The organism is Phenylobacterium sp. RIFCSPHIGHO2_01_FULL_69_31, assembly GCF_001824475.1.
GTDB lineage: Bacteria > Pseudomonadota > Alphaproteobacteria > Caulobacterales > Caulobacteraceae > Phenylobacterium.
Map to the genome: position 1 here is coordinate 7611 of NZ_MHXN01000007.1, position 218632 is coordinate 226242.

Below are 218632 nucleotides of genomic sequence, written 5' to 3' on the forward strand. Positions count from 1 at the left end.
CGGCCACGCCATGCTGCACACCATGTACGGCCAGAGCCTGGCGCACTCGACCGAGTTCTTCATCGAGTACTTCGCCCTGGACCTGATCATGGACGAGGGCGTCTGCCGGGGGGTCACCGCCTGGAAGCTGGACGACGGCACCCTGCACCGGTTCCAGGCCCAGCTGGTGATCCTGGCCACCGGCGGCTACGGCCGCGCCTACTTCTCGGCCACCTCGGCCCACACCTGCACCGGCGACGGCGGCGGGATGGTGCTGCGGGCCGGCCTGCCGCTGCAGGACATGGAGTTCGTCCAGTTCCACCCGACCGGCATCTACGGCTCGGGCTGCCTGATTACCGAGGGCGCCCGCGGTGAAGGCGGTTACCTGACCAACTCCGAGGGCGAGCGGTTCATGGAGCGGTATGCGCCCACCGTGAAGGACCTGGCGCCCCGCGACATGGTCAGCCGCGCTATGACCATGGAAATCCGCGAGGGGCGGGGGGTGGGGCCCAAGAAGGACCACATCTTCCTGCACCTCGACCACCTGGATCCCAAGATCCTGGCCGAGCGGCTGCCGGGGATCTCGGAGAGCGCCAAGATCTTCGCCGGCGTGGACGTGACCAAGGAGCCGATCCCGGTCCTGCCGACGGTACATTACAACATGGGCGGCATCCCCACGAACTTCTATTCGGAGGTCGTGACCAAGGCCGGCCGCGATCCGGACAAGACGGTGCCTGGCCTGATGGCCGTGGGCGAGGCCGCCTGCGTCAGCGTGCACGGCGCCAACCGCCTGGGCTCCAACAGCCTGATCGACCTCGTGGTGTTCGGCCGCTCGGCGGCCCTGCGCGCGGCGGAGACGATCAAGGCCGGCGCGACCCAGCCCGAGCTGAAGCCCGCCATGACCGACCCGCACCTGGCCCGCCTGGACCGGTTCCGCAACGCCAGCGGCTCGACGCCCACGGCGGCTCTGCGGCTGGAGATGCAGATGGCCATGCAGGAGGACGCGGCGGTCTACCGGACCTCCACGGCCCTCGCCTCGGGCGTGGCGCGCATGAACGCGGTCAGCGCCAAGCGGCCCGACCTGAAGGTCACCGACCGCTCGATGATCTGGAACAGCGACCTGATGGAGACGCTGGAGCTGGACAACCTGATCGGCCAGGCCGTGGTCACGGTGACCGGCGCCCACAACCGCACCGAAAGCCGCGGGGCCCACGCCCACGAGGACTTCCCGGACCGCGACGACAAGAAGTGGATGAAGCACACCCTGGCGTGGTTCGACGATCCCACCGGCAAGGTGAAGATCGATTTCCGCCCGGTGCACGACTACACCATGACCAACGAAATCGCGCCCTTCCCGCCCAAGGCGCGGGTCTACTAGGCGAAGGGGAACAGACACATGGTCCAGCTCACCCTTCCGAAGAACTCCGTCCCCAAGGGCGGCCGGCACTTCCCGGCCCCGGCGGGCGCGACGAACGTCAAGACGTTCAAGATCTACCGCTACGATCCCGACAGCGGCCAGAACCCCAGCTGGGACACCTACGACGTGGACCTCAGCCAGTGCGGGCCGATGGTCCTGGACGTGCTGATCCACATCAAGAACAACGTCGACCCGACCCTGACCTTCCGCCGCTCGTGCCGCGAAGGCATTTGCGGCTCGTGCGCCATGAACATCGCCGGCCGCAACACCCTGGCCTGCATCCACGGCCACGAGGAATGCCCGGGCGACAAGATCTCGATCAGCCCGCTGCCGCACATGCCGGTGGTCAAGGACCTGATCCCGGACCTGACGCTGTTCTACGCCCAGTACGCCTCGATCGAGCCCTGGCTGCACACCGAGACGCCCGAGCCGCAGAAGGAGTGGCGCCAGACGCCGGAGGACCGCGAGAAGCTGGACGGCCTCTACGAGTGCATCCTCTGCGCCTGCTGCTCCACCTCGTGCCCCAGCTACTGGTGGAACCAGGAGAAGTACCTGGGCCCGGCCGCCCTGCTGCACGCCTACCGCTGGATCATCGATTCCCGTGACGAGGCCACGGGCGAGCGGCTGGACGAGCTGGAGGACCCCTTCAAGCTCTACCGCTGCCACACGATCATGAACTGCGCCCAGGTCTGCCCGAAGGGGCTCAACCCCGCCAAGGCCATCGCCGAGGTGAAGAAGATGCTGGTCGACCGGGTGGTCTAGAGACCCTTTCCCTCCCTTGATGGGGAGGGACAGACCGCGCAGCGGTCAGGGTGAGGGAGCGGGGATCAAGCGCCCACGTCCCCACTCTGGCCCTCGCCGCCTCACCCTGGCGCCTGCGGCGCCTGTCCCTCCCCATCAAGGGAGGGAAGCGCCGGCCGGAACAGCGTCTCCAGGCCCGCGATCACGTCCTCGATGAGGTCGTCGCCTTCGGGGGTGCTGGCGGCGAGGTCCGCGGCGCCATGGGCGGCGGTCCAGACGGCGAGGGTGATGTGGCGCAGCGGGGGGTCGACCCGGCCCTGGGCCGCGGCCACCTCGGTCACGATGCGGTGCAGGACGGCCAGGGCGGCGGCGCGCGCCTCCGCGACCTGGGGCGCCTCGGCGATCTCGGGGTCGAACATCAGTCCGAACAGCGCCGGCTCGCGGCGGGCGAAACGGAAATAGCCGGTCGCCCAGCCTCGCAGGCGCCGCCCCTCCCCCGCCTCGCGGTCGGCGCGCTCGAGATCGCGGCGCAGCTCCATGAAGCCGCTGGCGGCGAGTTCGGCCAGTAGCGCGGTCTTGCTGTCGTAGTGATGATAGAGAGAGGCGGCCGTGATGCCGGCCCGCGCCGCCAGGGCGCGCAGGTTCAGCTGCTTGAGGCCGCCCTGCTCCAGCATCTCCCGCGCCTCGCGCACGAGACGTCCGGGCAAGTCGCCCACATGGTACTTCCGGCCAAGTTCCATGAGCCGATCTTAGGTCACGACGGGCGGGTGACGCTAAGGATTCGAACCATGGATGTTGCGGACCGGGTTGCGCGGCGATCTTCCCGACTTGCTCGGGCCGCCAGCGCGCCCGCAAGGCAGACTTTCCGAACTTCACAGAGGGGTGGGAAGGCGAAGCTGGGCAGAGTCAATGACTTGGCCCGGAGGTGGCGCAACCGCGACTCCGCTGAGCGTTGCCCGACGCGCCGCTGGATCCGGGCCGCCCACGTCGTCGCGGTACCGCCGTCATCCTTGTCGTCCAAACGTAGGACGCGGCGCTTTTGCCCCCCCGATAAACGTCCGGCCCTCAACTGACGGTGAAGGGTTTTTCCAGTGCAAATGTTCAAAGGTCTGCTCGCCGCGGCCACAGTCGCGGCGTGCGCGCTCCCGGGGGGAGCGGCTGAAGCGGCGCAAGTTCTCCGGTTCCAGGACAGCAACTGCAGCACCAGCGACTGCATCATCTCGCAAAGCTTCGGCGACAGCGTGGGCGTTGACGTCTCCTACCGCTCTCTCATCGCGTCCAGCGGCGTGACCCACAATGACTTCCTCAAGTACTGGGGTCCGGGCTACGGCAACCTGCCCGGCGTCGCGTGGGGCGGGGCCAATCGCGTGGACACCGCTTCCGAGGTGAAGCTGACCGCGGCGGCGGGCTATAAGATCTCGCTGATCGATTTCGACTTCGCGACCTACGCCGGTCGCAGCGTGACGACGCCTTTCACCGTACTGGATCTGTCCGGCAAGGTGCTCACCACCTTCACCGGAAACACAGCCTGGCCGAAGCACAGCCACGCCACGATCAACACCGACTATCTCGAGGGTGTGATCCTGCGCTGGGGCCCGGACGGCTACGAAGTCGGTGTGAACAACCTGCAATTCGACGTGAAGCAAGTCGCGGGCGCCGTCCCGGAGCCTGGCGCCTGGGCCCTTATGATCACCGGGTTCGCCGGCGTGGGGGCCGTCCTGCGCCGCCGCCGGGCGACCGCTTTCTCGGCGACGCTACGAGCGGCGGGCTAGCCTCAAACGGCGTGGGCCCATATTGCGTCAGGCGGCCCGCCGATCCAGCGGGCCGCCGATCCTGCGGGCCTTCCCGATGAACCTGTCTCTCTCGTCTGAAATCGAGCCAATCACGGACGCCATCTACGATGCCGGGTTGGGCGCGGCCACGTGGACCGACGTCTCGCGCCGGCTCGAACGATGCCTGCACAGCCGCGTGGCGATCTTCGCGCAGAGCGAAAAGCCGGTCGAAGCCCTCGCGATGTGCTCCGAGGCCGACGACAGGCGGGCGCGCGAGTATCTGGAACACTACTGGACCGACGACATCGCCATGCGGCGTATCCGCACCAGCGGGTCGTATGAGATCATCCGCGACAGCGACCTTATGGCCGAGGGCGCAAGGCCGCGCTCCGCGTTCTACGACGAGTTCCTGGGTGAAGACGCCTTCTGGGGCGTCTACGCGCCGGTGCTTCGTCTGGAGCGGTCCACGATCGTGAGCGCGCGGCGCCCGCGCAGCTGCGGCGACTACACCCCTGAAGAGCTCGACCTGTTAGCCCGCCTGCAGCCCCATTTCCGGCGCGCCTTCCGGACCTTCTACCAGTTGCGAGGCGTGCGGCTCAGCGAAGAGGCCGCATTCCAGACCCTTGAGGACGGGGGCGTCGGGGTGCTGTTCGCCACGGCGGACGGCCGGCTGAACTTCGCCAGCCCCTTGGCTGAGCGGCAGTTGCGCGACGGCGCCCTCACGCTCGTGAGGGGCTTCCTGAGAGCGGCCACGCCCGACGACACCAGTAGACTACTGGCGGCACTCGCCGCGGCGACCCGTAGCGGGGGCGCGGCCAGAACTGACCTACAGCTCCCCACGGCGGCCGGGTCGCTGATGCAGGTGGCGATCAGCCCCGCCCGCAGCGGGTTTGGCCTGGTCGTTTCCGAACCCATGGCCATGCTGGTCTTCGGACGCGGATGCGATCACGCCGTCGATGAGCGCAGGGCGAGGGCCGCCTATGGCCTTTCACCAGCGGAAGCGCGGCTGTTGTCCGCCCTCGTCGGCGGGGAGCGCCTCGCCGAGTTCGCCGACCGCAATGGCGTGACCATGACGACCGCCAAGACGCATCTCAGTCGTCTCTTCAACAAGGTCGGCGAGCGGCGGCAGGCAGACCTGATCCGGCGCGTGTTGTCCGACCCGCTGATGCGCGTCCGCAAGGACGCCGAAGACTGACTCTGAGGTCTGCATTTCGGCTCGGCGCCAGAGTCGGAAACTGGCGCATCCATGCCGCTGGAGCTGATCAAGGCCCGGAACCCTGAATGGCGCGATCGATCCGACCCCTGGTCGAGGGGCCGGAAGGACCGCTGTCGTGGCTGCAGCGCCCTTAGGCGGGCGTCGGCGGCGGTGCGGCTGTCCCGGGTCTGCGCGCTCTGGCGAGCGCTCCGCCCGGGATGACGAGGTGGGGGGCGGTCCCGGTGGCCGCTAGTTCCGGGTCGGGATCACCACGGGCAGGGTCTCGTAGCCCTTTACGAAGACGGAGTGGGTGCGGAGGGGTTCGCGGAGCAGGCGGACTTCGGGGAAGCGCTTGAGGATCTCTTCCCAGATGATGGTGAGCTGGAGTTCGGCCAGGCGGTTGCCGACGCAGCGGTGGATGCCGAAGCCGAAGGAGAGGTGGTTGCGGGGCCGCTCGCGGTCGATGTCGTAGCGATTGGGGTTGGCGATCTGGGTCTCGTCGCGGTTGCCCGAGACGTACCACATCACCACCCGGTCGCCGGCCTTGATGGTCTTGCCGCCCATCTCGAAGTCGCGGGTGGCGGTGCGGGCCATGTGGGCCAGCGGCGTCTGCCAGCGGATGGTCTCGGAGACCATGTTGGGGATCAGCGCCGGGTTGGCGCGCAGCCGGTCGTACTGGTCGGGGTTCTTGTTGAGGGCGTAGATCGAGCCCGAGATCGTGTTCCGGGTGGTGTCGTTGCCGCCGATGATCAGCAGGACGACGTTGGAGTGGTAGTCGGTGGCGCTGAGGTTCCGGGTCGCCTCGGCGTGGGCCATCATCGAGACGAGGTCGAACTTGGGCGGGGCGTTCACCCGCTCGGCCCACAGGGCGTCGAAGGCGTCGAAACAGGCGTCGGCCTGCTCGCGCTTGTGCTGCCAGCTCTTCGCCGGGCCGAAGCCGGGGGCGTTGGTGAACATGTCCGACCAGAAGGTCAGCTCGCGGCGCTTTTCCTGCGGATAGTCGAAGAGCGTGGCCAGGGTCATGGCCGTCAGTTCCTTGGAGACGAGGTCGACCCAGTCGAACTCCTCGCCGATCGGCAGGCTGTCGAGGATCTTGCCCGCCTCGGCCCGGATGATCGGGCTCATGGCCTGGAGGTTGGCGGGCGCGACGGCCGGGCTGACCGTCTTGCGCTGTACGTCGTGGCCCGGCGGGTCCATGGCGATGAAGCTGTTTCCGCGCGGCCGCTTGTCGGCCTCGGCCTTGGCCTCCAGCGTCTGGAGGACGATGCCGTCGGCGGAGGAGAACACCTCGTGGTTGGTGTCCACGGCCATGATGTCCTGGTAGCGGCTGACCGACCAGAAGCCGTCGTATTCGTCGCCGCGGGGCGTCCAGTGGACCGGGGATTCCTGCCGCAGCCGGTCGAAGATCGGCCACATGGCGTCATTGGCGAACAGGTCGGCCTGGGCCGGGTTCAGCGCTTCGATCGGCGTGGCCCACACCTCGGCGGCGGCGGCTTCACGGAACTGGGGCGATCCGTCGTCCATGGCTTTCCTCCCGGGTGCTGACGACCCTTGGAGCCCATGGCGCCGATCCAAACGCTGTTCGGCAAGCCCTACCTGCCAGGCGAGGCCGGTCGGCGAGGTAAGGATTTGCCCTCCGTAGGGTCACACGGCAAAGAGGGGACCGCCGGGCGAACAACCGCGACCGGCCGCCATTGAAGTTGACGCCAGCGTCACTTTTGTGCATCGGAGACCTATGAGCAACGCTTCGGCACACGTTGTGATCGTCGGCGCGGGCCACGCAGGTGGCACCGCCGCGGCGTTGCTGCGCCAGTACGGCCATGAGGGGCCGATCACCATGGTCGGCTCCGAGCCGATCGCGCCCTACCAGCGCCCTCCCCTCAGCAAGGCCTGGCTGAAGGGCGAGGCCGACGCGGACTCCCTGGCCCTGAAGCCGGTGGAGTTCTACGCCGAGAACAACATCGACTTTCGCCCCAACGTGACGGCCGTGAGCCTGAACCGTGGCGACAAGACCGTGGCGCTCTCGGACGGCTCGAGCCTCGGCTACGACATCCTGATCCTGGCGACGGGCGCCCGCGCCATCGCCCTGCCCATCGAGGGCGCCGACCTAAAGGGCATCCTTTTCCTGCGCACCGCCGCCGACGCCGAGGCGCTGAAGGCCCAGGTGGGACCGGGCAAGAAGCTGGCCGTCGTGGGCGGCGGCTACATCGGCCTGGAGGTCGCCGCGTCCGGCCGCGCGCTGGGCGCCGAGGTGGTGGTGCTGGAGCGCGAGGCGCGCATCCTGGCCCGGGTCGCCTGCCCCGAACTGTCGACCTTCTTCACCGGCTACCACCAGAAGCACGGCGTCGCGTTCGAACTGGGCTGCAGCGTCACCGCCTTCGAAGGCCGGGACGGCCACGTCACGGGCGTGAAGCTGGCAGATGGGCGGGTCATTCCCTGCGACGCCGTGGTGGTGGGCGTGGGCGCCCAGCCCAACGACGAGCTGGCCAAGGACGCCGGCCTGGATTGCGCCCGCGGCGTGGTGGTGGACCTGGATGCGCGCAGCGTCAGCGACCCCAGCATCTTTGCCATCGGCGACGTCGCCCACCGGCCGATGCCGATCTACGACCGGATGTTCCGGATGGAGAGCGTGCCCAATGCGCTGGAGCAGGCCAAACAGGCCGCCAGCGCAATCACCGGCCGTCCGCGGCCGGCGGGGGAATGCCCGTGGCAGTGGTCGGACCAGTTCGACCTGAAGCTCCAGATCGCCGGCTATGCGTTCGACGTGGACCAGGTGTTGATCCGCGGCGACCCGGCGACGGGCAAGTTCGCCGTCTTCCACCTGAAGGGCGACCAGGTCCAATCGGTCGAGGCGATCAATTCGCCCCCGGAGTTCATGATGGGTAAAATGCTCATCCTCAACCGCAAACCGGTGAACAAGGCGAAGCTTGCGGACCCGTCCGTTTCCATGAAAGAGGTCGCCGCCGAGAGCGCGCCCTCATGACGCGGTCGGTTCAACCAAGAGCATCGCGCTCAATCTTCAACAAGAAGCCCTTCCCGCACCGGGAACGGGCCGGCGATCAGTGAGGGGCGTCCATGGCCAAGATCACCTACATCGAACATGACGGCACCGAGCACGTGATCGACGTGAAGCCGGGTCTCACCGTCATGGAAGGCGCGGTAAAGAACAACATCCCCGGCATCGACGCCGACTGCGGCGGCGCCTGCGCCTGCGCCACCTGCCACGTCTATGTGGACGAGGCCTGGCTCGCCAAGACGGGGACCAAGTCCAGCATGGAGGAGTCGATGCTCGACTTCGCCGAAAGCGTGCAGGACAACAGCCGCCTCTCCTGCCAGATCAAGGTCACCGACGACCTGGACGGCCTGAAGGTGACCATGCCGGAAAGCCAGCACTAAGCAGCGGCTCTCGGCGGCGATCAGAGCCGGTCGATCGCCGCCCGCAACTTCTCGCCCACCTGTGCCGCCTTGTCCTTGAGGGCCGGGTTGTCGATCGCCTGCATGGAGGCGACGGGGTCGATGGCGGAGACCTCGGTCCGGCCCTCGCCCGTTTCCTGCACGACGACGTTGCAGGGCAGCATGGCGCCGACGTTGGCCTCCAGCTTCAAGGCCTCGTAGGCCAGGGCCGGGTTGCAGGCCCCGAGGATCAGGTAGCGCCGGAAGTCGACGCCGATCTTGGTCTTCAGCGTCTTCTGGACATCGACTTCCGTGATCACGCCGAAGCCCTCCGTAGACAGGGCCTCGCGCGTCCTCGCCACCACCTCGTCGAAGGGGGCGTTCAAGGTCTTGGAGTGGACGTAGGTCATGCGGGCCTCCGAGATTGTGCCGTCGTGTTCATGCGACCGTATCGGCGGCACGGCGGCGGATGACGCCGGCCAACACGGTCGCCGCGGCGACTGTGTTCGAGATCGTGCCGTACTTGCGGACGTTGCGGTGCAAGAGGTCCAGGCGCGTATCGTCCTCGTCGGTGTCGACGATCAGCTCATAGTCGACGCGCTGGATGAAGGGCGGCGCATCCTGGCGCACGGCCGACAGCCGCACCTCCACGCCGCGAAGATCGAACTTGAGCATCGGCGTCACCCGCTCGATGCCTTGATCATGCAAGCCGCGATCGCGGCGAGGAAGAGTTCGGCCGGATTGAACGCATCGCGGCGGCCGGCGACGGCGGTGTCCAGGACGAGGCTGGCGTCCTTCGTGCGCGCGAGGCTCCCGTGCGCGTCCACGCGTTCCGCAGTGACCTGGTATTCCATGATCGATTTTCCGGAGGCCGAAGCCGCCCGCCTCGTATGCGCTCAACGCCTGGATAGACGGCGGGGTCCGCCAGGACCTTGATGGGGGTCAACCGTCAGCGCCGATCCTTCCGCGTTCGCCGCGTCACCCCGGCGGCGGCGCCTCCACGCTCGTCACGGTGAAGCCGACGAGTTCGGCGGGCCCGAAGGTGTTGGCGATCGCCACGTCCACGGCGTCGCGGCCTCGGGCGATCAGAACGCGGGCCATGCGCGGCATGTTGTTCCGGGCGTCGAAGGTGCGCCAGGCGCCCCCGAGGTAGACCTCGAACCAGGCGCTGAAATCCATGATGCCCGCCACGGGCACGCCGATGTCGCCGAGGTAGCCGGTGCAGTAGCGCGCCGGGATATTCATGCACCGGCAGAGCGCCACCGCCAGGTGGGCGTAGTCGCGGCAGACCCCACGGCCCTCCGTCCAGGCGTCGTAGGCGGTCTTGTCCGGCCGGGCGTCGGCATGGCTGAAGGCGATGTGGTGGTGGACATAGTCGGTGATCGCCTGCACCCGCGCCCACCCCGGCGGCGTGGACCCGAACAGCGCCCAGGCCGCGGCGCTGAGCCGGTCGGTCTCGCAATAGCGGCTGCCCAGCAGAAACAGGATCACTTCGTCCGGCAGGTCCTCCACGGGATGCTGCACGGCCTCCGGCGCGTAGTCGTCGATGCGGCCGTCGTCGCGCACGATGAAGTCGGACGACAGCGTCAGACGGCCCGCCGGCGCTTGGATGCGGCTGCAGATGTTGCCGTAGCCGTCGAGGTACTGGCGCACCGGCACGAGCGGCGCGGTGCGAAGCCAGTCGCGGGTCTCCAGGTCGTCGCGGCGGCTGGGATGCACGCTGAGGGTCAGCAGCATCGGGACGGCGACGGGGCAGTCGTAGACGATCTCGAAGCCCGCGTGGATGCGCATGGGCCTCGCGCCCGCGACCGTCGCCTCCTGTTGACTCATGCGCGAGGCTCAAGCCTCGGGCGGATACGGGTTTCGTCGCGCTTCGCCCGCGCCGCGAGGACGACGCAGATGACGCCCAAGGCGATCATGGGGGCGACGAGCAGGACCATCGCCAGGATGTTGATCATTGGCCGCCGCCCAGGGGATCTGGCGCGCGCGCCGTGCGGCGCCCGTGCAGCCGCTCGCGCTCCTGGCGCAGGCGGTCGATCTCGGCCGACAGGTCGGCCACGTCGGACTGCAGCTGGGCGACCCGCGTCTTGAGGTAGGCGTTCTCGCGGGACAGGGCTTCGGGCGTGGGATCGGCCATCAGAACACCGTCGCCGAGACGCCGGCGAGCCGGGCGTTGATCGCGCGGCAGAGCCGCTCGGCCGAGGCGCGATCCACATCCGGCAGCAGGTCGAGGGTGAAGAGGGAATTGCTGTAGGACGAGGCCTGGCCCGTCAAAGGCTGGAACGCCAGGTAGGGGCGACCGTCCGCCTTGATCTGCACGGTGCAGCGGTGATCCTGGTGCGGAGTCATCGGTTTCCCCGCAGGCCGAACAGCGCGAAGGCGGGGGGAATGGCGGCGGCGACGAGCACGCAAAGCGCCGAAACGATGAACACGGGAAACTCCTGATCGCGCCGGCCGCCGTGAATACGCCGGATGACGCGGTCTTTCTGCCCCCTATAACTGGGGTGCTTGAGCCGGAATTCAATGCGCTTGAAATATAAGTGGAGCTGAACTTTTGTAATGGACAGGCCACCTGGCGCTTTCCCCGCGGGCTTTCGGAGTAATTCGACAGTTTTGAGGTTACGAATTACTGCTGCGCCGCCGCACCGTCGCGGTCCGACGGCGGTCTGCTAAGGTGGCGCTCCATTCCCTGGAGCCAAGCATGCGGCGAGCGCTGACGCGCCATCCGACCACGCCCTGTCCTGCGGTCGAGACCATCGAGGTGGAGGCCGGCCGCACCTCCCGGGGCGGACTGGCGCTGCGCTATCGGCTGCGCGGCGTGCTCGCCGACCTGATCGTTCCAGGGCCGGCCGTCCCGGCCCGCATGGACGGCTTGTGGGAACACACCTGTTTCGAGGCGTTCGTGAGCTTCGGCGGCGACGGCTACCTGGAGTTCAACGTCGCGCCTTCCGGGCGGTGGGCCGCCTACCGGTTCGAGGGCTATCGGAAGGGCATGGCGCCGTTCGAGACCGACCCGCCGCGGATCGAGGTGGAGGCGGGCGCCTCGCAGTTGGACGTCCGCGTCGACCTTGCCCTGCCGGAAGCCGGCCCGGTCCGGCTGGGCCTGACGGCGGTGATCGAGGCGGCGGACGGCGGGCTGTCGTACTGGGCGCTGGCCCATCCGCCCGGACCGCCGGACTTCCACCGCGCGGAGACGCGAGTGCTCGCCCTCTAGGTCGTGAAACCCAGCTCGGGCTGGCTGACGGCGGTGGCCACCTCGGGCAGGTGGCAGGTGAAGGTGGCGCCCGCCCCCGGCTCGCTCTCCAGCGCAACCCAGCCGCCGTGCAGCTCGGTCAGCGCCTTGACCAGGGCCAAGCCCAGGCCGGGGCCGCCGCGCTCGCGGCCGATGAAGCGGTCGAAGATGTGCGCCTGGACGTGGAACGGGATGCCGCGGCCGGTGTCCGAGACCTGAAGCTGCACCTCGCCCAGGGCCTTGCGGGCGGCGAGGGTCACCGTGCCGCCGGCCGGCGTCTGGCCGATGGCGTTCTCCATCAGGTGGTCCAGGATCTGGGACAGGCGCCGGCGGTCGCCGCGGATGACGCCCACGTTGTCCGGCCGCTCCAGCATGATCGAGACCTTGCCAGCCTCGGCCTCGGGCCGCCAGCGGCTGGCCACCTCGATCAGCAGGTCGGCGACGTTCACCTCCACCAGGTCCAGCGCCATCTCGTCGGCGTCGATCTGGGCCATGTCGAGCACGTCGTCGATGGAGCGCGCCAGCTGGGTCGCCGCCGATTTCACCGCCGCCGCATAGCCCCGCGCCCGCTCGGACAGCCCGTCGCCAGAGTGCTCCAGCAGCTCGGAGTAGCCGATGATGGTGGTGAGGGGCGTGCGCAGCTCGTACGAGACGTTGCCGACGAAGTCGCGCTTCAGCCGCTCGGCCTCGCTGAGCGCCTGCTCGCGGTCGGCCAGGGCGCTTTCCAGCCGCCGGGCGTCGGTGACGTCGGTGAAGGCGACCAAGGTGGCGCCGTCCGGCAGCGGGCGGGTGCGGTATTCGACGGTCCGGTCGTCGGAGGTCTGGGCTTCGCCGGTGATCGGCATGCGGGCCATCGGGTCGGGATCGGCCACCCGGCCCTTCAGGTCCTTCCAGAACACCATGTCGTGCAGCTTGTGGACGCAGAGCTCGACCACGCCCTCGAAGTCGCCGGCGGCTTCGATCTGCAGCGGGGTGATGTTCCAGAAGCGCTCGAAGCTCTCGTTGTGCAGGCGCAGGCGGCCGTCCGAGCCGAACACCGCGACGGCGTCCGACAGCTTGTCGAGCGTCGCCTGCTGGACCTGGATGAGGGCGTTGTACTGGGCCTTCATCTTCAGCTCGCCGGTGATGTCGGCGAACAGGAGCAGCAGGCCCCCCAGGGGGTGCGACTGGCGCACGACGCGCAGGGTGCGGCCGTCGGGTGTGCTCCACATGTCGTCGGGCTGCTGTTCCAGCTTCTCGTAGCGGTCGAGCTCGGCGGCCTTCCACTTGGCGTAGTCGGCGGTCTCTGGGATGCGGCGGCGCTGGCGCAGGCGGTCGAGGATCTCGCCGTGGGTCGGGCGCTCGGCCAGCCAGGCGGGCTCCAGGCCCCAGAGCTCGGCGAAGGCGGTGTTGTGGAAGCTGAGTCGCTTGGCGCCGTCGAAGATCACCACCGCGTCATCCAGGCGGTTCAGGGTCTCGTCGTGCGCCTCGATGTTGCGGCGGGTCTCCTCGCGGGCCTCCTCCAGGTCGGTGAGGTCGTCGGTCCAGACGCCGACGCCGCCGCCCTCCAGCGGCTGGGCGGCGATCAGGAAGGCGCGGCGGCGGCCGCCGAACGACAGCCACCGCACGGCCTCGCGCCGCTGGCCGAGGTTGGCGGCTTCGCTGGCGATGGCGTCGGCGCCCTTGTCGAAGGCCACCCCGCGCTGGGCGGCCTCGTCCAGGCTGGCGGCGTCGACGGCCTTCAGCCAGGCGGCGTTGACCCACACGGGCGAGCCGTCGGCGGCGGCGATCCAGGCTGGGCAGGACCGGGCGTGCAGGAAGGCGGCGAAGCGGGGGGCGGTGGGCAGGCCCTGGTCCTCGCCCAGCACCGCCGAGACCCGCAGCCAGGCCAAGGCGCCGGCGGCGCGGCCCTCCACGGTCACCACGCCGGCCGGACCCTTGACCTCAAACGCGCAGGCCTCGCCCCGCTCGAACAGGCCGCGCAGGCGGCGGGCGTGGTCGGGGTCGGCGCGCATCAGGGCGTTGAGCAGGTACTGGGGGTCGTGGATCGACAGGCCGAGGGCCGTGCAGCAGACGGCAAGGCTTTCTTCGCCCGAAGCCAGCAGGGCCTGGCCGTCCTCCACCGCGAGCAGGGCCGAATCGAACGCTTCGGCCGAGGCCTGGGCCGTCTCGGCGCCCAGCTCGAGTTGCCGGATGCGCGCGTTCAGGCCCGCGACCCGGCGATCGGCCGCGCGGCGCTGGGCGAAGGCCCAGAGGACGGCGGAAATGGCCAGGCTGATCGCCCCCGCCGCCGCCGCCAGCATCAGTTCGTGCGCACTCATCGACGCCCCGGCGAATCGTTGAGCCCGAGCTTACGGCTTGCCGCCCCCGGCCGCACCTGCAGCGTCGTCGCGGCCCAGGCTCCCTCTTGCTCCCCTGGGCAGCCCGTGGCCTTTGGGCGAGAATGCCCACGATGACGGCCATCCTCTACCCCGTGGCGACCAATGCCGAGCAGGCGCTCTCGCGGCCGCTGGGCCGGGCTGCGCGCGAGAGCGAGGCGCGGCGCCGGGCCGGGGAGGCCGTGGTCTTCGCCACCGACCCGGTGGGGCCGGCGTTCGCCACCCGCGAGGCGGCGCTGGACGCCTACGCCGGCCGGGTGGAGGACGAGCGGACAGGCGCGACACCCGAGGCGGAGGACCGCTATTGCCGCCTGATCGAGCAGGTGGCCGAGGGATCGCCGCGGCCCCGGACCGTCGAGCCCGCCTTCGCCGACGGTCGCCGCTGGCCCGACCCGCCCAAGCCGCCGCGGACGGTCTGGCGACTGACCGTCTCCTACTGGCGGATCGGCACGGCCGAGCGGCCGCTGGAGGCGCCGCAGGCCCGCCAGGCGCGCCGCAAGGGTCAGGACCTGGACGCCGACACCCTGCGCGCCATCGCCCGCACGCCCCTGCGCCCCACCAAGCCGCAACAGCCGCTGGACATCGGCCTGTTCGAGGTGCGCCCGCCCGAGGCCCCGCATATCGTGATGCCGGATGAGTGATGTGACCGTGGGCCGCGCGCCCTCCCTCGACGACCTGGCCGAGATGGCCGAGCGCGCTTTCGCCGCCCTGCCCGAGGGGTTCCGGCGCATGGCCGGTGAGGTGGTGTTCCGCGTGGACGACTTCCCGCCGGAGGAAGTGCTGGACGAACTGGGCATCGAGGACCCGTTCGGCCTGACCGGCCTCTATTCCGGGGTCAGCCTGGCCGAGCGGTCGGTGTTCGCGGCCGCCACGGAGCCAAGCCGGGTGTTCCTCTACCGTCGCCCGATCCTCGACGAATGGGCCGAGAACGGTGAGGTCACGCTCGAGGAACTGGTCACCCACGTGCTGGTGCACGAGATCGGCCACCACTTCGGTCTGTCGGACGGCGACATCGACCTCATAGAGGCCAGCGCCTGAGCCTCGTCAGCGCCGGCCGAAGTTCTTTCGCAGGACGGCCGCGATGATCAGCAGGAAGGCGCCCAGGCGTAGCAGATACACATAGCCCTGGTTCTCGCTGGGGATTCTGGCCAGGGTCGGCACAGCCTGGTTCAGGGCCAGGAGGGCGAAGGCGACGGCGAAGGCCAGGAAGAGCCGGTCGCCCGTACGCCGCCAGAACTTGAGGAAGAAAAGGCCCACGGCCAGCAGGCCCAGGGTGAGCGCGCCGGCCGCGAAGGCTGCGACGACGGGATCGGGCTGGGTCAACGCTCGGCCTCCCAGATGAAGCCGTACAGCAGGACGCCCACGGCCAGGCCGGACGCGGCCTGTCGCCAGGGCCAGAGATTGATGCTGGGGAAAAGCACCAGATCGCCCACCAGGAAGAGGTTGTTCAGCGACAGGAAGACGAAGCCGAGGGCGGCCCAGAACAACAGCCGTGAGCGGGTCTGCCGCCACGCATAGAGCAGCAGGAAGGCGCACCACAGGCTGGCCGCCAGGCACAGCGCGTACACCAGGGAAGGCCCCAACTCGGCCATCACTTCTCTCCCCGCCATTTGAAAGCGTCGGCCAGTCCCTGGATCGGGTCCGGTGGCGCGGCGATCAGGTTGATGATTGAGACCGGCCGTTCGCGATACGCCGCTTCCAGCCGGCCGGCGAGCTCGTCCAGGACGGGGCTGGCCGGGGCGTACCGCCAGCAACCGTCGTCATCCTGCATCGCGAGGCCGCTGGTGTGGAACCGCGCGAGGTTGTCGCGCACGAGGTTGCTGCTGGCGCGCAGCTCACGCACCAGATCCTCCGCCGCCCAGCAGCGTTCGACATCCCGCCGGAGCAGCAGCAAAAGCTCGACCGCCCAGACAGATCTTATGTGCTCGCGCGCGAACGCAGCGAGTTCTGGGTCGCCCGACAACGCAGTCTCCGGATCGACCCCCCCGACGCGCCGGAAGCTATAGCTCTGAGCCCGGGGATCAACCCCTAAGGTCGGGAAGGCGTCGATCGGTTCGGGATTCGACCGCCCACGGTCCGGTGGTCTAGAACGGCGCCAGTCGGGGGGAACGGAACGTCATGCAGAGACGAAAGGTCGATCGGGCCCAGCGCATGCGCGCCCGCCGCATCTGGTGGGAGCGCAACGGGGCTTTCGTCCGGGGCTTTCTGACAGGAACCGTGCTGACCGCGGTCGGCGCGTGGATTCTGCAACTGGTGACCTCCTCATAGTTCGTTCAACGCCCCCCACCGGCCTCACGGACGAGGCCTACGAGACCTGGGCGCGGGCCGAGGCCGACCACTGGCGCAGCCGGGTGTTGAAGCCGCCGGGGCCGCTGGATCGCGCGGCCCGCAATGTCCAGGGCCGGATCAACCGGATCATTCCCGAACAGGCGCACGCCGCCATCACCGCCGTGATCGAGCGGATGACCCGGACCATCCTCACCGGCGCCGACATGATCACGGCTGCGCCGGTGATCGGCGAGTCGCTGGCTCAGCGCGACCAGCGCGCCCTGGCGACCCTGGACGCCTATCGCAAGACCGCCGCGGTCGAAGGCGGTGTGGCCGGCGCGGGCGGGTTCCTGCTGGCGCTGGCCGACTTCCCTGCGCTGCTGGTGATCAAGATCAAGCTGCTGTTCGACCTCTCGGCGATCTACGGCCACCCGTCCGACCGGTTCGAGGAGCGCCTCTACATCCTCGGGCTCTTCCAGCTGGCCTTCTCGGGCGCCGAACATCGGGCGACCGTGTTCCACGGTCTCGAGGACTGGGACGGGCGCGAGCATCCCGCCGACTTCGAACACTTTGACTGGCGCACCTTCCAGCGCGAGTACCGCGACTACATCGACCTGGCCAAGCTGGCCCAGATGATCCCCGTGGTGGGGGCGCCCATCGGGGCCTTCGTGAACTGGCGCCTGCTGGAGCGGCTGGGCGACACCGCCATCAATGGCTACCGCATGCGCTGGCTCGCGCGTTAGGCCCTCATGCGCGCCGCCGTCCTCAGCCTCGTCGCTCTCACGATCGTCGCCGCCTCCCGCGAGGCGCAGGCCCAAGCCGCCATCACCGAGACGGCGGTCCGGGCCTTCGTGGCCCGCCAGCAGGCGGCGTGGAACGCGGACGACCGCGAGCGCTACTTCGCGGGCTTCATCCCCGAGGCGCGCTTCACCGACCAGGCGTATGTCGGCGACAAGCCGCCGGTGCCCTACGGAACCTCGACCCTGGCGCAGGCGCGGGCCCAGGCGCGGCGGATGCGCGGCAAGGCCCGCGAGGCGGTCGAGGTGACCCGCATCGAGATCGCGCCCGACGGCCGCTCGGCCAGGGTGCTGGCGCGGGTGGGATCCACCGTGGAGACGGACGGCCGCGTCCGCCGCCTCTGCGCCTCGCGCGTCCAGACCCTGGTGCTGGCGGGCGGGCGACTGCGCTCGACCGGCAAGACCGACACTTTCGTGAAGTGCCGGGGAGGATGACGCGGGCCGGCGCCTGGGGCTAACCTCCGCGCCATGCTCCGCCGCACCCTGATCGCCCTCTCCGTCGCCGCCTTCGCCGCCGCCGCCCAGGCCCAGCCAGCGCCTGCGCCGGCTGCACCGACCGCCACACCGACGCCGAAGCCGCCCGCCAAGCCGAACCCCCGCGTGAAGATCGAGACCGCGCAGGGGGCCATCGTCGTCGAGCTCTACGCCGACAAGGCGCCCATCACCGTGGCCAACTATCTGCGCTATGTGGACCGCGGCCTGTTCAACGGCGCGACCTTCTATCGGGCCTCGCGGCCGCCGGGCTACACGGCCACCGACTACGGTTCGATCCAGGGCGGGCTGCAGAACGACCCGAAGAAGGTGCTGCCGCCCATCGCGCACGAATCCACGATCAAGACCGGGCTGAAGCACGGCGACGGCACGATCTCGATGGGCCGGCACGCGCCGGGCACCGCCCAGTCGGATTGGTTCATCACCCTGGGCGACATGAGCTATCTCGACGCCGACCCGAAGAACCCCCGGGGCTCGCCCGGCTTCGCCGCCTTCGGCCAGGTCGTCGAAGGCCTGGATGTGGTGAAGAAGATCATCGCCCTGCCGGTGGACCCCAACAAGGGCGAGGGGGCGATGAAGGGCGAGATCCTGAAGCAGCCGGTCCGGATTACCCGCATCTCCCGGGTGGCCACGCCCGCGCCCGCGCCCGCAGCGGAACCCTCGCCTGCGCCTGCGCCACCACCAGCCGCGTCGGAGCCCGTGCCGACCCCAAAATGAGACTCTATTCTTGATTTGAGACTCTCGTCTCACTTATAAGCGCCGCCATTGGATGATGGAGGCGGCGCATGGCCCTTTCTCGCGCTCAGATGGACGCTCGGATGGACGAGCACTTCGGCTATGAGCAGGCCGACGATGTGGTCGGGGTGCTCGCGACCCTGACGCCCGATTGCGAGCACGACATCGTGGGCTCGCCGACGGGCCCGACCGTGGGTCCGGAAGGGGCCCGGGGCTTCTACGAGGCCCTGTTCGCCGACCTGGCCGACGGGCGGATCGCGACGGTCCGCCGGCTGTACGGCGAGGACTTCCTGGTGGACGAGAGCGTCTGGACCGGCCGCGCGCCGGGCCGGCCGTTCGGCCTGGAGGGCCGGGACCGGCCGCTGAGCTTCCGCCTGCTGCACGTGGTGGAGTATGCGGACGATGGCCGGATGAAGCGCGAGAACGTCTGGATCGACCTCGCCGCCATCCTGCAACAGCTTCCGCAATGAGCGGCGCGCGCGCCAACCAGCGCCTGCGCACCCGCAAGGACCTGCTGGACGCCGCCGTCCGGCTGAGCCGCGAGGCCGCCTCGCCCAGCTTCGAGGAGATCGCCGAGGCGGCCATGGTCTCGCGCGCCACGGCCTATCGCTACTTCCCCGGCCTGGACGCCCTGATGTCCGAGGCCGCCGTCCACATGGACACGCCCACGCCCGAGACGCTCTTCGGCGACGAGCCGTCGACGGACGCCCTAGCCCGGGTGGAGAAGCTGGACGCCGCGCTCTCGGCGCTGGTCGTGGCCAACGAGGCGCCGCTGCGGGCGCTGCTGGCCCGGACCGTCCAGCAACCGCCCGGCGAGGCCCCGGTTCGCCAGAACCGCCGCAGCCCGCTGGTGGCCGCCGCCCTGGCCGGCGCCGATCCGCCGCTGGCGCCCGACCGGCTGGACCTGCTCGCCAAGGCCCTGCCCCTGCTGCTGGGCATCGAGACGCGGGTGGTCTTCAAGGACGTGCTGCAGCTGGACGACGTCGAGGCCGCGCGCGTCCGCCGCTGGATGATCCGCGCCCTGGTGGAGGCCGCACGGAGAGGTTAGCGTCGTGGGCATGAGCGAGACGCCCCAGGCTCCGGAGGACGGCTGGAAACATTCCGGCGTCCGCGTCGTTCGCGGCGACCAGCTGGACCCGGCCGCCGCGACCACGCCGGGCATGGACCGCGCCGTCGCCATCGACCGCGCCCGTACTGGAGCCCAGAAACTCTGGGCCGGGACGGTGCACATCCACGCCAACGCCAAGACCGGCCCGCATCACCACGGCCCGCTGGAAAGCGTGATCTATGTGGTCTCGGGTCGGGCCCGCATGCGCTGGGGCGAGCACCTGGAGTTCGTGGCCGAGGCGGGGCCGGGCGACTTCATCTATGTGCCGCCCTACGTGCCGCACCAGGAGATCAACGCCTCCACCGACGAGACCCTCTCCTGTGTGCTGGTGCGGTCGGACAGCGAGGCGGTGGTGGTGAACCTGGAGATCGAGCCGGCGGAGACGCCGGAAGGCGTCGCCTGGATCGACCCGATCCATCGCGGTTAGAGGGCGTCGGGCGGCGGTTTTCGGATTCCCCCGCCTGCGGGGGAAGCGGGCGGGCTCTAGACCACCGCGTGATAGGTCAGCGCCAGCCCGGAGATGCTGGCGCGTTCGGCGGCGGTCGCCACCGTTTCGGGCAATTCCGTCCGGGCGGCCTCGGTGAGCAGGATCATGCCGCCTTGGGCCACGTCCTCGCCCAGCTTGGAGGCCAGGTTCACCTCGTCGCCGAACAGGTCGTGCCCGCCGAGCACCAGAATGTCGCCGAAGCCGATGCCGATGGAGGCGTAGAGGCGTCGGGTCGCTGGCAGCAGCACATTGACCGTGTTGAGCTGGCGGATGATCTCGCGCGCCGCCGCCACGGCCTGCGAGACCTCGTCAAACAGGCAATAGAGGTTGTCTGCCTCGGCCTTCACGAGGATGCCGCCGCACGCCTCGATGGTGGGCGCCGCCAGAAGGCGCATCTGATGGATCATCAGGAGGAACGAGACCACCCCGTGCACCTGGGTGGTGCGCGAGAAGCCGCTCATGTCCAGAACGAGAACCGCGCGGCGCTGGGTGAACTCGCGCTCGATCGATTGCGAGATCTCCACCCGCAGTTCCGGATGGTCGATGATTTGCGAGAGCAGCTCGTCCAGCCGCTCACGCGTGTTGAGCGGCGCCGCCGCCTCCAGCACGACGTGGTTCATGACGCCTCCCCAGGCTGCGCCATGGCAACGCTTGGGCAGAGCCAAGTCAAGGCGAGGCTCGCATCAGGCGAGTGATGGACTATGTCTGGGGCCATGACCGCTGTTCCGGCCAAGCCCGTCGCCCCGCCCAACAACCTGATCGGCCTTGGCCTGATGGCCGCCTTCCTGGCGTTCGGCGCGGCGCTCGTCCTGGCGCCGGCCGGCAAGTCGCCACTGACCTTCGCCTTCATCATGACGGGGTGGGTGCTGGCGGTGATGGCGCACGAGTTCGCCCATGCGGGCGTCGCCTGGCTGGCCGGCGACCATACCGTACGGGAGAAGGGCTACCTCTCCTTCGACCCCCGGCGCTACGGCGACCTGGGCACGAGCCTGGTGATCCCGCTGATCGCCCTGGCGCTGGGCGGGATCGGTTTTCCCGGGGGCGCGGTCTATCTGCGCAACGACCTGATGCGCGGCCCGGGCTGGCGCGCCGCCGCCTCGCTGGCAGGCTCTGGCGCCACGCTGCTGGTCCTGCTGGTCCTCGCCTCGGTGCTTGGGCTCTGGACCCCGTCGACCTCTACGAGCCCCCTCTTCGCGGCGCTGGCGATGCTGGCCTTCCTGCAGGCCACCGCCCTGATCCTGAACCTCCTGCCCCTGCCCGGCCTGGACGGGTTCAACGCGCTCCGACCGTTCCTTCCGCGAAGCTGGGCGCCTGCGATCCGCAAGGCGGAGGGGGTCGCCCTGCTGTTGCTGCTGGCCGCCGTGTTCCTGTTGCCGGGTTTCAGCGACCTGCTGTTTGGCGGGGCCGTCGTCCTGGCGGCTGCCCTCGGCGTGCCGGTCGAGGCCATGCAGGCCGGCTGGGACGCCTTCCACTTCTGGCGCTGACCGCGGTTTCGCCTTACAGGCGCAATCCGTTGCTGAGAGGCGCGCGGGTGGGCTACGGCCATGGCGAACACGTTCTGCGGGGCACGGGCCGCAGGACGAGCCACATCGGGGCTTCACTGATGAAACGCCTTCTCGCCGCTGCGTCCGTCGCCGCCGGCCTGCTTTTTGCGACCGCCGGCCACGCGGTCGAGGTCTACGACCAACCGCTCACCACGGAGGGCGAGTCCCCCCTGGCGGCCGAGCCGGCCCATCCGGCCGCCGCGGGCCTGGAGAACCTCTATCACCTCGCCGGATCGGTGCCCGAGCCGATGACCTGGGCGATGATGATCATCGGGTTCGGCGCCGCCGGCCAGATCCTGCGCCGCCGTCGGGCCATGGGTCATCTCTGATCCCGCTTGAGGCGCGCCCGGCCGCCCGATAGCGTCGCAGTCTCGACGGTCGGTCGGCGGAGGGTCGGATGAAGGGCGTGATCAGCCTCGGGCAGGCGGTCGGCATCTGGCTGCTGATCGTGGTTCTCAGCCTGGGGGTCGGGCTGATCCCGCTGGCCATCTGGGCCGCCCTGGTGTTCCTCGGCGCCTCGGAGCGGGCCGCGAAGGCGAACGAGACCCTCGACCGGACCCTGATGACCGGCGAGACTGTGACGGCGCGCGCGGTCCAGCATCGCGCCTTCGCCCTCTTCAAGCGCCGCACGGTGATCGCCATCACCTCCAGCCGCATCCTGACGGTTCAGCGCGGGCTGCTGGGCGGCTTCAAGATGGCCGACATGCAGTGGAAGGACCTCAAGGACGCCCGCCTGGAGCAGAACATCCTCGACAGCCTCTGCGGCTCCAACCTCGCCTTCGACAGCCTGCTGCTGGGTCACGCCGGCATCGCGGTGGATGGCGTGCCCAGCGAAGCCGCCTCGGCCATGTATGCCAAGGCCCAGTACGAGGAGCAGGCCTGGGAGGAGAAGCGGCGGGTGCGCAGCCTCGAGGAAACCCGGGCGGCCTCCGGCGGCGTGTCGATCGGCGCGGGCGACGGCGCGGGGCCCGGCCCCGGGGGCGACCGCATGGTCGACGAGATCCGCAAGGCCAAGGACCTGCTGGACGCCGGCGCGATCAACGACGCCGAGTTCCAGGAGATGAAGGCCAAGATCCTGGGCCGGGCCTGAGGCGCCTTTACCCTCTCTTCACCATTCCAACCCCTTCGTCGTTCGGGCATCTTGTCCGGAACAGACGATGAACGCCCCGATTCGACTTCCCCCCGTCCGGATCCTAGGCCTGGACCCCGGCCTGCGCCGCACCGGCTGGGGCGTCATCGCGTGCGAAGGGGCGCGGCTCAGCCACGTGGCCCACGGCGTCATCGCCCCGAAGGACAGCCTGCCCTTCGCCGAGCGCCTGCTCTGCCTGTTTTCCGAGATCGAGGCCGTCATCGCCGCGCACGCCCCGGACGAGGCCGCGGTCGAAGAGACCTTCATGAACAACAACGCCCAGTCGGCGCTGAAGCTGGGCCACGCCCGGGCCATGGCGATGATCGTGCCGGCCCGCGCGGGCCTACCGGTGGCCGAGTACGCCGCCACGGTGGTGAAAAAGGCGGTGGTCGGTACGGGCGGGGCCGACAAGGCCCAGGTCGGCTGGATGATCGCCCGCCTGCTGCCGGCGGCCGGCAAGACCAGGGCCGACGCAGCCGACGCCCTAGCGGTGGCAATTGCCCACGCCCACGCGAGGACCGCCCGGCGCGTGGCCTGACCGTTTCAGCCGGCCAACAAAAAAGGCGCCGGCTCTGGAGACCGGCGCCTTCCTGTCCTGCGGCTGGGCGCTACGCGAAGGCCATCGCGCGCCGCCGGCGCATCAGCGTGCCGACGCCGCCGAAGCCCAGGATCATCATGGCCCAGGTCGCGGGCTCGGGAACCGCGGCGCCGGCGAAGATCGCGCCGATGTCGCCGATCTCCAGCGAGTAGTTGCCCGACGCCATCGTCACGGCGGTGATCGCGCTATCGAAGCTGAACGTCAGGCGGCCGTTGGTGGTGAACGAGGTCTGGCTGCCGTTGGCGTCCATCCCCGGCAGGGCCGCGAGGATCGCGCCGGTCACCACCTGGCTCGTGCCGTCGGCCAGGCTGAAGGTGAAGCTGTTAAAACGGTCCAACGAGCCGATGTAGAAGCTGATCGAGCTCAGCAGCGGCGTGTCCAGCGTCACGCTCTGATTCTTCTGGATGCTCAGGTACTGCGTCTCGTCCCAGCTATCGGGCGAGAGCGCCGGGGCCGCGCTGAGCTTGGCGGTCGAGCCGGTGAACAGCACGCCCGTCCCAGTCAACGAAAAATCGGATCCCAAAGCGAGATCGCCCAACGTCGCGCCGCCATCGAAGTCGGTGACCAAGGTTTCGCCCGCATTCAGATCGGCCTGGTAGCCGATGAAGGTCACCGCGGCGTTCGCGGAGCCGGCGGCCATCGCAATCGCCGCCGCGCCCGCCAGGGCGTAGAGTGGTTTCAGGTGCATCCGTCATATCCCCAAATGGCCGGCAGGCAGGGAGAGCCCGCAAGCGCACGCGTCACAGCCGAAGGGAAACCCTGACCCGGCGGCGCAGGTTCCTGGGATAACGCGTTTTTTGCGCGGCTATTCCTCGACCGGACCGTCGCGCCGCGACCAGTCCTCGAACGAGCCGTCGTAGAGCAGGACGTCGAGCCCGAGCGTACGGGCGGCGAATAGGGTGGCGCTGGCCTGCTGACCCACGTGGCAGTAGGCGATGACGGTGTCGCCCTTCTTCACGCCCGCCGCCTGGAACCGGGCCGCGATCGCCTCCGGCGATGCCAGCTTCTGGTCGGGCGTCGTGACCTCCACGAACGGCACGCTCCGGGCGCCGGCCACGTGGCCGGCCTTGTGCGGCCGCGCCGCGGTCCCGCCGCTGCGGGCGCCGGAGAAGAACTCGGGGGCGCGCGCATCCACCACCGCATAGCCGCGCCGGCCGGCGTGGGCCTTCACGAAGTCGGCGTCGACCACTAGCGGCTTGAACCGGATCGGCCGCAGCCGGCCGGGCCGCGGCGCCGGAACCTCGGTCGAGAGCGCGCCGCCGGCGGCCTTCCACGCGGCCGTGCCGCCGTTGAGAAGGACGGTGCGCCGGCCCAGCCCTGCGGCGTCCAGGGTGAACACGACGCGCGTCGCCGACTGGATGCCGTCGCGCGTCGGTACGACCACGATCCGTGAACGTTGCGAGACGCCCAGCGCCATCAGCCTGGCGCGCAGGGCCTCCGGCTCCGGCAGTTCCAGGATCAGCGGGTCCGGCCCGCGGGGCGGAGCGGCGAAATCGGCCAGGCTCACCAGATGCGCGCCGGGGATGTGGCCGGCCGCGTACCCGGCGCGGTCGCCGACCTGCAGGATCACTAGAGCAGGATCGTCCAGACGCTTCGCCAGCCACGCCGGCTCCACCACGAGCCGCTCACGCGCCGTCGCCGCAAACCCCGGCTGGACCAGCGCCAGCGCCAGCAGCACCGCCAGAAGAAACCGCATCGCGCGAACCTCCGAAAATCCCCGGCAGGCTAGACTCTCTGGCGTGCGATCCAAGCCCCGGCGGGAACGGCCTGCGGCGCCGGCTCCCGGGCGTGGGCGATAAGGCGACCCGCCACGTCGCAGAGCGGGTCCAGCACGTCGAGCCGCGCGATCCATCCGTGCGGCAGGGAATCCAGGCCATGGAGCGCGCCCCAGATCTGGCCGGCGATCGAGGCGGTCGTGTCGCTGTCGCCGTCGTGGTCGACGCCCAGCCGCAGGGCGTCTTCGAACCGGTCGGCCCGCAGGGCCGCATAGAGCCCGATCGCCAGGGCCTCCTCGCCCGTCCAGCCATGGCCGAGCGTCGCGACGGCGCGATCGGGCGGCGTGCCGTCGCCGGCCAGGATCCGGGCGGCGCGCACCGCGGCCAGGACTTCCCCGCCGTCGGGCCTCCGCGCGAGACGGGCCTCCATGCGTTCGAGGGCGGCGGTCATGGGCGTCTCGTCCAGCAGGTCGCGCAGCAGGCTCGCCAGGGCCGCAGCGCTGAGGCGCGCCACAGGGTGTCCGTGGGTCAGGGCCGCTGCGGCATGGGCGAGGCGGAAGGCTTCGTCCGCGTCAATGGCGGGCACGAGGCCCAGGGGCGCCACGCGCATCACCGCGCCGCTGCCCTTGGAGTCGTTGACGGGCGCCTCGATGGTCCCCCGCGCCCCGCCCCGCAAGGCGCTGAGGCAGGTGCTGCCCGGCGCGCGCAGGGCCCACATTTCGCGGTGCTGGCTGACGCCAGGCGCGCCGGTGGCGAACTCCTCCCGCTGGGTGCGGAACCAGGCGAGGTAGGCGTGGCGGATCCGCGCCAGCACCTGCTCCGCACGCGGTACGGCGCCGAGCGCCAGGGCCGAGAGCAGCCCGTCGGCGGTGTAGAGGGTCATCTGGGTATCGTCACTGACCACCAGCCGACCCCGCGACAGACGCGGTTCCTCCAGCCCCCGGGCGCCGAACGCCTCGCGGATCTCGGCGCGCGACTTGAACTCGACGGGGTAGCCGAACGCATCCCCCAGGGCGCCGCCGAACAAGCAACCCTGGATCCGTCCCGCCACGTGGTGGTCGGCAAGCGGTCCGGTCGCGAGCGCCGCCGCCAGACGCGGCGCGTGCGCCCGCGCCGCCGCCTCCCCAGCGGCAACGCCGAGTTCGGTCAGGAGCCTCGCGGCCAGCCATCGGGCACGCACGCCGCCGGTGTCGCAATGGACCAGCACCCGGCCGCCGCGCCGCAGCAGGCCGCGCAACCGGTGGCCGGCATAGGCCCAGAGCCGCTCGAAGCGCGCATCGGGCGCTCCGCCGGGACGGAGGACCAGGTGGTGCCATTGGGGCGCGAGGCCGGCGAGGGTCTCGGGCAGATCGGCGCGGCCGATCAACCGCAGTTCCTGCGCGGACATGAGCGTAACGATCGCGTCGGGCCGGAAGGACGCCACCGCCCGGAGATCCTCGCCGAGTTCGGCCACGCCGCTGCCGGGACAAGCACTGACGCCGATCACGCCGCGCCCCTGCGCGATGGAGTCGATGCGGAACGCTTGAGGCGTGCAGGCGACACTCATGGCCGGACCTCGGTTGACTCAGGTGGGAACTGACTTAGTGTGTGATTAACACTTACCAGCCCTTACTTAGTGTAGTCAACACACGAACATGCCGTTCACCTACGACTATCCCCATCCGGCCGTGGCCGCCGACATCGCCGTCTTCACCCTGCGGCGAGGGGCGCTGAACGTGCTGCTCATCGAGCGGGGCGAGCCGCCCCACAAAGGCGCCTGGGCGCTTCCGGGCGGCTTCCTGCAGCCGGACGAGGAACTGGACGACTGCGCCCGCCGCGAGTTGCTGGAGGAGACGGGGGTCGACGCCGAGCTGCTCCTGCACTTCGGCAATTTCAGCGCCCCCGACCGCGACCCCCGCGAGCGTGTGATCTCGGTGGCCTACCTGGCCCTACTGCCGTCGGACGAGCTGCGGCTGGAAGCCTCCACCGATGCGGCACAGGCGCGGTGGTTCCCGGTGGACGACCTGCCGCCCTTGGCCTTCGACCACGACGAGATCCTGGGCCGGGCGCTTGGGGCGCTGAGTTCGCAGGCGCGCCGGATCTCGCCGCTGTTCGCCCTCCTGCCGGGCCGGTTCACCCTCAGCCAGCTGCAGGGCGCCTACGAAGCGGTGATCGGCGAGGACGCGGAGAAGCGGAACTTCCGCAAGATGGTGTCGGCCCTGGAGTGTGTGCGCGAAACCGACGACTTCGCCCACGGCGCGCACCGTCCCGCGCGCCTCTACGAGCCGGCCGCCGCCTGGATCAATCCCGGGCGGGATACAGGTCGAACGTCCGCGACCCCACCATCAGGCGCTCGGTCTTGATCTCCAGCGTCCCGTCGGTGCGCTGGTGGCCCCGCGCGGTCACCTGCGCGCCCTTTGGAATCGCCGCCAGGGTCAGGCCCGAGCGCTCGATCGCCGCCGGCGGGGCCAGCATCACGGCCCACACGCCCTGGGGGGTGCGCACGCGGATCAACCCGTGCGGCTGGCCCAGGGACGCCGTTTCCACGACCCCCGAGACCTGGCTCTCCTGGTCGCTGTAGATGGCCCAGCCGTGGTGAGCCTGGGCGCCGCCGCCCGCCAGGACGAGGGCGGCCGCAGCGCCCATGATCGACAGTCTCGCCATTTCGACCTCCTGCCCCCGGGCGTGACGTTAAGGCCTGACACGGCTTGTAGAAAGGCTCGTTTGCCCGCCGCCGCGGAAGGCAGGTAACCCTGCGGCGATATCCGCACTGGAGGCCCCGCCTTGGTTGATTTGTTCGCACCGATGACGCTGGCGCATGGCCCCGCCATGAAGAACCGCTTCATGCTGGCCCCGCTCACCAACCTGCAGAGCCATGCGGACGGGACGCTGTCGGACGACGAGTTCCGCTGGCTGACCAAGCGGGCCGAGGGCGGCTTCGGCCTGACCATGACCTGCGCGGCGCACGTGCAGGCGGTGGGCCAGGGCTTCCCCGGCCAGCTGGGCGTCTTCGGCGACCAACACCTCGAAGGGCTCTCCCGGCTGGCGGCGGCGATCAAGGCGGCCGGCAGCGTGTCGGCGCTCCAGATGCACCACGCCGGGAACCGCAGTCCGAAAGACCTGGTCGGCCAGCCGGTCTGCCCGTCGGACGACCCCGAGACCGGCGCCCGGGGCCTGTCGCTGGGCGAGGTCGAACAGCTGGTGGAGGACTTCGTGGCCGCCGCGGTCCGCGCGGAAAAGGCGGGCTTCGAAGGCGTCGAGATCCACGGCGCCCACGGCTATGTCCTGGCCCAGTTCCTGTCGCCGGAGATCAACCGGCGGGAGGACCGCTATGGCGGCTCGGTCGAGAACCGCGCGCGCATCATCTTCGAGATCATCGAGGGCGTCCGCGCCCGTACCGGCGGCGACTTCCAGCTCGGCCTTCGCCTGTCGCCCGAGCGCTTCGGGCTAAAGCTCGCCGAGATCGTCCAAGTGGCCCGGTCGATCCTCGCCGACGGCCGGATCGACTATCTCGACATGTCGCTGTGGGATGTCTTCAAGGAGCCGGCGGAGGAGGAGCACAAGGGCCGCAGCCTTATGAGCTATTTCACCGAGCTCGACCGCGGGCATGTCCGCCTGGGCGTGGCGGGCAAGGTGACCACCCCGGCCATCGCCTCGACGATGCTGGAGAACGGCGCCGACTATGTGCTGATCGGGCGCGCGGCGATCCTGCACCACGATTTCCCGGAGCGCGCCCGCGATCCGGACTTCACGCCCGTGGCCCTACCGGTCACGGCCGAATATCTGGCCAACGAGGGCCTGGGACCGGCGTTTGTGAAGTACATGTCCACCTGGCCCGGCTTCGTCCAGGCGGCGTGAAGCGGTACGCGCCGCCCGGGCGTTCCAGAGGGTCAGGGCGACGACGATGACCGCATAGACGCCGAACGCAGTCAGCAACACTTCGGCGTGAAATTCGATCGGCGCCATCGCCCATTCCCTACTACTCTGAGTGGGAGGGTCGCTCTTTCTCGCGCGTCTGAAAATTCCGTAGCGCTACTTCCGTAGAACTACCTAGACCTTGGCTGGCGCAAGGGCGGCCGGCTTCGGGCCGCCCGTCGCCCAGTCGAGCAGCTCGACGGGATGGACGACCGGCGCGGCCAGCACCGGCGCGAGCTGGGCCATGCATCCGACGTTCCCGGCCGCGACCACCGCCGCGCCGACAGCGTTGACGTTCGCCGCCTTGCGGTCGCGCAGCTTCGTGGCGAGCTCTGGCTGCAGGATGTTGTAGACCCCGGCCGATCCGCAGCAGAGATGGCCTTCCGCCACCGTCCGCACGTCGAAGCCGGCCTCCGTCAACAGGCGCAGGGGCGCGGTCTTGATCTGCTGGCCGTGCTGCAGCGAGCAGGCGGCATGGTAGGCGACGCTGAGTGCGGGCGTCTTCACCCGCTCCGGCAGACCGACCTCGGCGATGAATTCCAGGACGTCGCGCGCCGGGACCGCCTCACCCACCAGCCGGCCGTAGGCTTTCAGCATCGTCCCGCAGCCGGCGGCGGTGGTGACGATGGCGTCGACCGGCCCGGCCTTCGCCCAGGCCGCGAGGTTGGCCCGCGCCATGGTCCTGGCCTCGTCCGCCCGCCCCAGGTGTTCCGACAGCGCCCCGCAGCAGCCCTCGCCCTCGGCCAGGACCACCTCGTAGCCGGCCCGTGCGATCAGGCGGATGGCGGCGGCGCGGACCTGCGGCGCCATCGCCGGCTCCACGCAGCCCTGGAGCAGGATCACCCGCCCCCTCAATCCGTCCGCCGGCGACCCGGCCGGAGCCGTCGCGGCCCGCGGCAGGGGCGGCGGAACCAGCCGCAGCAGCGCCGCCAGCGGGGCCAGCCGCAGCCGCGTCAGCAGCGGCTCCAGCGGGCGCGCGAGGCGGCCGAGGGCCAGGGCCGCCGCCAGACGGCGCGGCCGGGTCAGCACCGCCGGAAGCACCGCGCGCAGTATCCGCTGCGGCCAGGGCCGCACGTGGTGCGCCTCGATGTGCGCCCGGGCGTGGTCGATCAGCCGGGCGTAGTCGACGCCCGACGGGCAGGTGGTGGTGCAGGCCAGGCACGAGAGGCAGCGGTCGACGTGGGTCACCGTTTCCGGCGACGGGGCCCCGCCCTTTTCCAGCATCTCGCGGATCAGCTCGATCCGCCCGCGCGGGCTGTCGCGCTCGTCGCCAAGGAGGACATAGGTCGGACAGGTGGCCGTGCAGAAGCCGCAGTGGACGCACTTGCGGATCGCGGCCTGGCTGGCGGCGGTCTCGGGATCGGCCAGCTGTTCGGGCGTGAAGGCGGTCCTCAAAGGCCACCCTCCAACCGTCCGGGATTGAGCACGCCCAGCGGGTCGAACGCCGCCTTCACCCGCTCGTGCAGCGCGCCCAGCGCCCCGTCACGCGGGCCGAACGCCGGGCCGCCGCGCAGGCAGAGGGCGTGGCCGCCCAGGCTCCTCGCCACCGCGCGCACCTTGGCCGCCGGCTCCTCGGTCAACAGCCAGGCAAGGCCGCCGGCCCAGTCGTACAGCGCATCCCCGGGCAGGCCATGCGGCCCCCGCCAACCCGCCGCGGGCGGCAGCGACAGCCGCCACAGGGGCCGAGGGTCGCCGGCGAACGCCTCCACCTCGCGGATCTGGTTCCAGAACTCCTGGCTGTGCTTGCCTTCCAGGGCGTCGATCCGGCCATAGCCCTTGAGCGCCGCGGCCAAGCCCTCCGCCCGCGCGGCCACGGAGGCTTCGAACCCTTCGAGGCGGAGCGCCGTGGTCGGCATCTCGGCCTTGAGCGGACGCGCGCGCGCCGCGAACGACGGCAGGTGCGCCGCGCCCGACACCTCGAAGGGCCCGTTCATCGCCAGGGCCATGGCCTCGCTGGCCCGCACGTCGGGCAGGCCGAACAGCAGCAGGGTGGTCTCGGTCCGCGGCGCCGGCAGCACCTTCAAGGTCACTTCGGTCAGGATCGCCAGGGTGCCCCACGACCCGGCCATCAGCTTCATCAGGTCGTATCCGGTGACGTTCTTCACAACCTTGCCGCCGGCCTTGAACATCTCGCCCCGGCCCGACACGGCGGCAAAGCCCAGGAAATGGTCGCGCGCGGCGCCCGCCCGGATTCGCCGCGGTCCCGACAGATTGGCCGCCAGCACGCCGCCCAGGGTTGGCTCGCCCCGCGCGCCAAGCAGCCGTGTCCAGCGCGGCGGCTCGAACGCCAGCATCTGGCCGCGCGAGGCCACCAGCTTTTCGATGTCGGCCAGCCGCACGCCCGGCTGGACCGTGAGCACCAGTTCGTCCGGCGCGTAGTCGACGATGCGGTCCAGCCGCTGGGTCGAGAGCACGACGTCGACCGGATCCATGGCCCCGATGGCCCGCTTGGTGCCGCCGCCCACCACCTCGATATGGCGCGCCGCCGCGCCGGCCTCGGCGACGAGGGCCTGCACCTCCTCCGGCGTGGTGGGTTTCAGGACGCGGACGGCGGTGTCGATCATCAGAACCGCGGCAGCTCGGGGAAGGCGAGCTTGCCCCGATGCACATGCATCCGGCCAAGTTCCGCGCAGCGGTGCAGGGTCGGGAACACCTTGCCCGGGTTGAGCAGGAGGCCCGGATCGAAGGCGCACTTCACCCGCTGCTGGCAGGCGAGGTCCGTGGGGTCGAACATCTCGCCCATCAGGTCGCGCTTCTCGACGCCGACCCCGTGCTCGCCGGTCAGCACCCCGCCCACGGCCACGCAGAGTTTCAGGATGTCGGCGCCGAAGGCCTCGGCCTTCTCGAGCTGGCCGGGGATGTCGGCGTCGTAGAGGATCAACGGGTGCAGGTTGCCGTCGCCGGCGTGGAAGACGTTGGCCACGCCGAGGCCGTACTCGGCGGACAGTTCGGAGATGCGCGTCAGGACCTGGGGCAGCCGTCCGCGCGGGATGGTCCCGTCCATGCAGAAGTAGTCCGGTGCGATCCGTCCTACGGCGGGGAAGGCGGCCTTGCGCCCCGCCCAGAAGGCCAGGCGCTCGGTTTCGCTATTCGAGATGCGCACGAAGTCGGCGCCGCGTTGGGCGGCCAGGGCGCGGACGTGGCCGGTGAGCTCGGCGCACTCCGCCTCGGGCCCATCCAGCTCGACGATCAGCAGCGCGGCGGCCTCCACGGGATAGCCCGCGCCGACGAAGGCCTCGGCGGCCCGGATCGCCGGATTGTCCATCATCTCCAGGCCGGCGGGGATCACCCCGGCGGCGATGATGTCGCCGACGGTCGCGGCCGCACCCTCGACGGTGGCGAACCCCAGCAGGAGCGCCCGGGCGGTCTCGGGCCGCGGCAGGATGCGCACCGTCACCTCGGTGACGACGCCCAGCAGCCCTTCGGAGCCGGTGACGAGGCCGAGCAGGTCGTAGCCCTCGGCGTCCATGGCCTTGCCGCCGAGCCGTACCACCTCGCCGTTCATCAGGACCAGCTCGCAGCCCAGGAGATTGTTGGTGGTCAGGCCGTACTTCAGGCAGTGCACACCGCCCGAGTTCTCGGCCACGTTGCCGCCGATGGTGCAGGCGATCTGGCTGGACGGATCGGGGGCGTAGTAGAAGCCCTGGCCCTCGACGGCGGCGGTCACGCCAAGGTTGGTCACGCCCGGCTGCACCACGGCGCAGCGGTTGGCGTAGTCCACCTCCAGCACCCGGTTGAATTTCGACAGCCCCAGCACCACGCCGTCGGCCAGCGGCAAGGCCCCGCCGGAGAGCGAGGTGCCGGCGCCCCGGGGCACCACCTTCACCCCGTTGGCCTGGCACCAGCGCAGGATCTCGGAGACCTGCTCAGTCGTCTCGGGCAAGACGACGGCGATCGGGGTCTGGCGATAGGCGGACAGCCCGTCGCTTTCGAAGGGAACCAGCCCGGCCGGTTCCGACACCACGCCTTCGCCCGGCACGATCTTCCGAAGCGCCCGCACGATCTCGCCCTTGCGGGCGATCAGCGCAGGGTCGGGCGCGGGCATGTGCATGGGGCCATGCCTACGCTGAGACGCGGCCAACACAAAGCATGTCTTCCCCGGTTTCGCGGCAAGCGAAGATCGGGGAACGAGGGTTAGCGGCCCTCGAAGGCCGGCGTCCGCTTCTCGTTGAAGGCGCCCACGCCTTCGCGGCGATCGTGGGTGGTGAAGAGGTGGTTGTAGACCGTCAGCTCCAGGTCCATGGCGCGGGCCAGGTCCAGGTCCTGACCGCCGTGGACGACGCGCTTGGCGCCGCGGACCGAGAGGGGCGCCTTGCTGGCGATCACCCGCGCCACGCTCAGCACCGTATCGAGCAGCGCCTCGGGCGGGACCACGCCGCTGACCAGGCCCCAGGCCAGCGCCTGATCGGCGGTGAACGGCTGGGCGGTGGTGAGGATCTCGATGGTCCGGCGCGGCCCCACCGCGCGCGTCAGGAGCTGGGTGCCGCCGAGGCCGGGAATGATGCCGAGGCCCGCTTCCGGCAGGCCGAAACGCGCGCCCTCCGCCGCATAGGCGAAGTCGCAGGCGAGCGTCATCTCGCAGCCGCCGCCCATGGCCGCCCCCTGCACCGCGGCGATCACCGGGACTGGACAGGCCAGCTGGGCGCGGATCATGGCCTCGAACAGCCGGTGCTGCTCGGCCCACGCCTCGTCGGTCATGCCGTTGCGTTCCTTGAGGTCGGCCCCGGCCTGGAAGTGCCTGCCCTCGCCGCGCAGGATCACCGCGCGCAGGCTGTCGTCGCCCCGCAGCTTGGACCAGACGTCCAGCAGCTCCCGGCCCATCTGGGTGGACAGCGCATTGGCCACGTCCGGCCGGTTGAAGGCGATCACCGTCACGCCCGGCGCCGCCTCTTCAACCTTGATGGTTTCGTAGGTCATCAGAAGCTCTTCGGCTGGCCCAGGACGTGGGTGGCCACGTGGCTGAGGATCAGGTTCGTGGAGATCGGCGCCACCTGGTAGAGGCGGGTCTCGCGGAATTTGCGCTCGATGTCGTACTCCTCGGCGAAGCCGAAGCCGCCGTGGGTCTGCAGGCACATGTCGGCCGCGTACCAGGAGGCTTCCGAGGCCACGAGCTTGGCCATGTTGGCCTCGGTCCCGCAGGGCTGGCCGGCCTCGAACATCGCCGCCGCCTTGTCGACCATCAGGCTGGCCGAGGTCATCTGGACGTAGGCGCGGGCCAGGGGGAACTGGACGCCCTGGTTCTCGCCGATCGGGCGGCCGAAGACGACGCGATCCTTGGCGTACTGGCTGGCCCGGTCGATGAAGAACTTCGCATCGCCGATGCACTCGGACGCGATCAGGATCCGCTCGGCGTTCATGCCGTCGAGGATGTACTTGAAACCCTTGCCTTCCTCGCCGACCAGGTTCTCGGCGGGGACCTCCAGGTCCTCGAACAAGAGCTCGGTGGTGGCGTGGTTCAGCATGGTGCGGACGGGGGTGATGGTCAGGCCGGCGCCCACCGCCTGGCGCATGTCGACCAGCAGCACGCTCATACCGGCCGAGGTTTTCGCTTCTTCGCGGGGGCTGGTGCGGCAGAGGAGGACCATCAGGTCGGAATGCTCGGCCCGGCTGATCCACAGTTTCCTGCCGTTCACGACGTACTTGTCGCCGACCTTCTTTGCGAAGGTGGTGATGCGTGTGGTGTCGGTTCCCGCGTCGGGCTCGGTGACGCCGAAGGCCTGGAGGCGCAGCTCGCCGGTGGCGACCTTGGGCAGATAGGCTTCCTTCTGTGCCGGCGTGCCGTGCCGAAGCACCGTGCCCATGGTGTACATCTGGGCGTGACAGGCGCCGCCGTTGCAGCCCGAGCGGTGGATCTCCTCCAGCACCGCCGTGGCCGCCGCCAGGCCGAGCCCCGAGCCGCCATACTCCTCGGGGATCAGCACCGACAGGAAGCCGGCCTCGGTCAGGGCCTGGACGAACGCCGTCGGATAGGCCCGTTCGCGGTCGAGCTCGCGCCAGTAGGCGCCGGGGAAGCGCGCGCACAGCCTGCGCACGGCCTCGCGGATTTCGGGAAAGGTCTCGGTGGTCACGGGACGCTGTCTGCCACGGCGACGTTGCGTGAGCATAGGGCCTCGCCTGAGGGTGATCCCGGTCTTCGCGTGCCGCGAAATCGGGATGACAAGTGAATTGAACCCCAATAACGCCACATCAGGGGCATGATCTCTCGACGAACCGATACAAGCAGGCAATGGTCCCGCGGCCCCCGCCTCACCTTCGAGGAACTTGACCTCGCGCGGAAAACGACGGCCTAGGGCTGGGGCATGAGGAAACTACAATCGGCGCTCGACACCGGATCGGCCGCCTTCGCCGCCAACGCCGAGGTCAACCGCGCCCTGGTGGCGGAGCTTCGGGAGCGGACCGGCCAGGCCGCGCTGGGCGGCCCGCAGGCGTCTCGGGAGCGCCACACCTCGCGCGGCAAGCTGCTGCCGCGGGAGCGGGTGATGCGGCTGCTGGATCCCGGCGCACCGTTCCTTGAAGTCGGCCAGCTCGCCGCCTTCGGCCTCTACGGCGACGAGGCCCCGGGCGCGGGCGTGATCACCGGCATCGGCCGCGTGTCGGGCCGCGAGGTGATGATCGTGGCCAATGACGCCACGGTGAAGGGCGGGGCCTATTTTCCGCTGACGGTGAAGAAGCATCTCCGGGCCCAGGAGATCGCCCAGCAGAACCGCCTGCCCTGCATCTACCTGGTGGACTCGGGCGGCGCGAACCTGCCGCACCAGGCCGAGGTGTTTCCCGACCGCGAGCATTTCGGGCGGATCTTCTTCAACCAGGCGCGGATGAGCGCCGAGGGCATCGCACAAATCGCCTGCGTCATGGGCTCGTGCACCGCCGGCGGCGCCTATGTGCCGGCCATGTCGGACGAGACGGTGATCGTCCGGGGCCAGGGCACGATCTTCCTCGGCGGCCCGCCGCTGGTGAAGGCGGCTACGGGCGAGATCATCTCGGCCGAGGAGCTGGGCGGCGCCGACACCCATGGCCGCCGCTCCGGCGTGGTGGACCACGTGGCCGAGAACGACGAGCACGCGCTCGCCATCGTCCGCCGCATCGTGGCCAACCTGAACACCACTAAGGACGTGGGCCTCTACATGGAGGAGCCCGAGCCGCCGGCCTTCGACCCCGAGGAGCTGTACGGCGTCGTGCCCACCGACGTGCGCGCGCCCTACGACGTGCGCGAGGTGATCGCCCGGGTGGTGGACGGCTCGAAGTTCGACGAGTTCAAGGCGCTGTACGGCACGACCCTGGTCTGCGGCTTTGCGCGCATCTGGGGCCACCCGGTCGCCATCCTGGCCAACAACGGGGTGCTGTTCTCGGAGAGCGCGCTGAAGGGCGCGCACTTCATCGAGCTGGCGTGCAAACGGAAGATCCCGCTGGTCTTCCTGCAGAACATCTCGGGCTTCATGGTCGGCGGCCGCTACGAGGCCGGCGGCATCGCCAAGGACGGGGCCAAGCTGGTCACCGCCGTGGCCAGCGCGGAGGTCCCGAAGTTCACCGTCCTGATCGGGGGCTCGTTCGGCGCCGGCAACTACGGCATGTGCGGCCGGGCCTACTCGCCGCGCTTCCTGTGGACCTGGCCCAACAGCCGCATCTCGGTGATGGGCGGGGAGCAGGCCGCAAGCGTGCTGGCCACCGTCCACCGCGACGCCGACAAGTGGTCGCCGGAGGAGGAGGAGGCGTTCAAGGCGCCCGTTCGCCAGCGCTACGAGGACGAGGGCAACCCCTACTTCGCCACAGCCCGCTTGTGGGACGACGGCATCATCGACCCCGCCCAGACGCGCGACGTGCTAGGGCTGTCCATCTCCGCGTCCCTGAACGCCCCGATCCCCGAGACGCGCTTCGGCGTGTTCCGGATGTGAGGCGCTGGATGGCGAAGCCCATGGCGCGTCAGCGCCTTCAAGATTCAACCGCAGAAAACGCCGAAGAACGCAGAAGGCGAGCCGTGAGCGGCGGGGCCACCCCTTCTGCGTCTTCTGCGTTTTCTGCGGTTCATAAGACAGCGCCTGCGGCGCGCGAGGCGTCTGATGTTTAGATCTGTTCTGGTCGCCAATCGGGGCGAGATCGCCCGCCGGGTGTTCGCCACCGCCCGTAGCCTGGGCATCGAGACCGTCGCCGTCTTCTCCGAAGCCGACAAGGACGCCGCGCACGTCCGCGACGCCGACAAGGCCGTGATGATCGGCCCGGCCGCCGCGCGCGACAGCTACCTGAAGGGCGATCGGGTCATCGCGGCGGCCAAGGCGGCCGGCGCCGAGGCGATCCATCCGGGCTACGGTTTCCTCTCCGAGAACGCCGAATTCGCCGAGGCCGTGATGGCCGCGGGCCTGGTCTGGATCGGCCCGCCGCCCAGCGCGATCCGGGCCATGGGCCTGAAGGACGCCGCCAAGAGCCTGATGGCCAAGGCCGGCGTCCCCGTCACGCCCGGCTACCTGGGCGAGGACCAGTCGGCCAAGACCCTGGCGAAGGAAGCCGCGCGGATCGGCTTCCCGGTGCTGATCAAGGCGGTGGCCGGCGGCGGCGGCAAGGGCATGCGGCTGGTGGAAAGCGCCGCCGACTTCGAGGCGGCGCTCGCGTCGTGCCAGCGGGAGGCGGCCGCCAGCTTCGGGGACGACCGCGTGCTGCTCGAGACCTACGTCACCCGCCCGCGGCACATCGAGGTGCAGGTGTTCGGCGACCGCCACGGCAATGTCGTCCACCTCTACGAGCGCGACTGCTCGCTGCAGCGCCGCCACCAGAAGGTGATCGAGGAAGCGCCCGCGCCCGGCATGAGCGAGCAGGCCCGCGCCGCGGTGACCGACGCGGCGGTGAAGGCCGCCAAGGCCGTCGGTTATGTGGGCGCCGGCACCGTCGAGTTCATCGCCGACGCCAGCCAGGGCCTGCGCGGCGACCGCATCTGGTTCATGGAGATGAACACCCGCCTGCAGGTGGAGCATCCGGTCACCGAGATGGTCACCGGCCAGGACCTGGTGGAATGGCAGTTCCGCGTCGCCGCCGGCGAGCCCCTGCCCCTACGCCAGGACCAGATCGAGCTCCGCGGCCACGCGGTGGAAGCCCGCCTCTATGCCGAGAACCCGGCCACCGGCTTCCTGCCCTCGATCGGCCGCCTGGACAGCTTCAGCCTGCCCACCAGCGTGCGCGTCGACACCGGCGTGGACGAGGGCGATTCCATCACCCCGTTCTACGACCCGATGATCGCCAAGCTGATCGCCCACGGCGACGACCGCGACCAGGCCGTGGCGGCCCTGGCCGAGGCGTGCGGCGAGGTGGAGGTGTTTCCGGTCAAGACCAACGCCGCCTTCCTGGTCCGCTGCCTGGAGACGCCCGACTTCATCGTCGGCAGCGTGGACACGGGCCTGATCGGGCGCGAACTGGAAGCCCTGACCGCCCAGGCCGAACCCAGCCCCGAGGCCCTGGCCACCGCCGGCTGGGCGTTCCGCGAGGCGGTGGAGCGCCGCGCCGGCCACGTGACCCCCTGGGTCGACCTCAAGGGCTTCCGGCTCAACGCCCCGGCCGTGGAAACCACCCGCCTGTTCCACGGCGACCGCGTCGTGGAGGTGGAGATGCCGCTGGAGCCGTCCCGCTTCATCCATGTGGAGAGCGAGGAGGAGGTCGTCGTCTTCGAGGGCGGCGAGGCCTTCGTGTTCCGCGACCACCCGCCCGCCGCGGACGCCTCCGGCGCGGCCGGCGACGGATCGCTCCGCGCCCCCATGCCCGGAAAGGTCACGCAGATCTCGGTCAAGGCGGGCGACGCCGTGACCAAGGGCCAGCCCCTGCTCACCCTGGAAGCCATGAAGATGGAACATGCCTTGGCCGCGCCGTTCGACGGCGTGGTGGCGGAGCTGTCGGCCGAGCTGGGCGCCCAGGTCAGCGAAGGCGCGCTGCTGGCGAAGCTCACGCCCGCCGAATAGGCCCCGCTACCAGGCGTTCTCCACCTTCTCGGCGAAACCGAGCAGGTCCCTGAAGGTCACCTTGCGCCCGTCGTCCAGCACGGCTGTCCCCGAGAAGCGCCCGAACACCTGGTGGGTGATCGACCGGATGATCTTGAGATCGGAGGCGTCGGCACGGTCCAGGATCGGCTCGAAGGTCATCTCCAGGCGCCCGTCGTTCGAGGAGAAGCGCCAGGGCGCGCCGTCGTAGGTTCCTTCCGGCAGGTGGAAGGTCACCTGGTCCAGTTTGTGCGCCACGCCGTCGTGGAAGACCATGTTCTCGGAGGCAGCCGAGGTGTCCCCGAAACCGTAGCCGATGTTGAATCCGAACGGGAGGCCTTCGACCAGCCCCGAGGCGGACCCCCAGTACCAGGTGTTGCGATAGGTCCAGACGCCGCGGCCCCAGTCGAGCACGCCGAAGGCCTTGTCCGGGGTGAACGCATAGGTCTCATCGCCCAGCGCGATCGCGCCGCTGGCCGGCATGCAGTTGATCTTCTGGTTGTAGTAGAAGGCCTTGGGCGCGCCCGCCCAGGGCGTGGCGATCATCATCCGGTCCATGGACGGTTGGGCCAGGTCCAGCGTCCCGCTCAGGCCCTTGCCGTTCATGAACCCCGGACAGTCGAGGGTGAGTTGCCGACCTTGGGCCGTGTGACGGAAGGCGAGCTTCAGCTTCGGATGGTCCTGGACGACGTCGCCGGCATCGGCGCTCTGCGGCATCCGCATCCGGCCGAGCGGAAAGGCCGTCATCACGCTCTCGGTGACCGCCGACGGTTTGCGGAAATCGAACCAGGTGGCCGACAGAAAGCCCATGTAGCCGTTGTCGGCGACCACCGCGGCCAGGCCGTAGTCGCCCGCCAGCACGCAGTAGTAGTCCCACTCCTTGATCCTGAACGGCGAGGCGGCGATCGCCTTACGGCTGTAGCGCCGCGCCTCGTAGCGGGCCCAGCCGGGCTCCGTCAGCCGGCCCCGACGATCCAGCAGGTCGCCCGGCCCCAGTTCGATCTGCGTCACCTGTGTCTCCCCCGAATCCCGTCGCCATGAGAGCAGGGTCCGAGTCCCTGGCCTAGTAAGCGCCCCACGCGGCCGACCTCGGCGCGGCCGTCAGGCGCCTGCGACCACGCCCGCATCATGGAGTTTGGCGATCTCGCCGCCGCTCAGGCCCAGAACGTCAGCGAGGACTTCGTCGGTGTGTTGTCCCAGGCGCGGCGCGGGCGTCACCGGCCCACGCTGGTCCTGCGGGATGGTGCCCATGGCGCCGGGCGCCGGATAGCTGAGGCCGCTGGGGTGCTGGATGGTCTCAAACAGCGGATTGTCCTTGAAGAGGCGCGGGTCCTCCAGCGCCGCCTCCAGAGTCTGATAGCTGCCCCAGGTGACCCCGCCGGCATCGAAGGCGGGGGTCAGCTCGGCTGCCGTCTTGGCCGCGAAGGCGCGCTCGAACAGCGGATAGAGCCGGGCGCGGTGCTCGAAGCGCAGGCCCTCGTCCTTGGCGAACGAGACGCTGAGTTCGGCTTCCAGGGCGGCTGCCTCGGCGCCGATCCCCAGGGCTTCCAGCGCCTTGCTCCACTGCTTGGGTGTGATCGCCAGCAGCATGAGCTTCTGGCCGTCCCTGGTGGTGAAGTCGCGGCCGAAGGCGCCGAAGACGTCGTTGCCCATCCGCGGACGCTGATGGCCGGTGAGCCAGGTCTCGGCGGTGAAGCCGAGGTTGGCCATGGTGGCCGCCCCGATGTCGGAGAGCGGCGCGCGGATCTCGCGCCCGCCCTGCCCCCGCATCCGCGCCAGCAGGGCGGAGACCATGGCGAAGGCACAGTACGCGCCGGTCAGGAGGTCCCAGGCCGCGAGCACGTGGTTCACCGGCCGGTCGTCGCCCACCGGGCCGGTCATCAGGGGTAGCCCCAGCGCCGAATTGATCGTGTAGTCCATCCCCTGGGCCCCATCGGCCCAGCCCATGACGCGCACGCAGATCAGGTCGTCTCGCAGCGCCTTGAGCCTGTCGTAGCCAAGGAAGCCGTCCACCGGGAAGTTGGTGACGAAGAGGCCGCCGTCCTCGCCCGGCGCCGCCGCCAGCCGCTGGGCGATCTCGCGGCCCTGGGGGTTGGCGAGGTCGATGGCGACCGACTTCTTGCCCTTGTTCAGGCCCTCCCAGTAGAGGCTCGACCCGTTCTGCGCGAGCGGCCAGCGGCGGAAGTCCGGGCCGCCGCCGATGTTGTCGAAGCGGATCACCTCGGCCCCCATCTGGGCTAGGTAGAGACCGCAGGTCGGCGCCGCCACGAAGGCCGAGCCCTCGACCACGCGAAGGCCTTTCAGCAGGTCGTACATGCTTTCTCCCGACGGACTAGCGGATGGTCATCGCAGGCTGACGCTCCGTCCGCCAAGCTTACGCGACCAGCTTGGTCACCTCGTCCACCTCTTCGGGAGTGAGGCGCCAGGCGGCCGTGGCGGCGTTGGTCTTCACCTGCTCCGGCGTCGTCGCCCCGGCGATCACCGAACTGACCACCTCGTGGCCGAGGAGCCAGGCGAAGGCCAACTCCAGGATCGTGTGGCCACGCTCCTGGGCCCAGGCCTCCAGAGCCTCGACCCGGTCGAAGTTGGCGTCGGTCATCGCGGCCTCGCCGCGTGCGCCCCAGGCCTGCAGGCGCGTGCCCTCGGGCGGCGGCTCGCCCCGGCGGTACTTGCCCGAGAGCAGGCCGGAGGCCAGCGGGAAGAACGGCAGGAAGCCCAGCCCGAAATGCTCGCAGGCCGGCAGCACCTCACGCTCCACGTCGCGCTCGAGCAGGGAATAGAGGTTCTGCGCCGAGACGAAGCGGCTCTGGCCGGCCGCGGTCCAGTCGGCGTCGGCGATCTGCCATCCGGTGTAGTTTGAATTGCCGAGGTAGCGGACCTTGCCCTGGGTCACGAGGTCGTCCAGCGCGCGCAGCGTCTCGTCCACGGGGGTGTCCGGGTCGGGCTGGTGGTGCTGGTAGAGGTCGATGTAGTCCGTGCCCAGCCGGCGCAGGCTGTCCTCCACCGCCTGCATGATCCACCGGCGCGAGCCGCCGCGCTTGCGCGGATCCTGGCCCACCGGCATGCCGAACTTGGTGGCCAGGACGATGTCGCGCCGCCGCTTGCCCAGCGCCTTGCCCAGGAACTCCTCCGACTTGGTCCCGCCGTAGATGTCGGCGGTGTCGAACAGGGTGACGCCCGCGTCGATAGCGGCGTCGACCACGGCCTGCGTCTGGGCCGCGTCGATGCGCATGCCGAAGTTGTTGCAGCCCAGCCCGACCACGCTGACCTTCAGCCCCGAATTCCCGAGCCTGCGCACCTTCATCCGGCCATCTCCCCTCGCGCTTCTTTGCTACGGGCGAGCCTAGCGCCCCGGCGCGCCCACGAGCCAGCGGATTAGCGCGCCGGTCACAATCCCTACCGGGCCATTCACCTTGCACGTTGAGGATATCGCAAGGCGGACGTCGTTAACGTGCCGAGATAACAAGGCAATTGCTGGTCAGGCTCAACGCATGCGCGTCGTAACCATCGTCAGCCTCGCCGCTTCGGCGGTGCTCGGGCTAGGCGCTCTCTTCGTCGCAAAGATCGCGCTTCCGAACGCCTCGGCGGCCAAGTCGCCGCTGCGGGTCGAGGCCGTGGGCAAGCCCGTCGTCGTGGCGTCGCGGCCGCTGAAGTACGGCGAGAAGCTGGACGCCGGCATGCTCACCGTCATCAACGTCCCGGCCAACGCGATCCCCGAAGGTTCGTTCGCCACCGTGGCGCAGGCGCTTGCCGCGGATCGCGGCGGGGCGCCGGTCGTCCTGGTTCCGGTGGCGTCGCGCGAAGCGCTGCTGCCCGCCAAGCTGTCCGGCCCCGGCGCCCGCCCCTCGGTCGCGGCCGAGGTCTCGGAGGGCATGCGGGCCTATACGCTGAAGGTCGACGACGCGTCCGGCGTCGGCGGTCACGCGCTGCCCGGCGACCACGTCGACGTGGTGCTGATGCGCGACCTGACCCCGCAGGGCGAGCAGCGCAACTACATCTCCTATGTTGTGGTTCAGAACGCCCGGGTCCTCGGCGTGGACCTCAACGCGGACCCGACCTCCAACAAGCCGGCCAGCCCGTCCACGGCGACCATCGAGGTCTCCGTGGAGGACTCCCAGAAGCTGTCGATCGCCGCCACCCTCGGCGAACTTTCGCTGGCGCTGCGCCGCAACGGCGCCGCCGAGATCGAGGATGCGCCGCCCCTGCGGACCGCCGACTTCCTGGTCGGGGGCGCGCGACCCCGCGCCGCCGCGGGTCCGGTCGTCCGTAGCGCGCCGGCCTCCACCCACTCGGCCATCCTCATCGTCGAGGGCGAGCCCACCAAGCGCACCCGCGCGCCACGCCGCGCGCCGGCTCCCGCCGCGGCGCCTGCGCCGCTCGCCCTGCCGGTCGCGACGAGCTGAGGCCCATGATCCCGATGTACCGCCTTCCCCGCACCGTCCTCAGCGCCCTGGCGGGCCTGATCCTCATCACGGCCGGCTCGGCTGCCGCGCCCGCCGCGGCCCAGACCCTGGCCAGCGAGCCCGTCCAGCGCCGCACCATCTATGTGCCGCGCGACAAGGCTCTGTCCTTCCGCCTGCCGGGGCCGGCGTCGCGGATCGTCATCACCCAGCCCGAGATCGCCAAGGTGACGGCGACCTCGGACAGCAGCTTCTATGTCCAGGGCATCGAATTCGGCTCGACCAACATGCTGGTCTACGGCCGCGGCGGCCAGCTGTCGGAAGTGCTGGACGTGCGCGTCGGCTACGACGCCGAGGGCCTGCAACAGGACCTCGTCGCGGCGTTTCCCGGCGAGCCCATCCGCGTGCGCAATCTGGGCGAAGTCCTGATGCTCACGGGTGAGATCTCGAACTCCGGCGTCCAGGCCAGCGCCGAAAAGATCGCCGAGAAGTACGCCCCCGACTCGATCATCTCGCGCCTGACGGTCCAGAACTCGCAGCAGGTGATCCTCGAGGTCCGCATCCTGGAAGCCAGCCGCTCGGCGCTGCAGGACCTCGGCGTCAACCTCGCCATCTTCAACGACTCGTTCTCGGTGCTGACCGGCGCCGGCCTCATCGGCCTCAACCCGCCGCAGGGCTCCATCACCAGCACCGGCGGCATCGGCCGCGCGACGGTGGATACCCAGCTGCAGGCGCTCGAGGAAAAGGGCGCGTTGCGAACCCTGGCGCGCCCGAACCTGGTGGCCATTTCAGGCCAGAAGGCCAGCTTCCTGGCTGGTGGCGAATTCCCGTTCCCGGTGCCGCAGGACCTCGACAAGATCGTCATCGAGTTCAAGCCCTACGGCGTGCGGCTGAACTTCACGCCGAATGTGCAGGACAACGGCTGGATCCGCCTGAATGTCGAGCCGGAGGTCAGCCAGCTCGATTTCAACAACGCGCTCACCGTGCGTGACTTCGTGGTGCCCGCGCTCACGGTCCGCCGCGCCGCCACCACCCTGGAGCTGAGGCCCGGCGACAGCTTCGCCATGGCCGGCCTCTTCCAGCACAATTACGAGAACGCGGTTCAACAGTTCCCGGGTCTGGGCAACCTGCCGGTCCTGGGCGCCCTGTTCCGCTCGGCGCGCTGGAAGCGCTCGGAAAGCGAGCTGCTGATCATCGTCACGCCCCGGCTGTCCACCCCAGCCGACCGCCAGATCACGCCGATCGACTCCATGCCGGGCAAGGAGCCGTCGACGGCGGACCTCCTGCTGTTTGGCGCGTCTCACGACAAACCCCTCCCGCGCGACGACGGCAAGCCGGCCGCGGTGAAGTGAAGACCCAGATGCTGCGTTCCAAGTCCGCTTCCCCCTCTGCCAACCTCATCCCGGGCCGCCGGATCCTGGCGCTCGGCGCGAACCTGGGCGCGCTGGCCGACGGCCCCCTCGCCGGAGCCGCCATCGAGATGGGCTCGGCCTCCAGCCTGGAGGGCCTGCCGGCCGGCGCCGTCGACCTGGTGCTGATCGACGCCGACGCGTGGGAGGCGCCCGCCCTGGCCGCCTGCGTGAAGGCGCTCTCGGCCCTTCGCGCCTGTCCGCCCGTGCTCATGCTGGGCGAGAACCTGCCCGCCGGCCTCGTCCGCAACGTGCTGCGCCTGCCGGCGTCCGACATCCTGGAAGCGCCCTACACGCCGGACGACCTCGCCGCCGCGGTCCAGGCGCTGCTGACCGACGCCCAGCCGGCGCCCACCCAGACGTCGGGCTCGACGTCCCGCTGCTGGGGCGTCACCGGGGCCGTCGGCGGGTCCGGCGCGACCACCATCGCCATCGAGATCGCCCATGCCCTGGCCGTCCAGTCGGGCAAGGACCGGGCGGTCTGCCTCGTGGACCTCAACCTCGCCGACGGCGCGGCAGCCGCCTATCTGGGCAGCCAGCCCACGACCCGCCTGGCCGACTTCGGCCACGCCGCGGACCGTATCGACGCGGCCATGCTGCAGGCGTTCGTGACGCCGGTGTCCAAGGGCCTGGACCTCATGGCCGGGGTCCGCGACCCCAACGCCTTCGACGCGGTCGGCCGCGACGCCGTCCTGCGCATGCTGGAGGTCGCCTGCGAAGTCTATGACTGGGTGATCCTGGACCTGCCCCGCCATCGCCGGTCGTGGACCCTGGACGCGCTCGCCGGCTGCGACGAGGTGCTGGTCATCTCGGAGCTGACGGTGCCTGCGCTGCTGGCCGCCCGCGCCTATTCCGACGAGATCGAGGACGCCCTCTCCGCCGGCCTGCGGCCGCGCATCGTGCTGAACCGCCTGGCCAGCCGCATGTTCGGCCCCGCGCCGTCGATGACGGAGGCCGAGAAGGCCCTGCAGCGCAAGGCCGAGGCCGGCGTCAGCTCGGACTGGGAGGCGGCCGCCGCCTCCGCCAACCTGGGCGGCCCCATCGCCCAGCACCGGCCCAAGTCCAAGATCGTCAAGGACATCCAGAGCCTGGTGGAACGCCTGGCGGCGCAACCGCCGCGCCGCGACAGCCCGGCTAAGGCCGCCTGAGGACCGAACCACGATGGGTCGTTTCAGCCTCGCCCGCGCGCAGCCCGCCCCGGCCGCCCAGCCGCAACCGCAGCCCCAGGCCGCCGCGGCCGCGCCGGCCCCCGCGCCCAAGCCGGAACCCAAGTCCAAGGGGCCGCCCCGCGACGCCAACCTCGACCTGAGGCTTCGGCTGCACGGCCGCCTGATCGACGAACTGGACCTCTCCAAGCTGGACAAGCTGGAGGAAGGCGAGCTCCGCCGGCAGGTGCTGAACCTGGTGACCCAGTTCGCCCAGGCCGAGCGCATGGCGCTGAACACCAAGGAGCTGGCCGAGCTCGGCGCCTCGATCTACGACGAGATGGTGGGCCTTGGCCCCATCGAGCCGCTGCTCAAGGACGAGTCGATCAACGACATCCTGATCAACGGCCCCTTCCAGGTCTATGTGGAGCGGCGCGGCGAGCTGGAGCTGACGCCCATCCGCTTCCGCGACAACGACCACCTGCTGCGCATCGTGCAGCGGATCGTCGCCGGCGTCGGCCGCCGGATCGACGAGAGCCAGCCGATGGTCGACGCCCGCCTCGCGGACGGCAGCCGGGTGAACGCGGCGATCCCGCCGATCGCGATCGACGGCTGCTCGGTCTCGATCCGGAAGTTCTCCAAGAAGCCGCTCACACTGGAGAAGCTGGTCGAGTTCAAGGCCATGACCCCGGGGATGGCCGAGTTCCTGTACGGCGCCGTCCGCAGCCGCGTCTCGACCGTCATCTCGGGCGGCACGGGCTCGGGCAAGACCACCCTGCTGAACGCCCTGTCGGCCGCCATCAGCGAAGGCGAGCGCCTGATCACCATTGAGGACGCCGCGGAGCTGCAGCTCCAACAGCCGCACGTGGTGCGCATGGAGACGCGTCCGCCGAACATCGAGGGCAAGGGCGAGATCCGCCAGCGAGAGCTGGTGAAGAACGCCCTGCGGATGAGGCCGGACCGGGTGATCCTCGGCGAGGTGCGTTCCGAAGAAGCCTTCGACATGCTGCAGGCCATGAACACGGGTCACGAAGGCTCGATGGCCACCATCCACTCCAACAACCCGCGCGAGGCCGTGAGCCGCCTGGAACAGATGGTCGCCATGGGCGGGATGAACATCGGCCCGGACGCGGTGCGCTATCAGATCGCCGCCGCCGTCGGCCTGGTCGTACAGGTCAACCGCCTGTCGGACGGCAAGCGGAAAGTGACGCACGTCACCGAGATCGTCGGCATGGAAGGCAGCGTCGTGCAGATGCAGGACATCTTCCTGTTCAACCGCACCCACACCGACGCGGACGGCACCGTCCACGGCGAGCACCGGGCGACGGGCCTGCGCCCGCGCTGCCTGGACGAGATGCTGCGCCGCGGCATCCCGTACGACACCTCCAACTTCGATCCGAACAAGGCGCTTTGAGCCATGGCGATCGACGCCAAGACCATCGTGATGGTGATGATCGGCGCGGCCGTTTTCGCGGGCGTGCAGGGCCTGACCGGCCTGCTGTCGGTCGCGACCCAGAAGCGCAAGCTGAACCAGCGCCTGAAGGTCGGCGAGAAGGTGGAGGGCGTCTCGGCCCTGGTAGTCGAGCTGCGCAAGCAGCGCGGCCTCACGGCCAGCGGCTCGCGCTCCCAGAGCCTGCGCTGGCTCTCCAATCTCATCGTCGCGTCCGGCCTGCCATACGACCAGAAGAAGTGGCTGACCTATGTGGGCGCCGCCGCCCTGCTGGCCGCCGCGGGCCTGGGCCTGGCGACCAAGTCCCCGCTGGCCGCGCTGGCCGGGGCTGTGATTGGCGGCGTCCTCGTGCCGCTGGGCGTGCTGAAGTTCAAAGCGAACGCCCGCAGCAAGGCCCTGGGCTTTCAGCTGCCGCAGGCTCTAGACATCATCGTCCGCTCGCTGGAGGCCGGCCACCCGGTGCCGGCCGCGGTGGCGCTGGTGGGCCGGGAAATGGCCGACCCGATCGGCACCGAATTCGGCATGGCCGCCGACGAGATCGCCTATGGCGCCACCATGGAACAGGCGGTCGAGCGCATGTCCGAGCGCTGCCAGCACGCCGACATGGACCTATTCGCCGCCACCGTGCGCCTGCAGGAGCGCACCGGCGGCAACCTGACGGGTCTCCTGAAGCTGAACGCCAACACGGTGCGCGACCGCCACAAGATGCGGATGAAGATCCAGGCCGCGTCCTCGGAAGGCCGCGCCTCGGCGATGATCCTGACCGCCGCGCCCTTCGTGGCGATGGGGGCGATCATGCTGCTGTCGCCCAAGTTCTACGGCGAGGTGATCCACGAGCCGCTCGTCCGCTATGGCCTGGCGGCGATTGGGTTCTGGATCTTCGTCGGCAATATGATCATGCGGCGCATGATCGACATGCGGATCTGAATCCATGGATCTTCAGACGATCATCTATCTGGTCGGCCTGGTCCTGACCGTCGGCGCGGTCGGCGGGGTCGCCGTGCTGGGCATCGGCGAGCTGCGAGTGCGGGCGCTGCGGCGCAGCCGCCTGGCGGGCGCGGGCGCGACAGGACCGGTCCGCGGCGTCGAGCCGCTGGTGGAGAAGTCCGGCGGCGGCCTCGGCGAACAGCTGATGGGCACGGTGCGCCGCCTCGGCCAGCAGAGCGCGGTGCGCGATCCCGCCAAGGTCTCCCTGCTCCGCTCACGGCTGATGCAGGCGGGCTTCTACAGCCGCGAGGCGCCGGTGATCTTCCTGGGGATCAAGGCCGCCGCCGTTGCGGCCGCGACCCTGGCCGTGGTCCTCACCCTGCCGATGCTTCTGGCGAAGAAGGGCGGCAACATGGGCGGCCTGGCGCTGGCCGTCGTCGTCTCGCTGGTCGCCCTCTACGGACCCGAGTGGGTGCTGAAGCACCGCAAGACCAGCCGTGAGCGCGAATATTCCGAAGGCTTCCCCGACCTCCTGGACCTGCTGGTGGCGTCCGTCGAGGCCGGCCTGTCGCTGGACGCCGCGGTGACCCGGGTCACCGAGGAACTGGAGCGCCGCTATCCGACCCTGACCGTCCACCTTCGCTTCCTGGTGCTCGAGCTTCGCGCCGGGCGGGCCCGCAAGGATGCCTGGTCAGCCTTCGCCGACCGCCTCGGCATCGATGACGCGCGCGCGCTGGCCACCATGCTGCGGCAGGCCGAGGACATGGGCACCAGCCTGGGCGACACCCTGTCCGTGTTCTCCACCGACATGCGGCAGAAGCGGATGCTCCGCGCCGAGGAGAAGGCCCTGGGTCTGTCGGCCAAGCTGACCGTGCCGCTGATCCTGTTCATCTTCCCCGCACTGCTGGGGGCGCTGATGCTGCCGGCGATCGCCCGCCTGTCGCACGTCTTCGGCGACAAGTAGGCCTCGTCAGGCGGCGACCCCGAACACGGCGCCGACGCCGGCGGTGATCGCCAGGGCCAGCGCGCCCCAGAAGGTGACCCGCAGCACCGCCTTGCCGATCGGCGCCCCGCCCGCCCTGGCGCCCACCCCGCCCAGGAGGGCGAGAAACACGAGGGCCGCCGCGGAGACCGCCGGCACGATGACCGACGGGGGCGCGAAAGCTGCGGCCGCCAGGGGCAGCGCCGCGCCGCCTGCAAAGGTCAGCGCCGATGTAAGAGCAGCCTGTACGGGACGGGCGGTCGTCACCTCGGAGATTCCCAACTCGTCGCGGGCATGCGCGCCCAGCGCATCCTTGGCCATGAGCTGGGCCGCAACCTCCCGCGCCAGCGCGGGCTCTACGCCCCGCGCGACATAGATGTCGGCCAGTTCCTGCAATTCGAACCCCGGCTGCGTCGCCAGCTCCTGCGTCTCGCGGGCGATGTCCGCGCGCTCGGTGTCGGCCTGGGAGCTCACCGAGACGTATTCGCCCGCGGCCATCGACATGGCGCCGGCGACGAGGGCCGCCACCCCGGCGACGAGGATCTCCGTCCGCCCCTGGGCGGCCGCCGCGACCCCGACGATCAGGCTGGCGGTCGAGACGATGCCGTCGTTCGCGCCCAGCACCGCGGCGCGCAGCCACCCGATCCGGGCGACCAGATGCATTTCCCGATGTGGCCGGATCATGGGACCGTCCTCCGCTGCGATGACGCTCAGCCTAGGCCGAACCGCCGCCCCTGACCCAGAGCATCCGTTGCAGCGTGCCGTCGCGGTCGACGACGAGGTGCTTCAGCGCACCGGCCACGTGAAGGACGATCAGCGGCCAGAACAGCTTGGTGGCGGCCCCGTGGACCGTTTCGCAGGCTTCGTGCAGCCAGTCGATCCGCGTCGGGAACGGGCTGGGGATGCTGAAGAGGTCCAGAACCAGGATCGGCCGGGTGGCCGACCAGATCGCCAGCGGGCCGGTCACCACCAGCACCGCGATCATCAGCAGGAACAGCCCCTGGACCGCATGAGCCAGCATCCGGAGCCAGCGGTTGCGCTCCAACGGGCGCGGCTGCGGCTGCGACGCGCTCCAGAGCAGCCGCGCGACCAGGAACGTGACGAGCAGCATGCCCACCGAGACGTGGAGGTTCTGGGCGGCGAGCTTCGCGGCGCGATCCGGCGCCTCTTCCATCCGTTCGCCCAGCAGATAGAGGGCCACCACCCCCGCCGCGCTGATCCAGTGCAGGGCGATGGCGGCCCAGCCGTAGGCGGCGCGGGTGTTGATAAGGGACATGGCGAAACTCACTTTCGGCCACAGCCTAGGTTGCGCAGGCGCAGCGGCCTTTGACCTCGCTCAAGGCCGGGGCGCCGCCAGGCTGGCCCATGGCCCCGCGGGCGGCTAAGCGAGAGGCGAACGCGCCTGAGGAGTAACGAACATGTCCGCCAACACCCTGCGTCCCGAAACCCTTGTGGTGCATGCCGGCTGGCGCGCGGACCCGACGACGGGCTCGGTGGCGGTGCCGATCCACCAGACCACCTCCTACCAGTTCCGCGACGCCGACCACGCCGCCTCGCTGTTCGCCCTCTCCGAGCTGGGCAACATCTACACGCGGATCATGAACCCCACGACCGACGTGCTGGAGCAGCGGATCGCCGCGCTGGAAGGCGGCGTCGCAGCGCTGGCGGTGGCCTCCGGCCAGGCCGCCTCGGCCTATGCGGTGCAGAACCTGGCGCGGGCGGGGGACAATATCGTCAGCTCCACCGCCCTCTACGGCGGCACCTGGAACCTGTTCGCCAACACCCTGAAGGACCAGGGGATCGAGGTCCGCTTCGTCGATCCCTCCGACCCGGAGAACTTCCGCCGCGCCACCGACGCCCGCACGCGGGCCTACTATGCCGAGACCCTGCCGAATCCGAAGCTGGAGGTGTTTCCCATCGCCCCGGTGGCGGCCATCGGCCGCGAGTTCGGCATCCCGCTGATCATGGACAACACCGCCGCCCCGCTGCTCTGCCGCCCGCTGGAGCATGGCGCGGCCATCGTCGTCTATTCCGCCACCAAGTACCTGGGGGGCCACGGCACCTCGATCGGCGGCATCATCGTCGACGGGGGCGCCTTCGACTGGGAGGCGAACGCCGAGCGCCAGCCCCTGCTCAACACGCCGGACCCCTCGTACCACGGCGCGGTGTGGACTCAGGCGGTGAAGCCGCTCGGCCCCATCGCCTACATCCTGCGCGCGCGGGTGATCCTGCTGCGCGACCTGGGCGCGGCGCTGTCCCCTTTCAACGCCTTCCAGCTGCTGCAGGGCGTCGAGACCCTGGCGCTGCGGATGGAGCGGCACTGCGCCAATGCCGCGGCGGTGGCGAAGCACCTGGCCGGCCGGGCGGGCGTGACCCGCGTGATCCATCCCTCGCAGCAGTCCGGCGAAGCCCAGGCGCGGGCGGAGCGGTACCTGAAAGGCGGCCAGGGCGGCCTGCTGGGCTTCGAACTGGCCGGCGGCGTCGAGGCCGGCCGCCGGTTTATCGACGCCCTGAAGCTGTTCTACCACGTGGCCAACATCGGCGACGCGCGCAGCCTCGCCATCCACCCCGCGTCCACCACCCACTCCCAGCTCAGCCCCGAGGAGCAGGCCGCCACGGGCGTCTCGCCCGGCTATGTGCGCCTCTCCATCGGCATCGAGCATATCGACGACATCCTCGCCGACCTGGAGCAGGCGCTGACGGCGGCGGGGGCGTAGGGCGTCCACCACGGCGGCGCGCCAGCGCCGCCTCAAGTCGACCGCCAAGACGCCAAGAACGCCAAGGCGCTGCAGTCGCTGAGGCCTCTTGGCGAACTTGGCGTCTTGGCGGTGAAGACAGCGCCTGCGGCGCGCTGAGCGCGACGGCCCAGCGCCCAGGCCTAGAATCCCAGCGGCCGGTAGGGGCCGAGGATGAGCTGTTCGAAGACGCCGACGCCCTGCTGGTCGGGCTGGCCCGGGACGGACAGGGTCGCCTTGCTGATCGCCTGGATGTGCAGGTTGCTCATGTCGTTGGGGTCGAAGTTGGCGACGTCGATGTCCTCGCGCGCCACGGCCAGTTCGCCCTTGAGGGCGCCGTGCCGCCACTCGCCGCCGTAGCCGATGCCTTTCATCAGGAAGGTGTTCAGCGGCTCGATCTTCACGGTGGCGGCGCCCTGCTCCATCGGGATAGTCAGGACCCCGCCCTTGGCGTGGCGCGTGCCGGGGATCAGTTCGGTGGCCATGGTGGCCGCGTCCGTGTGATAGCCGCCGTCGGGGCCCGCGCCGTCCTCGAGGATCACGGCCCGGGTGTTCCAGGGCTTGCCGTCCGGGTCGGCGTTGATGTGGAAATAGACGCTGCGGTCCTGGAAGTTCAGCGGCGACCACTGCCAGAAGAAGCCGGTGATCCCGGCGCCCGGCGTCGGCTGAGGATCGGGCGCGCCCACGGGGCGGATACCCCAGGAGCGGTCGCGGGTGCCGACCCAACCGGAGACCTCGATCCGCTCGCCGTCCACCTCCAGCCAGCCCGAGGCGCGGACGTTCTGGGTCAGGCGGGTGTAGTCCATGAACAGGCGCGGCCCGTTGCGCTTGACGAACCGCGGCTCCTCGATGGGAAAGGCGCGGCCCTCGAAGACGATCTCGCCGGCGATCCCCTCGGCCTTGGTCACCGTGACCTTGAGCTTCTGCAGCGGTTCCAGGATGTCGATGCTGATCGGCCCGACGCTCAGGTCCATCCGTTCCAGCCCCAAGACCCGCGAGGCGTGCAGGCAGCGCTCCTTGCCATCCTTGACGATGGCGATGTGGGCGTCGGCCACGTTCAGAGCCGGATAGACCCCGTAGGCGACGGCGACGAAGGCCGATCCGTCCTGGGCGTAGGCGTTGAAGAAATAGCGGTCGTAGAAATTCCGGTCCGAGCCCGCATAGGCGATCGGCTCCGGGGTCTGGTGGATCGGGTAGTCGTCGCCCTTGGTGAGCATCGATCTGGCGCCTCCGGTTGACGCGCGGTCATGCTTGCGGGCCGTCGCGTGGGGGTATCAACATCGCCACGATAAGAACAACGAGAGGCGTCGTCCCGCATGACCTCGCGTCAGGCCGGCGACGAATTTGCGATGGGTGTCATGACCGCTTCCGACCACCGGATTCCGCAGCCGCTGGCCGACAGCTTGGCCACGCCCGCCGCCTATGCCGACGGCACGATCCACGAGAGCTATCGCTGGCTTCGGCAGAACGAGCCGATGGGGGTGGCCAAGATCGAAGGCGTCGATCCGTTCTGGGTGGCCACCCGGCACGCCGACATCCTGGAGATCAGCCGCCAGAACGACCTGTTCCATAACGGCGATCGCTCGCCCACCCTGACCAGCCAGGCGGTGGACAAGAAGGTGCGCGAGATGATGGGCGGCAGCCCGCACTTGCTGCGCACCCTGATCCACATGGACGCGCCGGACCATCACAAGTACCGCGCCCTGACCCAGGCCTGGTTCATGCCCCAGAACCTGAAGAAGCTGGAGGACCGCATCCGGGTGATCGCCCGCGCCTCGGTCGACAAGATGGCGGCCAAGGGCGGCGAGTGCGACTTCGTCAACGAGGTGGCCCTGCACTTCCCGCTGCACGTGATCATGGAGATCCTGGGCGTGCCGGAGAGCGACGAGCCCCGGATGCTGAAGCTGACCCAGGAGCTGTTCGGCGCTGCGGATCCGGAGCTGGGTCGCGGCGGCCAGGCCGCGACGTTCGTGGATGCGCCCGACCGCGACTTCGACTTCGGCGTGATCGTCGACTTCTCGAACTATTTCCGGGCCCTGTCGGAGGCGCGCAGAGCCAATCCCACCGACGACCTGGCCAGCGTCATCGCCAACAGCCAGATCGACGGGGCCCCGATCTCGGACCTGGAGGCGATGAGCTACTACATCATCGTAGCGACGGCCGGGCACGACACGACCTCGTCGTCCACGGGCGGGGCCATGTGGGCTCTAGCGGAAAATCCGGGCGAGTTTCGGAAGGTGAAGGCGGACCCGTCGCTGATCCCCGGCCTGGTGGACGAGAGCATCCGCTGGACGACGCCGGTGAAGACCTTCATGCGCACGGTCACCGCCGACACCGAGTTCGCCGGCCGGTCGATGAAGAAGGATGACTGGCTGATGCTCTGCTACGCCTCGGGCAACCGCGACGAGGCGGTGTTCGAGGCGCCCGACGAGTTTCGGGTGGACCGCAAGCCCAACAAGCACTTGGCGTTCGGCTATGGCGCCCACCTGTGCCTCGGCCAGCACCTGGCCAAGATGGAGATGCGGATCCTCTGGGAGGAACTGATCCCGCGGCTGGAATCCGTTGAACTGGCAGGGGAGCCGGCCAACAGCCAGGCGGTGTTCGTGAACGGTCCCAAGCGCCTGCCGATCCGCTTCAAGATGGCCTGACGTGAGCCATCCGCTCGAGCCGCGGCTGGCGGCCTACATCGCCGGGAAGATGCCGGGGGCGAGCGATGTCGCGGTGTCGGCCCTGGAGCGGATCTCGGGCGGGGCCAGCCGCGAGACCTATCGTTTCGTGCTGAGTTGGACAGAGGGCGCGGCCGCACGCGAACGCCGGCTGATCCTGCGCCGCGATCCACCCGCCAGCCTGATCGACACCGAGCGCCGGGTGGAGTTCGAGGCGTACCGCGCGTTCGCCGGCACAGCGGTGCCGGTGCCGGAGATGCTGTGGCTGGAGGAAGGCGAGGCGGCGCTCGACCATCCGTTCTTCGTCGCCGAGGAGATCGCGGGCTTCCAGGCCTCGCCGCAGATGCTGCTCTCCGGCGCCTACGACGCCGTCCTGCCCAAGGTCGCCGAGCGCAAGTGGACCATCCTGGGCGAGATCGCCCGGGCCGACCCGGCGCCGCTCGCCCGGTGGATGGAGGCGCCGGCCCTCGACGCCTGCTGGCGGCGCGAGCTCGACCACTGGGAAGCCCTGATCGACAAGGACCAGGCCGAGCCGCTGCCCGTCACCCGCGCCGCCATCCGCTGGCTGCGCGCCAACCCGCCGCCGCCGGCGCAGAAGCTGAGCGTCGTCCACGGCGACTTCCGGACCGGCAACTTCCTGTTCGACGCGGCGGGGGACATCCAAGGCGTGCTGGACTGGGAGATGAGCCACCTGGGCGATCCGCTGGAGGACCTGGGCTGGAGCCTGCAGCCGGTCTGGAGCTTCGGCCGCGCCGGACGGGCCGGCGGGCTAGCCAGCCCCGACGAGGCGGTCGCCATCTGGGAACACGCCAGCGGGCTGAAAGCCGACCCGGCGGCCCTGCACTGGTGGATTCTGTTCAACTGCGTGAAGGGCCAGGGCATCTGGGTGGGCTCGGCCGCCGCCTTCAACCGCGGGGGCAACCGGGCGCCGATCATGATCTACCCCGCCTGGTGGCTCATCAACGCGCAGGACCGGGCCATGCTGCAGGTGATGGGACGCCTATGAACCCGCCCGTGCCCCCCGTGCTGGCCGAACTGGCCGGCCTCCTGATGAAGAACGCCATGCCGGGCGTGCCGGAGCCCGAGCGCGCCTCGGACCTGTCACTCTCGGCCATGCTGCTGATGGTGGCGGGCGAGGTCTGGGACCGGCAGGCGCATATCCTGGTGGAGGAGAACCGGGCCGTCCGCGCCCTGCTGGGCGAGACCGGGGAGGATGCGGACCTGCGCCTTTCGGTGCTCCAGGCCGAGAACGACCGGCTGCGCGCCGCGCTGATCGAAGCCCATGCGGCCGCGGAGGCGGCGGGCGACCAGGCCCGGCAGGATGCGATCTGGGCCGAACTGGTGGCTGCGACCGAGCGCCGCAAGTTATCCACAGCGCCGGTGTAGGCCCGTTAATCGGGGGGAAGCCCTACCGCGCGCAAAATCCGCCACAACAAGAGAGGTGGGTGATGGCGGCGAACGCGAAGCTCCAGCCGGTCGATCCGGTGATCGAAAAGCTCAAGAGCGGCGAGTACGAGCGCCAGCTCGACCTGTTCCAGGACATCATCGACGAGGCCGCGGCCGTGCTGCGCCAGGCGCATGCGGCCATGAAGGCCGAGAACACCCTGCGCAGCTAGCGGCCGGGGCCGGCCGCGGGCTCACGTCGCGGGCGCGACGGGCGTCAGGAACGTCCGCTCCTCGGACAGGATGAACCGCATCTGCTGAGCCATGGCGAAGTTCGCCGCGCCGGCGGCGTCCGTCTTCAGGCGCGTGCGGTAGGCCTCGTAGGCGGCCAGGCTGTCGAACGAAATCAGCGCCAGCGCCACGTTGTTGGTCCCCTCGTGCGGCAGGAAGTAGCCGATCAGGTCGCCGCCGCAGGCCGGAATGATGGTCAGCCAGTTCCGCGCATAGGCCTCGAAGGCGTCGCGCTGGAAGGGATCGATGACATAGCGGATGCAGCAGGTGACGGTCATGGCGGGCTCCGGTTGAGGGCCTGCGGGATAGCCGCCCCCGGCGCATCCGGGTTTCGCTCGCGGACGAAGCGTCCTCGCGCGCCAGCGGCTATGCTGGCCCGATGAAGGTTGGGCCGGACATCACCCGCATCGCCGCCCTGCTGGGAGATCCGGCGCGGGCCAACATGCTGTCGGCGCTGATGGGCGGGCAGGCGCTTACCGCCGGCGAACTGGCCCGGGAGGCGGGCGTCACGCCCCAGACCGCCAGCGCGCACCTCGCCAAGCTGGAGGCCGGCGGCCTGCTGACCCGCCGCCATCAGGGCCGCCACAACTACTTCGTCCTGGCGAGCCTCGATGTGGCCGAGGTGATGGAGCAGCTCGCGATCCTGGCCGGCCGCGCGGGTCACATGCGCACCCGGCCCGGACCGAAGGATCCGGCCCTGCGCCGGGCCCGCGTCTGCTACGACCACCTGGCCGGCGACGCCGGCGTGGCCATGCTGGACGCCCTGGTCGCCCAGGGCCGGATCGCCGAGCACGCCGGCTCTCTGGTGCTCACGGATACGGGGCGCGCCTTCGCCCGCGACTTTGGGGCGGCCTGGGAGGAGACCGGGCGCCGCCCGCTGTGCAAGGCCTGTCTCGACTGGAGCGTCCGCCGCAGCCATCTGGCCGGCGTCCTGGGCGCAGCGCTGCTGGCGCGGATCTATGCGCTGGGCTGGGCCCGCCGGGTGGACGGGACCCGCGTCGTCGCCTTCAGCGCGCCGGGCCTCCTGGCGTTCGAGCGCACCTTCGGCCCTATCGCGCCGGACGTCCCAGCCGCAGCAGCACGGGCCAGCCCCCGCTGACCATCGCGGCGGCCACCGCGACGCCGATGGCCTGCCATCCCGGCAGGGCCACCTTGAACATGTCGGCGAGGAACGGCACGGCCACCACCAGTGTCATGGCCGCCGCGACAGCCCCGGCGATGGTCCAGTAGGTCCGGTGTTGCGGGACGAAGATCCGGCCCGACGCGGCGCTGTCGGTCAGGGCCAGCACCAGGTTGGCGAGGACCAGGGCCCCGAAGGCCGCGCCGCGCGCCTGGGCCTCGACCATCTGCGGCAGCGCCCAGAGATAGACGGCCAGCACAGCCGCCAGCACTCCGGCGCCCTGCAGGAGCGCGAGCCCGATCTGGGCCGGGCCGAACAGCGGCTCGTCCGGCCGGCGGGGCTTGCGCTTCATCGCGCCCGCCTCGCTGGGCTCGGCCTCGAAGACGAGGGAGCAGGTCGGGTCGATCACCAGCTCCAGCAGCACCACGTGCATCGGCAACAGGAGGGGCGGAAGGCCCAGCAGCACCGGCGCCAGCGCCAGGCCGGCGATGGGCACGTGGATGGCTGTGATGTAGGTCAGCGCGCGCCGAAGGTTCGCGAAGATCCGCCGGCCCAGGCGGACACCGCCGACGATGCTGGCGAAACTGTCGTCCAGCAGGACGAGGTCCGCGGCCTCGCGCGCCACGTCCGAGCCGCGCCGGCCCATGGCCACGCCGATATGGGCGGCCTCCAGCGCCGGGGCGTCGTTCACGCCGTCGCCGGTCATGGCCACGACCTCGCCGTCCGCCTTGAGGGCCTCGACGACGCGCAGCTTCTGGGCGGGCACGATGCGGGCGAACACGCGGACCGTCTGCAGCTTCTGGCAGAGCGCCTCGAACGGCAGGTCCTCGACGTCCTGGCCCAGCAGGACGCCGGCCTCGGTGTCGATGCCGGCTGAACGCGCGATGGCGAGGGCGGTGGAGGGATGGTCGCCGGTGATCATCACCACCTTGATGCCGGCGCCCTTCGCCTCGGCGAGCGCGGCCGGCACGTCGGGACGAAGCGGGTCCAGGAAGCCCAGGAGGCCCGCGAAGTCGAACCGGACGTCGGCGGGGTCGTCGGCGGTCCAGGCTTGGACCTGCGCCTGGGCGACGCCCAGCACGCGAAGGCCCGCCTCCGCGTAGGCGTGGATCACGCCCTGGAGGCGCTCGATCTCGCCCTCATCCAGACGGCAAAGGCGGAAGATCGCCTCGGGCGCGCCCTTGGCCGCCGCGATCCGCCCGCCGTCCGACAGCGGCCAGAGCTGCACCACGGCCAGCCGTCCCGGGATCAGGGGCCAGGCCCGCTCGGGTTCGGGGCTGGCCACCCCGAGGGCCGCCCGTTCGCCGCCGAGGGTCCTGACGGCCTTGTCCATCGGGTCCACGGGCCGGACCGCCGAGGCCAGCGCCGCGACGCGAAGCACCTCGGCGGCGGGACCATCGGCCGGGGTCCCGTCGGCGATGGGCGTGTCGGCGGCGGGCGTCCAGACGCGCGCCACCCGCATGCGGTTCTCGGTGAGGGTGCCGGTCTTGTCCACGCACAGCACGCTGGCGCCGCCCAGGGTCTCGATGACCGCTCCCCGCCGGGCCAGCACCTGGTGGGTCGCCAGCCTCCAGGCGCCCAGCGCCATGAAGACCGCCAGCACCATGGGGAACTCTTCCGGGATCAGCGAGATCGCCAGCGTGATCCCGGCCAGGGCCCCGCCCATCCAGTCGTCGCGCATCAGGCCATAGGCGACCACGATGACGCCGCAGAACCCCAGCGCCACGATCCCCAGCAGGCCGACCAGGCGCGCGGCGGTCTTCTGCAGCGGCGTCGGCGCCTGGACGATCTCGGCCAGCGACGCGCCGATCTGGCCGAGGGCCGAAGCCGGGCCCGTGCGGGTCAGCCGGACGACGCCCTGGCCGCGCACCACCATCGTTCCGGCGAAGACGTAGGGGCCCGTCTCGGCCCCGGGGACGGGATCGGCGTCGGGCGCGTCCACGGACGGCTGCTTGGAGACCGGCGCGCTTTCGCCGGTGAGCGCTGACTCGTCGACGCTGAGCACGTCTCCCGACACCAGCACCCCGTCGGCCGGCAGGCGCTCGCCCTCGCCGATCAGCAGGATGTCGTCGGGAACGAGGTCGCGGGCCGCGATATGCCGCTCGGCCCCGCCGCGGATGACGCGCGCACGCGGCTGCGCGAGCTCGCGCAGGGCGCCCAGGGCGCGTTCGCTGCGCGCTTCCTGGGCGATCACCAGCCCGATGGCGGCGGCGGCGCCCAGGACCAGGAACAGCCCCTCGCCCAGGTCGCCGACCACCAGATAGAGCAGGGCCGCTCCCATGAGCAGGAGGAACATCGGCTCGCGCATGGTCTCGCGGGCGATCTGCCAGATCGACCGGCCGCCACCGGTCGCGATCTCGTTGGGCCCGACGACCTCAAGGCGCCGCGCGGCCTCCTCGTCGCTGAGGCCCGTGAGCGGGTCCGGACCGGAAGGGACGCTCATCGGCGGAAGCTCTTTCGTGCGGCGGCTGGGCCTCTTCCCCGACTAGCACGGCCTTCGCCTTGATGCAGGTCAGGCGCCTAGCGCTGGCGTCGCGCATCCTCGGTGGCGGCGTTCAGCTTGCGGATGCGCTCCTCGTAAAGCGCCGCCAGACGGGCGGGGTCCGTCACGGGGCTGCGCGCGTCGCGCCAGGCAAGCTGCCGCTGGCGCAGGATCGTCCGGTCGGCATGGGCCTCGATGGCCTCGGCATAGGCGCGCCGAAGGTCGCGCTGCAGTCGCTGGAGATCTGGGTCGGCGCAGATCGTGCGGTCGGCCGGGGTCTCGGCCGCGGCCAGGCAACCCTCGGCCTCGGCCGTCGAAGCTTGTGGCGGCTCTTCAGCGGCCTCCGGCGTGGTCTCAGACTGAGCAGCGGCTTCCGGCGCTTCGGAGGTGGGCAGCGCCGCAGAGGTCTCCGCCATGTCGGGCGCTGGGGGCTCGGCGGCCGGGGCCGGCTCGACCGTCGGCGGGGCCGGCGCATCTATGGGTGTCGGGGCCGCGATCTCGGCTTGCAGGACCGCCAGTTCCGCGGACGACGACGGCGTCTCGGCGCCGCCGCTCGCCAACCAGGCGCCCAGGGCCACGCCCATGGCGGCGCCCGCCACGAACGTCCCGGCGGGCAGGCCCCAGCGGCGGCGGCCTTCGCGTGGCGCTCGCCCCAGCGTCAGGTTCGCGGCTGGATCCGGCGGCGGCTCGGGCTCGGCTTCGGCGAAGTCGTCGCGGCGCTCCAGCGGATCGCCGAGCTCCATCGAGATGACCCGCGGCTCTGCCGGACGGCGCGATCGCCTCTGAGGCCCCGCCTCGCGGCGTCGGGCCATCTCCTCGAGGATCTGATAGGATTGCGTGGCCAAGCCCCGCTCGCGCGAGGAGTCCAGTAGTCGGCGCAGCTCGGCCCCATTGAGGGCGGATAGGTCAAGGTTGGGCAAGCGTCTTCCCCGGGCGCAATTCGACATCGTCGCCGGCGCCCGTCCTTCGCCAGCAGCCCACTATCGCCTCGAACCGCCGAACTTGAACAGCGTCATTTTATCGCTGGGTGGCCTCGGGTTGCGAATGTAACGACCCTCTCGTCGCGTCCCTTGCCCATCCGCTGACCAGCCCGCGCCCATTTCTCAGCATCCGGTAGGATTCCCGGCACGCGGCGCGCAGTCTCACTCCCCACGGCCCAGCCGACCTCTGTAGGCCGGATGCCAAGAACACGGGCGAGCGAGGGGTGCGTATGGACACGGGACGGCGGACGCCGACGCGGCGGCAGTTGCTGAACGCGATCGGTCTGATGGGCGGGACCGCGGCGGTCTATCAGATGATGACGACCTTCGGCCACGCGGCCGAGACGCGCTTCCCCGGGCCGCCCAACCTTTCGGGCGCACGCAAGGGCTCCACCGTCATCGTGCTGGGCGCGGGCCTGGCCGGGATGCTGGCGGCGTTCGAGCTGGAGAAGGCCGGCTACAAGGTCCAGATCCTGGAATTCCAGAACCGCCCCGGCGGCCGAAACTGGTCCCTGTATGGCGGCGACAAATACACGGAGATGGGCGGGGCGACGCAGACCGTCGGCTTCGCCAAGGGCAACTACCTGAACCCCGGGCCCTGGCGGATTCCCCACCACCACAAGACCCTGCTGCACTACTGCAAGGCGTTCGGCGTAGCGCTGGAGCCGTTCATCCAGTTCAACCACAACACCTATGTCCACAACGTCGACGCCTTTGGCGGCACGCCGCAGCGGTTCCGCTCGCTGGCCGCGGACTTCGAGGGCAACATCGCCGAGCTGCTGGGCAAGGCCATCGACCAGAAGGCCCTCGACGCCAAGCTGACGCCCGAGGACACCGACCGTCTCAAGGAGGCGCTGCGCGGCTGGGGCATGCTCGACAAGGACATGCGCTACGTGAAGGGCATGGCGTCTTCGAGCCACCGTGGCTTCGAGCTGCCGCCCGGCGGCGGGGTGAACGGCGCGCCCAAGCCCTCGGACCTGCTGCCGTTCGACCAGGTGCTGAGGTCGGGCATCGCAGCGAACATGTCGTTCTTCATGAACGACGAGTTCCAGACCACGATGTTCCAGCCGGTGGGCGGCATGGGGAAGATCGGCGAGGGCTTCGCCAAGAAGGTGGGCCACCTGATCACCTACAACGCCAAGGTGACCAAGCTTTTCCAGGACAAGTCCGGGGTCTCGGTGACCTATACCGACACCCTGAAGGGGGCCGTGACGACGGCCCAGGCGGACTTCTGCGTCTGCACCATCCCGCTGACCGTGCTGAGCCAGATCGAGAACAACCTGTCGGAGAAGAAACAGGCCGCCATCGCGGCGGTGCCCTATTCCAACTCGGTGAAGGTCGGCCTGGAGATGCGCCGCCGGTTCTGGGAAGAGGACCAGGACATCTTCGGCGGGCATTCCTTCACGAGCCAGGAGATCGGCCTGATCTCCTACCCGAACAACAACTTCTTCCAGGACGGGCCGGCGGTGCTGCTGGGCGCGTTCGCGGGCGGGCCGGGGGGCTACCGGCTGGGCGGGATGACGCCGGAGGAGCGGATCGAGGTGGCCCTGGCCCAGGGTTCGGTCTTCCACCCGCAGCAGTACCGCAAGGAGTTCCTGAACGGCGCCTCGGTGGCCTGGAACCGGGTTCCCTGGGTGCTCGGCTGCTGCGCCCGCTGGAACGAGGACACCCGACGCGAGCACTATCAGGAGCTGGTGGCGCTGGAGGACCGGGTCGTCCTGGCCGGCGAGCACGCCTCCTACGTCGGCTGCTGGATGGAAGGCTCGCTGCTGTCGGCCCTCGACGCCATCACCCGCCTGCACAAGCGCGCCCTGGAGGCCTGAGCATGACGCACCGTTTCCTGAGCGCCCTGATCGCCGCGGCCGCCTTGGCCGGACCCGCCCTGGCCGACGAGCCCGGCCCCGGGGGCAGCAAGCCGCCTGTCGCCAGGACCGGCGAGGAGGTCTACCGGACCTATTGCCAGGCCTGCCATATGGCCGACGCCAAGGGCGCCGTCGGCGCAGGCGCCTTCCCGGCCCTGGCCAACAACCCGCGCCTGGGGACCACAGCCTACGCGGCCTACATCGTCGCCAACGGGAAGGGCGGCATGCCTTGGTTCAAGGACGCCCTCTCCAAGGACCAGGCCCAGGCGCTGCTCACCTACCTGCGCTCGCACTTCGGCAACGATTTCAAGGAGCCGGTGACGGCCGCCGACGTGGAGGCCTTCGGCCAGCGGCCCACCAGCCGGTTCTAGCCTGCCGCAGGGGCATCCCGTTCGGCGCGTGACAACCGCGCCCGTCTCGTCTTTCCTGGCGCGCCTGCTATTTCGCAGGCCAAAACAAACCGGAATTTCGAAGGGACGGATTTCAGGATGCCCCCACGCATGTTGCCGGAGCCGACTCCGGAGACGAGACATTTCTGGGACGGGTGCAAGGAAGGCGAGCTTCGCCTCCAGCGCTGCACCTCCTGCCACGACAGCTATTTCCCGCCGCGCCCGTTCTGCCCCAAGTGCGGCAGCCGCGACGTCGAGGTCTACAAGGCCAGCGGCGAGGCCATCTTGTGGTCGTACGTCATCAACCAGCGCCCGCGCCCCGACATGGGGACCGAGCCCTACGCCATCGCCGTGGTGAAGCTGGCTGAGGGACCTACCATGATGACCAACATCGTGGACTGTCCGCAGACGCCCGAGGCCCTGCAGCTCGACATGCCCCTGAAGGTGTCGTTCGCCAAGCAGACCGACGACATCACCCTTCCGCTTTTCGCCCCGGCGGAGGGCTAAGCGTCATGAGCTGGAAACAGAAATCCGTGGCCGTGGTCGGCGCCGCCGAGACCACGAAGATGGGCAAGATCCCGGAGGTCTCCGTGATCGGCCTGCACGCCGACGCCGCCCTGAACGCCATGGCCGACGCCGGCCTGAAGCCCTCCGACATCGACGGCGTGGCGACCGCCGGGATCAGCCCGGTGGAGCTGGCGCATTATCTGGGGATCAAGCCCACCTACGCCGACGGCACCAGCGTCGGCGGCTGCTCGTTCATGCTCCACGTGCGGCACGCGGCGGCGGCGATCAACGCGGGCCTCGCCAACACCATCCTGATCACCCACGGCGAGAGCGGCCGCTCCCGCGTCGGCGCCGGCGGCTGGCCGCGCTCGCCCGCGAGCCTGCAGGGCCAGTTCGAAATGCCCTACGGTCCCGTCGGGCCGCCCAGCATGTTCACGGTCCCGGTGCTCCGATACCTCAAGACCTATGGCCTCAAACCCGAGGACATGGCGCCGGTGGCGGTGATCCAGCGGGAATGGGCGGCGAAGAATCCGCGGGCCTCGTACAAGGACCCGCTGACGGTCGACGACGTGATGAACGCCGACATGATCGCCTGGCCCTTCACCAAGCTGATGTGCTGCCTGGTCACGGACGGGGGCGGCGCGCTGATCCTGACGTCCGCCGAGCGGGCCAAGGACTTCCCGCAGAAGCCCGTCTATGTGCTGGGCGCTGGCGAGAGCGTCGAGACGCCGATGGTGTCGCAGATGTACGACTTCACCTCGTCCACGGCGTTCAAAGTCTCGGGGAAGAAGGCGTTCGAAACGGCCGGCATCGGCCACGCCGACGTCGATCACCTGATGATCTACGACGCCTTCGCTCACCTGCCCCTGTACGGCCTGGAGGATCTGGGCTTCTGCAAGCCGGGCGAGGCGGCGGCGTTCGTCCGCGAGCGGAACACCGCGCCGGGCGGGAGCCTGCCACTCAATACCAACGGCGGCGGGCTCAGCTACATGCACTCCGGCATGTACGGCATGTACGCCCTGCAGGAGAGCGTGCGGCAGATGCGCGGGATCGCCCCGGCGCAGGTGGAGGGCGCAAAGATCAGCGTCTGTCACGGCGTGGGCGGGATGTTCGCCGCCTCGGGGACGATCATCTTTTCGAACGAGGCGCCGTAGGGGCGTCGGCGATCGCGCGCTTTTCCTCGCCGCCAGAGAGGAGAAGCGCGCGTTCTCGCTTGCCGGATGGACTGTGGCTCCGGCGCATCGCATCGGAGCTGACATCCCACTGTCGTGTAATCGATAACATCCATCCCTAAGGCGGCCCCCAGTTTCGAAAGCTGGGGATCCCACCATGAAGTTCGCGCTGCTCGCCGCCGCCTCGGCGGCCGTCCTCTCGCTGGCGTCCGCCGCCCAGGCCGCCGAGGCCGATGAGGCCGGTACGGTCGAGGAACTGGTCGTCACCGGGCGCGCCGGCTCGGAAGCCCAGAAGCGGATCGAGGCCTCGTACGCCATCACAACGGTCTCCGAGGAGAAGCTGCGCATGCAGTCCCCGCCCAGCGTGGCGGAGGTGCTGAAGAACGTGCCCGGCCTGTGGGTCGAGGCGTCCGGCGGCGTGGGCGGCGCCAACATCCGCGCCCGGGGCATCCCCATCGAGGGCTTCGCGGCCATCGCCCTGCAGGAAGACGGCCTGCCGGTGCAGCACGACGGCGGCCTGGGCTTCCTCAACACCGACTTCTCGTTCCGGATGGACGAGACGGTGAACCGCGTGGAGGTGGTCCGCGGCGGCCCCTCCTCGATCTTCGCCTCCTATGCGCCGGGCGGGACGATCAACTTCATCACCCGCAGGGCCACCCAGCCCTTCGAAGGCTTGGCCAAGGCCGAGGTCGGCGACTGGGGCTATTGGCGGGGCGACGCCTGGATGGGCGGCGTGGTCGGAGGTTTCCGCCTGGGCCTGGGCGGCTACTACCGCCAGGACGACGGCGTGCGCGACCCGGGCTTCGACGCCAACAAGGGTGGGCAGGTCCGGTTCCAGGTGGGGCGTGATTTCGAGAACGGCTCGATCGACTTCAACGTCAAGCACATCGACGACAACACGATCTTCTACCTGCCGGTGCCGCTGACCTTCGATTCCAAGGGCGATACGGCCGAGATCCCCGGCTTCGACGCCACCACCGGCACCCTGGCGGGCCCGGAGACCGGCAAGCTGACCTTCCGCACCAACCGCGGCCCCTTCCTGTTCGACCAGACCAAGGGCTCTGACCTGAAGCTGACGCAGTACACTCTGTCGGGAACGCTGGACCTGGCCGGCTGGCAGATCCGCAACGGCTTCCGCTATCGCACCAGCGACCTGACCCGCTCGGCGTTCTTCCCCAACACGCCGGTGCTGGCGTCGGCGCGGATCGCCCAGGACCAGGGCCGCGCCCCGGCCGGCAGCGTCGGCCGGCTGACCTACGTCAACGGCGGCCAAGCCTTCGACGTGGCGAACCAGAACGGCACGGGCCTCGTCATGGACGCCTTCCTGCGCACGCAGGACATCACCCTGGACGAAACGATCAACGACCTGCGCTTCACCCGGACCTTCGAGATGGGCGGCCAGCGGCACAACGTGGCGTTCGGCATCTACTACGCCAAGGCCGAGGAGACCTTCTTCCAGCAGGGCGCCGCGGTGCTGGTGGATGTGCGCGAGAACGCCCGCCTCCTTAACCTCAGCTTCGTGAACGCCGCCGGCGCCACCGTGGCGCAGATGACCGAGAACGGCTTCTCGCGGTACGGCAGCCAGTTCAACAACGCCGAGGGCGAGTCCGAGACCTGGGCGCTGTACGCGGCCGACGAGTGGAACATCACCGACAAGCTGCGCATCGATTTCGGCGCCCGCTGGGAGCGGATCGAACTGACCGGCCGCAACGAGGGAAGCTCGACGATCAACCTGAACCAGTCCCCGACGCTGGCGGACGACCAGGCGATCAGCGGCAACGGCGTCTTCACGCCCCTGGACCGCAGCTTCGACGACTGGGGCGCGACGGTCGCCGTGAACTACCAGTTCTCGCCCGATTTCGGCGCCTACGCCCGCTACACCAAGGGCTTCCGCCTGCCCTCGCTGGGCGACTTCATCACCAACCCGACGAACACCTCGCCGCGGCCGTCGACCAGCGACCTGTACGAGGCCGGGGTCAAGGTCGACCGGCCGATGTTCACGGCCTACCTGACCGCCTTCCTGACCAAGTTCGACAGCCAGAGCTTCGGCGAGACCCGGTACGACCAGGCCACCAACAGCTTCATCAGCCGCACCGAGTTCGCCTCCACCGAGACCTACGGCGTCGAGCTGGAAGGCACAGCGCGGCCGACCGACTGGTTCGACGTGAGCCTGAACGCCACGGTGCAGGACCCGCACCTAGGCAAGTTCATCTTCAACGAGCGGGTGGCGAAGGTTGGCGGCGCCTGCCCTCTGCCCAGCGACACGCTGACCGCCGGAACGGACTGCCTGCGCGCACGCGACTTCACGGACAACACCATCGTCCGCACGCCCAAGGTCAGCCTGCGGGTGACGCCCGGCGTGAACCTGTTCGACGGTCGCGTCCGCGCAGAGCTGGACCTGCAGTACTACGGCAAGCGGTTCTCGGACCTGGCCAACACCCTGACCATCCCGGACTACTACCTGCTGAACGCCCAGGTGCGCTGGAACGTCACCGACCAGCTCACGGTCCACGCCTATGGCACGAACCTGACCAACGAGATCGGCCTGACCGAGGGCAACCCCCGCGCCGGTCAGTTCATCTCGGGCGAGACGGGGGCGAAGTACTACCTGGCCCGTCCGGAGCTGGGCCGGACGTTCAAGGCCGCCGTGCTATACCGCTTCTGATGCGGGGCCGGCTCATTTCGATGATCGCGGGCGCGGTGGCTTCGGCCGCCGCGCTCGTCGCCTTGCCGGCCGCCGCCGAGACCCTGACGCTCACCGGCGTCATGACCGGGGCCGACCACCAGACCTATCGTGAGGTCCCGTTCAAGGTCCCGCCCGGGACCGCGTCGGTGACCGTGGAATTCGCCTATACGGGCAAGGACCAGAAGTCGGTGATCGACTTAGGCATCCGCGACCCGCAGCGGTTGCGTGGCTGGAGCGGCGGCAACAAGGCCAGGTTCACCCTGACCGAGACGTGGGCGACACCGTCCTACCTGCCCGGGCCACTGCCGGCCGGCGAGTGGAAGCTGATCCTGGGCGTCCCCAACCTGCGCAAGGACGGCCGCGCCGACTACACCGCCACGATCACCCTGGACCGCAGCCCGGTGTTCCACGGCTTCGCCGAGGCGCCGCTGAAGACGGGACCCGGCTGGTATCGCGGCGACCTGCACATGCACACCCAGCATTCGGACGGTTCGTGCGGCTCGCGGACGGGCAAGCGCATTCCCTGCCCGCTGTTCCGGACGCTGGAGGCGGCGACGGCGCGCGGGCTCGATTTCGTGGCGGTGACGGAACACAACACCACGGCCCACTTCCAGGACCTGGCCGAGCTGCAGCCCTACTACGACGACCTGCTGCTGATCCCCGGCCGGGAGATCACCACCTTCCACGGCCACGCCAACGTGTTCGGCGTCACGGCGCCGCTCGACTTCCAGCTGGGCGGCCAGCGGGCGCCCGACCTGAGCCGGATCCTGGACCAGGTGGAGGCGGCGAAGGGGCTCATCTCCATCAACCACCCGGGCCTGCCTTCGGGCGAAGTCTGCATGGGCTGCGGCTGGACGGCGAAGACCGACTTCGCGCGCATCCCGGCGATCGAGGCGATCAACGGGGTGAACAGCGAGGGTCCGCTGTCCGGGATCGCCTTCTGGGAGGCGCGGCTGAACGCGGGCTTCCGGATCACCGCCGTCGGCGGGTCGGACAATCACGACGCCGACCTGCCGCCCGCGCGTGGGGTCGGGACGCCCACGACCGTGGTCTGGGCGGAGAACCTCAGCCAGGACGCCATCTTGGACGGCATTCGCCAGGGCCGCACATTCGTGGACGTGCAGGGCACGCGGGATCGCCTGCTCGACGTGCGTGCGGAAGGCGGAGCACTCTCGGTCCGGGTGGCCAAGGCGGCGGGCGGGCGGCTGATGTTCGCAGGGTCGGCCGCGGCCGGCCTGTCCGATGCGGCGCCGCTTGGCGAGGACACGTCCCGCACGTTCGACCTGGCGGGACGGAAGGGCTGGCTCCGCGTCGATGTGCGGGGTCCGGACGGCAAGCTCTGGCTGCTGGGGAACCCGGTCTACCTGGACTAGGCCGCCGCCTCGTCGCGGTGCGCCTCGCCCTCTGCCATGGCGCGGACGATCGCCTCGATCAGGGCGTCGGCGCGGATGGGCTTGGAGAGGTGCTGGTCGGCGCCGGCCTCGAGACTGGCCTTCACGTGCTCGTCCAGCGCGTTGGCGGTGAGCATGATGACCGGGGTCCGCGGCGACGACTGCTCACGCTCCCGGGCGCGGAGCTGGCTGGTGGCCGAGAGGCCGTCCAGTTCGGGCATCTGCATATCCATCAGCACCACGTCGAACCGGGCGGCCTGCAGGGCCTCAAGGGCCTCGCGGCCGTTCTCGACGATGACCGGATCGATGCCGACCGAGCCCAGCACCAGCTGCACCACCTTCTGGTTGGTGGGGTGGTCCTCGGCCAGGAGGATGCGGGCGCCCGAGATGTCGAAGCCCTCGGAAGGATCCTCCTCGACCGCTTCGGCTTCGCCTTCGACCGGTTCCAGCGGCACCTGCACGGAGAACGTGGAGCCGCGCCCCGGCTCCGAGGCGACCTCGATCGTCCCGCCCATGAGTTCGACCAGCGAGCGGCTGATCGCCAGGCCCAGGCCCGTGCCGCCGAAGCGCCGGCGGATCGAGGCGTCGGCCTGCTCGAACCGGCGGAAGAGGCGCTCGCGCACATCCTCGCCGAAGCCGATGCCGGTGTCGGCGACGGTGAAACCGACGGTCCCGCCCGCGGCGTCGACCTCCAGCCGGACCTCGCCGGTCTCGGTGAACTTCACGGCGTTCGAAAGCAGGTTCGACAGCACCTGGGTCAGGCGCACCGTATCGCCGGCGAACCGCTGGTCCGCCTCGGGCGAGACCGTCCAGTGGAACGCCAGGCCCTTGGTCTCGGCGGAGGCGCGGTGCAGTTCGGCGATCCGGCTGACCAGGGTCGTCATCGAGAACTCGTCGCGCGCAAGCTTGATCTCGCCGGCCTCGATCTTCGAGAAGTCGAGGATGTCGGTCAGCACCCGCTCCAGCAGGCGGCCAGAGGCGACGATGAGCTCGGCCAGCTCCTTGCCGCGCGGCGTCTCCTGCTGGCGCGACAGCGTCTCGGAGATGGCGATCACCCCGTTCAGGGGCGTGCGCAGCTCGTGGCTCATGTTGGCCAGAAAGCGCGACTTCTCGGCGTTGGCCCGCTCCAGCTGAGCGGTGCGCTCCTGCACGCGGTCTTCCAGCGAGGCAAAGGCGACGTCGACCTTCTCGCGCTCGGCCCGCAGCGCCCGGGCCAGGACGCCGATCTCGTCGAGGCGCCGCTCTTCGGCGCCGACGTTGGGGCAGTTCGCCTCGTCGGTCTCGCAGGAGTCGGCCAGGCGCTGCAGCGGCCAGATGATCGTGCGCCGGGCCAGGAAGACCACCAGCACCGTCTGGAGCGCGGTCGCCAGGGCGCCGAGCGCCAGGACCCATGAGGCCGACTTCGCCGCGGAGGCGGCCAGCGACGCCTTGGGATAGGTCAGCATCAGATACCAGTCGGGACCTGTCAGGCGGCCGAAGGCCACCACCTGCTTGCCGTCGGGACTGTCGATGACGCCGCTATGCCGCCCGGTCTTCGCGATGGCCCCCACGAGAGCCTTCAGGCCCAGGCGGCGCTCGTACGCGGCAACGGTCCTCTCGGCCGCCTTGCCGGGCACGGTGTAGCCCGGATAGGCGATCAGCTCGCCCTTGCCCGTGACCAGCAGCGAGGACGCCCCCGGCAACGGCGTCTTCACGGCGTTGGCGAGGAATCCGGTAAGTTCGATGGACGAGCCGAAGGCGCCGACGTAGCGCCCGTCGACGTAGGCCGGCGTCAGGCAGGCCGTCGCCAGCCGCTCGCCCACCTTGTCCTGGATCAGCCGCTGGAGGTTCGTGCACCGCGTCAGGCGCTGCGGATCGTTTTGCGGGCTGGTCAGCGACGACATCTCCTCCTTCGAGATGTCGAGGTCGGCGGGCGCCTCATGCCGGTAGAACATCAGCTTGTCGGGCCGGTCGGGACCGAACAGCACCAGCCGCGTCTGTGGCGGCGTGAAGAAGTAGAAGTTGTCGTAGTCCTTGCGCGCCGCCTGGCCGAAATTCGCCACGAGTTCGAACACGGCCACCAGGGCGCGCTTCTCGTCCGGCGTCATCGCCTCGGCGCGGGTGATCAGCGCCCCCATGCCGTAGATGTATTCGCCGTCCTGCATCGCGCCGTCGAAGTACGGGTCGCGGCTGCGGCGGGTCCCGTCCGGCCGCAGGGGCATGTAGCGGTCCGCCAGCCGGTCGACCTCGGCGTCGGAGAGCCGGTCCATCCGGCGCTCCAGTTCCTCGCCGGCGGCCTGGTGCAGGGCGGTCAGGTTGGAGAACCGACGCTCCACATTGCTGGTCCGCTCCCGCACATAGTCGGCGAGGAAGCCGATCTGGCGGTTCGAAAGCTCGCGTTGGAACACGACGAAAGCGCCGAGCGCCCCGAAGATCGTCACCACCAGGGACATGATGCCGACGCTGACCAGGAACCGGCGGGAGAGGGATTTCATCGAGCGTGGAGCCTTCCTCCCGACACTCTGAACCCGGTTCATTGAAGCGGGGTAAAAGTACGGAAAATCCGACACCTATGCTGCATGCGACCTCCGGATTGGGGGGCGGGAGCGCGGTGGAGATGACGTCGGGATATGGTCGAGGCATCATCGGGCCATGACCACCTATCGCATCGGCGTCATCGGCCTTGGCCAGCGCATCGCCCACGTGCTGGCCGCCATGCAGGAGGTGGGCTGGAACCTGGATCTCGCCGGCTACGTGGACCCTGCGCCGGTGGGCCAGCCGATCCTTGAGGCGGCGGACATCCCGATGGGACGATCATTTCCCACGCCAGCCGAGCTGATGAAGGGCGGCCCCTTCGACCTGCTGATGCTGGGCGCGCCCAACCACCTGCATTTCGAGCATCTCGCCTTCGCGCTGGACCAGAGCGCGCCGATCTTCGCCGAGAAGCCGATCGTGCGCACCGAGGCCGAGACCGAGGCCCTGGCGGGGCGGCTGGCGACGGGGGCGCCGCCTGTCTATGTCGGCCTGGTCATGCGTTCGCTGCCGATCGTGCGGGAGATCCTGGCCCGGATCGACGGCGGGGACCTGGGCGAGCTTGTCTCCATCGACGCCACCGAGCACCTGCCGCCGGAGCACGGTGGCTACCTGGCCCGCAACTGGCGGCGCCGCCAGGAATGGGGCGGCTCCTACCTGCTCGACAAGGTGGTCCACGACTTCGACGTGTTCGGCCGGATGGTTGGGGCGAGGCCTGCGCGGGTGGCCAGCTTCGGCGGGCGGCGGATCTTCACCGCCCAGCGGGTCGACCCGCCGCGCGCCTGGGAGGACGGCTCCGCCGCCTATGCGCTGCGCGACGCCGGTTGGGCGGGCGCGAACGACGCCTTCCAGTCCGACATGGACGTCACCGACCACCAAGTGGCCATCGTCGAGTATGCCAACGACGTGCGCCTGAGCTTCCACGCCAACAGCCATACGGCCCTGACCGAGCGGCGGTGGTACGTGGCGGGGACGGAGGGGACGCTGATCGCCGACCTGGTGCGCAACAAGCTGATGGTCCGCCGGGCCCTGTTTCGCGGCCGGCCGGAGAAGATCGAATACGGCGGCGTCACCGCCGACGCGCACAACGGCGCAGACCAGGCCATGGCCCTGGACCTCCTGGCCGCGCTGGAGGGGCAGGCGCCGTTCCCGGTCTCCCCGTACGAGTCGATGGAGGCGGGCCTGACGGTGATGGCCATCGACCGGGCGATGGAAGAGCGCCAGGTGGTGGACTGCGGCCCGATGTGGGCGCGCTACGATATGGCCCGCTCAGGGGTTGGCGAGCAGCGACTCGCCGACGAGGTCCTGTAGGACAGGCGCCTTGGGATAGGGCGTGTGGCGGTACTGGCGGAAGCCCTCGGCCAGGTCCACACCGAAGTCGGCGCCCACGCGGCGGCTCCAGGCCTCCATGTCGGCGCCCAGGTCGGAAATGCCGTGCTGCTTCAGAACCCAGGCCGCCTGGCTGCGATGCTCGGCCAGCATGGCGCGCTTCGTGGCGAAGACGGCGCCGATGTCGACCGCGAAGTCGCGCTTCAGCCGGACGCCGTCGCGGTCCCGGCCGCCGATGGCGTCGGTAAAGTATAGGGCCGGTATCGTCGCCAGGGCCGGCGATGGGCCGGTGCGGTAGTTGGCCACCGGCGCGGCGAAACAGGCGTCGCGCACCAGAAGCCCAATGGCTTCGTGGTCGGGGTGATAGTCGGAGGGCGAGGCGGTGATCACCACGTCGGGCGCGGCCTGGCGGACCATTTCGGTGACGGCGCGCCGGGAGGGGTCGTCGTTGAACACGCCGAGATCGGGAAAGCCCAGGCAGCGGAACTGGGCCCCGATGTGCGCGGCCGAGGCGGCGGCTTCCGCCTGGCGAACCCGCGCCGTTTCGGCGGGATCGAACTCGGCCGAGCCGCCCTCGCCCGCCGTGGCGGTGACGATGCGGATCGCGTGGCCACGACCGGCCAGCAGCGCCAGCGTGCCGCCCACCAGGATCTCGACGTCGTCCGGATGGGCGTGGACGGCGAGGACCCGGGCCATCAGCGGTCGAACTTGGTGGAGAGGACGAGCGAGGTGTTGGTGCGCTCGACGCCCTTCACGGCTCCGATCTCGTCGATGATCGCGTCCATCTCGGCCACGCCGGCCGCCTCGACGGTGGCGATCAGGTCGAAGGGGCCGCTCACCGACTGCAGGCGCCGCACGCCCGGCATCCGCTTCAGCGCCGCGGTCACCGCCGCCGCCTGCTTGGGCTCCACCGTCAGCATGATGAAGGCGTGGACCCGGCCCGCTTCATAGCCGCCGGCGAGCCTCACCGCGTAGCCGGCGATGATCCCCGAGCGCTCCAGCTTGGCCAGGCGGCTCTGTACGGTGGTGCGCGAGAGGCCCAGGGCGCGGGCCAGTTCCGCCACCGGCGCGCGAGCGTTGTCGCGCAGGCGGGCCAGCAGGTGTTCGTCCAGGTCGTCCATCGGCGTTCCGTACAATCTAGTCGGCGATCCGCCCAATCTAAGCCCGCATATCGCCGGGGCGCCAATTGAATGTGGCCGCGCCAAGCGAGATTCTGCTTCGGCTCAAAGGGAGGCAAATCGTATGCGCAAGGTGGCAGTCGTCGGAGCCGGCAAGATCGGTTCGACTGTGGTGGATCTGCTGGTGGGGTCGGGCGCCTACGAGGCCGTCCTGATCGACCAGTCCGCCGAGGCCCTGGCCGAGTTCGCCGGCCGCACCAACGTGACCACCGCCGCCATGGCCATCGACGAGTCCGGCGCCCTGACCGACAAGCTCACCGGCTGTTTCGCCGTGGTGAACTGCGCGCCCTATCACCTGACCACCGCCGTCGCCCGGGCCGCCAAGGCCGCCGGCGCGCACTATCTGGACCTGACCGAGGACGTGGCCGCCAGCCGGATCGTCCGCGAACTGGCCAAGGATTCCAAGACCGCCTTCATCCCGCAGTGCGGCCTGGCGCCCGGCTTCATCACCATCGCCGCCTGGGACCTGATCAAGCACTTCGACCAGCTGCACGACGTGCGCCTGCGCGTCGGCGCCCTGCCCCGCTATCCCTCCAACGCCCTGAACTACAACCTGACCTGGTCCACGGACGGGGTGATCAACGAGTACTGCGAGCCGTGCGAAGCCATCGTGAACGGCAAGCTGCGCGAGACGCCGGCGCTGGAGGAGTGCGAGGAGTTCGCCCTGGACGGCGTGACTTACGAGGCCTTCAACACCTCGGGCGGCCTGGGCACCCTTTGCCACACGCTGGACGGCCAGGTGCGGAACCTGAACTACAAGACCATCCGCTATCCGGGCCACGCGGCGATCATGAAGGCGCTGCTGAACGACCTGAACCTGCGCAACCGCCGGGACGTCTTCAAGGACATCCTGGAAAACTCGGTGCCGGCCACCATGCAGGACGTGGTCATCGTCTTCGTCACCGTCTCGGGGATGAAGAAGGGGCACCTGATGCAGGAAACCTACGTCAACAAGGTCTACGCCCAGGAGATCGGCGGCGAGGTTAAGAGCGCCATCCAGATCACCACCGCCGGCGCGATCTGCGCGGTGCTGGACATGCTGACGGACGGGTCGATCCCCTCGAGCGGCTTCATCCGCCAGGAAGACATCCCGCTGCACGCCTTCCTCGCCAACCGCTTCGGGCGCTATTACGCCCCGGACGTCCTCCCCCTCCGCGCCGCCGCCGAGTAGCCCCATGACCGTGCAAGCCAAGATCACCTCCGCCTCGGCGGAAGCCGCCGCCGTCCTCGCGCGGCTGGGCGTGGCCGAAGCCCTCTGGACGGGCGGCAACCGCCCCGTCCGCTCGCCCGTCACCGGCGAGGTGATGGCCCAGGTCCACGACGCCTCGAAGGCCGAGGTGGACGCCGCCATCGAGGCTGCCCACGCCGCCTTCCTGGCCTGGCGCAACGTGCCCGCCCCCCGCCGCGGGGAGCTGGTGCGCCTGCTGGGCGAAGAGCTGCGCGCGGCCAAGGCCGACCTCGGCGCCCTCGTCACCCTGGAAGCCGGCAAGGTGACTTCGGAATCCCTGGGCGAAGTCCAGGAGATGATCGACATCTGCGACTATGCCGTGGGCCTGTCGCGCCAGCTGTTCGGCCTGACCATCGCCACCGAGCGTCCGGATCACCGGATGATGGAGACGTGGCACCCGCTGGGCGTCGTGGGCGTCATCTCGGCCTTCAACTTCCCCGTGGCCGTCTGGTCGTGGAATTCGGCCCTGGCCTTCGTCTGCGGCGATTCCTGCGTCTGGAAGCCCTCGGAGAAGACCCCGCTGACGGCCCTGGCGGTCCAGGCGCTGTTCGACCGCGCCTGCGCCAAGTTCGGCGAGGTCCCCGCCGGCCTGTCGTCGGTGGTGATCGGCGGCCGAGAGGTGGGCGAGGCCCTGGTCGACCATCCCAAGGTCCCGCTGGTCAGCGCCACCGGCTCCACGGCCATGGGCCGCGCCGTCGGCCCGCGGCTGGCGCAACGGTTTGCCCGCGCGCTCCTGGAACTGGGCGGCAACAATGCGGCGATCATCGCGCCGACCGCCGACCTGGACCTGGCGCTGCGGGGCGTGGCCTTCGCGGCCATGGGCACCGCCGGCCAGCGCTGCACCACCCTGCGCCGGCTGTTCGTCCACGAAAGCCAGTACGACGCGTTCCTGCCCCGCCTGAAGGCAGCCTATGGCTCGGTGAAGGTCGGCGATCCCCGTGAGACGGGCACGCTGGTCGGCCCGCTGATCGACGCCCAGGGCTTCGAGCTGATGCAGAAGGCCCTGGCCGACGCCAAGGCGGCGGGCGGCAAGGTCACCGGCGGCGAGCGCGTGGAGATGGGCGAGGCGTTCTATGCCCGGCCCGCCTTGGTCGAGATGGACAGTCAGGCCGAGGTGGTGAAGCGGGAGACCTTCGCCCCGATCCTCTATGTCATGAAGTACCGCGACCTGGACGAGGCCATCGCGCTGCAGAACGACGTGCCGCAGGGCCTGTCGTCCTCGATCTTCACCAACGACATGCGCGAGGCCGAGCTGTTCATCTCGGCCCGCGGCTCGGACTGCGGCATCGCCAACGTCAACATCGGCCCCTCGGGCGCCGAGATCGGCGGCGCGTTCGGCGGCGAAAAGGAGACGGGCGGCGGCCGCGAGGCGGGCTCCGACTCCTGGAAGGCCTACATGCGCCGCGCCACCAACACCCTGAACTACGGCAAGACCCTGCCCCTGGCTCAAGGCGTCAAGTTCGACGTTTAGGCGTTTCCAGCTCCTCCCCCGCGCAGCGGGGGAGGTGGATCGGCGCCATAGGCGGCGAGACGGAGGGGGCGTAAGACCGCCGGCTCCGAGCTTGCGGCCTAACGCCCCTTCCGTCAGCTTCGCTGCCACCTCCCCCCGTCCTCTCCAGGACGCGGGAGGAGCGGGAAGAGCGACGCGTCAAACGGGCGTTTGCCTGACCGACGCGGCCTTGGCACAATCGGGCTTTCAGAACTTCATTTCGAAAGACCCTGTTTTGACCATTTCCCCTCCGGCGGCGGCGGCCAACGCCGCCGACCCGCTGGCCTCCGTCGACGCCCTGATCGAGGGCCTGGGCTCGGTCGGCTACATCGCCTCGCGCCGCATCGCGACCGCCCTCTTCATGGCCGTGAAGCTGGAGAAGCCGATCCTGGTGGAGGGCTCGGCCGGGGTCGGCAAGACCGAGCTGGCCCTGTCCACCGCCACGCTCCTCGGCCTGCCGCTGATCCGGATGCAGTGCTACGAGGGCCTGGACGAGTCCAAGGCGCTGTACGAGTGGAAGTACGGCAAGCAGCTGCTCTACACCCAGATCCTCAAGGACCGGATGGGCGAGACCCTGGCCGACGCGCCCGACATGGACGCGGCCATGGAGCGCCTGCACGGCATGGGCGACCTGTTCTTCTCCGAGCCGTTCCTAGAGCCGCGGCCGCTGATGAAGGCGCTGCGCGAGGACGATGGCTGCGTCCTCCTGATCGACGAGGTGGACAAGTCGGACGAGGCGTTCGAGGCGTTCCTGCTGGAGGTGCTGTCGGCCTATCAGGTCTCAGTGCCTGAACTGGGCGTCCTGAAGGCCAAGACGCCGCCGCTAGTGTTCCTGACCTCGAACAACGTCCGCGACCTGGGCGACGCCCTGAAGCGCCGCTGCCTGCACCTGCACATCCCCTTGCCCGAGGCGGCGCTGGAGGAGCGGATCGTGGCCAGCCGCGTGCCCGGCATCGAGGCGAAGCTGACCCGCGAGCTGGTGGCCTTCGTCCAGACCCTGCGCAGCCTGGATCTGCGCAAGTCGCCGTCGATCTCGGAGACCGTGGACTGGGCCCGCGCCCTGGTGCTGCTGCACGCCGGCAGCCTGGCGCCGGAGGTGGTCCGCGACACCCTGAACGTGATCCTGAAGTTCGAGCAGGACATCGCGGCGGTCGAGCCCCAGGTGGTCGAGCTGCTGCACCGCAAGTGATGCAGCACACCCTCGAACAGTTCTTCCGCGCCCTGCGCGCCGCCGACGTCCGGGTCTCGCCGGCCGAGGCGATCGACGCCAGCCGGGCGGTGGCGGTCACCGGCTACGGCGACCGGACCCTGTTCCGCGACGCCCTGTGCTCGACTCTGGCCAAGTCTGCCGAGGAGGTGGGCCGGTTCGAGGCGGTGTTCGACACCTTCTTCGCCCGCGACGCCGCGCCCCCGCCGCCGCCCGAGGGCTCGGAGCGGGACGAGCCGTCCGAAGAGGACATGGCGGCCACCGAAAGCTCGCCGCTTGCCCAGGCGGTGCTGCAAGGCGACAGCGCCCAGGTCCAGCAGTCCATGGAGGAAGCGGCCGCCCGCGCCGGCGTCGCCGACATCCGCCTGACCACCCAGCGCTCGCGCCTGACGCGGCGGCTGCTGGAGGAGATGGGGCTGGAGGAGATCGAGCGGATCATCGCCAATGCCCGCCGCATGCCCAACGGCGAGGGCGAGGGGCTGGCCGACCGGCTGGATCAGGCGCGGCGCGAGCTGTTCGCCCAGGCCCAGCAGTATGTGGCGCGGCAGCATGATCTCTACGCCGCAGGCTCGGCCCGGGAGCTGCGCGAGGAGCGGCTGGCGCGGAAGCAGCTGAACGCCGACGGCGGGGTCGATCCCGTGGACTACCAGCTCATGCAGGCGCTGGTGAAGAAGATGGCCAAGCGGCTGGCCACCAAGTACGCGCGCCGCCGCCGCGCCGCTCAGAAGGGCCACCTGGACGTCCGCAAGACCCTGCGCCGGTCGATGGCCTATGGCGGCGTGCCGTTCCGGATCGAGTGGAAGGTCAAGAAGGTCGACAAGCCGTCGATCGTGGCGATCTGCGACGTCAGCAAGTCGGTGGCCGCGGCCGCCCAGTTCCTGCTGACCTTCCTCTATTCGCTGAACGAGGTGGTCGACCGGATGGACGCCTTCGCCTTCTCCGGGCGGATGATCAGCGTGAACGACATCCTGGACGAGAACGGGGTCGAGGGCGCGATCCTGAAGGTGCTGCAGGAGATCGGCTTCCAGCAGACCGACTATGGCCGCTCGCTACAGGACTTCGCCGACCAGCACCTCGACAGCCTGGACCGCCGCACCACGGTGATCTTCCTGGGCGACGGCCGGTCGAACTTCGCCGACCCGCGCCTCGATATCATGAAGCAGATCCACGACCGGAGCCGCGCGGTGATCTGGCTGAACCCAGAGCCCGAGAGCTATTGGGGCCAGGGCGACAGCGTGATGAACCGCTACGCCCGCTTCTGCCACGTGGCCAAGCAGTGCGGCACCATCGAGCAGCTGGAGCGGATCATCGAGGACGTGCTCAGGAGCTACGTCCCGCACTGACGTCCCCGGCGCGCTTCACCTTCAGCGCTGCCGTGATGTGTTCGTGCCGCGCCCGCGTGATGGCGTAGGGGGCGAACACCAGGGCGCCGAGGCCGACCAGCACGGCCGGAACCCAGCCCCAGGCCAGGACCAGGTGGGACAGAACATCCTCCGGACCACGGCGTTCACCTGCCGGCCGACATCGCGGGGGAAGCGCAGCAGGTCCAGGGCGAAGCCGCCGATCAGGAGGCCCATGCCGTTGGAGGCCTTGCCCGCAAAACCGAGCCCGGAGAAGAACAGCCCCTCCCGGCGGGAGCCATGCAGGTGCTCGTGCTCTTCGGCCGCGTCGGCCATCATCGACGGGAACACGATGAAGACGAGGCCCGAGGCCAGGCCGAAGATCAGGGCGCTGGCGCAGAGCCACGGCAAGGCGTCCGCGCCGACGGGGGCGAAGAGGCCCAGGCCGCGCGCCCCCGGCAGGACGATCCAGCCGATGGCGACCAGGGCGAAGCCGATGGCGGCCACCGTCTTCTTCTCCATCCTGCGCAGCAGCGCGGGCGTCAGCGGCACGCCCGCCAGAATGCCGGCCAGGTAGACGTAGGTGATCACCTGGATCGTCTCAGGCCGGAGCTTCCAGACGAAGACGTAGGTGTGGTTGTTCAGGGCCTGGTGCACGCCCACGGCGCTGGCGAACAGCAGCATCGAGAGGAACAGGATCAGGAAGGTGCGGTTGCGCAGGATCTCCGTCACCTCGCCGACGAAGCGGCTGATCATCGGCTCCGGCGCGGTGCTGGGTTGCGGCAGGGCGGCCGCATAGCGCCAGACGCCGGCGCAGCAGATGAGCCCGCCTGCGAGGACGAGGGCCGCGATCGTCCAGCCGAAGGCGGGATAGCGCGCCGGATCCTGCAGGCCGCCCTCGCCGGCGAAGAACACCGAATAGGCCAGGGCGGTGATCAGGACGCTGATCAGAATGCCGGAGAGCAGGCGGTAGGCCACGATGCGCGAGCGCTCGACGTAGTCGTCCGACATCTCTCCGCCCAGGGCGAAGTAGGGAATGTTGTACATCGAGGCGAAGGCGCGGACGCTGCCCTTGGTCAGGGTGAGCCAGACGAACAGCAGGAAGGGCGTCATTCCCGACGGCGGGGCGAACAGCAGGCCCATGGTGACCATGGTCAGCGGCGCGGCGAGCAGCATCATCGGCAGGCGGCGGCCGAAGCGGGACCTGACGCTGTCCGACCAGGAGCCGATCAGCGGGTCGAGGGCCGCGTCCACGGTCATGCTGATGGCGAGCGCAGCGCCCACCATGCTGCCCGAGAGGCCGAGAACCGCCGTGTAGTAGAAGAAGATGAAGGCGTTGATCGCCAGGTAGCCGGACTCGATGAACTGCCCGATGCTGTAGAAGAACTTCACCGCGCCCGAGGGCTTCAACGCGCCCTCATGCGACGCCGCCTGGGTCCCGGCGGCCTCACCGCCCATGCCTTGTACGCCGTCCACGACCGCCACCTGGTTTCCTCCCGTGCGGTTCTTGTTGTGGAAACGGTAGCCCCCTGCCGACCCGTGGCAACCATGACCCCACGTCACGCGCGCCCTATTCCGCCGCCTCCAGGGCCGCGGCGACCTCGGCGTGGCGACGGCGGGTGATCGTATAGGCCCCCAGGATCGCGATGGCGCCGACGACCACGATCGCGCCGAAGGGGCCCCAGGCGAACAGGATCCGGTGCTGGAGCGGCTCCGAGAGCGTCAGCCCTATGTCGCGGCCGGCGTCCTTGGGAAACCGGATCAGGTCCAGCAGGAAGCCCGAGACCAGAACGCCGAGGCCGGTGGCCGCCTTGAACGCAAAGCCCAGGCCCGCGAAATAGAGCCCCTCGCGGCGGCGGCCGAACAGATGCCGATGTTCGTCGGCTGCGTCGGCCATCATCGAGGGGAAGGCGATGGCGCAGAACCCCGCGCCGAGCCCCGCGACCGCGACCAGGGCCGACAGGAGCGGCGTCGCGGCCGCGCCCTCCAGCGTCACCAGCCCCGCGATCCGCGGCAGGCCGAGCAGAAGCCAGGCGCCCCCGACCAGGCCCATGCCAATCATCGCCACCGTCTTCTTCTCGATCACGCGCGACACCAGCGGAGTCAGCGGCACGCCCAGGAAGAGGCCCCCGAGGAAGAAGAAGGTGGCGGTCTGGATCATCTGCGGCTGCAGCTTCCAGACGAAGACGTAGGCATGGCTGTTGAAGGCCGAATTCACGCCGACCGCCGTGTAGCAGACGCCCGCGGCGAAGAAGAGGATGCGGAACGAAGGGTTGCGGAAGATCTCCGCCACCTCGCCAGGCAGGCGTCGCAGCAGGTGGCGGTCCACTGTGGGAACGCCGGGAAGCGAAGCGGCGTAACGCGCCGAGCCGATCGTGGAGATCAGGGTCGAGACGGCGATGATCGCCGCGATCGTCCAGCCGAAGCCGGGATAGCCCTCGGGCTTCTGCAATCCGCCCTCGCCCTTGAAGAACACCGAATAGGCCAGGCCCGTGGCGGCGCCGGTGGCGAGGATGCCGAAGACCGTGCGCCAGGCCACGACGCTGGACCGCTCGTGATAGTCGGCGGACATCTCGGCGCCGAGGGCGACGTAGGGCACGTGGAACATCGAGACGCCGGCCCGCACCACGATCGCCCAGCCGGCCAGCCAGGCGAAGAGCGCAAGGTCGGGCAGGCCTGCCGGCGGGGCGAACAGCATGCCGACGCTCAAGGCCATCAGCGGCCCGCCGAACGCCATCAGCGGAATGCGGCGGCCGAAGCGCGAGCGGATGTTGTCGGACCAGGAGCCGAAGAACGGATCGACCGCGGCGTCCGCGCAGAGGCCCAGGAACAGGGCCGCGCCGACCAGGCTGCCCGACAGCCCCAGCACCGCCGTGTAGTAGAAGAAGACGAACGCCACGGCGGCGATGAACGACGACTCGCCCATGTTCCCCAGGCCGTAGAGGAACTTGACCGGCAGGCTCGGCCGAGGAGGCGCGGCCGTGGGCCGAGCTTCGATCCCCTCCGCCAAATCATCCTCCCGCACGCCGTGGGCGCTGGACCGTATTCCCTGCGCGGCCGCAGGCAAGCCTCAGGCGTGCGTCGGCTCAGGCCTTCAGCATGTCCGGCGTGATCGGCAGGCTGCGGATGCGCTTGCCGGTGGCGGCGAAGATGGCGTTGGTCAGGGCCGGGATCGCCGGCGGCAGGGCCGGCTCGCCCAGTCCGGTGGGCGGGAAGTCGGTCTTCAGGAACTTCACCTCCACCGCGGGCGCCTCGGAGATGCGCATCAGGCGGTAGTCGGTAAAGTTCGACTGCTCGACCCGGCCGGCCTCAATGGTGATGGCCTGGTGGAGCGCCTCGGAGAGGCCGTCCAGCACCGAGCCCTGCACCTGGTTGAGCGCGCCGTGCGGGTTGATGATCTGGCTGCCGACATCGGCGGCCACCCAGACCTTCTTGACCTTCACCGCACCCTCGGGCGAGCAGGCCACATGCGCCACCTCGGCGAAGTAGCCCAGGTGGCTGTAGTAGCAGGCCACGCCCATGCCCTCGCCCATGGGCAGCTTGGTCTTGCCCCAGCCGGACATCTCGCCCACCGCCTGCAGCACGCCGCGCATGCGGGCCGCGCCATAGGCGGCCGGCGGTTCGCCGACCGTGGGCTTGTCGCCCAGGAGCTTGATCTGGAACGCCAGGGGATCCGCCCCCGCCGCGTGCGCCAGCTCGTCGATGAACGACTGCATGACGAAGGCCAGGGCGTTGGAGCCCGGCGCCCGGAGCGGCCCGGTGGGCACGCCCAGGGGCATGGTGGAAACTTCCAGCCGGCAGTTGGGCACGAACCGCGCGGGATATTCGGCCGCCGACATGCCGGCGCTGGGCGCCATGGTCGTGCCTTCGCCGAAGGTGACGAAGTGGTCGTGCCAGGCGGTGACGTTGCCCGCCGCATCCACGCCGCCGCGGAAGAAGTGGAAGCCCGCCGGCCGGTAGTGGTCGTGGGCCATGTCGTCTTCGCGCGTCCACAGCAGCTTGACCGGCGCGCCGGTCTCGCGCGCGATCCAGGCGGCCTCGACCATGTAGTCGTTGGCCAGCCGGCGGCCGAAGCCGCCGCCGCCGCGGATCATGTGCACGGTGATGTCGTCGGGATTGATGCCCAGGGTCTTGGCCGTGAGCTGGCGGCCGGGCTCGGGGTTCTGGGTCGGGGCCCAGATCTCCAGCTTCCCGTCCTTGAACTCCGCGGTGCAGTTCTGCGGCTCGAGGTTGGCATGGCTCAGGAACGGGTAGGCGTAGGCCGCCTCCACCGTCTTGGCCGAGGCCTTCAGCGCCGCGTCGACATCGCCGTCGTTGCGGGCGGTGCGCTGGGCCTTGCCCGCCGCGATGGCCTTGGCCTGCTCGGCGAACAGCTTGCTCGACTGCTTCGAGGTGGGGTGGTCGTTCCACTTGATGTTCAGCTTGTCGCGGCCCTTGCGCGCCGCCCACCAGCTGTCGGCAACCACGGCCACGCCGGGCATCAGCCCCTGGCCGATGTTGCCGGGCCCGGGGCTCATGGCCTTGGGATCGCCCTCGACCACGAAGGCCTTGCGCACGCCCTTGACGCTCTTGGCCGCCTCGAGATCGGCGCTCGCGACCGTGGCGGCGAAGACCGGCGCCTTCTCGTAGGTGGCGTACAGCATCCCCGGACGGCGCACGTCGATGCCGAACAGCGGCTCGCCGGTCACGATCTTGGCGACGTCGTACTGGGCCTTGGGCTTGCCGATGATGTTGTAGGTCTTGGGATCCTTCAGCGTCAGGGACTTGGGATCCGGCGGCGTGACGTTGGCGCAGGCCATGGCCAGCGAGCCGTAGGTGCGCTTCTTTCCCGAGGGCTTGTGGACCACGTTGCCCGGAACGGTGGCGCAGTCGCCCGGCCCGCAGTTCCAGGCGGTGGCGGCGGCCTGGATCAGCATGGCGCGCGCCACCGCGCCCACGCGGCGCAGCTCTTCCCAGTGCAGCGGCGTGGCCATGCTGCCGCCCGCGAACTGGCGGCCGTAGGCCTTCGGATCGCTGTCGGCCTGCTCGATCACGACGTCTTCCCACGCCACGTCGAGCTCCTCTGCGATCAGCATGGGCAGCATCGTCTTCACGCCCTGGCCCACCTCGGGGTTCTTGGCGGTGATCGTCACCTTCCCGTTCGGCGCCACCCGCACATAGGCGTTCAGCGGCTTGACGGTGTCGTCCTGGGCCTCGGCCTTGGAAGCGATGGAGAAGGCGAGGGTCAGGCCCCCGGCGCCGACCGACGTCAGGATCTCGCGGCGGTTGGCCTTCAGGTCATGATAGGTCATGGCTCAGACCTCCTTCTGGCCGGAGGCGCGCTTGATGGCGGCGCGGATGCGGACGTAGGTGGCGCAGCGGCAGATGTTGCCGTTCATCGCCTCGTCGATCTGGGCGTCGGTGGGCTTGGGCGTCTTTGCCAGCAGGGCCGTGGCGCTCATGATCTGGCCCGCCTGGCAGTAGCCGCACTGGGCGACGTCCAGTTCCATCCAGGCCGCCTGCACCTTCTTGCCGACGGGATGGGCGGCCATGCCCTCGATGGTGCTGATCTTGGCCGCACCCACGCTCTCGACGGGGATCTGGCAGGCGCGCATCGGCTGGCCGTCGATATGGACGGTGCAGGCCCCGCACGCGGCGACCCCGCAGCCATACTTGGTGCCTACGAAGCCCAGGGTGTCACGCAGCACCCAGAGAAGTGGCGTGTCGCCATCGACGTCGGCGCTGACCGCCTTGCCGTTCACTGTGAGGGAATAGGCCATGCCTGCATCTCCGCCCTTGTCCGGATGATGCTACCCCGTGCGTCCCCCTTCGGGAAAGCGCCGGTGCATGACGGAGCTGTAATGTTCGGCGCCGCCTAATCCCGCTCGACCGGGAAGCAGATGTCGGCCTCGAAGCCCTGGGGCTCGAAGCGGGCCACGACGTGGCCGCCATTGTTGCGCAGGGAAATGTCGAGGAGGCGGGTGCCAAAGCCGCGACGCGACGGGGGGTTCACCTTCGGCCCGCCGGTTTCGGACCATCGCAGATGTGCGTTCGGGCCGTCGTCCGGGATCTGTTCTAGCTTCACGCGGCCCGCGGGCGCCGACAGCGCGCCGTACTTCACGGCGTTGGTCGAAAGCTCGTGGAGCAGGAGCGCCATGGCGATCACCATGTCGTTCGAGATGCGCAGCTCGCCCAGCCGCGCATCGATGTCGAAGCGCGATGGGTCGAACGGCGTCAGGGCCCGGCCCAGCAGGTCGCCCAGGCGCAAGGAGCCTTCGGATGTCTGCGTGACCAGGTCCTGGCTGTCGGCCATGGACTGCAGCCGGGCCATCAGGACGGCCTTGAAGTCCTCGACCGTGTCGACGCCCTTCGCCGTCTGGGCGACGAAGGACATCATCACCAGGATGCCGTTCTTGGCCCTGTGGGCCAGTTCCCTCAGCACCAGGCTGCGACGCTCTTCCGCGGACTTGCGGTCGGTGATGTCGAGGTTCGAGCCCACGGCCCGCACGACGCCGGAGGCATCCTTCAGCAGCCGTCCGCGGCTCAGGATCCAGCGCGGCCGGGCCTCGGCCGTCGGCCGGGTTCGGTGCTCCATGCTGAAGAGGGCATCCTGCGGCCCTTCGCTCGCCCGGCGATAGGCGTCGCGGACCAGATCCCTGTCGTCGGGATGCACCAGTTCAGGATAGTCCGCGATCGTCAGGGGCCGGTCCGGCTCGACGCCGAACAGCTCGCGATTGCGGGCGTTCCAGGTCAGCTCGCCGCTGCGAACATCCCACTCCCACAGGCCGAGGCCGGCAGCCTCCACCGCCGCCTCCAGGCGCCGGAGACGTTCGCGCAGGACCTCAGCGGTCTCTTTGTCGCCGCCCTTCGCCAAATCCTCGGCCCCCAACGGCCGCACGCTACAGCCAGCGGCAATCTGGCCCCCTCGGCCGGACGCCACAACAGCCTATGTGAATAGGTCGCAGCTTCAGCGCGGCGTCGGCCGTCAGACCCGCGGCAGCACGACCACCGCGTCGGACAGCTCGTTGGGATTGTCGCCCCGCCGCGGCGGGAAACGTTCGGCCAGAACGTCACCGCAGAGCGCTACGGCCGCTGCGAAACCCTCGGCCGGCCGGCCCTGCTTGAGACCGGCGACCAGCACCGACATGGCCCGGTCCCAGGTGTCCTCCGGAACCTGGGCGTGGATGGCCTCGTCGGCGATCAGTTCGGCCATCCGCTCCGCCGCCGAGACGTAGATGAGCACGCCGGTCCGCTCGCGGGTGGCGTGGAGGTTCTTGGAAAGGAATTGCTCCTCGGCCCGGGCCCGGACCCGATCGCGCTTGAAGCCTCGCGGCGTCAACGCCCGGCGCATCGGCGGAATGGCCACGATGAAGAGGGTCGCCACGAACAGCAGCCCCTGCATGAGCAGCGTGCCCACCAGGGCGGCGCGGGCGGTCGCCTCGCCGACGTCTTCGACCTGGTCCGCGGTCCAGCCGCCGAACAGGGACATGTCCGGCGCCGTCACCTCGATGCCGAGCAGCAGCAGGATCGCAGGGGCCAGAAGGGCGACGCCCGCCGCCCAGGCCAGCGGGGTGGCGTGATAGTCCGCGCTCTCCTCGGCCACCACGCAGTAGATCTCCCCCGTGGTCCGCGCCTCGGCGGCGCGCACGGCGGCCTCGACCGCGGCCAGATCTTCGGGCGTCAGGTTCAGCTTCGCCATCACCAGCTCCCGGAGGCGCCGCCGCCCCCGCCCGATCCGCCGCCGCCGGAGAACCCGCCGCCACCCCCGCCGCTCGACCACCCTCCGCCGCCGCTCCAGCCGCCGCGCCGGCTGGAGCCCGGACCCGAGAGGATGAAGGGCAACAGCCACCAGAGCCCGCTGCCGCCCCGTCGGCGACGCCCGCCGAACGCGCGAAGGATGCCGCTGAGCACCCAGAAAACGACGACGATGATGACGATCAGCGGCACGCCGACGCCGCTGTCGCCGCGCTCGTCCGCGGCGATGGTGACTTTCGGCGCGGACTCCGCCTCGGCCACGGCTGCCTTCTGCTGATCGGGCGGCAGGCCGATCTGGCGAACGATGGCTTCGGTCCCGTCGACGACGCCCTTCTCCATCTCGCCCGCCTTGAAGGCCGGCAGGATGGCGCGCTGGATGATCAGACTGGAGAGCGCGTCGGTCAGGACCGGCTCTAGCCCATAGCCCACCTCGATCCGCACCTTCCGCTGGTTGGGCGCCACGATGAGGATTGCGCCGTCGTCCTGTTCCTTGCGGCCGATGCCCCAGGTTCGGAGCAGCTGGTAGCCGTAATCCTCAATCTCGTAGCCCTGCAGGTCCGGCAGCGTCGCCACGACGAGTTGGTGGCCGGTCTGCTGCTCCAGCGTTGCCAGCTCCTGCGTCAGCCGCGCCTCCGCGGCCGGCGACAGGATCTCGGCGTTGTCCACGACCCGCCCGGTGAGCGGCGGGAAGTTCGGCGCCGCGAGGGCGACGGTCGGCAGGACCAGCGCGAGCGCCAGTCCGACCCGGAGGCGTCGGAGCAGGCCCAAGCTACTTCGGCGGCGGCGAGCCGGGCGCGGCGCCCGCAGGCGGAGCGGCAGGCGGCGCGGCGGGCGCGAAGTCCACGGTGGGCGCCGACTGGGCCGTGGCGGTGGCCTGGAACAGCTGCATCGGCTGGGTCGACGAGTACATGGTCTTGGCCCAGATGATCTGGGGGAACGTGCGCAGCGTGGTGTTGAAGTCGCGGACGGCCTCGTTGTAGTCGCGCCGCGAGATGGCGATCCGGTTCTCGGTGCCTTCGAGCTGGCTCTGCAGCGCCATGAAGTTCTCGTTCGATTTCAGGTCCGGGTACTGTTCCTGGAGCACGCGCATGGGGGCCAGGGCCAGGGACAGGTTGTTCTGGGCGGCCGCATAGCGCTGGAAGGCGGCGGGGTCGGTGGTGATGCCCGCGTCCGAGCGGACCTGGGTGGCGCTGGCGCGCGCCTGGGTCACGGCCACCAGCACGTTGCTTTCCTGGGCTGCGTAGCCTTTCACGGTAGCCACCAGGTTGGGGATCAGGTCGGCGCGGCGCTGGTACTGGTTCTGCACCTCGGCCCACTGAGCCTTCGCCTTCTCCTCCTTGGTGGGGATCGCATTGACCCCGCACGCGGCCAGCGCCAGCGGCGCGATCAGCACGAGCGCGAGGCTCCGGAAACGGCGGATCAGGCTGTTCATCGAGGTTCCCTTCGAAGCCCGCAGAAGGCTGACGTTATGTGGCCTGGACATTGATCCTGCGCAACGGCGACGGCACAAGGGCCCATGGCCAAGGCCAAGCCCTATTACGCCCCCGGCAGTCTCAGCGCCGTGTTCTACGACCGGATCACCGGCGCGGACGCGAAGCTGCTGGGCGATGAGGACATCTATGCGGGTCTCGCGCCCGACGCCGGTGCGCTTCTGGAGCTCGGCGCGGGCACCGGCCGGCTGACCATCGGCCTGGCCGCTCGCGGCTTCCGGGTCTGCGGGGTCGACATCTCGCCGGTCATGCTGTCCCAGGCCGAGGCCAGGGTGACCGGGCTGCCGCCGGACCTGCGCGAGCGCATCGAACTTCGGCGGGGGGACATGACCTCCCTGGACCTGAAGCGCACGTTCGACCTGGTGATCTGTCCGTTCTTCACCCTGGCGCACGTGCCGACCGGCGCGGCCTGGCGCAACACCTTCGCCGTGGCCGCGCGCCACCTGCCGTCCGGTGGGCTGGCGGCCTTCCACCTGCCGAAACTCGAACTGATGCGTGGGCTCGAGCCGCCGGATCCGCGCCGCCCGGTGCTCGACCAGCACCTGGGGGACGGTCGGGCGCTTCTGCTGTTCGTGCTGGAACGCAGCTTCAAGGAGGGGGCGAACCGGCTGGAGCAGGTGCTGGAATATGTGCTGGCCGACGAGACCGGACGGATCGCGCATCGCAGCGCTGAGCGGCTGACCTACTACATGACGGACCCGGTCCCGCTGGCCGCCACCGCGGGTCTCGTCCCGGACCGCCCGCCCATCGACCTAGGCGGCGTCGGCGACATCTTCGTGTTCCGCAAACTCTAGGCGGCGATCTTCGCCGGGTTGACCACCGTCACCGGCCATTGGGGCTTGGCCGGACGCTGGCGGATCTCCTCGCCCTTGAGCCAGATGAAGAGCGCCTCCCAGTGGATGGCGGCGACCACGCCGACGGTCATCCAGGGATGGGTGAGCCATGCCCGCGCCAGGTTGCGGTCGGTGAGCGCCTGGCGCTCGGCCACGAAGCCGGTGGACAGCACCCGGCCCTCGGCGTCGTCCACGTCGACGAGAACCTGGACCTTGTCGCCCGGTGGCCGGACCCGGAAGGCGTAGCTCAGGTCCATGTCCATGAACGGCGAGACGTAGAAGCCCTTCTCGCAGGACTGTTTCACGACCGGCGCGTCCTCGGCCGGGATCAGGTAGCTGTGTCGCTCGCCGAAGGTGTTGTTGACCTCGTACAGCACGGCGCTCAACGCCCCGTCGGGCCGGTGGCAGAAGTAGACCGTCAGGGGATTGAACCCCAGGCCGAGGATCCGCGGCATGGCGAGGAGGTGGATCGGCCCGCCATGGGCGATCCCGGCCGCCGCGAGCTGGGCTTCCACCTGCTGCTTCAGCGGCGTGGCCGAGCCGTCGCCGTGGCGTCGCGGATCGAAGCCGACCAGGTTGAACCTGAGCAGCGAGAACAGCTTCAGGTTCCGGTCCAGCTCGGCCAGCTCGTCCAGGTCCAGCAGCAGCATGAAGATGCGGTAGCGCAGCGCGTGGCGCCGGGGCTTCAGCCGGGTGTGCGAAACGACCCCGGGAAAGAGCCCCGAAACCGCCATCAGGCAGCCTCTTCCGCCAGGACCGGCGCGCGCACGTGGATGCGGCCGTTCTCGTCCGCCACCGTCCAGGGCCGCCGGACGCCGCCCAGCTGCTCGGCCACGGCCAGGCCGGACTGCAGCGCGTCCTCGTGGAAGCCGTGGCCCAGGTAGGAGCCGCAGAACCAGGTCCGCCGCGCGCCTTGGATATCCCACATCTCCCGCTGGGCTGCGATGGCGCCGGCGTCGAACAGCGGGTGATCGTAGATCTCGGTCTTGATCAGCCTGTCCGCGGCGATCTCCTTGTTGGGGTTCAGCGTCACGAAGAGATCGGGGGCGCCCCGCAGGCTCTGCAGGCGGGTCATCCAATAGGTCACGGCACCCTCGCCCGGCGCGGCGCGACGGCCGATATGGTTCCAGCTGCACCAGGCCCGGCGGCGTTTCGGCATGAGCACAGGATCGGTGTGCAATGCGACCATGTTACGGCTGTAGCGGAAGCAGCCCAGTAGGCGCTTCTCGTCCGCGGACGGATCCTCCAGGAGGGCGAGCGCGGTGTCGCCGTGGGTGGCCAGCACCACCTGGTCGAACCGCTCGCGGCCGCCCCCGGCCAGGCGCAGCTCCGCGCCATTGACGTCGCGCCGCACGCCCACGACCCGCACCCCCTTGCGCGCTTCGCCCCGGAACGCCGCGACGAGCTTGGCGACATAGGCCCGGGAGCCGCCTTCGACGGTCCGCCACAGGCCCCGCCCGACGATGCTCATCATGCCGTGGTTCTGGAAGAAGCGGATCAGCGAGGCGGCGGGATAGGCGCCGATCTGGTCCAGCGGCGTCGACCAGATGGCCGCCGCCTGGGGCAGCAGGTGATCGTCGCGGAACGCGTCGCCATAGCCCTTGGCGGCCAGATAGGCGTCCAGCGGCGTCGCCTGGCGCTCCAGCATCTCCAGGTCGCGCGGCGCGGTGCGGAAGAAGCGCTCGATATCCAGAAGCAGGCGCCAGAAGCGCGGCGACAGAAGATTGCGCTTCTGGGCGAATATGCCGCCCAGGCCGAAGCTGGAGTATTCGAACGCGCCGTCGTCCAGCGACACCGACAGGCTCATGTCGGCGTTCAGGCTGGGTACCCCCAGATGGGCCAGCATCGCCGTGAAATTCGGATAATTGCCTTCGTTGTAGACGATGAAGCCGGTGTCCACCGGCACCAGGCAGTGGACGCCGGGAACCTCGGCGGTGTGGGCGTGCCCGCCCAGGCGGTGGTCAGCCTCGAAGAGGGTGACGTTATGCGCCTGCGACAAGAGCCAGGCGGCGGACAGGCCCGCAACGCCACTGCCGACCACGGCGACGTTCAGCCGCTCACCGCCACCCATATCCGCTCCAAGCCTTGTCCGCACAGCGCAGCCGGCGTGTCGCCGCACGCGCGGCCTGCTTAGCAAACGCTACGAGGCGATCACAGCACCGGATGCGTCTGGTCGCGGAACGTGGTCGTATCGCTGCATGATGCTGTTGCAGATCGTAGTGGGCGTGCTTCTCGCCATGACCCTGGTGATGGCCGCGGCCTGGGCGTTCGGCCTGGCCGTGAAGAACGGCGGCTGGACCGATGTGTTCTGGAGCTTCGGAACCGGTCTGGTGCTGGCGGGCGCCGCGGTCGTCGCCACGGGAACCGACAGCAGCCAGGCCCGCCGCCTGGTGATCGCCGGCTTCATGCTGGCGTGGGGCCTGCGCCTGGGCCTTTATTTGGCGCCGCGCGTCGCGGGCCATCCCGAGGACCCGCGCTACGCCGCCTTCCGCAAGTCCGCGAAAAACTACCCGCTCACCATGCTCTGGGTCAGCCTGCCCCAGGCGCCCGCCACCGCGCTGCTGGCGCTGAGCGTCGTGGCTGCGGCCCAGCGACCCGAGCCGTCCCTCGACCTGCGCGACGCCCTGGCCGCGCTAATCTACCTCGCAGCCATCGTCGGCGAGACGGTGGCGGACACCCAGATGAAGCGCTTCCGGGGCGATCCGGCCAACAAGGGCAAGGTGATCGACGCCGGCCTCTGGGCCTGGTCGCGCCACCCGAACTACTTCTTCCAGTGGCTGGGCTGGATGGCCTATCCGATCATGGCCCTGGATCCGGCGCGGCCGGTCAGTCTGCTGACCCTCGTGGCGCCGGCTGTCATGTATGGCCTGCTCCGCTATGTCTCCGGCGTCCCGCCGCTGGAGGAGGCCATGCTGAAGTCGCGCGGTGACGCGTTCCGCGGCTATCAGAAGCGGGTCAGCGTCTTCTTCCCCCTCCCACCCAAAGCCTGAGTCCGCATGAGCCTGATCTCCGCCACCATCGACACGTTCGAGGGCGCGCCGCTGCCCGATATCGTCCGCAAGACCGCCATCCACCTCTTGGTGGCGAATGCGCGCCGCGAGCATTCCAAGGCCGGCGCCGGGACGGAAGCGGCCTTCGCGCGCGACATGGCCGAGCACCCCATCGCCGAGCACACCGATGCGGCGAACGCCCAGCACTACGAGGTGCCGGCCGCGTTCTTCCTGAACTGCCTCGGCCCGCAGCTGAAGTATTCGTCCTGCCTCTACAGGACTTCCGGCGACACGATCGCCGAGGCCGAGGAGCATGCCCTGAAGGAGACCGCAGAGCACGCCGACCTCAAGGACGGGCAGCGCATCCTGGAGCTCGGTTGCGGCTGGGGTTCGCTGTCCCTGTGGATGGCGAAGGCCTACCCGAACGCGAAGATCACCTCCGTATCCAACTCGGCGAGCCAGAAGGCCTTCATCCTGGCCCGCGCCCAGGAGCGCGGCCTGTCGAACCTGGAGGTGATCACCTGCGACATGAATGACTTCGAGGCGCCCGGCGCCTTCGACCGGGTCGTGTCCGTCGAGATGTTCGAGCACATGTCGAACTGGCGCGCCCTGCTCGGGCGGGTGAAGACCTGGCTTAAGCCCGACGGCCGACTGTTCATCCACGTCTTCACGCACAGGACGACGCCCTACCGGTTCGATCTCAACGACGAGGCCGACTGGATCGGAAAGTACTTCTTCTCGGGGGGCGTGATGCCCAGCCACGGGCTGATGGCCCAGTTCCCCGACCTGTTCACCGTGGAGCAGGACTGGCGCTGGAGCGGCAGGCACTACGAGAGGACGGCGCTCGACTGGCTGGGCCTCTACGACCGCAACATCGCCAAGATCCGGCCGGTGCTCGAGGTCACTTACGGCAAGGACGCCACGCTCTGGCATCGCCGTTGGCGGCTGTTCTTCCTCGCCACCGCCGGCCTCTTCGGCCACCGTGGCGGGACCGAGTGGGGCGTAAGCCACTACCGGCTGCGCCCGGCTTGAGGCCTTTGGGGGACACCGAATGATCCGACTGATCGCCACCTATTTCGCGACGGCCCTGGCAGTGCTGGTGCTGGATATCATCTGGCTGACCCAGTTCGGGCCGAAGGTGTACTTTCCGACGCTGGAGCCGGTGGCCCTGCCCTCGGCCAGGCTCCCGCCGGCGGTCGTGTTCTATTTCGCCTACATCCTCGGTATCCTCGCGCTGGCGATCTGGCCGACGCGTGACAAGCCGCTGCTGAAGACCACCCTCACCGGCGGCATGCTGGGGGCCCTCTGCTACGCCACCTACGACCTGACCAACCAGGCGACGCTCAAGGTCTGGTCCACGCACATCACCGTCATCGACATCACGTGGGGCACGTTCCTCACGGCGGTGGGCGCGACGGCCGGCGGCTGGGTGTTCCGTCGCATGAAGGCCTAGGCGTCACCGCCCTCCACGTGCCATTCTCTTTCGAAGAAGGATCACGATACAGTGTAAATCTGTACGCGGAGGAGATGCCATGGACGCGGTGCTCGAACGTCAGGACCTGAACCAACGGCTCGAGGAGGCCGCCCTCAACGGCATGACCATGGCCGTCTGGGCCGACGTGCAGCCGGACAAGGCAGCCGTGGTCGATCCGGACGGGACGCGCCGCTCCTTCGCCGAGGTGAACGCCAATGCGAACCGCATCGTGCGCCTCCTGCGCAAGGCAGGGCTCAAGGCGGGGGACGCGGTGGCCTTGGCCATGTCCAACCGGCACGAATTCCTGGAGATCCAGTCCGCCACCCTGCGCGCCGGTTTCCGGATCACCCCGATCAACTGGCACCTGACCGCCGACGAGATCGCCTACATCCTCAACGATTGCGAAGCCCAGGCGGTGTTCGTGGAGACCCGCATCTCAGCCGCCGTCGCCGCCACGGCCCAGGCTCCCGACCTCAAGATCAAGATCGCCGTCGGCGGCGATCTGGACGGGTTCGTCAGCTACGACGCAGCGCTGGCAGGGATCGACAGCTCGGACATCGACGATCCGGTCCTGGGCAACCAGATGCTCTACACGTCCGGCACCACCGGCCGGCCCAAGGGCGTCTTCCGCCCGACGCCGGTGATCACGCCCCAGGCGATGTACGCGCTGCGCGGCTACGACAAGGACTCCGTCCAGCTCTGCGCTGGTCCGGCCTATCACGCCGCCCCCCTGGCCTTCGACGTCCGCGCCGCCATGGGCGCCGGCGCGACCCTGGTGTTCCTCGACAAGTGGGACAGCGAACACACGCTGCGGACCATCGCCGCCCAACGCGTGACCCACATGCACCTGGTCCCGATCATGTTCCAGCGGCTGCTGGCCCTGTCGGACGAGGTGAAGGCGCGCCACGACATCTCGTCGGTGAAGTACATCGTGCACGGCGCGGCGCCCTGCCCGCCCGAGGTCAAGCACGCCATGATCGCCTGGTTCGGCCCGGTGCTGAGCGAGTACTACGCCGGCTCCGAAGGCGGCGCGGGATTCATGATCAATTCTGAGGAGTGGCTTCGGAAGCCCGGCTCGGTCGGCAAGCGTCCCGAGCTGCTGGGCTCCAAGATCCTGGACGACCAGGGGAACGAGTGCCCGCCCAACGTCTCGGGGACGATCTACCACCAGCTCCCGCCCGGCGGCGGGTTCACCTATTACAAGGACGAGAAGAAGACCCAGGCCAGCCGCGTCGGCGACTACTTCACCATGGGCGACATGGGCTACTTCGATGAGGACGGCTACCTGTTCCTCACCGGCCGCAGCGCCGAGACCATCATCTCGGGCGGGGTGAACATCTACCCGCAGGAAATTGACAACGAGCTGATCAAGCACGAGGCGGTGGCCGACAGCGCGACGGTGGGCGTGCCGCATGACGAGTGGGGCGAGCAGGTCAAGGCGGTGATCTTGCTGAAGCCGGGCTACGAGCCGTCGGACCTGCTGGAGCAGGAGATCCTGGCCTTCGCCCGCGACAGCCTGCCCAGCTTCAAGGTCCCGCGCAGCCTCGACTTCGTCACCAGCCTGCCCCGCTCCGAGGCCGGCAAAATCCAGCGCGGCAAGGTGCGTGCGCCGTACTGGGAAGGCCGCGCGCGGCAGATCTAGGCGTTGCGAGGCTCACGGCTGGCGCTTTGCGGACATGGAAACTAGGCTCTCCCGAAGTCTGCTTCGGGGGTTTCAAGTGAAGATGTTCGTTCTCGGCGCGGCGCTGGCCGCCGTCCTCGCCACGCCTGCGGCAGCGCAACAGACGCCCGCCACCACCTTCGTCCAGGCCGGCCGGGTGCTGCTCGACCCCGCCTCCGGCAAGGTCGAGACGCGGAAGACCCTGGTGATCCAGGGCGGCAAGGTGGTGCGCATCGCCGACGGCTATGTCTCCGAGCCCGGCGGCAAGGTGGTGGACCTGAAGAACAGCTTCGTGCTGCCCGGCCTGATCGACAGCCACGTCCACATCACCAGCCAGCAGAACCCGAACTCCCGCCTTGAGGAGGTGACCCAGTCCTCGGCCGAACAGGCCATGGTCGGCGCCCGCTATGCGAAGAAGACCCTGATGGCCGGCTTCACCACCGTGGCCGACCTCGGCGGCGACAACGAAGCGGTTTTCGCCCTGCGGAAGGCGACCGCGCTGGGTGATGTGGCCGGCCCGCGCATCCTGGCCGCCGGCTCGGCGATCTCGGTCCACGGCGGCCACGGCGACGTGAACGGCTTCCGCGAGGACCTGATGCACGTGCTGCGGCCCGGGTCGGTCTGCTCCGGCGCCGCCGACTGCGCGCGGGCCGTGCGCGAGCAGGTCTGGAAAGGCGCGGACGTGATCAAGATCACCGCCACGGGCGGCGTGCTCTCCAACACGGCCGCGGGCTTGGCGCAGCAGTTCGCCGAAGAGGAGCTGGAGGCGATCGTGGAGTCGGCCCACCGCATGGGCCGGCGCGTCACCGCCCACGCGCACGGCGGCGACGGCATCGTCAGCTTCATGAAGGCCGGCGGCGATTCCATCGAGCACGGCACCTATCTCGACGCCGAGGGCATCGCCCTGATGAAGAAGAACGGCGCCTATCTGGTGCCCACCCTGATGGCCGGGGACTTCGTCTATCGGGTGGCGAGCGGGCCCAATAACTTCCTAACCCCGGCGCAGTCGGCGAAGGCGCTGGAGGCCGGCCCGAAGATGCTGGACATGGCCCGCCGCGCCCACGCCGCCGGCGTGACGATCGCCTTCGGGACGGACACCGGCGTCTCCGCGCACGGGGACAACGCCGGAGAGTTCGGCCTGCTGGTCAAGGCAGGCCTCACGCCCCTGGAGGCGATCCAGGCCGCGACGGTGCACGCCGCCGACCACCTGCAGATCTCGTCGGTCGCCGGCCGGCTGACCCCGGGCCACGCCGCCGACCTCATCGCCGTCGACGGCGACCCCTTGAAGGACGTCGAGGTCCTGAAGCAGGTGGCGTTCGTGATGAAGGACGGGACAGTCTACAAGGACTGAAGGACGCCGTAAGGAAGGGAAACCAAGCGTGTTTGGCCGCGCCCGCCGACGCAGGGCATAAGCCGCCGCCATGATCCCCTTCATCGACCTGCAGTCCCAGCGCCAGCGGCTGGGCCAGCCCCTTGAGGACGCGATCCTCAAGGTCGTGCGCTCGGGGGCCTACATCATGGGCCCCGAGATCGCCCAGTTCGAAGCCGAGCTCGCGGCTTTCGGCCAGGCGCCGCACGCGCTCTCCTGCGGCTCCGGCACCGAGGCCCTGGTCCTGCCTTTGATGGCCTGGAAGGTCGGGCCGGGCGACGCGGTCTTCTGCCCCTCCTTCACCTTCGCGGCCACGGCCGAGGCCATGCCGCTGGTCGGCGCCTCGCCGGTGTTCGTCGACGTCCTGCCCGACACCTACAACCTCGACCCTGCGAAGCTGGACGCCGCCATCGCGGCGGTGAAAGCCGACGGCCAGCTGACCCCGCGCGCGGTGATCGCCGTCGACCTGTTCGGCCAGCCGGCGGACTATCCCGCGATCGCCGCGGTCTGCGCCAAGCACGGCCTCAAGCTCATCTCGGATTCGGCGCAGGGCTTCGGCTGCACGCTCGGGGGCAAGCATCCGATCCACTGGGCGGACGTGACGACCACCTCGTTCTTTCCGGCCAAGCCGCTGGGCTGCTACGGCGATGGCGGGGCGGTGCTGAGCAAGGACGCCCGGTTCCACGACCTGCTCGTCAGCCTGCGGGTCCACGGCCAGGCGGTGAAGTCAGACCTCGAAGGGCGCACCTTCGACCACGACCCGAAGTACCTGAACATGCGGGTCGGGATGAACAGCCGGATGGACACGATCCAGGCGGCGGTGCTGCTCCAGAAGCTGACCATCTTCGCCGATGAGATCGCCGCACGGAACAAGGTCGCGGCCCGCTATGCGGAGGGCCTGGGCGACGTGGTGCGCACCCCGCCCGTGATCGGGGGCGGCGTCTCGGTCTGGGCCCAGTACGTGATCGAGACCGGCGACCGCGACGGGCTGGCCGCGCACCTGAAGGCCGAGGGCGTGCCGACCGCGGTCTATTATCCCGTGCCCCTGCACCAGCAGGCGCCCTACGCCGGCTATCCCCAGCCCGGCGGCCTTCCGGTGACGGAGGCCGCCGCCGAGAAGGTGCTGGCCTTGCCCATGCACGCCTACCTGACCGAGGCCGACCAGGACCACATCGTCTCTTCGATCCGCAACTACGTGAAACGGAACGGCTAGACGGGCCTGCCGCTGCGTGAGAGGAGTTCACTCAAACAAGCGTTTGAGGGAGCGTCCGATGAAAGCCGCAGTCTACTATGAGAATGGTGGGCCCGACGTCCTTAAGTACGAGGACGTTCCCGATCCGCAATGCCACCCCAAGGGCATCGTCATTCGCGTCGAGGCGGTGTCGATCGAGGGCGGGGACACCCTGAACCGCTGGCGCGGGCCGCTGATGACCAACCCGCACGTGGTCGGCTACCAAGCCGCCGGCGAGGTGGTGGAGGTCGGCGCCGAGGTCAGCAAGTTCAAGGTCGGCGACAAGGTCTGCACCACCGGCGCGTTCGGCAGCCACGCCGAGCTGCGCGCCGTGCCGGCCATGACGGCCTGGAAGATCCCGGCCGGCCTGAGCACCCGGGAAGCCGCGGTGATCCCCGTGACCTTCGGCACCGCCGACGACTGCCTGTTCGAGTTCGGCCGGATGAAGAAGGGCGAGATCGTCCTGGTCCAGGCCGGCGCCTCGGGCGTGGGCGTGGCCGCGATCCAGCTCGCCGCGCGCGCGGGGGCGTCCATGGTGCTGGCCACGGCCTCGTCGGACGAGCGCCTGGAGAAGCTCAAGGCTTACGGCCTGACCCACGGCATCAACTACCGGACCCACGACGTCGTGCAGGAGGTCATGCGCCTCACCGACAAGAAGGGCTGCGACGTGATCGTCGATTCGGTCGGCGGACCGACCCTGCAGTCTTCCATCCTGAGCCTGGCCTACCGGGGCCGGGTCTCGATGGTGGGCCAGGCCGGCCGGGAGCCGATGACGGTCGACGTCGGGTCGATGATGGGCGGCAACCGCAGCTTGTCGGGCGTGTTCCTGGGCGCCGAGATCGCCACCGACCGGGTGCAGAAGAACATCCAGCGCCTGATCGAGGACGTCGCGCGTGGAGAGCTCAAGGTGCTGATCGACAAGGAGTTTCCGCTATCGGAAGCGGCGGCGGCGCATCGCTACATCGAGAGCCGTCAGGCCGTCGGCCGCGTGCTGCTGATTCCCTAGCGCCCGAAGATCTTCAACCACAGGCCCGCAAGGCCGAGCAGGATGAACGCCCACATCGCCAGGGACAGCAATAGAGGGACGATCACACGCATGCCTTCGCTCAGCCCTCCCCCCAGGCGTTTCTTACGACCATGATTGGCGCACAAGCCCGGCGAAGACCAGTCGATTCACGCGCCAGGATCGCCGCAGGCGTTGGCCTGCAACCAACAGGGTATGTGCAAGGAGGGACACGCGATGCCGAAAGCCCGTAACGGGGCCGTCGAGCTGGAGTACCAGACCTTCGGCGACGACCGGCCGGAAGCCATTCTTCTGGTCAACGGCCTGGGGTCCCAGATGACCCGCTGGCCGGAGGCGTTCTGCGACATCCTGGTCGCCCGCGGCTATCGTGCGATCCGCTTCGACAACCGTGACACCGGCCTCTCCACCTGGCCCACGGAACGCTACACCCTGAAGGACATGGCGGCCGATGCCGTGGCCGTCCTCGAGGCGGCCGGCGTCGCCCGTGCGCACATCGCGGGCGTCTCGATGGGCGGGATGATCGTGCAGCGGATCGCCATCGACCATCCCGGCCGCGTGCTTTCGATGACGTCGATCATGTCGGCGCCCTCGGGCAACGTGGTCGCCACGCCCGAGGCGATGGCGGTGATCAGCAATCCGCCGCCCAGCCCCGAAGCGGACTACGAGGCCTTCATCGCCCATGGGATGAAGAACGCCCGCACCATCGGCAGCCCGGCCTATCCCTGGACGGACGCGGAACTGCGCGAACGGGTGATCGCGGAACACCGGCGCGCCTTCAATCCCGCCGGCGTGGGCCGCCAGCGCGCCGCCATCGGCGCGGACGGCGACCGGACCGAAGAGCTGCGCAAGATCCGGATCCCCACCGTGGTCCTTCACGGGGAGGACGACCCCTTGGTGCAACCCGTCGGCGGCGAGGCCACGGCCGCCGCCATCCCCGGCGCCGAGCTGCGGATGATTCCGGGCATGGGCCATGACCTGCCGCCCGGCCTGTACGACGTCTTCGCCGACGCGATCTGCACCGCGGCGGCCCGAGCCAAGACCAACGCCTGAGAACGAGGAATCCATGGGACGACTTTCCGGCCGTACGGCCGTCATCACCGGCGCGGCCAGCGGCATCGGCCGGGCCTCGGCGAAGCTGTTCGCGGCGGAAGGGGCGAACATGATCATCGCCGACCGCGCCGACGGCGTCGACGAGACCGCCGAAGCGATCACGGCGGCGGGCGGCAAGGCCGTGGCCCTGAAGGGTGACGCCGGTGACGACGCCTTCGTGCGGTCGCTGGTCGCCCGAGCCCAGTCGGAGTTCGGAAGCCTGGACGTGTTCTGGGCCAACGCCGGCATCTCGGGCGGCTTCGCCCCGCTCCACGAACAGACCGCCGACTACTGGGCCGAGATCCTGCGGGTGAACCTGATCGGCGCCTTCCTGGGCGTGAAGTACGCATCCGAGGCCATGATCCCGAACGGCAGGGGCTCGATCATCTGCACCGCGTCGGTGGCAGGCATTCGCTCCGGCGCGGGCGGACCGGCCTATTCGGCGTCGAAGGCCGGCGTGATCAGCCTGGTCCAGACCGCCTGCAACGAGCTCTACGGGACGGGGATTCGCGTCAACGCCGTCGCCCCCGGCCTGATCGAGACGGGCATGACCAAGCCCATCTTCGATGGCGCCCGCGTCCGCGGCAACGAAGATAAGATCGGCCAGCTCAACCCCACCACCCGCTATGGCCAGCCGGAGGAGATCGCCGCCGCCGCCCTGTTCCTGGCGTCGGACGAGGCCTCGTACGTCAATGGTCAGACCCTGGCGGTGGACGGCGGCCTGTCGACCTCGCATCCGGTTGTGCGCCGCAAGCGATGATCCTCCTGATGCGTCACGGCGAGACCTTCTGGAATCGCGAAGGCCGCATCCAGGGTCATACCGAAAGCGACCTGACGCCGCTCGGCGAGCGTCAGGCTCGCGCCATGGCCGGCCTCGTCGCCGACCTGGTCCGCCACGAGGGCGGCCGCTTCCGGCTGGTCTCCAGTCCCATCGGCCGCGCGCGCATGACAGCCGCCATGGTGGCCGAGGCGACGGGCCTGCCGATCGAGATCGACGCTCGCCTGGCCGAGATCTGCTGCGGCGAGTGGGAAGGCCGGCTGCGCTCGGAGATCGCACACATTCACCCGGAAATGTTCAAGACCCGGGAGTGGTTCTTCGGCGCGCCCGGCGCCGAAACCTTCGAGGATGTAAGCGCCCGGGCCTCCGACTGGTTGGGCTCCCTGCCGCCGGAGAGCGAGCGCAGGGTCATTGCGGTCAGCCACGGCGTCTGGGGGCGCTTGGCGCGCGGCGTCTACGCCGGCCTGGATCGCCAGGCGACGCTGGGCCAGGATGTGCCCCAGGACGCCGTCTATCGGCTCCGCGGCGGCCTCGTCGATCGGTTCGACTGTGAGCCCATCGCCCCCTGAGCGCCCCACTTTGAGTAGCTGCGTCCAAACCTGCGACATCTCGCATGCTGCACCGCGAAGGCGCGCCCGGGCATAGGGCGCGACCGCTAAGCTTCGAAAGCCTCGGAGCCCAAGCGTCTTTTAACCTTTGCCGTTCGTAAGGTCGCCGATGCGCTTCTGCCGCCCCCTCTCCGCCATTGTCGGCGGCCTCGTCCTGGCCACCGCGTCCGCCACCTCGGCCGCGCCGCTGCCGGCGACCGCGGACGCCCAGTCCGTCAACGCCGGCCTGCAGGCCATGCGGGACTACAACCTGATCGTCCTGAAGGACCTGCAGTCCAGCTCGCAGGTGCAGGGCCGGACCTTCGTCGGCGGAAATCTGTCGGGCGGCTCGTCCAACTACATGACCAACCCGGGCGGCCAGGCGGGCGGCGTGGCCCTGACGGTGGGCGGCAATGTCACGGGGGGCGCCAAGAACATCAACAACGGCGGATCGGTGAAGGTCGGCGGCAACCTCGATTCCGGCGCTAACATGAACGGCGGCGGCAGCGTCTACGCCGAGGGCAACGTCAAGAAGGTCAACGCCAACGGCGCGTCGGTCTATTCCGACGGCAACGTGTCGAACACGAACGCCAAGGACATCTACTACGGCGGTGCGGTCAGCAATTCGAACGGGACCAAGCACGCCGGCGACCACAGCGCCGACGGCATCCAGACGGCCATCGCCGCGACGACTGCGAGCCTGACCACCGACTTGGTGGCGACGTCCGACTTCTTCGCCGGCCTGGACCCCACCCATTCGATCACTTACTCGGCCAACGGCCAGCAGGCGATGTTCGACGCCGGCTCGGGCACGGGCGTGGCCGTGTTCAGCATCTCCGACCTGAACGCGGCCCTGAAGAACCGCAGCCAGCTGATCTTCAACACGCCGATCGGCTACGACGCGGTGATCATCAACGTCGGCGGGCTCAAGGTCAGCCTGCCCAGCAGCATCAACTTCAACGGGCCGAGCGGCCTGGGCGCCAACGTGATCTGGAACTTCTACGAAGCGACCAGCGTCGATCTGGGCTCCAAGTCCTGGTACGGCTCAATCTTGGCCCCCGAGGCCCAGCTCAAGAACAACAATTTCGTCTCGGGCTCCGTCGTCGCCGCCAGCATGATCCAGAATGGCGAGATCCGGATGAACGGCCTGTCGGCCCCCGGCCTGACGGCGCTGTCCAACACCGCGGTGCCGGAACCGGCGACCTGGGCGATGATGATCCTGGGTTTCGGCGCGATCGGCTCGGTGCTCCGCCGCCGGCGCGCGGCGTTCGCGCGCTGACGCGCGCCTGCCAAACCCGATCTGAAATAGCGCCGCCGGCCGGCCGTCCTCCCCTCTGCGGCGAGTCGCGTTGCGTGCAAGCTCTGCCTTGGCTAACGGCCAGGGCAGGTTCGCGCTTCGGGGTCGCGAACGTCGGGGATATATCCAATGCGCCTACGTCTTCCGGCGGCTTCGGCCGCCGCCATGGTCCTGAGCGCGACGGGCGCGCAGGCTGGCGTCACCGAGCTGAACGCCGCGCTCGATGCGATGAGCTACTACAATCTCATCGTGAAGGGCGACGTGACGACCACCAGCGAGGTCGAGGGCCGCGGGTTCGTCGGCGGCGCCCTGAAGGGCCAAGCCACGCAATTCAACATGGACAACCTCTCCGGCACGGGTCTGACGATGGTCGGCAACGTTGAAGGCGGCAAGAAGAACACCTGGGGCGACATCCAGGTCGGCGGCAACGTCGACAGCGGCGTGGAATTCCAGAGCGCAGGCGCCCAGGTGCTGAGCTACGGCGGGACGCTCTCGAACACCAATGTGAACTTCCCCGACACCGCCGTACACGTCGCGGGCCTGGGCGCGACCCTGGCGGCCGAGCGGGACGCCATGTTCGCGAACCTGGATGAGCTCTCGCTCTATCTGCGGGATCTCGCCGTCACCGACACCACGACGCTCGACAGCTCCAATCTGAAGTTCGACGCGGGCGCCGGCTCGGGCATCGCGGTGTTCGACATCGCGGACCTGGAGGCGGAGCTCGGCGGAACCAGCGACCTGAAGTTCGTCTTCCCCACCGATTACGACATGGTGGTGATCAACGTCGCGGGCACGAACATCAGCCTGCCGGGCGGGTTCAACTTCAACGGCCCGTCCAACCTCGGCACGAAGGTGATCTGGAACTTCTACGAGGCCACGACTTTGGATTTCGGGTCCAAGGCTTGGTACGGCTCCGTCCTCGCCACCCATGCGCAGGCCACCATCGGCAACTTCATCGAGGGCTCGGCCGTGTTCGCCGGCCTGACGGCGAATGGCGAGATCCACACCCCCGGCTTCACCAACTACGACATCCCGCCGCCGTCCACGGTGGTGCCGGAGCCGGCGACGTGGGCGATGATGATCCTGGGCTTCGGCGCGATCGGCTCTTCGATCCGTCGCCGGCGGGCTGTGCTCGCCGCCTGATTCAGTGCAGTGGGCCGCGGCGCCAGCGCCAGGGGGGCAGCCCCTCGCGGCGCGGCGCGAGGTAGCGGAACGCCGCCAGGGCCCCGAACGCAGCGGCCACTCCCAGCGCGAAGGCGGTAACGGCGGTGGCCGATACGCCGGCGGTCCCGAACCGAAGGCGACCGGGCTCCATCCAGTGGACTAGGTCTCCGCTCGGCTGCTCTGGGGTGAACTCCTCGGTGGGCAGGGTCATGGCGATGCTCCAGCTGACGCCACGGCCTAACCCTTGGCTTCGGCAGGGGTTCCTTGTCCGGCCCCGCCTGAGGTAGAAGGCCCGACCTCGCACTCACGACTTCCGCTCGGGACCATGGCCGGACACTCAAAGTTCAAGAACATCATGCACCGCAAGGGCCGCGCCGACAGCGCCCGGTCCAAGCTGTTCTCCAAGCTCTCGCGCGAGATCACGGTGGCGGCCAAGATGGGCCTGCCCGATCCCGCCATGAACGCCCGCCTCCGCCTGGCGGTGAACAACGCCAAAGCCGAGTCACTGCCCAAGGACGTGATCGACCGGGCGATCAAGAAGGCCTCCGGCGGCGACGCGGAGTCCTATGACGAAATCCGGTACGAGGGCTTCGGCCCCGGCGGCGTCGGCGTGATCGTCGAGGTGCTGACCGACAACCGCAACCGTTCGGCCTCGACGGTGCGCTCCACCTTCACCAAGTGCGGCGGCAACCTGGGAGAAACCGGCTCGGTCTCGTTCATGTGGGATCGCGTGGGCCAGATCACCTACGACGCCAAGGCCGGGTCCGAGGACAAGGTCATGGAGGCCGCCATCGAGGCCGGCGCCGACGACGTGGAGTCCGACGAGGACGGCCACACGATCTACACCGCCTTCGAGCAGCTCTCCGATGTATCGACGGCGCTCGAGGCCGCCCTGGGCCCGGCCCAGTCGACCAAGCTGGCCTGGAAGCCGAAGGCGCTCACGCCGCTGTCCGGCGACGCGGTCGGCACGCTGATGAAGCTGATCGAGACCCTGGAAGACGACGACGACGTGCAGAACGTCTACTCCAACGCCGACATCTCGGCCGAGGACCTGGAGAAGCTCGCAGGCTGATGGCCAAGCCTCCACCCAAGGGCCCCGAACGCGAGGACCCGCGCGTCACCGACCTGCGCCGCTACAAGCAGGAGCGCGAGAAGGCGGCGCGCAAGGCTCCGCCGAAGCCGGTGCGCCCCCGGGAGTCCTTTCTCGGCTCCAACCCTCGGGCAGGCCTGATCCTGCTGGTTGCGATCGTGGTCCTGGCCGCGCTCTACCTGGTTCCGGCCTTCCTCTAACGGGAACCTGCGGCGGCGGTCGGGCCTTGCCGTCGCATGGAGGCGATCTTCACAGCCTATGCACTGCCGATCCTTGCCGCGCTGTCGGCAGGCGCGGCGATCGGCTTCGAGCGCGAGTCCGGAGGACATGCCGCGGGTCTTCGGACCCATGCGCTGGTCGCGCTGGCGTCGGCGCTTCTGATGCTGCTGGCCGTACACCAGCTCTCCTGGCTGACGGATGACACGCCCTACGACGTCGTCCGCATCGATCCGGTGCGGATGGCCCACGGCATCCTGACGGGCATCGGCTTCCTGTGCGGCGGCGTGATCTTCCGGTCCGGGCTGTCTGTGCATGGGCTGACCACCGCCGCGTCGCTGTGGGTGACCTCGGCCCTGGGCACCCTCTACGGCGTGGGCGCCTACGGCCTGGCCATCGGTGGCACGGTGGCCACCGTGGCCATCCTGACCCTGTTTCGCCGCATCGAAGGCCGCCTCCCCAGCGCCGACGTCATCGACGTCAGCGTCCGGTACCGGCGCGACGGCCCGTTCCCCGAGGACGCCTTCCTCGACCTGCTGGCCGAATTGAAGCTCCGGCCGCGTTCAGTCAGCCATAAGCTGCTCGACGGCGGGGGCGCCATAGAGCTCGGCGCATCCTTGCGTGGGCCCAGCGGGAGCCAGACCCGGCAGCTCGCCGAACGGCTTTGCGGCGACCCGCGCATCCTCGGCTTCGAAATCGATCCCCGCAATCCCTGACCGGGCACGCTGCGCGCTTGCGAAAACCGGTATGGCCCGTCCACAGTGCCGGCGACCAAATGGGGGAGAGAAACATGACCATCCGACCGCTCGCCGGCCTCGCCGCCGGCGCCGCCGCGCTGAGCCTCGCAGGCGCCGCCCAGGCCGCCGGCGACTACGTCTCCATCGTCCAGGAGACGACGCTCAACGTGCCGGCCGAGACGGCTTGGGCCAAGGTGAAGGGCTATTGCGACATCGGCGCGTGGCTGAAGACCACCTGCGAGATCACCCAGGGCAAGGACGGTGAGCTGGGCGCCCTGCGCAAGATCGCTGGCCGCATCGAGGAGGTGATCGTGGCCGTCACCCCGATGTCCTACACCTATGCCGACATCGATCCGAAGATCCTCTACCACGGGACGGTCGAGGTCCGCCCCGTCAGCAAGACCAGCTCCAAGCTCGTCTACAGCCTGTTCTTCGACCAGACGACGGTGCCCGCCGACCAGCGCGAGGCCAACAAGATGCGCCGCCAGCAGATGTTCGCCGGGGTCATGGCGACTATGAAGGGGATGGCCGAGGCGAAGTAGCGCCTGCGCGCCGTCGGCGGTGCATGGTTAGGAAAGTGACACTCGCGTCACTTTCCTTGACTGATCACCGTTCAGATCGCATGCTGCCGCCAAACAACAGGCGAGGAGCAACCGAATGGCCGCCGACGGCAACATCACCAAGGACATCATCTACGACGCCGTCGCGCCCGACGACTTCGAGTCCATGCTGGAGCTGGACCGGTACGGCAATCGTTCGACCGCCTTCGACAAGATCATCAGCGCCACCCACGACCACTTCTGGGATCCGCTGGACAGCAAGTACATCGACTTCTCCGAGCCCTTCGACATGGAGAACGAGATGATCCTGCCGGAGGACATGGTCGTCTCCCTGCAGACCAAGTACGTCTCGGACCGCCTGTCCAACCCGAAGGACCGCATCCGCTTCGTCAACCAGTTCGCCCTGCGCAGCTTCTCCTCGATCCTGCACGGCGAACAGGGCGCGCTGAACCTGTCGGCCAGCCTCTGTCACGTGCTGAAGGACCAGGGCGCGCAGGAGTACGCCGCCAACCAGACCCGCGAAGAGGCCCGCCACGTCACGGCCTTCGCCAAGTACATCAAGGCCCGCTGGGGCCGGCCGGTGGAATGCGGCCCGACCCTGAAGGCGCTGCTGGTCGACATCATCGGCAGCCCCGAGGTCTACAAGAAGATCATCGGCATGCAGATGCTGGTGGAGGGCCTGGCGATGGGCGCCTTCGCCACCTTCTTCAAGGTCAGCAACGACCCCCTCTGCAAGAAGCTGATGCAGCTCGTCATGACCGACGAGGCCTTCCACCACAAGTTCGGGAAGATCTGGGCCGACCGCACCATCCCGCACCTGTCGGAGAAGGAGCACGAGATCATCGAGCTCTGGGCGGCGCAGTGCTTCCAGACCCTGCTGTTCAACCTGGTGGGCCCGACCCAGCAGCGCAGCCTCTACGAAGAGTTCGGCCTCGACCCGGACGTGGTCATCGCCGAACTGGCCGAGATCATCACCGACGAGACCCGCCGCGAGGGGATGAAGGAGCAGACCAATATCTTCCGCGTGCTGGTGAAGACCCTGCTGAACGCCGGCATCATCACCGAGCGCACACGCGCCTTCTACGCCATGTACGTCGACATCGACGAACTGAAGGCCGAGGGCGACGTGATGGTGGGCGATGCGATCGCCGAGGAGGGCATCCGCTACCTCCAGGAGATCAACTTCGCCGACAAGGCCAAGCAGGTCCTGATCGCCGCCGAGTAGGCTTCGCCGTTCCGACGACCAGACGCCCGCCCGAGACCTTGGGCGGGCGTTCTGTTGTTGGCTGGTAACACTCCTGACCAAACTGTTCAGCGGCTGGTCATCCGGCGCGTGCGTCCCTATATCGCGCGCCGAGGGCGTTCATTTTCGCTCAACCTTCCTCTATTGCACCGCAGCATGATCCAGCGCCTCATCCTCGCCGCCGTGGCGGCCTGCCTGATGCTCGCCCCCGTTTCGGCCGTGGCCGCGGTCGAGCCGGTCGGGCGCATCGAACTCTCCAAGATGATGGGTCGCTGGTACGAGGTGGCCCGCGTGCCGAACGTCCTGCAGAAGGATTGCCAGGCCGGCGCCTCGGACTGGACGCCGCAGGCGAAGGGCTTTGCGGTCGTCCAATCGTGCCGCAAGGACAGCCCGGACGGACCGCTGAAGGTCTGGAAAGCCAAGGCCACGGTCGCCGATCCGCACACCAACGCCAAGTTCAAGATGAGCTTCTTCGGCGGCGTGGTCAGTCAGGACTATGTGGTCGTCGAGCATAGGCCGGAGCAGGGCTGGCTGGTCCTCGCCACGGCCAACGGCAAGTACCTCTGGCTCATGTCGCAGAAGCCCACCCTGCCGGCGGCCATCCGCACCCAGGCGCTGGCGCGCATCCGCCAGCTCGGCTTCGACGTGGGCCGTCTCGAGTTCCCCATCCCGCCGCGTAGCTGACGCACGGGTTGAATTCAGAACGAAGGCGGAACAAGGTGACGCCATGGACGTCACGATCGTCACCGTCTCCCGTCCCGAGACCACCGCCACCGTCACCCGCGGCGCCGCGCGCCTGCTGACGGCGCTGGGCTATGCGCCGCTCGCCGAGGTCACCCTGCCGAACGGGCGCCGCGCCGACCTCATGGCGTTGGGGCCCAAGGGCCAGATCTTCATCGTCGAGGTGAAATCGGGGATCGAGGACTTCCGGGTGGACGTGAAGTGGCCGGAGTACCGACCCTACTGCGACGCCTTCGCCTTCGCGGTGGCGCCGGAGTTCCCTCGCGACATCCTGCCGGGCGAACCCGGCCTAATCGTCGCCGATGGCTTCGGCGGCGCGATCCTGCGTGAGGCGCCGGTCGAGCCCCTGGCCGGCGCACGCCGCAAGGCCCTCACCCTCGCCTTCGCCCGGCTCGCCGCCCTGCGGGCCGGCGGCGTCGCGGCGACGGAGCTTTAGCGCGGCGCGCGCTTGGCGAGGATGCGCTGGAGGGTGCGCCGGTGCATGTTGAGGCGGCGGGCTGTCTCCGAGACGTTGTGGTTGCAGAGCTCGTAGACCCGCTGGATGTGCTCCCAGCGCACGCGGTCGGCGCTCATCGGGTTCTCGGGCGGCGCGGGGGCGGTGTCGCCACGGGCCAGCAGCGCCCGGACCACGTCGTCGGCGTCGGCGGGCTTTGAGAGATAGTCCACCGCCCCCGCCTTCACCGCCTGCACGGCGGTGGCGATGTTGCCGTAGCCGGTCAGCATGATGATCTTGGCGTCCGGCCGCGCGTCGCGCACCGCCTCGACGACCTTCAGGCCAGAACCATCCTCCAGGCGCATGTCCAGCACCGCGTAGGCGGGCGCGTGCACCTTCACCGCGGCGATGGCCTCCTGCACGCTGCCGACCAGGGTCGGTTCGAAGCCGCGCTGCTCGAGAGCCCGTCCCAGCCGGGTCCGGAGCGGCGCATCGTCATCGAGCACCAGCAGGCTCCGGTCGGCCAAGGCCGTGACTTCAGCTGACAGGTCGGTCATGCGTCGTCCCTCTTGCTTGCGTCAGACTGTCGCACCTCGGCGAATTTCTGCAAGCTTTGCAGCGCGTACATCAGGTCGCCTCAACCAATGAACGAGGCCACTTCGCAGCAACCACGGCGCCACGGGGCTTCGCATTGTGAAATGTCACGACGGCTCCGGTTCGTTCCAAAAGCGTCTTGGAAATGAAAAAGCCCAGGCCCATCCCGATGTGGCCCGTACGTGATCCCTCGGCGCCCGGCCGGCTGGTCACATAGGGCTCGCCCAGCTTGGCGAGGATCTCCGGCGAGAAGCCCGGGCCGTCGTCCCGCACCTCGATGATCACGCTTTCGGCATCGAAGCGCGCGGAGACGAGAATCTCCGACTTCGCGAAGTCGACGGCGTTCTCCACGAAGGTCGAGAACGCGTGGGTGATTTCCGGCAGCCGGCGGATGTCAGGGGTCTTCACGCCCTTGGCGCCCGTGACGATGGCCTCGACGCGCACCTCGCGACTGGCGTTGGCGTGGGGCTCGATCACCTCCTGCACGAGCTGGCGCAGCGACAGGCGCTCGTGAACTTCGTCCGTGGCCTTGTCGGGCGTGGCGGCGAGGCGCTTCAGGATCTCGCGACACCGCTCGGCCTGGGCGATCAGCAGTTCGGCGTCCTCCTTCACCTGCGGGAGAGTCGCCTCGCGCGCCATCTCCTTGGCGACGATGGAGATCGTGGCCAGCGGCGTGCCCAGTTCGTGCGCCGCCGCCGCAGCCAGGCCCCCGAGGGCCGACAGCTTCTGCTCGCGCGCCAGCACCGTCTGGGTCACGTCCAGCGCCAGGGCCATCCGCGCGGCCTCCACCACCGACTGTCGGACGTAGCCGGCGACCAGGGCGATGCCCGCGACGTTGGCGACGCCGGCCGCGAGGCGGAAATCCAGGGACAGCCGCGGCTCCGGCACGATGGAGGGGTACGGCAGCGCCACCACGGCCAGCACCATGGACAGCGCCGAGCCCAGGCCGCCCAGGATGAGCAGCGGCCGTAGCGGCAGGGTGGCGGCCGCCAGGGTCACCGGCGCGAGCAATGTCAGGATGAAAGGGTTCGCCGTGCCTCCGATCAGCCCCAGCAGCAGCGACATCTGCAGGAGGTCGAACGAGAGCTGGAGCACGGCCTCGCCATCGCCCATCACCCGCTGGGGCGTGGAGGCGACGCCGGTCAGGACGTTCACGAAAGCGCCCGCCGCCACTACCAGGGCGCACAAGGCGTAGGGCGCCGGATAGCCCAGGGCGAAGGCCATGGCCGCCAGCAGCGCGACCTCGCCCCCGATCACGACCCACCGCAAGGTCACCAGGGTTCGGACCCGCAGGTGGCCGCGCCGGATCGCCGCCGAGTCCCAGACGTCTTGCGTGTCGGCAGGGGGGGCCGTATCGAGGCCGGCGGTCGGGGTCGGCTCGCTCATCGGCGGCCCTCCAGCGTCGCGGCAGCAAGGAATGCAGACATGTCCAGGAAGATCCTGGCCCTCATCGCGGTTCTGGCGCTCGCGCTCGCCATCCTCACCGGTCTCGCCGTCCGCAAAGGCGTCCTGGGCCCCCAACCGCAAACCGTCGCCGTGGGCGGTCCGTTCCAGTTAGTCGATACGTCGGGGCGTACGGTCAACCAGGACGTTCTCAAGGGCAAGTGGAGCGTCGTCTTCTTCGGGTTCACCCACTGCCCGGACATCTGCCCGACGACCCTGTTCGAGCTGGGCCAGGTGGAGCCGCTTCTGGGGGCCGACGCCGACCGCTTCCAAGCGGTTCTGATCTCGGTGGACCCCGCCCGGGACACGGTGGCCCAGATGAAGGCTTATGTGGCCAACGACGCCTTTCCCAAGCGCCTGATCGGCCTCACCGGCTCGACGGCCCAGGTCGACGCCGCCGCCAAGGCCTATCGCGTCTATTACCAGAAGGTCGGAGAGGGCGACGACTACACGGTCAACCACGCGGCCTACAGCTACCTGATGAACCCCAAGGGTCGGTTCGCCTGCGTGCTGCCCTACGACCTGACGCCAGAGCAGACCGCGGCGAAGATCAAGGCCGCCATGAAACAGGGCGCCAACGCCGCCAGCTGCTGAGCCCGAGCCACTTTGCCGCAAGGTAGCGCTTGTGGAGCCTATTAACGTTCCGCATGTTATGCTGCGGCGCACAAAGGCACGGTGGAATGCTCTACACCCTCTACGAAGCTGGCTACTACGCCGCCTCTCCGCTGCGGTTCGCGGCGCTCGCGACGCGGGACTTCTGGAGCTCGTCGCTCAATCCGGCGGCCGACAGCGAGCTGGGGCGACGGCTGTTCGCCACCGCCGACCTGTTCGCCAACCTGACGCGCCGGTACGGCAAGCCCGCCTGGAAGATCGACAGCGTGACCATAAACGGCTGCGCGGTGCGCGTGCGGCCCACGACGGTCTGGTCGACGCCCTGGTGCAAGCTGACCCACTTCGCCCGCGACATGAGCGACCTGCGCCGGGCCGGGAAGACCGAGATCGAGCCCGCGGTGCTGATCGCCGCGCCGCTGTCCGGCCACTACGCCACCCTGCTGCGCGGCACGGTCGAGGCGTTCGCGCAGGACCACGAGGTGTTCATCACCGAATGGACCAACGCCCGCGACGTGCCGATCGTCGAAGGCCGCTTCGATTTCCACGACTACATCGACCACATCCGCGAGATGCTGCGCCAGATGGGACCCCGCCCGCACGTGGTGGCGGTCTGCCAGCCCGGGCCGCCGGTTCTCGCCGCCGCCGCCCTGATGGCCGAGGACCAGGAGGAAAGCCGTCCGGCGTCCATGACGTTCATGGGCTCGCCTATCGATGCGCGCCTGTCGCCGACGGTGACCAACAAGCTGGCCGAGGAGCGGCCGTTCGCCTGGTTCGAGTCGAACATGATCTACAACGTGCCGCCGCCCTACCTGGGCGCGGGCCGGCGCGTCTATCCGGGCTTCGTGCAGCTCGCCAGCTTCATGTCCATGAACCTGGACAAGCACCAGGAAGCGCACCGTAAGTACCTCGCCCACCTGATGGATGGCGACGGCGACAGCGCGGACAAGCACCTGGAATTCTACGATGAGTACCTGTCGGTCCTGGACCTGACGGAAGAGTTCTACCTTCAGACGGTGGACGTGGTGTTCCAGCGCTATCTGCTGCCCAAGGGCGAGCTGTACCACCGCGATCGCCGCGTGAAGCCCGAGCGGATCACCGACGTCGGCCTGCTGACCGTCGAGGGCGAGAACGACGACATCTCCGGCATCGGCCAGACGCAGGCGGCCCACGACCTGTGCCTCAGCCTGCCGGCCGAGCTGAAGGAAGACTACATCCAGCCCCACGTCGGCCACTACGGCGTGTTCAACGGCAAACGCTTCCGCGAGGAGATCTATCCCCGCGTCCGCGCCTTCGTCCGCCGGATGGAAAAGGAGCTTCCGCGCACCAAGACGCCGAGCTCGCCGTCCGCGGAGATCGTGCCGATCCGCTCCAAGGCCGCGAAGGGCTGAACCGCCGCGCCGGCGGGGGGATGAAACTTCGCCGGACTCGCCTAGATTCCACGCGATGAGTCTCTTCGGCCGCAGCCTCGCCGACGGTGACCGGCTGGAGGTCGCCGGCGCGGCCGTGCGCCTCAAGGTGAACCGGCGCGCCCGCCGGGTCTCGCTGCGCCTGGACCGCACCCGGCGCGAGATCGTCGCCACCGCGCCCTCGATCCGCCGCTTGCCGGAAGCCGCCGCCTTCGCCCGCGAGCGCGCGGGCTGGATCGCCGAACGCTTGGCCGAGCTGCCCGGCGTGCAGCCGCTGGCGGCCGGCATGCTGATCGAGGTGTTTGGACGTCCCGTCCGCCTGGAAGCCGCGCCCGGCCGTGCGCGCTGGATCGAGCCGCTGGACGGCGCCACGCCGCGGATCGTGGCCATGGGCGAGGGCGAGGGGTTCACCCGCGCGGTGATCCTGGTGATCCGCAAGCGGGCGCTGGAGGTGCTGACCGAGCGCACCCGGCACTATGCCCTGCGCCTGGGCGCGCCGATGCCCAAGGTGAGCGTGGCCGACGCCAAGTCGCGCTGGGGCTCGTGCAAGCCCGGGCCGCGGGGGACGGCGGGCGTGATCCGCTATTCCTGGCGGCTGGCGCTCGCCCCGTTCGAAGTCGCGGACTACGTGGCCGCCCACGAGTGCGCCCACCTCTTGGAACTCAACCACGGCCCCCGCTTCTGGGCCCACGTGCGCAACCTCGTCGGCGACGAGCGCCGCCACCGCGACTGGCTGCGGGCCGAAGGCGCCCGGCTGCACGCCTTCGGCCGCTGAGCCGTCAGGCGGCCGTCTTCTCCCGGTCCAGGAGTACACGCTTGCGCTCGACCCCCCAGCGGTAGCCGGAGAGGTCACCGTCCAGCCGCACGACCCGGTGGCAGGGTATCGCAATGGCCAGGGCGTTGGCCGCGCAGGCCTGGGCCACCGCACGCACCGCCTTCGGGGCGCCGATGCGCTCGGCGATCTCCCGGTAGCTGGCGGTGGCGCCGCTGGGGATCTCCTGCAGCGCACGCCAGACCCGTTGCTGGAACGCCGTGCCCCGGATGTCGAGCGGCAGCGCCAGGCCGTCCGCGGGGCGCTCGATGAGGCCCACGGCGGCCGCCACCTCCTGCTCGAAGCCCTCGTCGCCGCCCACCAGGTCGGCCCGCGGGAAGCGATCCTGCAGGTCACGGACCAGGGCGCCGGGATCATCGCCCAGCAGGATGGCGCAGATGCCCAGCGCGCTCCGCGCCACGAGGAAGGCGCCCAGCGAGCATTCGCCCACGGCGAACCGGATCTGCACGTCCGCGCCGCCGGCCCGATAGCGCGTGGGCGTCATGCCCAGCATGGCGTTGGACTGGGCGTAAAAGCGGCCGCCGGAGTTGAAGCCGGCGTCGTAGATCGCCTCCGTCACGGTTTCGCTGTTGGGCAACTCCTCGCGGACCCGCCGCGCGCGCACCCCGGCGAGGTAGTCGCGCGGCGTGACGCCGGTGACCGACTTGAACACCCGGTGGAAGTGGTGCGGGCTGAGGCCCGCGCCGGCCGCGAGCTCGGCCAGGCTGGGCGGGTCTTCGGCCGTCTCGATCCGGCGGCAGGCCTCCAGGATCCGGGCGTTGCGCTCGGCGTCGGCCGACTCGGCGTCCGGGCGGCAGCGGCGGCAGGGGCGAAACCCTGCCGCACGCGCCTCAGCGACGCTGGCATGGAAGGCGACGTTTTTCGGGTTCGCCAGGCGCGCGCCGCAGGAGGGGCGGCAATAGACCCCCGTGGTGCGGACCGAATAGTAGAACTGGCCGTCGAAGGCGCGGTCGCGGACCGTGATCGCCGTCCAGCGGGGATCCTGCGCTGTCTGTGCGCCTGGGTCGGGAAGCATGTTGGTCGCGGTCGTCATGGCCGTCTCCGGAGAATGGGGTCATCGGACCCTGACGGCCAGGGCGATCGGCGGCACTCCGAGCCTTGCGGTTGAATTCGAAGGCGTCCCGGCCGCGGCAACGCCAGTTCCACGACAAGAACCGGATAGCTCCAGGGCCGCGCTTGCCCGCACCAGTCCCGCCCTCTCACGGACCGGACTGGAACCCATGACCGCACGCTCTCACCTGCCCCTCGCGCTGGCGCTCCTCGCCGCGCCCGGCGCCGCCTTCGCCCAGGCCACCGCCAATCCCGTGACCAGCGCGGACGACGCCTTCGGCTTCACCATCGGCGAGGAGTCGGTGGGCATCTACGACGCGAGTTCGGTGCGCGGTTTCGACCTGGAGGCCGCGGGCAACTACCGCGTGAACGGCAGCTATTTCGTCAAGAGCTCGGGGGTGAGCAGCTTCTTCCTCGACCGGACGACCGTGCGCATCGGTCTGAACACCCTCAACGTCGACCTGCCCGGACCCTCGGGCGTGGTGGACTTCAAGCTCCGCGACCCGGCCGCCGGCGAGCCCAGCCTGCTGACCATCGGCCTCGACGAGTACGAGCAGCCCTACATGGACCTGCTGCTCAAGGGGCGTTCTGCGGACGGTCGGCTCTCAGGAGCCCTCGGCCTCGGCCTGGTGTTCGACAAGAAGGACGCGCAGGGCGGCGAGGACGGCCGCTCGTGGCTGCTCGGCGGCACGGCCCGCGCCACGCTGGGGCCGGTCACGGCGCAGGTGTTCGGGGGCGAGTTCGACTACGAACGCGCCGCGACCTTCCGCTTCACCCTGGACGATCCCGACGTGCGGCCCCGCCTGAAACGGGGACGGTTCCTGGGCCAGGATTGGGCAAGGTCGCGCGGTCAGCGCCGCATCGCCGGGCTCCTGCTGGACGCCCCGCTAGGCGGCGGCTGGTCCGCCGGCGCCACGGGGGTGTTCTCGCAGGAGGACCCGACGCGCGCCCATTCCCAACTCTTCCTGGACGTGGACGGGACCCTCGGGGCGCGCAGCCTGGTCGTAGCGTCGCCCCAGCAGCGGGCCACGGCCTGGTCGGGCGAGGGGCGGCTGAGCTGGGCCGGCGAAACCGGTGCGGCCAGCCATCGCGTCACCGTCGTCGCGCGCGGCCGGCGGTCGCGCCATCTGTTCGGCGGCGACCGGGTCGTGGACCTGGGCCTGGCGGATCTGTCCGGTCCCGCGCGCCAGGCCCCGGCGCCCGATCTTTCGACGGCGCGCCCGAACCTGCATGACGAGACGGACCAATGGGGACTCGGCGCATCCTATCGGATGACCTGGGCGAACCGGCTGACGTTGAACGCCGGGGTCCTGCGCACCGACTACGAGAAGACCTTCATCGCCGCCGATGGCGTCGCGCGCAGCCGTGCGGTCACGCCCGTACTGTTCAACGTGGGTGGCGCGGTTCGCGTGGCCCGCGGCCTAGACCTCTACGCCAGCTACAGCCGCGGTTTGGAAGAGGCCGGCGCCGCGCCCAGTTCGGCGGCGAACCGCAACGAGGTGCTGAACGCCATCCGGGTGACCCAGCGCGAGATCGGCGCCCGCTATGCCCTGTCCGAGGGCCTCGTCCTGCTCGGCGCGGCGTTCGAGACGGAGAAGCCCTACGCCGGGCTGGACGGCGCCACGAACATCTACCGGACCTTAGGGACTGTGCGGCACCGCGGCGTGGAAGCCTCGCTTTCCGGCCGGCTCACCCAGGCGCTGACCGTGGTGGTCGGCGGCGTGTGGCTGGATCCGGAGATCTCCGGCGACGAAGCGGACAGCGGCGCGATCGGACGGCGGCCGGTGGGCGTGCCGCGGCTGCGCGGCGTCGCCAGCCTCAACTATGCGGTGGCGGCGGCGCCCGGCCTGTCGCTGGACGCGGGCCTGGACTACGTCGGGGCCAGCCCCTTCCGCGCCGCGCCAGGACCGGACGGGCGCCAGCCGCGACTGCCCGCGGAGTGGGAGGTCAACTTCGGCCTGCGCTATCGGCTGGACGTCGCCGGGTGGCGGCCGACGCTGCGCGCGCAGGTCCTCAATGCGTTCGGCGGCTATGGCCTGACGGTCAACGGCGCCGAGACCCTGGATTACACAGCGCCTCGACGGTTCCGCGTCTTGCTGACCACGGAGTTCTAGGGCGGGGCGCGGTCAGTACGGCGGGTCCTGCTGGCGCTGGCGCGGCGCCGGCCGTTCCTCGAACTCGGAGGGGGGCGGCTCGTCACGGTCGCCACGGAAGAGGTCCCCGACGCCTTCCAGGATCTGTTCGATGGGCCCGGGCTCCTCCACCTGCGGGATGACGCCGCCGGGGATCGGCTGGACTTTCAGGCGCGGCAGGGCGGCGGTCATGTAGTCGCGCCAGATGCCGGCCGGGGCGTTGCCGCCGGTGACCCGGCGCATGGGCTTATTGTCGTCCTTGCCCACCCAGACGGCGGTCACGAAGCCGCCGGTGTAGCCGACGAACCAGGCGTCGCGGTAGTCGCTGGTCGTTCCCGTCTTGCCGGCCAGGTCGTAGCCCGGGACGTTGGCCCGCGCGCCGGTGCCGCCGGTGACGACGCCCCGCATCATGGTGACCATGTAGGCGAGGGCCGGCTGGCCGATCACCTGCGCCCGCGCCGGACGGTCGACGCCCCGATCGTAGAGCACGCGTCCGGTGGCCGTGCGGATGCGCTCGATGCCGTAGCCCTTGGCCAGATAGCCGCCGTTGGCGAACGGGGCATAGGCCTGGGCCATCTCCAGCGGGCTGACCTCGACCGCGCCCAGCGCCATCGAGGGGTCGAGCTGGATCGGCGAGCTGATGCCTAGACGGCGCGCCACGGCGGCGACGTTCGACGTGCCCACCTCGTTCGCCAACCGGGCGGCCACGGTGTTCACGGACTGCGCGAGCGCGGTCGAGATGGTGATGGGCCCCAGATACTGGCCGGTGTAGTTGCGCGGCTCCCAGTTCCCGATCTTCACAGGCTCGTCGACCACGGGGGTGTCGGGCGTGCGGCCGGCCTCCATGGCGGCGAGATAGACGAACGGCTTGAAGGCTGAGCCGGCCTGGCGACGGGCCATGGTCGCACGGTCGAACTGGGTCTGCAGGTAGTTGGTCCCGCCGACGTAGGCCCGGATGCGGCCCTCGCCGTCCAGCGACACCAGGGCGCCCTGTTCAACGCCCTGCCCCTTCGCCGCGGCGACGCCCGCCTGCACCGCCTGCTCGGCGCTGGCCTGTAGGGGCAGGTCCAGGGTGGTCTCGACCACGAGGTCCTCGGTGGGCTCGCCCACCAGCGTGCGGACCTGGTCGTCGACCCAGTCGGTGAAGTACTGGGCGCGCTGGTTGGCCAGGACGGGGTTGACCCGCACCTTGGTGCGGATGGCCTGCTCCCGCTCGGCCGGGGTGATGAAGCCGGCCTCCAGCATCTCGTCCAGCACGATGGTGGCGCGGCGCGCGGCGCGGTCGGTGGAGGCGACCGGCGAATAGCGCGACGGGCCCTTCATAAGGCCGGCCAGCAGCGCGCTCTCGCCCAGGGACAGCTCGCGCGCGGGCTTGCCGAAATAGCGCTGGGAGGCGGCCTCGATCCCGTAGGCGCCGGCCCCGAAATAGACCCGGTTCAGATAGAGCTCGAGGATCTGCTTCTTGGAGAACCGCGCTTCCAGCCAGACGGCCAGGATCAGCTCCTGGGCCTTCCGGCGATAGTTCTGGTTGGGGGTGAGGAACAGGTTGCGGGCGAGCTGCTGGGTGATGGTGGAGCCGCCGCGCAGCGGGCCGCCCTCGCCCTTGTGCTGCATGTTGTAGATCTGACTGCGGACGATGCCCCAGGGGTTGAACCCGAAGTGCCAGTTGTACCAGCGGTCCTCGATGGCGATGAACGCCTTCGGCACGTAGGGCGGCAGGCGGTCCAGGTCGACCGGCGGCGCATACTGGCTGCCGCGCACCGCGAGCAGGGCGCCGGATCGGTCAAGGTACGAGACCGACGGCTGGCGCTTCACCTCGTAGAGCTTCGACGTGTCCGGCAGGTCGACCGCGAACACCGCGAAGAAGGCGACCAGGAAGATCAGCCCCCAGACGCCCAGCACCAGGACCCAGTAGATCAGGGCCTGCAGGAACGAGCGTTTTGCGCGCGGTTCGCGCCCGCGCCGCGGCGGCTGCGCATTGGCCATGGATTTAAGTCGTCCTACCGGTCTGTTCGCCGCCCGCCGGCCCTATAGCCCAGGGTAACGGAACGCCAAACATCATTGACGGTGTATGAACGACAGGGAACGCCCCGACCGATCGGGCCGGGGCGTTCCGTGCGCTTTAGGCCATGGCGCTCGTGCGGCGGCGGCGCATGATCGCGCCCGTCGCGCCGAAGCCGGCGATCAGCAACGCCCACGTGGTCGGCTCCGGGACCGCCGCAAAGCGGACTTCGGAGAGACCGACCGGCGCGTAGCCGTAGGTCTCGGGGTAGGTCTGGTGGTTGCCGTCGAGGGTGAGCTGCACGTAGCGGGCCTGGCCGCTGAAGGCGAACACCTCGGCCGCGAGCGGCGCGCCCGTCCCACGAGCGAACTCACCCGCCAGGACCTGGGCGTAGTCCACGCCGTTCAAGGAGATCGACAGGGTGAAGGCCTTGGACGCGCGATCAAGGGTGGAGGCGAACTCCTCGACGCCGAAGTTGTAGTTCCACACCTGGATATTGGAGAGATTGAACACCCCGCCCAGGTCGAAGGTCAGGGTGGCCTCGTCGACGCCGAGGTCGGTCATCCACATGTTGGCATAGTTGGCGTCGTGCAGGCCGCCCGACAGGCCGCTGCCGTCGATCAGGTTCGAGGCCTTATACTGGCCGAAGAAGGGGAAGGTGTTGCTGGCGGTGACCGAGACCGGGGTCACCGTGACCTCGGCCAAGGCGGGACCGGCGAGCGCGACCGAGGCGAGGGCGGCGGCGGCGAAGAGTTTCAGCATGCGAACGACTCCAGGGTTTACGAACCCCGGACTGGTGACGGACTCTCTTGGCGCTCCGGTCACGGTTCCATGAAGGATCGGCGTCGGCGCGGAGCGGGTCTGCATTTTCGCATACCTGATGCGAACAAATAGCAGTTGCACCGCCGATCTTAACACCGTTATCTTAGCATTGCTCAGTTCGAAGCGCGCCAAGGGAGGGGATACCCGAGGCGGGCCAACGCGGCGGACCGGGCCGGTATTCAAATCCTTGACGCCGACAACTCCCCGAAACGCTGGAGGGCTCCATGAAGCTCCAACTCCTTGCGGCCTGCGCCGCCCTCGTCACCCTGTCCGCCGGTTCGGCTTTCGCCGGTGACGCCGTCACCGCCAAGCTGGCCGCCCCGGTCGCCGAGAAGACCAAGTTCATCGCCGGCGGCGCCATGTTCAACTGCGAAGGCGACACCTGCGTCGCCGCGGCGCCGACCTCGCAGACCTTCGCCGCGTCCACCTGCAAGACCATCGCCGACAAGGTGGGCGTGGTCGCCTCGTTCGAGGGCCGCAAGAGCCTGGACGAAGGCAAGCTGGCCAGCTGCAACGCCAAGGCCATCGCGAAGGCCGGCGGCACCCAGCTCGCCAAGCAATAGGCGCACAAGTCTCCCAGCAGCTCTCAACCCGAGCTTCTGTCGCACTGGACCCGCCGGGCAACCGGCGGGTCTTCTTTTTTGCCCGAATCCCACCGATCGCGATTTTCGCAGGCAAAACAGTCGCGAGGTTCCCGTCGCGGAACCCTTCTCCCTCCGTTGCGACGCACAACATCGCGTGCTAGTAGGCGCGCGGCTTTGGGCCGGGGGCTATTTCGAGCCCCAGGACCGCTGTGCTTTTTTCAAGCGCTATCAAGCCTTTAGTCGCAGCGGATCGGTCCGTTTGCGGCACGTGAAACGCGACCCGGGCGGACAATAGTGGCGGACGACACCTCTCTGGCGAATGTGGGCTCCCGATACGCCCAGGCCCTGTTCGATCTTGCGAGCGATCAGAAGCAAGTGGCGGCCGTCGAAGCGGACCTCAAGTCCCTGAAGAAGGCCATGGCCGAGTCCAAGGACCTGCGCGTCCTGCTGGCCTCGCCGACGTTCAGCGCCGAAGACAAGGGCAAGGGCCTGGTCGGCATCGGCGCCAAGGCCAAGTTCAACATGACGACGCTGAAGTTCCTGGGCCTGCTGGCCGAGAACGGCCGCGCCGCCGCGCTGCCCGACGTCATCGACGCCTTCGCCAAGCTCGCCGCCGATGCGCGCGGCGCGGTGTCGGCCGAGGTGACCACCGCCATCGCCCTGACCTCCGCCCAGGCCAAGGGCGTTCAGGCCGCGCTCCGCCAGGCGCTCGGCAAGGACCCTGAAATCACGACCCGCGTCGATCCGGCCCTCCTGGGCGGGATCAAGGTGAAGGTCGGCTCCCGTCTGTTCGACGCTTCGCTGCGCTCGAAGCTCGACTCCCTGAAATTCGCCCTGAAGAGAGCGTAAGAACCATGGATATCCGCGCCGCCGAGATCTCGGCCATCCTCAAGTCGCAGATCGCCAACTTCGGCGAAGAAGCCGACGTCTCCGACGTCGGTTCGGTGCTCAGCGTCGGCGACGGCATCGCCCGGGTCTACGGCCTGGACAATGTGCAAGCCGGTGAAATGGTGGAGTTCCCCTCCGCCGGCGTGAAGGGCATGGCCCTGAACCTCGAGCGCGACAACGTCGGGGTCGTGATCTTCGGCGAAGACCGCGCCATCAAGGAAGGCGACGAAGTCCGCCGCCTCGGCGAGATCGTGGACGTGCCGGTCGGCAAGGGCCTCCTGGGCCGCGTCGTGAACCCGCTGGGCGAGCCGATCGACGGCAAGGGCCCGATCCAGAACGTGGCCGAACGCCGCCGCGTGGACGTGAAGGCGCCGGGCATCATCCCGCGGAAGTCGGTGCACGAGCCCGTGCAGACCGGCCTGAAGGCCATCGACACCCTGATCCCCGTCGGCCGCGGCCAACGCGAGCTGATCATCGGCGACCGCCAGACCGGCAAGACCGCCGTGGCGATCGACACCATCCTGAACCAGAAGTCGATCAACGCCGGCACCGACGAGAGCGCCAAGCTCTATTGCATCTACGTCGCCATCGGCCAGAAGCGCTCGACCGTGGCCCAGATCGTCAAGACGCTCGAAGAGCGTGGCGCCCTGGACTACACCATCGTCGTGTCGGCCACGGCCTCCGAGCCGGCCCCGCTGCAGTTCCTGGCGCCGTTCGCCGGTTGCGCCATGGGCGAGTGGTTCCGCGACAACGGCATGCACGCCGTCATCATCTATGACGACCTGTCCAAGCAAGCCGTCGCCTACCGTCAGATGTCGCTGCTGCTGCGCCGCCCGCCGGGCCGCGAAGCCTATCCGGGCGACGTGTTCTACCTGCACAGCCGCCTGCTGGAGCGCGCGGCGAAGCTGAACGAGGACAACGGCTCGGGCTCGCTGACCGCCCTGCCGCTGATCGAGACCCAGGCCAACGACGTGTCGGCCTACATCCCGACCAACGTGATCTCGATCACCGACGGCCAGATCTTCCTCGAGACCGACCTGTTCTTCCAGGGCATCCGCCCCGCCGTGAACGTGGGTATCTCGGTGAGCCGCGTGGGCTCCTCGGCCCAGATCAAGGCGATGAAGACCGCCTCCGGCCCGATCAAGGGTGAACTCGCCCAGTACCGGGAAATGGCCGCCTTCGCGAAGTTCGGCTCGGACCTGGACGCGGCGACCCAGCGGATGTTGGCCCGCGGCGAGCGTCTGACCGAACTCCTGAAGCAGCCCCAGTACGCCCCGCTCGCGGTGGAAGAACAGGTGGCGGTGGTCTACGCGGGCACCCGCGGCTACCTCGACAAGGTCCCGACCGCGCACGTCGGCCGCTTCGAGCGTGAGCTGCTGGCGCACCTGCACGCCAAGCACCAGCCGCTGCTGGACAAGATCCGCATCGAGAAGGACCTGAAGAACGTCGAAGACGACCTGAAGAAGGTCCTCGCCGGCTTCGCCGAGACCTTCGCTTAAAGCCTGACGGACAGGAGCAGGTAGCCGGCGATGGCCAGCGTCAAGGAAATGCGCAATCGGATCTCTGCGGTGAAATCCACCCAGAAGATCACGAAGGCGATGCAGATGGTGGCGGCGGCGAAGCTGCGCCGCGCGCAGAACGCCGCCCAGGATTCCCGCCCCTATGCCGAGCGCATGGCGGCGGTGATCGCCAACCTGGCCGCCGGCGTCTCGGGCGACGGCGCGCCGAAGCTTCTGGTCGGCACGGGCGCCAGCCAGCGTCACCTGGTGGTGATCGCCACCTCGGACCGCGGTCTGGCGGGCGGGTTCAACTCGTCCATCGTTCGCGCGGCCCGCGCCCGCATCGACGCCCTGCTGGCCGAGGGCAAGGACGTGAAGATCATGACCGTGGGCCGCAAGGCCCGCGACCAGCTTCGCCGCCTGCACGCCCAGCGCCTGGTCGAGACCTTCGAGGTCGGTGGCAATCCCTCGCTCGCGGTGGCGGAAGAGGTGTCGGCCAAGATCCAGTCGATGTTCGCCGCCGGCGAGATCGACGTGGTCACGCTGTTCTTCTCGAAATTCCAGTCGGTGGTCACCCAGACCCCGACCGCCAAGCAGCTGATCCCCGCCGAGGTGGCCGCCGGCTCCACCCCGATCGACCTCAAGGGCGCCTCGTACGAGTACGAGCCCGACGAGGAGACGATCCTGGCCGAGTTGCTGCCGCGCAACATCACGACCCAGATCTTCTCCGCCATGCTGGAGAACCAGGCCGGATTCTTCGCCGCCCAGATGACGGCGATGGACAACGCCACCCGCAACGCCGGCGACATGATCGCCAGCCTGACCCTGCAGATGAACCGAGCCCGCCAGGCGCAGATCACCAAGGAGCTGATCGAGATCATCTCCGGCGCCGAAGCGATCTAGAGAGAACCCAGACATGTCCGAAGCCGTCACCGCCAAGAAGCCCGCCCGCAAGCCGCCCGCCGCCAAGGCCGCCGCGCCGAAGCTGCCGGCCGCCCAGGCCGTCGCCACCGGCAAGCTGGTGCAGATCATCGGCGCCGTCGTCGACGTCGAGTTCGAAGGTCACCTGCCCGCGATCCAGAACGCGCTGGAAACCACCAATACCGACCAGCGGACGGGCCAGCCCTTCCGCCTGGTGCTGGAAGTGGCTCAGCACCTCGGCGAGAACACCGTGCGCGCCATCGCCATGGACACCACCGAGGGCCTGACCCGCGGCCAGCCGGTGGTCGACACCGGCAAGCCGATCACCGTGCCGGTGGGCCCCGCCTGCCTGGGCCGGATCATGAACGTCATCGGCGAGCCGATCGACGAGGCTGGCCCGATCGCCACCACCTTCATGAGCCCCATCCACCGTGAAGCCCCCTCCTTCGCCGAGCAGTCGACGTCGGCGGAAGTGCTGGTCACGGGCATCAAGGTCATCGACCTGCTCTGCCCCTATACCAAGGGCGGCAAGATCGGCCTGTTCGGCGGCGCCGGCGTCGGCAAGACCGTGACGATGCAGGAGCTGATCAACAACATCGCCAAGGCCTACGGCGGTTACTCCGTGCTGGCCGGCGTGGGCGAGCGGACCCGCGAGGGGAACGACCTCTATCACGAGATGATCGAGTCCAACGTGAACGTGGACCCGAAGGCGAACAACGGCTCGACCGAAGGCTCCAAGTGCGCCCTGGTCTACGGCCAGATGAACGAACCCCCGGGCGCCCGCGCCCGCGTGGCCCTGACCGGCCTGGCTCAGGCGGAGTACTTCCGCGACCAGGAAGGCAAGGACGTGCTGCTGTTCATCGACAACATCTTCCGCTTCACCCAGGCCGGCTCGGAAGTGTCGGCGCTGCTGGGCCGCATCCCCTCGGCCGTGGGCTACCAGCCCACCCTGGCCACCGAGATGGGCAACCTGCAGGAGCGGATCACCTCGACCTCAAAGGGTTCGATCACCTCGGTGCAGGCCATCTACGTGCCCGCCGACGACCTGACCGACCCGGCCCCCGCCACCTCGTTCGCCCACCTGGACGCGACGACCGTGCTGAGCCGCGACATCGCCGCCCAGGCCATCTTCCCCGCCGTGGACCCGCTGGACTCCACCTCGCGGATCATGGACCCGCTGGTCATCGGCGAGGAGCACTACAACGTCGCCCGCCGCGTGCAGGAGACCCTCCAGCAGTACAAGGCGCTGAAGGACATCATCGCCATCCTGGGCATGGATGAGCTGTCGGAAGAGGACAAGCTGATCGTCGCCCGCGCGCGCAAGATCCAGCGCTTCCTGTCGCAGCCGTTCCACGTGGCCGAGCAGTTCACCAACACGCCCGGCGTGCTGGTCAGCCTCGAAGACACCATCCGCTCGTTCAAGGCGCTGGTGGACGGCGAGTACGACCACCTGCCCGAGCCGGCCTTCTACAACGTCGGCAACATCGAAGACGCCGTCCGCAAGGCCGAGCAACTGGCGGCGGAAGCCTAAGGGTCATGGCCGAGAAGCTGCACTTCTCCCTGGTCTCGCCGGAACGAGAGCTTTTCTCGGGTCCGGTGGACCAGGTGGACGCGCCGGGCTCCGAGGGCGACTTCGGCGTCCTGGCGAACCATGCGCCGTTCATGACCGCGCTCAAGGAAGGCGCGGTGCGGGTCCACAACAACGGGACCGTTAAGGTCTATCAGGTGCGCGGCGGGTTCGCCGATGTGACCCCGGAAGGGCTGACGATCCTGGCGGAGCACGCCGTCGAGGCAGCCTGAGCGGCAGGGGATATTATTGCCGTAAATTAGACGCCTTAGGGCCTTGCCTAGGGCACCTTGCTCAAGTTTCATGCCGGCCGAAAGTCAGGGGAACTTCCATGCGTATCGCCCTCTCCAGCCTGATCCTCGTCGCCGGGATCGCGACCGCCGCCCAGGCGCAGGACCCGGCGGCTCAGCCGGCCCCGCCCGCTGCGCCGACGACTGCCGCGCCGGCTTCTGCCACTCCGGCGCCCGCCGACGCCGCCCAGCCCGCGCCCGCAGCTCCGGCCGCCGAGGCCCCGGCCGCGCCGCCGGCCGAGCCTGCGCCCCCGCCGCCGACCCTGCCCACCAGCGGCTACGGCTTCGAGGCGATCCAGGTGATCGAAAAGATCTGCATCCCCGCCGTCCGGGGCCAAGGGGTCGATCCGGTGGCCAAGGCCAATGGTTTCAAGATGAACCGCCGGGACCAGACCTGGGCCAAGCCCTTTGGGACCGAGAACAAGGCCTATCAGGTCATCGTGTTCCCCTCCGGCTCCAACAAGTCGGTCTGCAACGTCGAGCTGCGCTATCCGGTCGGCGCGGCGGAGGACATCGCCAAGGCGCTCAACGTCTGGGCCTTCGTCCAGCAGCCCCCGCTCGATCCGACGGCCAACTACACCCAGCCGCAGGATCCGGATGGCCTGAAGCGCGTCCGTCGCTCGTGGGAATATCTGACGACCAACCGCTCGATCGGCCTGAACTATTCGACCGTTCGCAAGCCTGACGACAGCCAGGTGAACGCGAAGTACGACATGGGCACGCTGCAGTACCAGGAACGCACGTTCTGATCGGCCTGACGGACGCCGCGGGCCTCTTCGGCGTCCTCCTGGTTCTCGTCGCCTACGCGGGCGCGGCGCTTGGCAAGCTCGATCCCGAGAAGCCCGCCGCGCTCCTCTGCAACCTGCTCGGCGCGGGCCTCATCCTTTGGGGTCTGCTCACGCAGGACTTCAACTTGTCCGCCACCGTCATGGAGAGCGCCTGGGCCGCCGTCGCGCTCGCGGGACTGCTGATGCGGCGGACGACGGCCTAGACTTCGACCCGAACCCGACTCTCGAGCCAGCCGAGCGCGGTCTCGGCGACGTCCTCCCAGCCCTCCTCGCCGATCAGCCAGTGGCTCATGCCGGGCATGACCCGGAACTCCGCGCCGATGCGGTCCGCGGTCTGACGCACCGTCGCGGCGGGATGGACCACGTCGCGGTCGCCTGCGATGGCCAGCGACGGCATCGGCAGGCGGCCGACGCCCACGCTGGTGGTCATGAAGGGATCGAGCCACCAGTTCAGCACCTCGCGCACCGCCCGCCCGCTCTCGGGCACGAGCCGGTCCAGAATCCTGTCGCGCAGGGCCTTGGGCGTGCGATCCAGGCTATGGTGACGCATCAGGTGCCGGTCGGGCGACACGGCGCTGGACCAGAACGGGTCGGCCAGGTGAACGCCAAAGGCGGTGATGGCCTCTTCGATGGACGAGCCGGTGACGCCCCACGGCGGGGACGGGGCCAGCAGCACCAGGGCGCTCGCCTCGATCCGGCGGGCGGCCATCTGGCACACTAGCCCGCCCATGGAATGGCCGACCAGCACCGGCGGCTCCGGCAGTTCGGCGCACAGCTTCGCCAAGCTGCGGGCATAGTCCGACATGGAGAGACCCGCGACGCCGCCGCCGGGTCCGTGGCCTGGCAGGTCGGGCGCCAGAACCGTCCAGCCCCGCACCTCGAACGGTGCGCGGAAGACTTCGAAGGCCCAGCCGCCACAGAAGGCGCCGTGCGTCATCACGACCGTCGGCATAGGGTTTCCCTGCTCCCCCCGGAGCTGTCTCGAACGGCCACCCTAACCCGAACCTGCTAAGGACGGGTGAGGATTCAGGCCTTGGCGCTCCGTGTCGCGGCGAAGGGGGCAAAGGCCTCGGCGACGGCGTCATAGGCCGCCCGCTTGAACGGCACGATCAGTTCGGGCGCCTCGGCGAGATAGCCCCAGCGCCATAGGTCGAACTCGGGCGGATGGTGGGCCGCCAGGTCGAACTCGGCCTCCTCCCCGTCGAAGCGGAAGGCGAACCATACCTGTCGCTGGCCTTTCCAGCCGCGGGCCAATTCCCGCGTCACCAGGGGCGGGAAATCGTAGGTGAGCCAGCCGTCGGTGCGGCCGAGGTAGGTGACGCTGGTCGCGCCCGTCTCCTCCTGCAGCTCCCGGCGCGCCGCGTCCTCCAGGGCCTCGCCGTCGTCGACGCCCCCTTGCGGGAACTGCCAGTTGTGCGGCGGCGGCGTGCCGGCCCGGCGGCCGAGCCAGACCCGCCCATCGGGATGGAACAGCACCACGCCGACGTTCGGTCGGTATTCGGAAAGGTCGGTCATTTCCTGACGGTGAGAGCCGAGGCGGGCGCGAGCTGGAAGCCCCTCTGTTCCACCTCATTCGCCCAGGACGCAACCTTCACCAGCGTGACCGGATAGGCGAAGCCGGACCCCAGCGCCTGGCCCCGCTGAAGGGCGCCGCCTTCCAGGGCCATCAGCTGCTGGTCGATGGCCGGACCCGAGAGCTTGTCGTCGATCACCCGTTCGGCCGTGGCGCGGGCCATGCCGCCGCCGCGGCGCGCCGCCGAGCCATCGTCGATAAAAGCCAGGCCCCTGCCCTTCACCGAGCTGGCGAAGGCGTTGTAGGCCACGTCCGTGGCGAGGAAGCGCGAGCCCAGGTAGTTCGTCAGGCCGAAGTAGCCTGTGGCGCGGGAGAGAATCCACTCCAGCTTCTTCACCGTCTCCGGCGGCTGGCCGCCGGCCATCAGGGTGTAGGGGCCAGGATCGTTGTCGGGGTAGTCCACCGGCTCCATGGGCGTCTCGAGCAGCACCTCGTGGCCGTGGGCGCGCGCCATGTCGATCCAGCCCTGCAGGCCTTCGGCATAAACGCTGAACGAGAGGGTGATCTCGGGCCGGAGGGTCTCGATGGCCTGACGGGTCGTGCGGGCGTTGAGCCCCAGGCCGCCCATGACCAGGGCCACCTTGGGCCGCCCGTTGGCCTTGAACGGCCTGGCGTAGGCCTCGGCCGGCGTGCGGCCATCCTGGGCGATGATGGGAAGCGGGCCGCCCGGCCCGGGGGCGTAGAAGCCCGTGATCGGCGCCACCGGCAGCGCGGTCCCGGCGACCGCCGGGGCGGCTGCGGGCTTGGTCCCGCTGAAATAGCTGGCCGCCCCGGGCGCCAGCGGGCGCTCGGAGAGACGCACCACGTCCTTGTAGACGTGGGCCTGCCCGTGCAGCGGCTTCAGGGCCTCGCGCCAGCCCGCAGGGGCCGACCGCAACGGCTGGTCCAGGGGGATGCGCACGTGGTCCGGCCCGGCGCCCATGGGCCCGAGGAGGTTCACCAGCGCGACGATTGCGCCGGCGAACAGCACGCCCGCGCCGGCGAGACCGGCGGCCGGACTCTTCAGCACGGCGCCCAGGTCGACCTTGGGGGCCTTGAAGCGGGGAAGGGCGATGGTGGCCACGGCAGCGGAGCTCCTCACCCTGGAGCCTCGCCGAACATGGTTAACGCGGTCTCAATCCAGACCTGCGCTCGCACGCCGCAGCGGGCCACGAAAAAGGGCGGCCCCGCGGGACCGCCCTCTTCCTGTGCGAACCTGGGGAGCCGCCTACTTCTGCGTCGTCTGCGGCGGCTTCACCTCGGCGACCTTGGCCTTCGAGACGATCTCGGCCAGGCGGGCGGTGGGCTTGGGCAGCTTGGGCGTGGCGGCCACGGAGCCGTAGCGCAGCACGTCCTCGGCGCGGGCGATCTGGAAGTCCTTCTTCTCGTCGAAGCTCTCCGGCGGCGCCTCGGCCGGCTCGTGGGCGCCGCGGCGCACCTTGCCTTCGTCGGCGTTGAGCGCGTTCTTGAAGCTGGCTTCCGAGAACTGGTAGGCGCGGTTGGCGATAGCCTGGGCCTCGTCGCGGGTCAGCGCGACCTCGAGATCCGGCTCGATGCCGGTCTTCTGGATCGAGCGGCCGGCCGGCGTGTAGTAGCGGGCCGTGGTCAGCTTCAGCGCCCCGTCGATGCCGCCGCGCAGCGGGATCACCGTCTGCACCGAGCCTTTGCCGAAGCTGGTGGTGCCGACGAGTTCGGCGCGCTTGCGGTCCTGCAGGGCGCCCGCGACGATCTCCGCCGCCGAGGCCGAGCCCGAATTGATCAGAACCACGATCGGCATGCCGCCGGTGATGTCGCCGGTGCGGGCGTTGTAGCGCTCGACGTCGCGCGGATCGCGACCGCGCTGGGAGACGATCTCGCCGCCTTCCAGGAACAGGTCGGAGACGCCGACGGCCTGGTCGAGCAAGCCGCCCGGGTTGTTGCGCAGGTCGAGGATCAGGCCCTTGGCCTTGGGGTTCTTGGCGCGCGCCTCGGCGAAGGCCTGCTCGGCCTCGTCGGTCGTCTTCTCGTTGAAGCTGCCGATGCGCAGGACGATGTTGTCGCCCTCCAGCCGCGCGGTGGCCGACTTCGGCTTGATGATCTCGCGGACCAGCTTCACGTCGAACGGATCCGACTTCTCGCGGGCGATGGTCAGGGTGACGGTCTCGCCGGGACGGCCGCGCATCTGCTTGACCGCCTCGGTCACGGTCAGGCCCAGCACGCTCTCGCCATTGACCGCGGTGATGTAGTCGCCGGCCTTGACGCCGGCCTTGAAGGCGGGCGTGCCGTCCATCGGCGAGATCACCTTGACCACGCCGTCTTCGCTGGTGACCTCGATGCCCAGGCCGCCGTACTCGCCGCGCGTCTGGTCGCGCATATCGTCGAAGCTCTCGGGGTCGAGGTAGCCGGAGTGCGGGTCGAGCGAGGTGAGCATGCCGTCGATGGCCGCCTGGATCAGCTTCGTATCGTCCACCTCGGTGACATACTGGTTCTCGACGGTGTTCAGCACGTCGCCGAACAGACCGAGCATCCGGTAGGTCTTGGCCCGCGGCTGCGCGGACGCCTCGGCCTGCTGGCTGACGTAGGCCATGGAGCCGGCGCCGAGAACGAAGGCCGACGCGCCGATGAGGAGATACTTCTTCATAGCCAGGCTCAGACTCCCTTGGACGAATGCCCGTCCTTTATGGAGCGCGCCGAAACGACGGTTTTGAGGCCGTATCAGCCCGCTTTCTTGTTCAACCCCGGTTCTTTCCCAGCCATTTGGCTGGGTCGACGGGCGAACCCTGCTCGCGGACCTCCAGATAGAGCTCCGATGTCGCTTGGCGATCATCGGTAGCCCATCCGACAGGCTGACCCTCCGCGACGGATTGTCCGACCTGAACCGATGTTCTTTCGAGACCAGCAAGCACGAGATGATATCCGCCGGCTAGTCTTAATATCACGATGACGTCCCAGCCCTTTACGGGGCCCACGTATTGAACAAGGCCCGCCGCGGGGCTCACGGCCCTCGCGCCCTTCGCGGCGGCGAGCGTCAGGCCGTTCGAACGCCCGCCCCCGGCAAGGGGATCCCCGAACCGCCGGACGACGGCGCCGGCGACCGGCATAAGCAGCCGGTCGGGCGGGGTCAGCTCGGTCGCATCGGCGCTCACTGCGCCCCTAAGCCGCAGGCCCGCGGAGGAGTCAGGGGCAGGAAGGGCGTCCGCCGCCAGGCTATCCCGCTCGAACAGCGCCTCGCTCTGCACGGCCGCCAGCCGGCGCTGGCGCATCACCTCGGTGGCGCCCTGCGCATAGCCTTGAGCCCGGCCGGCCAGATCGGGGGTGAGCGCCTTGACCAGGATCGCGGCGCGCACCGCGTCCTTGGCGTCGTCGGGCGAGACCAGCAGCGCCGGCGGCGGATCGCGCTTCATCAGTTCCAGCACCGACAGCAGCCGCGAAAGCCGGTGCATGTTGGCGCCCTGATCCACCGAGAGCTCGGTCTCGGCCAGGTTCAGCCGCTCAAGCCGCGCGTTGGTGGCGGCCCACGCCGCCGCGCTCAGCCCGAGGGCCGCCAGGGTTCCGAGAAGGAGAATCCGCCGCATCAGTCGCGATGATAGGGCGATCCGGCGAGAATGGAGACAGCGCGATAGACCTGCTCGCACAGCATTGCCCGCGCGAGGGCGTGGGGCCAGGTCTGGGGCCCGAAGGCCAGGGTCCCCTGCGCCGCCTTCACGATCTCCGGGTCGAGGCCGTCGGCGCCGCCGATCAGGAACACCAGACGGCGCACGCCGCGATCCCGCAGCGTCCCGATCTCCTCGGCGAAGGCGCGGCTGGCGCGGGCCTTGCCGCGCTCGTCGCACGCGATGACGTGGCTGTCGGCGAGGTGGGGCCGAAGCGCCTCGGCCTCGGCCGCCTTGCCGGGCTTGCGGCTCTCCACCTCGACCACCTCGACCGGCCCGAGGCCCAGGGAACGGCCGGCGGCGGTCGCGCGGTCGACGTAGAGTTTCACCAGCTCGGTCTCGGGCGAGCGGCTGAGCCGGCCGATGGCGACGACGGCGATCTTCACGCGGTCAGGTCAGGGCCGGCGGGGCCTTGAAGCCCCCGAACTCGCGCTCCAGCAGGCGGGCGAAGGCGATGGTCGTGCGGTCCTCGAGGTAGGGGCCGATGATCTGGGCGCCGATGGGCAGGCCGCCGCGGGTGAAGCCGATCGGCGCCGCCGTGGCGGGCAGGTTGGGCAGCAGGGCCACGCCCGGCCAGGCGATCTGGTTGAAGTAGGGCGTGGCCTGGCCATCGATGTTGAGGATGCGCCGCGCTCCGTCCGGCTCATCCACATGTTCGAACGCCACGACGCCGAACGTCGGCGTGATCACCACGTCGAAGCTCGCGAACAGCACAGCCCAGCGGCGGCAGAACATCACCTGCGCGTCGAGAGTGTTCATCCACTCGTGGGCGTTCATGGTCGTGCCGCCGGGCGAGCCCCTGGACATGGCCGCGCCGACCAGCGCCGAGAAGACGGCGTGCTGGGCGGCGAGGTCGGGCAGCAGATCGCTGGACCGGTCCACGCGCGCGCCCAGGTCGTCCAGGCGGCGCGCCAGGGCGTCCAGGGCGTCGCGGATCTCGTGGTCCGTCGCCGCCGCGGGATGCTGGTCCAAGACCAGCACCCGATAGTCGGCAAGCTCCGCGTGGCGTGGCGGCGGCAGGTTCAGGGCGTAGGCCTTGGCCTCGTGTGGCTCCGGCCCCGCGACGACGCCCAGCGCCAGGTCCAGGTCGGCGGCGCTGCGGGCGAGCGGGCCCACGACCGCCAAGGCGATCGGCCCGCCGTCCAGGCCGGGCGGCGCGTGTCCACGGGTCGGGACCAGGCCGTAGCTCGGCTTATGGCCGTAGACGCCGCAGAAGGCGGCCGGGACGCGGATCGAGCCGCCGATATCCGAGCCGAACTCGAGCGGAGTCATGCCGGCGGCGAGCGCGGCGGCGCTGCCGCCCGACGAGCCGCCCGGCGAAAGGCCAAGGTCCCACGGATTCTTCGTGCGGCCGTACACCGGATTGGTGCTCTGCCAGTCGGCGAGGAACGGCGGCACATTCGTCTTGCCCAGGATGATCGCGCCCGCCGCCTTGAGGCGGGCGACCGCCACGGCATCCCGCGGCGCGACCCAGCCGCTGAAGGCCGGGCTGCCCCAGGTGGACGGCAGGCCTTCCACCTCGTTGCTTTCCTTGACCGTCATCGGCAGGCCCAGCAGCGGGGTGCGCTCACCCCGCGCCAGGGCCACGTCGGCCGCCCGCGCAGCCTGTCGGGCCCGACCGAAGTCGCGGACGACGACGGCGTTGATCGCGCGGTCGCGGTCCTCGATGCGGGCGATGGCGGCGTCGGTCAGATCCAGCGCGCTCGCCTGGCCGGCGGCGAGCGCCGCAACGATCTCGCCGGCGGTCCGGTCCAGCAGGTCAAGGCTGAGCGTCTCGGACATCTTTGGGTTCTCCTCAAGACAAGGGTGGCCCGCCGGGCCGGGGCAAGTCCAGTCCGGCGAGTCGCCACCTCAGGAGGCGCCCACCAGCTCGCGCTGGCGCGCACCTTCCGACGCCGTCGGGAGCAGCCGCTCGGCGATCTGGACCGCGTTGAGCGCGGCGCCCTTCAGGAGCTGGTCGCCGGCCACGAACAGCGCCAGCGACCGGCCCGTGGGATCGCCCAGGTCGCGGCGGACCCGGCCGACCAGGACGTCGCCCTGCCCCTCCGCCTCGCACGGCATGGGGAAGTGGTTGCGCGCCCGATCGTCGATGACCCGCACGCCAGGCGCGGCCGCCAGGACTTCGCGCGCCAGGTCGGGATCCACCGGGCGGTCGAACTCGAGCGTCAGCGCGATGGCGTGGGCGCGCAGCACGGGCACGCGGATGCAGGTGACCCCGATCGGCAGGTCAGGCGTGTCGAGGATGCGGCGGCATTCCTCGATCACCTTCAGTTCCTCGCCGTTGTAGCCGCTCTCGGGATCGACGTCGGCGTTGTGGCTGAACAGGTTGAAGGCGTAGGGGTGCGGCAGGACCTGGGGCGCGAACGGCCGGCCGGCCAGCGCGGCCTCGGTGGAAGCGCGGAGCTCCTCCATGGCGGCAGCGCCGGCGCCCGAGGCGGCCTGGTAGGTCGCCATCTGCACGCGCTTCAGATTGAAGGCGCGGGCCAGAGGCGCCATCGCCACAGCGGCGATGATCGCCACGCAGTTGGGGTTGGCGACGATGCCGTGGTGCTCTGCCAGCGCCTCGGCGTTCACCTCGGGCACCACCAGCGGGCAGTCCGGATCCATGCGGAAGGCCGAAGAATTGTCCACCACCACCGCGCCGGCGGCCACGGCCTTGGGTCCGTAGACCTTGGACAGGCCGCTCCCCGCCGAGAACAGGGCGAGGTCCACGCCCTCGAAGCTTTCGTCGCCCAGCGCCTCGACGACCAGGGTCTGGCCCCTGAAGGCGATCTCGCGGCCCGCCGAGCGCGGCGAGGCCAGCAGCTTCAGGCTGGACAGCGGGAAGCCGCGCTGCTCCAGGCAGCGGACAATCTCGACACCGACGGCGCCGGTGGCGCCGACGATGGCGACGCGGGGATTTGCGGGAAGGGAATGCGGCATGGCTCTACGTCTCCTGGTTTGCGGAGGCGCGAGGTCTGGCTTCTCGGAAGAGGCTGCCCCGCGCGTCGGCGGGGCTCTTCGGGATCGTGCCGGCTCTAGACCACGCACGTACCCGTCGACGCCCCGCCGGAGCGGGTCGTTTTCAGGGTAATCGTAATGGTCATGACAGCGGTCATCGCCGCGCCTGTAGCGGGCGCGGGCGTGACTGTAAAGCGTGCGGCTAGTTCGCGGCCGCGACGCCCCGGTGACCGGAGTCGACCGACCAGATCTTCTCGATGTTGTAGAAGCTGCGCACTTCCGGCCGGAACAGGTGGACGATCACATCGCCGGCGTCGATCAGCACCCAGTCGGCGCTGGGCATGCCTTCGACCCGGCACTTGCCGTAGCCGGCGTCCTTGAGGGCGCGCAGCAGGTGGTCGGCCATGGCGCCCACGTGACGGCCCGAACGGCCGGACGCGACGATGAGGCCGTCGGCCACCGGACTCTTGCCCTTGATGTCGATGAAGACAACGTCCTGGGCCTTGTCGTCTTCCAGGCGGGTGAGGATCAGGTCCTCCACCCCACCGTTGCGGCCTTGGACATCCAGCGAGGTCGCGGCGTCGGCCGGGGCCTCTTGCGCACGCGGCGCAGATTCAGCGTTCAGCGGGGTAACTCCTTTTGTCCTCGCTGGCCGACCCTATCACACGACAGGCCTTCGGTCAGCCGCCGTCACGAGACATCAAGCCGCAAGGGGGGGGCCGTGTTCCGCCAAGCGCATCAGCGCGGCTTGCGAGCCCTGAGCGCCGTGGAGGACTGGAAGTTGAAACGGCCGAACAGGAAGACCCAGGCCGGGGTCTTCGACGTGGCCAGGCGGAAGGCGGAGCGGGTGGGCGTGCGAAAGCGCGCGAAGCGCTGCGCGGCCGGCGAGAAACGGCTCTTCAGCGAGATCCAGGGCCGCGACACCACCGCCACTGGCACCTCGTGCATGATCTGTGTCCATCCCTTCCAGCGATGGAACGTCGCCAGGCTGTCGGCGCCCATGATCCAGACGAAATGGACGCCGGGATAACGCGCCTTCAGCGCCCGGATGGTGTCGATGGTGTAGTTCGACCCCAGCCGGGTCTCCACGGCCGAGACGATCATGCCAGGCCCCTGGGCCAGCGCCCTGGCGCCGGCGATCCGTTCGGCAAGGTCCGCGGTCTCGTGCCGCGACTTCAGGGGGTTCTGCGGCGAGACCAACCAGATGACCCGGTCGAGCCCCAGACGGCGCTTGGCCGTCTCCGCCACGTGCGCGTGACCGTCGTGGGCCGGGTTGAACGAGCCGCCGTAGAGCCCGACCTTCATGCCGGGGGTGAGGCTGAAGCCCAGCCGCTGCGCCTGGGGGCGGCCGGCGACGGGCGCGCGGCGCGCCGGACCTGCGAACCACATCCGCTCAGGTCACCGGGCGCGGGGCGGGGTGGGCGCGCCCCCGCGGTCGAGGTGGGGGTCGGCTTGCCGGACGCGCGCGCGGACCGTGAACACCCCGTCGCCGGCAAGCACGCCGCCGCGGGCGAACAGCCGCCCGTTCTCCCAGTTGGACAGGCCCAGCTCAGGGCGGTTCAGCGCGTACTGACCGTCCACCCAGCGGGTGAAGCCATCGCCGACAAACGGCGCATCGATGGTGGCGTAGAAGCGCTCGTGTGCGCCGAGATCCTCGGAGATCAGGGCGGCGGCGAAGCGTGGGCTGAAGGCGTTGAACAGGGCGACCGCCTCGGCCGCGTCGTCCACGATCTTCAGGCTGACCTCGGGGGTCTCCTCCCACTCCCACTCGCGGCCGAGGTCCGCATCGGCGATAGGCTCGGCCAGCGGCTCCTCGACAGGGCCCTCCGCCCGGATGACCGTGGCGCGGGCCGTGCGCCAGCGCTCCGGCAGTCGGTCGAAATCCGCCTCGGCGATGTGCAGCTTGCAGCCGCGACGCCGCTCGCCCGCCCGCTCAAGCGCCTCAAGGAACACCGGGACCAGCCGGTCCGCCGCCTCGCGCACGATGCAGCAGACGTTGAGCGTGTTGCAGACCTTGCGATCCAGCGAGTGATAGACGGCGGCGTAGAACCGGTCGGAATCGGCGGTGGCGTCGGCGACCATCCAGGCGCCCCCCGTACCGTGCAGGCTGACCGGCGTGCCGGCCTGCCGCGCGATGGCGCCCAGTTGGCTGACCGCCGGGCCCGATCCGCGCGCCACGGCCAGGGCCAGGCGGCTGTCGGCGAACATGGCCCAGCCGGCGGCATGGGCGGCGCTGTCGACCAGCACCGCCGCACCCTCCGGCAGGCCCGCCGCGTCCAGCGCCGGGTCCAGCGCCTCGGCCACGATGGCCCGCGCCGTGCCCAGGGCGTCTGACCCGATGCGGAAGACGACGGTGTTGCCCGCCCGGATCACCCCGGTGGCGTCGGCGAAGACGTTGGGCCGGCCCTCGAACACGAAGCCCGTGACGCCCAGCGGCGCCATGACCTGTTCCACCGACCAGCCCGTATGGCGCACCGTCTCCAGCACCCGGCCGCGCGGTGGCTCGGCGTCGCGCCAGGCGCGCAGGCCAGCGACCATGTCGGCCCGCATAGCGTCGGTGGCGATCAGGCGGGTGGTGGAGCGGCCGCGGGCCCTGGCGCTTTCCACGTCCGTGGCGTTGGCGGCCGCTATGGCGGCCCAGACCGCATCGTCCTCCAGCCTGGCGGCGAACGCCTCGAAGAAGGCGGTGATGGCGGCGTCCGAGACCTCGCTCATCCGCGCGAAGGCGGCGACCGCGCGCCCGACGGCGGCCTCGGCGGCGGCATGCTCCCGAGCGGGAATATGCAGCAGGTCACCGGTGTCCTGCACCACCACCAGGCGGTCGCCGGGCCGGAACGCCGCGGCGAGCTCGGGCGTCACGAGGGCGACACGGTCACCTGCGAAAGGTATCGCCTGACCGGGTGCGAGCGCTTCCAGCCGTCCGGTCCGGACGGGCTGCGCCTCCCTGCCTGACGAACTGCCGTCCACCCTAACGACCCCATTTGCTCAGGTTGAGCCTTACTCCCTACGCCCCCCGGGCGGCGGGGGCTAGCCCGACGTCACGGCATGAGCGGCGAGCGCGAGATCGTCGGCATGCACCAGGGGGCCGGACGTGTAGCCAAGCGCCGGCTCGATGGCCTCGGACTTCAGCCCGCAGATCCGCGCCGCATGGCCCGACTCGTAGCGCACCAGCCCGCGGGCGATCTCGCGGCCTTCGGGGTCGAGGACGCGGACGCATTCGCCCTTGTCGAAGCGGCCCTCCACGGCCCTCACGCCGGCGGCCAGCAGGCTCTTCCCCTTCAGCACCGCCGCAGCGGCCCCGGCGTCCACTGTCAGGGCGCCGGCCGGCGACAGCGAGCCGCCGATCCAAGCCTTGTAGGCCGCCCGCGGCGTGGTGGCCGGCTCGATCACCGTGGCCGGCGCCCCGGCCTCGATGGCGGCCAGCGGCCCCGAGCGCGTGCCCAGGGTGATGACCGTGGCGCAGCCGGCCTGGCTGGCGATACGCGCGGCCTCCAGCTTGGTGGCCATGCCGCCCGTGCCCACGCCGGCCTGGGCGTTGGCGCCGCCTGCCATGGCCTCGATCTCGGGTGTCAGGCGCGCCACGCGGGGGATCAACGTGGCGGACGGATCGCGGCGCGGGTCGGCGGTGTAGAGCCCTTCCACGTCCGACAGCAGCACCAGGGCTTCGGCGCCGACAAGCTGGGCCACGCGGGCCGACAGCCGGTCGTTGTCGCCGACGCGAATCTCCTCGGTGACCACGGTGTCGTTTTCGTTGACCACGGGGATGACGCCCAGCCCCAGGAGGGTCTCCACCGTGGCGCGGGCGTTCAGCCAGCGCCGCCGCGTCTCGGTATCGTCGCGCGTCAGCAGGACCTGGGCGCAGTTGAAGCCCAGCGGCCCCAGGGCCTCCTCCCACGCCCGCATCAGCGCCGATTGTCCCGCGGCGGCGGCGGCCTGTTTCTCCGGCAGGGTCAGCGCGCGCTTGCCCAGGCCCAATCGGCGCCGGCCGAGGGCCACCGCGCCGGACGAGACGATCACCACCTGCTGGCCCCGCGCCCGCATCCGGGCGACGTCGGCGGCGAAGTCGGCCAGCCAGGCGCCATGGGCCGCCCCGTCCGCCCTGACCAGCAGGGCCGAGCCGACCTTGACGACGACCCGCCGCGCGTCGGCCAGGCCGCTCAAGGCTGCCAGTCCTCGGGGGCGGCGGCCTCGGCCGCGGCCTCGCCCTTGCGCTGTTGGACCAGGGCGTAGGCCTCGCGCAGCAGTTCGGTGACGCCGATCTTGGCGAACCCCGAGACGCGGCGGACCTTCACCCCGGCGGCGGCCTCCAACTCGGCCGCCTTGGCCGCGATGGTCTCTTCGTCCAGGGCGTCGATCTTGTTCAGCGCCAGCAGCTCGGGCTTGTCTTCCAGGCCCTCGCCATAGGCTTCCAGCTCGTGGCGGACCGTGCGCCAGGCGCCGGCCACGTCTTCCTGGGTCCCGTCCACGAGGTGGATCAGCACCGCCGTCCGCTCGACGTGCCCCAGGAACCGCGTGCCGATCCCCGCACCCTCGTGAGCGCCTTCGATCAGGCCCGGTATGTCGGCCAGAATAAACCGCTCACCCAGAGAAAGGTCGACCATTCCAAGATTTGGCGCTAGTGTCGTGAAAGGATAGTCTGCGATCTTCGGCCGCGCTGCACTTGCCGCCGCGAGGAATGTACTCTTACCGGCGTTCGGAAGTCCGACAAGTCCAACGTCAGCAATCAGCTTTAGTCTAAGCCAGATGGCGAGTTCCTGGCCTTCCAGGCCTGGGTTGGCGTGGCGGGGGGCCTGGTTCACCGGGCCCTTGAAGTGGGTGTTGCCGAAGCCGCCGTTGCCACCCTTGGCGAGCAGGACCCGCTGGCCGGCATGGTCCATGTCGACGATCAGGTTCTTGTCCTCGTCCAGCACCTCGGTGCCCACGGGGACCTTCAGGACCACGTCCTCGCCCGCGGCGCCGTGGCGGTTGCGGCCCATGCCGTGGACGCCCGTGCCGGCGCGGAAATGCTGCTGGTAGCGGTAGTCGATCAGGGTGTTCAGCCCCTCCACCGCCTCGATCCAGACGTCGCCGCCGCGGCCGCCGTCGCCGCCGTCCGGGCCGCCGTACTCGATGTACTTCTCACGGCGGAACGAGACGGCCCCGCCGCCCCCGTTGCCGCTGCGCACATAGACCTTGACCTGATCGAGGAACTTCATCGGGAAACCAGACGGACGGTGAGCGCGGCGGCGAGCGACTTGGCGGCCGCGCCGAGCAAGAGGGGTTGGATGCCGGTCTCAAAGGCGGGACCGGGGCTCATGAAGCTGGCAAGGCCCGCCCAGCCGACCGCCAGGACGATAACGTGGCCAGCCGCGAACAGGGCCACCAGCGAGGGCCAGCCCTTGGCCCTCTCGGCCCCGCGCCCACAGACGTAGGCCGCAGCCGCCATGCCGGCCAGGAAGCCGGCGGTGTGGCCGACGAGGGCCTTCCAGCCGCCGGCCCCGCCCGCCAGCACCGGCAGGCCGAACGCCGCGCAGGCCAGCCAGGCCAGGACGATGCCCAGGCCCAGCCGCCCGCCGAAGAGGCCGGCGAGCACGAACAGCGCATAGGTCTGCAGCGTGATCGGCACGGGCCCGATGGGGATGGAGAACCGCCCCGCCGCCGCCATGGCCACGACGCCCGCCACCACGATCGCCGCCTGGACGGGCAGCGCGTGGCCGGAAGCGGCGGATCGGCGGGACGAGGCGGCGGTCATCGGCGTTCGCTTACCAGTCCTACGCCAGCCAGACCATCATGCGGGTGGGCACGGCCTGGCCGTTTCGGCCTGCGCAGGGACGGGGCTCGACGTCGCCGGTGTAGAGGAAGCCGGCCTTGCACAGCACCTGGCTCGAGGCGCGGTTGTCGGCGAAGTGGCCGGCCCACACCACGTTGCGGCGCCAGTCCCCCTTGGCCCAGCGCAGGGCGCCCGTCACCGCCTCGGTAGCGTAGCCGCGGCCCCAGAACGGGCGGCCGAACCAGTAGCCGAGCTCGGATCGGCCGGGCGCGCGCTCATGAAAGCCCAGCACGCCAACGACGCCGAACTGCCGGTGCTCCACGGCGAACACCGCCTCGGTGCGGGGATTCATCCGCGCCACCGAGCCTACGAAGGCTTCGGCGTCGTCCTGGCCATAGGGGTACGGCAGCCGCGAGGTCATCCCCGCCACGCCCAGGTCATTGGCCAGTTCGGCGATCGGGGCCACGTCGGCCGCGGTGGGCCCACGCAGCAGCAGCCGCTCGGTGGCGACCGCGGGTCTCACGTCCAGTGCACACATCTCGTACCTCCCGGCGCTCTGGCGGCGCCCTGAAACGACAGCGGGGAGCCCGGCTGACCGGACTCCCCGCGAAAGGTCGTCTTATGTCCGGTCCGCCTTAATCTGGTGAGGCGGAACCGGAGAGAGGAGGGTCCGCCTATTCGGCTGCGACGATCTTCTCGGCCGGGACCACCGTGGCGTAGGTTCGGTTCTTCGCCTTGGTCACGAACCGCACCGCGCCGGTCACGAGCGCGAAGAGGGTATGGTCCTTGCCCATGCCCACGTTCTCGCCCGGCCAGAACTTGGTGCCGCGCTGACGCACGATGATCGAACCGGCGTTGATGGCTTCGCCGCCGAACTTCTTCACGCCGAGGCGCCGACCAGCCGAGTCGCGGCCGTTGCGCGACGAACCACCGGATTTCTTGTGAGCCATAGGTCGCTCCTGTCCTTAACTGATCGCCGCCCGATTACTCGGCGGCGTCGTCCTTCTTGGCGGCGGCCTTCTTCGGCGCCGCGGCTTTCTTTTCGCCGGCTTCGGCCTTGGGAGCCGCGGCCTTCTTCGGCGCGGCGGCCTTGGCTTCGGTCTCGACCGGAGCGTTCACCTGAGCGGCGGCGGCGGCTTCCTCGACCACGTCGGCCTTCGGAGCCTTGGCCTTGGCGGCGGGCTTCTCGGCCTTGGCCGCCGGGGCGGCCGCGCCGGCCTTCAGGGCCTTCTTCGAGACGTTGAGGGTCGCGAAGTCCAGGCCGCGGGCGCGGGCGTCGAGCTCGGCCTTGGTGGTCAGGCTGACCGTGCCGTCCCACTTGGTCTCCTTGCCGCCGGCGGTGATGCCGGTGACCTGAAGAACCGTCTCGGCCTGGCGGTGACCGCGGGTGCGGCGATAGCCCTGGCGACGGATCTTCTTGAAGATCTTCACCTTCTCGCCCTTGCGGGTCTCGATCAGGGTCGCGGCGACCGAGGCGCCGGCCACGAGGGGCGCGCCCACCGTGACAGCTTCGCCATCGCCCAGCATCAGCACGTCGCCGAACGCCACGGCCGCGCCGGGTTCGCCTTCGAGCTTCTCGACAACCAGGATGTCACCAGGCTGGACCCGGTACTGCTTGCCGCCGGTCTTGATCACCGCGTACATCGTTCGCGCCTTCGGAGTAGATATGCAAAACGGAATGCGCCCGCAGGAGAGCCCGCGGGCGAGAGGTGGGGCGTTATATACGCCGAAGGCCGAGAGTCAACGGCGGGCTGGGGATTGGCGGCGCCGGGCGGCCAGTTCGGTGCGCCGAGGCCTGCGATGGCAAATGATGCGGCTCGACCCAAGTCGGAAGTTCGGTGCGTCCGCCTGGCGCCGTTTATCGTGTGAGGGAAGGTCGGCTTCCTGCATCTAACCCATCGATGTCGGCGACAGCCTGCCCACCGTGGCGACGCGCGAAGTCGATAAATGCCTTGAACGCAGCGGTCGGGTTGCGCCGACTAGGGTAATAGAGGCTCAAGGGCGGCAGCGTCGGCGTCCAGTCCTCAAGCACACGGACAAGGCGGCCTGCATCGATGTCGTCTCGCACGTCGGACTCCATCGCCAGGGTGAGACCAACGGACGCCAGCGCCGCGGTCCGGGCGAGGCTCGCTTCGTCGAGAGTAAGACCGCCTTCCACGTCGATATGGACCGCCTCCCCATCCTTCTCTAACGGCCAGCGATAGATCGCGCCATTGGGAAGCCGGACGCGGAGACAGGTGTGCGCGGTGAGGTCCTGCGGAATCTTTGGCGTCCCGCGCGCCTCCAGATAGCTCGGCGCGCCAACCACCACATTGCGCCGGGCGCCACCCAGCGGCAGGGAGATCATGTCGACGGGCACCAGGTCTTCGCTGCGCACGCCAAGATCGAAGCCGCCGGCCACGATGTCCACCAGGCGCCCCTCCGTGACGATGTCGATATGGACCTGGGGGTGCAGGCGCTGGAACGGCAAGACGAGCGAGGAAAAGATCTCGCGCGCCGCCGTTGGAAAGGCGTTGATGCGCAGCGTGCCGGATGGCGTGGCCTGCTGGGAGCGGGCAGCCTCCATCGCCTCATGAATGTCGCGGACGGCGGGAGCGACCTGGTCGACGAACCGCTGACCGGCCTCGGTAAGGGACACGCTTCGCGTCGTGCGATTGAAAAGTCGTACGCCGAGCGCGCGCTCCAGCTTTCCGACCGCGTTGCTGAGGGCCGTGGTCGAGACCCCGAGCTCAACCGCCGCCGCACGGAATTTTCCCCGCCGGGCGACCATGAGAACGGCGTCCAGCTCAGTCAGGCTATGCTGCGCCATTGTCCCGATATCCGCGATGAGTCGTCCTGTTTTGTCCCGATTATGCCTCCGCTTGTCCATGGCTAACTTGGCTGGCAAGCGCACCCGCCGCCGCTTCCGGTGGCGAACGCCGCAAGCAGGACAGGACCGATGCCGCCCGAACTTCCCTCCCCGATCGCCGCCTACGTAGCGGCCAACGCTCAGCTCGATGTCGACGGCATGCTCCGGCCGTTCACGGCCGACGCCGTCCTCCGCGACAACGGCGCGGTCTTCAACGGCCGCGCTGAAATCCGCCGTCTGCTCGAAGACGCGGTCGTTCCCGCGAGGGCGATCTTCGCGCCGGAGACCGCGCATCAGGACGGCGGTCATGTCGTCGTCGAAGGCTCCGCCTACGGCGACTTTCCGGGAAGCCCGATCCGCTTCACCTATCGCTTCACGCTCGAAGGCGACGCCATCAAGGCTCTGGAGATCACGGCATGACCCGCAAGTGTGACCCAACCGAGTTCGCCGGCAAGCGCGTGCTCATCAGTGGCGGCACCAAGGGTCTGGGCCGCGCCACCGTCGATCGCTTCCTGGCTGGCGGCGCGCGGGTGATCACGTCCGCCCGCGGAACATTGGAGCCCATCGATGGCGTGGAGTTCGTCCAGGCGGACCTGACGACGGCTGAGGGCGGGGAAGCCCTCGCGAAGGCGGCGCTGGAACGTTTGGGCGGCGTCGACATCCTGGCTCACGTCATCGGCGGCTCGACGACGCCGGGCGGCGGCTTCGTCGCCCTGACGGACGATCACTGGCTGTCCGAGCTGAACCTCAATCTTCTGGCCACGGTCCGGCTGGATCGGCTTCTGATCCCGCAGATGATCGAGCGCGGCGCCGGGGCCGTGGTGCATGTCACCTCCATCCAGTCGGTCCTGCCGCTGCCGGAAGCGACCACGGCCTACGCCGCCGCCAAAGCCGCGCTCAGGACCTACAGCAAGTCGATCTCGAAGGAGCTGGGGCCGAAGGGCGTGCGGGTTAACGTCGTCTCCCCCGGCTGGATTATGACCGAAGCAACCACCGACTTCCTGGAACGTCTGCAGGCCGCCAATGGCGGCACGATCGAGGAGGCGCGGCAGGCTGTGCTCGACGGTCTGGGGGGTATCGCCATTGGCCGTGGCGCCGAACCCGACGAGGTGGCCGACCTTATCGCCTACCTGGCTTCCGATCGCGCCGCCGCGATCCACGGCGCTGAGTTTGTCATCGACGGTGGCACAGTCCCTACCGTCTAACGCCATGAGCGCGCCGGCTTCGGTCTTCGATCGAGAACAGGCGCGCTCCAGCTGGATATGAGACGTCCGCATTTCAGCCCGTATCTGGCTTGAGCGGCGAGTGACCGCTCGGCGCCATGACCGGCCGCGTCGCCACGCAGCCTCTTCGCCCCACGCCTCCGCTCTCAGTCCCGCCGCCTCGCGCCGGGGTGCGGGTTGAGTTGGCCGAGGGTCTTGCTGGCAGCGCCCAGGACGCGGCTGGCGGCGCGGGGGTCGGCAGCGAGGCGGTCGGCGTGGGCGACGGCCTGGTCCGCGATCATCCAGTCGCGGAACTCGCAGGCGCGGGCGACCTCAGCGGCGAAGTCGGGGCGGGTGCGAACCCATTTGTAGAGGGTGAAGAGGCTGGGCATGTCCGGCTCGCGGCCGAGGGCGGCGAGCGACGCGCCATCGACGATGCGGCGGGTGACGCGCCGGGTGATCCTGGGCGAGCAGAAGGCGGCGGCGCGGGCGCGGCCACGGGCCTTGTGACCGTATTTCATCGCCGACCGCAGCGCGGCGTCGAACTCGGGATCGGCCTTGCGCCACCGCTGGAGCCCGATCGGGCTGGGCAGGGTGGGGTCGCGGCCCAGCTCGGGCAGGGTCGCCCCGCGCAGCACCGCCAGCATGATCCGGTCGGCCACATCCTGGTCGAAGCGCAAACGCGCGCGGCGGCGGCCGTATCGGCGGCGGCTGGGGTCGGCGAAGGCCTTGGCGGCTTCGAGCTCGGCGGCGAAGTCGGGGTTCTGCCGTTTCCAGGCGTTCAGCATGCGGCGGTGGGGGCGGCCGGGCTGGCGCAGCAGCCAGCCCAGCGGCTCGCCCAGCCGGATGCGGTGGAGGAGGTCCTGGGCTGCGGCTGCGTCGAAGGGATAGCCTTCGCGCCGGCGGCGAAAGTTCCGGCCCTGGACGAGAGCCTCCGAGATGTAGGAGTTCTTCTTCGCCCACGCGCGGATCGTGGGGCGGCTGGGCCAGCCGGGCGTGGCGCAGATCTGGTCCAGGGTCTGACCGTTGGCGAGACGAAAGAAGAGGTCCCCCGAGATCTGCTCGCAGTAGGCGGGGTCATATTTGGTCATGCCGCAACGCTACCATCGTCGGCGCGAAACGAGAACATTAAGCGAACACTTCCTCGGCCATAGCGCGCGGGCAGGCGGATCGCCTATGAGGCGGGGATGCAGACCCGGATCACCTGGGCCGGGCGGGCCGCCCTGGTGCTGGTCCTCGGCGTGGCGCTGGCCGGCGCGCTGGATCCGCACCACAACGCGGCGCGCAACGTGCCTACCCCCGACGTCATCGAGCACGTGGCCTATGGCTACCTCCTGACCCTTCTGACCATCGCCTCGTTGCCCCGGGTGAACCCGTGGCTGATCGGCGCCGCCTATCTCGGCGTGGGCGCCGGGTTCGAGGTGACGCAGATCTGGGGCCTGGTGTCGGGCACGTTCCAGTGGCGGGACCTGGCGTCGAACACCGGCGGGGTGGCGGCGGCGCTGGCGCCGTTCGCCCTAGCGCGGCGTAAGGGCGGGGGCCGGCGATGAGCGGCCCCGGCGCCGAGGAGGAGCTGTACCTCATCCTGGCCACCGCCGCGGCCGGGCCGACCACGCGGTATCCGGCCGGCGAGCGGCGCCGGATGCTGGTGTTCGCCCGCGCCGCCTCGCACGACCAGGCCCTGGCCGTGGCGACGGGCGGCCTGGCCGAACAGGGCTGGGGCGAGCCGGGGTTCGAGAAGGCGGGCATCGTCGAGCTGGGGCCGCACCTGTCGGCCGAGGACCGCGCGCCGGCCGAGCACGCCATGGCCCACGGCTGCGCCATCCGGGTCTATCCGCGCCCGGGCGACGCCGTCTGAGCACCGCGATCTGCTTGCGCCCGGCCGCAGGTTCCCTCAATCAGTCGGGAGCGTGTTGCGAGAGGGAAGCCAGGCCATGCGGACCATGACCGACGGGCGGTGGCCGGGGATCGCGCTGGGCGCGGCGGCCGCGATGCTGCTAGTGAGCTGCTCCGGGGAGAAGACGCCGCCGGCCAAGGCCGCGCCCGAGGCGACGCCGACGCCCGTGGCGGTGGCTCCGCCCGCCACCCTGCCCGCTGCGCCCATGCGTCCGGAGGGCGCCGACGCCATCGATGCGGCCCTGGCGGGCGCCCAGGCGTTCAACGCCAAGGCCCTGACCGACCTGGCGGCCATCGAGCGGGCCGAGAAGCGCATCCGGGACCAGGCCGGCCGGGCGCTGGAGGCGGCTCGGCGCGGTGATGCGGGTCGCGTGACGGCCGCACGCAACGATGCGGAGACGACTCATCGCGGGCTCGCCGACAGCCTTGCGGCCTTCCGGACGGCAGCGGCCGAGCAGCAGGCGGCGGTGACGGCGGCGCTGGCGCTCTGCGGCCCCTCCGCCCCGGCGCCCGGCGCGACTGCGGGGCCGGTGACCCCGCCGCCTCCGCCTGTGAAGACGCCGCTGCCGGGCGCGCCGGCCACCGGGCCCGCAGGCCCGGCCGTGGTCGACCCGACCGCGTACCAGGGCTGCGCGGCGCTGGCCGCCGAGCAGACCCTGCTGGCCCAGAACATTGAGGCCGTGGGCGCCCGCTACCAGGCCGCGGAGGCGTCTTATCGGCAGGATCGCCCGAGGCTGGAGGAGGCCGCCGCCACGGTGGCGCTGGGCAAGCTGGGATCCTTGTAAACCGCCGGGCCGAACCTAAATAAGTTCCGATCGCGCTGGCGTCCGTTCCCCCTCGGACAGCGAGCGACGGGTGTGCGGCCCTGGCGCCTTAGATGGCTGCCGGGGCCGCCTTCGTTTTGGGGCTATGCAGGGCGGGTCGCGAGGACGGGCGGGCCGCGAGCGGGGCTGAGGGCGCGGGAGCTTACAGACGAGACCCGGGCCGACCGCGTTTGGCCCGATACCCCCTCCCACGGCCTCGGCGCCGACCGCGGCTAGATGTGCTTTGCGCGGGCCAGGGGCTGGTCGGGAACCGCAGGCGCGGAGATCGACGCCTGCCAGTCGTCCGTGGCAAGGGTCGGCGGAGCCAGCATCCGGCCCAGCGCCAGATAGCTCGCGAAGCCCACGAAGAAGGCGACGCAGGCCAGGACGAAATAGGGCTTGAGCACGTCGTTCATGAGGCTGACCGCAGGCTCCCTATGGCCGGTTGCCTGAGGTTCAACGGGCGCCCACGGGGACGGTTGCGGCGCCGCTCGCCATTGTTTTTGGAAGGCCCGCCGCACGAGCCCGGGTGTTGCGATCGCATTGCCGCCGTTGAGCGTCACGGGCGCCTTCCTCGTCTGCCGCAGCCAGCTTGGCCGTAAGGTTCCTGCATGCAGGTACGGCGCCAGGAGGCCGCCGGTTTCACGCCGGCGCATTGACGGGGCGCAAGCGGCCGGCGCGCGGTGAGGCGTTTTCAAAGTTGCGAACGATTCTCATTGCGCGACGTCATGTCGCGACTTAAGAACGCCTCGCATTCTTAGTCGCAACACGCCGAGGGGCGCGGGGGATATGGTGAGAGTTGGAGGCGGCATCGCCGCGCGGAAGAAGCTGGCCATGACCTGCGCGCTCGCAGGGCTGGCGGGGCTGTCGCTGGGCGGGGCGGCGAAGGCGGTGGAGGCCGACGGGGCGGCGATCGCCACGGCCGATGCGGATTCGGCCGGCACGGTCTCGGGCATCGAGGTCGAGGGCAAGCTGACCAAGCAGAACAATCCGAAGGTGACCGCCAAGCCGCTGGACAACCCGCAGACCGTGACCGTGGTGCCGCGGGGCGTGATCGAGGCCCAGAACCTGCTCTCGCTGCGCGACATCCTGTCGACGGTGCCGGGCATCACCTTCGGCGCCGGCGAGGGCGGCGGCGGCTTCGGCGACTCCATCAACCTGCGCGGCTATTCGGCCAACAACGACATCACGGTCGACAACGTCCGCGACAGTGCCCAGTACACGCGCTCCGACCCCTTCAACCTCGAGCAGATCGAGGTCACCAACGGCGCCAATTCGGTCTACTCGGGCGCAGGCTCGGTGGGCGGCACCATCAACATCGTCTCCAAGCGGCCGACGGGCCGGAACTCGACGGTCGTCAGCGGCGGCGTCGGGACCGAGAACTACTGGCGCGGCACGGTCGATGCGAACCACGTGGTCGGCGACAATGTGGCGGTGCGCCTGAACGCCATGGTCCACCGGAACGACGCGCCGGGACGGGACGTCGAGGAATTCAAGCGCTGGGGGATCGCGCCGTCGATCACCATCGGCCTGAACGGCCCGACCCAATTCACGGCCATGTACTTCCACCAGGAAGATCGGAACCTGCCGACCTATGGCGTGCCGTTCTACAACGGGCGGGCCGTGCCGGGCGTAGATCCGGAAAACTACTACGGCTATTCGAACGTCGATAAGCAGGACTCCGACGTCGACATCCTGACCGGGATCATCGACCACGACTTCGGCAATGGGCTGAAGCTGCGGAACCTGTCGCGCTATCAGAAGGTGACCCAGCTCACGGTGGTGAATCCGCCGCAGGGGACCTACTGCCTGGCGAACGGCCAGAAGCCGGTGGCCTGGAGCCAGTCGACCACCGCCACCAACATAACGGGCTACACCGCCTGCCTTCCCACCGATCCGGCGCCGGGCTTCTACCAGCCCAGCGGGCCGCGCGGGAACCTGCGCGATACCGAGAACACCCTGCTGTACAACCAGATCGACCTGACCTGGGACGGCGAGCTGGGCGGGATGCGTCACACGGTGGTGTTCGGCGTCGCGTTCCTGGACGAGGACTTCCACCTCGACACCGGCAACGTCTTCCGCACCGCGACGGGCGCGACGGTGGCCCTGCCGCCGATGAACATCGCCAGCCCGAACAACACCTACACGGGCCCGATCAACTTCATCCAGGCCAGCGCACAGGACGGCGACCGCCGGAACCAAGCCGTCTATCTGTTCGACAACATCGTCATCAACGAGCAGTGGTCGATCAACGGCGGCGTCCGGTGGGAGCACAACGAGGGCTCCAACTCCACCGACACCTATTCCACGGTGGTGGGCCCGACATTGGGGACCGTCACGCCCGGCCCCAGCTTCAAGGTCGACGACAACCTGCTGACCTACCGGATCGGTGTGGTCTACAAGCCGATCCCGAACGCCAGCCTCTACGTCTCCTACGCCAACTCAGAGACCCCGAGCCAAGCCACGGTCAACGGCCAGGGCGCCTGCGTCGTGGCGACCTGCACGGTCGACCCGGAGAAATCCGAGAACATCGAGATCGGCGCCAAGTGGGACATCCAGGGCCGGCTGTCGCTGACCGCGGCGATCTTCCGCAACGAGCGGACCAACTACCGTGTGGCGTCCAACGATCCGCAGCAGCCGGACCAGCAACTGGACGGCAGCGCCCGGGTGCAAGGCGTCACGCTCGGCGCCTCCGGCCGGATCACCGACGCCTGGTCGATCTTCGCCAACTACACCTACCTGAAGTCCAAGGTGCTCCAGGGGGTCGACGACGTCTTCGCCGCCCAGGGGCGCGATTTCACCCGGGGTGACGACCTGCTGCAGGTGCCGGACCACGCGTTCAGCCTGTTCACCACCTATGACCTGCCGCACGACATCCAGGTCGGCTACGGCGTGACGTACCAGGGCGAGTACTACCTGACCCAGCACGCCCTGGTGACCGGCGCGACCACCGCCGTCCGCACCACGATCCCACGGGTGAAGGCGCAGGACTATTTCGTGCACCGGGCCACAATCGCCTGGTCGCCGACGGAGCAGCTTGAGCTGCGCCTGAACGTGAACAACCTGTTCGACAAGGCGTACTACACGCGGGTCCGCAACAACGGCTGGGCCATGCCGGGCGATCGCCGCAATGCGACGCTCACCGCCAACTACCGGTTCTGAATCCCCCCACAGGACCGGCAGGCGCTGTCAGGCTTCGGCCCGACGGCGCGTAAAGCGCCCCGCCTCTGCTGCTCGCAGGCGGGGCGCCATTCGTTCTAGGGTTTGCTCATGATGCTGCATGTTCCGGGCGTGCTGTCGCCCGACGCGGTGCGCGACCTGCGCGCCTTCATCGACGCCGCCGCCTGGGAAGACGGCAACGCAACGTCCGGCAAGCAGTCGGCGCTGGCGAAGGCGAACCGGCAGTTGCCCGAGGCGTCGGACGCCGCCCGGCAGGCCGGCGCCCGGGTGCGGGAAGCCGTGACCCGCAGCCCGCTGTTCATGGCCGCCGCCCTGCCCCACACCGTCTATCCGCCGCTGTTCAACTGGTATGGGCCGGGCCAGACGTTCGGCGACCACGTGGACAATGCGATGCGCTTCCAGCGCGACCAGGGCATCCGGGTGCGCACCGACCTGTCGGCGACCCTCTTCCTGGCAGGGCCGGACGACTACGACGGCGGCGAGCTGGTGGTGGAGGACACCTATGGCGCGCACGAGGTGAAGCTGCCGGCCGGGGACCTGATCCTCTATCCGGCCTCCAGCCTGCACCGGGTCACGCCGGTCACCCGGGGCGAGCGGGTGGCCAGCTTCTTCTGGATCCAGAGCCTCGTGCGCGACGACGCCAAGCGGACCCTGCTGTTCGACATGGACGTGGCCATCCAGACCCTGGCCCAGGACGCAGGGCTCGGCGCCCCGGCCATCGTCTCCCTGACCGGGACCTACCAGAACCTGCTGCGGATGTGGGCCGAGCTGTAGGGCCGGTTGCGGGCGGGAAACGCGAAGGCGCCTACCCGGCCGCGGGAAAAGCCGTTATCCCGCGCCCGACCTAACGCCACGGAGACCTCCCATGCCGCTCGACTCTGGCGCGCCCCAGAAGACCTACCGCTGGGATGACCCGCTCGACCTGTCCTCGCGCCTCTCGGAAGAGGAGCGGATGGTCTGGGAGGCCGCCCGCCAGTACGCCCGCGAGAAGCTCTTGCCCCGGGTGGTCTCGGCCTATGCCGAGGAGCGGTTCGACCGCGAGATCATGACCGAGATGGGCGAGCTGGGCTTCCTGGGCCCGACGCTGCCCGAGGAGTACGGCTGCGCCGGCGTGAATCACGTCGCCTATGGCCTGATCGCCCGCGAGATCGAGGCGATCGATTCCGGCTACCGCTCGGCCATGAGCGTGCAGAGCTCGCTGGTGATGTATCCGATCTATGCGTTCGGCTCGGAGGAGCAGAAGCGCAAGTACCTGCCCGGCATGGCCGCCGGCCGCATCATCGGCTGCTTCGGCCTGACGGAGCCGGACGGCGGCTCGGACCCCGCCTCGATGCGCACGACGGCGAAGAAGGTGTCGGACGGCTACGTGCTGAACGGCGCGAAGATGTGGATCACCAACTCGCCGGTCAGCGACGTGGCCCTGGTCTGGGCCAAGCTGGACGGCAAGATCCGCGGCTTCCTGGTGGAGCGCGGGACCAAGGGGTTCGAGACTCCGCAGATCAAGAACAAGCTGTCCCTGCGCGCTTCGGTCACCGGCGAGATCTCGCTCAGCGACGTCCACGTGCCGGAGGACGCCATGCTGCCGGGCGTTGAGGGCCTGCGCGGGCCGTTCTCGTGCCTGAACAAGGCGCGCTACGGCATCGCCTGGGGCGCCATGGGCGCGGCGGAGTTCTGCCTGCACGCCAGCCGCGACTATGTGTCCAGCCGCAGCCTGTTCGGCCGCACCCTGGCCTCGCGCCAGCTGGTACAGAAGAAGCTGGCCGACATGTCGACCGAGATCGCCCTGGGCTTCGAAGGCGCGCTGGCGCTGGGCCGGCTGATCGACGAGGGCGCCTGGGTTCCGGAAGCCATCTCGATGCTGAAGCGCAACAACTGCGGCAAGGCGCTGGATATCGCCCGGGTCGCCCGCGACATGCACGGCGGCAACGGCATCTCGGGGGAGTACCACGTGATGCGGCACGCCTCGAACCTGGAAACGGTCAACACCTACGAGGGCGCGCATGACGTGCACGCCCTGATCCTGGGACGGGCCATCACGGGCGAGAGCGCCTTCTAAGCTGCGGAAAAGGCGGCGGTAAAGTCGGGTACGCGACAAAACGCCGATTTTTGGCACAACCTTAAATTTACACTCCCCGCGTACCCCTGCGTCAGCTTAGTCCGCCGACCGGCGACAGGCGCGGGGAGAACGCATGGCTCGGAAGAGCGCTCAAGGCGCCGCCGACAGGGCCCAGATGGCGCAGTGGCTGTTCGACAACAGCCGCGACCTCATGCAGGTCGTCGCGCCGGATGGAACCCTGCTGCAGGTCAACCAGGCCTGGGCCGACTTCACCGGCCTGAGCCAGGAGGAGCTGGTCGGCCGATCGGTCTTCGACTTCTGCCATCCCGAAGAGATCGAAGGCATCCGCGCGCGCGCCGACGTGGCGCAGCCCGGCGACGTGAGCGAGGCCGAGGTGCGCCTCAAGGATCGACATGGGAAGTGGCGCTGGGTCGCCGCCCGCCGCCAGGTCATGGAGAACGGCGCGCATATCGGCAGCATGCGCGACGTCACCGACGAGCGCACCTATCGCGCGGAGAGCGAGGAAGCCCGGCGGACCCGCAAGGCCCTGGGCGCCGCCGCCGGCATCGGCGTCTGGGAGTTCGACCCGCGCAAGGACGTCATCTGGTGGTCGGACGAGATCGTCGAACTCGTCGGCCTCGACCCCTCGGTCGAATGGACCGCCGAGCGCTTCTATCAGATCGTCCACCCGCGCGACCGGGCGAAGATGGCCCAGATCATGACGGACGCCGTCGCCAACGGCGGCGACATGCGGATCGAACACCGGATCCGCGCCCGCGATCGCTGGCTGACCATGCGGGTCACCGTCCGGACCGAACGGATCGCCAGGGGGTTCCACGCCCTCAAGGGGATCTCCGAGGACATCACCGAGCTGGCCGAGGCGCGCGATGCGGCGCGCAAGGGCGAGCAGACCGCCCGCAAGGCCCGTCGCGAGGCCCAGGCCCTGGCCGGTCGCCTGGCCCTGGCGCTCGAAGCCGCCGAGGCCGGCGTCTACGAGATCGATCACGTGGGCAAGACCTTCTGGTGCTCGCCGGAGTTCGAACGGATCACCGGCCGCAAGAACTCGAGCTACGAGGAAGCGACCGAGCTCCGCTATCCCGGCTTCCACGTGGACGACCTGCCGCACGTGCGCGCCTCGTTCCGCGCTCTGCACCGCGGGGACAAGAACTCGGGCGAGAGCTTCGAGGCCCGCATCGTGCGGCCCGACGGCAGCGAGCGCTGGGTTCGGGTGTTCCATCACCTGGTCAAGTCGCGCAACGGCCGCTGGCTGAAGGCGGTCGGCCTGGTGCAGGACTGCGACACCCTCAAGCGCCAGGAGATCGCGCTGAAGGAGGCTCAGGTCGCCGCCGAGGCCGCCGCCGAGGCGAAGGCGGCCTTCCTGGCCAATATGAGCCATGAGATTCGCACGCCCATGAACGGCGTGATGGGCGTGTTGCATCTGCTTAAGAACGAGCGGCTGACCGACGACGGGCGCGGCCTGCTGCGCGAAGCGCTGTCCTGCGGCCAGATGCTGGCCGAACTGCTGAACGACGTCATCGACTTCTCGAAGATCGAGGCAGGACGCCTGGAGCTGGCTTGCGAGCCGGTGGACCCGGCGATGCTGGTCGAGGGCGTGGTGCGCCTGCTGGAGCCCCAGGCCAAGGCCAAGAACCTGCAGTTACTGGTCGACGCCGACCCGGCGCTCGGGTGGGTCAGGTCCGACCCCGTCCGTCTCCGCCAAGCCCTGTTCAACCTGGTGGGCAACGCCGTGAAGTTCACCGAGGCCGGCCGCGTGGTGGTGCGCTGCCGGCGCCCCGAACCCGGCGTGTTGCGCTTCGAGGTGGAGGACACCGGAGTGGGTATCCCGGAGGCGGCCCAAGACCGGCTGTTCGAGCGCTTCAACCAGGCCGACGCTTCGACCACTCGCAAGTTCGGCGGCTCCGGCTTGGGGCTGGCCATCACCCGCCGGCTGGCGGAGATGATGGACGGCGACGTGGGCTTCAGGTCCGTCGAGGGCCAGGGCTCGACCTTCTGGATCGAGGTGCGCGCCGACGCGGCCGAAGCCCAACAGGAGGCGGCCGAAGCTCTGGACACCCTGCTGGACGGCGTGCGCGTGCTGGTGGTCGAGGACAACCCCACCAACCGGCTGATCGCCACCAAGCTCTTGGAGAACCTGGGCGCGGCGGTAGAGACGGCGGCCGACGGCTACGCGGGCGTGGACGCTGCGGCCCGCGGCGGCTTCGACCTCATCCTCATGGACATCCAGATGCCCGGCATCGACGGGTTGGAGGCCGCCCGCCGCATCCGCGCCCTCGGGGGCGCCGCCGCGGCGACGCCGATCGTGGCCCTGACCGCCAACGTCCTCGCCCACCAGCGGCAAGCCTATCTGGACGCCGGCATGGACGGGGTGGTGGGCAAGCCCATCGCGCCCGGACTGCTGCTGGCCGAGATCGCCCAGGCCGCCGCCAACCGCGACGTGCCGGACAGCGAAGCCGACACCGCGGCGGCCTGACCTCAATCCCGGGGCTTCCGGCTGTCTTGCGTGCGGCCGCCTGTCCGCTACGGTCCCGCGCTTCGTTGCGTTGGGGACCATCATGGATCGCAGGCTCTTCCTCCAGGGCGCCGCGGGTGCGGCCCTCTTCACCGCCCTGCCGGCGCAGGCGCAGGGACAGGGCGAGGACCAGAAGCTTCGAGCGCTGCTGGACCGGTTCTGGGACGAGCAGATCGACGAGGCCCCGGAGGCCGCCACCAGCCTGGGCCTGGACGTGGGCGCCCGCGCGGGCCTCCGGGCGAAGCTGAGCGACTATTCGCCGGCCGGGCGCGATGCGATGTTCCAGCGGACCAAGGGGCGGCTGACACGGCTGAAGGCCATCGACCGCGCCCGCCTGGGGCCTGCCGCGCAGATCGACTACGACGTCGTCCGCTATCAGTACGAGACGGCGGTAACGGGCGGCGAGCGGTTCCGCTTCGGCGAGGGCGCCTCGGCCAGCTTTTCCTACGCGCCCTATTCCCCCTATGTAGTGAGCCAGCTTTCCGGGCCCTACCAGGCGCTGCCGGACTTCCTGGATTCCAAGCATCCGGTGGCGAGCGCGGCCGACGCCGACGCCTATCTGCAGCGCCTGCGCGGGTTCGCCACTGCGCTGGACGCCACGACCGCTAGCCTCAAGGCCGAGGCGGCGCGAGGCGTGCTGGCGCCCGGCTTCCTGCTGGAGCAGGCGAGCACACAGCTGGGCAAGCTGGCGTCGTCGGACGGCCTGGCTACGGCCTTCGCGAAGAAGGCGGCCGCGGCGGGGGTTGCGGGAGACTGGAAGGCCCGTGCCGACGACATCCTGGCCAAAGCGGTACGGCCGGCCGTCGAGCGCCAGAAGGCGGCGGTGGACGCCCTGCGCAAAACTGCCAGCGACGACGCGGGCGTCTGGAAGATTCCCGACGGCGAGGCCTACTACGCAGGCGCGGTGGCCTATCAGACCACCACGGCGCTGAAGCCGGAGGAGATCCACCAGCTCGGCCTCGATCAGGTGAAGGCGCTGACCGCCCAGATCGATACCTTGCTGCGCGCCGAGGGCCTGACCGGCGGCACGGTCACCGAACGCCTGGTGGCGCTGAACCGCCGGCCGGACCAGCTTTATTCCAATACCGACGCCGGCCGCGCCGAACTGCTGGCCTATCTGAACACCCGCGTCGCCGACATCGAGAAGCGGCTGCCCCGGGTGTTCGCCACGATCCCGAACGCGCCGATGGAGATCGTGCGGGTGCCGCCCGCGATCGAGGACGGCGCCGCCAACGGCTACGCCCAGGGCGCCTCGCTGGACGGCAAGCGGCCGGGGCGGTTCTACATCAACCTCAAGGATACGGCGGAGTGGCCGCGCTATTCCCTGCCCAGCCTGGCGTTCCACGAGGCCTATCCGGGCCACCTCTGGCAGGGGGCGATCGCCCAGCAGTCGACCGACATCCCGATGCTGCGGCGGCAGGGCGGCGGCTTCTCGGCCTATGGCGAGGGCTGGGGCCTCTACGCCGAACAGCTGGGCGACGAGCTCGGCTGCTACGACGACGATCCCCTGGGCCGGATCGGCTATCTGCAATCGATCCTGTTCCGCGCCGTGCGGCTGGTGGTGGACACCGGCCTGCACGCCAAGCGCTGGAGCCGGGAGAAGGCCACCGACTACATGGTCGAGGCGACGGGCCGGCCGCGGGGCGGGATGCAGCGCGAGATCGATCGCTACTGCGTCTGGCCGGGGCAGGCCTGCAGCTACAAGGTGGGCCACAACGAATGGGTCCGGCTGCGCGAGGACGCCCGCGCCCGCCAAGGCGAGCGCTTCGACATCAAGCAGTTTCACGAGGTTCTGCGCCGCGGGCGCATGCCGCTGGTGGTGCTCGAGCGGGTGGTGAAGACGACGCTGGTGTGACGGCAAAGTTCCGCGCTATGCGGGATCGCACAAGTCCTTGGGGAAGGAAGACAACGTATGGCGGAGATCGCCGCGACGGACGCTGGCCAGAAGCCGACGTCGCTACGGACCGTGGTGGCCGCTTCGTCCGCAGGGACGACGTTCGAGTGGTACGACTTCTTCGTCTTCGGAAGCCTGACCGGCGTCATCTCCAAGACCTTCTTCACCGGTCTGCCTGAGACCGCCGCCCTCGCCGCGGCGCTGGCGCTGTTCGGGGCGGGCTTCCTGTTCCGGCCGCTGGGCGCGCTGGTGTTCGGCCGCATCGGGGACAAGGCGGGGCGCAAAGGCGCCTTCTTGGCCACGGTGCTGCTGATGGGCGGCGCCACGGTCGCGATCGGCCTGCTGCCCAGCTACACCCAGGCCGGCATCATCGGACCGGCGCTGCTGATCCTCATGCGGATCATCCAGGGCTTCGCCCTGGGCGGTGAGTACGGTGGGGCGGCGATCTATGTCGCCGAGCACGCGCCGGCCAACGGGCGCGGCCGGGCGACCAGCTGGATCCAGACCTCGGCGGCGTTCGGCCTATTCGGAGCGCTGATCGTGATCCTCCTGACGCGCCTGGCGGTCGGCAACGAGGCGTTCGACGCCTGGGGCTGGCGGATCCCGTTCCTCTTCTCGGGCGTGCTGCTGGCGATCTCGATTTGGATGCGCCTGAAGCTGACCGAAAGCCCCGAGTTCGCCAAGCTGAAGGCCGAGGGCAACGAGACCAAGGCCCCGTTCAAGGAAGCCTTCGGTCACTGGCCGAACCTGAAGCTGGTGCTGATCGCCCTCGCCGGCGTCATGTTCGCCCAGGGCGCCGTCTGGTACACGGCCTTCTTCTACGTCCAGACCTTCATGGAACGGTTCCTGAAGGTCTCGCCCGAGACGATCAATCTGCTGATGCTGTCGGCCACGGCGGCCAGCGCGGTGCTGTATGTCTTCTTCGGCTGGCTGTCGGACCGCGTGGGCCGCAAGGCGGTGATGCTGTTCGGCATGATCCTGATGACGGCCGCCTACTTCCCCGGCTTCCACATGCTGTCCAAGACGCTGAACCCAGCGCTGGCCGAGGCCGAGGCCGCCACGCCGGTGGTGGTGATCGCCGATCCCGCCGACTGCTCGGTGCAGTTCGACCCCGTGGGCAAGGCCAGCTTCGTCTCCTCCTGCGACATCGCCAAGTCGACCCTGGCCAACGCCGGCGTCTCGTACCGCAACGAGCCAGGCGTCCCGGGCCAGCCGGCCCTGGTGCGCATCGGCGCCCAGACGATTCCGTCCACCAGCGCCGAGGGCCTGTCGCCGCCGGTCGCCAAGGCGGTGAAGACCAGCGTCGAGAACCGGCTGAAGACGGCGCTGAGCCAGGCTGGCTATCCGGCCAAGGCGGACCCCGCGCGGATGAACCTGTTCGGCGCGTTCGGCGTGCTGCTGGTGTTCGTGACGGCCGCCACGGCGCTCTACGGGCCGATCGCCGCCTGCCTGGTGGAGCTGTTCCCCACGCGGGTGCGCTACACGGCCATGTCGCTGCCATATCACATCGGCACCGGCTGGGTCGGCGGTTTCGTGCCGTTCACCGCCTTCGCGATCGTCACCACGGTGGGCGACCTCTACTCCGGCCTCTGGTACCCGCTGGCCTTCACGGTGATCTCCATCATCGTGTGCCTGATCTTCCTGCCCGAGACCAAGGGCAAGCCGCTGAGCTGAAATCCTCCCCCATCGGGGGAGGGGGATCGCGAAGCGGTGGAGGGAGTCCGCTCAAAACGCGGCTGAGGACCCCCTCAGTCGGCATTCGCCGACAGCTCCCCCGACGCGGGAGCAATTGGCTACTTCGCCGTCCCGTCCAGATCCGCGAGTTTGGCGTAGGACGGCGGGGTCGTGGCCTGCAGCTTCTTCGCCACCGTCTCGGCCTCGCGTAGGGCGCGCAGGACATTGCCGCCCGCCAGCTTGCCCAGGTCCTCGTCGGACCAGCCGCGGCGCGCGAGCTCGGCCAGCAGGTCGGGGAACTTGTCCACTCCGTCCAGACCCACCGGCGTGTCGCCGATGCCGTCGAAGTCCGAGCCGATGCCCACGCAGTCCACGCCGCAGACCTTGGCCAGGTGCTCCACGTGGTCGGCCACCTGGGCCAGGGTGGCGGGCGGGCCGGGGTTGGCCTTGTCCCAGGCGTCCATGGCCGCCTTGGCGCGCTCGGGCTGGCCGATGTAGAGGCCCCCGAACGGCGGGGAGTTGTAGCGCGCCTGCTCGGCCGAGCGGTCGGCGGCCCAGCGGTTGCGCGCCTCCGACACATAGGTCGTGGCGAAGTTGACCATGACCACGCCGCGGTTCGCCTTCACCAGCGCCAGCACGTCGTCCGGCACGTTGCGGGCGTGGTCGGCCACCGCCTTGGCCCCGGAGTGCGAGAAGATCACCGGCGCCTGGGTCGCGGCCAGGGCGTCCTTCATCGTCTTCTCGGACACGTGGCTCAGATCGACCAGCATGCCCAGCCGGTTCATCTCGGCCACCACCGCCTTGCCGAAGGGGGTCAGGCCGTTGTGGGTGGGGTTCGCCGTGGCGCTGTCGGCCCAGCGGTTGTTGATGGCGTGGGTGAGCGTCATGTACCGCGCGCCGGCCGCATACATCTGGCGCAGCACCGGCAGGCTGTCGTTGATCTGGTGCCCGCCCTCGATGCCGATGAGGGAGGCCACCTTGCCGGCCTTATGGGCGCGGACCACGTCGTCGGCGGTGTAGGCCATCTCGAACACGTCGGGATAGCGTGTCGCCATACCCTTCACGATGTCGATCTGTTCCATCGTCATCTGCACGGCGATGGGGCCGTCATACTGCGGGGATATGAATACAGACCAGAACTGGCCGCCGACCCGGCCCTTCTTCAGGCGGGGAATGTCGGTCATCAGGCCGATGGAGCCCGGTCGAGGTCCCTTCAGCTGGGAGGTGTCGGACCGCAGGTCGATCTTGCCGACGTCGCCCCCCGCCCGGCCGCGGATCTCGCCGGGCAGGTCGTTGTGGCCGTCGATCAGCGGGGTCTTGGCCAGCACCTTGTCGACCCGCGCGGCGATCTTGGGATCGGCCGCCTGCGCCCCCGCAGAACCGGCCCATGCCAGGACCGCCATTGCGGCTCCGCAGGCCGCCGCCATCTTCAACGCCATAGGAATACGCCCCTCAATCCAGACCACCAGCATGCAGAGGTCGCCGGGCCGGTCAACGCACGGCCGGCCCGGCGACGATCAGAACTCCGTCGACAGGGTCACCTGCACCGTCCGCCGCGGCCCCGGCCGGAAGAAGGCCGGCGTGCTCACGGTAGTGCTGATCGTGCCGAGGTAGTCCTCGTCCAGCAGGTTGTCGACGTTGACCCGGGCCTTGACGTTCTTGAGGTGACCCCAGTCCACCCCGTCACCCAGGTCGAGGTAGGCGGCGAGGATGGTGTAGCCGCCCGTGGTCTCGGTGTTGGTGAAATTGGTGTAGCGCTTCGAGATGGTCCGCGCCGAGAGGTTGAAGATCGCGCCCTGCACCGGCTCGAAGGTCACGCCGCCCTGGAACAGCCACTCGGGGAAGTCGGGGACCTTGTTGCCGGCGATCAGGAACGTGGCGAAATTGTCTTTGAATTCCGAGATGTTGTACGAGACGTTGGCGTTGAAATAGACCTTGCCGCCGAAAAGCTCGGGCTTCCACTGGCCGCTGAACTCGGCGCCCTTGGCCTCCACCGCGCCCACGTTCTGGAAGAAGGTCTCGGTGGTGGTGCTGCCGGGCACCGGCGAGGCGAAGGACTGCAGCCGGTTGTCGAACTTGGTGAAGTAGGCGACCAGCGAGGCGTTGAACGTGGGCCGATTGGTGCGCACCCCCAGTTCGTAGTTCTTCGCCTTCTCGGCGTCAGGGCCGGGGGCCAGGGGGCTGGCGGCCGAGAAGATGTCGTCGGCGCCGCGCGGCAGGGCCATGTTCTCGGAATAGGAGGCGAAGACCTGGTCGCGGTCTGTAACCGACCACACCGCGCCGACCTGGGGCAGGAAATAGTCCTTCCAGTTGTCGGTGATGGTGGGCGTGCGCCGGTTGATGAAGTCGGCGGGGTTCCGGTAGCCGCTGATCTCGTAGTCGATGTCCAGGCCCTTGAAGCCCACGTCGACCTTCAGGCGGTCGTCCAGCAGGCTGATGGTGTCCTTGACGAAGACCTGCAGGGTCTTGCGGTTCGAGGTGTAGTCGCGCTGGAGGTGCACCGGCTCGTTGAACAGCGGCGCGCCGTCGGGGTGGCCGTTCTCGACGTTGTAGCGCTGCTGGGTGCGGTGATAGTCGTCGTCCTCGTACCAGGCGCCAGCCTGGATGGTGTTGATCCCCCACCGCCAGGTCAGATTGCCGTTCACGCCCTTGCGCGTGCCGTCGATGGTGGACAGGCCGTACTGGATGCCGCGCGGTGCGAACAAGCCCGGCACGATCAGGCGCTCGGCGTTGTAGTTGGCCAGCGAGGTGGCGTAGGCCTCGGGCGAGACGCCATAGCCTTCCTTGTCCTCGTAGTAGCCCGTGACGGAGACGTCGACCGCCTCGCCCAGCGGCGTCTTCAGGGTCAGGGCGTAGAGGTGATCCTCGCGGCTGTTGACCGCGAACTTGTAGTACTGGCTGTAGTTGCTGTTGGAGTACGGCACGCCCGCCGCCGTGATCGGCAGGGACGTGGCCGTGGCCGCCGAGCCCGCCGCGCCCGGGACCGGAATGTAGCCGAGGTAGGCGAAATCACGCCCGCTGCGGCCGAAGATGTCCCCTGCCGTGCCGGCGTACTGCGCCTTGGTGATCGAGGGGCTGTCGTAGTCGAAGTACTTGTTGTGCACGGTCTGGAAGGTCACCGAGCCCTCGCCGAACCGGTAGCGCAGCTGGCCTTCGTAGTGGTCGCGGTCGATGGTGCCGGGTCCCCGCCACAGCTCGCCGGAGACGGTCGAAAAGCTGCCGAAGGCGGAGAAGCCGTTGTGCTCGCCGGTATCCAGGCGGACGAAGGCGCGCAGCAGCTCGTCGCTGCCGCGGCTGTAGCTGACGCGGCCGCCGAACTCTTCGGCCGGGCCGCGGCTGATGTAGCTGACGATGGGCCCCAGCGAGGCGTAGCTCGCGAGGGACACATCGCCCGAGCCGGCCGAGGCAGTCACCCGGGCCAGGTTCTCGTTGTCCACGTAGCGGTAGATGGGCGAGCCCCCGAACTGGTCCGAGCGGCCCATGGGCACGTCGTCGAGCAAGAAGCCGATCTGCTGGAAGTTGAAGGCCCGGACGGAGACGGAGTTGCCGAACTCGTACATCCCCAGGGCGTCATTGGCCTGGACGTTGAAGCCCGGCAGGCTCTCCAGCATCTTCAGCCCGGTGATGCCCGCCGGCGCCGACAGCAGGGCGTCGCTGGTGATCGAGACCGTGGCGGTGGCGTGATCCGTGCCGATGGCGACCGTGGCCTCGGACACCCGCGAGCCGGTGACCACCAGTTCCTCGATCTCGGGCGGCCGGGTTTGAGCCATGGCCTGCGAGCCCGCCAGGGCGCCCAAAAGCGCGCCGACGCTCACCATCCCTCGTGCAGCCTTCGCCTTGAATATGCTGTCCATCGCCCCCTCGCGTTCGTTGTCTCAGGGGACAAGGGGCGACGCCGAGCCAGTGCGACAAGGACGTGACGGCGCGCGCTAGGGGAGAAAGGCACGGTCGGTCGCTTTATGACCAACGGATGACCGCCAGGCGCCGCGTTCGTTGGCGCCCGGGGGCTCAGGAGGCGATCGGCAGGATCTCGGTCGTGACGCCCGCGGCCTGCAATGCGGCCTGTTCGGTACGCCAGGACGAGCCGGTGATCAGGCGGGCCACGGTCAGGCCCTCGGCGGCGAAGCCGGCCAGCTCGTCGTGGGTGCGCCCTTCGAACCGCTCGGCGTCGCGCCGGGCCAGGCTCAGGACGTCGGGATGGGCTTCGGGGTCGCAGACCAGCACGTCGGCGGCTGCAAGCGCCCGCACCGCCCGCAGGGTCAGGAGGTCCGCCGGGCCCCGGGCGTCCACGTACTGCACCCGGCCCGCCAGTGTCGGACTGTCAAACAAGGCGGCGCGCAGACGCTCGCGCGCGCCGTCCATGTCGCCTTCCATGGCCGCTTCGGCGGCGGGTCCGGCCAGGGCGGCGCGCAGGAAGCGGCGGCGGGCGTTGGCGTCCGGCAGCGCGCCCCGCACCTCATCCTGCATCGACCGGAAGAGGGCGGCGATCCGGCCCGTTCCCTCGGGCACGCGCGCCTCGATGTCGTGGCGCAGCATGGTGGCCAGCATGGGCGAGGCGCCGCCGGTGCCGATGGCGGCCACCACCTCGCCCCGGTCGATGACGGCGGGAGTGGTGAAGTCGCAGAGCGCCGGCCGGTCGACGACGTTCACCGGCACGTTCGCGGCGCGCGCGGCCTCGGCGGCCGCTTCGGCCCACCGGTCGTCGGCGCCGGCGACAAAGGCCAGGGTCACGCCCGCGTACGCGCGTGGATCCAGGGCGTCGGCGCCGGTCAGCCGCAACACCGTCGCGGGCGAGCCTTCGAACAGGCGCGCCTTGGCCTCGGCCGCCTCGCCCTCGCCCGCGATGGCCACCGAGCGGCCGGCCAGCGGAAAGAAGGCGGGGAAGGCGTCCATGCTACTTCAGGGTCTTGAGGTAGCCGATGATGGCGGCGCGGTTCTCGTTGTTGGCGACCGAGATCATCATCTTGGTCCCCGGGGCGAACGCGGTGGGGCTCTTGAGGTAGGCGTCCAGGTTGGCGTCGGTCCAGGTCCCGCCCTTGTTCTTCAGCGCCGGAGAGAACGCGAACGGTCCCTCGGCGATCTTGCGCCCCGCGACGCCGGCGAGGCTGGGCCCCATCGGCGAGCCGCCGTGGCACATCTTGCACTGCAGGTTGAACAGTTGCTGGCCGTCCGCGGCCAGGGCCGGCGCGGCGGCGAGCGAGAGGACCAGAGCGGCGGCGGCGGCGCGAAGCATGCAGTCTCCTGAATTTCGTAAGGCCGGTACGGATTACCCTTGGGCGCCTTCCCAGGCAAAGGCGGGAATTTACGGCGCGGTCTGAACAGCGTTAGGATCGAAGCCAAATCAGTCGGACGGAGCGGCCTCATGGCGACCACGGTGGATGTGAACGGGCGGCCCCTGAACGTCAACTCGCCGCCCGACACACCCCTTCTCTGGGTGCTGCGAGATGAACTGGGGCTGACTGGCACGAAATACGGCTGTGGCATCGCCCAGTGCGGGGCCTGCACGGTGCTGGCGGACGGCCAGCCGATCCGTGCATGCCAGACGCCGATTTCCGCCATCGGCGCCGCGAAAATCACCACGATTGAGGGTTTGGGCGGCAATCACCCGGTCCAGCAGGCCTGGGTGAAGCTGGATGTGCCGCAGTGCGGCTACTGCCAGTCCGGCCAGATCATGAGCGCCACCGCCCTCCTGGCGTCGAACCCGAGCCCGGACGATGCGGCGATTACGGGGGCTATGGACGGCCACATCTGCCGCTGCGGGGCCTATCAGCGCATCCGCGCCGCCATCAAGGAAGCCGCCGCCATGCCGGCCACCGCCGCCGAGCCCGCCGCCGCGCCCGCGGCGACCCCGGCCGCCTGAGGGGAAGCGCCATGAACAAGCCCCTCAAAGAGATCGTCGCCACCGCCAGCCGCCGGGACGTCCTGGTGGTCGGCGCCACCCTGGCCGGCAGCTCCCTGCTGGTCGGCTGTTCGCTGCCCGACATGCTTTCGGCGGGCTCGAAGATCGAGGTGGGCGCCTTCGGCCCTTTCCTGAAGTTCGCGCCGGACGGAACCGTCACGGTCATCTCCAAGCACATCGAGTTCGGCCAAGGTAACCACGCAGGGCTTGCGGCCATCGCCGCCGAGGAACTGGACGCGGACTGGAGCCGGGTGAAGGTCGAGCAGGCCGCCGCCAACGCCAAGCTCTATGGCAACGTCAACATGGGCGGGACGCAGGGCACCGGCGGCTCGTCCGCCATCGCCAACTCCTGGACCCAGCTCAGGACGGCGGGCGCCGCGGCGCGGGCCATGTTCGTGTCGGCCGCCGCCGCCAAGTGGGGCGTTCCGGCGGCGGAGATCACCGTCTCCAACGGCGTCATCGCGCACGCCTCGGGCAAGCAGGCCGGGTTCGGCGAACTGGTGGCGGACGCCGCCAAGGTCACGCCGCCCGAAAAGCCCACGCTGAAGGATCCCAAGGCCTTCACCCTGATCGGCACCGATCGGGTGCGCCGCAAGGACGCCCAGGCCAAGAGCGACGGCACGGCGCGCTACACCCAGGACGTCCGGCTGGAGGACATGCTGGTGGCCATGGTGGCGCACGCGCCGAAGTTCGGGGCCAAGGTGAAGTCCTTCGACGCCACCGAGGCGAAGAAGGTCCCCGGCGTGGTCAATGTCTATGAGATCCCCACCGGCGTGGCGGTGGTCGCCAACTCCACCTGGTCGGCCAAGCTCGGCCGCGATGCGCTGAAGGTGGAGTGGGACGAATCCAAGGCCGAGACACGCGGGTCGGCTGAGCTTCTCCAGGAATTCAAGGACCTGGCCTCGGGCAAGACCGCCGCGCCCGACGATGAGAAGAAGGGCTGGAAAGGCTTCGATTCCAAGGGCGACGCGGCAAGGGCGGCCGCCGGAACCGCGGCGGTCGAGGTCGCCTACGACTTCCCCTACCTCGCCCACGCCACCATGGAGCCGATGAACTGCGTGGCCATGGTGGGCAAGGGGCCGACGAAGCTGATCTTCGGCTCGCAGACCCCCACCCTGGACCAGCTCAACACGGCGCGGGTCGTGTTCGCCCTGCCCGGCTCGGTCGAGATCGAGACCCTGTTTGCCGGCGGCTCGTTCGGGCGCCGGGCGACCTTCCAGTCGGACTACGTGGTCGAGTGCGTCCACATCGCCAAGAAGGTGGGCAAGGGCCGGCCGGTGAAGCTGGTCTGGACGCGCGAGGACGACATGCGCGCCGGCTACTACCGGCCGCTGGTGCACCACGCCGTGCGGGTGACCACGGATGCGGAGGGCTTTCCGGCGACCTGGCGGCACCGGATCGTCACCCAGTCGATCATGAAGGGCGCACCGCCCGGGTCGCCCGGCGGCGGCGGCGTCGACTTCACCGCCGTCGAGGGCGCGATGGGGTCGCCCTACCTAAAGGCCACGCCCATCGTCGACGCCCAGCTCATCACGCCGGACGCGGGCGTGCCGGTGCTGTGGTGGCGCTCGGTAGGGGCGACCCACACGGCCTATGTGATGGAGCACACCATCGATCAGCTCGCCAAGAAGGCGGGCAAGGATCCCGTGGCCTACCGTCAGGCGCTCTACCAGAAGGCTGGGGCCAGCCGGCACTTGGCGGTGCTGAACCTGGCCGCGGAAAAGGCCGGCTGGACCACGCCCGCGGCCGACGGCTGGACCCGGGGCGTAGCGGTCCACGAGAGCTTCGGCTCGGTGGTGGCCCAGATCGCAGAGGTGAAGCTGGAAGACGGGACGCCCAAGGTGGGCCGGGTGGTCACCGCCATCGACTGCGGCACGGCCATCTCGCCCGACCAGATCGCAGCCCAAATGGAAGGCGGGACCTGCTATGGCCTGTCGGCGGCGCTGTTCGGGAACATCACCCTGACCGGGGGCGTGGTCGACCAGGGCAACTTCGACACCTATCGCGTGCTGCGGAACTCCGAGGCGCCCACGGTCGAGACCTACATCGTTCCCTCCACCGCCCCGCCCAGCGGCGTGGGCGAGCCTGGCACGCCGGTCATCGGTCCCGCCGTCGCCAACGCCCTGCTCGCCATCACGGGCCAGCCGACCCTGAGCCAGCCGTTCGTGAAGACCTGAAGCCTGCCCGGCCGTTGAACGAGCTGTGCGGTTCCCGGTGAACCAATCACGGTTTCGTGCGCTTCTGTCGGGCAGACCACTCAGGAGAGACACCAATGCGTATTGCGACCCTCGCCATCGCCGCCCTCGGCGCAATGAGCCTCGCCGCTTGCAGCCAGCCGGCGGAAAAGGCCGCTGAAGCCCAGGCCGACGCCGTCGAGGCCAAGGCCGAAGCCACCGCGGACCAAATGGGCGCCCAGGCCGACGCCATGAAGGCAAACGCGGAGGCCGCCGCCGACTCCATCGAGGCGAAGGGCGAAGCCGCGGCCGAGAGCCTGGAAGCCAAGGCCGAGGCGACCAAGGAGGCGGCGGAGAAGAAGGCCGACGCCATCGAAGACGCCGCCAGGAAGTAGGCCGTCACCGCGACGAAGCGGAAGAGGCCCCGGAGCTCAGCCGAGCTTCGGGGCCTTTTTCATGACAGCGATGCCCGTCGATCCGGGGGCACGCGCCGCCGCGAGGCTCAGAAGCTGTAGGCATAGCTCACGTGCAGGGTGCGGGGAACGCCCAGGAAGCGGTAGAGGAACCGCTGGGTCGATAGGTCCGCAAGCGCCGAGCCCACCCGGGTGGCGTAGCCTTCGTCGAAGGCGTTCTCCAGGCGCGCCGTCACGCGCTGGCGCCGCGCGCGATCAAGGAAGACGTGGGCGGCCATGTCGACCACCACATAGTTCCCATAGTTCACGCGCCCGAAGCCGGAGGCGGTCTGATGCACGTCGCCGGTCCAGAGCAGGCTCGCTGAGGCGCCGAAGGGGCGATCCGCGGGGTCGTACGCGAGCGAGGCCTTGGCCTGGGCCTTGGGGATTCGGTCGAACTGCTGGCCGGAGCCCTCGGCGCGGGTGCGGGTGTAGGCGTACGAGGCGCGGGCCGTCACGCCGACCGCGAGGGCCGCCGAGCCGCTGAGCTCGAATCCCCGGGTGCGTACGCGCTGATCCACGTTGACGTAGAGGCCGTCGGGAAACGCGGGCCGGTCGTAGACGTCGACGATCAGGTCGTCGATGCGGCGGGCGAAGCCGGTGAGCTGCCAGGTGAAGCGGCCGCCCTGGCCGCCGATTGCGAGACTGCCGCCGAGGCTCTCCTCGGGCTTCAGGTCCCGGTTGCCGGCGGCGCAGCAGGGGTCGAAGGCGTAGAGCTGTTCGGCGCTGGGAAGGATGAAGGAGGTCCCCAGAGTCCCCTCCAGATACAGCGCCGGGGTCGGATCCCAGCGGCCCGACAGGTTCCAGACCGCCTTGTCCGCGCCGCCCGTCCGGTTGAAGCGGACGCCGGCCGCCAGATGGGCGTTGCGGATCAGGTCGTCGGTGGTGCGCACCTGGGCGACGGCGGCGTGCACCGTCTCGGTGCGGGGCGCGATCAGCAGCACCTCGTCGCGGCCGTTGAAGTTCTGAAAGTCGTAGCCGAGCTGGTATTCCAGGCCCCGGTGCAGGTTCAGCTTCGCGAGGACGCTGGCGCCATAGTCCTCGTAGCCCCAGTAGGTCAGGTCATCGACGACCACCGGCGGGGCGGCCGGCTGGCCCGGCACGTTGTTGACCGTCGAATAGACGCTGTCCCAGTCGTGGTAGTAGCCCTTCACTGAGATCCCCACCCGGTCGCTCGCCGTCCAGTCCAGGCTGGCGCTGGCGATCTCCTCGTCGCGGTCGTTGAACGACAGGCGGGTCAGGCGGGGGCTCGGGTAGTCCAGACGGGCGTCGGTGTGCTGGTAGTAGAGATTGGCCGAGAGCGACGGCGCCAAGTCGAAGCCCAGCTTGCCGCCGAAGCTGACCACGTCGTAGCCCCGCTTGCGGGCCGTCGAACTGGGCTGGAAGACGTCGAAGGTCTTGTAGCCCTCGGCCTCGTCCTTCGAGACCCAGGCCACGAACCGCCCCGGACCCGCCGGGCCGCGCACCATGGCGCTGGCGTGGACGCCTTGGTTGGTGTCGCCGCCGACCGTGACGTTTCCGCCCGGTTCGTCGGCGTAGGCTCTGGTCACCACATTGATCGCCCCGGCCGCCGCCTGCGTTCCGTAGAAGAGCCCCTGGCCGCCCTTCAGCACCTCGATACGCTCGATCATGCTGGCCGGCAGGGTGTCGGCGGGGCTGGTCGAGGTGTAGAGCCGGTTGTTGATCCGCACGCCGTCAACCAGCCAGAGCACGTCGCCCGTGCGCGAGCCCTGCAGCGAGATGTCGACGTAGCTGAACGGACCGTTGCGGGGGGAGACGAACAGACCCGGCGTCTGCATCTGGAGCGCCTGTGAGACGTCGACATAGGCGTTGCGGCGGACCGTCTCGGCGCCGATGACCTCCAGGTCACTGCCGTACCGTGACAGCTCCTGCGGCAGGCTCTCCTCCAGCCGGGCGGTGACCACCACCTCGTCCACGTCGGCGGCGCGCGCCGCCCCAGTCAGCAAGCTCGCCGCCGCGCCCAGCAGCCAGATCGTGCGCATTTGCATCACCCCCTTGGGTCGCGCCGCGATCTGCCGTCGCGTCCCCACCTTTGCGGCCGATAGGGCGCTCGTCGGCAGAGGGCCCGTACTTTACCGTTTTCTTGCCCGTTACAGGGGGTTACAGGAGAGGCGAAGAGTCGAAAGTCGGGTATGAACGGGCAGCGATCCGAAGCCTTGGCGGCACAGGTGGCGCGGGTCCGCGAGAGCGGAATCCTGGGCCGCAGCCACGGCCTCGCGCGGCTGTTCGACTATCTGGCCGATCCGGCCCGCGACGGCCGCACACTGCGCGAGGCGGACGTGGCCCATGACGTCTTCGGCCGCGAGCTCGACCTGTCGGGCGACGCCTCGGTGCGCGTGTATGTCCACCGCCTGCGCAAGAAGCTGGACGAATTCTATGCCGGCGCTGGCGCAGGCGAACCTCACCGGCTGGTGATCCCTGTGGGAGAGTACCGGCTCGACTTGGTCGGGCGGCCGACGCCGGCGGACTCTCCGCCTTCCGCGGCCGCGCTGCGCCGGCGCTGGGTGGCGCCGGCCATCGCCGCGGCCCTCGCCCTGGTGGTCGCCAACATCGCCGCGTGGGCCTTCCTGGCGCGGGAGACCAGCCCTTCGCGCGACCTGGCGCGGGCGGCCGCCTCACCGCTCTGGGCCGGGATCGGGCGCGAGCGGCCGGTCGTCGTCGTCTTGGGCGACTACTACATCTTCGGCGACACCGACCGTGGCGAGGGGCCCAAGCGCATGATCCGGGCGTTCGAGATCAACTCGCCCGCCGAGCTCGACGCCTGGCTGATGGACAACCCGGAATTCCAGGGCCGCTACGTCGACCTCGACACCTACTACACGCCCGTGGGCGCCACCCTGGCCCTGCGGGAGATCATGCCCTTGCTACGGCAGGCTGCCGGGGACGCCGACCGGGTGCGCGTGACCACCGCTTCGCACCTGACGCCCGACCTGATGAAGAGCGCCGATATCGTCTACGTGGGCTACCTGTCCGGGCTGCGGATCCTGCACCAGCCGGTGTTCGAGCGCTCGCGGTTCACCATCGGCGCGACCTATGACGAACTGGTCGATCGAACGACGGGGCAGACATTCGTCTCCGGAGCCGGCGCGGCCTCGGCCGATCGTCCCAACCGCGACTATGGCTATCTCGCCGCCTTCCGCGGACCCGCCGGCAACCGGTTCGTGATCGTGGCCGGCGCCCGCGACATCGGGGTGATGCAGATGGCCGAGGTGGCCAGCGATCCGAACACGTTCCGGGCGCTGAAGACCGGACGGGACGCCCCGCTGGAGGTCCTCTACGAAGTCGACGGCGTGGGGCGCACCGCCCTGGGGGCGCGGCGGGTGACGGCTTCGCCCTGAACCTCCCCGCGCCACAGCCGTTCTGGCGGAGAGATCGCCAAGGAGGCCATCATGACCGCCAGGAAGCCCGCGCACCCACTGATCCCCGCCGACCGCGTCAACGGCACGGACGTCGTCAGCAAGGCTGGTGACAAGCTGGGCAAGATCGAGGACGTGGCCATCGAGAAGGTCTCCGGCGAAGTCGCTTACGCGATCCTGTCGTTCGGTGGCCTGCTGGGCCTGGGCGCGCGTTATCATCCGGTGCCGTGGCGCCTGTTGAAGTACGACGTCGACAAGGGCGCCTATGTGATCCCCCTCGACAAGGCCGACCTCGAGAAAGCGCCGACCATCGACGAAGCGGAGCTTTCGGGCTGGAACGACAGCGTCAGCCGCGACGCCATCTTTGGCTACTACTCGAGCTATGGCGTCGGTCCCTACTGGGGCTAGAAGCGCCTTCAGCCGCTGTTCAGGCGCGCCACGCGAGAGATGTTGCGCCTCATCCCGCCATCGCCCATCAACGTACCTGAAGCCCAATGCAGAGACTGATCTACGCCGCCGCGGCGACAATCATCCTAGCTACCGCTGCGCAGCCCGCCGCCGCCGAGACCCGCGGCGTCGCCGCCGCCTTCGGCAATACGGTCAAGGCGCTCTATCCCGACGGCAAGCACCAGTGGCTGTGGTTCAAGGCGGACGGCACCTGGGAGGCGTTCGGCCGGCGCGGGAAGTGGTCGTCCGGCAAGTGGTCGCAGAAGGATGAGGGCAAGGTGTGCCTGAAGCAGGCGCGGCCCGTCGCCATCCCGTTCAAATACTGCACCGACTTTCCCGCCCATGGCGGCGTGGGCGCGGTCTGGACCTCGAAGAGCATGGAGGGCCACCCGATCAAGGTCACCGTGGTGCGAGGTATCCAACGTCCCACGGGCGCGGCGGCCGCGGCGCCCTAGTCGGCAGTCTGGAAAGCGTCGTCGCGCATCCATTGCTCGGCGACCGCCCGCGTAATCGCCTGCATGAAGGCCAGCCGCTCGGGAACGGGCTTTCGCGTGTGCCGCATCATCACGGCGACGGCATAGACGTGGCCGTCCGGGGCGGTGATCAGCCCCACGTCGTTGATGCCCACCGAGGCGCCACGGAAGTCCTGGCCGGTGCCGGTCTTGTGCGCGATCGTCCACCCGGCGGGTAGGCCGCCCTTGAGGCGCCGCGGACCGGTTCGGGCTTGGGCCATCAGGCCGATGAGCCACTCGGTGGACTGCGGAGACAGCAGCTCTCCCCGCGACAGCGCCGCCAGAGCGGTGGTGACCTCGCCCGGCGCCGCCCCGTCCAGCGGATCGGCGAGATAGGCGTCCATCGCTGCCTGGCGCGTGGCCATCGGCAGCGCTTCGCGCGCGGCCTGGAAATTCCACCCGATCCCGTAGTCCGCCTGCCAGACGAGGCCGGCGGTCAGCGCCTGGAGGTCGCGCTCGTAGGCGCCGACCTTGACGCCGGTGAGGCCCATGCCCTCCAGCGTGGCGGCGACGCCTTCCGGCCCACCCAGTTCGCGCATCAGCTTGTCGTTGGCGGCGTTGTCGCTTTCCACCAGGGCGCGGCGCAACAGGTCGGAGATCGGGGTCGCGTATCCACCGGCCCCGATCCGGTAGGATACCGGCTGGTAGAAGACGGAACGGTCCTCTTCCGTCAGCGTGACCCAGCCGTACGGATCGAGCCGCCCCTCGTCGGCCGCCTTCATCACGGCGATGGCGACCCACAGCTTCGAGACGCTCTGCTGGGGATAGGGCCGTTCGTGATCGACCCCGGCGGTCCAGCCCTGGGTCACGTCGGTGACCGCGATGCCCACCTCCTCGCCATAGGCGGCGGCCAGTTCGTCGAGCCGGGCCTGCAGGGCGGCGGGCGCTGGCGGGGCCTGCTTGCGCTGGATCTCCAGGCGGGCCGCCGTCAGCGGGGCCGAGGCGAGCCGGACGGCGCGGTCCGCCGACACCAGCCCGCCGGCGAGGGCTGCAGCAGCCACGAGGCCGCCAAGGACGATGCCCCTGCCGCCTCGGAAATATCGCACCCACTGCGCCATACGGGCGGAACGCTCCAGCTACTCAGTCGTGCGCGTGGCCGTGGTGATGACCGTGCGCCTCGCCGCTTTCGCGGACTTCGACCGTCACATGGGAAAGCCCCGCCAGTCCAGCCAGGCGGGCGCGGTAGGTCGCCACAGGCTTGGGGTCCGCCGCCGCGATGACCGCAATCACCGCGTGGTGCCCGGGCCCCAGGCGCCAGAGGTGCAGGTCGATAACCCGTTCGCCTTCGTCGGAGAGCCGGCGGCGCACCTCGGCGGTGAGTTCGGGCGAGGGATTGATGTCGACGAGGGCAGCGCCGGCCTTGCGCAGCAGGCTCCAGGCGAACTGGGCCACCAGGAAGGCCGCCAGCAGGCCCGCCAGGGGATCGGCGAAGCCCAGGCCGAGCCACTGGCCCGCTCCGATGGCCAGCAGGGCCAGGACCGATACGGCGGCGTCGGCGCTGAGGTGCAGGTGCGCGGCCGACAGGTTCAGGTCCCCCTGCGGGTCGTTTCGGGACGCGGACACGCCGGTGGGCTTGAGCAGCCAGATGCAGACGAGATTGACCAGGAGGCCCCCCGCAGCGATCGGCAGGGCGCCGTGATAGTCGACCGCGGCGGGGTTCAGGAGCCGCGCAATACTCTCGATGCCGATGAGAACCGCGGTGACCGCCAGCACGACCGCATTCGCAAAGCCGGCCAGGTAGCCGATCTTGCCGGTGCCGAAGCTGAAGGCGGGGTTCTCCGCATGGCGCCGGGCCAGGGCGTAGGCGGCCGCCGCCACAAGCAGAGCGGCCACATGCGCGGCCATGTGCAGCCCACTGGCCATCAGCGCCATCGAGCGGGTGGCGGCGCCGCCGGCCACCAGGGCGGCCAGGGTCGCGGCGCAGATGCCGGTGACGATCCACGTCCGTCGTTCGTTCCGGCGGTGGTCCGCGCCCAGATAGGTGCGGTCGTCGCGGAAGGCGTCGAGCGGCTCGGGGCGTTCGGCGGTCGTCATGTGTTACTTTATAACATCAAGTTCAGAGAACACTAGCGCGCAATCGGGGGCCCTGGGAACCGCCTCGGCGCCCAGAACGGCACTTCATAAGTCACGCCATGCCGCTTACATGACGGGCATGAGCGAGACCCTCTCCACCAAGATCCCCGTGACCGTGCTGACCGGCTATCTCGGCGCCGGCAAGACCACGCTGCTGAACCGCATCCTCTCCGAGGACCACGGCAAGAAGTACGCCGTCGTCGTCAACGAGTTCGGCGAGGTGGGGATCGACAACGACCTGATCGTCGGGGCCGACGAAGAGGTCTTCGAGATGAACAACGGGTGCGTCTGCTGCACCGTGCGCGGCGACTTGATCCGGGTGCTCTCGGGCCTGATGAAGCGCAAGGGCCGGTTCGACGGGATCATCGTGGAGACCACCGGCCTCGCCGACCCCGCCCCGGTGGCGCAGACCTTCTTCGTCGACGACGACGTCCGCGCCCGCACCGAGCTGGACAGCGTCACCACCGTGGTCGACGCCAAGCACCTGCCGCTGCGGCTGAAGGACTCCCGCGAGGCGGCCGAGCAGATCGCCTTCGCCGACCAGATCATCCTGAACAAGACGGACCTTGTCAGCGAAGCGGAGCTGGCCGAGGTGGAGCGGGCGATCCGGTCGCTCAATCCGATGGCGCCGATCCGCCGGGCCCAGCGCTCGAACGTGCCGCTGGACGCCATCCTGGGCCGCCACGCCTTCGACCTTGCTAGGGTGACCGAGCTGCAGCCCGATTTCCTGAACCCCGCCCATGGCGAGGCCGGCCACGTGCATGACGAGCACTGCGACCACGATCACCATGACCACGGGCACGTTCACGACGAGCATTGCGGGCACGACCACCACGATCACGGCCACGCTCACATCCACGACCACGTGGCCGAGAGTGGCATTTCGTCGATCTCGCTGACGGCTCAGAAGCCGATCGACGGCAATAAGGTCACCGCCTGGCTCAACAATGTGCTGCAGACCCAGGGCGTCGACATCCTGCGCGCCAAGGGGATCCTGGACGTGAAGGGCGAGGAGCGCCGCCTGGTCTTCCAGGCGGTCCACATGATCCTCGAAGGGGATTTCCAGGGCCCGTGGAAGGCCGGCGACAATCGCTACTCGCGGCTGGTGTTCATCGGCCGAAACCTCAACGAGGACGCGCTGCGGGCCGGCTTCGAGAGCTGCATCGCCGCATAAGGCGGCCTCAGGCGGCGATCGGCTGGCCGGCGACGCGGCGGAGAAGCTGGGCGGCGACGATCTCGGGGCGGAGCATCCCGCACCACACCGCCGTTCGCCCGCCGCGCCATTCCAGGATCAGCCGCCGGCCCTCGAGCCGGTAGCGCCCGCGGTGGATAGCGTGACCCACCGTCGCTTCGATCGTCTGCCACATCGCTGCGCCTTTGCGCTGGTCTCGAGGGTCGTTCTGACCCTGCTCCCGGCCAAGGTTAAGCTGCCGGAGTTGCGCCGCGATTAATGATGAACGGCCAAGCTAGAATTCCTCTCCCACCAGCCCGACCTTTTCGAAGCCGTGGGCGCGAAGGCGGTTCATCACGCCCATGAGGGCGCCGTAGCGCACGCCCTCGTCGGCCCGCACGTAGATCCGCTGGTCCGTAGGACGGGTTCCGGCGCCCGCCGCGACCACGGCCGGCAGGTCCTCAAGCCCGACAGCCCGCTCCCCGACATAGACCTGTCCCGACAGGGTCAGGGTGACGATCACGCGCCTGCGCGGGGGTCGGGGCGGCCTGAGCCTGGGGGAGGTCCACCTTGACCGAAACGGTGGAGACCGGCAGCGCGACCATGAAGATGATGAGCAGCACCAGCATCACGTCGACGAAAGGGGTCACGTTGATCTCGGCGTTCTGGCTGACGTTCCAGGCGTCGTTACGGGCGGAAAGGGAAGCGGCCATCTGCGTCCTCCTAATAGGTGATGCTTGTAATATATTATAGATGTAATTCGCAACAAGGCCGGAAATGCGCGCAAAGAAAAAGCCCGCCGGAGTGTCCTCCGACGGGCCTTCCCAAATCTCGGTACGAAGGGCCTAGAGCTCTTCGTTGATCAGGGCCACCTGATAGAAGCCGTTGCCCTGCAGGTCGTTCATGACGCCCATGAACTCGCCGTACAGCACGTCCCGATCGGCGCGGATGTAGACGCGCTGCTCGGTCGGCGGAATGGCCGGGTCATCGACCTGGAGGCGGGCCGACAGGTCCGACGCCAGACGGTCCAGGGTCGTGGCCTGTTCACCGATGAAGATGCGCTGGCCGCGCTGGATGTTGATGAGCGTCGGCTCCTTGACCACCGTGCCAGGGGGCGGCGGGATCGCGGGCGGCAGGTCGAGCTTGATCGACACCGTCGCCGCGGGGATCGACACCATGAAGATGATGAGGAGCACGAGCATGACGTCCACGAAAGGCGTCACGTTCATGTCAGAGTTCTGGCCGAGGTCGAATTTGGATCCGCCCCCTCCGCCAACCTTTGCGCCCATACGTCCTGGTTCCTTACCCTAGGGCCCGCGCAGACCGGGCCTCTCGCGGGGACCATTGGCAAGCCGCCGGGAGCTTGTAAAGCCGAAAGCGCCGGAACGTCGTTCCCCTTTCGAAATCGCCCCGCGCTTGCCCGCCGGCACGCCGCCTCCTAGGAAGCGCGCCATGACCTTCAGCTTCGACGCCTATGTCACGGCCGCCCATTTCGACCGCGCGGGACGCGCCGCCTTCGCCCTCGGCGACGGCACGGTGCGCTTCGAGAGCGGCGAGTCGGTCGAGGCGCACGACGGCGCGGTGCTGTCCGCCTGCCTGCCCCCGAAGGGCGAAGGCCTGCTCACGGGCGGCGACGATGGGCGGGTGGTGCTGTCGACACCGGCGGGCGCCCAGGAAATCGCCAGCCTGCCTGGAAAATGGATCGAGTCGGTGGCCGCGAGCGCCGAGTCGGGGCTGATCGCCTTCGCCGCGGGCCGCGAACTGCATGTGCGCGACCCCGCCGACCCGGCGTTCGCCCGCGTCTTCGCGCACGAAAAGTCCGCAGCCGACATCGCGTTCGACCCCAAGGGCCGACGCATCGCCGTGGCCACCTATGGCGGCGTCTGGCTCTGGTACGCGCGCATCGCCGACCAGAAGCCGGTAATCCTGAAATGGGCCGGGAGCCACATCGCCACGTGCTGGAGCCCCGACGGCAAGTTCCTGGTCAGCGCCATGCAGGAGAACCAGCTCCACGGCTGGCGCGTGGCCGACGAGAAGAACATGCGCATGGGCGGCTATCCGTCCAAGGTGCGCAGCCTGGCCTTCATGTCCAAGGGCGCCCTGATGGCGACCTCGGGGGCCAACGGCGCTGTGTGCTGGCCGTTCGCGGGCGCCACGGGGCCGATGGGCAAGCAGGCGGCCGAGATCGGCTACGACGAGGCGGCGATGACCACGCGGATCGCCGCCCGTCTCGACCGGACCTGGCTGGCCGCCGGCCTGGACGACGGCCGGGTCTGGGCCGCGGACGTCACCGGCGAGCGGCTCGTCCCCCTCAAGTCCGAGAAGGGCGCCGCCATCTCCGCCCTCGCGATGAGCCCGGACGCCACCCGGGTGGCCTGGGGCGACGAGGACGGGAACGCCGGCGTCTCGGAGATCGCCTAAGGATCGCAGTTCGTCCTGCCGCGTTGTCTGGTGGTCCCACCGCCTGACCGGAGCCGACGATGCGAACCAACCTGGCGATCGCCGCCCTCGTCTATCCCATGGTCCAGGCCGTGGCCTTCGGCGCCGGGCTGCTCATTCTCCTGGCCCTCGGCGCGCCGCCGGCGGCCTTCGCGCCCGTCATCGCGGCCACCTTCGTCGTGTCCGCGCCCATCGCCCTGCTCATGGCCCCCCGGCTCCGCTCACGGGCCTGGAAGCGGCGCCACGCACTGAGGCTTGTGCGTTCCTAGCGGCGCTCTACGCCCACGCCCCGTAGGGATCGGCGAACGGCTTGCCCAACGCCTCGGCGACGGCGGGGTGCGTAACCTCGCCCGCGAGCACATTCAGGCCCTTGGCCAGGTGACGGTTCGTCTTCAGCGCATCCAGCCCCTTGTCGGCGAGCAGGAGGCCGAAGGGCAGGGTCGCGTGGACGAGGGCTTCGGACGACGTCCGCGGGGCGGCGCCGGGCATGTTGGCGACGCAGTAGTGGACCACGCCGTCGACCGTATAGGTCGGCTCCTTGTGGGTGGTGGGCCGGCTGGTCTCGAAGCAGCCGCCCTGGTCGATGGAGACGTCCACCAGCACCGAGCCCGGCTTCATCTTCGAAAGGTGCTCGCGCTTGACCAGCGTCGGGGCCGAGGCGCCGGCGGTCAGCACCGCGCCGATCACCACGTCGGCCTTAAGCACCTCCTCGTCCACCGCGTCCTGGGTGGAATAGCGGGTCAGGACACGGCCCTGGAACATGTTGTCCAGCTCGCGCATCCGGGGGATGGAGCGCTCCACCACCACGACCTCTGCCCCCAGGCCCGCGGCCATGCGGGCGGAGTTCATGCCCACGACGCCGCCGCCCAGCACCAGCACGCGGGCCGGCGGCACGCCGGGCACCCCACCGATCAGCAGGCCCATGCCGCCGTTGTGCTTGAGGAGGGTCTCGCCGGCCGAGAAGACGGCGATACGGCCCGCGACCTCGGACATCGGCGCCAGCAGCGGCAGGCCGCCCGCCGCGTCGGTGACGGTCTCGTACGCCACGCCCGCGCAGCCCGAGGCCAGCAGGCCTTCGGCCTGGGCGGGGTCGGGCGCCAGGTGCAGGTAGGTGAAGAGGATGTGGTCGCTCTTGAGCCGCGCCCATTCGCCGGGCTGCGGCTCCTTCACCTTCACGATCAGCTGAGCGCCGGCGAAGACCGCCTCGGCGTCGGGCACGATGTTCGCGCCTGCGCGCACATAGAGGGAATCGGCGTAGCCGGCGCCGATGCCGGCCCCGGCCTCCACCAGCACGTCATGGCCGTGGGAGACGTACTCCCGCACGGCCGTGGGCGTCAGCCCCACCCGATATTCGTCCGGCTTGATCTCGCGGGGCACGCCAACGCGCATGTTGTGACCTCCCAGGGTCTGTTATTGCGATTGGGAGGGCATTTGGGGGAATGGCGTTGCCGGGTCAAGCAGGGAAGGTGGAATGGCCGGACGGCGCCGGACTCATCCCACCCTCGCCACCTCGCAGGAGATGCTAGTGCGCCGCCGGGGTGTTCTCGGAGATTTCTTCGAGCGTCTCGCCCACCTTCTTGGCGCCGTAGTCGACCGCGATGTCACCGAGGGAGACGATGCCCGCCATGCGGCCCTGATCGTTCAGCACCACCAGGCGGCGAATCTGCTTCGCGCCCATCTTGGCGGTGGCGTCGGCGACGTTGTCGTCCTCGCGGCAGGTCTCCACGCCTTCAGTCATGACCTGCGCCACGGGGGTGTCGAGGCCCAGGCCCTCGGCCACCACGCGGATCACGATGTCGCGGTCGGTGACCAGGCCCACGACCTTGCCGTCGTCGACCACCGGCACCGCGCCGCTTTCGATCTTGGCCATGGTCTTCGCCACCTCGGCGATGGTGGATCGGGGCGTGGCGGTGACCACCTGGGCCGTCATGACTTCGCTGATGTTCATAGTCGGAGCTCCTTCGGCACTTGTCGGCCACAAGAACCCCTGCCGAGCGGCGCCGTTCCAACGACCGCGCGCAACCTCGATAGTTCAATAGTCATTCAAATCTGAATGAAATCCCTGAGGGATGGAGCGCCGCCGAAATCCCCGTCGGCGGCGTTGGCGGTCAGGCGGCCGCGTGGGCCCGGCGAAACCGGAGCATGGCGCCCGCCGCGCCAAAGCCGAGGATCATGAGGCCCCAGCTGGCCGGCTCGGGCACCAGGGCGGCGATGCCGCCCAGGCGAATCTGGCTCACGTCGTCCAGGTCGGCATCCGACATGATGACGATGCTCTGGATATATTGGCCGGACGTGGCCAGGACGCTGAACACGTTGCCGCCGTTCGCCGCCAGGCTGAAACCGCCGCCGAACGCATTGCCGAACTGATCGTAGGCGAAGATCGTCGTCGTCCCGGCGTCGGCGGCGTCCAGGTTGAACTGGGCGGCCGTGAACGCCAGGCCGGCGTCCGCGAGGGTGAACAGCAGGAAATTGAAGGTTCCCGCCACCGCCTCGAGGCTTTGGCCCTGAACCACGAGGCTTTCGGCCCCGTTGAAGGTGACCTCTGCGTCCGCTGGGCCGACCACGCCGGTGATCAGGAAGCCGGTGTCCCCGTTGTCGAAGTTCACCGGGTCCAGCGCGCCGGGGGCGGCGCCTTCCAGCACCGTTATGTCCGCCAGCGCGGGTGAGGCGAGCGACAGCGCGAAAGCCGCCGCGGCCAGGGTAGATCTCAATCTCATGGCGCCGATCCTTTGTTGCGTGCGGTTGGCGCCCCCCACACCCTCACGCTAGCGACCGTTTGCTGCACTGCAATGACAATCGGCGGACGAGTCGCTGCACCGCAAAATTGCCGGCGACATGGGCGCCGTGCGGCCAGTTTATCGGCGATCGGTGGCGGGAGCGGCCGCTACAGCACGCAAGCGGTCAGGCCCTCGTTCCGCACGACGCGGGCGTTGCGGTTGATGCTGCCGGCCCGCCGCTTCATGTACGGCCCCGGCTTGGCGGCCTTCCACGACAGGGGCTTGGGCACGATGGCCGCCAGTCTCGCCGCCTGGGTGGGGGTCAGCTTCGCGGCGGGAATCCGGAAGTTCTTCTGGGCGGCGGCCTCCGCGCCATAGACGCCCGGGCCCCATTCGATGGAGTTCAGATAGACCTCCATGATCCGCTCCTTGCCCCAGCCCACCTCGATCAGGACCGTGAACCAGGCTTCCAGGCCCTTGCGCACCCAGTCGCGCCCCGGCCACAGGAAGACGTTCTTGGCCGTCTGCTGGCTGATGGTGGAGCCGCCGCGCAGCTTCTTGCCCGCGGCGTTGGCCTTCATGGCCTTCTCGATGGCCTCCAGGTCGAACCCGTGGTGCTCGCAGAACCGCGCGTCCTCTGCGGCGATCACGGCGCGGACCAGGGCCGGCGAGATTTTCTCCAGAGGGACCCATTCGCGCTCCAGCCCGTGGCCCTCGAACAGGCGCTGGACCATCAGGAACGTCACCGGCGGCGGCACGAAGCGATAGACGGCCACCACGATCACCGGGCCGATGAAGAACACCATGATCGCGGCGACAAGCACCGCCTTCACGACGTTCCAGAACCCGCTCTTGCCTCGTTTCGCCACGCGCGCTTGCCTTCACCTAGGGTGCGAATGCTAGGCGCGATTCGTGAGCCTGAGGTCAATGAGCCAGCCATGAACGTTTCAGACGCCATCGCGCACCGCATCTCGGTCCGCGCCTTCACCGACCAGGTCCCCGCGCGGGCCGTCGTCGCCGACATCCTGGAGAAGGCGGCCCGCGCCCCCTCCGGCGGCAACCTGCAGCCCTGGCGCGTCTATGCGCTGAGCGGCCAGCCGCTGGCCGCGTTCAAGGCTGAGGTGGCGAAGAACCCCATGGGGGAGACCCCCGAATACGACGTCTATCCGCCATCCCTCTGGGACCCGTTCCGCACGCGCCGGTTCGAAAACGGCGAACAGCTCTACGCCTCGGTCGGGGCCGCGCGGGAAGACAAGGCGACCCGGCTCCGCTGGCTGGCGCGCAACACGGAGTTCTTCGGCGCCCCGGTGGGCCTGTTCTTCTGCCTCGACCGCAAGCTGGGGCCGCCGCAGTGGGCGGATCTCGGCATGTACATGCAGAACGTCATGCTGCTGGCCGTGGAGGCCGGGCTCGACACCTGCGCGCAGGAGTTCTGGGCCCGCTACCCGCAGACCGTGGGCCGGGCGCTGGACCTGCCCGCCGACCACATGGTCTTCTCGGGGATGGCGCTGGGCTACCGCGACCCCGAGCACCCCATCAACGCCTGGCGCTCGACCCGCGACGCGGCTGAAATCTGGCTGGAACTGAAGGGCTTCGAAGCTTGAGCCGCATCGTCTTCTGGGCCGCCCTCGTCGGCGGGATCTCTTACGTCGGCGGCTGGTTCCTCGACCTGCCGCCAGGCTGGAGCACGGCCTGGAAGGGGACCGGCGTCGGCCTGCTGGCGCTGTACGCCGCGCTGAACGCCCGCAGCCTGGACGGCTGGCTGCTGGCGGTGGTGATGGCGTTCGGCGCCCTGGGCGACGTCCTGCTCGAGACCCACGGCCTGGTCACCGGCGCCCTCGCCTTCCTGGCTGGCCACCTGACCGCCATCTGGCTCTATCTGAAGAACCGCCGCCCGGGCCTGGCCGCGCGTCACTGGGCCATCGCGGCTCTGCTGCTCGTGATCATCCCCGGAATCGCCTACCTGCTGCCGCCGGACCGGGCCGGAGCGCCCGGCATCGCCCTCTACGCCGCTGGCCTTGCGGCCATGACGGCCGCAGCGTTCCTCAGCCGCTTCCCACGCACGCTGGTGTTCGCGGGCGCCCTGATGTTCGCGGTGTCCGACCTGCTGATCTTCCTCCGCACGGGGCGGCCCGCGCTGGACGGCTTCCCCATGGGCCTCGCGGTCTGGGGGCTCTATTTCGGCGGCCAGGCGCTGATCGCCACAGGCGTGGTGCGGACCCTGCGCGGCGCCTCATTGCAGGCGCCGCGGTGACGAACAGCTAACCAACGATCTTCAACGGGCCTTCACCGCATCCGGTCATGGTTTGGCGACTCTGCCGGACCCAGGACCCCCATGCGGCTCACGCCCCACAAGCTGATGATGCTGCTGCGCGCGGGGACCGTGGCCGCGGGCCTGTCCGCGGTGGTCGCGCTGACGGGACCGTTCCGGTACGGCGACCTCAACCTGCCGTTCCCCGACACCGTGGCGCACGCGCTGCTGTTCTACGGCCTGACCCTGACAGCGGCGGGCGCCTTGCCGCGCTCGCGCGCCTCCGACGTCGCGCTGGCCTTCCTGGGCCTGGCCGTGGCCAGCGAGGTCGCCCAGGCGATGGTCGGGCGCGAGATGTCGCTCCGCGACCTGTTCGGCGATGCGGTCGGCGTGACGGCGGCCTACCTGCCGGTGGCGATGGGCCGGTTGCGCGAGCTGGTGCGGACGCATCCCCACGCCAGCTTCGCCGAGCTGCGCCGCATGGACCGCCGCCAGCCGCGGACAGCCCGCTCGCCGGCGCCGGCGCCCGACACCGCGAGCTAGACGCCGTACTCGGCGGCGAAGCTGTCGATCGAGGCCTCCGTCGCGAGCACGCGGAGGGGGAAGGCCAGCCACGGCGCTTCCGGATCGAGATCCGCCAATCTGGCCACCAGCGTATCTCGCGCCGCGGGCCGGATCCGCTCGTGCGCGTCGATCAACTGGCCCCAGCTCGACGTGCCGTTCAACCGGAGCGGCCCCTCTGCGATCGCGCGCGAGGCGCCGTAGTCGGCTGGGAACAGGCGGCGGTAGGCTTCCAGGTTGTAGAGCCACGACTTGCCGCGGATGCATGTGGCCTCGGGATGGACGGTGCGGACATGGCGCACCAGGGCGGCAAGTTCAGTCCGGCGCCTCGCGATCTTGGCCGTGGCCAGCGGTCCGCCGTGCTCGTCCGTGTCCTGGTTGTTGAAGTGCAGGCGCACCGCACCGTCCTCCGACGGCGCCTCGCAGGCAAAGCAGCCGAACTGCCGCTGGCCCTGCAGCGGGAGCACCTCGTCGGCGCCGCGCACGAACGCGGCCAGGGTCACTGCCAGCCGCGCCGGATCATCTGGCGCCGCCTCCAGGGCGCGAGCGTAGCCCAGCCAGCCGGGGGCGGGGGCTTCTCCCAGCACCTTGACCCCGAAGCCGAGGCGCCGATGCAGGTTGGTGAACTGCAGCACCGCATCGCTCAGCGGCGTTCCCGTCAGTTCGGCTATGCGCCCGGCCAGCCGAAGCTGGGCGTGGAAGTAGGGCGCGAGGCGGTCGGCGCGCAGATGGCGGTTGGAGGTCATGGCGCCTGCTCTAGCGCGCCCGGAAATAACGCCGCAACATTCCGGCCGACGCTTGGCGTCCACACAACAGAACGAGCGGGAGGCTCCCATGTGCGACGATATCCACGAAGGCCTGATCCACGATCCGACCGTCTCGCGCCGGACCTTTGGGCTGATGTCCGTGGCCGCCGCCGGCGCGGCCACCTCGGCCTATGCCGCCGACGTGGTCGAGAAGGACGTGGAGGTGAAGACCGCCGACGGCGTCGCGGACGCGGCGCTCTACTATCCCGCCGGGAAGGGAAGCTGGCCGGCGGTGCTGATCTGGTGCGACTTCCTCTCGCTGCGACCGGTCTTCCGCGAGATGGGACGGCGGCTGGCGAGCGCCGGCTACGTGGTGCTGGTCCCCAATTTCTACTACCGCTCGCGGAAGGCCCCGGTGTTCGACGGGGCCTTCGATTTCGCCAACACCGAGCACCGCGCCAAGATCGCGCCGATGCGGGCCGCCTTGACGCATGAGGCCGTACAGCGGGACGCGGCCGCCTATGTCGAGTTCCTGGACGCTCAGCCGCAGACGGACCGGAAGAAGGGGATCGGCGTGCAGGGCTACTGCATGGGCGGGCCGCTCACCTTCGCCACCGCGCTCGTGAAGGCGGACCGGGTGCGGGCGGCGGCTACGTTCCATAGCGGCGCCCTGGTCACCGCCGACCCGCAGAGCCCGCACCTGGGCATTCCCAGGACCCAGGCCGCCTATCTCATCGCCACCGCGGAAAACGACGACAAGCAGCGGCCGCAGGAGAAGGACCAGCTAAAGGCCGCCTTCGTCGAGGCGAAACGGCCGGCGATCGTCGAGGTCTATCCCGCGAGCCACGGCTGGTGCGTGAAGGGCAGCCCCGTCTACAACGAGGCCGCGGCCGAAAAGGCCTGGGCCGAGCTGCTGAAGCTCTACAAGTCGAACCTGGGCTGACGGCCGCTACTTCGGCGCGCCGCCCCGCTCGAACGTGCCGGCGGCGCCCGGGAAGACCACCGGGCTCTCGTAGCCGTCGGCGCCGATCGCGCTCACGCCGAAGAACCAGTCGTCGATGATGACGCCCGGCAGCTTCGCCTCGCCCGTCGTTCCGGCGAGGCGGGAATAGCGCCACTGCGGATCGGTCGTGGACCGCCACCAGACCCGGTAGGCGGCGGCGTCCGCGGCCGGCTTCCACTTCACGGTGGTGTCGGGACTGACGGCGCCGGCGATCTCGACGCCCGTCGGCGGGGCCGGCGCCATGGCGAGTGCGGCCATGGTCGCCACGTTCAGCCGCGTGACCTGCGCCAGGTAGGCGAAGTCGACGCCGTCGATGGTGTCGCCGTACTTGATCCCGTTCTCGGTCCGCAGGTCCTGGTGCTGGCGGGTGTAGTTCTCCACCGCCTCGGTGATCCGCACGGCGGGGAAGCCGGCGCGCAGCATCTCCACCTGGTCGCCACCGCGGCCGAAGCGGTCGGTGCGATAGACCATCACCACGTCGAGGTTGGTCAGGTAGCGGTCGGCGACGCCGTCCATGAACCGGGCCAGATTGCGCGACGGACTGTCGACCTCGCCGCCGTTGTAACGACGGCGGTTGGCCTCTTCCGGCGTCTCGGTGGAGCGCGTGCCCTCCGAGAAGACCCGCACGTGGGTGTTGTCGCGCACGCCGCCGAGGCCCTCGGTGTTGCCGATGATGTCGTTGTTGAGGTTGGCCTCGACCCGCCAGCCCTTGCTGACGGCGAAGTCGGCCAGGATCTTGCCGCCCAGCAGGCCCTGTTCCTCCCCGGCCAGGGCTGCGAACACGAGCGTGGCGGGGAACTGGTGCTTGCAGAGCACCCGAGCCGCCTCGATCACCGCCGCCGTGCCCGATCCGTCGTCGTTGGCCCCCGGCGCGTCGGCGGTGAAGTTTTTCGCATCGGTGACCCGGCTGTCGTAGTGGCCGGAGATCACGATCACCCGGCTGGGATCGCTGGTCCCGGGCAGGATGGCGACCACGTTCATCACCTCCGTCGGCCCGGCCAGCCGCTCGGCGGTCATCACGCGGGACGGCGTCTCGACCGTCAGCCTGCCGCCGCAGTCCTTAGAGGCCGCCTGGAACTCCGAAGCGATCCAGCGACGGGCGGCGCCGATCCCGCGCTTGTCGGACTTGGTGTCCGAGCCGGTGTGGCGAGTGCCGAACGAGACCAGTTTCTCGATGCTCGCCTTCTGGCGGGCGGGCGAGACCGCGGCCGCGACCTCTTTCAGCAGCGGCTGTTCGCCGCCGAGGGGCTGAGCCTGAGCGGTGCTGGCGACGAAGGCGGCGGCGAACAGGGGGATGGCGATGCGCATGCCGCGACCATACCCAAAGCTCAGGCCGGCGAAAGCCTGTGCGCGCGCAGCGCCTCGTAGTGCGGGCGCGCCGCCTCGGCGATGCGGCGCAGTTCGTCGGGCAAGGTGGGCGCCTCTCGCTCGCGCGGCGCCTCGAAGCCCGTGGAACGCTCGACGGCATCGTACCAGGCGGGCGCCCAGACCCCGTCGGAGTCGCGGCGGCCGGCGGGCCAGCTCAGCATCGCCGCGTCGAAACCTATGCCGAGGGCCGCGCAGAGCGCCTGCAGCATGCCGCGCGGGTCGGCCAGGACGTCCGCGCCCTGCACCACCGGCGGCGCCCGCCCCAGCCGGTCCGCCTCGCGCTCGAAGAGCTCGCGCTGCCGGACGACGCCGATGTCGTCCAGCGTCACCGCGGCGCGCTTGACCGTGTAGGACGCCAGCACCTCGGCCGGGTCGCGGATCAGGAAGGCGTTGGCCCGGCCTGCCGACCAGTCCAGACCGAAGCCGGGCAGCATGTGGTGGGTCATGTGCTTTTCGTAGACGAGCGGCCCGTCGAGCGCGTCCAGGCCGGCGACGACCTCGGCCCAGTTCTGCGGCTGGAACTCCAGCACCGCCGCACGCATCGGGTGATCCAGGCCTGTCCGCGCCAGATAGGCCGCATAGAACGGTTCGTCGATCACCCGGCAATCGGCCCGGTTCTCGAAGCTGCGCATCATGGCCGTGGAGATGTTCCGGGGCCCCGACCACATGGCGATCCGCACCGTCACAGGCCGGCGTCCTCGTCCTTCAGCGCCTCGTAGGCGGCGCGCAGGCGGCGGGTCATGGGTCCGGGAAGCGCCTCGGGCAGGGCGTGGCCGTCGATGCTGCGCACGGGTGTCAGGCCGCCGAACGTCCCGGTCACGAACGCCTCGTCCGCCTCCGCCACGTCGGCCAGATCGAAATCGCCCAAGGTGATCGGGATGTCGTGGCGGCGGCACAGGGCGATGACGTTGGCCCGCGTTACGCCGTTGAAGCAGTAGTCACCGGTCGAGGTCATCACGCGGCCGTCCCGGACCCAGAAGAAATTGGTGGCGTTGCAGCTCGACACGAAGCCGTTCGGGTCCAGCATCAGGGCCTCGTCGCCCCCCTTCTCGATCGCGTCCAGCAGGGCGCGGATGAGCGCCAGCCGGCTGTGCGAATTCAGCCGCATGTCGAACATCTCGGCCGGCGTGCAGAGGATCGACGACGTGGCGAGGGCGAGGCCCTGGGTCAGGATCTCGGGCGACGGCTCCTTGTACTCGGCCGTGATGACGATGGTCGGCTTGCCCAGCCAGTTGCGCGGGTCCTGGTTGACCGCCTTCTTCTCGCCGCGCGTCACCATGAGCCGCAGGTGCGCGCCGTGCGCCATGCCGCTGGCGTCCAGCGTGCGCTGGATCTCCGCCGTCAGCTGGGCCGGCGTCATGCCGATGTCGAGGGCGATGGCCTTCAGCCCCTCGTACAGCCGCTCCAGGTGGGTCTCCAGGAACAGCAGCCGCCCCTTGTGCAGCCGCAGACCCTCCCACACCCCGTCGCCCAGGACGAAGCCCGCGTCGAAGACCGAGACCCGCGCCTGGTCCTTCGGGACCAGCTGGCCGCTGACATAGACCTTGAGATCGGCGTTCCGAGGGTCCGCCGCGAAATCCTGACTTCCAGCCATGCCCCTTCCTAACGCGCCGCCCGCGCCTGTCATCCGGGTTTCGCGAAGCGCGCTTTCCGCAATGGCCCGGGGGAGGTAGAGCGCGGGGGCGTTGACAAGGAGTTTTGCATGATCGGCGGATCGACGGCGGAACGGGAGCTCGCGGAGCTCAAGCCCTGGCCCAACCCGGCCCCGGCCATCACGCGCGAGGAGCGGCTCGCCCGCCTGGCCAAGGCGCAGTCGCTGATGACCACCGACGCCCTGATCATCGGGGCCGGCGCCTCGCTGCGGTACTTCGCGGGCGTCGGCTGGAACGCCACCGAGCGGATGGTGGCCATGCTGCTGCCGAAGCGGGGCGAGCCGGTGATGATCTGCCCCAGGTTCGAAGAGGGCTCCTTGCGGGCCTCGCTGGGGATCGAGGCGCCGATGCGCCTGTGGGAAGAGCACGAGAACCCCGCCGTCCAGGCCGCGCAGGTGTTGGCGGAATGGGGCGCGGGATCTCTCGCCATCGACCCGGCCCTGGCCTTCGCCATGTTCGACGCCCTGCGGCTGGCCGCGCCGGAGGTGGTGATGGTCAACGCCGCTCCGGTGGTCGACGGCTGCCGGTCGATCAAGTCGCCGGCCGAGCTGGCGCTCATGAGCCAGGCCAAGGCCATGACGCTGGAGGTCCACCGCCGTGCCGCCCGCATCCTCGCGCCCGGGATCACCACGGGGGAGGTTCGGCGCTTCATCGACCAGGCGCACCGGGCCCTGGGCGCCGACGACGGCTCATCCTTCTGCGCGGTCCAGTTCGGCGAGGCTTCAGCCTATCCGCACGGGTTGCCGGGCGAGCAGAAGCTGCAGGACGGCGACCTGGTGCTGATCGACACGGGCTGCCGGGTCCAGGGGTACAACTCCGACATCACCCGCTCCTACGTCTTTGGCCAGCCGACCGAGGACCAGTTGCGAGTCTGGCAGGTGGAGAAGAAGGCACAGGCCGCCGCCTTCGCCGCCGTGAAGCCGGGCGTGCTCTGCGAGGAAATCGACGCGGTGGCCCGTCGGGTGCTCGCGGAGGAAGGCTTCAGCGCCGACTACGAGCTGCCGGGCCTGCCGCACCGCACGGGCCACGGCATCGGCCTGTCGATCCACGAGGCGCCCTATCTGGTGCGCGGCGACAAGACGCCGCTGCAGCCCGGCATGTGCTTCTCCAACGAGCCGATGATCGTGATCCCGGGCGAGTTCGGCGTTCGGCTCGAGGACCACTTCCACGTGACGGAGGACGGGGCGGCCTGGTTCACGCCGCCCCAGCCCGCCATCGACCGGCCGGTCTGATGAAGCTGCTGTCCGTCGACGAGGCGCGGGCGCGGATGCTGGCGGAGGTCGCCGCCCTGCCCGCCGAAGCCGTGGCCATCCAGCACAGCATCGGCCGGGTGCTGGCGGAAGACGTGACTCCGGTACGCGACCAGCCACCGTTCGCCGCCTCGGCGATGGATGGATGGGCGGTGCGCAGTGCGGATACGCCCGGCGACCTGCGCATCGTGGGCGAGAGTGCGGCCGGCCACGGATACGACGGCGTGGTCCAGCCCGGTGAGGCGGTGCGGATCTTCACCGGCGCAGCACTGCCCGCCGGCTGCGACGCTATGGTGATCCAGGAGGACGCCCGCCGCGAGGGCGAGACCGTCACCGTTCCGGCGGTGGAGGCCGGGCGCCACATCCGGCCGGCGGGGGGAGACTTCAGGGCCGGGACCGCGCTGCTGTCCCGGGGAACGCGGATCGATCCCTGGCGCCTGTCGCTGGCCGCCGCGGCGGGGCGCGCAGAGCTGTCGGTTACGCGCCGGCCCCGGGTCGCCCTCTTTTCCACCGGCGAAGAGATCGTCGAGGCGCCGGCCGTGCCTGGGCCGTTCCAGATCTACGATTCCGGGTCGCGCGCCCTTGCGGCGCTGGTGACGGCGTGGGGCGCCGAGGTGCATCGTGCGAGGCCGGTGAAGGACGAGCTTGCGGCGACGGTCGAGGCCCTGCGGCGCGCGGAGGGCGACCTCGTCGTCACCGTCGGCGGCGCCTCGGTCGGGGACCATGACCTGGTGCGCGCCGCGGCGGAGGCCCTGGGTCTGCAGATGAAGGTCGCCAGCGTGGCCGTGCGGCCGGGCAAGCCCACCTTCTTCGGCGTGCTGGAGGATGGTCGGCGGATGCTGGGCCTGCCCGGGAATCCCGCCTCGGCCCTGGTCTGCGCGGAGCTGTTCCTGAGGCCGCTGCTGGCCGCTTATGCGGGCGCGGCGCCGGACCTCCGGATGGTCGCGGCCAGGCTGTCCCTGCCACTGCCGGCCAACGGGCCGCGCGAGCACTGGATGCGGGCGAAACTGAGCTTCGAAGCCGAGGCGATCACCGCCCAGCCCTTCGGGGATCAGGACTCTTCGTTGGTCAGCGTCTTCTCGGCGGCCGACGCCCTGCTCAAGCGGCCGGCCGGCGCCCCCGCCGCTGCCGCCGGGGAGGCGGTGGAGGTGCTGCCGCTTCCGCGGGCATAGCGCAGGGCGGTGATCTCGCCGATCACCGACACGGCCACCTCGAACGGCGCCTTGCCGCCGATGTCGAGGCCGATGGGGGCGTGCAGTCGGGCCAAGGCGCCTTCAGCCATGCCCTCGGCCTGTAGTTCGGCGAGCCGCCCCGCCAGCCGTCGCCGCGCGCCCAGCAGGCCGACGTAGCCGGCTTGCGACGGCAGGGCGGCTTTCAGCGCCGCGCGGTCCGTCTCCAGGTCGTGCGTGGCCACGGCCACGCTGGTCCAGGGATCAAGACCGATGGCCGCCAGCGCCGGCGCCGGCTCGTCGCGCCGATAAGCCACGCCGGGGATCGGCGGCGGCGCCTCGGGCCCCTTGGGACGCACCAGGGTGGTCTCGAATCCCGATTTCACCCCCAGTTCGGCGATCGCCAGGGCCGTGGGGTCGCCCCCCACCACCACGAGGCGCGGCGTCGGCTCATAGTGCTTCACCACGGCCGCCTCCGGCCACGGGGAGACGTCCGCCGCACAGAGCCGGGTCGTCCCGTCGCTGACGTAGGTCACGGGACGGCGCTCGGCCGTCGCGCTCAGCAGTTCGGCCAGGGCCGAATCACCCGCGGTGATTCGTTCGAGGAAGATCTCGATCCGCGCACCGCAGAGCAGCCGTATGTCGGGCCAGGGGCTGCCCTCGCCATAAACCAGCGTCCGCGGCGCCCCGTCCTCGAGGCAGGCCCAGGCGTGGCCGGCGACGTCGCCCTCGACGCACCCGCCTGAGAAGTAGCCGGCCAGGATTCCAGGGGCGAAAACCATCTGCGTCCCCTCGGGACGGGGCCCGCCGCCTTCCACCGAGACCAGGGTCGCGAGCACCAGCGCCCGGTGCTCTTCCGCGGCGCGGCGCAGGGCCGGACGCACGTCCTCGGCGACGCCGAACATCGGCCACTCGGGAAGAGGGTCAATCACACCTTAACCTTCGCAGGGATACGGCTTCTTAGCCTTTCCTGCGGCAAAATGGCCCTTCGAACGGAATAGACCAAGCTTTTCAGGGCGCATGACCTCACCCCTCAGCAAGCTCGGCCTCGGGACCAGTCAGTTCGGTCTCGATCAGCCGCCCGGCCCGCGGGGGAAGCCGCGGGAGGCTGAGGCCAGGGACATCCTGTCGATCGCCGGCCGCTCCGGCCTGTCGGTTCTGGAAGTCGCCCGGGGCTCGTCCACGGCGGACGGTCTGCTGCGCGGGGCCCTGCCCCAGCCCAACCCCTTCCGCCTCACCCTGACCAGCGTCCGCCCCGACCGGGGCCCCGAGATGGTGGAAGCCGAGCTGCGGGCGCAGATGCTGCGGCTAGGCGTCGAGCGCGTGGACACCATCGTCGCGCCGTCCGCCACTGACCTGTTTTCGCCCCTGGGTCCTCAGCTCTGGGATCGTCTCAAGGCGCTGAAGGACGAAGGCCTTTGCCGGCGGATCGGCGTGCCGGTCTACGCCTCGGACGATCCGGTGGGCGTCGCTCGCCGGTTCAAGCCTGACTTGGTCCAGGCGCCGGCTTCGCTGCTCGACCAGCGGCTGTTGCTGGACGGCTCGCTCTCGACCATTGCCGAGATGGGCATCGAGGTACACCTGCGCTCGATCTTCCTGAACGGGGTCCTGTTCCTGCCGCCCGATCGGGCGCCCAGCCATCTGAAGGCCGCCGCGGGCCGCATCTCCCGCGCGCGCCGGCTGATCGCCGAGGGCCGCTCCGACCCGCTGCAGGCCGCCCTGGGCTTCGCCCTGACGCGTCCCGAAGCCGCTCACGTCCTGGTCGGCGTCACCTCGGCCGCCGAGATGAGCGCCGTGGTGGCGGCCGCCATGAGCCCGCCGCCGGACCTGGACTGGGACGAGATGGCGATCGACGATCCCGACGCCCTGAGCTGGGCCGCGGCTTAGGCGGTCCAGTCTCCGCTCTTTCCGCCGGTCTTCGAGACCAGCCGCACCGCTTCGATCACCATGCCCTTCTCGGCCGCCTTCAGCATGTCGTAGAGCGTCAGGCAGGCCACCGACGCGGCGGTCAGCGCCTCCATCTCCACGCCCGTCTGGCCGGTGGTCTTCACCCGCGCCGTGACGACCAGGCCGCCCTGGCCAGGCTCGACGCGCACCTCGGCTTTGGCGATGGGCAGCGGGTGGCACATGGGGATGAGGTCCGACGTGCGCTTGGCCGCCATCACGCCGGCGATCTCGGCGACCGCGCGGACATCGCCCTTCTTGCCTTCCCCGGACACCGCCAGGGCCAGGGTTTCCGGACGCATGCGAACGAACCCCTCGGCCACCGCCTCGCGCGTGGTCACGGCCTTCTCCGAGACGTCGACCATGCGGGCGCGGCCGGTCTCGTCGATGTGGGTGAGGCGGCTCACTAGGCTTCCATCAGCCGGGGCATGAGTTCGACCATGTTGCAGGGGCCGTGGCGGCTGTCGAGCTGGGCCGAGATCACCTTGTCCCAACCGTCCTTCACCGCGCCGTTCGAGCCGGGCAGGCAGAAGACGAAAACGCCTTTGACGATCCCGGCCAGCGCCCGCGACTGCAGCGTCGACAGGCCCACCGATTGGTAGCTGACCATGTGGAAGACCACCGAGAACCCGTCGAGCTCCTTGTCGAACAGGGGGCGCACGGCCTCGGGCGTCACGTCGCGGCCAGTGATGCCGGTGCCGCCGGTGGTCACGATCGCCTCGACGAAACCGGACGCGGCCCAGGCCTCGATCTTCTCCCGGATCGCCACGATGCTGTCGGTGACGATCGCCTTGTCGACGAGCTCATGGCCCGCGTCGGTCACCCGCTGGGCCAGGAGGTGGCCGGAGGTGTCGCTTTCCTCGTCCCGGGTGTCCGAGATGGTGAGGACGGCGATCTTCACCGGCTTGAGCTGGCGGGCGGTGTCGATCCGGCCGCCGGGCGTGAACGCGTTCATGGGAAGCTCCTTCGCCGCCAATCTAGCGCGGGCGCCCGCCCCTATTCCACCGTCACCGACTTGGCCAGGTTGCGGGGCTGGTCGATGTCGCGGCCCAGCGCCTTCGCCACCTGATAGGCCAGAAGCTGCAGCGGGATGTTGAGCAGGATCGGATCCAGCTCCGGCTCGGAGCGGGGCACGGCGAAGCTGGCCTCCAGGCCGGGGGCCTCGACGCCCGGGTGGGTGATCGCCACCACCGGCCCGCCCCGGGTGCGCACCTCGGCGATCGTCGAGAGGTTCTTGGGCAAGAGGTCGTCGTCGGGCAGGACGATCAGGGTGGGCGTGTCGGCGGAGATCAGCGCCAGGGGGCCGTGCTTGAGCTCGGACGCGGCATAGGCCTCGGCGTGGAGATAGCTGATCTCCTTCAGCTTCAGCGCCCCCTCCATCGCCACGGCGTAGCCGGCCGCACGGCCGAGAAAATAGGCGTGGTCGGCGCGGGCAAGGCGTGCGGCTAGAGGCGCGAGCTCGGCTTCCCGCGCCACGATGTCCGCGATCTGGTCCGGCAGGGCCGCCAGGGCGGCCAGCAGGCGAGCCCCCTGCCCGGCCGACAGGTCGCGCACGCGCCCGAGCTGCAGCGCTAGCAGGGCGAAGGCGACGGCGGTGGAGGTCCAGGTCTTTGTCGAGACAACCGCCACCTCCGGCCCGGCATGCAGGTAGATGCCGCGGCCGCACTCGCGCGCGATGGTCGATCCTACCGAATTGACCACGCCCAGCACTCGGCCACCCTTGCGCTTCACCTCCTGGATGGCGGCCAGGGTGTCGAAGGTTTCGCCCGACTGGCTGACGGCGATGTAGAGCGTGTCCTGCTCGATCACCGGGTTGCGGTAGCGGAATTCCGACGCCGGCTCGGCGTGGGCGGGGATGCGCGCCAGCTGCTCGATCAGATGCGCGCCCAGAGTACCCGCGAAGAAGGCCGAGCCGCAGCCCAGGATCTTCACCCGCCGGATGTCGAGCATCTCCCGCGCAGCCAGCTCGATCCCACCCAAGTGGGCGGTGGAGAAGCGATGGTCCAGGCGGCCCAGCAGGGTGCGGCGCACCGCCTCGGATTGCTCGCCGATCTCCTTGCGCATGAAGTGGGCGTAGTCGCCCTTGTCGAAGCCGGCGACGTCGCCCGAAAGCTCGAGCGTGGCCTTGGTCGCCTGGCCGCCATCCAGGGTCAGGACCGAGAAGCCATCAGCCCGGATCTCCGCGACCTCGCCGTCGTCGAGGTGCGCCACCGAGCGCGCGTGGCCCATCAGCGCGGCGGCGTCCGAGGCGACGAACATCTCGCCCTCGCCCACGCCGATCACCACGGGCCCGCCATTCCGCGCCGCGACGATGGCCTCGGGCCGGGCGGCGTCGATCACCGCAATCCCGTAGGCGCCCTTCACCTGACGCAAGGCGGCGCGGACCGCTTCGGCAAGGGAGGCCTCCGGCCGGCGGGCGATCAGGTGCGCCAGGACCTCGGTGTCGGTTTCGGACCGGAACGCCACGCCGTCGGCCTGCAGCGCGCGCTTCAGTTCGGCGGCGTTCTCGATGATGCCGTTATGGACCACCGCGATCCGCCCGCTCGCGTCGGTGTGCGGATGGGCGTTGACGTCGCTCGGCGGGCCGTGCGTCGCCCAGCGGGTATGGGCGATGCCTACCGCGCCTGGCAGCTCGGGCGGCAGGACGCTCTCCAGCTCCCGCACCTTGCCCTTGCGCTTGTAGACGGTCAGGCCGCCCGCGGCGGCGATCGCAACCCCCGCGCTGTCATAGCCACGGTACTCCAGTCGCCGCAGGCCCTCGATCAACAGCGGCAGGGCCATCCGCGGCCCAATGTAGCCGACGATCCCGCACATCAGACGTGCGCCTCAGCCGTAGATGATCCGGCGGATCTGGCGGAGGCTGTAGGGCGGAGCCGGGAAGCGGCGCTGGACGAGCTCGCCCGCGATCTGGCCGTAGATCTCATCGTTACGCCGGCCCAGCCGGAGGAGCGCCGCATGGCGGCGGCGAACGAAATCCTCAGGGCCTTCGCCCAGGTAGGTGAGCACGTCATCGACGATCCGCCTCGCTTGCAACGGATCGAGGCCACTGGACCGCGCCACATAGGCCACGAGATCGTCCAGGTCGCCCGCATCCGACATCGAGGGGTGTTCTGGCGCTCGCATTCCCGCCAGACAACGCCCTTGCCCGATTTCGGGCAAGCCTGGATATGCCGACGATTTCACGTTCGTCGAACGTGTTATATTATGTCCAGCGCTCGCGGTCGGCGTGGTCCTGGGCCGTCGGCTCGACCCAGCGCGCCCCGCCCGGGCCGTGCTCCTTCTTCCAGAAGGGCGCCCGGGACTTGAGGTAATCCATGAGGAAGTCACACGCCTCGAACGCCGCGCGTCGGTGACCGGCCGCAGTCGCCACGAAGACGATAGGCTCCCCGGGGCCGATCTTTCCGACCCGGTGCAGAATCGCCAGGTCGTGGAGGCCGAAGCGCTCGCGAGCCTGCTCCGCGATCTTGCCGATCTCGGCCTCGGTGAACCCGGGATAGGCCTCTAGCTCCAGGACGGTGGTGGCCCCCGCCTCGGCCCGTGCGATGCCGGTGAAGGTCGCAACGGCGCCCGTCTCGCTGCGGCCGCGGGTGAACTCGGAGAGCAGGGCCCCCGGGTCGAAGGCTGTTTCGACGAGCCTGATCATCCGCCGCTCATCGGGGGCAGGAAGGCCACTTCGCTCCTGGGCGACAGCGGCGCGTCGCCCCGCACCAGAGCCTGATCCACGGCGGTCTGCACGCCCGGGCCGCCCAGGGCTTCGCCCAGCGCCGCGTCCTCGGCCGCCAAGGCCCCGCGCAGGGCGGCGAGCGAGGCCGCCTCGACATCGCGCTCGCGCCAGCCGGCAAGGTCGCGGAGAGGGCCGAACAGGAGCACCCGCGCCACGTCAGCCGCCCGTTGTGGACATGTGCCGGGTCACCGCCGGCTGGGCGCGGGCGATCTCGAAATCGTGCCCTTTCGGCTTGCCGAGCACCGCCTCGCGGACGACCCTCGCCAGCTCCGCGTCGTCGGCGCCATCGCGCAGAACCGCACGCAGGTCGGTCGCGTCTTCCTGCCCCAGGCAGGTGTGCAGGGTGCCCGTGCAAGTCAGCCGCACGCGGTTGCAGGCCTCGCAGAAATTGTGACTGAGCGGGGTGATGAACCCCAGCCGCCCGCCCGTCTCCGCCACGCGCACATAGCGGGCCGGGCCGCCGGTGGAGAGCGGTAGGTCCTCCAGCGTCCAGAAGCTCTCCAGCTCCCGGCGCACCGCCGCGAGCGACAGGTACTGATCCGTCCGATCCGCCTCGATCTCGCCTAGCGGCATGGTCTCGATCAGGGTCAGGTCGCACCCTTCCCCATGCGCCCAGGCGATCAGGTCGGGGATTTCGGCGGCATTGTCGTCGCGGAGCGCCACGGCGTTGATCTTGACCGCCAGGCCGGCGGCCTGCGCCGCGGCCACGCCGGCCAGCACCTTGCCGACGTCGCCGCCGCGGGTGAGCCGGCGGAACAGGTCCGGCTTCAGCGTGTCGAGCGAGACATTGATCCGCCGCACGCCGGCGTCGGCCAGCTCGCCCGCGAAATCCGCCAGGCGCGTGCCGTTAGTGGTGAGTGTCAGTTCGTCCAGCGCACCCGAGCGCAGGTGGCGGCCGAGGCTTCGCACGAGGTCGAGCATGCCCTTGCGGACGAGCGGCTCGCCGCCCGTCAGCCGGAGCTTGCGGGTCCCCAGGCCGACGAAGGCCGAGGCGATGCGATCCAGTTCCTCGAGCGTGAGCACCTCGGCCTTGGGGAGGAAGGTCATGTGCTCGGCCATGCAATAGACGCAGCGCAGGTCGCAGCGGTCGGTGACCGAGAGCCGCAAATAGGTCACCGTCCGGCCGAAGCCGTCGACGAGGGGCTTGCCCGACAAGTCGGCCTGGGGCGCTGCGGCGATGTTGTCGTATGGCGTCATCCGACGTCCAAGATAGGAGGGAACCGCGCGTGGCGACAGTAGGCAGGTTCGCCGCGGTGGTGCTGGCGGCCGGCGCGGGCTCCCGCTTCGGCGGCGGCAAGCTGCTGGCGGACTATGGCGGCGCCCCGCTGCTGCACGCCGCCCTCGCTGCGGCGCGGGCCGCGCCGGCGCAGTTCGTCACCCTGGTGACCGGTGCGGACGCCGAAGCCGTGGCCGCCTGCGCACGAGGCTTCGACCCGGGTGTCAGGGTGGTCCACGCCGCGGACCATGCCCAGGGAATGGCCGCCTCGCTGCGGGCAGGGATCGCCAGTCTGGAGCCCGGCCTGGACGGCGCCTTCGTCTTCCTGGGCGACATGCCGCGCGTGCCTCACGCCGTGCTCGCCCCGCTCGCCGCGGCCATAGAGGCCGGGGCGCCGGCTGCAGCGCCGGTCTTTGCGGGACAGCGCGGAAACCCGGTGGTGCTGGGCCGCGCCCTCTTCGGCGATGTCGCGGCGCTGCGCGGCGATGTGGGCGCTCGGCCGATCCTGCAGGGACTGGGCGCGGCGCTCGCGCAGGTGGAGGCTCCGGACGACGGCGTGCTGTTCGACGTCGACGTCCGCGAGGACCTGCCGCGCTAGACCTTGATGTCCAGCTGCGGGGCGGACGCAGCCGGTTGGATGCGCACCTGATCGGCAATGTTGAGCGTCTTCACGGCCGCAGCGATCGTCTGCGCCACCTGCACCGATGTGGGCAGGGTGAACGGCATCCAAAGGCCTGAGCCGGAATTTCGCAGCTGTACGCTGACCATAGCGTCTGCCTCGACATTCTGGCGGTCACCATACAAGAGCACCTCTTAACCGGGGGTTAATCGGAATCTCAATTGCCGGTTGCGGGCCCATGTGTCGCAGGCTGCCCGCCGCCCCTGCTCTCGGACGGACCCCCGAGCGCCCGTCCCACTCGGCGATCCGCGTTCGCGGGACCTGGTATGCGGACTGCGACCTGGACTTGCCGGACTCCACCATGACGCGCATGCTCGGCAGATGTTGAGCCGCCTTCCCACCCTGATCCTGGGCGTCGCCCTGTCGACTTTGGCCGGCGCGGCGGTCGCGCGGGACTACATCGTCGTCGCCTCGACCGACCCAGCTATTCCGAGGGGCGCCTCCTACGACGCCGGCGCCAAGGCCCCGCTGGCGCCGGGCCGCACGCTGACCCTGATGCACGCCTCCGGCGACATGGTTCGCCTGAAGGGCGCCCCCGGCGGCGTGGCGGTCCCGACGCGTAAGGCGGGCCAGGCCGAGGCCGAGCGGCTCGCCGTCCTGCGGACCATCGTGGCGCCGCCCGAGCGGACCAAGGCCGGCCTCTATGCGGCGCGGGCGCGCGCAGGCGTCTGCCCCGAGGCAGCCGGCATCACGACTCTGGACGCCATCGTCCAGGTGCATCAGGGCGGCTGCACCGACGAGGCGGCGCAGGCGCTCGAGAGCTGGATGGAAAGCCACCCGGCGACGGACGGCTGAGCCCCAGGGTTTTATCCCGGGCTCGCCCCGGTCCGTCGGCGGTCCGACACAAGGAAAAAGTCCCTTCGGCCGACCGAACCTTATGCTCGCTCAAGGCTTTATGGGACGCAGCGCCGACCGCGGCGGACGCTGTCCATCGCCAACACGGAAGGACGAACCATGGGCCAGGACAACAATATGAACCAAGGCCAGAACGACCAGACCCGGCGCCCGCAGCAGCAGCAGGACAATCAGTCCCAGCAGCAGCCGAACCAGCAGAACCAGCAGGGCGAACGCCAGGGCCAGCAAGGCGGCCAGCAGGACCGCCAGGGTCAGGAAAACCAGGCGGGCCAAGCCGGCCAGTCGGGCCAGTCCGGGCAGTCCGGCCAGCGCGACGAAAACCGCTGACGGCGGACGAAGCCTCTCCCGGACGACGGGAGAGGCTTCGCCTCTTCAGTCGGCGCCGCGCGCCACGAACCATCCATTCCTGAATCCGTCGCTCGCCTTGCCGTAGGCGAACGGCCGCCCCTCCGGCGTCAGCACCGAGCCGCCAGCGGCCTCCAGCACAGCCTGACCGGCCGCGATATCCCACTCCATCGTCGGCCCATGCCGCGGATAGATGTCGGCCGAGCCTTCGGCGATCCGGCAGAACTTGATCGACGAATCCATCGGCTCGCGCAGATCGAAGCCGTACTGCTCGGCGAGCTTGACCGCCGTTTCTTCCTTCATTGTGTGGCTGACGAGCGCCACCGCGCTCCCCTTCGGCCACGGGCGTGCGACTATCCGATCGGCGGGACCGCCGTTCACCCGCTTCAGCGCCACTCCGCCTTTCGTGAACCAGGTCTCTCCACTGGGCGGGGCGCAAACCGCGCCCGCGACCGGGCGGCCGTCTTCGATCAGGGCGATGTTCACGGTGAAGTTCGGGTCGCCCCGGACGAAGGCCTTGGTGCCGTCGAGCGGATCCACCAGGAAGAAGCGGGGGCCGATCGAGTCCGGCGTCCCGAACTCGCTGGCGTCCTCCTCCGAGATCACCGGCACGCCTGGAAAGTGGCGGGCCAGGTGCTCCAGGATCAGCTTCTCGCCGCGCTGGTCGGCCTCGGTGACCGGGCTTTCGTCGGCCTTGGTGAGGACTTCAACGCCGGAGCGCCACAACGGCAGGATCAGGGCGGCGGCGGCCTCGCAGATGTCGGCCAGCACGTCGCCGACGTCGTTCGCGTTCACGGAGCTCTCGGTCAATTCGTCCTACTTTCGGGGATCGTCGCCTGCGAACACCAGCGTCACGACGGCGGCGTCGATCGTCTGCTTGCCCGCGTGCTCGAAGTTCACGGTCACCTTGCGCCCGGCCACGGACTGAACCTGGCCCAGCCCCCACGCGATTTCGGTCGGGTGACGCACCAGGACGCCCGGTTCCAGGAACGGATCCCAAAACGTGTCCATGGGCGGGTCTATTAGAGAGGCCCAGGCGTTTCCCCAAGGCGCAAATCGCGCCAAGGTTACGCTCCATGACCGACGCCAACGCCCCCGCCGTGCGGCCCGCCGAACTCGCCGCCTATCTCGCGGCGCGGATGTGCCATGACTTCATCAGCCCGGCGAGCGCCATCTCCTCGGGACTGGACCTGCTCGACGACCCCTCGGCGCAGGACATGCGCGAGGAGGCCATGGGGCTGATCACCTCCTCGGCCAAGAAGCTGGCCGACCTCTTGTCGTTCTGCCGGGTGGCGTTCGGCGCCTCGGCGTCGGCCGAGACCTTCGACGCCCGCGACCTGGAAAAGCTGGCCCAGGGCGTGTTCGCCCACATGCGCGCCGAGCTCGCCTGGGCCGTGGACACTCCGGCCGTGAACAAGCCCGCCGCACGGACCCTACTCAACCTGTCCCAGATGGCCGGCGCGGCGCTGCCCACCGGCGGGGTCGCCAAGGTCCGCGCGGTCCAGGAGGGCGCTTCGCTGGCGATCGCTATCGAATCCACCGGGCCGCGTGCGCGGCTTCGTCCCGAGGTGCTGGCCGGCCTGCAGGGGCAGCCGCCGGGCGAGGGCCTGCACGGCCACTGGGTCCAGGCCTATTACACTCACCTGTTCGTCACCGACGCGGGCGGCCGCGTGTTCGCCGACGTGCAGGAGGAACGGGTCATCTTCGCGGCGACGCTGCCGGCCTGATGCCAGCTTCTGCCGCCGCCCATACCCCGCGTTAACCAACTCAGCGCGACATAGGCATCCAGACTCCTGGAGCGCCGTAGACCCTTGCAGACCTGCCTCGTCGTCGACGACAGCCGCGTGATCCGCAAGGTCTCGCGCCGGATCCTCGAGGATCTGGGGTTCGAGGTCGCCGAGGCGTCGGACGGCGTCGAGGCCATGGCCTGGTGCAGTGCGGTGATGCCCGACCTGGTCCTGCTGGACTGGCGTATGCCCGCCATGGACGGCCTCGAGTTCCTGAAGAAGTTGCGGGGCGGGCCGGGCGGCGATCACCCCAAGGTGGTCTTCTGCAGCGTCGAGAACGAGATTGAATCGATCCGCGAAGCGCTGGACGCGGGGGCCGACGAATACATCATGAAGCCCTTCGACGGCGGCATCATCGCCGGCAAGCTGGGCTATCTGGGGCTGGTCGGATGATCCCGGCGCAGGATCGCGAATTCCTGGCCTCCCTGTGCCTCGCGCGCGCCGGCCTGCGGGTCGACGCCGAGAAAGCCTATCTGATCGAAAGCCGGCTGGCGCCGCTGGCCCGCCGAGAATGCTTCAGTTCGTCCGAGGCCTTCATCGACGCCCTGCGGCACGGCGCGGATGACCGGCTGGTCTGGGCCGCCGTCGAGGCCATGGCGTTGCCCGAGAGCGAGTTTTTCCGGGATCACCACGTCTTCTCCATCCTGGCGGAGGAGGTGGTTCCGGCCCTCGCCCGTGCGCGGGGCGGCGAGCCGGTGCGGATCTGGAGCGCCGCCTGCGGTGCGGGCCAGGAGATCTACTCCCTCGCCATGCTGCTGGCCGACGCACCGGGCGTCGGCAGGATCGAGCTCTTCGCCTCCGACCTGTCGGAGCGGAGCCTTGAGAAGGCCCAGAGCGGCCGCTATTCGCAGTTCGAGGTCCAGCGCGGCCTGCCCGCCCGCATGCTGGTGCGGCATTTCGAAAAGGACGGCGAGTCGTTCGTCCTCTCGCCACGCGTGCGACAGATGGTGCGCTGGCGGCGGGTGAACCTGATGGACGATCTATCCCGCATCGGCCAGTTCGATCTGATCCTCTGCCGCAACGTGCTCGGCCAGCTCGCGCCGGAGGCAGGCGCGCGCCTGCTCGATCAGATCGGATCCGCCCTGGCCCCCGGCGGCGGTCTGCTGCTGGGACACAACGATTCCGCAGGCAAGGCGTTCGTCCGGGTCGCCCCCGACATGGCGCTCTACGCCGCTGCCGAGCCGCGCGCCCGCTCGGCCGCCTGACCGCCAAAACACGAAAGGCCCCGAAGCAACTCCGGGGCCTTCGCAGCGATACCTCGCTAAGAACTACTTCTTCGCGTCTTCGGCCGTGTCCGTCACCGCCTCGCCGGCGGACTTCACATCCTTGCCCGCGCCGGACACGGTGTTGCAGGCGCTGGCAGCGAGGCTTGCGGCCAGAACGGCCAGCAGTACGACTTTACGCATGGTGAATCTCCCGGGGGCTTCTATTGCTCCCCGCGGCAACGCTTCAGGCCGCGGCCTGGTTCCCCCGCGAGGCCATCGTCGCGCGATCGGCCGCCGGCGTGGGGAAGATCAGCCGGGCCGTCACCCCGCCCGCCGCGTTGCGGACGAGCTCGGCGCGGCCGCGCAGCTGGCGGGCGAAGGCGGTCATCAAGGTCCGTCCCACGCCGGTCGAGACCAGCGCGCTTTCCTCGACCTCGCCGTCGTCGGAGATCTCCAGCTCCGCCTCCTCGCCGCGGACGGTGAAGTTGAGGCGCAGCACGCCGCCCCGCGCCGCGAAGGCGTGCTTCTGGGCGTTGGTGATGGCTTCGACGGCGAACAGGGCGAGCGGGGCGAGCCGGTCCGGGTCGATCACCAGCGGGTCCACCTTGAGCTCGGTGCGCACGGTCAGCCCCTGGGACAGCTCGCCGTTCACCAGCTGTGCGGTCAGCTCCTCGAGGAACGGGCGCAGATCCACGCGCTTGAGATCGGGGCCCTGGTAGAGCGCACGGTAGATGAGGGCCAGGGCGGTGATGCGCTGGCGGGTGTCGCTCATGGCGGAACGCGCGGCGGGGTCGACCAGCGAGCGCTGCTGCATGTTGAGCAGGCTGGAAATGACCTGCAGGTTGTTCTTCACCCGGTGATGGATCTCGCGCATCAGCGCGTCCTTCTGGGCGAGGCTGTCGCGGAGCGAGGCGTCGCGGCCGACGATGGCGTCGGCCATGTCCTCCAGGGTCTCGGCCAGGTCGCGGATCTCTCCGGGCATCTGCTCGGCCTGGACCGGGCGAACGCTCAGCCGTCCGCGGGCGTAGAGCGCGGCGATGCGCTGCAGATAGACGATCCACCGCACCACCACGCGCTCCGTGACCGCCAACACCGCGATCAGCGCCAAGAGGAAGGTCAGGAGGGGAAAGACGATCCCGGTCAGGGGGTTCAGGCGGGCCCACGAGAGGATGCCCGGCGAGGCCGCCGACAGCACCACATAGACTTCGTCGCCGACCACCGGGGCGGCCGAATAGACCCGGCGGCGGCCCTTACCGTCCTGGCCGTACCAGACCAGCGTACCGCGCGCCTCGACCTTGGCGCGCCAGTCTTCGGGCAAGCGCGGGAAGGCGCCTGCGTCGGTGAAGGTGATGTAGCGGCCGGTCTTCTCCACCAGCCCGACCTCCGCCCCTTTCGGCAAGGACGGGTCGCTGACCTGCGGCTGGAGGCTGGAAAGCGCGATCACCGCGGCGAAGGCGCCGTCGAACGCGCCGTCGGTCCCCGTCGCGCGCGCCGCTGTCAGGATCGCCGGCTCCTCGGCATAGGTTGAGCCAGGATCCCGGGTGATGGAAATGGCGCCGCCTTCGGCCAGCTGGCGGAACCAGGGACGTTCGGCGCGAGCCAGGTCCGCCGGCACGCCGCCGGCCGCACAGACCACCCGCCCCTGCCGGTCGAAGCGGATCAGGTTGAGGTAGCCCGGGATGCGGGCGGTGACCTGCTCCAGGCGCTTCTGGCACTGGAACCCGACCGCCCCAGGCGCGAGCGTCTGCAGCAGGACGTCGGCGCCTTCCATCCGCGCACGGGCCGTGGCGGCGCTGCGCTCGGCGGCGAAGCCGAGGTTCTGCCGCAGCTCACGGCCCTCACGCTGGAAGCCGATCGCAGATTGGAGGGCGCCCAGGATGAGCACCGGCAGCAGGGCGGCCGCCAGGGCCGCGATCAGGCGGACCCGGATCGTGCCAAGCGAACTCCAGGGGGAACCGGGCATCAGCTCATCCGTCCTACCGGACGGTGCTTAGACGCTCCGCGTCGGCCAGGATAGAACGCATCGCGTCCCCGGCGGACGCGCCGTCCCGATCATAAGCCCCGTCTTCGAGGATGGCGTGAAGGGCGCGCCGCGCCCGGCTGACGCGGCTCTTCACCGTGCCCACCGCGCAGCCGCAGATCTCGGCCGCTTCCTCATAGGCGAAGCCGCCGGCGCCGACGAGGATCAGCGCCTCCCGCTGTTCGGCGGGCAGCATCGCAAGGCCCTGGCGCAGCTCGTCGAGGGCCACCGGCGCCTCCGGGTCGTCCACGGCCACCAACGTGCGCTCGGCGGCTTCCTGGTCGAGCTGGCTTTGACGCCACGACCGGCGCTTTTCGGAATAGAACTGATTGCGCAGGATCATGAAGGTCCAGGCCTTCATGTTGGTGCCCATCTGGAAGCTGGCGCGCGCATCCCAGGCCTTCATCATGGCGTCCTGCGCCAGGTCGTCGGCCGCGGTCGGGTCGCCGCAAAGCGTGCGGGCGAACGCACGCAGGTGCGGGATCAGCTGGACCAGTTCGCGCTTGAAGGCCGCGTCGTCGGCCGCGCTGCGCTCGGGTCGGGTCTTTTCGGCTGCGCCTTCCATCAGGCCTTCTCCGAGCCGCGTTCGTCGGCCCGACGAAGAATTTCCAGGAATTCGTCCGGCACCTCTTCGTTCACGACCTCGTCGAACATCTGGCGCAGGCGCACACCGATCGCCTGCTGGCGCAGGCGGGCTTCATCAAGAGCTGCGGAGGCCTTGCGGCGCTCCGCTGTTGGACGCTGTTCGATCATTTCGTCGGCGCTCCGCTCACGCGGAGTCCGCCCCCTCTCGTGTTCCTTGCGACTGCTCAACGCCCTTGTCCGTTTTCGGGTTCCCTTGCGGCGAGGAACAAGATGCGGAAAACCGAGGGCAAAGGGAACCGGTTCCCAGCGGTGACGTTTTCGACCATCATGGGGTTCGGGCGGGGGAACGTTTCCCTGCACCGGGCTGCCGTGTTCGAACTGCAATACGGGAGGGGTGTACCCTTGAGTCTTCTAGCCCGACTGGCGCCGCATCTGCCGTATGTGCGCCGATACGCCCGCGCGCTGACCGGCGATCAGACCACCGGCGATCACTACGTGCGCGTGGCTCTTGAAGCGCTGGCCGCCGGCGAACGCACGCTGGCCGACAACATGACGCCTCGCGTCGCGCTCTATCACGTCTTCCACGCCATCTGGTGCACCTCGGGCGCGCAGCTCGAAGGCCCCGCCGATGACGATCTGGGTATGGACGATGCGACGCGCCGGCTGATGCGCATCGCGCCCCGCTCCCGCCAGGCCTTCCTGCTCACCGCGCTGGAAGGCTTCACACCGACCGAGGCCGCCCAGATCCTGGGGTCGGACTTCGGCGAGGTCGAGCGCCTGATCGCCGAAGCACAGGCCGAGATCGACGCCGAACTCGCCACCGACGTCCTCATCATCGAGGACGAGCCGGTCATCGCGGCCGACATCGAGGCTCTCGTGACCGAGCTGGGCCACACCGTGGTCGACATCGCGGCCACCCGGACAGAGGCGGTCGACGCCGTGGCCCGCAAGACGCCGGGTCTCGTGCTGGCCGACATCCAGCTCGCCGACGGCTCGTCGGGCATCGACGCGGTGAAGGACATCCTGCAGCGCTACGATGTGCCAGTGATCTTCATCACCGCCTTCCCCGAGCGTCTGCTGACGGGCGAACGGCCGGAGCCCACCTTCCTGATCACCAAGCCATTCCAACCGGAAACGGTGAAAGCCGCCATCGGCCAGGCCCTGTTCTTCCACCCGCGACGGCAGAACAAGCAGGCCGCCTGACCGACAGGCCCCGAAAACGACGAAGGGCGCCGCTCTCGCAAGCGGCGCCCTTTTTCGTGGGACGAGCAGATCCTTTTACGGGGTCTGGGGATTCGGCGAGGGCGGCTCCGGCGCACCATAGCCGCGGCCGTCCACGGTCTCCTGCCCCGTTCCGGCCGGACCCTCGTCGGCGGATTTCCAGCTCCAGGCGGCGAACATGCCGAGGGCGGCCAGCAGTGTGCCGAACAACAGCACCCAGAACACCGGGCGGCCCCAGCGGCCCTGGCGGGCGCGGGTGGCGTTCATGACCGGTCTTTCGGTCTCGCGGGACGACATGGATCGGTCTCCTTACTCGGATGGGAAATAGCTGAACGGGCCGGTGCTCGCGGCCCCGTCGCTCGCGCTCTGGGGGGCGGTCAGGATGCCGAAGGCCGCGCCTATCGCGGCGAGGCCGAGCAGCGCGCCGAGCGCCACGGCCCGCCGACGGGCGGCCTGCTCTCGCAGGCTCGGGCTACGGGCGAGCTTCAGGCCCGTGGTGGCGATGAAGGAACTGCGCATGGAAGACGCCCTTTCCTGACGGCAGACGACTAACGCGCACGGTGAAGCCGGCGTTCCGCCGCCCGTCCGAGCGGCTCAAAGCGTCCATTCGAAAAAAATCGCGGGGACCCGGAACGGTTCGAAGGCGCCGGTGTTCTATGTCTGCGGAGGCGGCGACGCCCCCCCCGACTTGAGGCTGGCGAGCATGCCAGTCTGCCGTCTCCGCACCCCTTTTCTCGATGATGCACACCTGGGCGGGCCGCAAAGGCCCGCCCTTCTCTTTTTGCGCTGCAGGGCGCGACAGGACTGGACGGCCCTATTTCCTGGCGAGCTTGAGCGTGATGTCCGCCCGGCGGCGAACCGGCTGCAGCTTGCCATCGGCGGTCACCGAACCCGCCTGACCCGCTGCGGTAAGATCGAACTCGGCCGGCGGCAGGCCGGCTTGCATCAGCGCGTTCGTAACCGAAGCGGCCCGAGCCTTCGAAAGCTCCAGGTTCGCCGCAGGATCGCCATCGGCGTCGGCCAGGCCGACGACCACTACCCGCTCGACCTTGCAGCGCCGCGCCTCTGCGGCTTGCAGCGAGATGACCCGCCGCCCCTCCGGGGTAAGCTCGGCGGCGTCGGCCTCAAAATAGATGGGGATGCTCACGTCCTGGCAGGCTGGCGGCGCCCGCACGATCCGGTCTCTGGCGTTGCGCACGGTCGTGCAGGCCGACAGCCCAACCAGCGCGACGACCCCAGTCAAGAACAGGAACTTCATCCAAGCCCTCCAATAAGCAAAATCGAAAAAGGGCGGCCGGATATCCGACCGCCCTTCTCCTAGATCAGTGTCGGCTTCGCATCAGCGCGGCGTGCCGTTTTCCCAGTAGTACCGGCCGGTGCCCGGGTCATAGTAGTAATAGCGGCCGGCGCGCTCATCGTAGTACTGGCGGCGGTTCGGCGTGTCCTTGCCGCAGCCGCCTTCGTCACGGCAGCCCTTCACGGCGCCGACGGTGCCGCCGACGGCCGCACCGACCGCGGCGCCGGTGCCCACGCCGACGTCACCCGAGATGGCGCCGATCGCCGCGCCGCCGAGCGCGCCGAGAGCCGCGCCCCCGAGGGCGCTGCGTTCCGTGTGGCCGGTGCTGGTGCAGGCGGCGGCCAGGACACCGGCGCCCGCGATTGCGATAAGAGGCTTCAACATTCGACTAGCTCTCCTTTGGGGTGTCCCCGGCGCCCCGCACGAGGGTGGGCCGCCAGATCACTCGATTCCGGAGCGCATCCTCCTGCCCTTCGGCGAGGATCGCTCACGGCGGAAAACGCATCGCCACCTGCACAGTTCCGTCCGGAACCAAGGCGGTCGGGCGCCGTTGCAAGCGGGGAACACCTTGGAGACGAAAGCCGTGACCTCCTACAGCGACCGCGACGCCGAGCGCAGCGACCTGCGGCAGGCATATGAACTGGGCCGGCGCGACGCCGTAAAGCAGCGCCGCCGCCATCCCATCCTGATGACCTTTCTGGTGGTGGCCGCGGCGGTGGGCCTCATCGTCATGGCGCTGGCCGCCGTCAACGGCTCGTTCGGCGGCGCCGGCACGGTCGTCGATCAAAACCTTGCCACGGCGGCCGACCAGGCCGAACCTGCGGTCCGCAGCGCCGCCGCCGAAGCCGGCCAGGCCGTGCGCGATGTGACATCGACCGACGGGACCCAGACGCCTGCCAACAACTGACGCCGACCCCGCCGTTCGCCCCCGCCTCGGCAAGATCGAGGTTGTCGTCAACGTCGCCTCCGGCAGCGTCGGACCCAACGCGCCTGCGGAACTGGAGAAGCTGCTCGGCGAGTTCGGCGTGACGGCGCGTGTTCGCACACCACAGCCCGGACAACTGATCGATCAGTTGAAGGCGGCCGTCGACGCGGGGCCCGACCTCCTCATCACCCTGGCCGGCGACGGCACGGTGCGCGCGGCCGCAGAGCTCTGCGGCCCCGATGGGCCCATGCTCGCCCCCTTGCCGGGGGGCACGATGAACATGATGCCTCATGCCGTCTATGGTCAGCGATCATGGCAGGACGCCCTGCGCGTAGCGTTGGAGGACGGTCGCGAGCGGGACCTGGGCGGGGGCTGCATCGATGGCCACCGCTTCCTCTGCGCCGCGATTCTCGGCTCACCGGCGCGCCTGGCCTCGGCGCGCGAGGCGGCGCGCAGCGGGAACCTGATCGAGGCGTTCGGCAAGGTTCGCTACGCCGTGCAGCGCGCCTTCACCGGGCGCCTCCGCTACCAGCTCGACGGCCATGGGCGCTCGAAGGCTGAGGCGCTGGTGCTCATGTGCCCAATCGCCTCCAAGGTGATGCACGCCGAGGATCCCGCCCTCGAGGCGGCCGCGCTGAACCCCAGCGGCGCGGGGGAAATTCTTCGCCTGGGGCTCAATGCGCTGGTTCGCGACTGGCGGGTGGACCCTTCGGTGGAGGATCAGTTCTGCCGGCGCGCGCACGTGTGGGCAGCTCAGGGAATTCCGGCGCTCCTGGACGGGGAGATCGTCCGTCTGCCCAGCGTGGTGGACGTCCGGTACGATCCGAAGGTCTGCCGCGTACTCACCCCACCCAAGGACGAGCGGTGAAGATCCGGCTGGCGCACCTTTCGGACATCCATTTCGGCGGCGAGAACAAGGCCGCCGTCGCCGCTGCGGGCGAACGTATCCGGGCGGGGAGCTTCGACCTCACCATCGTCTCCGGAGACCTCACCCGCTACGCCGAGACGCCGGAGTTCGAGGCCGCGGCCGCCTGGCTCAGGGACCTGCCCCAGCCGCAACTGGTCACGCCCGGCAACCACGACGCACCCTATCTGGCGTGGGCCGAACGGATCTTCGCGCCCTTCCGCCGCTTCGAGCGCCACGTGGGCCCTGCCCCGGCTCAGAACTGGCGGCGGGACGGCATCGCCGTTCACGGCGTGAACACCGCCCGAGGCGCCCAGCCGCGGATCAACTGGTCCAAAGGGCAGATCTCGTTCCGGCAGGCCGAACGCGTCGTTGAATGGTTCGAACCCTCGGACCGGCTGCGGATCGTGGTGGTTCACCACCCCCTGATCGAGATGCTGGGCGGTCCGATGACGGCCCGGGTGTGGGGCGGGGAGAAGGCGGCCAAGGCGTTTGCCCGGGCGCGCGTCGACCTGGTCCTGTCGGGGCACATCCATGCCCCCTTCACCTGGCCCTATCCGCACGCCGATGGGCGGACCTATGCGGTGGGCGCCGGCACCCTGTCGGTGCGGGAGAGGGGCGTGCCGCCGAGCTATAACGAGGTCGAGGTCGAGGACGGCTGCATTCGCGTCACCGCCCTCGCCTGGACGGGCTCGCACTACGAGCCCTATCGAACCTGGGCGTTGGATCGTCGCCCGGCATAGTGGTCTAGAGCGGTCCGGGGCCCACGCCACGGCCACGCACCAGGTGCATGACCAGCGAGACGACGAACAGCACCAGGAATACGAAGAACAGGATCTTGGCGATCCCCATCGCGGCGCCGGCCACCGAGGTGAAGCCGAGGACACCGGCGATCAGGGCGACCACCAGAAAGGTCAGGGCCCAACCGAGCATGTCGTTACCTCCGTTCGCAGGCCGAACTGCCTGCGGCAAAGGCAACGCTCCGAGGCGCGCGCCGTTCCGACTACTGCGGCGGCTTGGGCGTATTGTTGCCGGCGACGAACGCGCTGATCAGGGCCGTGACCATCGCCGGGTTGCGGATCAGCACCGTGGCCGCCACCGCGGCGGCGCCCAGGGCCAGGAGCGGCCGCTCCTTGGCCATGGCCACCACGCGATCGACCGGCGAGGCCGGCGGCGGCGGGGCGCCGGCCCGGGCCTTCGGGACCACCTTGCGCGTCGCGGCCCAGGCCACGGCCAGCGCGAGCAGGGCGAAGACGGCGGCGACCACCGCCGCTGCGCCGGCCGGTCCGATGTACTCGCGCGCGAAGGCATAGATCGCGAACGACGCCGCGACGACGCACACGGCCGCGGCCGCGGCGACGGCGGTGACCGCCGCGGCCAGACTCAGGATCCGCTTGAAGTTCAAGGGCGGGGGATCAGCGCTTGGATGCGAGCAGCATGCCGATCAGCACGCCGATGCCCAGCGCAGCGCCGGTCGCCGCGAGGGGGCGGGCGCGGATCTGCTCGCTGGCGAGGCGGCTGGCCTCGTCGATCTGCTCGCCCGCCACGTCGGCATAGACGCGGGACTGGGCGCGCACCTGTTCGAGCGCCTGCTGGACAGTGGCTTCGATCCGCTTGGCGGCGTCGGCGATCGCCTTCTGCGCATCCGCGGTGATCTTGGCGGCGGTGTCGTTGGCCGCGTCGGCCACCTCTTCGGTCGTCAATTGGCCGGCCTTGGGGGGCATGTGTCGTCTCCGAACGGAAATGCGCTCCCCGGGCGTGGGAGCTGCGCTGCAGCATAGGTGGATATCGGAATGGCCGCAAAGGGCCGGCAGAGCGCCGCGAAAGTTTGCGCGGTTTCCCGTCGCGTCGGCGCGCGGGCATGCCTATGTTGGAATCATGACGCGCGAGGTGGGACGCAGCCCCGACAGAGAGCGTCTGGAGCTGGCCCTCCAGATCGCCGGCCTGGGAGAGTTCGAATGGGACCTCTCCAGGGACGTCCTGATCATCTCCGATCGACTGTCAGCGATAACCGGGCTTCCGGCCGGGGAGATTCCCGCCGAGGGCGGCGCAGCCTTCGACCGCTTCATCCACCCCGACGACCGCGAGGCGCTGGCGGCCGAGCAGAAACAGCATCTGCAGGACGGGGACAGCTACGAGGGCCGCTACCGGATGATCCGGCCCGACGATGGCCGGGTCCAATGGATGCGGACCGCGGCGAAGATCGTCCGCGACGAGGCCGGCCAGGCGATCCGGGTCTGCGGCGTGATCGAGGACGTCAGCCGAAGCCGCCGGGAAGAAGACCAGCGGATGCAGCTCATGGCCGAGCTGGATCACCGGGTGAAGAATGTGCTCGCCGCCGTGCAGGCCCTGGCCCAGCAGACCGCGAAGCGCACCACATCGCTCGACGCCTTCCTCCAGACCTTCGGCGGGCGGCTCAAAGCTATGGCTTCGGCCAACGAACTTCTTACCGCAGCCCGCTGGCGGGGCGCCGCCATCGACCATCTGGCCGCCGCCGAGCTTGGAGCGATCGCGCCCGGCCAGACCAGCTGGGAGGGGCCGGAGCTCTTCCTGACGCCCCGCGCGGCAAACGCCCTGTCGCTGGCCCTGCACGAGCTCGCCACCAATGCGGTGAAGTACGGCGCCCTGTCGGTCGAGACCGGCCACGTCAACTTACGCTGGAACGCGCGGCCGGGCGGCGGCTTCGAGCTGACCTGGACCGAAAGCGGGGGGCCGGTCGTCGCCTCGCCGGCGCGCCGGGGCTTCGGCTCCACCCTGCTGGAGCAGGTCACCGGTCGCGAGCTGAACGGCGACACCCAGGTGGACTACCGCCCCGCCGGCGTGGCGGTCCGCCTGCGCGCAGGACCCCAGGCCATGGCCGATCGGCCCGAGGTCATGCCCGAGGCGCCCGTCGCCCGCGTCACCGAGACCGTGCCCACCTCGCGGGGCCCCGCCAGCCTCAAGGGCGCCCGGGTGCTGATCGTCGAGGACGCCGTCCTGCTGGCGCTCGAACTGGAGACCGGGCTTTCCGAAGCCGGCGCCGAGGTCATCGGCCCGGCCTATGAGCTGGAGGAGGCGATGGCGCTGCTGGACCAGCCGATCGACGCAGCCGTGCTGGACGCCAATCTCAACGGCCACTCGGTGACTCCCGTGGCCGAGGTGCTGCATCAGCGCCGGATCCCGTTCGTCTTCGCCACCGGCTACGGCGAAACCGGCGGGGCGCCGGGCGGCTTCGAAGCGCCGGTCATCCGCAAGCCCTACGACGTCACCCAGGTCGCCGCGGCGGTTGCCGAGCTGCTGGGAAATCGTTAGCCATTTCCGTTAGCTATGCTGCGCGGCGCGTAGTCGCGCGGCAGGAACGCACTGTGGCAAGTCGCCACCTGCGCAATGGGCCGCGAGGCCTCTATGTCGACCTTACGAAGGCCCGCGGCGACGTTCGCGGGGGCCAGGCCGGTGGCCAGGGGTGCTCGCCCGGACGCAGGCGACCCGGACTTCGACGGCGGTCCGCGGCATAGGTCGCGGGCCGACGACCTTGCGGTCAGATGACGCCGGCGGCTCGAAGCTCGGCCAGCTTCTGCGGCGAACAGCCCGCCCGCGCGGCCAGCACCTCGTCGGTGTGCTGGCCAAGGGCCGGCCCGGGCCATCGCACCTTTCCGGGCGTGGCCGAGAGCTTCGGGAAAGCGTTCTGCATGCGCACCGACCCGAACACCGGATGGTCCACCGACACGATCGCCTCGCGCGCCGCGAACTGCGGATCCTCCAGCATGTCGGGCGCCCGGTAGACTCGGCTGGCGGGGATGCCCTTGGCCTCCAGCAGCTTCAGGAGGTCGGTCAGCACGAAGGTCGAGGTCCAGGCCGACACGATCTCGTCCAGCTCGTGCTGGTTGGCCCCCCGGCTGGCGTGGTCCACGAACTTCGGGTCGTCCTTCAGCTCCGGCCGCCCCATGGCCTCGGTCAGACGCGCATAGACGTTGTCGCCATTGCCGCCGATCAGGATCATCTCGCCGTTGGCGCAGGGATAGGCGTTGGACGGGGCGATCCCCGGCAGGATCGAGCCGGACCGCTCGCGAACGTAGCCGGTGAGGTCGTACTCGGTGACCAGGTTCTCCATCACCGCCAGCACGCTTTCGTACAGGGCCGCGTCGATCACCTGGCCCTTGCCGGTCTTCTCCTTGTGATGCAGCGCCATCATGATCCCCATGACCGAGTGCATGGCCGCCAGGCTGTCGCCGATCGAAATGCCCGCCCGCGCCGGCGCCCGGTCGGGTTCGCCCGTCACGTAGCGCAGGCCGCCCATGGCCTCGCCGATCAGGCCGTACCCGGCCCGCTGGGAATAGGGACCCGTCTGGCCGAAGCCCGATACCCGGGCCATGATCAGGCCGGGGTTGTTGGCGGACAGCGCTTCGTACGACAGGCCCCACTTCTCCATGGCGCCCGGCCGGAAGTTCTCGATCACCACGTCCGCCTTGGCGATCAGCGCCTTGGCCAGGGCCTGGCCCTCGGGCTTGCGCAGGTCCAGGCCCACCGACTTCTTGTTGCGCCCGATCACCGGCCACCAGGGCGACAGGCCCTTGGGCAGGCTACGGCCCCACTGGCGCATGGGATCGCCCACGCGGGGGTCCTCGATCTTGATCACCTCGGCGCCGAAGTCGCCCAGGATCTGGCCGCAGAACGGCCCGGCGATCAGGGTCCCCATCTCGATGACGACGAGGTCGGCGAGGGGGCCCTTGGCCTCCGGGCGAGAAGCGGCAGGATCGGTCATGGCTCTCGCTTAGCGCGGCGCGACCGCCAGCGTAAGCCCGGTGACGCTAGGTAAGAGCGTCAATTTTGTTGTCGATCACCTGGTGATGGAGGCGCCGCCGACGACGCGGCCACGGCGGCGGCAGCCTTCAGTTCCCGGATCCGACGGTCGTAGATCTCGGCCAGGCCCCTCGGATCCGAAACCGGGTCTCGCGTCCGGCGCCAAGCGGCCTGGCTGTCCCGGATCGCGGCGGGGTCTGCTCCCGCGCTTAGCGCCCGGCCGTAGGCGTCCCGCATCTCATGGCTGAGCAGGTTCAGCGCCAGGTCGTTGCAGAGCGCGCGGTCGGCGGGGGTAGGTGGCGTCGCGCAGGGATCGAGACGCGCCGGGGCCGTCGCCCTGACTGGGGCTTTGGCCAGAGCGATGGGGCGGGCCTCGGGCGGCGGCGTGACAGGCTGCGGTTCGGGCGCGGCCACGGGGGGCGCAGATGTGTCCTCGGCTGGCGGCTCGGGCTCAGGCCCCGCGACCTGCGCCGCCATGATCCGCGGGGCGGGCGCTCGCTCGACGGGCTGGGTCCGGTCGGCGCGCGCCGAGAGCCAGGTCTTCACACCGGGCGATAGCCCCCAGCCGGCCGCGCCGCCCACGAGGACGGCCGCCGTCAGGACCATGGGCCAGGCTCCCGACCGCGGACGGCGGCGGACGGGGGCATCCAGGCGCAGGTCCGCCGTGCCGTCGTCCAGGAACATCGGCCGCGTCTCGTCGTCTGGGACGTCGGGGTCTGGCGGCGGGCAGGACGGAGCCTTGCGGCCGCTTGCGGCCCTGGCCGCGAGCTCGGCCTCGAGCTTCGCCGCGAACCCCTCTTGTCCACGCGCCCTGGCCGCGGCGAGCAGGCGCTTGAGCTCCGGCTGGCCCAGGGTCGAGATATCGATCCGCAACATCGCCGAGACGCCCTCCCAGGCCCCCCCGGCACGGCCAGGCGAGGTTGGGGCAGGTCCTGCGGAGGCGCAAGCGGGGCCGCACGCCGTGCAGCCCCGACGCGGAAGGCGCTTAGCCGACAACCTTTCGCAGACGCAGGGCAGCCTCGACCGCCGGCGTCCGCGCCCGGGTCGGCGCGTGAGGCCGCGGCATGGTCGGGTAGCCGATGATCGTGTCCAGGGCCGGCGCGCCGCTGAGCGCGTAGCTGGCCAGCTTCCCGCTCATGGTGGCGCTTTCGAAGCTGCCCACGTTGAGACCGGTATAGATCCAGTCGCCGGCCAGCGTGAGGTTGTCGAAGCCGGAACCCCAGGCCTCCAGCCGACAGGCGGTGCTGCCGGGCGGCGAGGTGACGTAGCGCTCGGTCGGATCGATGTTGGCCCGCCAGAACTGGCTGTCGAACCGCTGGACGCCTTCGGCCCGCAGCGCGCCGGGGCCGGTCTCCCGGGAGTCGACCAGCAGGTTGAAGTCGAGACCCATCGGGTCGCCGACGCCATAGTTGGCCCGCACCGTGGCCTTGGGCAGCATCGTGCCGATCGAGGCCTGCAGGTACTGGATGCACTGGGTCTTCACCCGCTCGGACTGGCGACGGGGATAGTCGGTGTCCGAGAACGGCGGCGGCGGCTCGTAGTCGGGCATGAGGCCGCAGAAGTACCAGAGCGCCTTGGGCGCGTTGTCCTTGGGCCAGCTCTCCCACTTGAGCAGGTCCGGGAAGTTGGCGTTGCCGTTGGGCGGGCAGAAGTAGGTGCCGGAGAGCGCGAGTTCGTTCTTGGCCGGATTGAGCGGCTCGGCCCAGCCGAGCTCATACATGTCCTTGGAGAGCCAGATCTGCATGGCCTGCGTCTGCAGGGCCGGCAGGGCCGCGACCATGTCGCGCCAGGCCTGATCCTCGTCCATCAGCTCCTTGCAGAGGTAGCGGACGGCGCCCAGCGAAATGGCGAAGACGATCTCGTCGTAGTCGACGCCGTGGCGCAGGGTGCGGGGCGTCTTCAGGCGCGGGAAGGCCTCGTTGGGCCAGCCGTTCCAGTAGGATTCCAGGTCGATGCCGGTCGCGCGAAGGTATTCGCCCTCGTTGAGCTGCTCATACAGCGGCCGGTGCGGCCAGGACGGCAGTCCCTTGACGTCGATGAGCGGCTGATAGCCCGCCTCCGGATCCTTGAGCGTGGCCTGGACCGTCATCTCGATGGCCGCCACGTTGCGACGGTTCACCGGATCCAGCCGCAGGGCCTCCACCTTGTGGAAGAACTCGAACTTCACGCCGCGGCGCTTCAGCACCTCGTAGACAGGCGCCACGACGGTCTCGCCGGTGCCGGCGGCGAAGCTCCAGATCAGGTCGCCCATGTAAGCGCAGGCCCGCAGGGTCCAGTTGAGGTAGCAGCCGGCGCCCATGCGGGCCGCCCGGCTCGTGTCGCCGTTGGGGCTCTGGTAGCAGATGTTGACCGTGGTCATGACCACCGGCGACTGGAGCGTGGCCGGATGGCAGCCGTGGCGGGTGAGCCAGTCGCTCCAGTTCTCCTCGTCCAGGCGGTCGTAGCCCTCCACCTCGACGTTGTCGCTGAGCGCGCCGACGATGAGCGTGGCGTAGAAGTCGAGGGTGAGCAGGGCCCGGCGCAGGTCGTCCGCGTGGTCGGCGATGTGGGGGGCCAGGACGTCGACCGTCTTGACCACGCCCGAGACGAGCTTCCGCGCCGCCTGAATCTCGCCCACGAGGGGATGGTTGGGGCCCTCGGAGAGCGGCACGGTCTCGATCTGTCGTTTCGCCTTGTCGAGCACCAGCGAGATGCCGTCGGAGACCAGTTTCGGCACGCCCTCGGCGGCGCCCAACATCTGGCCGATCTCATTCAGGATCGCGACGATGGCGGTCTGCAGGCCCTTGTAGGAGGTCCCGTCGGTGGGCGGGGTGCTGTTGGATGGCGCGCGCGTGGGCCACGGCGTCAGGCGGTCCTTCTCCCATTCCCACAGCATGGTGAAGCCGGAGCCGAGGAACGCCTCCTCGAAGGTGGCGAGCGGCGCCCCGGCGGGGCGGTTCAGTTCGGCGTACACGTCGGCCATCATCGGCAGGGCGTTGAAGTAGCTGCCCATGAAGCCGTGGATGCCGTGCTCTTCGATGCGCGCATTCGGACCGCGGGACGAGGCGCACTTGCCGCCGAGCCGCCAGCCGAGCTGATAGACGGTGATGTCGAACCGCTTCTGCCAGTCGGGCTGGCTGGTAAGCTGTAGGGCGGTCGTGAGACCCCCCATGCCGCCCCCGAGGATGGCCACTTTCCGGGGCTGGGTCGCGTCGGACATGGGATTTACCCGAGGCTTTGACCCCGGTCTCGCCTAGGTTGCTGACCTAGACAGCCTGCCACCCAGACTTTTGCAGAGCCTTAACAAGGTTAGCGAGGTCTGCAGGCCGTACGAATGGGTGGCCGATCTTCAGCGCTTCCAGCGAATACGGTGTCGTGTTGCTGCCTTGTCCAGCGCCGGCCCTGTTCCGGGCCAGCCGTTCAGCATCCCCGAGCGCGCGTTCGGCCTGATCCATCTCGCCGGCCGCGCTATAGCAGGCGGCCAGCAGATACCGCAGCGGGAAGCGCTCGGGGCCGCGGGCGCAGGCGTCCGCCGCATCCCGGGCAGCCTGTTCGAAGTCGCCGGCGACGAAGCGGGCGATCGCCTTGCTGCGATACCAGAGCCAGCTGTGGGGATCGTTGGGGCTCGCCGTTATGGCGCGTTCGGAATAGGCGATCGCTTCGTCCGACTGGCCTTCGAAGGCCAGCAGGCGCCCCATCTCGCCCGAAGCGGCCGCCAGGTAAGGGTTCAGCTCGAGCGCCCGCCGCTGCTCGGCCTTGGCCTCCGCAAGCCGGCCCATCATCGAAAGCACTACACCTAAGGTGTAGTGCGCGAAGGCGTCGGAGCCGCCTGACGCCACCGCCTTGAGCGCGATCCGGTGCGCCGTCTCGATCGCCGCGTCCGGATCGTAGGAGGTGCCGACCCAGACCTCGAACAGCTTGCAGTGCGCCAGGATCGACAGGGCCGAGACGTCGTTCGGTTCCAGCGCCAGAGCCTGCTCGAGGAAGGTCTCGGCCAGCCGCACGTCGGCGGGTGTCGAGCGCCAGAAGTGCCCGCGACCGCGGACGAGGAGTTGCCAGAACTGCAGGCTGCGCTCGGGGACCTTGCGGGCTTCCGATTCCTCGCGCTCCAGCACGGCGGGCTCCACCGTGCCGATGATCGAGGTGGTGATCTCGTTCATCATCGAGAACAGATCCGACATCGGGCGGTCGTAGCGGCCCGACCAGGCGCTGGTCTCGTCCGAGCCCTGAATGAGGTCGACGGACACGCGGACCGTGCCGCCCAGGCTGCGGACCTTGCCGTCGAGCACATAGTCGACGCCCAGCCGCGCGCAGATCGACCCGGCGCCGTGGCCGACGACCTCGGAATGCAGCAGCGCATGGCGCGGCATCACCGACAGCAGCGGCGACTTCGACAGCCCCACGGTGAGCTCGTCCGCCAGAGCCTCGGCGAACCAGCCCTGCTCCTCGTCGCCGGCCGGGTGTGTGAACTCCAGCACGACGATCCGGGGGCGCGCCTTGCCGGACGGCGGCGGAGGCGCCGGCTGGGCCGTGGCGGGCGCGACCGTCAGGCGATAGCCCACCCGCGGCACGGTCTCGACGGTGAAGGCGCCGTCGGCGCGCTCGGCCAGCTTGCGCAGCTTCATCATTACGAGGGTAATGGCGTCGTCACCCACGACCCGCCCGCCCCAGCATGTGGCGATGAGGTCGTCGCGGCTCACCACGGCCTCTTCGGCCCGCGACAGGGCGACGAGCACCTGCATCACCCGGGGTTGAAGCACCTCGCGGCCCTGCCGCCAGACGACCTCGCAGGTCGGCGGCCGCACCTCCAGCGCTCCCAGCGAAAAGGCGGCCTGATGGGCCAACTGCATCGAACCCCGGTCCCGTCCAAAATCACGCGCGCGGAAGCCTCGCCCCGCTCCGCAACGCTCATCACTCCCTCGCCCTTAGCACAACCGGAGGGGCTCGCCACGCTTCCGAGCCTGGAAAAGATCGGCTTCCGCTCGGCAAAAGATCGGCTGTCGGGCCTGTCAGCTCGGCGCGACGACTGGTCTTTATACGCCCGGGTTTAGACCTCTTCCCCAGGGTCATGGACGACCCGACAACCCCGTCCATGTTCCCTTGGGCCTCTGCCGCTTGTGCTGGCGTCGGAGGCGGCGATCGTCATGTCGTTGGAAGAGATTTCGCGACCCCGCTCCGCTCCCCCGCCTTGCGGGATCGGCGCGCCCGATGCGGGTCAGCCGCGACGTCTGGGGAGGCGTCACGGATGACCCGCATCCGCAGCGAGGACTCGTGGGACCTCCTAGACCTGCGAGCATTTTTATAGGCCCCCGATCACAGCCGTGGTCGGGGGCTCCTTTTTGCCCCTGACGTGAGGCGAGCTTACCGTAGCGTGGGGTTCACATCGCCGCCCGGCGGGCCTAAACGCCGGCCATGGCCGAGTTCGCGATAGCTCCCCCGCCCGTCCCCGTCGTGCCCGTCGAGGGCGAGGCCGGGGGCTTCCCGGTCCGCCGGATCCTGTGCGTCGGTCGCAATTACGCCGCCCATCGCCGGGAAATGGGGGGCGACGACCGTGACCCGCCGTTCTTCTTCACGAAGCCCGCCGACACCATCGTGCCGCCCGGCCGCGATCCGACCTATCCGCCTCGGACCGCCAACCTGCATCACGAGATCGAGCTGGTGGTCGCCATCGGCAAGGCGGGCCGGGACGTGGCCGCCCAGCATGCGCTCGAC

At 69.7% G+C, this 218632-nt stretch carries 231 protein-coding genes and 1 pseudogene (1 of these 232 running past the window's edge); 116 read left to right on the plus strand and 116 right to left on the minus strand.

Going from position 1 to position 218632, the window contains the following annotated elements:
• Both A2790_RS03815 and A2790_RS03820 read left to right on the plus strand, forming a co-directional pair.
• Positions 1-1357: FAD-binding protein (locus A2790_RS03815; RefSeq protein WP_293387752.1), on the plus strand; the 1357-nt coding region annotated here is incomplete at its 5' end.
• 18 nt (positions 1358-1375) lie between these two features.
• Positions 1376-2158: a succinate dehydrogenase iron-sulfur subunit gene (locus tag A2790_RS03820; RefSeq protein ID WP_068874988.1), complete on the plus strand. Its 783-nt coding sequence runs from the start codon at positions 1376-1378 to the stop codon at positions 2156-2158.
• 101 nt (positions 2159-2259) lie between these two features.
• Here A2790_RS03820 and A2790_RS03825 read toward each other — a convergent pair whose 3' ends face one another.
• Positions 2260-2877 (minus strand): TetR/AcrR family transcriptional regulator, encoded by a 618-nt coding sequence (locus A2790_RS03825; RefSeq protein ID WP_293387755.1) that lies wholly within the window; start codon positions 2875-2877, stop codon positions 2260-2262.
• Between the two features lie 357 nt (positions 2878-3234).
• Here A2790_RS03825 and A2790_RS03830 point away from each other — a divergent pair, with 357 nt between their 5' ends.
• Both A2790_RS03830 and A2790_RS03835 read left to right on the plus strand, forming a co-directional pair.
• Complete coding sequence (locus tag A2790_RS03830) at positions 3235-3909, plus strand: PEPxxWA-CTERM sorting domain-containing protein (RefSeq protein WP_293388577.1); 675 nt, start codon at positions 3235-3237, stop codon at positions 3907-3909.
• Between the two features lie 76 nt (positions 3910-3985).
• Positions 3986-5104, plus strand: coding sequence for a hypothetical protein (locus A2790_RS03835; protein ID WP_293387757.1), 1119 nt, complete (start codon positions 3986-3988; stop codon positions 5102-5104).
• Positions 5105-5353: 249 nt separating this feature from the next.
• Here the strand turns inward: A2790_RS03835 and A2790_RS03840 are convergent, their stop codons facing one another.
• Positions 5354-6628, minus strand: a complete 1275-nt coding sequence (locus A2790_RS03840; protein ID WP_293387759.1) for a cytochrome P450 — start codon at positions 6626-6628, stop codon at positions 5354-5356.
• Between the two features lie 211 nt (positions 6629-6839).
• Between A2790_RS03840 and A2790_RS03845 the strand changes: the two genes are divergently transcribed.
• Positions 6840-8087 carry an FAD-dependent oxidoreductase gene (locus tag A2790_RS03845; protein ID WP_293387761.1) on the plus strand — a complete coding sequence of 416 codons (1248 nt, stop codon included), beginning with the start codon at positions 6840-6842 and terminating at the stop codon, positions 8085-8087.
• A 92-nt stretch (positions 8088-8179) separates the two neighbouring features.
• Complete coding sequence (locus tag A2790_RS03850; protein ID WP_293387763.1) at positions 8180-8500, plus strand: 2Fe-2S iron-sulfur cluster-binding protein; 321 nt, start codon at positions 8180-8182, stop codon at positions 8498-8500.
• A 20-nt stretch (positions 8501-8520) separates the two neighbouring features.
• Here the strand turns inward: A2790_RS03850 and A2790_RS03855 are convergent, their stop codons facing one another.
• The 7 genes from A2790_RS03855 to A2790_RS03885 all read right to left on the minus strand — a co-directional run bounded on the left by A2790_RS03855 (position 8521) and on the right by A2790_RS03885 (position 10846).
• On the minus strand, positions 8521-8907 hold the full coding sequence (locus A2790_RS03855; RefSeq protein WP_293387765.1) for a DUF302 domain-containing protein: 387 nt from the start codon (positions 8905-8907) through the stop codon (positions 8521-8523).
• 28 nt (positions 8908-8935) lie between these two features.
• The gene (locus A2790_RS03860; protein WP_293387767.1) at positions 8936-9205 is read right to left on the minus strand and encodes a hypothetical protein; all 270 of its coding nucleotides are present in this window, start codon (positions 9203-9205) and stop codon (positions 8936-8938) included.
• A complete protein-coding gene (locus tag A2790_RS03865; protein WP_293387769.1) occupies positions 9178-9351 on the minus strand; it encodes a hypothetical protein in 174 nt (57 codons plus the stop codon). Before A2790_RS03865 ends, A2790_RS03860 begins: the two co-directional genes overlap by 28 nt.
• A gap of 124 nt (positions 9352-9475) precedes the next feature.
• The gene (locus A2790_RS03870; protein WP_293387771.1) at positions 9476-10327 is read right to left on the minus strand and encodes a transglutaminase family protein; all 852 of its coding nucleotides are present in this window, start codon (positions 10325-10327) and stop codon (positions 9476-9478) included.
• A complete protein-coding gene (locus A2790_RS03875; protein WP_293387773.1) occupies positions 10324-10455 on the minus strand; it encodes a hypothetical protein in 132 nt (43 codons plus the stop codon). Before A2790_RS03875 ends, A2790_RS03870 begins: the two co-directional genes overlap by 4 nt.
• On the minus strand, positions 10452-10634 hold the full coding sequence (locus tag A2790_RS03880) for a hypothetical protein (RefSeq protein ID WP_293387775.1): 183 nt from the start codon (positions 10632-10634) through the stop codon (positions 10452-10454). The genes A2790_RS03875 and A2790_RS03880 overlap by 4 nt, the downstream gene beginning before the upstream one ends.
• Positions 10634-10846: a hypothetical protein gene (locus A2790_RS03885; protein ID WP_293387777.1), complete on the minus strand. Its 213-nt coding sequence runs from the start codon at positions 10844-10846 to the stop codon at positions 10634-10636. The genes A2790_RS03880 and A2790_RS03885 overlap by 1 nt, the downstream gene beginning before the upstream one ends.
• Positions 10847-11198: 352 nt before the next feature.
• Between A2790_RS03885 and A2790_RS03890 the strand changes: the two genes are divergently transcribed.
• Positions 11199-11711, plus strand: a complete 513-nt coding sequence (locus A2790_RS03890) for a DOMON-like domain-containing protein (protein WP_293387779.1) — start codon at positions 11199-11201, stop codon at positions 11709-11711.
• Here A2790_RS03890 and A2790_RS03895 read toward each other — a convergent pair.
• Positions 11708-14029 (minus strand): PAS domain-containing sensor histidine kinase, encoded by a 2322-nt coding sequence (locus tag A2790_RS03895; RefSeq protein ID WP_293387781.1) that lies wholly within the window; start codon positions 14027-14029, stop codon positions 11708-11710. The genes A2790_RS03890 and A2790_RS03895 overlap by 4 nt on opposite strands.
• A 131-nt stretch (positions 14030-14160) precedes the next feature.
• Here A2790_RS03895 and A2790_RS03900 point away from each other — a divergent pair, with 131 nt between their 5' ends.
• A complete protein-coding gene (locus A2790_RS03900; RefSeq protein WP_293387783.1) occupies positions 14161-14727 on the plus strand; it encodes a hypothetical protein in 567 nt (188 codons plus the stop codon).
• Entirely contained in the window at positions 14720-15124 is a 405-nt protein-coding gene (locus A2790_RS03905; RefSeq protein WP_293387785.1) for a metallopeptidase family protein, read from the plus strand. Before A2790_RS03900 ends, A2790_RS03905 begins: the two co-directional genes overlap by 8 nt.
• A 6-nt stretch (positions 15125-15130) precedes the next feature.
• On the opposite strand, the gene A2790_RS03910 is transcribed toward A2790_RS03905, so the two are convergent.
• From A2790_RS03910 to A2790_RS03920, 3 genes are read right to left on the minus strand one after another with little or no spacing between them, the layout of a single operon-like run.
• Positions 15131-15409: a DUF5985 family protein gene (locus tag A2790_RS03910; RefSeq protein ID WP_293387788.1), complete on the minus strand. Its 279-nt coding sequence runs from the start codon at positions 15407-15409 to the stop codon at positions 15131-15133.
• A complete protein-coding gene (locus A2790_RS03915) occupies positions 15406-15678 on the minus strand; it encodes a DUF5985 family protein (protein WP_293387791.1) in 273 nt (90 codons plus the stop codon). The genes A2790_RS03910 and A2790_RS03915 overlap by 4 nt, the downstream gene beginning before the upstream one ends.
• Positions 15678-16049 carry a hypothetical protein gene (locus A2790_RS03920; RefSeq protein ID WP_293387794.1) on the minus strand — a complete coding sequence of 124 codons (372 nt, stop codon included), beginning with the start codon at positions 16047-16049 and terminating at the stop codon, positions 15678-15680. The genes A2790_RS03915 and A2790_RS03920 overlap by 1 nt, the downstream gene beginning before the upstream one ends.
• A gap of 274 nt (positions 16050-16323) precedes the next feature.
• On the opposite strand from A2790_RS03920, the gene A2790_RS03925 reads away from it, so the two are divergent.
• From A2790_RS03925 to A2790_RS03950, 6 genes are all read left to right on the plus strand, one after another.
• Entirely contained in the window at positions 16324-17097 is a 774-nt protein-coding gene (locus A2790_RS03925) for an EcsC family protein (protein WP_293387797.1), read from the plus strand.
• Positions 17098-17103: 6 nt separating this feature from the next.
• Positions 17104-17586 carry a hypothetical protein gene (locus A2790_RS03930; protein WP_293387799.1) on the plus strand — a complete coding sequence of 161 codons (483 nt, stop codon included), beginning with the start codon at positions 17104-17106 and terminating at the stop codon, positions 17584-17586.
• Positions 17587-17619: 33 nt separating this feature from the next.
• Positions 17620-18360 carry a peptidylprolyl isomerase gene (locus tag A2790_RS03935; protein WP_293387801.1) on the plus strand — a complete coding sequence of 247 codons (741 nt, stop codon included), beginning with the start codon at positions 17620-17622 and terminating at the stop codon, positions 18358-18360.
• Positions 18361-18428: 68 nt separating this feature from the next.
• Positions 18429-18848, plus strand: coding sequence for an ester cyclase (locus tag A2790_RS03940; protein ID WP_293387803.1), 420 nt, complete (start codon positions 18429-18431; stop codon positions 18846-18848).
• On the plus strand, positions 18845-19426 hold the full coding sequence (locus A2790_RS03945; RefSeq protein WP_293387805.1) for a helix-turn-helix domain-containing protein: 582 nt from the start codon (positions 18845-18847) through the stop codon (positions 19424-19426). The genes A2790_RS03940 and A2790_RS03945 overlap by 4 nt, the downstream gene beginning before the upstream one ends.
• A 10-nt stretch (positions 19427-19436) precedes the next feature.
• Complete coding sequence (locus tag A2790_RS03950) at positions 19437-19913, plus strand: cupin domain-containing protein (RefSeq protein ID WP_293387808.1); 477 nt, start codon at positions 19437-19439, stop codon at positions 19911-19913.
• Between the two features lie 56 nt (positions 19914-19969).
• Here the strand turns inward: A2790_RS03950 and A2790_RS03955 are convergent, their stop codons facing one another.
• Positions 19970-20593 (minus strand): adenylate/guanylate cyclase domain-containing protein, encoded by a 624-nt coding sequence (locus tag A2790_RS03955; RefSeq protein WP_293387811.1) that lies wholly within the window; start codon positions 20591-20593, stop codon positions 19970-19972.
• Between the two features lie 93 nt (positions 20594-20686).
• On the opposite strand from A2790_RS03955, the gene A2790_RS03960 reads away from it, so the two are divergent.
• The 4 genes from A2790_RS03960 to ruvC all read left to right on the plus strand — a co-directional run bounded on the left by A2790_RS03960 (position 20687) and on the right by ruvC (position 23184).
• Positions 20687-21457: a site-2 protease family protein gene (locus A2790_RS03960; protein ID WP_293387814.1), complete on the plus strand. Its 771-nt coding sequence runs from the start codon at positions 20687-20689 to the stop codon at positions 21455-21457.
• Positions 21458-21576: 119 nt separating this feature from the next.
• A complete protein-coding gene (locus tag A2790_RS03965) occupies positions 21577-21846 on the plus strand; it encodes a PEPxxWA-CTERM sorting domain-containing protein (RefSeq protein ID WP_293387817.1) in 270 nt (89 codons plus the stop codon).
• Positions 21847-21914: 68 nt separating this feature from the next.
• Positions 21915-22607 (plus strand): SHOCT domain-containing protein, encoded by a 693-nt coding sequence (locus A2790_RS03970; RefSeq protein WP_293387820.1) that lies wholly within the window; start codon positions 21915-21917, stop codon positions 22605-22607.
• 67 nt (positions 22608-22674) lie between these two features.
• A complete protein-coding gene (ruvC, locus tag A2790_RS03975) occupies positions 22675-23184 on the plus strand; it encodes a crossover junction endodeoxyribonuclease RuvC (protein WP_293387823.1) in 510 nt (169 codons plus the stop codon).
• A gap of 70 nt (positions 23185-23254) precedes the next feature.
• Here ruvC and A2790_RS03980 read toward each other — a convergent pair whose 3' ends face one another.
• From A2790_RS03980 to A2790_RS03990, 3 genes are all read right to left on the minus strand, one after another.
• Positions 23255-23932, minus strand: a complete 678-nt coding sequence (locus tag A2790_RS03980; protein WP_293387826.1) for a PEPxxWA-CTERM sorting domain-containing protein — start codon at positions 23930-23932, stop codon at positions 23255-23257.
• Between the two features lie 117 nt (positions 23933-24049).
• Positions 24050-24940 carry a rhodanese-like domain-containing protein gene (locus A2790_RS03985; protein ID WP_293387829.1) on the minus strand — a complete coding sequence of 297 codons (891 nt, stop codon included), beginning with the start codon at positions 24938-24940 and terminating at the stop codon, positions 24050-24052.
• Between the two features lie 29 nt (positions 24941-24969).
• Positions 24970-26505 carry an ADP-ribosylglycohydrolase family protein gene (locus A2790_RS03990; RefSeq protein ID WP_293387832.1) on the minus strand — a complete coding sequence of 512 codons (1536 nt, stop codon included), beginning with the start codon at positions 26503-26505 and terminating at the stop codon, positions 24970-24972.
• A gap of 88 nt (positions 26506-26593) precedes the next feature.
• Here A2790_RS03990 and A2790_RS03995 point away from each other — a divergent pair, with 88 nt between their 5' ends.
• The gene (locus A2790_RS03995; protein WP_293387834.1) at positions 26594-27301 is read left to right on the plus strand and encodes an NUDIX domain-containing protein; all 708 of its coding nucleotides are present in this window, start codon (positions 26594-26596) and stop codon (positions 27299-27301) included.
• Here the strand turns inward: A2790_RS03995 and A2790_RS04000 are convergent.
• Positions 27240-27602 (minus strand): DUF6152 family protein, encoded by a 363-nt coding sequence (locus A2790_RS04000; protein ID WP_293387836.1) that lies wholly within the window; start codon positions 27600-27602, stop codon positions 27240-27242. The genes A2790_RS03995 and A2790_RS04000 overlap by 62 nt on opposite strands.
• Positions 27603-27731: 129 nt before the next feature.
• On the opposite strand from A2790_RS04000, the gene A2790_RS04005 reads away from it, so the two are divergent.
• Positions 27732-28796, plus strand: coding sequence for an NADH:flavin oxidoreductase (locus tag A2790_RS04005; protein WP_293388579.1), 1065 nt, complete (start codon positions 27732-27734; stop codon positions 28794-28796).
• Between the two features lie 192 nt (positions 28797-28988).
• On the opposite strand, the gene glcF is transcribed toward A2790_RS04005, so the two are convergent.
• From glcF to A2790_RS04030, 5 genes are all read right to left on the minus strand, one after another.
• Complete coding sequence (gene glcF / locus A2790_RS04010) at positions 28989-30248, minus strand: glycolate oxidase subunit GlcF (protein ID WP_293387838.1); 1260 nt, start codon at positions 30246-30248, stop codon at positions 28989-28991.
• Positions 30245-31417 carry a glycolate oxidase subunit GlcE gene (gene glcE / locus A2790_RS04015; RefSeq protein WP_293387840.1) on the minus strand — a complete coding sequence of 391 codons (1173 nt, stop codon included), beginning with the start codon at positions 31415-31417 and terminating at the stop codon, positions 30245-30247. The genes glcF and glcE overlap by 4 nt, the downstream gene beginning before the upstream one ends.
• Complete coding sequence (locus A2790_RS04020) at positions 31417-32904, minus strand: FAD-linked oxidase C-terminal domain-containing protein (RefSeq protein ID WP_293387842.1); 1488 nt, start codon at positions 32902-32904, stop codon at positions 31417-31419. The genes glcE and A2790_RS04020 overlap by 1 nt, the downstream gene beginning before the upstream one ends.
• 83 nt (positions 32905-32987) lie before the next feature.
• The gene (locus A2790_RS04025; protein WP_293387844.1) at positions 32988-33770 is read right to left on the minus strand and encodes an enoyl-CoA hydratase-related protein; all 783 of its coding nucleotides are present in this window, start codon (positions 33768-33770) and stop codon (positions 32988-32990) included.
• Positions 33770-34921 (minus strand): acyl-CoA dehydrogenase family protein, encoded by a 1152-nt coding sequence (locus tag A2790_RS04030; RefSeq protein WP_293387847.1) that lies wholly within the window; start codon positions 34919-34921, stop codon positions 33770-33772. Before A2790_RS04030 ends, A2790_RS04025 begins: the two co-directional genes overlap by 1 nt.
• A gap of 231 nt (positions 34922-35152) precedes the next feature.
• On the opposite strand from A2790_RS04030, the gene A2790_RS04035 reads away from it, so the two are divergent.
• The gene (locus tag A2790_RS04035; RefSeq protein WP_293387850.1) at positions 35153-36745 is read left to right on the plus strand and encodes a carboxyl transferase domain-containing protein; all 1593 of its coding nucleotides are present in this window, start codon (positions 35153-35155) and stop codon (positions 36743-36745) included.
• 165 nt (positions 36746-36910) lie between these two features.
• Complete coding sequence (locus A2790_RS04040) at positions 36911-38791, plus strand: acetyl/propionyl/methylcrotonyl-CoA carboxylase subunit alpha (RefSeq protein WP_293387853.1); 1881 nt, start codon at positions 36911-36913, stop codon at positions 38789-38791.
• Between the two features lie 6 nt (positions 38792-38797).
• Here A2790_RS04040 and A2790_RS04045 read toward each other — a convergent pair whose 3' ends face one another.
• The 3 genes from A2790_RS04045 to A2790_RS04055 form a co-directional block, all read right to left on the minus strand.
• Positions 38798-39820: a DUF2804 domain-containing protein gene (locus A2790_RS04045; RefSeq protein WP_293387856.1), complete on the minus strand. Its 1023-nt coding sequence runs from the start codon at positions 39818-39820 to the stop codon at positions 38798-38800.
• 90 nt (positions 39821-39910) lie between these two features.
• A complete protein-coding gene (locus A2790_RS04050; RefSeq protein WP_293387859.1) occupies positions 39911-41125 on the minus strand; it encodes a CoA transferase in 1215 nt (404 codons plus the stop codon).
• Between the two features lie 58 nt (positions 41126-41183).
• Positions 41184-42113 carry an aldo/keto reductase gene (locus A2790_RS04055; RefSeq protein WP_293387862.1) on the minus strand — a complete coding sequence of 310 codons (930 nt, stop codon included), beginning with the start codon at positions 42111-42113 and terminating at the stop codon, positions 41184-41186.
• A gap of 187 nt (positions 42114-42300) precedes the next feature.
• Between A2790_RS04055 and cpaB the strand changes: the two genes are divergently transcribed.
• The 6 genes from cpaB to A2790_RS04085 are packed head-to-tail and all read left to right on the plus strand — an operon-like array spanning position 42301 to position 49104.
• Positions 42301-43212 (plus strand): Flp pilus assembly protein CpaB, encoded by a 912-nt coding sequence (gene cpaB / locus A2790_RS04060; protein WP_293387865.1) that lies wholly within the window; start codon positions 42301-42303, stop codon positions 43210-43212.
• 14 nt (positions 43213-43226) lie between these two features.
• Positions 43227-44561, plus strand: coding sequence for a type II and III secretion system protein family protein (locus tag A2790_RS04065; RefSeq protein WP_293387867.1), 1335 nt, complete (start codon positions 43227-43229; stop codon positions 44559-44561).
• An 8-nt stretch (positions 44562-44569) separates the two neighbouring features.
• The gene (locus A2790_RS04070) at positions 44570-45766 is read left to right on the plus strand and encodes a cellulose synthase operon protein YhjQ/BcsQ (RefSeq protein WP_293387870.1); all 1197 of its coding nucleotides are present in this window, start codon (positions 44570-44572) and stop codon (positions 45764-45766) included.
• A gap of 13 nt (positions 45767-45779) precedes the next feature.
• Entirely contained in the window at positions 45780-47177 is a 1398-nt protein-coding gene (locus A2790_RS04075; RefSeq protein ID WP_293387872.1) for a CpaF family protein, read from the plus strand.
• Positions 47178-47180: 3 nt separating this feature from the next.
• Positions 47181-48140 carry a type II secretion system F family protein gene (locus A2790_RS04080; RefSeq protein ID WP_293387875.1) on the plus strand — a complete coding sequence of 320 codons (960 nt, stop codon included), beginning with the start codon at positions 47181-47183 and terminating at the stop codon, positions 48138-48140.
• A 4-nt stretch (positions 48141-48144) separates the two neighbouring features.
• The gene (locus A2790_RS04085; protein WP_293387878.1) at positions 48145-49104 is read left to right on the plus strand and encodes a type II secretion system F family protein; all 960 of its coding nucleotides are present in this window, start codon (positions 48145-48147) and stop codon (positions 49102-49104) included.
• A 6-nt stretch (positions 49105-49110) separates the two neighbouring features.
• Here the strand turns inward: A2790_RS04085 and A2790_RS04090 are convergent, their stop codons facing one another.
• Both A2790_RS04090 and A2790_RS04095 read right to left on the minus strand, forming a co-directional pair.
• Positions 49111-49806, minus strand: coding sequence for a VIT family protein (locus tag A2790_RS04090; RefSeq protein ID WP_293387881.1), 696 nt, complete (start codon positions 49804-49806; stop codon positions 49111-49113).
• A 31-nt stretch (positions 49807-49837) separates the two neighbouring features.
• Positions 49838-50398 (minus strand): cytochrome b, encoded by a 561-nt coding sequence (locus tag A2790_RS04095; RefSeq protein WP_293387883.1) that lies wholly within the window; start codon positions 50396-50398, stop codon positions 49838-49840.
• A 142-nt stretch (positions 50399-50540) separates the two neighbouring features.
• Here A2790_RS04095 and A2790_RS04100 point away from each other — a divergent pair, with 142 nt between their 5' ends.
• Positions 50541-51839 (plus strand): PLP-dependent transferase, encoded by a 1299-nt coding sequence (locus A2790_RS04100; RefSeq protein WP_293387886.1) that lies wholly within the window; start codon positions 50541-50543, stop codon positions 51837-51839.
• 161 nt (positions 51840-52000) lie between these two features.
• On the opposite strand, the gene A2790_RS04105 is transcribed toward A2790_RS04100, so the two are convergent.
• Complete coding sequence (locus A2790_RS04105) at positions 52001-53074, minus strand: hypothetical protein (protein WP_293387889.1); 1074 nt, start codon at positions 53072-53074, stop codon at positions 52001-52003.
• Between the two features lie 141 nt (positions 53075-53215).
• On the opposite strand from A2790_RS04105, the gene A2790_RS04110 reads away from it, so the two are divergent.
• The 4 genes from A2790_RS04110 to A2790_RS04125 all read left to right on the plus strand — a co-directional run bounded on the left by A2790_RS04110 (position 53216) and on the right by A2790_RS04125 (position 56139).
• Entirely contained in the window at positions 53216-54505 is a 1290-nt protein-coding gene (locus tag A2790_RS04110; RefSeq protein WP_293387892.1) for a cytochrome P450, read from the plus strand.
• 1 nt (position 54506) lies between these two features.
• Complete coding sequence (locus A2790_RS04115; protein WP_293387895.1) at positions 54507-55529, plus strand: phosphotransferase family protein; 1023 nt, start codon at positions 54507-54509, stop codon at positions 55527-55529.
• Positions 55526-55909: a hypothetical protein gene (locus tag A2790_RS04120; protein ID WP_293387898.1), complete on the plus strand. Its 384-nt coding sequence runs from the start codon at positions 55526-55528 to the stop codon at positions 55907-55909. The genes A2790_RS04115 and A2790_RS04120 overlap by 4 nt, the downstream gene beginning before the upstream one ends.
• Before the next feature lie 62 nt (positions 55910-55971).
• The gene (locus tag A2790_RS04125) at positions 55972-56139 is read left to right on the plus strand and encodes a hypothetical protein (protein WP_293387901.1); all 168 of its coding nucleotides are present in this window, start codon (positions 55972-55974) and stop codon (positions 56137-56139) included.
• A gap of 21 nt (positions 56140-56160) precedes the next feature.
• Here A2790_RS04125 and A2790_RS04130 read toward each other — a convergent pair whose 3' ends face one another.
• On the minus strand, positions 56161-56475 hold the full coding sequence (locus A2790_RS04130; protein WP_293387904.1) for an NIPSNAP family protein: 315 nt from the start codon (positions 56473-56475) through the stop codon (positions 56161-56163).
• A gap of 101 nt (positions 56476-56576) precedes the next feature.
• Between A2790_RS04130 and A2790_RS04135 the strand changes: the two genes are divergently transcribed.
• Entirely contained in the window at positions 56577-57296 is a 720-nt protein-coding gene (locus A2790_RS04135; RefSeq protein ID WP_293387906.1) for a winged helix-turn-helix domain-containing protein, read from the plus strand.
• Here A2790_RS04135 and A2790_RS04140 read toward each other — a convergent pair.
• Positions 57247-59760 carry a cation-translocating P-type ATPase gene (locus A2790_RS04140; protein ID WP_293387908.1) on the minus strand — a complete coding sequence of 838 codons (2514 nt, stop codon included), beginning with the start codon at positions 59758-59760 and terminating at the stop codon, positions 57247-57249. The genes A2790_RS04135 and A2790_RS04140 overlap by 50 nt on opposite strands.
• Positions 59761-59837: 77 nt before the next feature.
• Positions 59838-60719 (minus strand): hypothetical protein, encoded by an 882-nt coding sequence (locus tag A2790_RS04145; protein WP_293387910.1) that lies wholly within the window; start codon positions 60717-60719, stop codon positions 59838-59840.
• A 290-nt stretch (positions 60720-61009) separates the two neighbouring features.
• Here A2790_RS04145 and A2790_RS04150 point away from each other — a divergent pair, with 290 nt between their 5' ends.
• The 6 genes from A2790_RS04150 (at position 61010) to A2790_RS04175 (ending at position 68768) form a co-directional block, all read left to right on the plus strand.
• On the plus strand, positions 61010-62602 hold the full coding sequence (locus A2790_RS04150; protein WP_293387912.1) for a flavin monoamine oxidase family protein: 1593 nt from the start codon (positions 61010-61012) through the stop codon (positions 62600-62602).
• Positions 62603-62604: 2 nt separating this feature from the next.
• On the plus strand, positions 62605-63012 hold the full coding sequence (locus A2790_RS04155; RefSeq protein WP_293387914.1) for a cytochrome c: 408 nt from the start codon (positions 62605-62607) through the stop codon (positions 63010-63012).
• 117 nt (positions 63013-63129) lie between these two features.
• The gene (locus tag A2790_RS04160) at positions 63130-63537 is read left to right on the plus strand and encodes an OB-fold domain-containing protein (RefSeq protein WP_293387916.1); all 408 of its coding nucleotides are present in this window, start codon (positions 63130-63132) and stop codon (positions 63535-63537) included.
• Between the two features lie 5 nt (positions 63538-63542).
• The gene (locus A2790_RS04165) at positions 63543-64691 is read left to right on the plus strand and encodes a hypothetical protein (protein ID WP_293387918.1); all 1149 of its coding nucleotides are present in this window, start codon (positions 63543-63545) and stop codon (positions 64689-64691) included.
• Between the two features lie 175 nt (positions 64692-64866).
• A complete protein-coding gene (locus tag A2790_RS04170; RefSeq protein ID WP_293387921.1) occupies positions 64867-67374 on the plus strand; it encodes a TonB-dependent receptor in 2508 nt (835 codons plus the stop codon).
• 20 nt (positions 67375-67394) lie between these two features.
• Positions 67395-68768 (plus strand): CehA/McbA family metallohydrolase, encoded by a 1374-nt coding sequence (locus tag A2790_RS04175; RefSeq protein ID WP_293387924.1) that lies wholly within the window; start codon positions 67395-67397, stop codon positions 68766-68768.
• On the opposite strand, the gene A2790_RS04180 is transcribed toward A2790_RS04175, so the two are convergent.
• Positions 68765-71260 carry an ATP-binding protein gene (locus A2790_RS04180; protein WP_293387926.1) on the minus strand — a complete coding sequence of 832 codons (2496 nt, stop codon included), beginning with the start codon at positions 71258-71260 and terminating at the stop codon, positions 68765-68767. The two genes, A2790_RS04175 and A2790_RS04180, sit on opposite strands and share 4 nt — an antisense overlap.
• Positions 71261-71417: 157 nt before the next feature.
• Here A2790_RS04180 and A2790_RS04185 point away from each other — a divergent pair, with 157 nt between their 5' ends.
• Positions 71418-72608 carry a Gfo/Idh/MocA family oxidoreductase gene (locus A2790_RS04185; protein ID WP_293387928.1) on the plus strand — a complete coding sequence of 397 codons (1191 nt, stop codon included), beginning with the start codon at positions 71418-71420 and terminating at the stop codon, positions 72606-72608.
• On the opposite strand, the gene A2790_RS04190 is transcribed toward A2790_RS04185, so the two are convergent.
• Both A2790_RS04190 and A2790_RS04195 read right to left on the minus strand, forming a co-directional pair.
• The gene (locus A2790_RS04190; protein ID WP_293387930.1) at positions 72567-73322 is read right to left on the minus strand and encodes a PIG-L family deacetylase; all 756 of its coding nucleotides are present in this window, start codon (positions 73320-73322) and stop codon (positions 72567-72569) included. The two genes, A2790_RS04185 and A2790_RS04190, sit on opposite strands and share 42 nt — an antisense overlap.
• The gene (locus A2790_RS04195; RefSeq protein WP_293387932.1) at positions 73322-73747 is read right to left on the minus strand and encodes an Lrp/AsnC family transcriptional regulator; all 426 of its coding nucleotides are present in this window, start codon (positions 73745-73747) and stop codon (positions 73322-73324) included. The genes A2790_RS04190 and A2790_RS04195 overlap by 1 nt, the downstream gene beginning before the upstream one ends.
• A 121-nt stretch (positions 73748-73868) precedes the next feature.
• On the opposite strand from A2790_RS04195, the gene A2790_RS04200 reads away from it, so the two are divergent.
• The 4 genes from A2790_RS04200 (at position 73869) to A2790_RS04215 (ending at position 79071) form a co-directional block, all read left to right on the plus strand.
• Entirely contained in the window at positions 73869-74975 is a 1107-nt protein-coding gene (locus A2790_RS04200; RefSeq protein WP_293387935.1) for a saccharopine dehydrogenase C-terminal domain-containing protein, read from the plus strand.
• 4 nt (positions 74976-74979) lie between these two features.
• Entirely contained in the window at positions 74980-76503 is a 1524-nt protein-coding gene (locus A2790_RS04205) for an aldehyde dehydrogenase family protein (RefSeq protein WP_293387938.1), read from the plus strand.
• Between the two features lie 253 nt (positions 76504-76756).
• Positions 76757-77710 carry a MoxR family ATPase gene (locus A2790_RS04210; RefSeq protein WP_293387941.1) on the plus strand — a complete coding sequence of 318 codons (954 nt, stop codon included), beginning with the start codon at positions 76757-76759 and terminating at the stop codon, positions 77708-77710.
• The gene (locus A2790_RS04215) at positions 77710-79071 is read left to right on the plus strand and encodes a VWA domain-containing protein (RefSeq protein WP_293387943.1); all 1362 of its coding nucleotides are present in this window, start codon (positions 77710-77712) and stop codon (positions 79069-79071) included. Before A2790_RS04210 ends, A2790_RS04215 begins: the two co-directional genes overlap by 1 nt.
• A 21-nt stretch (positions 79072-79092) precedes the next feature.
• Here A2790_RS04215 and A2790_RS04220 read toward each other — a convergent pair whose 3' ends face one another.
• The 8 genes from A2790_RS04220 to A2790_RS04255 form a co-directional block, all read right to left on the minus strand.
• The gene (locus A2790_RS04220; protein WP_293387945.1) at positions 79093-80544 is read right to left on the minus strand and encodes an MFS transporter; all 1452 of its coding nucleotides are present in this window, start codon (positions 80542-80544) and stop codon (positions 79093-79095) included.
• A gap of 94 nt (positions 80545-80638) precedes the next feature.
• Positions 80639-82078 (minus strand): MFS transporter, encoded by a 1440-nt coding sequence (locus A2790_RS04225; RefSeq protein ID WP_293387947.1) that lies wholly within the window; start codon positions 82076-82078, stop codon positions 80639-80641.
• A gap of 76 nt (positions 82079-82154) precedes the next feature.
• The gene (locus A2790_RS04230; RefSeq protein ID WP_293387950.1) at positions 82155-84359 is read right to left on the minus strand and encodes a xanthine dehydrogenase family protein molybdopterin-binding subunit; all 2205 of its coding nucleotides are present in this window, start codon (positions 84357-84359) and stop codon (positions 82155-82157) included.
• Between the two features lie 3 nt (positions 84360-84362).
• The gene (locus A2790_RS04235; RefSeq protein WP_293387953.1) at positions 84363-84827 is read right to left on the minus strand and encodes a (2Fe-2S)-binding protein; all 465 of its coding nucleotides are present in this window, start codon (positions 84825-84827) and stop codon (positions 84363-84365) included.
• A gap of 95 nt (positions 84828-84922) precedes the next feature.
• The gene (locus tag A2790_RS04240; protein ID WP_293387956.1) at positions 84923-85921 is read right to left on the minus strand and encodes an HWE histidine kinase domain-containing protein; all 999 of its coding nucleotides are present in this window, start codon (positions 85919-85921) and stop codon (positions 84923-84925) included.
• A gap of 111 nt (positions 85922-86032) precedes the next feature.
• Positions 86033-86746 (minus strand): TPM domain-containing protein, encoded by a 714-nt coding sequence (locus A2790_RS04245; RefSeq protein WP_293387959.1) that lies wholly within the window; start codon positions 86744-86746, stop codon positions 86033-86035.
• The gene (locus tag A2790_RS04250) at positions 86746-87570 is read right to left on the minus strand and encodes a TPM domain-containing protein (RefSeq protein WP_293387962.1); all 825 of its coding nucleotides are present in this window, start codon (positions 87568-87570) and stop codon (positions 86746-86748) included. The genes A2790_RS04245 and A2790_RS04250 overlap by 1 nt, the downstream gene beginning before the upstream one ends.
• 1 nt (position 87571) lies before the next feature.
• Positions 87572-88234: a LemA family protein gene (locus A2790_RS04255; RefSeq protein WP_293387965.1), complete on the minus strand. Its 663-nt coding sequence runs from the start codon at positions 88232-88234 to the stop codon at positions 87572-87574.
• Between the two features lie 84 nt (positions 88235-88318).
• On the opposite strand from A2790_RS04255, the gene A2790_RS04260 reads away from it, so the two are divergent.
• Complete coding sequence (locus A2790_RS04260) at positions 88319-89086, plus strand: class I SAM-dependent methyltransferase (RefSeq protein ID WP_293387968.1); 768 nt, start codon at positions 88319-88321, stop codon at positions 89084-89086.
• Here A2790_RS04260 and A2790_RS04265 read toward each other — a convergent pair.
• Entirely contained in the window at positions 89083-89859 is a 777-nt protein-coding gene (locus tag A2790_RS04265; RefSeq protein ID WP_293387971.1) for a DUF1365 family protein, read from the minus strand. The two genes, A2790_RS04260 and A2790_RS04265, sit on opposite strands and share 4 nt — an antisense overlap.
• Entirely contained in the window at positions 89859-91196 is a 1338-nt protein-coding gene (locus A2790_RS04270) for an FAD-dependent oxidoreductase (RefSeq protein WP_293387974.1), read from the minus strand. The genes A2790_RS04265 and A2790_RS04270 overlap by 1 nt, the downstream gene beginning before the upstream one ends.
• 127 nt (positions 91197-91323) lie before the next feature.
• Between A2790_RS04270 and A2790_RS04275 the strand changes: the two genes are divergently transcribed.
• The 12 genes from A2790_RS04275 (at position 91324) to A2790_RS04330 (ending at position 103767) form a co-directional block, all read left to right on the plus strand.
• Positions 91324-92115, plus strand: coding sequence for a DUF1295 domain-containing protein (locus A2790_RS04275; protein WP_293387977.1), 792 nt, complete (start codon positions 91324-91326; stop codon positions 92113-92115).
• A gap of 6 nt (positions 92116-92121) precedes the next feature.
• The gene (locus A2790_RS04280; protein WP_293387980.1) at positions 92122-93147 is read left to right on the plus strand and encodes a cyclopropane-fatty-acyl-phospholipid synthase family protein; all 1026 of its coding nucleotides are present in this window, start codon (positions 92122-92124) and stop codon (positions 93145-93147) included.
• A gap of 19 nt (positions 93148-93166) precedes the next feature.
• Entirely contained in the window at positions 93167-93568 is a 402-nt protein-coding gene (locus A2790_RS04285) for a DUF2177 family protein (protein ID WP_293387983.1), read from the plus strand.
• Between the two features lie 79 nt (positions 93569-93647).
• Positions 93648-95231, plus strand: a complete 1584-nt coding sequence (locus A2790_RS04290) for an AMP-binding protein (RefSeq protein ID WP_293387985.1) — start codon at positions 93648-93650, stop codon at positions 95229-95231.
• A gap of 82 nt (positions 95232-95313) precedes the next feature.
• Complete coding sequence (locus A2790_RS04295) at positions 95314-96600, plus strand: amidohydrolase family protein (protein ID WP_293388582.1); 1287 nt, start codon at positions 95314-95316, stop codon at positions 96598-96600.
• A gap of 70 nt (positions 96601-96670) precedes the next feature.
• The gene (locus A2790_RS04300) at positions 96671-97831 is read left to right on the plus strand and encodes a DegT/DnrJ/EryC1/StrS aminotransferase family protein (protein WP_293387987.1); all 1161 of its coding nucleotides are present in this window, start codon (positions 96671-96673) and stop codon (positions 97829-97831) included.
• Between the two features lie 58 nt (positions 97832-97889).
• Positions 97890-98855: a zinc-binding alcohol dehydrogenase family protein gene (locus tag A2790_RS04305; RefSeq protein WP_293387989.1), complete on the plus strand. Its 966-nt coding sequence runs from the start codon at positions 97890-97892 to the stop codon at positions 98853-98855.
• A 234-nt stretch (positions 98856-99089) separates the two neighbouring features.
• On the plus strand, positions 99090-99923 hold the full coding sequence (locus A2790_RS04310) for an alpha/beta hydrolase (RefSeq protein ID WP_293387991.1): 834 nt from the start codon (positions 99090-99092) through the stop codon (positions 99921-99923).
• Positions 99924-99936: 13 nt separating this feature from the next.
• Positions 99937-100722: an SDR family NAD(P)-dependent oxidoreductase gene (locus A2790_RS04315; protein WP_293387993.1), complete on the plus strand. Its 786-nt coding sequence runs from the start codon at positions 99937-99939 to the stop codon at positions 100720-100722.
• An 8-nt stretch (positions 100723-100730) separates the two neighbouring features.
• Positions 100731-101309: a histidine phosphatase family protein gene (locus A2790_RS04320; protein WP_363080364.1), complete on the plus strand. Its 579-nt coding sequence runs from the start codon at positions 100731-100733 to the stop codon at positions 101307-101309.
• A 148-nt stretch (positions 101310-101457) separates the two neighbouring features.
• A complete protein-coding gene (locus tag A2790_RS04325; RefSeq protein WP_293387998.1) occupies positions 101458-102606 on the plus strand; it encodes a collagen-binding domain-containing protein in 1149 nt (382 codons plus the stop codon).
• A gap of 147 nt (positions 102607-102753) precedes the next feature.
• The gene (locus A2790_RS04330; protein WP_293388000.1) at positions 102754-103767 is read left to right on the plus strand and encodes a choice-of-anchor A family protein; all 1014 of its coding nucleotides are present in this window, start codon (positions 102754-102756) and stop codon (positions 103765-103767) included.
• Between the two features lies 1 nt (position 103768).
• On the opposite strand, the gene A2790_RS04335 is transcribed toward A2790_RS04330, so the two are convergent.
• Positions 103769-103999: a hypothetical protein gene (locus tag A2790_RS04335; RefSeq protein WP_293388002.1), complete on the minus strand. Its 231-nt coding sequence runs from the start codon at positions 103997-103999 to the stop codon at positions 103769-103771.
• 114 nt (positions 104000-104113) lie between these two features.
• On the opposite strand from A2790_RS04335, the gene A2790_RS04340 reads away from it, so the two are divergent.
• The 7 genes from A2790_RS04340 to mmcB all read left to right on the plus strand — a co-directional run bounded on the left by A2790_RS04340 (position 104114) and on the right by mmcB (position 108811).
• Positions 104114-104860 (plus strand): YebC/PmpR family DNA-binding transcriptional regulator, encoded by a 747-nt coding sequence (locus A2790_RS04340; RefSeq protein ID WP_293388004.1) that lies wholly within the window; start codon positions 104114-104116, stop codon positions 104858-104860.
• Complete coding sequence (locus tag A2790_RS04345; RefSeq protein ID WP_293388007.1) at positions 104860-105078, plus strand: hypothetical protein; 219 nt, start codon at positions 104860-104862, stop codon at positions 105076-105078. The genes A2790_RS04340 and A2790_RS04345 overlap by 1 nt, the downstream gene beginning before the upstream one ends.
• Before the next feature lie 36 nt (positions 105079-105114).
• Entirely contained in the window at positions 105115-105810 is a 696-nt protein-coding gene (locus A2790_RS04350) for an MgtC/SapB family protein (protein ID WP_293388009.1), read from the plus strand.
• A gap of 74 nt (positions 105811-105884) precedes the next feature.
• The gene (locus A2790_RS04355; protein ID WP_293388012.1) at positions 105885-106373 is read left to right on the plus strand and encodes an SRPBCC family protein; all 489 of its coding nucleotides are present in this window, start codon (positions 105885-105887) and stop codon (positions 106371-106373) included.
• A 115-nt stretch (positions 106374-106488) separates the two neighbouring features.
• Positions 106489-107616, plus strand: coding sequence for a ferritin-like domain-containing protein (locus A2790_RS04360; protein ID WP_293388015.1), 1128 nt, complete (start codon positions 106489-106491; stop codon positions 107614-107616).
• 174 nt (positions 107617-107790) lie between these two features.
• Complete coding sequence (locus A2790_RS04365) at positions 107791-108318, plus strand: lipocalin family protein (RefSeq protein ID WP_293388017.1); 528 nt, start codon at positions 107791-107793, stop codon at positions 108316-108318.
• A 43-nt stretch (positions 108319-108361) separates the two neighbouring features.
• Positions 108362-108811 (plus strand): DNA repair putative endonuclease MmcB, encoded by a 450-nt coding sequence (gene mmcB, locus A2790_RS04370; RefSeq protein ID WP_293388020.1) that lies wholly within the window; start codon positions 108362-108364, stop codon positions 108809-108811.
• On the opposite strand, the gene A2790_RS04375 is transcribed toward mmcB, so the two are convergent.
• Together A2790_RS04375 and A2790_RS04380 are read right to left on the minus strand one after the other, a co-directional pair.
• Positions 108808-109365, minus strand: coding sequence for an ActR/PrrA/RegA family redox response regulator transcription factor (locus A2790_RS04375; protein ID WP_068876209.1), 558 nt, complete (start codon positions 109363-109365; stop codon positions 108808-108810). The genes mmcB and A2790_RS04375 overlap by 4 nt on opposite strands.
• Before the next feature lie 70 nt (positions 109366-109435).
• A complete protein-coding gene (locus tag A2790_RS04380) occupies positions 109436-110788 on the minus strand; it encodes an ActS/PrrB/RegB family redox-sensitive histidine kinase (protein ID WP_293388025.1) in 1353 nt (450 codons plus the stop codon).
• Between the two features lie 39 nt (positions 110789-110827).
• Here A2790_RS04380 and A2790_RS04385 point away from each other — a divergent pair, with 39 nt between their 5' ends.
• The 3 genes from A2790_RS04385 (at position 110828) to A2790_RS04395 (ending at position 113638) form a co-directional block, all read left to right on the plus strand.
• A complete protein-coding gene (locus A2790_RS04385; RefSeq protein WP_293388028.1) occupies positions 110828-111439 on the plus strand; it encodes an SCO family protein in 612 nt (203 codons plus the stop codon).
• A gap of 86 nt (positions 111440-111525) precedes the next feature.
• Positions 111526-112845 (plus strand): polyhydroxyalkanoate depolymerase, encoded by a 1320-nt coding sequence (phaZ, locus tag A2790_RS04390; protein WP_293388031.1) that lies wholly within the window; start codon positions 111526-111528, stop codon positions 112843-112845.
• A 55-nt stretch (positions 112846-112900) separates the two neighbouring features.
• Entirely contained in the window at positions 112901-113638 is a 738-nt protein-coding gene (locus tag A2790_RS04395; protein WP_293388034.1) for a M48 family metallopeptidase, read from the plus strand.
• A 4-nt stretch (positions 113639-113642) separates the two neighbouring features.
• Here A2790_RS04395 and ada read toward each other — a convergent pair whose 3' ends face one another.
• Entirely contained in the window at positions 113643-114728 is a 1086-nt protein-coding gene (gene ada, locus A2790_RS04400) for a bifunctional DNA-binding transcriptional regulator/O6-methylguanine-DNA methyltransferase Ada (protein ID WP_293388037.1), read from the minus strand.
• Between the two features lie 187 nt (positions 114729-114915).
• Between ada and A2790_RS04405 the strand changes: the two genes are divergently transcribed.
• Positions 114916-116859, plus strand: coding sequence for a TonB-dependent receptor (locus A2790_RS04405; protein ID WP_293388040.1), 1944 nt, complete (start codon positions 114916-114918; stop codon positions 116857-116859).
• 12 nt (positions 116860-116871) lie between these two features.
• On the opposite strand, the gene A2790_RS04410 is transcribed toward A2790_RS04405, so the two are convergent.
• Both A2790_RS04410 and A2790_RS04415 read right to left on the minus strand, forming a co-directional pair.
• The gene (locus A2790_RS04410; RefSeq protein ID WP_293388043.1) at positions 116872-118863 is read right to left on the minus strand and encodes a penicillin-binding protein 1A; all 1992 of its coding nucleotides are present in this window, start codon (positions 118861-118863) and stop codon (positions 116872-116874) included.
• Positions 118864-118999: 136 nt separating this feature from the next.
• Entirely contained in the window at positions 119000-119641 is a 642-nt protein-coding gene (locus tag A2790_RS04415; protein WP_293388045.1) for a PEPxxWA-CTERM sorting domain-containing protein, read from the minus strand.
• Between the two features lie 284 nt (positions 119642-119925).
• Between A2790_RS04415 and A2790_RS04420 the strand changes: the two genes are divergently transcribed.
• From A2790_RS04420 to A2790_RS04450, 7 genes are all read left to right on the plus strand, one after another.
• Entirely contained in the window at positions 119926-120264 is a 339-nt protein-coding gene (locus tag A2790_RS04420) for a hypothetical protein (protein WP_293388047.1), read from the plus strand.
• Positions 120265-120579: 315 nt separating this feature from the next.
• Positions 120580-121134, plus strand: coding sequence for a F0F1 ATP synthase subunit delta (locus A2790_RS04425; RefSeq protein ID WP_293388049.1), 555 nt, complete (start codon positions 120580-120582; stop codon positions 121132-121134).
• 5 nt (positions 121135-121139) lie between these two features.
• Positions 121140-122672 (plus strand): F0F1 ATP synthase subunit alpha, encoded by a 1533-nt coding sequence (gene atpA / locus A2790_RS04430; protein WP_068876199.1) that lies wholly within the window; start codon positions 121140-121142, stop codon positions 122670-122672.
• A 30-nt stretch (positions 122673-122702) separates the two neighbouring features.
• Complete coding sequence (locus tag A2790_RS04435) at positions 122703-123575, plus strand: F0F1 ATP synthase subunit gamma (protein WP_293388051.1); 873 nt, start codon at positions 122703-122705, stop codon at positions 123573-123575.
• A gap of 13 nt (positions 123576-123588) precedes the next feature.
• Positions 123589-125124, plus strand: coding sequence for a F0F1 ATP synthase subunit beta (gene atpD / locus A2790_RS04440; protein ID WP_293388054.1), 1536 nt, complete (start codon positions 123589-123591; stop codon positions 125122-125124).
• A 5-nt stretch (positions 125125-125129) separates the two neighbouring features.
• Entirely contained in the window at positions 125130-125393 is a 264-nt protein-coding gene (locus tag A2790_RS04445) for an ATP synthase F1 subunit epsilon (RefSeq protein WP_293388056.1), read from the plus strand.
• 98 nt (positions 125394-125491) lie between these two features.
• Entirely contained in the window at positions 125492-126199 is a 708-nt protein-coding gene (locus A2790_RS04450; RefSeq protein ID WP_293388058.1) for a hypothetical protein, read from the plus strand.
• Positions 126200-126437: 238 nt separating this feature from the next.
• On the opposite strand, the gene A2790_RS04455 is transcribed toward A2790_RS04450, so the two are convergent.
• The 18 genes from A2790_RS04455 to A2790_RS04540 form a co-directional block, all read right to left on the minus strand.
• Complete coding sequence (locus tag A2790_RS04455; RefSeq protein WP_293388061.1) at positions 126438-127190, minus strand: alpha/beta hydrolase; 753 nt, start codon at positions 127188-127190, stop codon at positions 126438-126440.
• Between the two features lie 74 nt (positions 127191-127264).
• Positions 127265-127753, minus strand: coding sequence for an RNA pyrophosphohydrolase (locus tag A2790_RS04460; RefSeq protein WP_293388064.1), 489 nt, complete (start codon positions 127751-127753; stop codon positions 127265-127267).
• Entirely contained in the window at positions 127750-128874 is a 1125-nt protein-coding gene (locus A2790_RS04465) for a divergent polysaccharide deacetylase family protein (protein ID WP_293388066.1), read from the minus strand. The genes A2790_RS04460 and A2790_RS04465 overlap by 4 nt, the downstream gene beginning before the upstream one ends.
• A 144-nt stretch (positions 128875-129018) precedes the next feature.
• Positions 129019-130410 (minus strand): S41 family peptidase, encoded by a 1392-nt coding sequence (locus tag A2790_RS04470; protein ID WP_293388069.1) that lies wholly within the window; start codon positions 130408-130410, stop codon positions 129019-129021.
• Positions 130411-130501: 91 nt separating this feature from the next.
• Positions 130502-131344, minus strand: a complete 843-nt coding sequence (locus A2790_RS04475) for a peptidoglycan DD-metalloendopeptidase family protein (RefSeq protein WP_293388072.1) — start codon at positions 131342-131344, stop codon at positions 130502-130504.
• Positions 131344-131808, minus strand: a complete 465-nt coding sequence (rlmH, locus tag A2790_RS04480) for a 23S rRNA (pseudouridine(1915)-N(3))-methyltransferase RlmH (RefSeq protein ID WP_293388075.1) — start codon at positions 131806-131808, stop codon at positions 131344-131346. Before rlmH ends, A2790_RS04475 begins: the two co-directional genes overlap by 1 nt.
• A 4-nt stretch (positions 131809-131812) precedes the next feature.
• Positions 131813-133204, minus strand: coding sequence for an amidase family protein (locus tag A2790_RS04485; RefSeq protein ID WP_293388078.1), 1392 nt, complete (start codon positions 133202-133204; stop codon positions 131813-131815).
• A gap of 69 nt (positions 133205-133273) precedes the next feature.
• Positions 133274-134344, minus strand: coding sequence for an aspartate-semialdehyde dehydrogenase (locus tag A2790_RS04490; protein ID WP_293388079.1), 1071 nt, complete (start codon positions 134342-134344; stop codon positions 133274-133276).
• Between the two features lie 220 nt (positions 134345-134564).
• A complete protein-coding gene (rsfS, locus tag A2790_RS04495) occupies positions 134565-134987 on the minus strand; it encodes a ribosome silencing factor (protein ID WP_293388585.1) in 423 nt (140 codons plus the stop codon).
• Positions 134988-135100: 113 nt separating this feature from the next.
• Positions 135101-135751 (minus strand): nicotinate-nucleotide adenylyltransferase, encoded by a 651-nt coding sequence (locus tag A2790_RS04500; RefSeq protein ID WP_293388081.1) that lies wholly within the window; start codon positions 135749-135751, stop codon positions 135101-135103.
• A gap of 9 nt (positions 135752-135760) precedes the next feature.
• Positions 135761-137221 carry an aldehyde dehydrogenase family protein gene (locus tag A2790_RS04505; protein WP_293388084.1) on the minus strand — a complete coding sequence of 487 codons (1461 nt, stop codon included), beginning with the start codon at positions 137219-137221 and terminating at the stop codon, positions 135761-135763.
• A gap of 168 nt (positions 137222-137389) precedes the next feature.
• The gene (proB, locus tag A2790_RS04510; RefSeq protein ID WP_293388588.1) at positions 137390-138532 is read right to left on the minus strand and encodes a glutamate 5-kinase; all 1143 of its coding nucleotides are present in this window, start codon (positions 138530-138532) and stop codon (positions 137390-137392) included.
• The gene (gene obgE, locus A2790_RS04515) at positions 138520-139557 is read right to left on the minus strand and encodes a GTPase ObgE (protein ID WP_293388087.1); all 1038 of its coding nucleotides are present in this window, start codon (positions 139555-139557) and stop codon (positions 138520-138522) included. Before obgE ends, proB begins: the two co-directional genes overlap by 13 nt.
• Complete coding sequence (locus tag A2790_RS04520) at positions 139554-140093, minus strand: biotin transporter BioY (RefSeq protein ID WP_293388089.1); 540 nt, start codon at positions 140091-140093, stop codon at positions 139554-139556. The genes obgE and A2790_RS04520 overlap by 4 nt, the downstream gene beginning before the upstream one ends.
• A 19-nt stretch (positions 140094-140112) precedes the next feature.
• Entirely contained in the window at positions 140113-140649 is a 537-nt protein-coding gene (locus A2790_RS04525) for a GNAT family N-acetyltransferase (RefSeq protein ID WP_293388091.1), read from the minus strand.
• A gap of 136 nt (positions 140650-140785) precedes the next feature.
• Entirely contained in the window at positions 140786-141061 is a 276-nt protein-coding gene (gene rpmA, locus A2790_RS04530) for a 50S ribosomal protein L27 (RefSeq protein ID WP_068878426.1), read from the minus strand.
• Between the two features lie 34 nt (positions 141062-141095).
• Positions 141096-141755 (minus strand): 50S ribosomal protein L21, encoded by a 660-nt coding sequence (gene rplU, locus A2790_RS04535; RefSeq protein ID WP_293388095.1) that lies wholly within the window; start codon positions 141753-141755, stop codon positions 141096-141098.
• Between the two features lie 214 nt (positions 141756-141969).
• A complete protein-coding gene (locus A2790_RS04540; RefSeq protein WP_293388098.1) occupies positions 141970-142920 on the minus strand; it encodes a LysR family transcriptional regulator in 951 nt (316 codons plus the stop codon).
• A gap of 129 nt (positions 142921-143049) precedes the next feature.
• Between A2790_RS04540 and A2790_RS04545 the strand changes: the two genes are divergently transcribed.
• Positions 143050-143379 carry a nuclear transport factor 2 family protein gene (locus A2790_RS04545; RefSeq protein ID WP_293388100.1) on the plus strand — a complete coding sequence of 110 codons (330 nt, stop codon included), beginning with the start codon at positions 143050-143052 and terminating at the stop codon, positions 143377-143379.
• Positions 143376-144164, plus strand: a complete 789-nt coding sequence (locus A2790_RS04550; RefSeq protein ID WP_293388102.1) for an SDR family oxidoreductase — start codon at positions 143376-143378, stop codon at positions 144162-144164. The genes A2790_RS04545 and A2790_RS04550 overlap by 4 nt, the downstream gene beginning before the upstream one ends.
• Positions 144165-144328: 164 nt before the next feature.
• Here the strand turns inward: A2790_RS04550 and A2790_RS04555 are convergent, their stop codons facing one another.
• Positions 144329-145252, minus strand: coding sequence for a hypothetical protein (locus A2790_RS04555; protein ID WP_293388107.1), 924 nt, complete (start codon positions 145250-145252; stop codon positions 144329-144331).
• A 96-nt stretch (positions 145253-145348) separates the two neighbouring features.
• On the opposite strand from A2790_RS04555, the gene A2790_RS04560 reads away from it, so the two are divergent.
• From A2790_RS04560 to A2790_RS04570, 3 genes are all read left to right on the plus strand, one after another.
• Complete coding sequence (locus tag A2790_RS04560; protein ID WP_293388109.1) at positions 145349-145711, plus strand: hypothetical protein; 363 nt, start codon at positions 145349-145351, stop codon at positions 145709-145711.
• Entirely contained in the window at positions 145708-146019 is a 312-nt protein-coding gene (locus tag A2790_RS04565) for a hypothetical protein (RefSeq protein WP_293388112.1), read from the plus strand. The genes A2790_RS04560 and A2790_RS04565 overlap by 4 nt, the downstream gene beginning before the upstream one ends.
• A 76-nt stretch (positions 146020-146095) precedes the next feature.
• The gene (locus tag A2790_RS04570) at positions 146096-146842 is read left to right on the plus strand and encodes a hypothetical protein (RefSeq protein WP_293388115.1); all 747 of its coding nucleotides are present in this window, start codon (positions 146096-146098) and stop codon (positions 146840-146842) included.
• A gap of 251 nt (positions 146843-147093) precedes the next feature.
• Here the strand turns inward: A2790_RS04570 and A2790_RS04575 are convergent, their stop codons facing one another.
• Entirely contained in the window at positions 147094-147276 is a 183-nt protein-coding gene (locus A2790_RS04575; RefSeq protein ID WP_293388117.1) for a hypothetical protein, read from the minus strand.
• A gap of 418 nt (positions 147277-147694) precedes the next feature.
• Here A2790_RS04575 and A2790_RS04580 point away from each other — a divergent pair, with 418 nt between their 5' ends.
• The 6 genes from A2790_RS04580 to A2790_RS04605 all read left to right on the plus strand — a co-directional run bounded on the left by A2790_RS04580 (position 147695) and on the right by A2790_RS04605 (position 158194).
• Positions 147695-150022, plus strand: coding sequence for a TonB-dependent siderophore receptor (locus tag A2790_RS04580; protein WP_293388118.1), 2328 nt, complete (start codon positions 147695-147697; stop codon positions 150020-150022).
• A gap of 108 nt (positions 150023-150130) precedes the next feature.
• A complete protein-coding gene (locus A2790_RS04585; protein WP_293388120.1) occupies positions 150131-150814 on the plus strand; it encodes a Fe2+-dependent dioxygenase in 684 nt (227 codons plus the stop codon).
• A 91-nt stretch (positions 150815-150905) separates the two neighbouring features.
• Positions 150906-152096: an acyl-CoA dehydrogenase gene (locus A2790_RS04590; protein WP_293388123.1), complete on the plus strand. Its 1191-nt coding sequence runs from the start codon at positions 150906-150908 to the stop codon at positions 152094-152096.
• Between the two features lie 133 nt (positions 152097-152229).
• The gene (locus tag A2790_RS04595) at positions 152230-154587 is read left to right on the plus strand and encodes a PAS domain-containing protein (protein WP_293388126.1); all 2358 of its coding nucleotides are present in this window, start codon (positions 152230-152232) and stop codon (positions 154585-154587) included.
• A gap of 82 nt (positions 154588-154669) precedes the next feature.
• Positions 154670-156481, plus strand: coding sequence for a DUF885 family protein (locus A2790_RS04600; protein WP_293388129.1), 1812 nt, complete (start codon positions 154670-154672; stop codon positions 156479-156481).
• A gap of 57 nt (positions 156482-156538) precedes the next feature.
• A complete protein-coding gene (locus A2790_RS04605) occupies positions 156539-158194 on the plus strand; it encodes an MFS transporter (RefSeq protein WP_293388132.1) in 1656 nt (551 codons plus the stop codon).
• A 119-nt stretch (positions 158195-158313) separates the two neighbouring features.
• Here A2790_RS04605 and A2790_RS04610 read toward each other — a convergent pair whose 3' ends face one another.
• The 4 genes from A2790_RS04610 to A2790_RS04625 all read right to left on the minus strand — a co-directional run bounded on the left by A2790_RS04610 (position 158314) and on the right by A2790_RS04625 (position 163427).
• Entirely contained in the window at positions 158314-159597 is a 1284-nt protein-coding gene (locus A2790_RS04610; RefSeq protein WP_293388135.1) for a dipeptidase, read from the minus strand.
• Positions 159598-159711: 114 nt separating this feature from the next.
• A complete protein-coding gene (locus A2790_RS04615) occupies positions 159712-162048 on the minus strand; it encodes a TonB-dependent receptor (RefSeq protein WP_293388138.1) in 2337 nt (778 codons plus the stop codon).
• A gap of 154 nt (positions 162049-162202) precedes the next feature.
• Positions 162203-163087 carry an NAD(P)-dependent oxidoreductase gene (locus tag A2790_RS04620; protein WP_293388141.1) on the minus strand — a complete coding sequence of 295 codons (885 nt, stop codon included), beginning with the start codon at positions 163085-163087 and terminating at the stop codon, positions 162203-162205.
• A 1-nt stretch (position 163088) separates the two neighbouring features.
• Positions 163089-163427, minus strand: a complete 339-nt coding sequence (locus tag A2790_RS04625; protein WP_293388144.1) for a c-type cytochrome — start codon at positions 163425-163427, stop codon at positions 163089-163091.
• 129 nt (positions 163428-163556) lie between these two features.
• Between A2790_RS04625 and A2790_RS04630 the strand changes: the two genes are divergently transcribed.
• The 3 genes from A2790_RS04630 to A2790_RS04640 all read left to right on the plus strand — a co-directional run bounded on the left by A2790_RS04630 (position 163557) and on the right by A2790_RS04640 (position 166662).
• Positions 163557-164054: a (2Fe-2S)-binding protein gene (locus tag A2790_RS04630; RefSeq protein WP_293388147.1), complete on the plus strand. Its 498-nt coding sequence runs from the start codon at positions 163557-163559 to the stop codon at positions 164052-164054.
• Positions 164055-164065: 11 nt separating this feature from the next.
• On the plus strand, positions 164066-166270 hold the full coding sequence (locus tag A2790_RS04635; RefSeq protein ID WP_293388150.1) for a xanthine dehydrogenase family protein molybdopterin-binding subunit: 2205 nt from the start codon (positions 164066-164068) through the stop codon (positions 166268-166270).
• Between the two features lie 95 nt (positions 166271-166365).
• The gene (locus A2790_RS04640; protein WP_293388153.1) at positions 166366-166662 is read left to right on the plus strand and encodes a hypothetical protein; all 297 of its coding nucleotides are present in this window, start codon (positions 166366-166368) and stop codon (positions 166660-166662) included.
• A gap of 107 nt (positions 166663-166769) precedes the next feature.
• Here the strand turns inward: A2790_RS04640 and A2790_RS04645 are convergent, their stop codons facing one another.
• Positions 166770-168722: a TonB-dependent receptor gene (locus A2790_RS04645; protein ID WP_293388156.1), complete on the minus strand. Its 1953-nt coding sequence runs from the start codon at positions 168720-168722 to the stop codon at positions 166770-166772.
• Positions 168723-168872: 150 nt separating this feature from the next.
• On the opposite strand from A2790_RS04645, the gene A2790_RS04650 reads away from it, so the two are divergent.
• From A2790_RS04650 to A2790_RS04660, 3 genes are all read left to right on the plus strand, one after another.
• Positions 168873-170078, plus strand: a complete 1206-nt coding sequence (locus tag A2790_RS04650) for a helix-turn-helix domain-containing protein (protein ID WP_293388159.1) — start codon at positions 168873-168875, stop codon at positions 170076-170078.
• A gap of 51 nt (positions 170079-170129) precedes the next feature.
• Positions 170130-170504 (plus strand): PRC-barrel domain-containing protein, encoded by a 375-nt coding sequence (locus A2790_RS04655; protein WP_293388162.1) that lies wholly within the window; start codon positions 170130-170132, stop codon positions 170502-170504.
• An 86-nt stretch (positions 170505-170590) separates the two neighbouring features.
• Positions 170591-170998, plus strand: coding sequence for a hypothetical protein (locus tag A2790_RS04660; RefSeq protein ID WP_293388165.1), 408 nt, complete (start codon positions 170591-170593; stop codon positions 170996-170998).
• Here A2790_RS04660 and A2790_RS04665 read toward each other — a convergent pair.
• Together A2790_RS04665 and A2790_RS04670 are read right to left on the minus strand one after the other, a co-directional pair.
• A complete protein-coding gene (locus A2790_RS04665) occupies positions 170995-172056 on the minus strand; it encodes a serine hydrolase (RefSeq protein WP_293388168.1) in 1062 nt (353 codons plus the stop codon). The genes A2790_RS04660 and A2790_RS04665 overlap by 4 nt on opposite strands.
• Before the next feature lie 79 nt (positions 172057-172135).
• Positions 172136-173089 carry a cation diffusion facilitator family transporter gene (locus A2790_RS04670; protein WP_293388171.1) on the minus strand — a complete coding sequence of 318 codons (954 nt, stop codon included), beginning with the start codon at positions 173087-173089 and terminating at the stop codon, positions 172136-172138.
• 118 nt (positions 173090-173207) lie between these two features.
• Here A2790_RS04670 and A2790_RS04675 point away from each other — a divergent pair, with 118 nt between their 5' ends.
• Positions 173208-174302: a GTP-binding protein gene (locus A2790_RS04675; protein ID WP_293388174.1), complete on the plus strand. Its 1095-nt coding sequence runs from the start codon at positions 173208-173210 to the stop codon at positions 174300-174302.
• Between the two features lie 7 nt (positions 174303-174309).
• Here A2790_RS04675 and A2790_RS04680 read toward each other — a convergent pair whose 3' ends face one another.
• The 4 genes from A2790_RS04680 to A2790_RS04690 all read right to left on the minus strand — a co-directional run bounded on the left by A2790_RS04680 (position 174310) and on the right by A2790_RS04690 (position 175588).
• Complete coding sequence (locus A2790_RS04680; protein ID WP_293388176.1) at positions 174310-174495, minus strand: hypothetical protein; 186 nt, start codon at positions 174493-174495, stop codon at positions 174310-174312.
• 99 nt (positions 174496-174594) lie between these two features.
• The gene (locus A2790_RS24390) at positions 174595-174822 is read right to left on the minus strand and encodes a biopolymer transporter ExbD (RefSeq protein WP_363080386.1); all 228 of its coding nucleotides are present in this window, start codon (positions 174820-174822) and stop codon (positions 174595-174597) included.
• A complete protein-coding gene (locus A2790_RS24395) occupies positions 174761-175012 on the minus strand; it encodes a biopolymer transporter ExbD (RefSeq protein WP_363080388.1) in 252 nt (83 codons plus the stop codon). The genes A2790_RS24390 and A2790_RS24395 overlap by 62 nt, the downstream gene beginning before the upstream one ends.
• 132 nt (positions 175013-175144) lie before the next feature.
• Entirely contained in the window at positions 175145-175588 is a 444-nt protein-coding gene (locus tag A2790_RS04690; RefSeq protein WP_068877869.1) for a biopolymer transporter ExbD, read from the minus strand.
• Positions 175589-175751: 163 nt separating this feature from the next.
• Between A2790_RS04690 and A2790_RS04695 the strand changes: the two genes are divergently transcribed.
• Complete coding sequence (locus A2790_RS04695) at positions 175752-176720, plus strand: WD40 repeat domain-containing protein (RefSeq protein ID WP_293388179.1); 969 nt, start codon at positions 175752-175754, stop codon at positions 176718-176720.
• Between the two features lie 59 nt (positions 176721-176779).
• Positions 176780-177007: a hypothetical protein gene (locus A2790_RS04700; protein ID WP_293388181.1), complete on the plus strand. Its 228-nt coding sequence runs from the start codon at positions 176780-176782 to the stop codon at positions 177005-177007.
• Between the two features lie 7 nt (positions 177008-177014).
• Here the strand turns inward: A2790_RS04700 and ald are convergent, their stop codons facing one another.
• The 4 genes from ald to mtgA all read right to left on the minus strand — a co-directional run bounded on the left by ald (position 177015) and on the right by mtgA (position 180324).
• On the minus strand, positions 177015-178127 hold the full coding sequence (gene ald / locus A2790_RS04705) for an alanine dehydrogenase (protein WP_293388183.1): 1113 nt from the start codon (positions 178125-178127) through the stop codon (positions 177015-177017).
• A 133-nt stretch (positions 178128-178260) separates the two neighbouring features.
• Entirely contained in the window at positions 178261-178686 is a 426-nt protein-coding gene (locus A2790_RS04710; RefSeq protein ID WP_293388186.1) for a CBS domain-containing protein, read from the minus strand.
• 160 nt (positions 178687-178846) lie between these two features.
• Positions 178847-179455: a PEPxxWA-CTERM sorting domain-containing protein gene (locus A2790_RS04715; RefSeq protein WP_293388189.1), complete on the minus strand. Its 609-nt coding sequence runs from the start codon at positions 179453-179455 to the stop codon at positions 178847-178849.
• Positions 179456-179622: 167 nt separating this feature from the next.
• The gene (mtgA, locus tag A2790_RS04720; protein ID WP_293388192.1) at positions 179623-180324 is read right to left on the minus strand and encodes a monofunctional biosynthetic peptidoglycan transglycosylase; all 702 of its coding nucleotides are present in this window, start codon (positions 180322-180324) and stop codon (positions 179623-179625) included.
• Between the two features lie 69 nt (positions 180325-180393).
• Between mtgA and A2790_RS04725 the strand changes: the two genes are divergently transcribed.
• The 3 genes from A2790_RS04725 (at position 180394) to A2790_RS04735 (ending at position 182249) form a co-directional block, all read left to right on the plus strand.
• Complete coding sequence (locus A2790_RS04725) at positions 180394-181059, plus strand: nitroreductase (protein ID WP_293388195.1); 666 nt, start codon at positions 180394-180396, stop codon at positions 181057-181059.
• Positions 181056-181709: a lysoplasmalogenase family protein gene (locus A2790_RS04730; RefSeq protein WP_293388198.1), complete on the plus strand. Its 654-nt coding sequence runs from the start codon at positions 181056-181058 to the stop codon at positions 181707-181709. The genes A2790_RS04725 and A2790_RS04730 overlap by 4 nt, the downstream gene beginning before the upstream one ends.
• 81 nt (positions 181710-181790) lie before the next feature.
• Positions 181791-182249, plus strand: a complete 459-nt coding sequence (locus tag A2790_RS04735) for a hypothetical protein (protein ID WP_293388201.1) — start codon at positions 181791-181793, stop codon at positions 182247-182249.
• Here the strand turns inward: A2790_RS04735 and A2790_RS04740 are convergent.
• Positions 182246-183013 (minus strand): hypothetical protein, encoded by a 768-nt coding sequence (locus A2790_RS04740; RefSeq protein WP_293388204.1) that lies wholly within the window; start codon positions 183011-183013, stop codon positions 182246-182248. The genes A2790_RS04735 and A2790_RS04740 overlap by 4 nt on opposite strands.
• An 88-nt stretch (positions 183014-183101) precedes the next feature.
• Between A2790_RS04740 and A2790_RS04745 the strand changes: the two genes are divergently transcribed.
• On the plus strand, positions 183102-183956 hold the full coding sequence (locus A2790_RS04745; protein ID WP_293388207.1) for a dienelactone hydrolase family protein: 855 nt from the start codon (positions 183102-183104) through the stop codon (positions 183954-183956).
• Positions 183957-183962: 6 nt separating this feature from the next.
• Here the strand turns inward: A2790_RS04745 and A2790_RS04750 are convergent, their stop codons facing one another.
• The 3 genes from A2790_RS04750 to A2790_RS04760 are packed head-to-tail and all read right to left on the minus strand — an operon-like array spanning position 183963 to position 186978.
• Positions 183963-185324: a M20/M25/M40 family metallo-hydrolase gene (locus tag A2790_RS04750; protein ID WP_293388210.1), complete on the minus strand. Its 1362-nt coding sequence runs from the start codon at positions 185322-185324 to the stop codon at positions 183963-183965.
• 20 nt (positions 185325-185344) lie between these two features.
• Complete coding sequence (locus tag A2790_RS04755; RefSeq protein ID WP_293388213.1) at positions 185345-186070, minus strand: hypothetical protein; 726 nt, start codon at positions 186068-186070, stop codon at positions 185345-185347.
• The gene (locus tag A2790_RS04760; RefSeq protein ID WP_293388216.1) at positions 186067-186978 is read right to left on the minus strand and encodes an aminotransferase class IV; all 912 of its coding nucleotides are present in this window, start codon (positions 186976-186978) and stop codon (positions 186067-186069) included. Before A2790_RS04760 ends, A2790_RS04755 begins: the two co-directional genes overlap by 4 nt.
• Positions 186979-187086: 108 nt before the next feature.
• Here A2790_RS04760 and A2790_RS04765 point away from each other — a divergent pair, with 108 nt between their 5' ends.
• Together A2790_RS04765 and glp are read left to right on the plus strand one after the other, a co-directional pair.
• Positions 187087-188268 (plus strand): Xaa-Pro peptidase family protein, encoded by a 1182-nt coding sequence (locus tag A2790_RS04765; RefSeq protein ID WP_293388219.1) that lies wholly within the window; start codon positions 187087-187089, stop codon positions 188266-188268.
• Positions 188268-189458: a gephyrin-like molybdotransferase Glp gene (gene glp / locus A2790_RS04770; protein ID WP_293388222.1), complete on the plus strand. Its 1191-nt coding sequence runs from the start codon at positions 188268-188270 to the stop codon at positions 189456-189458. Before A2790_RS04765 ends, glp begins: the two co-directional genes overlap by 1 nt.
• 23 nt (positions 189459-189481) lie before the next feature.
• On the opposite strand, the pseudogene A2790_RS04775 reads toward glp, so the two are convergent.
• Positions 189482-190360 (minus strand): annotated as a pseudogene (locus tag A2790_RS04775) (XdhC family protein); the annotation flags it as partial.
• Positions 190361-190475: 115 nt separating this feature from the next.
• Between A2790_RS04775 and A2790_RS04780 the strand changes: the two are divergent.
• Entirely contained in the window at positions 190476-191342 is an 867-nt protein-coding gene (locus A2790_RS04780) for a bifunctional regulator KidO (protein WP_293388225.1), read from the plus strand.
• On the opposite strand, the gene moaC is transcribed toward A2790_RS04780, so the two are convergent.
• From moaC to moaA, 7 genes are all read right to left on the minus strand, one after another.
• Entirely contained in the window at positions 191339-191806 is a 468-nt protein-coding gene (gene moaC, locus A2790_RS04785; RefSeq protein WP_293388228.1) for a cyclic pyranopterin monophosphate synthase MoaC, read from the minus strand. The genes A2790_RS04780 and moaC overlap by 4 nt on opposite strands.
• Complete coding sequence (moaB, locus tag A2790_RS04790; RefSeq protein WP_293388231.1) at positions 191806-192354, minus strand: molybdenum cofactor biosynthesis protein B; 549 nt, start codon at positions 192352-192354, stop codon at positions 191806-191808. Before moaB ends, moaC begins: the two co-directional genes overlap by 1 nt.
• A 41-nt stretch (positions 192355-192395) precedes the next feature.
• Positions 192396-194213, minus strand: coding sequence for a glutamine--fructose-6-phosphate transaminase (isomerizing) (gene glmS / locus A2790_RS04795; RefSeq protein ID WP_293388233.1), 1818 nt, complete (start codon positions 194211-194213; stop codon positions 192396-192398).
• 12 nt (positions 194214-194225) lie between these two features.
• Positions 194226-194498, minus strand: coding sequence for a hypothetical protein (locus tag A2790_RS04800; RefSeq protein WP_293388235.1), 273 nt, complete (start codon positions 194496-194498; stop codon positions 194226-194228).
• Positions 194499-194601: 103 nt separating this feature from the next.
• Positions 194602-195042, minus strand: a complete 441-nt coding sequence (locus A2790_RS04805) for a molybdenum cofactor biosynthesis protein MoaE (protein ID WP_293388238.1) — start codon at positions 195040-195042, stop codon at positions 194602-194604.
• Positions 195039-195278, minus strand: coding sequence for a MoaD/ThiS family protein (locus tag A2790_RS04810; RefSeq protein WP_293388240.1), 240 nt, complete (start codon positions 195276-195278; stop codon positions 195039-195041). The genes A2790_RS04805 and A2790_RS04810 overlap by 4 nt, the downstream gene beginning before the upstream one ends.
• Before the next feature lies 1 nt (position 195279).
• Positions 195280-196320, minus strand: a complete 1041-nt coding sequence (gene moaA / locus A2790_RS04815; RefSeq protein WP_293388243.1) for a GTP 3',8-cyclase MoaA — start codon at positions 196318-196320, stop codon at positions 195280-195282.
• 29 nt (positions 196321-196349) lie between these two features.
• On the opposite strand from moaA, the gene A2790_RS04820 reads away from it, so the two are divergent.
• Positions 196350-196937: an NTP transferase domain-containing protein gene (locus A2790_RS04820; RefSeq protein WP_293388245.1), complete on the plus strand. Its 588-nt coding sequence runs from the start codon at positions 196350-196352 to the stop codon at positions 196935-196937.
• On the opposite strand, the gene A2790_RS04825 is transcribed toward A2790_RS04820, so the two are convergent.
• A complete protein-coding gene (locus A2790_RS04825; RefSeq protein ID WP_293388248.1) occupies positions 196934-197065 on the minus strand; it encodes a hypothetical protein in 132 nt (43 codons plus the stop codon). The genes A2790_RS04820 and A2790_RS04825 overlap by 4 nt on opposite strands.
• 274 nt (positions 197066-197339) lie before the next feature.
• On the opposite strand from A2790_RS04825, the gene A2790_RS04830 reads away from it, so the two are divergent.
• Both A2790_RS04830 and A2790_RS04835 read left to right on the plus strand, forming a co-directional pair.
• Positions 197340-197813 carry a hypothetical protein gene (locus tag A2790_RS04830; RefSeq protein ID WP_293388251.1) on the plus strand — a complete coding sequence of 158 codons (474 nt, stop codon included), beginning with the start codon at positions 197340-197342 and terminating at the stop codon, positions 197811-197813.
• A gap of 159 nt (positions 197814-197972) precedes the next feature.
• Positions 197973-198200, plus strand: coding sequence for a hypothetical protein (locus A2790_RS04835; protein WP_293388254.1), 228 nt, complete (start codon positions 197973-197975; stop codon positions 198198-198200).
• 45 nt (positions 198201-198245) lie between these two features.
• Here A2790_RS04835 and cysQ read toward each other — a convergent pair whose 3' ends face one another.
• A complete protein-coding gene (cysQ, locus tag A2790_RS04840; protein ID WP_293388256.1) occupies positions 198246-199028 on the minus strand; it encodes a 3'(2'),5'-bisphosphate nucleotidase CysQ in 783 nt (260 codons plus the stop codon).
• Between the two features lie 6 nt (positions 199029-199034).
• Positions 199035-199229 carry a DUF3553 domain-containing protein gene (locus tag A2790_RS04845; RefSeq protein ID WP_293388259.1) on the minus strand — a complete coding sequence of 65 codons (195 nt, stop codon included), beginning with the start codon at positions 199227-199229 and terminating at the stop codon, positions 199035-199037.
• A gap of 65 nt (positions 199230-199294) precedes the next feature.
• Here A2790_RS04845 and chpT point away from each other — a divergent pair, with 65 nt between their 5' ends.
• The 3 genes from chpT (at position 199295) to A2790_RS04860 (ending at position 201210) form a co-directional block, all read left to right on the plus strand.
• Positions 199295-199945, plus strand: coding sequence for a histidine phosphotransferase ChpT (gene chpT / locus A2790_RS04850; RefSeq protein WP_293388262.1), 651 nt, complete (start codon positions 199295-199297; stop codon positions 199943-199945).
• A gap of 84 nt (positions 199946-200029) precedes the next feature.
• Positions 200030-200398, plus strand: a complete 369-nt coding sequence (locus tag A2790_RS04855; protein ID WP_293388265.1) for a response regulator — start codon at positions 200030-200032, stop codon at positions 200396-200398.
• Entirely contained in the window at positions 200395-201210 is an 816-nt protein-coding gene (locus A2790_RS04860; protein WP_293388268.1) for a protein-glutamate O-methyltransferase CheR, read from the plus strand. Before A2790_RS04855 ends, A2790_RS04860 begins: the two co-directional genes overlap by 4 nt.
• 63 nt (positions 201211-201273) lie before the next feature.
• Here the strand turns inward: A2790_RS04860 and A2790_RS04865 are convergent, their stop codons facing one another.
• The 4 genes from A2790_RS04865 to A2790_RS04880 are packed head-to-tail and all read right to left on the minus strand — an operon-like array spanning position 201274 to position 203983.
• Complete coding sequence (locus A2790_RS04865) at positions 201274-201411, minus strand: entericidin A/B family lipoprotein (RefSeq protein WP_293388270.1); 138 nt, start codon at positions 201409-201411, stop codon at positions 201274-201276.
• Positions 201412-201454: 43 nt separating this feature from the next.
• Entirely contained in the window at positions 201455-203173 is a 1719-nt protein-coding gene (locus A2790_RS04870; protein WP_293388273.1) for a sensor histidine kinase, read from the minus strand.
• Between the two features lie 13 nt (positions 203174-203186).
• A complete protein-coding gene (locus A2790_RS04875; RefSeq protein WP_293388276.1) occupies positions 203187-203795 on the minus strand; it encodes a sigma-70 family RNA polymerase sigma factor in 609 nt (202 codons plus the stop codon).
• A complete protein-coding gene (locus tag A2790_RS04880; RefSeq protein WP_068877835.1) occupies positions 203795-203983 on the minus strand; it encodes a NepR family anti-sigma factor in 189 nt (62 codons plus the stop codon). Before A2790_RS04880 ends, A2790_RS04875 begins: the two co-directional genes overlap by 1 nt.
• Positions 203984-204217: 234 nt before the next feature.
• On the opposite strand from A2790_RS04880, the gene A2790_RS04885 reads away from it, so the two are divergent.
• On the plus strand, positions 204218-205018 hold the full coding sequence (locus tag A2790_RS04885; protein ID WP_293388281.1) for a response regulator: 801 nt from the start codon (positions 204218-204220) through the stop codon (positions 205016-205018).
• Between the two features lie 75 nt (positions 205019-205093).
• Here A2790_RS04885 and A2790_RS04890 read toward each other — a convergent pair whose 3' ends face one another.
• From A2790_RS04890 to A2790_RS04905, 4 genes are all read right to left on the minus strand, one after another.
• The gene (locus A2790_RS04890; protein WP_293388283.1) at positions 205094-205333 is read right to left on the minus strand and encodes a hypothetical protein; all 240 of its coding nucleotides are present in this window, start codon (positions 205331-205333) and stop codon (positions 205094-205096) included.
• Positions 205334-205345: 12 nt separating this feature from the next.
• Positions 205346-205555, minus strand: a complete 210-nt coding sequence (locus A2790_RS04895; protein ID WP_293388285.1) for a hypothetical protein — start codon at positions 205553-205555, stop codon at positions 205346-205348.
• A gap of 295 nt (positions 205556-205850) precedes the next feature.
• Entirely contained in the window at positions 205851-206294 is a 444-nt protein-coding gene (locus A2790_RS04900; protein ID WP_293388287.1) for an OmpA family protein, read from the minus strand.
• A gap of 81 nt (positions 206295-206375) precedes the next feature.
• The gene (locus tag A2790_RS04905; protein ID WP_068877830.1) at positions 206376-206717 is read right to left on the minus strand and encodes a YMGG-like glycine zipper-containing protein; all 342 of its coding nucleotides are present in this window, start codon (positions 206715-206717) and stop codon (positions 206376-206378) included.
• Positions 206718-206916: 199 nt separating this feature from the next.
• Here A2790_RS04905 and A2790_RS04910 point away from each other — a divergent pair, with 199 nt between their 5' ends.
• Genes A2790_RS04910 through A2790_RS04920 form a run of 3 tightly spaced genes read left to right on the plus strand, consistent with a single transcriptional unit; the run spans position 206917 to position 208905 of the window.
• Positions 206917-207240 (plus strand): hypothetical protein, encoded by a 324-nt coding sequence (locus tag A2790_RS04910; protein ID WP_293388289.1) that lies wholly within the window; start codon positions 206917-206919, stop codon positions 207238-207240.
• Between the two features lie 34 nt (positions 207241-207274).
• Complete coding sequence (locus tag A2790_RS04915) at positions 207275-208126, plus strand: diacylglycerol kinase family protein (RefSeq protein ID WP_293388590.1); 852 nt, start codon at positions 207275-207277, stop codon at positions 208124-208126.
• Entirely contained in the window at positions 208123-208905 is a 783-nt protein-coding gene (locus A2790_RS04920; protein WP_363080404.1) for a metallophosphoesterase, read from the plus strand. The genes A2790_RS04915 and A2790_RS04920 overlap by 4 nt, the downstream gene beginning before the upstream one ends.
• A 4-nt stretch (positions 208906-208909) precedes the next feature.
• On the opposite strand, the gene A2790_RS04925 is transcribed toward A2790_RS04920, so the two are convergent.
• The 3 genes from A2790_RS04925 to A2790_RS04935 all read right to left on the minus strand — a co-directional run bounded on the left by A2790_RS04925 (position 208910) and on the right by A2790_RS04935 (position 209886).
• Positions 208910-209095 (minus strand): DUF1328 domain-containing protein, encoded by a 186-nt coding sequence (locus tag A2790_RS04925; RefSeq protein ID WP_068877826.1) that lies wholly within the window; start codon positions 209093-209095, stop codon positions 208910-208912.
• Positions 209096-209165: 70 nt separating this feature from the next.
• Entirely contained in the window at positions 209166-209567 is a 402-nt protein-coding gene (locus A2790_RS04930) for a hypothetical protein (protein ID WP_293388291.1), read from the minus strand.
• A gap of 10 nt (positions 209568-209577) precedes the next feature.
• Complete coding sequence (locus A2790_RS04935) at positions 209578-209886, minus strand: hypothetical protein (RefSeq protein WP_293388294.1); 309 nt, start codon at positions 209884-209886, stop codon at positions 209578-209580.
• Between the two features lie 154 nt (positions 209887-210040).
• Here A2790_RS04935 and A2790_RS04940 point away from each other — a divergent pair, with 154 nt between their 5' ends.
• Positions 210041-211453 (plus strand): HWE histidine kinase domain-containing protein, encoded by a 1413-nt coding sequence (locus A2790_RS04940; RefSeq protein ID WP_293388297.1) that lies wholly within the window; start codon positions 210041-210043, stop codon positions 211451-211453.
• A 226-nt stretch (positions 211454-211679) separates the two neighbouring features.
• Here A2790_RS04940 and A2790_RS04945 read toward each other — a convergent pair whose 3' ends face one another.
• The 4 genes from A2790_RS04945 to A2790_RS04960 form a co-directional block, all read right to left on the minus strand.
• Complete coding sequence (locus A2790_RS04945) at positions 211680-212903, minus strand: CaiB/BaiF CoA-transferase family protein (RefSeq protein WP_293388300.1); 1224 nt, start codon at positions 212901-212903, stop codon at positions 211680-211682.
• A 59-nt stretch (positions 212904-212962) separates the two neighbouring features.
• A complete protein-coding gene (locus A2790_RS04950; RefSeq protein WP_293388303.1) occupies positions 212963-213817 on the minus strand; it encodes a hypothetical protein in 855 nt (284 codons plus the stop codon).
• Positions 213818-213926: 109 nt separating this feature from the next.
• Positions 213927-216140, minus strand: a complete 2214-nt coding sequence (locus A2790_RS04955) for an NAD(P)-binding protein (RefSeq protein ID WP_293388306.1) — start codon at positions 216138-216140, stop codon at positions 213927-213929.
• Between the two features lie 46 nt (positions 216141-216186).
• The gene (locus tag A2790_RS04960; protein WP_293388309.1) at positions 216187-217770 is read right to left on the minus strand and encodes a tetratricopeptide repeat protein; all 1584 of its coding nucleotides are present in this window, start codon (positions 217768-217770) and stop codon (positions 216187-216189) included.
• 562 nt (positions 217771-218332) lie between these two features.
• Here A2790_RS04960 and A2790_RS04965 point away from each other — a divergent pair.
• A protein-coding gene (locus tag A2790_RS04965; RefSeq protein ID WP_293388312.1) for a fumarylacetoacetate hydrolase family protein crosses the window boundary here: on the plus strand, positions 218333-218632 show its start. Its footprint extends 381 nt past the window's final position; only the first 300 of its 681 coding nucleotides appear in the window; it begins with the start codon at positions 218333-218335; its stop codon lies beyond the right edge, outside the window.

Excerpts from the sequence above, each read along its gene's own strand:
- A2790_RS03820 (WP_068874988.1), top strand. The coding sequence starts at position 1,376 with ATGGTCCAGCTCACCCTTCCGAAGAACTCCGTCCCCAAGGGCGGCCGG.
- A2790_RS03825 (WP_293387755.1), bottom strand. The coding sequence starts at position 2,877 with ATGGAACTTGGCCGGAAGTACCATGTGGGCGACTTGCCCGGACGTCTC.
- A2790_RS03830 (WP_293388577.1), top strand. The coding sequence starts at position 3,235 with ATGTTCAAAGGTCTGCTCGCCGCGGCCACAGTCGCGGCGTGCGCGCTC.
- A2790_RS03835 (WP_293387757.1), top strand. The coding sequence starts at position 3,986 with ATGAACCTGTCTCTCTCGTCTGAAATCGAGCCAATCACGGACGCCATC.
- A2790_RS03840 (WP_293387759.1), bottom strand. The coding sequence starts at position 6,628 with ATGGACGACGGATCGCCCCAGTTCCGTGAAGCCGCCGCCGCCGAGGTG.
- A2790_RS03845 (WP_293387761.1), top strand. The coding sequence starts at position 6,840 with ATGAGCAACGCTTCGGCACACGTTGTGATCGTCGGCGCGGGCCACGCA.
- A2790_RS03850 (WP_293387763.1), top strand. The coding sequence starts at position 8,180 with ATGGCCAAGATCACCTACATCGAACATGACGGCACCGAGCACGTGATC.
- A2790_RS03855 (WP_293387765.1), bottom strand. The coding sequence starts at position 8,907 with ATGACCTACGTCCACTCCAAGACCTTGAACGCCCCCTTCGACGAGGTG.
- A2790_RS03865 (WP_293387769.1), bottom strand. The coding sequence starts at position 9,351 with ATGGAATACCAGGTCACTGCGGAACGCGTGGACGCGCACGGGAGCCTC.
- A2790_RS03870 (WP_293387771.1), bottom strand. The coding sequence starts at position 10,327 with ATGAGTCAACAGGAGGCGACGGTCGCGGGCGCGAGGCCCATGCGCATC.
- A2790_RS03875 (WP_293387773.1), bottom strand. The coding sequence starts at position 10,455 with ATGATCAACATCCTGGCGATGGTCCTGCTCGTCGCCCCCATGATCGCC.
- A2790_RS03880 (WP_293387775.1), bottom strand. The coding sequence starts at position 10,634 with ATGGCCGATCCCACGCCCGAAGCCCTGTCCCGCGAGAACGCCTACCTC.
- A2790_RS03885 (WP_293387777.1), bottom strand. The coding sequence starts at position 10,846 with ATGACTCCGCACCAGGATCACCGCTGCACCGTGCAGATCAAGGCGGAC.
- A2790_RS03890 (WP_293387779.1), top strand. The coding sequence starts at position 11,199 with ATGCGGCGAGCGCTGACGCGCCATCCGACCACGCCCTGTCCTGCGGTC.
- A2790_RS03895 (WP_293387781.1), bottom strand. The coding sequence starts at position 14,029 with ATGAGTGCGCACGAACTGATGCTGGCGGCGGCGGCGGGGGCGATCAGC.
- A2790_RS03900 (WP_293387783.1), top strand. The coding sequence starts at position 14,161 with ATGACGGCCATCCTCTACCCCGTGGCGACCAATGCCGAGCAGGCGCTC.
- A2790_RS03905 (WP_293387785.1), top strand. The coding sequence starts at position 14,720 with ATGAGTGATGTGACCGTGGGCCGCGCGCCCTCCCTCGACGACCTGGCC.
- A2790_RS03915 (WP_293387791.1), bottom strand. The coding sequence starts at position 15,678 with ATGGCCGAGTTGGGGCCTTCCCTGGTGTACGCGCTGTGCCTGGCGGCC.
- A2790_RS03930 (WP_293387799.1), top strand. The coding sequence starts at position 17,104 with ATGCGCGCCGCCGTCCTCAGCCTCGTCGCTCTCACGATCGTCGCCGCC.
- A2790_RS03935 (WP_293387801.1), top strand. The coding sequence starts at position 17,620 with ATGCTCCGCCGCACCCTGATCGCCCTCTCCGTCGCCGCCTTCGCCGCC.
- A2790_RS03940 (WP_293387803.1), top strand. The coding sequence starts at position 18,429 with ATGGCCCTTTCTCGCGCTCAGATGGACGCTCGGATGGACGAGCACTTC.
- A2790_RS03945 (WP_293387805.1), top strand. The coding sequence starts at position 18,845 with ATGAGCGGCGCGCGCGCCAACCAGCGCCTGCGCACCCGCAAGGACCTG.
- A2790_RS03950 (WP_293387808.1), top strand. The coding sequence starts at position 19,437 with ATGAGCGAGACGCCCCAGGCTCCGGAGGACGGCTGGAAACATTCCGGC.
- A2790_RS03955 (WP_293387811.1), bottom strand. The coding sequence starts at position 20,593 with ATGAACCACGTCGTGCTGGAGGCGGCGGCGCCGCTCAACACGCGTGAG.
- A2790_RS03960 (WP_293387814.1), top strand. The coding sequence starts at position 20,687 with ATGACCGCTGTTCCGGCCAAGCCCGTCGCCCCGCCCAACAACCTGATC.
- A2790_RS03965 (WP_293387817.1), top strand. The coding sequence starts at position 21,577 with ATGAAACGCCTTCTCGCCGCTGCGTCCGTCGCCGCCGGCCTGCTTTTT.
- A2790_RS03970 (WP_293387820.1), top strand. The coding sequence starts at position 21,915 with ATGAAGGGCGTGATCAGCCTCGGGCAGGCGGTCGGCATCTGGCTGCTG.
- ruvC (WP_293387823.1), top strand. The coding sequence starts at position 22,675 with ATGAACGCCCCGATTCGACTTCCCCCCGTCCGGATCCTAGGCCTGGAC.
- A2790_RS03980 (WP_293387826.1), bottom strand. The coding sequence starts at position 23,932 with ATGCACCTGAAACCACTCTACGCCCTGGCGGGCGCGGCGGCGATTGCG.
- A2790_RS03985 (WP_293387829.1), bottom strand. The coding sequence starts at position 24,940 with ATGCGGTTTCTTCTGGCGGTGCTGCTGGCGCTGGCGCTGGTCCAGCCG.
- A2790_RS03990 (WP_293387832.1), bottom strand. The coding sequence starts at position 26,505 with ATGAGTGTCGCCTGCACGCCTCAAGCGTTCCGCATCGACTCCATCGCG.
- A2790_RS03995 (WP_293387834.1), top strand. The coding sequence starts at position 26,594 with ATGCCGTTCACCTACGACTATCCCCATCCGGCCGTGGCCGCCGACATC.
- A2790_RS04000 (WP_293387836.1), bottom strand. The coding sequence starts at position 27,602 with ATGGCGAGACTGTCGATCATGGGCGCTGCGGCCGCCCTCGTCCTGGCG.
- glcE (WP_293387840.1), bottom strand. The coding sequence starts at position 31,417 with ATGATCGACACCGCCGTCCGCGTCCTGAAACCCACCACGCCGGAGGAG.
- A2790_RS04020 (WP_293387842.1), bottom strand. The coding sequence starts at position 32,904 with ATGCACATGCCCGCGCCCGACCCTGCGCTGATCGCCCGCAAGGGCGAG.
- A2790_RS04025 (WP_293387844.1), bottom strand. The coding sequence starts at position 33,770 with ATGACCTACGAAACCATCAAGGTTGAAGAGGCGGCGCCGGGCGTGACG.
- A2790_RS04035 (WP_293387850.1), top strand. The coding sequence starts at position 35,153 with ATGAGGAAACTACAATCGGCGCTCGACACCGGATCGGCCGCCTTCGCC.
- A2790_RS04040 (WP_293387853.1), top strand. The coding sequence starts at position 36,911 with ATGTTTAGATCTGTTCTGGTCGCCAATCGGGGCGAGATCGCCCGCCGG.
- A2790_RS04050 (WP_293387859.1), bottom strand. The coding sequence starts at position 41,125 with ATGTACGACCTGCTGAAAGGCCTTCGCGTGGTCGAGGGCTCGGCCTTC.
- A2790_RS04055 (WP_293387862.1), bottom strand. The coding sequence starts at position 42,113 with ATGAAGGTGCGCAGGCTCGGGAATTCGGGGCTGAAGGTCAGCGTGGTC.
- cpaB (WP_293387865.1), top strand. The coding sequence starts at position 42,301 with ATGCGCGTCGTAACCATCGTCAGCCTCGCCGCTTCGGCGGTGCTCGGG.
- A2790_RS04065 (WP_293387867.1), top strand. The coding sequence starts at position 43,227 with ATGTACCGCCTTCCCCGCACCGTCCTCAGCGCCCTGGCGGGCCTGATC.
- A2790_RS04070 (WP_293387870.1), top strand. The coding sequence starts at position 44,570 with ATGCTGCGTTCCAAGTCCGCTTCCCCCTCTGCCAACCTCATCCCGGGC.
- A2790_RS04075 (WP_293387872.1), top strand. The coding sequence starts at position 45,780 with ATGGGTCGTTTCAGCCTCGCCCGCGCGCAGCCCGCCCCGGCCGCCCAG.
- A2790_RS04080 (WP_293387875.1), top strand. The coding sequence starts at position 47,181 with ATGGCGATCGACGCCAAGACCATCGTGATGGTGATGATCGGCGCGGCC.
- A2790_RS04085 (WP_293387878.1), top strand. The coding sequence starts at position 48,145 with ATGGATCTTCAGACGATCATCTATCTGGTCGGCCTGGTCCTGACCGTC.
- A2790_RS04090 (WP_293387881.1), bottom strand. The coding sequence starts at position 49,806 with ATGATCCGGCCACATCGGGAAATGCATCTGGTCGCCCGGATCGGGTGG.
- A2790_RS04095 (WP_293387883.1), bottom strand. The coding sequence starts at position 50,398 with ATGTCCCTTATCAACACCCGCGCCGCCTACGGCTGGGCCGCCATCGCC.
- A2790_RS04100 (WP_293387886.1), top strand. The coding sequence starts at position 50,541 with ATGTCCGCCAACACCCTGCGTCCCGAAACCCTTGTGGTGCATGCCGGC.
- A2790_RS04105 (WP_293387889.1), bottom strand. The coding sequence starts at position 53,074 with ATGCTCACCAAGGGCGACGACTACCCGATCCACCAGACCCCGGAGCCG.
- A2790_RS04110 (WP_293387892.1), top strand. The coding sequence starts at position 53,216 with ATGACCGCTTCCGACCACCGGATTCCGCAGCCGCTGGCCGACAGCTTG.
- A2790_RS04120 (WP_293387898.1), top strand. The coding sequence starts at position 55,526 with ATGAACCCGCCCGTGCCCCCCGTGCTGGCCGAACTGGCCGGCCTCCTG.
- A2790_RS04125 (WP_293387901.1), top strand. The coding sequence starts at position 55,972 with ATGGCGGCGAACGCGAAGCTCCAGCCGGTCGATCCGGTGATCGAAAAG.
- A2790_RS04130 (WP_293387904.1), bottom strand. The coding sequence starts at position 56,475 with ATGACCGTCACCTGCTGCATCCGCTATGTCATCGATCCCTTCCAGCGC.
- A2790_RS04135 (WP_293387906.1), top strand. The coding sequence starts at position 56,577 with ATGAAGGTTGGGCCGGACATCACCCGCATCGCCGCCCTGCTGGGAGAT.
- A2790_RS04140 (WP_293387908.1), bottom strand. The coding sequence starts at position 59,760 with ATGAGCGTCCCTTCCGGTCCGGACCCGCTCACGGGCCTCAGCGACGAG.
- A2790_RS04150 (WP_293387912.1), top strand. The coding sequence starts at position 61,010 with ATGGACACGGGACGGCGGACGCCGACGCGGCGGCAGTTGCTGAACGCG.
- A2790_RS04155 (WP_293387914.1), top strand. The coding sequence starts at position 62,605 with ATGACGCACCGTTTCCTGAGCGCCCTGATCGCCGCGGCCGCCTTGGCC.
- A2790_RS04160 (WP_293387916.1), top strand. The coding sequence starts at position 63,130 with ATGCCCCCACGCATGTTGCCGGAGCCGACTCCGGAGACGAGACATTTC.
- A2790_RS04165 (WP_293387918.1), top strand. The coding sequence starts at position 63,543 with ATGAGCTGGAAACAGAAATCCGTGGCCGTGGTCGGCGCCGCCGAGACC.
- A2790_RS04170 (WP_293387921.1), top strand. The coding sequence starts at position 64,867 with ATGAAGTTCGCGCTGCTCGCCGCCGCCTCGGCGGCCGTCCTCTCGCTG.
- A2790_RS04175 (WP_293387924.1), top strand. The coding sequence starts at position 67,395 with ATGATCGCGGGCGCGGTGGCTTCGGCCGCCGCGCTCGTCGCCTTGCCG.
- A2790_RS04180 (WP_293387926.1), bottom strand. The coding sequence starts at position 71,260 with ATGAAATCCCTCTCCCGCCGGTTCCTGGTCAGCGTCGGCATCATGTCC.
- A2790_RS04185 (WP_293387928.1), top strand. The coding sequence starts at position 71,418 with ATGACCACCTATCGCATCGGCGTCATCGGCCTTGGCCAGCGCATCGCC.
- A2790_RS04190 (WP_293387930.1), bottom strand. The coding sequence starts at position 73,322 with ATGGCCCGGGTCCTCGCCGTCCACGCCCATCCGGACGACGTCGAGATC.
- A2790_RS04195 (WP_293387932.1), bottom strand. The coding sequence starts at position 73,747 with ATGGACGACCTGGACGAACACCTGCTGGCCCGCCTGCGCGACAACGCT.
- A2790_RS04200 (WP_293387935.1), top strand. The coding sequence starts at position 73,869 with ATGCGCAAGGTGGCAGTCGTCGGAGCCGGCAAGATCGGTTCGACTGTG.
- A2790_RS04205 (WP_293387938.1), top strand. The coding sequence starts at position 74,980 with ATGACCGTGCAAGCCAAGATCACCTCCGCCTCGGCGGAAGCCGCCGCC.
- A2790_RS04215 (WP_293387943.1), top strand. The coding sequence starts at position 77,710 with ATGCAGCACACCCTCGAACAGTTCTTCCGCGCCCTGCGCGCCGCCGAC.
- A2790_RS04230 (WP_293387950.1), bottom strand. The coding sequence starts at position 84,359 with ATGACCTATCATGACCTGAAGGCCAACCGCCGCGAGATCCTGACGTCG.
- A2790_RS04235 (WP_293387953.1), bottom strand. The coding sequence starts at position 84,827 with ATGGCCTATTCCCTCACAGTGAACGGCAAGGCGGTCAGCGCCGACGTC.
- A2790_RS04245 (WP_293387959.1), bottom strand. The coding sequence starts at position 86,746 with ATGGCGAAGCTGAACCTGACGCCCGAAGATCTGGCCGCGGTCGAGGCC.
- A2790_RS04255 (WP_293387965.1), bottom strand. The coding sequence starts at position 88,234 with ATGAACAGCCTGATCCGCCGTTTCCGGAGCCTCGCGCTCGTGCTGATC.
- A2790_RS04260 (WP_293387968.1), top strand. The coding sequence starts at position 88,319 with ATGGCCAAGGCCAAGCCCTATTACGCCCCCGGCAGTCTCAGCGCCGTG.
- A2790_RS04265 (WP_293387971.1), bottom strand. The coding sequence starts at position 89,859 with ATGGCGGTTTCGGGGCTCTTTCCCGGGGTCGTTTCGCACACCCGGCTG.
- A2790_RS04270 (WP_293387974.1), bottom strand. The coding sequence starts at position 91,196 with ATGGGTGGCGGTGAGCGGCTGAACGTCGCCGTGGTCGGCAGTGGCGTT.
- A2790_RS04275 (WP_293387977.1), top strand. The coding sequence starts at position 91,324 with ATGATGCTGTTGCAGATCGTAGTGGGCGTGCTTCTCGCCATGACCCTG.
- A2790_RS04280 (WP_293387980.1), top strand. The coding sequence starts at position 92,122 with ATGAGCCTGATCTCCGCCACCATCGACACGTTCGAGGGCGCGCCGCTG.
- A2790_RS04285 (WP_293387983.1), top strand. The coding sequence starts at position 93,167 with ATGATCCGACTGATCGCCACCTATTTCGCGACGGCCCTGGCAGTGCTG.
- A2790_RS04290 (WP_293387985.1), top strand. The coding sequence starts at position 93,648 with ATGGACGCGGTGCTCGAACGTCAGGACCTGAACCAACGGCTCGAGGAG.
- A2790_RS04295 (WP_293388582.1), top strand. The coding sequence starts at position 95,314 with ATGTTCGTTCTCGGCGCGGCGCTGGCCGCCGTCCTCGCCACGCCTGCG.
- A2790_RS04300 (WP_293387987.1), top strand. The coding sequence starts at position 96,671 with ATGATCCCCTTCATCGACCTGCAGTCCCAGCGCCAGCGGCTGGGCCAG.
- A2790_RS04305 (WP_293387989.1), top strand. The coding sequence starts at position 97,890 with ATGAAAGCCGCAGTCTACTATGAGAATGGTGGGCCCGACGTCCTTAAG.
- A2790_RS04310 (WP_293387991.1), top strand. The coding sequence starts at position 99,090 with ATGCCGAAAGCCCGTAACGGGGCCGTCGAGCTGGAGTACCAGACCTTC.
- A2790_RS04315 (WP_293387993.1), top strand. The coding sequence starts at position 99,937 with ATGGGACGACTTTCCGGCCGTACGGCCGTCATCACCGGCGCGGCCAGC.
- A2790_RS04320 (WP_363080364.1), top strand. The coding sequence starts at position 100,731 with ATGCGTCACGGCGAGACCTTCTGGAATCGCGAAGGCCGCATCCAGGGT.
- A2790_RS04325 (WP_293387998.1), top strand. The coding sequence starts at position 101,458 with ATGCGCTTCTGCCGCCCCCTCTCCGCCATTGTCGGCGGCCTCGTCCTG.
- A2790_RS04330 (WP_293388000.1), top strand. The coding sequence starts at position 102,754 with ATGCGCCTACGTCTTCCGGCGGCTTCGGCCGCCGCCATGGTCCTGAGC.
- A2790_RS04335 (WP_293388002.1), bottom strand. The coding sequence starts at position 103,999 with ATGACCCTGCCCACCGAGGAGTTCACCCCAGAGCAGCCGAGCGGAGAC.
- A2790_RS04340 (WP_293388004.1), top strand. The coding sequence starts at position 104,114 with ATGGCCGGACACTCAAAGTTCAAGAACATCATGCACCGCAAGGGCCGC.
- A2790_RS04345 (WP_293388007.1), top strand. The coding sequence starts at position 104,860 with ATGGCCAAGCCTCCACCCAAGGGCCCCGAACGCGAGGACCCGCGCGTC.
- A2790_RS04350 (WP_293388009.1), top strand. The coding sequence starts at position 105,115 with ATGGAGGCGATCTTCACAGCCTATGCACTGCCGATCCTTGCCGCGCTG.
- A2790_RS04355 (WP_293388012.1), top strand. The coding sequence starts at position 105,885 with ATGACCATCCGACCGCTCGCCGGCCTCGCCGCCGGCGCCGCCGCGCTG.
- A2790_RS04360 (WP_293388015.1), top strand. The coding sequence starts at position 106,489 with ATGGCCGCCGACGGCAACATCACCAAGGACATCATCTACGACGCCGTC.
- A2790_RS04365 (WP_293388017.1), top strand. The coding sequence starts at position 107,791 with ATGATCCAGCGCCTCATCCTCGCCGCCGTGGCGGCCTGCCTGATGCTC.
- mmcB (WP_293388020.1), top strand. The coding sequence starts at position 108,362 with ATGGACGTCACGATCGTCACCGTCTCCCGTCCCGAGACCACCGCCACC.
- A2790_RS04375 (WP_068876209.1), bottom strand. The coding sequence starts at position 109,365 with ATGACCGACCTGTCAGCTGAAGTCACGGCCTTGGCCGACCGGAGCCTG.
- A2790_RS04380 (WP_293388025.1), bottom strand. The coding sequence starts at position 110,788 with ATGAGCGAGCCGACCCCGACCGCCGGCCTCGATACGGCCCCCCCTGCC.
- A2790_RS04385 (WP_293388028.1), top strand. The coding sequence starts at position 110,828 with ATGTCCAGGAAGATCCTGGCCCTCATCGCGGTTCTGGCGCTCGCGCTC.
- phaZ (WP_293388031.1), top strand. The coding sequence starts at position 111,526 with ATGCTCTACACCCTCTACGAAGCTGGCTACTACGCCGCCTCTCCGCTG.
- A2790_RS04395 (WP_293388034.1), top strand. The coding sequence starts at position 112,901 with ATGAGTCTCTTCGGCCGCAGCCTCGCCGACGGTGACCGGCTGGAGGTC.
- ada (WP_293388037.1), bottom strand. The coding sequence starts at position 114,728 with ATGACGACCGCGACCAACATGCTTCCCGACCCAGGCGCACAGACAGCG.
- A2790_RS04405 (WP_293388040.1), top strand. The coding sequence starts at position 114,916 with ATGACCGCACGCTCTCACCTGCCCCTCGCGCTGGCGCTCCTCGCCGCG.
- A2790_RS04410 (WP_293388043.1), bottom strand. The coding sequence starts at position 118,863 with ATGGCCAATGCGCAGCCGCCGCGGCGCGGGCGCGAACCGCGCGCAAAA.
- A2790_RS04415 (WP_293388045.1), bottom strand. The coding sequence starts at position 119,641 with ATGCTGAAACTCTTCGCCGCCGCCGCCCTCGCCTCGGTCGCGCTCGCC.
- A2790_RS04420 (WP_293388047.1), top strand. The coding sequence starts at position 119,926 with ATGAAGCTCCAACTCCTTGCGGCCTGCGCCGCCCTCGTCACCCTGTCC.
- atpA (WP_068876199.1), top strand. The coding sequence starts at position 121,140 with ATGGATATCCGCGCCGCCGAGATCTCGGCCATCCTCAAGTCGCAGATC.
- A2790_RS04435 (WP_293388051.1), top strand. The coding sequence starts at position 122,703 with ATGGCCAGCGTCAAGGAAATGCGCAATCGGATCTCTGCGGTGAAATCC.
- atpD (WP_293388054.1), top strand. The coding sequence starts at position 123,589 with ATGTCCGAAGCCGTCACCGCCAAGAAGCCCGCCCGCAAGCCGCCCGCC.
- A2790_RS04445 (WP_293388056.1), top strand. The coding sequence starts at position 125,130 with ATGGCCGAGAAGCTGCACTTCTCCCTGGTCTCGCCGGAACGAGAGCTT.
- A2790_RS04450 (WP_293388058.1), top strand. The coding sequence starts at position 125,492 with ATGCGTATCGCCCTCTCCAGCCTGATCCTCGTCGCCGGGATCGCGACC.
- A2790_RS04455 (WP_293388061.1), bottom strand. The coding sequence starts at position 127,190 with ATGCCGACGGTCGTGATGACGCACGGCGCCTTCTGTGGCGGCTGGGCC.
- A2790_RS04460 (WP_293388064.1), bottom strand. The coding sequence starts at position 127,753 with ATGACCGACCTTTCCGAATACCGACCGAACGTCGGCGTGGTGCTGTTC.
- A2790_RS04470 (WP_293388069.1), bottom strand. The coding sequence starts at position 130,410 with ATGAAGAAGTATCTCCTCATCGGCGCGTCGGCCTTCGTTCTCGGCGCC.
- A2790_RS04475 (WP_293388072.1), bottom strand. The coding sequence starts at position 131,344 with ATGCGGCGGATTCTCCTTCTCGGAACCCTGGCGGCCCTCGGGCTGAGC.
- A2790_RS04485 (WP_293388078.1), bottom strand. The coding sequence starts at position 133,204 with ATGTCCGAGACGCTCAGCCTTGACCTGCTGGACCGGACCGCCGGCGAG.
- A2790_RS04490 (WP_293388079.1), bottom strand. The coding sequence starts at position 134,344 with ATGCCGCATTCCCTTCCCGCAAATCCCCGCGTCGCCATCGTCGGCGCC.
- A2790_RS04500 (WP_293388081.1), bottom strand. The coding sequence starts at position 135,751 with ATGTGGTTCGCAGGTCCGGCGCGCCGCGCGCCCGTCGCCGGCCGCCCC.
- obgE (WP_293388087.1), bottom strand. The coding sequence starts at position 139,557 with ATGAAGTTCCTCGATCAGGTCAAGGTCTATGTGCGCAGCGGCAACGGG.
- A2790_RS04520 (WP_293388089.1), bottom strand. The coding sequence starts at position 140,093 with ATGACCGCCGCCTCGTCCCGCCGATCCGCCGCTTCCGGCCACGCGCTG.
- A2790_RS04525 (WP_293388091.1), bottom strand. The coding sequence starts at position 140,649 with ATGTGTGCACTGGACGTGAGACCCGCGGTCGCCACCGAGCGGCTGCTG.
- rpmA (WP_068878426.1), bottom strand. The coding sequence starts at position 141,061 with ATGGCTCACAAGAAATCCGGTGGTTCGTCGCGCAACGGCCGCGACTCG.
- rplU (WP_293388095.1), bottom strand. The coding sequence starts at position 141,755 with ATGTACGCGGTGATCAAGACCGGCGGCAAGCAGTACCGGGTCCAGCCT.
- A2790_RS04540 (WP_293388098.1), bottom strand. The coding sequence starts at position 142,920 with ATGGCGCAGCATAGCCTGACTGAGCTGGACGCCGTTCTCATGGTCGCC.
- A2790_RS04545 (WP_293388100.1), top strand. The coding sequence starts at position 143,050 with ATGCCGCCCGAACTTCCCTCCCCGATCGCCGCCTACGTAGCGGCCAAC.
- A2790_RS04550 (WP_293388102.1), top strand. The coding sequence starts at position 143,376 with ATGACCCGCAAGTGTGACCCAACCGAGTTCGCCGGCAAGCGCGTGCTC.
- A2790_RS04555 (WP_293388107.1), bottom strand. The coding sequence starts at position 145,252 with ATGACCAAATATGACCCCGCCTACTGCGAGCAGATCTCGGGGGACCTC.
- A2790_RS04560 (WP_293388109.1), top strand. The coding sequence starts at position 145,349 with ATGCAGACCCGGATCACCTGGGCCGGGCGGGCCGCCCTGGTGCTGGTC.
- A2790_RS04565 (WP_293388112.1), top strand. The coding sequence starts at position 145,708 with ATGAGCGGCCCCGGCGCCGAGGAGGAGCTGTACCTCATCCTGGCCACC.
- A2790_RS04570 (WP_293388115.1), top strand. The coding sequence starts at position 146,096 with ATGCGGACCATGACCGACGGGCGGTGGCCGGGGATCGCGCTGGGCGCG.
- A2790_RS04575 (WP_293388117.1), bottom strand. The coding sequence starts at position 147,276 with ATGAACGACGTGCTCAAGCCCTATTTCGTCCTGGCCTGCGTCGCCTTC.
- A2790_RS04580 (WP_293388118.1), top strand. The coding sequence starts at position 147,695 with ATGACCTGCGCGCTCGCAGGGCTGGCGGGGCTGTCGCTGGGCGGGGCG.
- A2790_RS04585 (WP_293388120.1), top strand. The coding sequence starts at position 150,131 with ATGATGCTGCATGTTCCGGGCGTGCTGTCGCCCGACGCGGTGCGCGAC.
- A2790_RS04590 (WP_293388123.1), top strand. The coding sequence starts at position 150,906 with ATGCCGCTCGACTCTGGCGCGCCCCAGAAGACCTACCGCTGGGATGAC.
- A2790_RS04595 (WP_293388126.1), top strand. The coding sequence starts at position 152,230 with ATGGCTCGGAAGAGCGCTCAAGGCGCCGCCGACAGGGCCCAGATGGCG.
- A2790_RS04600 (WP_293388129.1), top strand. The coding sequence starts at position 154,670 with ATGGATCGCAGGCTCTTCCTCCAGGGCGCCGCGGGTGCGGCCCTCTTC.
- A2790_RS04605 (WP_293388132.1), top strand. The coding sequence starts at position 156,539 with ATGGCGGAGATCGCCGCGACGGACGCTGGCCAGAAGCCGACGTCGCTA.
- A2790_RS04610 (WP_293388135.1), bottom strand. The coding sequence starts at position 159,597 with ATGGCGGTCCTGGCATGGGCCGGTTCTGCGGGGGCGCAGGCGGCCGAT.
- A2790_RS04615 (WP_293388138.1), bottom strand. The coding sequence starts at position 162,048 with ATGGACAGCATATTCAAGGCGAAGGCTGCACGAGGGATGGTGAGCGTC.
- A2790_RS04620 (WP_293388141.1), bottom strand. The coding sequence starts at position 163,087 with ATGGACGCCTTCCCCGCCTTCTTTCCGCTGGCCGGCCGCTCGGTGGCC.
- A2790_RS04625 (WP_293388144.1), bottom strand. The coding sequence starts at position 163,427 with ATGCTTCGCGCCGCCGCCGCCGCTCTGGTCCTCTCGCTCGCCGCCGCG.
- A2790_RS04630 (WP_293388147.1), top strand. The coding sequence starts at position 163,557 with ATGGCGACCACGGTGGATGTGAACGGGCGGCCCCTGAACGTCAACTCG.
- A2790_RS04635 (WP_293388150.1), top strand. The coding sequence starts at position 164,066 with ATGAACAAGCCCCTCAAAGAGATCGTCGCCACCGCCAGCCGCCGGGAC.
- A2790_RS04640 (WP_293388153.1), top strand. The coding sequence starts at position 166,366 with ATGCGTATTGCGACCCTCGCCATCGCCGCCCTCGGCGCAATGAGCCTC.
- A2790_RS04645 (WP_293388156.1), bottom strand. The coding sequence starts at position 168,722 with ATGCGCACGATCTGGCTGCTGGGCGCGGCGGCGAGCTTGCTGACTGGG.
- A2790_RS04650 (WP_293388159.1), top strand. The coding sequence starts at position 168,873 with ATGAACGGGCAGCGATCCGAAGCCTTGGCGGCACAGGTGGCGCGGGTC.
- A2790_RS04655 (WP_293388162.1), top strand. The coding sequence starts at position 170,130 with ATGACCGCCAGGAAGCCCGCGCACCCACTGATCCCCGCCGACCGCGTC.
- A2790_RS04660 (WP_293388165.1), top strand. The coding sequence starts at position 170,591 with ATGCAGAGACTGATCTACGCCGCCGCGGCGACAATCATCCTAGCTACC.
- A2790_RS04670 (WP_293388171.1), bottom strand. The coding sequence starts at position 173,089 with ATGACGACCGCCGAACGCCCCGAGCCGCTCGACGCCTTCCGCGACGAC.
- A2790_RS04675 (WP_293388174.1), top strand. The coding sequence starts at position 173,208 with ATGAGCGAGACCCTCTCCACCAAGATCCCCGTGACCGTGCTGACCGGC.
- A2790_RS04680 (WP_293388176.1), bottom strand. The coding sequence starts at position 174,495 with ATGTGGCAGACGATCGAAGCGACGGTGGGTCACGCTATCCACCGCGGG.
- A2790_RS24395 (WP_363080388.1), bottom strand. The coding sequence starts at position 175,012 with ATGGCCGCTTCCCTTTCCGCCCGTAACGACGCCTGGAACGTCAGCCAG.
- A2790_RS04690 (WP_068877869.1), bottom strand. The coding sequence starts at position 175,588 with ATGGGCGCAAAGGTTGGCGGAGGGGGCGGATCCAAATTCGACCTCGGC.
- A2790_RS04695 (WP_293388179.1), top strand. The coding sequence starts at position 175,752 with ATGACCTTCAGCTTCGACGCCTATGTCACGGCCGCCCATTTCGACCGC.
- A2790_RS04700 (WP_293388181.1), top strand. The coding sequence starts at position 176,780 with ATGCGAACCAACCTGGCGATCGCCGCCCTCGTCTATCCCATGGTCCAG.
- ald (WP_293388183.1), bottom strand. The coding sequence starts at position 178,127 with ATGCGCGTTGGCGTGCCCCGCGAGATCAAGCCGGACGAATATCGGGTG.
- A2790_RS04710 (WP_293388186.1), bottom strand. The coding sequence starts at position 178,686 with ATGAACATCAGCGAAGTCATGACGGCCCAGGTGGTCACCGCCACGCCC.
- A2790_RS04715 (WP_293388189.1), bottom strand. The coding sequence starts at position 179,455 with ATGAGATTGAGATCTACCCTGGCCGCGGCGGCTTTCGCGCTGTCGCTC.
- A2790_RS04725 (WP_293388195.1), top strand. The coding sequence starts at position 180,394 with ATGAACGTTTCAGACGCCATCGCGCACCGCATCTCGGTCCGCGCCTTC.
- A2790_RS04735 (WP_293388201.1), top strand. The coding sequence starts at position 181,791 with ATGCGGCTCACGCCCCACAAGCTGATGATGCTGCTGCGCGCGGGGACC.
- A2790_RS04740 (WP_293388204.1), bottom strand. The coding sequence starts at position 183,013 with ATGACCTCCAACCGCCATCTGCGCGCCGACCGCCTCGCGCCCTACTTC.
- A2790_RS04745 (WP_293388207.1), top strand. The coding sequence starts at position 183,102 with ATGTGCGACGATATCCACGAAGGCCTGATCCACGATCCGACCGTCTCG.
- A2790_RS04750 (WP_293388210.1), bottom strand. The coding sequence starts at position 185,324 with ATGCGCATCGCCATCCCCCTGTTCGCCGCCGCCTTCGTCGCCAGCACC.
- A2790_RS04760 (WP_293388216.1), bottom strand. The coding sequence starts at position 186,978 with ATGGCTGGAAGTCAGGATTTCGCGGCGGACCCTCGGAACGCCGATCTC.
- A2790_RS04765 (WP_293388219.1), top strand. The coding sequence starts at position 187,087 with ATGATCGGCGGATCGACGGCGGAACGGGAGCTCGCGGAGCTCAAGCCC.
- glp (WP_293388222.1), top strand. The coding sequence starts at position 188,268 with ATGAAGCTGCTGTCCGTCGACGAGGCGCGGGCGCGGATGCTGGCGGAG.
- A2790_RS04780 (WP_293388225.1), top strand. The coding sequence starts at position 190,476 with ATGACCTCACCCCTCAGCAAGCTCGGCCTCGGGACCAGTCAGTTCGGT.
- moaB (WP_293388231.1), bottom strand. The coding sequence starts at position 192,354 with ATGAACGCGTTCACGCCCGGCGGCCGGATCGACACCGCCCGCCAGCTC.
- glmS (WP_293388233.1), bottom strand. The coding sequence starts at position 194,213 with ATGTGCGGGATCGTCGGCTACATTGGGCCGCGGATGGCCCTGCCGCTG.
- A2790_RS04800 (WP_293388235.1), bottom strand. The coding sequence starts at position 194,498 with ATGTCGGATGCGGGCGACCTGGACGATCTCGTGGCCTATGTGGCGCGG.
- A2790_RS04805 (WP_293388238.1), bottom strand. The coding sequence starts at position 195,042 with ATGATCAGGCTCGTCGAAACAGCCTTCGACCCGGGGGCCCTGCTCTCC.
- moaA (WP_293388243.1), bottom strand. The coding sequence starts at position 196,320 with ATGACGCCATACGACAACATCGCCGCAGCGCCCCAGGCCGACTTGTCG.
- A2790_RS04825 (WP_293388248.1), bottom strand. The coding sequence starts at position 197,065 with ATGCCGTTCACCCTGCCCACATCGGTGCAGGTGGCGCAGACGATCGCT.
- A2790_RS04830 (WP_293388251.1), top strand. The coding sequence starts at position 197,340 with ATGTTGAGCCGCCTTCCCACCCTGATCCTGGGCGTCGCCCTGTCGACT.
- A2790_RS04835 (WP_293388254.1), top strand. The coding sequence starts at position 197,973 with ATGGGCCAGGACAACAATATGAACCAAGGCCAGAACGACCAGACCCGG.
- A2790_RS04845 (WP_293388259.1), bottom strand. The coding sequence starts at position 199,229 with ATGGACACGTTTTGGGATCCGTTCCTGGAACCGGGCGTCCTGGTGCGT.
- chpT (WP_293388262.1), top strand. The coding sequence starts at position 199,295 with ATGACCGACGCCAACGCCCCCGCCGTGCGGCCCGCCGAACTCGCCGCC.
- A2790_RS04860 (WP_293388268.1), top strand. The coding sequence starts at position 200,395 with ATGATCCCGGCGCAGGATCGCGAATTCCTGGCCTCCCTGTGCCTCGCG.
- A2790_RS04865 (WP_293388270.1), bottom strand. The coding sequence starts at position 201,411 with ATGCGTAAAGTCGTACTGCTGGCCGTTCTGGCCGCAAGCCTCGCTGCC.
- A2790_RS04870 (WP_293388273.1), bottom strand. The coding sequence starts at position 203,173 with ATGCCCGGTTCCCCCTGGAGTTCGCTTGGCACGATCCGGGTCCGCCTG.
- A2790_RS04875 (WP_293388276.1), bottom strand. The coding sequence starts at position 203,795 with ATGGAAGGCGCAGCCGAAAAGACCCGACCCGAGCGCAGCGCGGCCGAC.
- A2790_RS04880 (WP_068877835.1), bottom strand. The coding sequence starts at position 203,983 with ATGATCGAACAGCGTCCAACAGCGGAGCGCCGCAAGGCCTCCGCAGCT.
- A2790_RS04890 (WP_293388283.1), bottom strand. The coding sequence starts at position 205,333 with ATGTCGTCCCGCGAGACCGAAAGACCGGTCATGAACGCCACCCGCGCC.
- A2790_RS04895 (WP_293388285.1), bottom strand. The coding sequence starts at position 205,555 with ATGCGCAGTTCCTTCATCGCCACCACGGGCCTGAAGCTCGCCCGTAGC.
- A2790_RS04900 (WP_293388287.1), bottom strand. The coding sequence starts at position 206,294 with ATGAAGTTCCTGTTCTTGACTGGGGTCGTCGCGCTGGTTGGGCTGTCG.
- A2790_RS04905 (WP_068877830.1), bottom strand. The coding sequence starts at position 206,717 with ATGTTGAAGCCTCTTATCGCAATCGCGGGCGCCGGTGTCCTGGCCGCC.
- A2790_RS04925 (WP_068877826.1), bottom strand. The coding sequence starts at position 209,095 with ATGCTCGGTTGGGCCCTGACCTTTCTGGTGGTCGCCCTGATCGCCGGT.
- A2790_RS04935 (WP_293388294.1), bottom strand. The coding sequence starts at position 209,886 with ATGCCCCCCAAGGCCGGCCAATTGACGACCGAAGAGGTGGCCGACGCG.
- A2790_RS04940 (WP_293388297.1), top strand. The coding sequence starts at position 210,041 with ATGACGCGCGAGGTGGGACGCAGCCCCGACAGAGAGCGTCTGGAGCTG.
- A2790_RS04945 (WP_293388300.1), bottom strand. The coding sequence starts at position 212,903 with ATGACCGATCCTGCCGCTTCTCGCCCGGAGGCCAAGGGCCCCCTCGCC.
- A2790_RS04950 (WP_293388303.1), bottom strand. The coding sequence starts at position 213,817 with ATGTTGCGGATCGATATCTCGACCCTGGGCCAGCCGGAGCTCAAGCGC.
- A2790_RS04955 (WP_293388306.1), bottom strand. The coding sequence starts at position 216,140 with ATGTCCGACGCGACCCAGCCCCGGAAAGTGGCCATCCTCGGGGGCGGC.
- A2790_RS04960 (WP_293388309.1), bottom strand. The coding sequence starts at position 217,770 with ATGCAGTTGGCCCATCAGGCCGCCTTTTCGCTGGGAGCGCTGGAGGTG.